The 202,960-nt window shown below is 44.3% G+C and carries 222 protein-coding genes, 1 tRNA gene, 2 other RNA genes, 2 pseudogenes and 1 other annotated feature; of the genes and pseudogenes, 131 read left to right on the plus strand and 96 right to left on the minus strand.

Annotation, left to right across the window (positions count from 1 at the left end; all coding sequences use genetic code 11):
- Nucleotides 1-385 precede the first annotated feature (385 nt).
- On the plus strand, nucleotides 386-826 hold the full coding sequence (locus ACFQPF_RS02190) for a DUF2663 family protein (RefSeq protein ID WP_379745867.1): 441 nt from the start codon (nucleotides 386-388) through the stop codon (nucleotides 824-826).
- 9 nt (nucleotides 827-835) lie between these two features.
- On the opposite strand, the gene ACFQPF_RS02195 is transcribed toward ACFQPF_RS02190, so the two are convergent.
- Nucleotides 836-1,051, minus strand: a complete 216-nt coding sequence (locus ACFQPF_RS02195; RefSeq protein ID WP_379745870.1) for a hypothetical protein — start codon at nucleotides 1,049-1,051, stop codon at nucleotides 836-838.
- A 120-nt stretch (nucleotides 1,052-1,171) separates the two neighbouring features.
- Between ACFQPF_RS02195 and ACFQPF_RS02200 the strand changes: the two genes are divergently transcribed.
- The 7 genes from ACFQPF_RS02200 (at nucleotide 1,172) to ACFQPF_RS02230 (ending at nucleotide 8,134) form a co-directional block, all read left to right on the plus strand.
- Entirely contained in the window at nucleotides 1,172-1,804 is a 633-nt protein-coding gene (locus ACFQPF_RS02200; protein ID WP_379745873.1) for a CBS domain-containing protein, read from the plus strand.
- 178 nt (nucleotides 1,805-1,982) lie between these two features.
- Entirely contained in the window at nucleotides 1,983-2,750 is a 768-nt protein-coding gene (locus tag ACFQPF_RS02205; RefSeq protein ID WP_379745876.1) for a metallophosphoesterase, read from the plus strand.
- Nucleotides 2,751-2,808: 58 nt separating this feature from the next.
- Complete coding sequence (locus tag ACFQPF_RS02210) at nucleotides 2,809-3,720, plus strand: MerR family transcriptional regulator (RefSeq protein ID WP_379745879.1); 912 nt, start codon at nucleotides 2,809-2,811, stop codon at nucleotides 3,718-3,720.
- A 94-nt stretch (nucleotides 3,721-3,814) separates the two neighbouring features.
- Entirely contained in the window at nucleotides 3,815-4,405 is a 591-nt protein-coding gene (locus tag ACFQPF_RS02215) for a genetic competence negative regulator (protein WP_379745882.1), read from the plus strand.
- A 172-nt stretch (nucleotides 4,406-4,577) separates the two neighbouring features.
- Entirely contained in the window at nucleotides 4,578-5,501 is a 924-nt protein-coding gene (locus ACFQPF_RS02220; RefSeq protein ID WP_379745885.1) for a D-alanine--D-alanine ligase family protein, read from the plus strand.
- A gap of 214 nt (nucleotides 5,502-5,715) precedes the next feature.
- Nucleotides 5,716-7,020, plus strand: coding sequence for a Glu/Leu/Phe/Val family dehydrogenase (locus ACFQPF_RS02225; protein WP_379745888.1), 1,305 nt, complete (start codon nucleotides 5,716-5,718; stop codon nucleotides 7,018-7,020).
- A gap of 127 nt (nucleotides 7,021-7,147) precedes the next feature.
- Nucleotides 7,148-8,134, plus strand: coding sequence for a YpdA family putative bacillithiol disulfide reductase (locus ACFQPF_RS02230; RefSeq protein ID WP_379746494.1), 987 nt, complete (start codon nucleotides 7,148-7,150; stop codon nucleotides 8,132-8,134).
- 77 nt (nucleotides 8,135-8,211) lie between these two features.
- Here ACFQPF_RS02230 and ACFQPF_RS02235 read toward each other — a convergent pair whose 3' ends face one another.
- Nucleotides 8,212-9,180: an asparaginase gene (locus ACFQPF_RS02235; protein ID WP_379745891.1), complete on the minus strand. Its 969-nt coding sequence runs from the start codon at nucleotides 9,178-9,180 to the stop codon at nucleotides 8,212-8,214.
- A gap of 83 nt (nucleotides 9,181-9,263) precedes the next feature.
- Between ACFQPF_RS02235 and prsW the strand changes: the two genes are divergently transcribed.
- The 42 genes from prsW to ACFQPF_RS02445 all read left to right on the plus strand — a co-directional run bounded on the left by prsW (nucleotide 9,264) and on the right by ACFQPF_RS02445 (nucleotide 45,100).
- Nucleotides 9,264-9,932 (plus strand): glutamic-type intramembrane protease PrsW, encoded by a 669-nt coding sequence (gene prsW, locus ACFQPF_RS02240; RefSeq protein ID WP_379745894.1) that lies wholly within the window; start codon nucleotides 9,264-9,266, stop codon nucleotides 9,930-9,932.
- A 173-nt stretch (nucleotides 9,933-10,105) separates the two neighbouring features.
- Entirely contained in the window at nucleotides 10,106-10,909 is an 804-nt protein-coding gene (sleB, locus tag ACFQPF_RS02245; protein WP_379746497.1) for a spore cortex-lytic enzyme, read from the plus strand.
- Between the two features lie 18 nt (nucleotides 10,910-10,927).
- Nucleotides 10,928-12,277: a germination protein YpeB gene (gene ypeB, locus ACFQPF_RS02250; protein ID WP_379745897.1), complete on the plus strand. Its 1,350-nt coding sequence runs from the start codon at nucleotides 10,928-10,930 to the stop codon at nucleotides 12,275-12,277.
- A gap of 100 nt (nucleotides 12,278-12,377) precedes the next feature.
- Nucleotides 12,378-13,034: a flagellar brake protein gene (locus ACFQPF_RS02255; protein WP_379745900.1), complete on the plus strand. Its 657-nt coding sequence runs from the start codon at nucleotides 12,378-12,380 to the stop codon at nucleotides 13,032-13,034.
- 62 nt (nucleotides 13,035-13,096) lie between these two features.
- Nucleotides 13,097-13,276 (plus strand): DUF5359 family protein, encoded by a 180-nt coding sequence (locus ACFQPF_RS02260; RefSeq protein ID WP_379745903.1) that lies wholly within the window; start codon nucleotides 13,097-13,099, stop codon nucleotides 13,274-13,276.
- 174 nt (nucleotides 13,277-13,450) lie between these two features.
- Nucleotides 13,451-14,125 (plus strand): (d)CMP kinase, encoded by a 675-nt coding sequence (gene cmk / locus ACFQPF_RS02265; protein WP_379745906.1) that lies wholly within the window; start codon nucleotides 13,451-13,453, stop codon nucleotides 14,123-14,125.
- Nucleotide 14,126: 1 nt separating this feature from the next.
- Nucleotides 14,127-14,708: a lysophospholipid acyltransferase family protein gene (locus ACFQPF_RS02270; protein ID WP_379745909.1), complete on the plus strand. Its 582-nt coding sequence runs from the start codon at nucleotides 14,127-14,129 to the stop codon at nucleotides 14,706-14,708.
- 64 nt (nucleotides 14,709-14,772) lie between these two features.
- A complete protein-coding gene (gene rpsA / locus ACFQPF_RS02275) occupies nucleotides 14,773-15,909 on the plus strand; it encodes a 30S ribosomal protein S1 (protein WP_379745912.1) in 1,137 nt (378 codons plus the stop codon).
- A gap of 26 nt (nucleotides 15,910-15,935) precedes the next feature.
- Nucleotides 15,936-16,667, plus strand: a complete 732-nt coding sequence (locus tag ACFQPF_RS02280; protein ID WP_379745915.1) for a YphA family membrane protein — start codon at nucleotides 15,936-15,938, stop codon at nucleotides 16,665-16,667.
- A 142-nt stretch (nucleotides 16,668-16,809) separates the two neighbouring features.
- A complete protein-coding gene (gene der, locus ACFQPF_RS02285; RefSeq protein WP_379745918.1) occupies nucleotides 16,810-18,123 on the plus strand; it encodes a ribosome biogenesis GTPase Der in 1,314 nt (437 codons plus the stop codon).
- 60 nt (nucleotides 18,124-18,183) lie between these two features.
- Nucleotides 18,184-19,209, plus strand: a complete 1,026-nt coding sequence (locus ACFQPF_RS02290) for an NAD(P)H-dependent glycerol-3-phosphate dehydrogenase (RefSeq protein WP_379745921.1) — start codon at nucleotides 18,184-18,186, stop codon at nucleotides 19,207-19,209.
- Between the two features lie 110 nt (nucleotides 19,210-19,319).
- Complete coding sequence (locus ACFQPF_RS02295) at nucleotides 19,320-19,580, plus strand: stage VI sporulation protein F (RefSeq protein WP_379745924.1); 261 nt, start codon at nucleotides 19,320-19,322, stop codon at nucleotides 19,578-19,580.
- Nucleotides 19,581-20,012: 432 nt separating this feature from the next.
- Nucleotides 20,013-20,213 carry a DUF2768 domain-containing protein gene (locus ACFQPF_RS02300; RefSeq protein ID WP_379745927.1) on the plus strand — a complete coding sequence of 67 codons (201 nt, stop codon included), beginning with the start codon at nucleotides 20,013-20,015 and terminating at the stop codon, nucleotides 20,211-20,213.
- Between the two features lie 11 nt (nucleotides 20,214-20,224).
- Nucleotides 20,225-20,938, plus strand: a complete 714-nt coding sequence (locus ACFQPF_RS02305) for a hypothetical protein (RefSeq protein WP_379745930.1) — start codon at nucleotides 20,225-20,227, stop codon at nucleotides 20,936-20,938.
- A 249-nt stretch (nucleotides 20,939-21,187) separates the two neighbouring features.
- Nucleotides 21,188-22,666, plus strand: a complete 1,479-nt coding sequence (gene spoIVA, locus ACFQPF_RS02310; protein WP_379745933.1) for a stage IV sporulation protein A — start codon at nucleotides 21,188-21,190, stop codon at nucleotides 22,664-22,666.
- Between the two features lie 223 nt (nucleotides 22,667-22,889).
- Entirely contained in the window at nucleotides 22,890-23,162 is a 273-nt protein-coding gene (locus ACFQPF_RS02315) for an HU family DNA-binding protein (RefSeq protein WP_094250478.1), read from the plus strand.
- 164 nt (nucleotides 23,163-23,326) lie between these two features.
- Nucleotides 23,327-23,893 (plus strand): GTP cyclohydrolase I FolE, encoded by a 567-nt coding sequence (folE, locus tag ACFQPF_RS02320; RefSeq protein ID WP_379745936.1) that lies wholly within the window; start codon nucleotides 23,327-23,329, stop codon nucleotides 23,891-23,893.
- A gap of 14 nt (nucleotides 23,894-23,907) precedes the next feature.
- Nucleotides 23,908-24,126, plus strand: coding sequence for a trp RNA-binding attenuation protein MtrB (mtrB, locus tag ACFQPF_RS02325; RefSeq protein WP_198767636.1), 219 nt, complete (start codon nucleotides 23,908-23,910; stop codon nucleotides 24,124-24,126).
- Nucleotides 24,127-24,492: 366 nt separating this feature from the next.
- Entirely contained in the window at nucleotides 24,493-25,200 is a 708-nt protein-coding gene (locus ACFQPF_RS02330; RefSeq protein WP_379745940.1) for a heptaprenyl diphosphate synthase component 1, read from the plus strand.
- 3 nt (nucleotides 25,201-25,203) lie between these two features.
- The gene (locus tag ACFQPF_RS02335) at nucleotides 25,204-25,911 is read left to right on the plus strand and encodes a demethylmenaquinone methyltransferase (protein ID WP_379745944.1); all 708 of its coding nucleotides are present in this window, start codon (nucleotides 25,204-25,206) and stop codon (nucleotides 25,909-25,911) included.
- Between the two features lie 15 nt (nucleotides 25,912-25,926).
- Entirely contained in the window at nucleotides 25,927-26,790 is an 864-nt protein-coding gene (locus ACFQPF_RS02340; RefSeq protein ID WP_379745947.1) for a UbiA-like polyprenyltransferase, read from the plus strand.
- Nucleotides 26,787-27,377 carry a UbiX family flavin prenyltransferase gene (locus ACFQPF_RS02345; protein ID WP_379745950.1) on the plus strand — a complete coding sequence of 197 codons (591 nt, stop codon included), beginning with the start codon at nucleotides 26,787-26,789 and terminating at the stop codon, nucleotides 27,375-27,377. Before ACFQPF_RS02340 ends, ACFQPF_RS02345 begins: the two co-directional genes overlap by 4 nt.
- Nucleotides 27,374-28,219, plus strand: a complete 846-nt coding sequence (locus ACFQPF_RS02350) for a menaquinone biosynthetic enzyme MqnA/MqnD family protein (RefSeq protein ID WP_379745953.1) — start codon at nucleotides 27,374-27,376, stop codon at nucleotides 28,217-28,219. Before ACFQPF_RS02345 ends, ACFQPF_RS02350 begins: the two co-directional genes overlap by 4 nt.
- 11 nt (nucleotides 28,220-28,230) lie before the next feature.
- The gene (gene hepT / locus ACFQPF_RS02355) at nucleotides 28,231-29,190 is read left to right on the plus strand and encodes a heptaprenyl diphosphate synthase component II (RefSeq protein WP_379745955.1); all 960 of its coding nucleotides are present in this window, start codon (nucleotides 28,231-28,233) and stop codon (nucleotides 29,188-29,190) included.
- Nucleotides 29,191-29,268: 78 nt separating this feature from the next.
- The gene (gene ndk / locus ACFQPF_RS02360; protein WP_379745958.1) at nucleotides 29,269-29,712 is read left to right on the plus strand and encodes a nucleoside-diphosphate kinase; all 444 of its coding nucleotides are present in this window, start codon (nucleotides 29,269-29,271) and stop codon (nucleotides 29,710-29,712) included.
- 176 nt (nucleotides 29,713-29,888) lie between these two features.
- The gene (locus ACFQPF_RS02365; protein WP_379745961.1) at nucleotides 29,889-30,662 is read left to right on the plus strand and encodes a CheR family methyltransferase; all 774 of its coding nucleotides are present in this window, start codon (nucleotides 29,889-29,891) and stop codon (nucleotides 30,660-30,662) included.
- A gap of 357 nt (nucleotides 30,663-31,019) precedes the next feature.
- Nucleotides 31,020-32,051 (plus strand): anthranilate phosphoribosyltransferase, encoded by a 1,032-nt coding sequence (gene trpD / locus ACFQPF_RS02370; RefSeq protein WP_379745964.1) that lies wholly within the window; start codon nucleotides 31,020-31,022, stop codon nucleotides 32,049-32,051.
- Entirely contained in the window at nucleotides 32,038-32,805 is a 768-nt protein-coding gene (gene trpC / locus ACFQPF_RS02375) for an indole-3-glycerol phosphate synthase TrpC (RefSeq protein WP_379745968.1), read from the plus strand. Before trpD ends, trpC begins: the two co-directional genes overlap by 14 nt.
- Entirely contained in the window at nucleotides 32,792-33,463 is a 672-nt protein-coding gene (locus tag ACFQPF_RS02380) for a phosphoribosylanthranilate isomerase (RefSeq protein WP_379745972.1), read from the plus strand. Before trpC ends, ACFQPF_RS02380 begins: the two co-directional genes overlap by 14 nt.
- Entirely contained in the window at nucleotides 33,438-34,640 is a 1,203-nt protein-coding gene (trpB, locus tag ACFQPF_RS02385) for a tryptophan synthase subunit beta (protein WP_379745975.1), read from the plus strand. The genes ACFQPF_RS02380 and trpB overlap by 26 nt, the downstream gene beginning before the upstream one ends.
- Nucleotides 34,633-35,517, plus strand: a complete 885-nt coding sequence (gene trpA / locus ACFQPF_RS02390; protein ID WP_379745978.1) for a tryptophan synthase subunit alpha — start codon at nucleotides 34,633-34,635, stop codon at nucleotides 35,515-35,517. The genes trpB and trpA overlap by 8 nt, the downstream gene beginning before the upstream one ends.
- On the plus strand, nucleotides 35,459-36,559 hold the full coding sequence (gene hisC, locus ACFQPF_RS02395; protein ID WP_379745981.1) for a histidinol-phosphate transaminase: 1,101 nt from the start codon (nucleotides 35,459-35,461) through the stop codon (nucleotides 36,557-36,559). The genes trpA and hisC overlap by 59 nt, the downstream gene beginning before the upstream one ends.
- Nucleotides 36,560-37,231: 672 nt before the next feature.
- On the plus strand, nucleotides 37,232-38,086 hold the full coding sequence (locus ACFQPF_RS02400; protein WP_379745984.1) for a hypothetical protein: 855 nt from the start codon (nucleotides 37,232-37,234) through the stop codon (nucleotides 38,084-38,086).
- A gap of 36 nt (nucleotides 38,087-38,122) precedes the next feature.
- Nucleotides 38,123-39,370, plus strand: a complete 1,248-nt coding sequence (locus ACFQPF_RS02405; RefSeq protein WP_379745987.1) for a tetratricopeptide repeat protein — start codon at nucleotides 38,123-38,125, stop codon at nucleotides 39,368-39,370.
- 87 nt (nucleotides 39,371-39,457) lie between these two features.
- Nucleotides 39,458-39,994: a ReoY family proteolytic degradation factor gene (locus ACFQPF_RS02410; RefSeq protein WP_379745990.1), complete on the plus strand. Its 537-nt coding sequence runs from the start codon at nucleotides 39,458-39,460 to the stop codon at nucleotides 39,992-39,994.
- Nucleotides 39,995-40,093: 99 nt separating this feature from the next.
- A complete protein-coding gene (locus tag ACFQPF_RS02415) occupies nucleotides 40,094-40,558 on the plus strand; it encodes a YpiF family protein (RefSeq protein ID WP_379745993.1) in 465 nt (154 codons plus the stop codon).
- A 130-nt stretch (nucleotides 40,559-40,688) separates the two neighbouring features.
- Nucleotides 40,689-41,192 carry a Rieske (2Fe-2S) protein gene (locus ACFQPF_RS02420; RefSeq protein WP_379745996.1) on the plus strand — a complete coding sequence of 168 codons (504 nt, stop codon included), beginning with the start codon at nucleotides 40,689-40,691 and terminating at the stop codon, nucleotides 41,190-41,192.
- Between the two features lie 3 nt (nucleotides 41,193-41,195).
- Nucleotides 41,196-41,867 (plus strand): menaquinol-cytochrome c reductase cytochrome b subunit, encoded by a 672-nt coding sequence (gene qcrB, locus ACFQPF_RS02425; protein ID WP_094250500.1) that lies wholly within the window; start codon nucleotides 41,196-41,198, stop codon nucleotides 41,865-41,867.
- A 68-nt stretch (nucleotides 41,868-41,935) separates the two neighbouring features.
- Nucleotides 41,936-42,700: a menaquinol-cytochrome c reductase cytochrome b/c subunit gene (locus ACFQPF_RS02430; RefSeq protein WP_379745998.1), complete on the plus strand. Its 765-nt coding sequence runs from the start codon at nucleotides 41,936-41,938 to the stop codon at nucleotides 42,698-42,700.
- A 199-nt stretch (nucleotides 42,701-42,899) separates the two neighbouring features.
- Nucleotides 42,900-43,484: a lipoprotein heptaprenylglyceryl N-acetyltransferase LhaT gene (gene lhaT / locus ACFQPF_RS02435; protein WP_379746001.1), complete on the plus strand. Its 585-nt coding sequence runs from the start codon at nucleotides 42,900-42,902 to the stop codon at nucleotides 43,482-43,484.
- A gap of 62 nt (nucleotides 43,485-43,546) precedes the next feature.
- Nucleotides 43,547-44,344 (plus strand): sporulation protein YpjB, encoded by a 798-nt coding sequence (locus ACFQPF_RS02440; RefSeq protein ID WP_379746005.1) that lies wholly within the window; start codon nucleotides 43,547-43,549, stop codon nucleotides 44,342-44,344.
- Between the two features lie 72 nt (nucleotides 44,345-44,416).
- Complete coding sequence (locus tag ACFQPF_RS02445; protein ID WP_379746008.1) at nucleotides 44,417-45,100, plus strand: zinc metallopeptidase; 684 nt, start codon at nucleotides 44,417-44,419, stop codon at nucleotides 45,098-45,100.
- Between the two features lie 155 nt (nucleotides 45,101-45,255).
- Here ACFQPF_RS02445 and ACFQPF_RS02450 read toward each other — a convergent pair whose 3' ends face one another.
- Complete coding sequence (locus tag ACFQPF_RS02450) at nucleotides 45,256-46,128, minus strand: YitT family protein (RefSeq protein ID WP_379746011.1); 873 nt, start codon at nucleotides 46,126-46,128, stop codon at nucleotides 45,256-45,258.
- Nucleotides 46,129-46,270: 142 nt separating this feature from the next.
- On the opposite strand from ACFQPF_RS02450, the gene ACFQPF_RS02455 reads away from it, so the two are divergent.
- The 19 genes from ACFQPF_RS02455 to ACFQPF_RS02545 all read left to right on the plus strand — a co-directional run bounded on the left by ACFQPF_RS02455 (nucleotide 46,271) and on the right by ACFQPF_RS02545 (nucleotide 63,996).
- Entirely contained in the window at nucleotides 46,271-46,612 is a 342-nt protein-coding gene (locus ACFQPF_RS02455; RefSeq protein WP_379746014.1) for a nucleotide pyrophosphohydrolase, read from the plus strand.
- Nucleotides 46,612-47,412: a 4-hydroxy-tetrahydrodipicolinate reductase gene (gene dapB / locus ACFQPF_RS02460; protein ID WP_379746017.1), complete on the plus strand. Its 801-nt coding sequence runs from the start codon at nucleotides 46,612-46,614 to the stop codon at nucleotides 47,410-47,412. The genes ACFQPF_RS02455 and dapB overlap by 1 nt, the downstream gene beginning before the upstream one ends.
- Nucleotides 47,413-47,426: 14 nt before the next feature.
- A complete protein-coding gene (gene mgsA, locus ACFQPF_RS02465; protein ID WP_379746020.1) occupies nucleotides 47,427-47,840 on the plus strand; it encodes a methylglyoxal synthase in 414 nt (137 codons plus the stop codon).
- Nucleotides 47,837-48,532: a bacillithiol biosynthesis deacetylase BshB1 gene (gene bshB1 / locus ACFQPF_RS02470; protein WP_379746023.1), complete on the plus strand. Its 696-nt coding sequence runs from the start codon at nucleotides 47,837-47,839 to the stop codon at nucleotides 48,530-48,532. The genes mgsA and bshB1 overlap by 4 nt, the downstream gene beginning before the upstream one ends.
- A 9-nt stretch (nucleotides 48,533-48,541) precedes the next feature.
- Nucleotides 48,542-49,672, plus strand: a complete 1,131-nt coding sequence (gene bshA, locus ACFQPF_RS02475; protein ID WP_379746025.1) for an N-acetyl-alpha-D-glucosaminyl L-malate synthase BshA — start codon at nucleotides 48,542-48,544, stop codon at nucleotides 49,670-49,672.
- Complete coding sequence (locus ACFQPF_RS02480; RefSeq protein ID WP_379746027.1) at nucleotides 49,669-50,871, plus strand: CCA tRNA nucleotidyltransferase; 1,203 nt, start codon at nucleotides 49,669-49,671, stop codon at nucleotides 50,869-50,871. The genes bshA and ACFQPF_RS02480 overlap by 4 nt, the downstream gene beginning before the upstream one ends.
- A complete protein-coding gene (locus ACFQPF_RS02485) occupies nucleotides 50,843-51,820 on the plus strand; it encodes a biotin--[acetyl-CoA-carboxylase] ligase (protein ID WP_379746030.1) in 978 nt (325 codons plus the stop codon). Before ACFQPF_RS02480 ends, ACFQPF_RS02485 begins: the two co-directional genes overlap by 29 nt.
- Before the next feature lie 245 nt (nucleotides 51,821-52,065).
- Nucleotides 52,066-52,905: a 3-methyl-2-oxobutanoate hydroxymethyltransferase gene (gene panB / locus ACFQPF_RS02490; protein ID WP_379746033.1), complete on the plus strand. Its 840-nt coding sequence runs from the start codon at nucleotides 52,066-52,068 to the stop codon at nucleotides 52,903-52,905.
- Nucleotides 52,902-53,780 (plus strand): pantoate--beta-alanine ligase, encoded by an 879-nt coding sequence (gene panC / locus ACFQPF_RS02495; RefSeq protein WP_379746036.1) that lies wholly within the window; start codon nucleotides 52,902-52,904, stop codon nucleotides 53,778-53,780. Before panB ends, panC begins: the two co-directional genes overlap by 4 nt.
- Nucleotides 53,773-54,156, plus strand: a complete 384-nt coding sequence (gene panD / locus ACFQPF_RS02500) for an aspartate 1-decarboxylase (RefSeq protein WP_379746500.1) — start codon at nucleotides 53,773-53,775, stop codon at nucleotides 54,154-54,156. The genes panC and panD overlap by 8 nt, the downstream gene beginning before the upstream one ends.
- Nucleotides 54,157-54,268: 112 nt before the next feature.
- A complete protein-coding gene (gene dinG, locus ACFQPF_RS02505) occupies nucleotides 54,269-57,091 on the plus strand; it encodes an ATP-dependent DNA helicase DinG (protein ID WP_379746039.1) in 2,823 nt (940 codons plus the stop codon).
- Between the two features lie 253 nt (nucleotides 57,092-57,344).
- Complete coding sequence (locus tag ACFQPF_RS02510; RefSeq protein ID WP_379746042.1) at nucleotides 57,345-57,515, plus strand: YpmA family protein; 171 nt, start codon at nucleotides 57,345-57,347, stop codon at nucleotides 57,513-57,515.
- A gap of 11 nt (nucleotides 57,516-57,526) precedes the next feature.
- Nucleotides 57,527-58,006 carry a cell wall elongation regulator TseB-like domain-containing protein gene (locus ACFQPF_RS02515; protein WP_379746044.1) on the plus strand — a complete coding sequence of 160 codons (480 nt, stop codon included), beginning with the start codon at nucleotides 57,527-57,529 and terminating at the stop codon, nucleotides 58,004-58,006.
- Between the two features lie 23 nt (nucleotides 58,007-58,029).
- Nucleotides 58,030-59,220 (plus strand): pyridoxal phosphate-dependent aminotransferase, encoded by a 1,191-nt coding sequence (locus tag ACFQPF_RS02520; protein ID WP_379746046.1) that lies wholly within the window; start codon nucleotides 58,030-58,032, stop codon nucleotides 59,218-59,220.
- 31 nt (nucleotides 59,221-59,251) lie between these two features.
- Nucleotides 59,252-60,544 (plus strand): asparagine--tRNA ligase, encoded by a 1,293-nt coding sequence (asnS, locus tag ACFQPF_RS02525; RefSeq protein WP_379746049.1) that lies wholly within the window; start codon nucleotides 59,252-59,254, stop codon nucleotides 60,542-60,544.
- A gap of 210 nt (nucleotides 60,545-60,754) precedes the next feature.
- Nucleotides 60,755-61,471, plus strand: a complete 717-nt coding sequence (locus ACFQPF_RS02530) for a DnaD domain-containing protein (RefSeq protein WP_379746052.1) — start codon at nucleotides 60,755-60,757, stop codon at nucleotides 61,469-61,471.
- 66 nt (nucleotides 61,472-61,537) lie between these two features.
- Nucleotides 61,538-62,188 carry an endonuclease III gene (gene nth, locus ACFQPF_RS02535; RefSeq protein WP_379746055.1) on the plus strand — a complete coding sequence of 217 codons (651 nt, stop codon included), beginning with the start codon at nucleotides 61,538-61,540 and terminating at the stop codon, nucleotides 62,186-62,188.
- Complete coding sequence (locus ACFQPF_RS02540; protein WP_379746058.1) at nucleotides 62,188-62,676, plus strand: YpoC family protein; 489 nt, start codon at nucleotides 62,188-62,190, stop codon at nucleotides 62,674-62,676. Before nth ends, ACFQPF_RS02540 begins: the two co-directional genes overlap by 1 nt.
- A gap of 57 nt (nucleotides 62,677-62,733) precedes the next feature.
- The gene (locus ACFQPF_RS02545; RefSeq protein WP_379746061.1) at nucleotides 62,734-63,996 is read left to right on the plus strand and encodes a glycoside hydrolase family 18 protein; all 1,263 of its coding nucleotides are present in this window, start codon (nucleotides 62,734-62,736) and stop codon (nucleotides 63,994-63,996) included.
- 73 nt (nucleotides 63,997-64,069) lie between these two features.
- Here the strand turns inward: ACFQPF_RS02545 and ACFQPF_RS02550 are convergent, their stop codons facing one another.
- The 3 genes from ACFQPF_RS02550 to ACFQPF_RS02560 form a co-directional block, all read right to left on the minus strand.
- On the minus strand, nucleotides 64,070-66,652 hold the full coding sequence (locus ACFQPF_RS02550) for a PBP1A family penicillin-binding protein (protein WP_379746064.1): 2,583 nt from the start codon (nucleotides 66,650-66,652) through the stop codon (nucleotides 64,070-64,072).
- Nucleotides 66,653-66,719: 67 nt separating this feature from the next.
- Nucleotides 66,720-67,328, minus strand: a complete 609-nt coding sequence (gene recU, locus ACFQPF_RS02555) for a Holliday junction resolvase RecU (protein ID WP_379746067.1) — start codon at nucleotides 67,326-67,328, stop codon at nucleotides 66,720-66,722.
- Between the two features lie 75 nt (nucleotides 67,329-67,403).
- The gene (locus ACFQPF_RS02560; RefSeq protein ID WP_379746070.1) at nucleotides 67,404-67,649 is read right to left on the minus strand and encodes a glutaredoxin family protein; all 246 of its coding nucleotides are present in this window, start codon (nucleotides 67,647-67,649) and stop codon (nucleotides 67,404-67,406) included.
- Nucleotides 67,650-67,782: 133 nt separating this feature from the next.
- Here ACFQPF_RS02560 and ACFQPF_RS02565 point away from each other — a divergent pair, with 133 nt between their 5' ends.
- On the plus strand, nucleotides 67,783-68,742 hold the full coding sequence (locus ACFQPF_RS02565; protein WP_379746073.1) for a DUF2515 family protein: 960 nt from the start codon (nucleotides 67,783-67,785) through the stop codon (nucleotides 68,740-68,742).
- A gap of 37 nt (nucleotides 68,743-68,779) precedes the next feature.
- Here the strand turns inward: ACFQPF_RS02565 and ACFQPF_RS02570 are convergent, their stop codons facing one another.
- Nucleotides 68,780-68,908, minus strand: a complete 129-nt coding sequence (locus ACFQPF_RS02570; RefSeq protein ID WP_379746076.1) for a hypothetical protein — start codon at nucleotides 68,906-68,908, stop codon at nucleotides 68,780-68,782.
- Nucleotides 68,909-69,098: 190 nt separating this feature from the next.
- Here ACFQPF_RS02570 and ACFQPF_RS02575 point away from each other — a divergent pair, with 190 nt between their 5' ends.
- The 6 genes from ACFQPF_RS02575 to ACFQPF_RS02600 all read left to right on the plus strand — a co-directional run bounded on the left by ACFQPF_RS02575 (nucleotide 69,099) and on the right by ACFQPF_RS02600 (nucleotide 72,937).
- Nucleotides 69,099-69,614, plus strand: a complete 516-nt coding sequence (locus tag ACFQPF_RS02575; RefSeq protein ID WP_379746078.1) for a MerR family transcriptional regulator — start codon at nucleotides 69,099-69,101, stop codon at nucleotides 69,612-69,614.
- A 327-nt stretch (nucleotides 69,615-69,941) separates the two neighbouring features.
- Nucleotides 69,942-70,304, plus strand: coding sequence for a YppE family protein (locus tag ACFQPF_RS02580; RefSeq protein ID WP_379746081.1), 363 nt, complete (start codon nucleotides 69,942-69,944; stop codon nucleotides 70,302-70,304).
- Between the two features lie 49 nt (nucleotides 70,305-70,353).
- Nucleotides 70,354-70,869 (plus strand): hypothetical protein, encoded by a 516-nt coding sequence (locus ACFQPF_RS02585; RefSeq protein WP_379746084.1) that lies wholly within the window; start codon nucleotides 70,354-70,356, stop codon nucleotides 70,867-70,869.
- Nucleotides 70,870-70,882: 13 nt separating this feature from the next.
- Complete coding sequence (locus ACFQPF_RS02590) at nucleotides 70,883-72,127, plus strand: DEAD/DEAH box helicase (protein WP_379746087.1); 1,245 nt, start codon at nucleotides 70,883-70,885, stop codon at nucleotides 72,125-72,127.
- A complete protein-coding gene (locus ACFQPF_RS02595) occupies nucleotides 72,105-72,575 on the plus strand; it encodes a hypothetical protein (protein ID WP_379746090.1) in 471 nt (156 codons plus the stop codon). The genes ACFQPF_RS02590 and ACFQPF_RS02595 overlap by 23 nt, the downstream gene beginning before the upstream one ends.
- A gap of 53 nt (nucleotides 72,576-72,628) precedes the next feature.
- Nucleotides 72,629-72,937: a YciI family protein gene (locus ACFQPF_RS02600; RefSeq protein WP_379746093.1), complete on the plus strand. Its 309-nt coding sequence runs from the start codon at nucleotides 72,629-72,631 to the stop codon at nucleotides 72,935-72,937.
- A 54-nt stretch (nucleotides 72,938-72,991) separates the two neighbouring features.
- On the opposite strand, the gene ACFQPF_RS02605 is transcribed toward ACFQPF_RS02600, so the two are convergent.
- Nucleotides 72,992-73,807 carry a LysM peptidoglycan-binding domain-containing protein gene (locus ACFQPF_RS02605; RefSeq protein ID WP_379746096.1) on the minus strand — a complete coding sequence of 272 codons (816 nt, stop codon included), beginning with the start codon at nucleotides 73,805-73,807 and terminating at the stop codon, nucleotides 72,992-72,994.
- Nucleotides 73,808-73,935: 128 nt separating this feature from the next.
- Between ACFQPF_RS02605 and ACFQPF_RS02610 the strand changes: the two genes are divergently transcribed.
- From ACFQPF_RS02610 to ACFQPF_RS02725, 24 genes are all read left to right on the plus strand, one after another.
- Complete coding sequence (locus ACFQPF_RS02610) at nucleotides 73,936-74,664, plus strand: ZIP family metal transporter (RefSeq protein WP_379746099.1); 729 nt, start codon at nucleotides 73,936-73,938, stop codon at nucleotides 74,662-74,664.
- A 97-nt stretch (nucleotides 74,665-74,761) separates the two neighbouring features.
- Nucleotides 74,762-75,664, plus strand: coding sequence for an oxygen-dependent tRNA uridine(34) hydroxylase TrhO (trhO, locus tag ACFQPF_RS02615; protein ID WP_379746102.1), 903 nt, complete (start codon nucleotides 74,762-74,764; stop codon nucleotides 75,662-75,664).
- A gap of 157 nt (nucleotides 75,665-75,821) precedes the next feature.
- The gene (locus tag ACFQPF_RS02620) at nucleotides 75,822-76,115 is read left to right on the plus strand and encodes a phosphatase PAP2 family protein (protein ID WP_379746106.1); all 294 of its coding nucleotides are present in this window, start codon (nucleotides 75,822-75,824) and stop codon (nucleotides 76,113-76,115) included.
- 15 nt (nucleotides 76,116-76,130) lie between these two features.
- Entirely contained in the window at nucleotides 76,131-76,376 is a 246-nt protein-coding gene (locus ACFQPF_RS02625) for a phosphatase PAP2 family protein (RefSeq protein WP_379746109.1), read from the plus strand.
- 33 nt (nucleotides 76,377-76,409) lie between these two features.
- Nucleotides 76,410-76,604 (plus strand): hypothetical protein, encoded by a 195-nt coding sequence (locus ACFQPF_RS02630; protein ID WP_379746112.1) that lies wholly within the window; start codon nucleotides 76,410-76,412, stop codon nucleotides 76,602-76,604.
- Nucleotides 76,605-76,774: 170 nt separating this feature from the next.
- On the plus strand, nucleotides 76,775-76,966 hold the full coding sequence (locus ACFQPF_RS02635) for an alpha/beta-type small acid-soluble spore protein (RefSeq protein WP_094250538.1): 192 nt from the start codon (nucleotides 76,775-76,777) through the stop codon (nucleotides 76,964-76,966).
- A 170-nt stretch (nucleotides 76,967-77,136) separates the two neighbouring features.
- Nucleotides 77,137-77,994: a tryptophan 2,3-dioxygenase gene (kynA, locus tag ACFQPF_RS02640; protein WP_379746115.1), complete on the plus strand. Its 858-nt coding sequence runs from the start codon at nucleotides 77,137-77,139 to the stop codon at nucleotides 77,992-77,994.
- A gap of 54 nt (nucleotides 77,995-78,048) precedes the next feature.
- Nucleotides 78,049-78,477, plus strand: coding sequence for a hypothetical protein (locus ACFQPF_RS02645; RefSeq protein ID WP_379746118.1), 429 nt, complete (start codon nucleotides 78,049-78,051; stop codon nucleotides 78,475-78,477).
- Between the two features lie 234 nt (nucleotides 78,478-78,711).
- Nucleotides 78,712-80,991, plus strand: coding sequence for a DEAD/DEAH box helicase (locus tag ACFQPF_RS02650; protein ID WP_379746121.1), 2,280 nt, complete (start codon nucleotides 78,712-78,714; stop codon nucleotides 80,989-80,991).
- Nucleotides 80,981-82,264: a ribonuclease H-like domain-containing protein gene (locus ACFQPF_RS02655; protein WP_379746124.1), complete on the plus strand. Its 1,284-nt coding sequence runs from the start codon at nucleotides 80,981-80,983 to the stop codon at nucleotides 82,262-82,264. Before ACFQPF_RS02650 ends, ACFQPF_RS02655 begins: the two co-directional genes overlap by 11 nt.
- A gap of 195 nt (nucleotides 82,265-82,459) precedes the next feature.
- Nucleotides 82,460-82,627: a hypothetical protein gene (locus ACFQPF_RS02660; protein WP_379746127.1), complete on the plus strand. Its 168-nt coding sequence runs from the start codon at nucleotides 82,460-82,462 to the stop codon at nucleotides 82,625-82,627.
- 97 nt (nucleotides 82,628-82,724) lie between these two features.
- Nucleotides 82,725-83,285, plus strand: a complete 561-nt coding sequence (locus tag ACFQPF_RS02665; protein ID WP_379746503.1) for an SLOG family protein — start codon at nucleotides 82,725-82,727, stop codon at nucleotides 83,283-83,285.
- Between the two features lie 70 nt (nucleotides 83,286-83,355).
- Nucleotides 83,356-83,667: a cell division regulator GpsB gene (gene gpsB, locus ACFQPF_RS02670; RefSeq protein WP_379746130.1), complete on the plus strand. Its 312-nt coding sequence runs from the start codon at nucleotides 83,356-83,358 to the stop codon at nucleotides 83,665-83,667.
- 78 nt (nucleotides 83,668-83,745) lie between these two features.
- Nucleotides 83,746-84,144: RNase P RNA component class B (gene rnpB, locus ACFQPF_RS02675), an RNA gene on the plus strand.
- Nucleotides 84,145-84,271: 127 nt separating this feature from the next.
- Nucleotides 84,272-85,426 (plus strand): THUMP domain-containing class I SAM-dependent RNA methyltransferase, encoded by a 1,155-nt coding sequence (locus ACFQPF_RS02680; RefSeq protein ID WP_379746506.1) that lies wholly within the window; start codon nucleotides 84,272-84,274, stop codon nucleotides 85,424-85,426.
- 353 nt (nucleotides 85,427-85,779) lie between these two features.
- Entirely contained in the window at nucleotides 85,780-87,303 is a 1,524-nt protein-coding gene (locus ACFQPF_RS02685) for a carboxypeptidase M32 (RefSeq protein WP_379746132.1), read from the plus strand.
- A gap of 152 nt (nucleotides 87,304-87,455) precedes the next feature.
- Nucleotides 87,456-87,857, plus strand: coding sequence for a CoA-binding protein (locus ACFQPF_RS02690; RefSeq protein ID WP_379746135.1), 402 nt, complete (start codon nucleotides 87,456-87,458; stop codon nucleotides 87,855-87,857).
- A 283-nt stretch (nucleotides 87,858-88,140) separates the two neighbouring features.
- Nucleotides 88,141-90,111 carry a DNA topoisomerase IV subunit B gene (gene parE, locus ACFQPF_RS02695; protein ID WP_379746138.1) on the plus strand — a complete coding sequence of 657 codons (1,971 nt, stop codon included), beginning with the start codon at nucleotides 88,141-88,143 and terminating at the stop codon, nucleotides 90,109-90,111.
- Between the two features lie 3 nt (nucleotides 90,112-90,114).
- A complete protein-coding gene (parC, locus tag ACFQPF_RS02700) occupies nucleotides 90,115-92,559 on the plus strand; it encodes a DNA topoisomerase IV subunit A (protein ID WP_379746140.1) in 2,445 nt (814 codons plus the stop codon).
- A gap of 34 nt (nucleotides 92,560-92,593) precedes the next feature.
- Nucleotides 92,594-93,097 (plus strand): metal-dependent hydrolase, encoded by a 504-nt coding sequence (locus ACFQPF_RS02705; RefSeq protein ID WP_379746143.1) that lies wholly within the window; start codon nucleotides 92,594-92,596, stop codon nucleotides 93,095-93,097.
- 141 nt (nucleotides 93,098-93,238) lie between these two features.
- The gene (locus tag ACFQPF_RS02710; protein ID WP_379746146.1) at nucleotides 93,239-94,753 is read left to right on the plus strand and encodes a spore germination protein; all 1,515 of its coding nucleotides are present in this window, start codon (nucleotides 93,239-93,241) and stop codon (nucleotides 94,751-94,753) included.
- Nucleotides 94,750-95,964 carry a Ger(x)C family spore germination protein gene (locus tag ACFQPF_RS02715; RefSeq protein WP_379746149.1) on the plus strand — a complete coding sequence of 405 codons (1,215 nt, stop codon included), beginning with the start codon at nucleotides 94,750-94,752 and terminating at the stop codon, nucleotides 95,962-95,964. The genes ACFQPF_RS02710 and ACFQPF_RS02715 overlap by 4 nt, the downstream gene beginning before the upstream one ends.
- Entirely contained in the window at nucleotides 95,948-96,109 is a 162-nt protein-coding gene (locus ACFQPF_RS02720) for a hypothetical protein (protein WP_379746152.1), read from the plus strand. Before ACFQPF_RS02715 ends, ACFQPF_RS02720 begins: the two co-directional genes overlap by 17 nt.
- Before the next feature lie 2 nt (nucleotides 96,110-96,111).
- Nucleotides 96,112-97,215 (plus strand): GerAB/ArcD/ProY family transporter, encoded by a 1,104-nt coding sequence (locus ACFQPF_RS02725; protein ID WP_379746155.1) that lies wholly within the window; start codon nucleotides 96,112-96,114, stop codon nucleotides 97,213-97,215.
- A gap of 129 nt (nucleotides 97,216-97,344) precedes the next feature.
- On the opposite strand, the gene ACFQPF_RS02730 is transcribed toward ACFQPF_RS02725, so the two are convergent.
- From ACFQPF_RS02730 to ACFQPF_RS02740, 3 genes are all read right to left on the minus strand, one after another.
- On the minus strand, nucleotides 97,345-99,375 hold the full coding sequence (locus ACFQPF_RS02730; protein ID WP_379746158.1) for an ATP-binding protein: 2,031 nt from the start codon (nucleotides 99,373-99,375) through the stop codon (nucleotides 97,345-97,347).
- 628 nt (nucleotides 99,376-100,003) lie between these two features.
- Nucleotides 100,004-100,357, minus strand: a complete 354-nt coding sequence (locus ACFQPF_RS02735; protein ID WP_379746161.1) for a hypothetical protein — start codon at nucleotides 100,355-100,357, stop codon at nucleotides 100,004-100,006.
- Between the two features lie 86 nt (nucleotides 100,358-100,443).
- Nucleotides 100,444-100,716, minus strand: coding sequence for a hypothetical protein (locus tag ACFQPF_RS02740; RefSeq protein ID WP_379746164.1), 273 nt, complete (start codon nucleotides 100,714-100,716; stop codon nucleotides 100,444-100,446).
- Between the two features lie 80 nt (nucleotides 100,717-100,796).
- On the opposite strand from ACFQPF_RS02740, the gene ACFQPF_RS02745 reads away from it, so the two are divergent.
- On the plus strand, nucleotides 100,797-101,096 hold the full coding sequence (locus tag ACFQPF_RS02745) for an HNH endonuclease (RefSeq protein ID WP_379746166.1): 300 nt from the start codon (nucleotides 100,797-100,799) through the stop codon (nucleotides 101,094-101,096).
- 14 nt (nucleotides 101,097-101,110) lie between these two features.
- Here the strand turns inward: ACFQPF_RS02745 and ACFQPF_RS02750 are convergent, their stop codons facing one another.
- Nucleotides 101,111-102,145, minus strand: coding sequence for a zinc-binding dehydrogenase (locus ACFQPF_RS02750; protein WP_379746169.1), 1,035 nt, complete (start codon nucleotides 102,143-102,145; stop codon nucleotides 101,111-101,113).
- A 5-nt stretch (nucleotides 102,146-102,150) separates the two neighbouring features.
- Nucleotides 102,151-102,987, minus strand: a complete 837-nt coding sequence (locus ACFQPF_RS02755) for an aminoglycoside adenylyltransferase domain-containing protein (protein WP_379746172.1) — start codon at nucleotides 102,985-102,987, stop codon at nucleotides 102,151-102,153.
- Between the two features lie 106 nt (nucleotides 102,988-103,093).
- Here ACFQPF_RS02755 and ACFQPF_RS02760 point away from each other — a divergent pair, with 106 nt between their 5' ends.
- Nucleotides 103,094-103,825, plus strand: coding sequence for a hypothetical protein (locus ACFQPF_RS02760; RefSeq protein ID WP_379746175.1), 732 nt, complete (start codon nucleotides 103,094-103,096; stop codon nucleotides 103,823-103,825).
- Nucleotides 103,826-103,859: 34 nt separating this feature from the next.
- On the opposite strand, the gene ACFQPF_RS02765 is transcribed toward ACFQPF_RS02760, so the two are convergent.
- The 4 genes from ACFQPF_RS02765 to ACFQPF_RS02780 all read right to left on the minus strand — a co-directional run bounded on the left by ACFQPF_RS02765 (nucleotide 103,860) and on the right by ACFQPF_RS02780 (nucleotide 108,258).
- Nucleotides 103,860-104,051: a cysteine-rich CWC family protein gene (locus ACFQPF_RS02765; protein ID WP_379746178.1), complete on the minus strand. Its 192-nt coding sequence runs from the start codon at nucleotides 104,049-104,051 to the stop codon at nucleotides 103,860-103,862.
- Nucleotides 104,041-104,562 carry a DinB family protein gene (locus ACFQPF_RS02770; RefSeq protein WP_379746181.1) on the minus strand — a complete coding sequence of 174 codons (522 nt, stop codon included), beginning with the start codon at nucleotides 104,560-104,562 and terminating at the stop codon, nucleotides 104,041-104,043. The genes ACFQPF_RS02765 and ACFQPF_RS02770 overlap by 11 nt, the downstream gene beginning before the upstream one ends.
- Nucleotides 104,563-104,583: 21 nt before the next feature.
- A complete protein-coding gene (locus ACFQPF_RS02775) occupies nucleotides 104,584-105,327 on the minus strand; it encodes an MBL fold metallo-hydrolase (protein ID WP_379746184.1) in 744 nt (247 codons plus the stop codon).
- 279 nt (nucleotides 105,328-105,606) lie between these two features.
- Nucleotides 105,607-108,258, minus strand: a complete 2,652-nt coding sequence (locus ACFQPF_RS02780) for an IPT/TIG domain-containing protein (protein ID WP_379746186.1) — start codon at nucleotides 108,256-108,258, stop codon at nucleotides 105,607-105,609.
- Nucleotides 108,259-108,763: 505 nt separating this feature from the next.
- Between ACFQPF_RS02780 and ACFQPF_RS02785 the strand changes: the two genes are divergently transcribed.
- Nucleotides 108,764-109,834 (plus strand): M42 family metallopeptidase, encoded by a 1,071-nt coding sequence (locus ACFQPF_RS02785; RefSeq protein WP_379746189.1) that lies wholly within the window; start codon nucleotides 108,764-108,766, stop codon nucleotides 109,832-109,834.
- 169 nt (nucleotides 109,835-110,003) lie between these two features.
- Here the strand turns inward: ACFQPF_RS02785 and ACFQPF_RS02790 are convergent, their stop codons facing one another.
- The 4 genes from ACFQPF_RS02790 to ACFQPF_RS02805 form a co-directional block, all read right to left on the minus strand.
- On the minus strand, nucleotides 110,004-110,651 hold the full coding sequence (locus ACFQPF_RS02790; RefSeq protein ID WP_379746192.1) for a C40 family peptidase: 648 nt from the start codon (nucleotides 110,649-110,651) through the stop codon (nucleotides 110,004-110,006).
- Between the two features lie 133 nt (nucleotides 110,652-110,784).
- Entirely contained in the window at nucleotides 110,785-111,240 is a 456-nt protein-coding gene (locus ACFQPF_RS02795; protein ID WP_379746196.1) for a GNAT family N-acetyltransferase, read from the minus strand.
- On the minus strand, nucleotides 111,230-111,772 hold the full coding sequence (locus ACFQPF_RS02800) for a YfiT family bacillithiol transferase (RefSeq protein WP_379746199.1): 543 nt from the start codon (nucleotides 111,770-111,772) through the stop codon (nucleotides 111,230-111,232). The genes ACFQPF_RS02795 and ACFQPF_RS02800 overlap by 11 nt, the downstream gene beginning before the upstream one ends.
- Nucleotides 111,769-112,266, minus strand: a complete 498-nt coding sequence (locus tag ACFQPF_RS02805) for a GNAT family N-acetyltransferase (protein WP_379746202.1) — start codon at nucleotides 112,264-112,266, stop codon at nucleotides 111,769-111,771. Before ACFQPF_RS02805 ends, ACFQPF_RS02800 begins: the two co-directional genes overlap by 4 nt.
- A gap of 85 nt (nucleotides 112,267-112,351) precedes the next feature.
- On the opposite strand from ACFQPF_RS02805, the gene ACFQPF_RS02810 reads away from it, so the two are divergent.
- Nucleotides 112,352-112,540, plus strand: a complete 189-nt coding sequence (locus ACFQPF_RS02810; RefSeq protein WP_379746205.1) for a hypothetical protein — start codon at nucleotides 112,352-112,354, stop codon at nucleotides 112,538-112,540.
- A gap of 24 nt (nucleotides 112,541-112,564) precedes the next feature.
- Here ACFQPF_RS02810 and ACFQPF_RS02815 read toward each other — a convergent pair whose 3' ends face one another.
- Genes ACFQPF_RS02815 through ACFQPF_RS02825 form a run of 3 tightly spaced genes read right to left on the minus strand, consistent with a single transcriptional unit; the run spans nucleotide 112,565 to nucleotide 114,267 of the window.
- Nucleotides 112,565-113,311, minus strand: coding sequence for a hypothetical protein (locus ACFQPF_RS02815; RefSeq protein ID WP_379746208.1), 747 nt, complete (start codon nucleotides 113,309-113,311; stop codon nucleotides 112,565-112,567).
- Entirely contained in the window at nucleotides 113,312-113,869 is a 558-nt protein-coding gene (locus ACFQPF_RS02820; protein WP_379746210.1) for a sigma-70 family RNA polymerase sigma factor, read from the minus strand.
- A complete protein-coding gene (locus ACFQPF_RS02825) occupies nucleotides 113,866-114,267 on the minus strand; it encodes a hypothetical protein (RefSeq protein ID WP_379746213.1) in 402 nt (133 codons plus the stop codon). Before ACFQPF_RS02825 ends, ACFQPF_RS02820 begins: the two co-directional genes overlap by 4 nt.
- Before the next feature lie 431 nt (nucleotides 114,268-114,698).
- On the opposite strand from ACFQPF_RS02825, the pseudogene ACFQPF_RS02830 reads away from it, so the two are divergent.
- Together ACFQPF_RS02830 and ACFQPF_RS02835 are read left to right on the plus strand one after the other, a co-directional pair.
- A pseudogene (locus ACFQPF_RS02830) lies at nucleotides 114,699-115,034 on the plus strand (IS1595 family transposase); the annotation flags it as partial.
- Nucleotides 115,035-115,062: 28 nt separating this feature from the next.
- Complete coding sequence (locus tag ACFQPF_RS02835) at nucleotides 115,063-115,413, plus strand: hypothetical protein (RefSeq protein ID WP_379746216.1); 351 nt, start codon at nucleotides 115,063-115,065, stop codon at nucleotides 115,411-115,413.
- 195 nt (nucleotides 115,414-115,608) lie between these two features.
- Here ACFQPF_RS02835 and ACFQPF_RS02840 read toward each other — a convergent pair whose 3' ends face one another.
- From ACFQPF_RS02840 to ACFQPF_RS02855, 4 genes are all read right to left on the minus strand, one after another.
- A complete protein-coding gene (locus tag ACFQPF_RS02840; RefSeq protein WP_379746219.1) occupies nucleotides 115,609-116,187 on the minus strand; it encodes a nitroreductase family protein in 579 nt (192 codons plus the stop codon).
- On the minus strand, nucleotides 116,184-117,380 hold the full coding sequence (locus tag ACFQPF_RS02845) for an alanyl-tRNA editing protein (protein ID WP_379746222.1): 1,197 nt from the start codon (nucleotides 117,378-117,380) through the stop codon (nucleotides 116,184-116,186). The genes ACFQPF_RS02840 and ACFQPF_RS02845 overlap by 4 nt, the downstream gene beginning before the upstream one ends.
- Nucleotides 117,381-117,565: 185 nt before the next feature.
- Nucleotides 117,566-118,015 carry a DUF6376 family protein gene (locus ACFQPF_RS02850; protein WP_379746225.1) on the minus strand — a complete coding sequence of 150 codons (450 nt, stop codon included), beginning with the start codon at nucleotides 118,013-118,015 and terminating at the stop codon, nucleotides 117,566-117,568.
- A 75-nt stretch (nucleotides 118,016-118,090) separates the two neighbouring features.
- Nucleotides 118,091-118,462, minus strand: a complete 372-nt coding sequence (locus ACFQPF_RS02855; protein ID WP_379746509.1) for a MerR family transcriptional regulator — start codon at nucleotides 118,460-118,462, stop codon at nucleotides 118,091-118,093.
- A gap of 115 nt (nucleotides 118,463-118,577) precedes the next feature.
- On the opposite strand from ACFQPF_RS02855, the gene ACFQPF_RS02860 reads away from it, so the two are divergent.
- Entirely contained in the window at nucleotides 118,578-119,345 is a 768-nt protein-coding gene (locus tag ACFQPF_RS02860) for an SDR family NAD(P)-dependent oxidoreductase (protein ID WP_379746229.1), read from the plus strand.
- 63 nt (nucleotides 119,346-119,408) lie between these two features.
- Here ACFQPF_RS02860 and ACFQPF_RS02865 read toward each other — a convergent pair whose 3' ends face one another.
- Nucleotides 119,409-120,125 (minus strand): YebC/PmpR family DNA-binding transcriptional regulator, encoded by a 717-nt coding sequence (locus ACFQPF_RS02865; protein ID WP_379746232.1) that lies wholly within the window; start codon nucleotides 120,123-120,125, stop codon nucleotides 119,409-119,411.
- A 279-nt stretch (nucleotides 120,126-120,404) separates the two neighbouring features.
- Between ACFQPF_RS02865 and ACFQPF_RS02870 the strand changes: the two genes are divergently transcribed.
- Complete coding sequence (locus ACFQPF_RS02870) at nucleotides 120,405-121,517, plus strand: NAD(P)/FAD-dependent oxidoreductase (RefSeq protein ID WP_379746235.1); 1,113 nt, start codon at nucleotides 120,405-120,407, stop codon at nucleotides 121,515-121,517.
- A gap of 132 nt (nucleotides 121,518-121,649) precedes the next feature.
- Here ACFQPF_RS02870 and ACFQPF_RS02875 read toward each other — a convergent pair whose 3' ends face one another.
- Complete coding sequence (locus ACFQPF_RS02875; protein WP_379746238.1) at nucleotides 121,650-122,189, minus strand: ribonuclease FAU-1 family protein; 540 nt, start codon at nucleotides 122,187-122,189, stop codon at nucleotides 121,650-121,652.
- A gap of 177 nt (nucleotides 122,190-122,366) precedes the next feature.
- Here ACFQPF_RS02875 and ACFQPF_RS02880 point away from each other — a divergent pair, with 177 nt between their 5' ends.
- Complete coding sequence (locus ACFQPF_RS02880; protein ID WP_379746241.1) at nucleotides 122,367-123,764, plus strand: hypothetical protein; 1,398 nt, start codon at nucleotides 122,367-122,369, stop codon at nucleotides 123,762-123,764.
- Between the two features lie 312 nt (nucleotides 123,765-124,076).
- Here ACFQPF_RS02880 and ACFQPF_RS02885 read toward each other — a convergent pair.
- From ACFQPF_RS02885 to ACFQPF_RS02910, 6 genes and pseudogenes are all read right to left on the minus strand, one after another.
- A pseudogene (locus ACFQPF_RS02885) lies at nucleotides 124,077-124,628 on the minus strand (DUF6944 family repetitive protein); the annotation flags it as partial.
- Between the two features lie 103 nt (nucleotides 124,629-124,731).
- The gene (locus ACFQPF_RS02890; protein ID WP_379746244.1) at nucleotides 124,732-125,019 is read right to left on the minus strand and encodes a DUF6509 family protein; all 288 of its coding nucleotides are present in this window, start codon (nucleotides 125,017-125,019) and stop codon (nucleotides 124,732-124,734) included.
- Nucleotides 125,020-125,062: 43 nt separating this feature from the next.
- Nucleotides 125,063-125,920, minus strand: a complete 858-nt coding sequence (locus ACFQPF_RS02895) for an alpha/beta fold hydrolase (RefSeq protein WP_379746247.1) — start codon at nucleotides 125,918-125,920, stop codon at nucleotides 125,063-125,065.
- 68 nt (nucleotides 125,921-125,988) lie between these two features.
- Entirely contained in the window at nucleotides 125,989-126,213 is a 225-nt protein-coding gene (locus ACFQPF_RS02900; RefSeq protein ID WP_379746250.1) for an alpha/beta fold hydrolase, read from the minus strand.
- Nucleotides 126,214-126,270: 57 nt separating this feature from the next.
- Entirely contained in the window at nucleotides 126,271-126,510 is a 240-nt protein-coding gene (locus ACFQPF_RS02905) for a hypothetical protein (RefSeq protein ID WP_379746253.1), read from the minus strand.
- Nucleotides 126,511-126,617: 107 nt separating this feature from the next.
- Entirely contained in the window at nucleotides 126,618-126,797 is a 180-nt protein-coding gene (locus ACFQPF_RS02910; RefSeq protein WP_379746256.1) for an alpha/beta fold hydrolase, read from the minus strand.
- A 109-nt stretch (nucleotides 126,798-126,906) separates the two neighbouring features.
- Between ACFQPF_RS02910 and ACFQPF_RS02915 the strand changes: the two genes are divergently transcribed.
- Nucleotides 126,907-128,244: an oligosaccharide flippase family protein gene (locus ACFQPF_RS02915; RefSeq protein WP_379746259.1), complete on the plus strand. Its 1,338-nt coding sequence runs from the start codon at nucleotides 126,907-126,909 to the stop codon at nucleotides 128,242-128,244.
- Between the two features lie 57 nt (nucleotides 128,245-128,301).
- On the opposite strand, the gene ACFQPF_RS02920 is transcribed toward ACFQPF_RS02915, so the two are convergent.
- Both ACFQPF_RS02920 and ACFQPF_RS02925 read right to left on the minus strand, forming a co-directional pair.
- Nucleotides 128,302-128,748 (minus strand): DUF4385 domain-containing protein, encoded by a 447-nt coding sequence (locus ACFQPF_RS02920; RefSeq protein ID WP_379746262.1) that lies wholly within the window; start codon nucleotides 128,746-128,748, stop codon nucleotides 128,302-128,304.
- Nucleotides 128,749-128,784: 36 nt separating this feature from the next.
- The gene (locus tag ACFQPF_RS02925; RefSeq protein WP_379746265.1) at nucleotides 128,785-129,519 is read right to left on the minus strand and encodes a CBS domain-containing protein; all 735 of its coding nucleotides are present in this window, start codon (nucleotides 129,517-129,519) and stop codon (nucleotides 128,785-128,787) included.
- Between the two features lie 76 nt (nucleotides 129,520-129,595).
- Between ACFQPF_RS02925 and ACFQPF_RS02930 the strand changes: the two genes are divergently transcribed.
- Entirely contained in the window at nucleotides 129,596-130,261 is a 666-nt protein-coding gene (locus tag ACFQPF_RS02930) for a DUF2238 domain-containing protein (RefSeq protein WP_379746268.1), read from the plus strand.
- Nucleotides 130,262-130,287: 26 nt separating this feature from the next.
- Here the strand turns inward: ACFQPF_RS02930 and ACFQPF_RS02935 are convergent, their stop codons facing one another.
- From ACFQPF_RS02935 to ACFQPF_RS02950, 4 genes are all read right to left on the minus strand, one after another.
- Nucleotides 130,288-132,063, minus strand: coding sequence for an ABC transporter ATP-binding protein (locus ACFQPF_RS02935; protein WP_379746271.1), 1,776 nt, complete (start codon nucleotides 132,061-132,063; stop codon nucleotides 130,288-130,290).
- Nucleotides 132,060-133,799 carry an ABC transporter ATP-binding protein gene (locus ACFQPF_RS02940; protein ID WP_379746275.1) on the minus strand — a complete coding sequence of 580 codons (1,740 nt, stop codon included), beginning with the start codon at nucleotides 133,797-133,799 and terminating at the stop codon, nucleotides 132,060-132,062. The genes ACFQPF_RS02935 and ACFQPF_RS02940 overlap by 4 nt, the downstream gene beginning before the upstream one ends.
- Before the next feature lie 458 nt (nucleotides 133,800-134,257).
- Nucleotides 134,258-135,655, minus strand: a complete 1,398-nt coding sequence (gene proS / locus ACFQPF_RS02945) for a proline--tRNA ligase (protein ID WP_379746512.1) — start codon at nucleotides 135,653-135,655, stop codon at nucleotides 134,258-134,260.
- Between the two features lie 89 nt (nucleotides 135,656-135,744).
- Nucleotides 135,745-135,956, minus strand: a binding site (T-box leader).
- Nucleotides 135,957-136,009: 53 nt separating this feature from the next.
- Entirely contained in the window at nucleotides 136,010-136,447 is a 438-nt protein-coding gene (locus ACFQPF_RS02950; protein ID WP_379746278.1) for a DUF4395 domain-containing protein, read from the minus strand.
- 135 nt (nucleotides 136,448-136,582) lie between these two features.
- Between ACFQPF_RS02950 and ACFQPF_RS02955 the strand changes: the two genes are divergently transcribed.
- Nucleotides 136,583-136,723 (plus strand): YpzI family protein, encoded by a 141-nt coding sequence (locus ACFQPF_RS02955; protein WP_379746281.1) that lies wholly within the window; start codon nucleotides 136,583-136,585, stop codon nucleotides 136,721-136,723.
- 151 nt (nucleotides 136,724-136,874) lie between these two features.
- Here ACFQPF_RS02955 and abc-f read toward each other — a convergent pair whose 3' ends face one another.
- The 7 genes from abc-f to rarD all read right to left on the minus strand — a co-directional run bounded on the left by abc-f (nucleotide 136,875) and on the right by rarD (nucleotide 145,068).
- The gene (gene abc-f, locus ACFQPF_RS02960; RefSeq protein WP_379746284.1) at nucleotides 136,875-138,497 is read right to left on the minus strand and encodes a ribosomal protection-like ABC-F family protein; all 1,623 of its coding nucleotides are present in this window, start codon (nucleotides 138,495-138,497) and stop codon (nucleotides 136,875-136,877) included.
- Nucleotides 138,498-138,621: 124 nt separating this feature from the next.
- Nucleotides 138,622-138,744: a hypothetical protein gene (locus ACFQPF_RS02965; protein WP_379746287.1), complete on the minus strand. Its 123-nt coding sequence runs from the start codon at nucleotides 138,742-138,744 to the stop codon at nucleotides 138,622-138,624.
- Nucleotides 138,745-138,847: 103 nt separating this feature from the next.
- Entirely contained in the window at nucleotides 138,848-139,051 is a 204-nt protein-coding gene (locus ACFQPF_RS02970; protein WP_379746290.1) for a DUF6501 family protein, read from the minus strand.
- Nucleotides 139,052-139,247: 196 nt separating this feature from the next.
- Complete coding sequence (locus ACFQPF_RS02975) at nucleotides 139,248-139,670, minus strand: MarR family winged helix-turn-helix transcriptional regulator (RefSeq protein ID WP_379746293.1); 423 nt, start codon at nucleotides 139,668-139,670, stop codon at nucleotides 139,248-139,250.
- A 123-nt stretch (nucleotides 139,671-139,793) separates the two neighbouring features.
- Nucleotides 139,794-141,065 (minus strand): 2-oxoglutarate dehydrogenase complex dihydrolipoyllysine-residue succinyltransferase, encoded by a 1,272-nt coding sequence (gene odhB / locus ACFQPF_RS02980; protein ID WP_379746296.1) that lies wholly within the window; start codon nucleotides 141,063-141,065, stop codon nucleotides 139,794-139,796.
- Nucleotides 141,058-143,913: a 2-oxoglutarate dehydrogenase E1 component gene (locus ACFQPF_RS02985; RefSeq protein ID WP_379746299.1), complete on the minus strand. Its 2,856-nt coding sequence runs from the start codon at nucleotides 143,911-143,913 to the stop codon at nucleotides 141,058-141,060. Before ACFQPF_RS02985 ends, odhB begins: the two co-directional genes overlap by 8 nt.
- Before the next feature lie 222 nt (nucleotides 143,914-144,135).
- Nucleotides 144,136-145,068 carry an EamA family transporter RarD gene (gene rarD / locus ACFQPF_RS02990; RefSeq protein WP_379746302.1) on the minus strand — a complete coding sequence of 311 codons (933 nt, stop codon included), beginning with the start codon at nucleotides 145,066-145,068 and terminating at the stop codon, nucleotides 144,136-144,138.
- Between the two features lie 204 nt (nucleotides 145,069-145,272).
- Between rarD and trhA the strand changes: the two genes are divergently transcribed.
- A complete protein-coding gene (gene trhA / locus ACFQPF_RS02995; RefSeq protein WP_379746305.1) occupies nucleotides 145,273-145,920 on the plus strand; it encodes a PAQR family membrane homeostasis protein TrhA in 648 nt (215 codons plus the stop codon).
- Nucleotides 145,921-146,456: 536 nt separating this feature from the next.
- On the opposite strand, the gene ACFQPF_RS03000 is transcribed toward trhA, so the two are convergent.
- Complete coding sequence (locus ACFQPF_RS03000) at nucleotides 146,457-146,735, minus strand: hypothetical protein (RefSeq protein WP_379746307.1); 279 nt, start codon at nucleotides 146,733-146,735, stop codon at nucleotides 146,457-146,459.
- A gap of 67 nt (nucleotides 146,736-146,802) precedes the next feature.
- On the opposite strand from ACFQPF_RS03000, the gene ACFQPF_RS03005 reads away from it, so the two are divergent.
- Nucleotides 146,803-148,158, plus strand: coding sequence for an MATE family efflux transporter (locus ACFQPF_RS03005; protein WP_379746310.1), 1,356 nt, complete (start codon nucleotides 146,803-146,805; stop codon nucleotides 148,156-148,158).
- 211 nt (nucleotides 148,159-148,369) lie between these two features.
- Here ACFQPF_RS03005 and msrA read toward each other — a convergent pair whose 3' ends face one another.
- A complete protein-coding gene (gene msrA, locus ACFQPF_RS03010) occupies nucleotides 148,370-149,329 on the minus strand; it encodes a peptide-methionine (S)-S-oxide reductase MsrA (RefSeq protein ID WP_379746313.1) in 960 nt (319 codons plus the stop codon).
- Between the two features lie 139 nt (nucleotides 149,330-149,468).
- Between msrA and ACFQPF_RS03015 the strand changes: the two genes are divergently transcribed.
- Nucleotides 149,469-149,834, plus strand: coding sequence for a CidA/LrgA family protein (locus ACFQPF_RS03015; protein ID WP_379746316.1), 366 nt, complete (start codon nucleotides 149,469-149,471; stop codon nucleotides 149,832-149,834).
- Nucleotides 149,827-150,504, plus strand: a complete 678-nt coding sequence (locus tag ACFQPF_RS03020; RefSeq protein WP_379746319.1) for an LrgB family protein — start codon at nucleotides 149,827-149,829, stop codon at nucleotides 150,502-150,504. Before ACFQPF_RS03015 ends, ACFQPF_RS03020 begins: the two co-directional genes overlap by 8 nt.
- Before the next feature lie 55 nt (nucleotides 150,505-150,559).
- Here the strand turns inward: ACFQPF_RS03020 and ACFQPF_RS03025 are convergent, their stop codons facing one another.
- The 3 genes from ACFQPF_RS03025 to ACFQPF_RS03035 form a co-directional block, all read right to left on the minus strand.
- A complete protein-coding gene (locus tag ACFQPF_RS03025) occupies nucleotides 150,560-151,471 on the minus strand; it encodes a DMT family transporter (protein ID WP_379746322.1) in 912 nt (303 codons plus the stop codon).
- Nucleotides 151,472-151,473: 2 nt separating this feature from the next.
- Entirely contained in the window at nucleotides 151,474-151,893 is a 420-nt protein-coding gene (locus tag ACFQPF_RS03030) for a nucleoside 2-deoxyribosyltransferase (protein WP_379746325.1), read from the minus strand.
- A 107-nt stretch (nucleotides 151,894-152,000) separates the two neighbouring features.
- Nucleotides 152,001-152,663, minus strand: coding sequence for a GDSL-type esterase/lipase family protein (locus ACFQPF_RS03035; protein ID WP_379746328.1), 663 nt, complete (start codon nucleotides 152,661-152,663; stop codon nucleotides 152,001-152,003).
- 146 nt (nucleotides 152,664-152,809) lie between these two features.
- On the opposite strand from ACFQPF_RS03035, the gene ACFQPF_RS03040 reads away from it, so the two are divergent.
- Complete coding sequence (locus tag ACFQPF_RS03040) at nucleotides 152,810-153,205, plus strand: hypothetical protein (protein ID WP_379746331.1); 396 nt, start codon at nucleotides 152,810-152,812, stop codon at nucleotides 153,203-153,205.
- A 13-nt stretch (nucleotides 153,206-153,218) separates the two neighbouring features.
- Here ACFQPF_RS03040 and ACFQPF_RS03045 read toward each other — a convergent pair whose 3' ends face one another.
- The 12 genes from ACFQPF_RS03045 to ACFQPF_RS03100 form a co-directional block, all read right to left on the minus strand.
- Nucleotides 153,219-154,415 (minus strand): DUF2515 family protein, encoded by a 1,197-nt coding sequence (locus ACFQPF_RS03045; RefSeq protein WP_379746334.1) that lies wholly within the window; start codon nucleotides 154,413-154,415, stop codon nucleotides 153,219-153,221.
- A gap of 96 nt (nucleotides 154,416-154,511) precedes the next feature.
- The gene (locus tag ACFQPF_RS03050; protein WP_379746337.1) at nucleotides 154,512-155,108 is read right to left on the minus strand and encodes a DUF502 domain-containing protein; all 597 of its coding nucleotides are present in this window, start codon (nucleotides 155,106-155,108) and stop codon (nucleotides 154,512-154,514) included.
- Between the two features lie 15 nt (nucleotides 155,109-155,123).
- A complete protein-coding gene (gene dat, locus ACFQPF_RS03055) occupies nucleotides 155,124-155,987 on the minus strand; it encodes a D-amino-acid transaminase (protein WP_379746340.1) in 864 nt (287 codons plus the stop codon).
- 98 nt (nucleotides 155,988-156,085) lie between these two features.
- Nucleotides 156,086-158,026 carry a phospholipase D-like domain-containing protein gene (locus tag ACFQPF_RS03060; RefSeq protein ID WP_379746343.1) on the minus strand — a complete coding sequence of 647 codons (1,941 nt, stop codon included), beginning with the start codon at nucleotides 158,024-158,026 and terminating at the stop codon, nucleotides 156,086-156,088.
- 414 nt (nucleotides 158,027-158,440) lie between these two features.
- Nucleotides 158,441-158,701, minus strand: coding sequence for a hypothetical protein (locus ACFQPF_RS03065; protein WP_379746346.1), 261 nt, complete (start codon nucleotides 158,699-158,701; stop codon nucleotides 158,441-158,443).
- Nucleotides 158,702-158,799: 98 nt separating this feature from the next.
- Nucleotides 158,800-159,621, minus strand: coding sequence for an ammonia-dependent NAD(+) synthetase (gene nadE / locus ACFQPF_RS03070; protein WP_379746349.1), 822 nt, complete (start codon nucleotides 159,619-159,621; stop codon nucleotides 158,800-158,802).
- Nucleotides 159,622-159,732: 111 nt separating this feature from the next.
- Nucleotides 159,733-160,104 (minus strand): kinase-associated lipoprotein KapB, encoded by a 372-nt coding sequence (gene kapB, locus ACFQPF_RS03075; RefSeq protein WP_379746352.1) that lies wholly within the window; start codon nucleotides 160,102-160,104, stop codon nucleotides 159,733-159,735.
- On the minus strand, nucleotides 160,079-160,405 hold the full coding sequence (locus ACFQPF_RS03080; protein WP_379746515.1) for a hypothetical protein: 327 nt from the start codon (nucleotides 160,403-160,405) through the stop codon (nucleotides 160,079-160,081). The genes kapB and ACFQPF_RS03080 overlap by 26 nt, the downstream gene beginning before the upstream one ends.
- Before the next feature lie 221 nt (nucleotides 160,406-160,626).
- Nucleotides 160,627-161,541, minus strand: coding sequence for an oxygen-dependent tRNA uridine(34) hydroxylase TrhO (gene trhO / locus ACFQPF_RS03085; protein WP_379746355.1), 915 nt, complete (start codon nucleotides 161,539-161,541; stop codon nucleotides 160,627-160,629).
- A 135-nt stretch (nucleotides 161,542-161,676) separates the two neighbouring features.
- A tRNA-Arg gene (locus ACFQPF_RS03090) sits at nucleotides 161,677-161,751 on the minus strand.
- 72 nt (nucleotides 161,752-161,823) lie between these two features.
- Complete coding sequence (locus ACFQPF_RS03095; RefSeq protein WP_379746358.1) at nucleotides 161,824-162,201, minus strand: DUF2203 family protein; 378 nt, start codon at nucleotides 162,199-162,201, stop codon at nucleotides 161,824-161,826.
- Nucleotides 162,202-162,299: 98 nt separating this feature from the next.
- Entirely contained in the window at nucleotides 162,300-162,581 is a 282-nt protein-coding gene (locus ACFQPF_RS03100; RefSeq protein ID WP_379746361.1) for a hypothetical protein, read from the minus strand.
- A 273-nt stretch (nucleotides 162,582-162,854) separates the two neighbouring features.
- Here ACFQPF_RS03100 and ACFQPF_RS03105 point away from each other — a divergent pair, with 273 nt between their 5' ends.
- On the plus strand, nucleotides 162,855-164,300 hold the full coding sequence (locus tag ACFQPF_RS03105) for an amidase family protein (protein WP_379746365.1): 1,446 nt from the start codon (nucleotides 162,855-162,857) through the stop codon (nucleotides 164,298-164,300).
- 32 nt (nucleotides 164,301-164,332) lie between these two features.
- Here the strand turns inward: ACFQPF_RS03105 and ltaE are convergent, their stop codons facing one another.
- Both ltaE and ACFQPF_RS03115 read right to left on the minus strand, forming a co-directional pair.
- Complete coding sequence (ltaE, locus tag ACFQPF_RS03110) at nucleotides 164,333-165,367, minus strand: low-specificity L-threonine aldolase (protein ID WP_379746368.1); 1,035 nt, start codon at nucleotides 165,365-165,367, stop codon at nucleotides 164,333-164,335.
- 21 nt (nucleotides 165,368-165,388) lie between these two features.
- Nucleotides 165,389-166,696 carry an MDR family MFS transporter gene (locus ACFQPF_RS03115; RefSeq protein ID WP_379746371.1) on the minus strand — a complete coding sequence of 436 codons (1,308 nt, stop codon included), beginning with the start codon at nucleotides 166,694-166,696 and terminating at the stop codon, nucleotides 165,389-165,391.
- A 181-nt stretch (nucleotides 166,697-166,877) separates the two neighbouring features.
- On the opposite strand from ACFQPF_RS03115, the gene ACFQPF_RS03120 reads away from it, so the two are divergent.
- Nucleotides 166,878-167,162: a YciI family protein gene (locus ACFQPF_RS03120; protein ID WP_379746374.1), complete on the plus strand. Its 285-nt coding sequence runs from the start codon at nucleotides 166,878-166,880 to the stop codon at nucleotides 167,160-167,162.
- 34 nt (nucleotides 167,163-167,196) lie between these two features.
- Here ACFQPF_RS03120 and ACFQPF_RS03125 read toward each other — a convergent pair whose 3' ends face one another.
- Nucleotides 167,197-167,478, minus strand: coding sequence for a hypothetical protein (locus ACFQPF_RS03125; protein WP_379746377.1), 282 nt, complete (start codon nucleotides 167,476-167,478; stop codon nucleotides 167,197-167,199).
- On the minus strand, nucleotides 167,471-168,256 hold the full coding sequence (locus ACFQPF_RS03130) for a class I SAM-dependent methyltransferase (protein ID WP_379746380.1): 786 nt from the start codon (nucleotides 168,254-168,256) through the stop codon (nucleotides 167,471-167,473). Before ACFQPF_RS03130 ends, ACFQPF_RS03125 begins: the two co-directional genes overlap by 8 nt.
- A gap of 96 nt (nucleotides 168,257-168,352) precedes the next feature.
- On the opposite strand from ACFQPF_RS03130, the gene ACFQPF_RS03135 reads away from it, so the two are divergent.
- From ACFQPF_RS03135 to ACFQPF_RS03145, 3 genes are all read left to right on the plus strand, one after another.
- Nucleotides 168,353-170,542 carry an MMPL family transporter gene (locus ACFQPF_RS03135; RefSeq protein WP_379746383.1) on the plus strand — a complete coding sequence of 730 codons (2,190 nt, stop codon included), beginning with the start codon at nucleotides 168,353-168,355 and terminating at the stop codon, nucleotides 170,540-170,542.
- 80 nt (nucleotides 170,543-170,622) lie between these two features.
- Complete coding sequence (plsY, locus tag ACFQPF_RS03140; RefSeq protein ID WP_379746386.1) at nucleotides 170,623-171,207, plus strand: glycerol-3-phosphate 1-O-acyltransferase PlsY; 585 nt, start codon at nucleotides 170,623-170,625, stop codon at nucleotides 171,205-171,207.
- A gap of 232 nt (nucleotides 171,208-171,439) precedes the next feature.
- Entirely contained in the window at nucleotides 171,440-171,634 is a 195-nt protein-coding gene (locus tag ACFQPF_RS03145; protein ID WP_379746390.1) for a YjcZ family sporulation protein, read from the plus strand.
- Nucleotides 171,635-171,776: 142 nt separating this feature from the next.
- On the opposite strand, the gene ACFQPF_RS03150 is transcribed toward ACFQPF_RS03145, so the two are convergent.
- The 4 genes from ACFQPF_RS03150 to ACFQPF_RS03165 form a co-directional block, all read right to left on the minus strand.
- The gene (locus ACFQPF_RS03150) at nucleotides 171,777-172,514 is read right to left on the minus strand and encodes an exonuclease domain-containing protein (RefSeq protein WP_379746393.1); all 738 of its coding nucleotides are present in this window, start codon (nucleotides 172,512-172,514) and stop codon (nucleotides 171,777-171,779) included.
- Nucleotides 172,495-173,538, minus strand: a complete 1,044-nt coding sequence (locus ACFQPF_RS03155) for a putative nucleotidyltransferase substrate binding domain-containing protein (protein WP_379746396.1) — start codon at nucleotides 173,536-173,538, stop codon at nucleotides 172,495-172,497. Before ACFQPF_RS03155 ends, ACFQPF_RS03150 begins: the two co-directional genes overlap by 20 nt.
- A 59-nt stretch (nucleotides 173,539-173,597) precedes the next feature.
- Nucleotides 173,598-174,893, minus strand: a complete 1,296-nt coding sequence (locus ACFQPF_RS03160; protein ID WP_379746399.1) for an ammonium transporter — start codon at nucleotides 174,891-174,893, stop codon at nucleotides 173,598-173,600.
- A gap of 326 nt (nucleotides 174,894-175,219) precedes the next feature.
- Nucleotides 175,220-175,645, minus strand: coding sequence for a BrxA/BrxB family bacilliredoxin (locus ACFQPF_RS03165; RefSeq protein ID WP_379746402.1), 426 nt, complete (start codon nucleotides 175,643-175,645; stop codon nucleotides 175,220-175,222).
- 99 nt (nucleotides 175,646-175,744) lie between these two features.
- Between ACFQPF_RS03165 and ACFQPF_RS03170 the strand changes: the two genes are divergently transcribed.
- The 3 genes from ACFQPF_RS03170 to ACFQPF_RS03180 all read left to right on the plus strand — a co-directional run bounded on the left by ACFQPF_RS03170 (nucleotide 175,745) and on the right by ACFQPF_RS03180 (nucleotide 178,053).
- Nucleotides 175,745-176,395 (plus strand): SDR family oxidoreductase, encoded by a 651-nt coding sequence (locus tag ACFQPF_RS03170; protein WP_379746405.1) that lies wholly within the window; start codon nucleotides 175,745-175,747, stop codon nucleotides 176,393-176,395.
- Nucleotides 176,392-176,820, plus strand: coding sequence for an SDR family oxidoreductase (locus ACFQPF_RS03175; protein WP_379746408.1), 429 nt, complete (start codon nucleotides 176,392-176,394; stop codon nucleotides 176,818-176,820). Before ACFQPF_RS03170 ends, ACFQPF_RS03175 begins: the two co-directional genes overlap by 4 nt.
- Nucleotides 176,821-176,910: 90 nt before the next feature.
- Complete coding sequence (locus tag ACFQPF_RS03180) at nucleotides 176,911-178,053, plus strand: MGDG synthase family glycosyltransferase (RefSeq protein ID WP_379746411.1); 1,143 nt, start codon at nucleotides 176,911-176,913, stop codon at nucleotides 178,051-178,053.
- Nucleotides 178,054-178,227: 174 nt separating this feature from the next.
- Here ACFQPF_RS03180 and ACFQPF_RS03185 read toward each other — a convergent pair whose 3' ends face one another.
- Together ACFQPF_RS03185 and ACFQPF_RS03190 are read right to left on the minus strand one after the other, a co-directional pair.
- Nucleotides 178,228-178,794, minus strand: a complete 567-nt coding sequence (locus tag ACFQPF_RS03185; protein ID WP_379746414.1) for a cysteine hydrolase family protein — start codon at nucleotides 178,792-178,794, stop codon at nucleotides 178,228-178,230.
- A gap of 15 nt (nucleotides 178,795-178,809) precedes the next feature.
- Nucleotides 178,810-179,490, minus strand: coding sequence for an MgtC/SapB family protein (locus ACFQPF_RS03190; protein WP_379746417.1), 681 nt, complete (start codon nucleotides 179,488-179,490; stop codon nucleotides 178,810-178,812).
- 205 nt (nucleotides 179,491-179,695) lie between these two features.
- On the opposite strand from ACFQPF_RS03190, the gene ACFQPF_RS03195 reads away from it, so the two are divergent.
- Together ACFQPF_RS03195 and ACFQPF_RS03200 are read left to right on the plus strand one after the other, a co-directional pair.
- The gene (locus ACFQPF_RS03195; RefSeq protein WP_379746420.1) at nucleotides 179,696-180,025 is read left to right on the plus strand and encodes a DUF485 domain-containing protein; all 330 of its coding nucleotides are present in this window, start codon (nucleotides 179,696-179,698) and stop codon (nucleotides 180,023-180,025) included.
- Nucleotides 180,025-181,569 (plus strand): solute symporter family protein, encoded by a 1,545-nt coding sequence (locus ACFQPF_RS03200; RefSeq protein WP_379746423.1) that lies wholly within the window; start codon nucleotides 180,025-180,027, stop codon nucleotides 181,567-181,569. The genes ACFQPF_RS03195 and ACFQPF_RS03200 overlap by 1 nt, the downstream gene beginning before the upstream one ends.
- Before the next feature lie 206 nt (nucleotides 181,570-181,775).
- Here the strand turns inward: ACFQPF_RS03200 and ACFQPF_RS03205 are convergent, their stop codons facing one another.
- The 5 genes from ACFQPF_RS03205 to ACFQPF_RS03225 all read right to left on the minus strand — a co-directional run bounded on the left by ACFQPF_RS03205 (nucleotide 181,776) and on the right by ACFQPF_RS03225 (nucleotide 187,240).
- On the minus strand, nucleotides 181,776-182,450 hold the full coding sequence (locus ACFQPF_RS03205; RefSeq protein WP_379746426.1) for a hypothetical protein: 675 nt from the start codon (nucleotides 182,448-182,450) through the stop codon (nucleotides 181,776-181,778).
- Between the two features lie 283 nt (nucleotides 182,451-182,733).
- Nucleotides 182,734-184,152, minus strand: a complete 1,419-nt coding sequence (locus ACFQPF_RS03210) for an amino acid permease (protein ID WP_379746429.1) — start codon at nucleotides 184,150-184,152, stop codon at nucleotides 182,734-182,736.
- A 325-nt stretch (nucleotides 184,153-184,477) separates the two neighbouring features.
- The gene (locus tag ACFQPF_RS03215) at nucleotides 184,478-185,335 is read right to left on the minus strand and encodes a CvfB family protein (protein ID WP_379746432.1); all 858 of its coding nucleotides are present in this window, start codon (nucleotides 185,333-185,335) and stop codon (nucleotides 184,478-184,480) included.
- A 39-nt stretch (nucleotides 185,336-185,374) separates the two neighbouring features.
- On the minus strand, nucleotides 185,375-185,536 hold the full coding sequence (locus ACFQPF_RS03220; RefSeq protein ID WP_379746435.1) for a YycC family protein: 162 nt from the start codon (nucleotides 185,534-185,536) through the stop codon (nucleotides 185,375-185,377).
- A gap of 15 nt (nucleotides 185,537-185,551) precedes the next feature.
- Nucleotides 185,552-187,240: a formate--tetrahydrofolate ligase gene (locus tag ACFQPF_RS03225; protein WP_379746438.1), complete on the minus strand. Its 1,689-nt coding sequence runs from the start codon at nucleotides 187,238-187,240 to the stop codon at nucleotides 185,552-185,554.
- Between the two features lie 160 nt (nucleotides 187,241-187,400).
- Here ACFQPF_RS03225 and ACFQPF_RS03230 point away from each other — a divergent pair, with 160 nt between their 5' ends.
- Nucleotides 187,401-187,724 (plus strand): 2Fe-2S iron-sulfur cluster-binding protein, encoded by a 324-nt coding sequence (locus tag ACFQPF_RS03230; protein WP_379746441.1) that lies wholly within the window; start codon nucleotides 187,401-187,403, stop codon nucleotides 187,722-187,724.
- 71 nt (nucleotides 187,725-187,795) lie between these two features.
- On the opposite strand, the gene ACFQPF_RS03235 is transcribed toward ACFQPF_RS03230, so the two are convergent.
- The 3 genes from ACFQPF_RS03235 to ACFQPF_RS03245 form a co-directional block, all read right to left on the minus strand.
- Nucleotides 187,796-188,437: an HD domain-containing protein gene (locus tag ACFQPF_RS03235; RefSeq protein ID WP_379746444.1), complete on the minus strand. Its 642-nt coding sequence runs from the start codon at nucleotides 188,435-188,437 to the stop codon at nucleotides 187,796-187,798.
- 10 nt (nucleotides 188,438-188,447) lie between these two features.
- Complete coding sequence (locus ACFQPF_RS03240) at nucleotides 188,448-188,729, minus strand: DUF6123 family protein (RefSeq protein ID WP_379746447.1); 282 nt, start codon at nucleotides 188,727-188,729, stop codon at nucleotides 188,448-188,450.
- A 61-nt stretch (nucleotides 188,730-188,790) separates the two neighbouring features.
- On the minus strand, nucleotides 188,791-189,453 hold the full coding sequence (locus tag ACFQPF_RS03245; RefSeq protein ID WP_379746450.1) for a reverse transcriptase-like protein: 663 nt from the start codon (nucleotides 189,451-189,453) through the stop codon (nucleotides 188,791-188,793).
- 76 nt (nucleotides 189,454-189,529) lie between these two features.
- Between ACFQPF_RS03245 and ACFQPF_RS03250 the strand changes: the two genes are divergently transcribed.
- Both ACFQPF_RS03250 and ACFQPF_RS03255 read left to right on the plus strand, forming a co-directional pair.
- A complete protein-coding gene (locus ACFQPF_RS03250; protein ID WP_379746453.1) occupies nucleotides 189,530-189,931 on the plus strand; it encodes a reverse transcriptase-like protein in 402 nt (133 codons plus the stop codon).
- Nucleotides 189,931-190,848, plus strand: a complete 918-nt coding sequence (locus tag ACFQPF_RS03255) for a DMT family transporter (protein WP_379746456.1) — start codon at nucleotides 189,931-189,933, stop codon at nucleotides 190,846-190,848. Before ACFQPF_RS03250 ends, ACFQPF_RS03255 begins: the two co-directional genes overlap by 1 nt.
- Here ACFQPF_RS03255 and ACFQPF_RS03260 read toward each other — a convergent pair.
- The 3 genes from ACFQPF_RS03260 to ACFQPF_RS03270 all read right to left on the minus strand — a co-directional run bounded on the left by ACFQPF_RS03260 (nucleotide 190,845) and on the right by ACFQPF_RS03270 (nucleotide 192,239).
- Complete coding sequence (locus ACFQPF_RS03260) at nucleotides 190,845-191,726, minus strand: 5'-3' exonuclease (RefSeq protein WP_379746459.1); 882 nt, start codon at nucleotides 191,724-191,726, stop codon at nucleotides 190,845-190,847. The genes ACFQPF_RS03255 and ACFQPF_RS03260 overlap by 4 nt on opposite strands.
- A gap of 161 nt (nucleotides 191,727-191,887) precedes the next feature.
- Nucleotides 191,888-192,071, minus strand: a non-coding RNA gene (ssrS, locus tag ACFQPF_RS03265) — 6S RNA.
- A gap of 30 nt (nucleotides 192,072-192,101) precedes the next feature.
- Nucleotides 192,102-192,239, minus strand: a complete 138-nt coding sequence (locus tag ACFQPF_RS03270) for a hypothetical protein (RefSeq protein WP_379746462.1) — start codon at nucleotides 192,237-192,239, stop codon at nucleotides 192,102-192,104.
- Between the two features lie 117 nt (nucleotides 192,240-192,356).
- Between ACFQPF_RS03270 and ACFQPF_RS03275 the strand changes: the two genes are divergently transcribed.
- Nucleotides 192,357-192,608, plus strand: coding sequence for a DNA alkylation repair protein (locus ACFQPF_RS03275; protein ID WP_379746464.1), 252 nt, complete (start codon nucleotides 192,357-192,359; stop codon nucleotides 192,606-192,608).
- 72 nt (nucleotides 192,609-192,680) lie between these two features.
- Here the strand turns inward: ACFQPF_RS03275 and ACFQPF_RS03280 are convergent, their stop codons facing one another.
- From ACFQPF_RS03280 to ablB, 9 genes are all read right to left on the minus strand, one after another.
- A complete protein-coding gene (locus ACFQPF_RS03280; RefSeq protein WP_379746467.1) occupies nucleotides 192,681-194,114 on the minus strand; it encodes a hypothetical protein in 1,434 nt (477 codons plus the stop codon).
- Nucleotides 194,115-194,209: 95 nt separating this feature from the next.
- Nucleotides 194,210-195,475 carry a peptidase gene (locus tag ACFQPF_RS03285; RefSeq protein ID WP_379746470.1) on the minus strand — a complete coding sequence of 422 codons (1,266 nt, stop codon included), beginning with the start codon at nucleotides 195,473-195,475 and terminating at the stop codon, nucleotides 194,210-194,212.
- A gap of 21 nt (nucleotides 195,476-195,496) precedes the next feature.
- Nucleotides 195,497-196,159 (minus strand): 3-oxoacid CoA-transferase subunit B, encoded by a 663-nt coding sequence (locus ACFQPF_RS03290; RefSeq protein WP_379746473.1) that lies wholly within the window; start codon nucleotides 196,157-196,159, stop codon nucleotides 195,497-195,499.
- On the minus strand, nucleotides 196,102-196,833 hold the full coding sequence (locus ACFQPF_RS03295; protein WP_379746476.1) for a CoA transferase subunit A: 732 nt from the start codon (nucleotides 196,831-196,833) through the stop codon (nucleotides 196,102-196,104). Before ACFQPF_RS03295 ends, ACFQPF_RS03290 begins: the two co-directional genes overlap by 58 nt.
- A gap of 29 nt (nucleotides 196,834-196,862) precedes the next feature.
- Nucleotides 196,863-198,215 (minus strand): aspartate aminotransferase family protein, encoded by a 1,353-nt coding sequence (locus ACFQPF_RS03300; RefSeq protein WP_379746479.1) that lies wholly within the window; start codon nucleotides 198,213-198,215, stop codon nucleotides 196,863-196,865.
- 66 nt (nucleotides 198,216-198,281) lie between these two features.
- Nucleotides 198,282-198,554, minus strand: coding sequence for a YokU family protein (locus ACFQPF_RS03305; RefSeq protein ID WP_379746482.1), 273 nt, complete (start codon nucleotides 198,552-198,554; stop codon nucleotides 198,282-198,284).
- On the minus strand, nucleotides 198,551-199,987 hold the full coding sequence (gene kamA / locus ACFQPF_RS03310; protein WP_379746485.1) for a lysine 2,3-aminomutase: 1,437 nt from the start codon (nucleotides 199,985-199,987) through the stop codon (nucleotides 198,551-198,553). The genes ACFQPF_RS03305 and kamA overlap by 4 nt, the downstream gene beginning before the upstream one ends.
- Nucleotides 199,988-200,280: 293 nt before the next feature.
- On the minus strand, nucleotides 200,281-201,687 hold the full coding sequence (locus tag ACFQPF_RS03315) for a sigma-54 interaction domain-containing protein (protein WP_379746488.1): 1,407 nt from the start codon (nucleotides 201,685-201,687) through the stop codon (nucleotides 200,281-200,283).
- 53 nt (nucleotides 201,688-201,740) lie between these two features.
- Nucleotides 201,741-202,604 carry a putative beta-lysine N-acetyltransferase gene (ablB, locus tag ACFQPF_RS03320; RefSeq protein ID WP_379746491.1) on the minus strand — a complete coding sequence of 288 codons (864 nt, stop codon included), beginning with the start codon at nucleotides 202,602-202,604 and terminating at the stop codon, nucleotides 201,741-201,743.
- Nucleotides 202,605-202,960: the final 356 nt, after the last annotated feature.

The following is a 202,960-nucleotide window of genomic DNA, read 5'->3' on the forward strand; positions in this document are numbered from 1 at the left end:
AAAAGGCATTCTTTAGATGGGTGGATTGGAGCAGAAGGGTGCGAGACTCCTGCGGGACGAGTGGGACAGGTGAGACCCTTCAATGGCGCGTGCGACGAAGGGGCTCACCGCCCGCCCCGCGGAAAGCGAGTACCCTGGAGCGGAGATCCACCCATCCGCTTTCAAAGGACTTTTTCAGTGTCCTCCGGTCTCCGGGGTGTTATTTTTATTTCACTTACTCATCATGTTTGAATTATCGGCGAAGCCAAAAGATTAGGATGAAGAATAGTGTCAGCTAAGGATGACTGAATGGATCCATGTCAGCCATGTTTTCTTCACGAATTTTCACTATAGAAGTAATCATCCATTACTATCCTGCATAACTTTTCAACAGGAGGTCATGTGTATGGATTATTTAGAAGATTACAGAAACATGGTTCCCGATGCGACGAAACAGATGCTCACTGTACTGATTCAAAAAAAAGCAGAGAAAGAAAAATGGAAAAGCCTATTGAATCAATGGGGTTTTTCGTTCATGTTTATTCTCGTCCTCTTTTGGGTGTACGCCTCTTTTACAATAGCTGACCTGACAGGGCAAGAGGGAGCAGGACGATTACTTTCCGACCCAGTTGTGTGGATATGCGGCTTGTTTTGTATGCTCTCAGGCTTTCAGCTTATGAGACTGAGAAAAAAGCATGGAAAAGCAGATGATGAATATGAATCAGCGCGCAGAGATTTTATTGATCGGAACGAAGAATGGTGGAGTGAAAGAGAGCAGTGGGATAACCGGCACCTTGTACTAGAGTTCATGAAGAACGAATACAACATTAATGTCATCAACAAATAACGGCTAATATCAGGAGCAGGGACATCCGAAAAATAAATAATCATCACGGTTATGGGCGGAGTCATTGATCACAACGGTGGTTTCACACATATAGCGGATACGGCCGAATGCGACCGTTTCATGTTTAACGGGGCAGTATACTTCTACTGGAAGACCAAGGTTCATGCTGTATGATAATTCTTGGCAAGTGATGAGAGATTTATTGAACAGTTTTGAAAGGGTCATGGTGTTTTCCTCTCCAATCTTAAAAGTAGCTGGTAAATGTATCATATGTGAAATTTACAATTTTTTCAACCTATCTTTTTAAATATTCAAATAATTTTATTGTGTAAGGGTGTGGACAGTATGTTTGTGAGAAGTGTCATGATCCCATTGCGCAAGACGATATCTGTAACGGAAAGTAAAACGGCTAAAGAAGTGCTTTCTCTGCTTGAAAAGCATAATATTGATGGAGTTCCGGTAATAACGGATGGTCGATATGCCGGCATTGTCACGAGGTACAAGATTTATGAAGCACAATTTGCCAGCGGCATGTCGGCAGAGGACTTCCTTGAGTATATGAAGGCCGGCGACATGGCACACTGGCTGCTTGATACGGTGACAGAAGATGCGGTCTTTGAACAAACGCTCCTGCTTGTCAAAGACCGGCCACTCATCGCGGTTACTGGACAAAAAGGGGAATTACTTGGCATCATCACACGTTCAGATATCCTCGAACAGTTCCAAAGTGCATTTGGGATGAAGGCTAAAGGTGTTCGGATCAGCTTTACCTCTGTAGAAACGGAAGGAAGAATTGCCAGGCTTTCAGAAATTACGCGTCAGTTTCATGAAAACATTATTTCGCTTGCTACTTTTGATGAAAGCGATAAACTAGTAAGAAGGATCGTGATGAAGGTCGAAAAGAAGCAAAGCATGGATAAGTTCCTAAAGAAGCTTGAGCAGTCCGGATTCAGGATTCTCAGCATACATGAGGACTGAAGCCTTCCTTTCATGAGGAAGGCTTTCTTCACACGATATAAAAATATTACCTTTTTGCAACGAAGAATATTGGACGCATGAAGAAGTAACGTCATCCTATACGTGCACCTAAGGCTGACGCGCCAGGCTTTGCGTCAGCTCATTTTTCTTCATACAGCCTGAATAAAGGAGCGGTACGATGTTAGGGATGATTGCAGCGGCGGCAAGTGCCGTGCTGATCGGATGGATGATTTATGAGGCACACTCTAGCAGGGTTATAGAAAAAACCATTGTGCTCGATACACTCCCGCAGACGTTCGACGGAAAGAAAATCTTTTTTGTTTCCGATATTCACAGAAGGAAGATCAGCTCAATGTTTAATGAAGCATTAAAGCAGTCCGACTGGATATTCATAGGAGGGGACTTGCTCGAACGAGGTGTTCCTAAGAAGAGAGTACAGGAAAACATAAGGATGTTAAGGCAGTTTGGCAGTGTTTATTTTGTGTTTGGAAATAATGATTATGATATGAGGAAAGAGGAGCTGCTTAGCCTTTTAGAACAAGAACAAGTGGTGGTCCTTGAAAATCGTACGGTCAAAGAAACCATTGGGGGCCACTCTATTTATTTTGCCGGAGTGGATGATCTTGCGGAAGGAACTCCAAACCTAAACGCTGCATGTATCCCTAGTAAAGAGGAGTGTACAATCTTAATGGTGCATAATCCCGATTTCGTGAATCACATGGATCAAAGCCAGCTATCCAAGCTTTCCCTCATCTTATCCGGTCACACGCACGGCGGCCAGATTAGAATCGGGCCGTTCGGTATCCGGCAAAAGGGAGGATGGTATAATGTGTCCGGTGTTCCGTTATTGATCAGCAACGGATATGGAGCGACTCATCTCCCTCTGCGCCTTTGTGCTAAGTCGCAGAGCCACCTGATCATGTTAAAGGCGAAAAGTTTACACTGAGGTACACATTCGTTATACTCATTTTAAACAGATATAATCGGTTGGGGGAACGTAAAGGATGGCATCGGAAGGAAAATACAATATAAAAGCAGTCTCAAAATTGCTTGGCATACAGGCAGGCACACTGAGAGCGTGGGAAAGAAGATATGCCATAGTCCAGCCGAAACGCAATGAAGCAGGGCACCGTCTTTATACAGATGAACAGATTTATATCCTTAAATGGCTGATCAACAAGGTGAACAAAGGTTTTACGATCAGCCAGGCGGTCGATCTCGCTCAAAGCGGCGAGCTTTATAAAGAGCCTGCATTGTCACAGTCAGATGCAGAAGACCAAGCATCAAGGCTGTCTGAAGAGATTTTAAATGCACTCTTAACATTTCAAGAGAAAAAAGCGCAGGATTTGCTCAGCCAAGCATTCAGCATGTATACGATCGAAAAGGTGGTCATTGACATTCTCGGTTCTCTTCTCGTGAAGATCGGACACTTGTGGGAAGAAAAGAAAATCACCGTGGCTCACGAACATTATGCGAGTTCTTATATTCGCGTAAAAATTGGACAAATACTTCACAGCTTTTCAGTCGATCCTTATCTTCCTAGAGTGATGGCTTTTTGCGGTCCTGGTGAGCAGCATGAACTCGGCCTATTAATTTTCACTTTATATTTGCGCAGAAGGGGATTTGAAGTCATCTATCTCGGGCAAAACATACCGGAACGCGATCTGGAAGAAGTGATCATGCAGGCTGGGCCAAAGTTTGTTTTTGTTTCGTGTACGATCGAACAGTATGTTCATAAAACGATGAATTGGCTGCTGTCCCTAGAAAAAAAGTTTCCTGAGTCTGTTTTTGGCGCTGGAGGATCGGCGCTGCATATGATGGACGATGAGTTGAAAACTGACTTTTTGCACATGATAGTAGGAAGCACGAGACAAGACTGGGATGAGTGGATTGAGTCTAACATGAGAAAAAGCTGACACAGCTCGCAGCACCCCATTCACCATCTTCATTTGTCGAACATATATTGTAATAAGATAATGATATGGATTGTATCGTAAGGGGGAACACTAGATGCGGGTAGAAAGGCTAACCTATAACAAAATTAAAATCTTCCTGACGTTTGACGATCTGAATGAGCGCGGCATTTCGAAAGAGGAGATTTGGCAGGACATTCCAAAGGTTCATCAGCTGTTCCGCGATATGATGACAGAGGCAGATGATGAGGTCGGCTTTAAAGCGGATGGTCCGATCGCCGTCGAAGTCTTTTCCCTTCCCGCTCAAGGAATGGTAGTCATTGTCACAAAAGGCGTCAATGAATATGAGATTGAAGAAGACTACGATGAAGATTACATTGAAATGCAAGTTACCCTTGATGAGAGCGACGAAGTGTTTTATGAATTCTTGAGCTTTGAAGATGTCATCTCGCTTGGCAGGCGTTTATCAGGAGCAGGATTAGCCGGAGGAACGCTTTTCTCTTACAATGACCGTTTTTACTTGAAATTTGAAGAAGATGAAGTGACCGGTGTAGAATATGATATGCTGATTGCCCTATTGGCCGAGTTTGGCTGTTCATCCACGATCACCAGCTACAGAGTCATGGAGTATGGCAAGAAATTGATGGCGAATGACGCCATCAAACAAATTGTACATTTTTTTAAATAAAAAGCTGCTGAGCATTTAGCAGTTTTTTTATTTGTGGGAGGCAATGTTGAAGTATTCATTAAAATAGTAGTGGCATTGTCGTAAAAATGGTATCATAATGATATTTTAAATGTACCCAATCATTTAAGAAAGAATATACTATTTTTACATACTTGGGCTAGGAGTGAAATATATGAAAGTGGCAGTATTATATGGAGGAGTATCAGCGGAAAGAGAAGTCTCTCTCTCTACTGGCAAGCAAATTATCGCAGCTCTTGAGCAAAAAGGGCATCAAGTAACAGGCATGGATTTTCATCCTTCAAGACTTGGCAGCCTGCTTGAATTAGATGCAGATATGGTATTCCTAGGTCTTCATGGCCGTTTTGGTGAAGACGGTCGTCTTCAAGGATTCCTCGATATGCTCGGAGTACCGTATGTCGGGTCAGGAGCACTTGCTTCTGGCATCGCTATGGATAAGGCAAAATCGAAAATGTTCTTTAAAGAAAAAAATATTCGCATCGCAAAAGAGGTAGTGCTTGATAAAAAGCTGTACAGCGAAGATCAGGCGGACCTTCCTTTTGGGTTTCCAGCTGTTGTAAAGCCTAACCGTGAAGGTTCAACGATCGGCTTAACGATCGCGCAGAATCAAAGTGAGCTTCTTCAAGGCATAAATGAAGCGTTCAAACATGATGAGACGGTCCTAGTAGAAGAGTTTATCGCAGGAACAGAGGTTACGGTAGCCGTAATAGGTGAAAAAGGACACGTGCAGGCACTCCCTGTTGTCGAGATTGTTCCTAAAAACAAGTATTACGACTATGAATCCAAATACGCAGAAGGCGGAAGTGTTCATTATGTACCGGCTCGAGTCAGTGATGAGGTGACAGCACTTCTGCAAAAACAGGCAGTGCTTGCTCATGAGTCTCTTGGCTGTGAGGTGTATTCGCGCGTCGATTTCATTGTACCGAATGATGGAAGCGATCCGGTCATTCTTGAGGTGAACACGCTGCCTGGCATGACACCGACAAGTCTTTTCCCTGATGCGGCAAGAGAGATCGGTTTAGACTATCCAGATATGATTGAAACACTCCTCTCTTTATCCTTAAAAAAATATCTTTAGGCATAAAGGCTGTTTCCCCGGTTCAGCACAAGGAGGAACAGCCTTTATTTATTGAATACACCACTCTTCATATGAGCCAATAGTTGCAAGAAAGAGCAAAAAAAGAAGAAAGCGTTTTCTTTTTTCGGGATTTTTTTCATATTTTATCTTCTCATGCTATAACGAAAAGTGTATACTGTGTACGATGATTGACTAAACTTTAGAGGTGACATTCATGGGAGGTAAACAAATGACAGCCCAAAATTCAGCAGACCAAACTTCCGAAAACGAAGAACAGCAAGAACACAACAACGTGCTCACAGCCACACAATCCGTCATAGGGGAAGCGCTGGACAAGCTTGGCTATTCCGACGAAGTGTATGAGCTGTTAAAAGAGCCTATTCGCATGTTAACGGTTCGCATTCCAGTGAAAATGGATGATGGCAGCACAAAGATTTTTACAGGCTATCGTTCACAGCACAACGATGCGGTTGGTCCTACTAAGGGCGGAGTTCGTTTCCATCCGAGCGTGACAGAAACAGAAGTGAAAGCTTTATCCATCTGGATGAGCTTAAAAGCAGGCATCGTTGACCTGCCATACGGCGGCGGAAAAGGCGGGATCATCTGTGATCCAAGAACGATGTCCTTCCGAGAACTAGAGCGCCTGAGCCGCGGCTATGTCCGTGCCATCAGCCAGCTCGTAGGGCCGACTAAAGATATTCCGGCACCTGATGTATTCACGAACTCGCAGATCATGGCTTGGATGATGGATGAATACAGCCGGATCCGTGAATTTGACTCTCCTGGGTTTATCACGGGGAAACCGCTTGTACTCGGCGGATCACATGGGCGAGAAACAGCGACAGCCAAAGGGGTGACCATCTGCATCCGAGAAGCAGCGGCTAAACGAGGCTTTGACTTGCAAGGTGCACGTGTCGTTGTTCAAGGGTTTGGAAATGCAGGAAGCTTCCTGGCGAAATTCATGCACGATGCTGGGGCAAAGATTATCGGAATTTCTGATGCCTATGGTGCGCTTCATGACCCTGAAGGCCTCGATATCGACTATTTACTAGAGCGTCGAGACAGCTTTGGCACAGTGACTAAGCTATTCAAAGATACGATTACAAACAAAGAACTGCTTGAGCTGGATTGTGATATACTCGTTCCTGCAGCCATTGAAAACCAGATAACAGAAAAGAACGCTCACAACATTAAAGCGTCTATTGTCGTAGAAGCAGCTAACGGTCCGACGACCTTGGAAGCAACGAAAATCCTCACAGAAAGAGGCGTGCTTCTTGTTCCGGACGTATTGGCGAGCGCAGGTGGTGTTACGGTATCCTACTTTGAGTGGGTTCAGAACAATCAAGGCTATTATTGGACAGAAGAAGAGGTTGAAGCCAAGCTGGAGCAGGTTATGGTGAAATCTTTTGAAACCGTCTACACGACTGCGATGAACCGCAAAGTAAACATGCGCCTTGCTGCTTATATGGTCGGTGTCCGTAAAATGGCAGAAGCTTCCCGCTTTAGAGGCTGGGTATAATTTTTTGCAAAGTGAAATCTCCTATCATATAATGATGGGAGATTTTTTTCTCTTTGGTAAGAATAAGGAGTAACATGTATGAAGCCGCCCTGGCAGATTAAAAGTCAAGGGCATAACGGAGTGAGCAATCATGAATACCGATGTAATTATAATAGGCGGCGGACCATGCGGCCTTGCAGCAGGACTTTCCCTGAAAAAAGCAGGAATACAGGCCACAATCATTGAGAAAGGCAACATCGCACATACGATCTACCGCTATCCCACACATCAAACCTTTTTTAGTTCTGCCGACAAGCTGGAGATCGGAGGCTATCCGTTCGTCCATGAGGAACGCAAACCGCGAAAAATTCATGCTCTAACGTATTACCGTGAAGTTGTAAAAAGGAGCGGCTTATCTATTGCAAGCTATGAGACAGCGGTTAATATTGACCGCTCTGAAAGCGGATTTAACGTCACGTCTAAGAAATCAGACGGCAGCATCATAGAATACACATGTCGTGCTGTTGTCCTTGCCACAGGTTATTATGATCATCCAAACATGATGAATGTCCCAGGAGAGGACTTGCCGCATGTTTTCCATTATTTTAAAGAAGGTCACCCGTTTTTTGATAAAGATATCGCTGTTATTGGAGGGAAAAATTCTGCGATTGACACTGCCCTTGAGCTGCAAAAGTGCGGTGCAAGACCGCATGTTTTTTACCGTGGTTCGGCATACAGCCCGAGCATCAAGCCATGGGTGCTGCCGGACTTTGAAGCATGTGTGAAGAACGGTCAGATCAACATGTCCTTTAACAGTGAAGTGATCGAGATACGTAAAGACGGCATCCTGGTCAGTGTGAACGGAACCGAGAAATTCTTTTCATGTGAGTATTGTTTCGCCATGACAGGCTACCATCCTGATCATACCTTCTTGAAAAAGGCGGGTGTCAAATTCGATCAAGACACAGGAAGACCAGTCTATCATCCTGAAACGATGGAAACGAGCGTACACAATGTATTTATTGCCGGAGTGATCGCGGCCGGAAACAACGCGAACGAGATCTTTATTGAAAACGGACGCTTTCATGGAGACAGCATAAGCGCATGCTTGCAAGATAGATGGAACAGAACGTAAAAAAGAGAGGCTGCCTGCCAGATGATTTTCTAGCAAAGGCGGGCTCTCTTTTTATTGTTCGCTAGGGTAATATCTTCTTATTGATCAAAAAGCTCCTGCAGTCTATGGCGGTTTTCAGTGAGTTCGAGAGCGACCATCAATTTCAGCCGTGCTTTTTGCCCGTTCAAGCCGTTTGAGAAAATAAGACCCGCTTCTTTTAATTTTTTCCCTCCGCCATCATATGAATAAATATCCTGTACGATTCCATTAAAGCAGCGGGAAACCAATACGACGGGTTTGCCCTCTGTTATCAGCTGTACTAGGGCTGGTACGGTAGCTGGCGGCAGGTTTCCTTGTCCGAGTGCTTCAATGACGATTCCGTCCATGCCTGAAGCGGCATTTTTGATCAATATGCCGTCCATCCCCGCGAATGCTTTTAGCAGCAGCACTTTTTTCGTAAGGCGTGTGACGGTGTGCACGGCGCTTTTCACGGGTGTATGGTGAAAGAAGACACCTCGCTTTGTCACGATGCCGATGGGCCCATACTGCGGACTCTGAAACGTAGCGATGTTGCTTGTATGTGTTTTTGTCACGTTTTTCGCTGTATGAATTTCTTCGTTAAAAACAACAAGGACACCTTTTCCAGCAGACTCGCTGCTTGACGCCACTTTTACAGAGGAGATCAGATTATAAGGACCATCAGATCCGTGTTCATTGCTCGACCTCATCGCCCCTGTTACAATGACCGGTACAGTTGTCTGCAAGACAAGATCGAGAAGGAATGCTGTTTCCTCTAGCGTGTCCGTTCCGTGCGTGACGACGATACCGTCATAGGTGTCCTGCTTCAGCTTGTTCTCGATAAAGCAGCTAAGGCGGAGCATATGTTCAGGTGTCACGTGCGGTGAAGGCACGTTCAAAAAGTTTTCTGATGTGATGTCCGCTAATCCAGCAAGCTCAGGCAGCTCTCGTTCGAGCGGGTGGCGGTTCTGTGTGTTGACACTGCCAGTTTCTTTATCTTCTGCCATAGCAATCGTGCCGCCAGTATGTATAAGCAATATTTTCTTCAATGGTAACGTTCCTCCCAACAAGTGTTTCCTAATCTTAAGTTATCATGTTACGATAAGGAAAAACAATGGAAAGAAGGGGAAACATGCTGGCGGTGATTTCTGCGGCAGTGGCTCCTGCTATTGCGTTATTGTCCTTTATCTATCTAAAAGATAAATATGAAACGGAGCCATTGTCCATGGTCGTGCGAGTGTACATCTTCGGGGTGCTTCTCGTATTTCCGGTTATGGTCCTTCAATATGGCTTTCAAGAAGAGCTTCATGTATCGGGGTTTGTGAAGGCCTTTTTTGTGAGCGGCCTGTTAGAAGAATTCTTAAAATGGTTTATTGTTTATTATTCAGCTTATATGCATGCTGAGTTTAACGAGCCTTATGATGGCATCGTGTATGCCTCTGCCCTGTCATTGGGGTTTGCTTCGTTAGAAAACGTGTTTTATTTGTCAACGTACGGAATAGATGAAGCGTTCTGGAGAGCTCTTCTTCCTGTCAGCGGACACGCGCTGTTTGGTGTCATAATGGGGTATTACTTGGGCCGTGGCAAGTTCGCGAGCGGAAGAAGGCAGAAGTATCTTTTGCTGGCGTCCCTTTTACTTCCTGCCCTTTTGCACGGCTTATACAACTACATCCTCATTCGGGCTGAGGAAAACATGTATTTTGCCATCATACCTTTTATGATGTTCTTATGGTGGCTCGGACTTAGAAAAGTAAAACTCGCCAACGAGAGAAGAGTGGCATACCTGTCACGCCACCAATAAAAAGCACTTCCTTCCCAAGGAAGTGCTTTTTATATTTCGTTTCCTTTTCTTGCATAAAATGACGAGCATTACAAAAGATACAATTATAAATGAGATTTGAGAAAAACTTACAGGAGGCAGCGCAGCATATGAGAAATTATTGGAAGTACATAAAGTACTCTGCGGCAGCAATTATGCTATGTGCAGGCATTTTATCGGTAAGCGAGAAAGACCAGGCTCATGCCTTTTCACCGCAAGTTATTCAAAAAGGAGCGACAGGTGACGATGTGATCGAGCTTCAGTCCCGATTACAGCATCTTGGCTTTTATACAGGTCCGATCGACGGAGTATTTGGCTGGAGAACATACTGGGCACTTCGAAACTTTCAGTATGAGTTCGGACTGCCGATCGACGGCCTTGGCGGTAAAGAAACAAAGTACAAGCTTGTGAAAGCCTCGAAATACGATAAGAAATGGGTAGAAAAGCAAATACAATCAGGCAATAAGTTTTCAACTTATGGCGGTGTGGCAAAGGATAAGCAGGTCAAGCCGCAAAAAGGCGGAGCTAAAAAGAAGGGCACAGCCAAAGTAAACAAAAAAGCAAGAAAAGAGATCAAACCTGCTAAGAACATTCCAGATGGCTATTCACAGAATGATATTAACCTCATGTCGAACGCTGTTTATGGAGAAGCACGAGGTGAACCGTATATCGGCCAGGTGGCTGTTGCAGCGGTTATTATTAACAGGGTAGAAAACTCGGCGTTTCCAAACACAGTTTCGGGTGTGATCTTTGAGCCGGGCGCGTTCACAGCGGTAGCAGACGGCCAGATCTATCTCACACCAAACAAAAAAGCGAGAAAAGCGGTCATGGATGCTCTAAACGGCTGGGATCCGACAGGAGAAGCACTGTATTATTTCAACCCTGATACAGCGACAAGCAACTGGATCTGGGGCAGACCGCAAATTAAAAAAATCGGAAAACACATATTTACGAATTAAAAAAGAGGTGAAGAACAGATGATTCGTACAGTACTGCTCGTCCTTCTGCTTATAGCAGTCGCAGGAACAGGTTATTGGGGCTATACAGAAAAACAGGAAAAAGACGCGATTTCAGTTCACGCAGAAAATAACTACCAAAGAGCTTTTCATGATTTGAACTTTCATATTGATGCGCTTCACGACAAAATTGGAGAAACGCTTGCCATGAGCTCACAAAAGCAGCTATCACCTGCTCTCGCGCAAGTATGGAGGCTGACAAGCGAGGCCCATAACGATGTCGGACAGCTTCCGCTCGCCTTAATGCCGTTTTCCAAAACAGAAGAATTTCTGTCTAAAATCGGTGAGTTCAGCTACCGTGTTGCTGTAAGAGACCTAGAGAAAAACCCGCTCACTCCTGAGGAAACGAAGACGTTAAAAACGCTTTACAGCAACGCGAATGATATTCAAAACGAGCTGCGCAGAACAGAAGCGATCGCCCAGAAAAACGATCTTCGCTGGATGGATGTCGAGATGGCGCTGGCTGATAATAAAAACCCGAAAGATAACACGATCATCGACGGCTTTAAAACGGTCGATAAATCGATGCAAGGCTATTCGGATGTGAACTTTGGTCCGGAAGTGAGCAACCGCGTGAAGATGGAGGGCCGTGATCTTCGCCATTTGAAAGGGAAGAACCTGACAAAGGAAGAAGCAAAGCAAAAAGCAATCGACTTCTTTGATCTAAAAAAGAACACCAAGATCACGGTAAAGGAAAGCGGAAAGGGCGCTAAATATAAAGCGTATTCGCTTACCATCTACAACCCTGATACAAAAGGGACGACCTATATGGATCTGACGAAAAAAGGCGGTTATCCGCTTTGGGTATTGTATGATCGGGAAGTGAGACAGGCGAAGATTTCCTTGAACGAAGCGATGATGCAAGCCGAGACCTTTTTAAAAGACCATATGCATGGACCGATGGAGGTCACTTCGAGCAATCAATACGACAATATCGGTGTTTTCACCTATGCTCGCGTTCAAAATGGCATTCGCATCTATCCCGAGATCGTAACGCTTAAAGTGGCTCTTGATAACGGAGACATCATGGGTTATGAAGGGATGGAATTCCTTCTGTCACACCGTGACAGAGAGAAGCCAGCGTTTAAATTAACTGAAGAGCAGGCAAGAAAAACGCTAAGCCCTCAATTTAAAGTGATGGAAAAGCATAAAGCGCTGATTCGAAACGATATCAATGAAGAAGTGTATTGCTATGAATTTATCGGCACGCTTGGTAATGAAACGTATCAGATCTTCGTGGATGCAAATAACGGCGATGAAGAAATGGTGAAAAAATTAAAAGAAGCTGAGCCGGATTATTCGGCGATGTAGCAAAAAAAAGGAAAAGCAAAAAAATTGCTTTTCCTTTTTTTGCGTTCATGTATAGTTAATAATAGAATATGAAAAATTGACCATTACTGGAGGACTTTGCATGATAGCCGTAGGAAATACCCTTTACCTTGAATCCACAACCCCCGAAAAGCCGGGAAAATACCGCTGCAAGGTAATGGATATTTTAGAAGAATCGATCGCGGTTGATTATCCGATCAATGAAAAAACAAACAGAACAGAATTTTTTGGAAACGGCACGGAGTTTGCAGCTTCGTTCGTGGGATCAGACAAGAATGTATATCAGTTTCATTCTGAACTCATCGGCAGGAAAGTGGAAAATATTCCTCTCATGGTAATGAGCTGGCCGGGCGAAGGCTCTGTTGTTAAAATTCAACGCAGAGAGTATGTCAGAGTTGAAGTGCTTCTGAACGTAAGCATCCTTAAAAACGAGGAACAGTTAGATCCATTTACATCCACTGCCCTTGATATAAGTGGTGGAGGTATGTTGTTATCTCTGCCTGAACAACATGGACTGCAGGAAAACATGGACATTTCCTGCCGATTGCAGCTTCCTATGCAATCAGGAGAAGTAAAGTCGGTCGAAATCCCATGCAAGGTGATACGGTTGATGCCTGGCATTCAGCAGGGAAAAGAGCGAGCTTCTGTCATGTACGTCAATATTACGGATCATGACCAAAGTGTAATCATGCGGTATTGCTTCGAACAGCAGCTTCTCGCTAGAAGAAAAGACGGCTAAACGCAGAAGAATGCATAAAAAAAGGATTCGTGTGGAAAGATGTGTCAAAAAGGAGAGTGCACATGAAGACCATAGACCATATGCTTGTTCAGCTCGCCGCAGTTCATTTGATTTTGCTTCTTCTTGCACAGTGCCTCAACCAATCGGAGGAATTCAGGAGGCTCACAAGCAAAAGTGTGCAATATGAGGGAGTGATTAAAGAGGCAGTGCCCGAAACGCTTGAAACGATAGACCGAAAATAATCGGTTATGGTATATTGTTAAGGAATACAATGCTTATAACAGACAAAAAAGCAGGCGCATTATTCCTGCTTTTCTTTTTATGATGTGCGGATTTATTAGCGCAGCTGTCAAGCGAGCATGATCATCATCTTGCAGCTGACAGAGAAGAAAAGAGGCATTGAAGCAGGAGGAAACATGAATAATTCAATCAGAATCGCAATCGATGGGCCAGCAGGAGCTGGGAAAAGCACGGTTGCCAAGCAGGTCGCTGACCGCCTATCGTACATTTATATTGATACGGGAGCGATGTACAGAGCCGTTACATTAAAGGCAATTCAAGAAGGACTCGATCTCCATGACGGGCCTGCGCTCAAGCGTATGCTCGATGAAACGGTGATTGAGCTAGTCAAGCATGAGGAAGGACAAGCGGTTATATTGGATGGTAAGGATGTATCTGAAGAAATCCGAACGTACGAAGTGACCAATAACGTCTCGTTTGTTGCCAGACTTGCAGAAGTCCGCCTTGATCTTGTAAGACGGCAGCAGCTGTTAGCAGAAAAAGGTGGTGTCGTGATGGACGGACGCGACATTGGCACCCATGTACTGCCTAATGCCGAGCTGAAGGTGTTTCTTATCGCTTCTGCCGATGAGAGAGCTCGTAGAAGGTACGAAGAAAACAACCGAAAAGGTTTTGAAACGAACCTAGAACAGCTCAAACAAGAAATACTGCTCCGGGACAAGCGGGACTCGGAACGGGCGGTTGCCCCTTTAAAAAAGGCAGATGATGCCATTGAACTCGATACCACATCTATGACGATACAAGATGTGGTCACTAGAATTCTTGAATTAGCAGGTGAAAGGGCCGATTAACATGAACCTCTACGGTTTTGGAAAAACACTTTGCCGCACTTTGCTCAACGGACTTTATCATGTCGAAATCATTCATGCAGAAAAAATGCCGGCAGACGGCGGTGTCCTGCTATGCGCCAACCATATCCATAATTTTGACCCGCCGCTCGTTGGAGTCGCATCGAATAGAGAAGTTCATTTCATGGCAAAGGCAGAAATATTTCATGTGCCGGTGCTGAAAAGTTTATTGCCGAAACTTAACGCGTTTCCTGTAAAAAGAGGCATGAGCGACAAGTCCGCATTAAAAACCGGGCTGCAGATTTTGAGATCAGGCAAGGTTCTTGGTCTATTTCCAGAAGGGACGAGGAGCAAGTCTGGAGAAACGGGCGAGGGGCTGGCAGGAGCCGGTTTCTTCGCGCTTAAATCTGATGCGGCAGTCGTTCCGTGTGCAATTATCGGCGAGTACAAGTTTCGCCGCAAAGTAAAAATTGTCTTCGGAGATCCTGTTCCATTTGAAGCATTGAGAGAGAAAAAAGCTTCCGCACAAGAGGCAACTTCTCTTATAATGGAACATATTAAACGTTTAAAATCAGAACACGCTTAATTTCTCATTACTTATTTTCCTTTTGGAAGATTAACATAAATGAAATTTAAGGAGGACTGTGAAAATGACAGAAGAAATGAATTTATCACATGCGGAATTGGTGAAGGCGGGCGACATCACTGAAGGTACCGTCATTAAAGTAGAAGACAAATATGTGCTTGTCGATATAGGGTCCAAACAAGATGCTCATTTGCCGATCAATGAAATCTCGAGTCTTTACCTTGAAAGAGCGGGTGAAGTGCTGTCAGAAGGGGATAAAATCACTGTAAAAGTCCTTTCACATACAGAGGACAGCCTGCTTGTTTCAAAAAAAGCGGTCGATACTGACAAGTCGTGGGACGAGCTAGAAAAAAAGTTGGAGACAGGCGAAGCATTTGATGTCACGGTACACGAGGCAGTTAAGGGCGGACTTGTCGCTGATATCGGTGTGCGCGGATTCATACCCGCATCAATGGTGGAAAAACGATTCGTTGAGGACCTCAGCACTTACAAAGGAAAAACGTTGAGCGTTAAAGTGGTTGAAATAGACCGTGAGAAGAACCGTGTCATTTTATCTCATCGTGCAGCAGCGGAAGAGGTTGAAGGCTTAAAGAAGCGAGAGCTGCTCGAAAAGCTTGTTCCTGGTCAAGTGATCGAAGGAACTGTGCAAAGGCTCACGGACTTTGGCGCTTTTGTTGATGTGGGAGGCGTAGACGGGCTCGTCCATATTTCTCAGCTTTCTCATAAGCGCGTTGAAACACCTTCTGACATATTATCAGAAGGAGAAAAGGTTAAAGTAAAGGTGCTTAGTGTAGACCGTGACAATGACCGAATCTCATTATCGATTAAAGAAACACAGGAAGGTCCGTTCGAGACAGCAGCCGAGCAGCTAAAAGCAGGAGCTCTCGTTGATGGCACAGTAAAGAGGCTGGCTACTTTCGGTGCTTTTGTTGAAGTGGCGCCTGGAGTAGAAGGTCTTGTTCATATTTCTGAGATCAGCACACGCCACATCGGCACCCCTTCTGAAGTGTTAAAAGAAGGACAGACAGTCACAGTCAAAGTGCTTGATGTGAACAAGAACGAGAAAAGAATCTCGTTGAGCATCAAAGCTGTTCAGGATGAAAAAGAGAAAGAAAACATGAAGCAGAACCTTCCAAAAGAAGAAAAAGGCTTCTCACTTGCAGATATGATCGGCGACAAGCTGAAAGAATTTAAGTCATAAACTTTTTTAAGCAGGCGGACTCATTCATGGGTTCGCCTGTTTCCTTTAAAACCAAGGCTGATGGAAACGTGAAGTACGAGGAGAAAAACGGGCTTAAAGAGGAAAGGATTATTTTCATGCTGTCATTGTCCATAATGGATAGAGGTGATGAAATAATGAATGACGGAATCATTTTCTATATGGCAGCATGGTGTGCGTTTATCTACTTTACATTTATTCATAAAAAGAACGATGCGAGATTGAAATGGGCAATATCCATTCTGGCTGCCATTTTGCTCTCAGGCCATGAAATCGTTCTAGGAGACGTGACGATTGGTCTAACTTTGGTAGGATTGTTTATATGTTCATTGTTCAGTCTGCATAAGCATGCTTTTTTTCAAATGCTTCGCGTTGTCATGGTCAGTTTTATGATCATGATGCTTTACGTGCTTCTTCACGTTTATTTCTTATATGATCCTGCCATGCTCATTGCACCTTCCGTCCTTCTTATTGGCATGATTGCAGCGGCTGCAAGTGTAGGACTAGGGAGGACGGAGAGCGAAGCTTTACATGTTTGTGTAACAGGATTGATTCTCGGGGATATGCTGCTGCAAGTCGCTGTTCTCCCGCTAAAGGGTTATATAGAAGCGGGAGGAAAAGAATTTTTAGATGTGGCAAGTATTAGTTTCTGCTCATTGTATGTGTTCTTCCGCACTTCACTATTTATAAAAAGTGTAAACCGGATGAAAACGGGGAGGAAAATTACTCTGAAACGCTGAGGCGCCGGGTTGTCTAGAATCCTTGCATTTGCTACAATGGATAAGCTTGCCTAAATTAGAAAAGAGTTTACATGGCTGCAGCATGCGCTGTGTTTAGTTTGTTATTAAAATTCAGATTGAAAAATAAGGGACGTGCATTTAAATGTCTAAACCAGTATTAGCGATCGTAGGGCGGCCGAATGTCGGCAAATCCACGATTTTTAACCGTATTGCAGGAGAACGGATCTCCATTGTTGAAGATATGCCAGGTGTAACACGTGACCGCATATACAGTTCTGCCGAGTGGCTGAACACTGAATTCAGCTTGATCGATACAGGCGGTATTGAAATCGGAGATGAGCCTCTGTTGCATCAAATGAGGCAGCAGGCTGAACTAGCTATAGAAGAAGCTGACGTTATTTTATTTATGGTAGACGGAACAGAAGGCATTACAGCTGCTGATGAAGAAGTAGCGAAGCTCCTTTTCCGTTCGAAGAAACCGATAATCCTTGGCGTTAATAAAATCGATAATCCAGAACGCCGTGAACTGCTATATGATTTCTATTCTCTTGGCATGGGAGAGCCGATCGGCATTTCAGGAACACACGGAATTGGGATTGGTGATCTTCTTGATGCGGCTGTCGCTCATTTTCCTGAGCTTGAAGAAGAAGAGAAGGACGAAGACACGGTTTATTTTTCTTTGATCGGTCGTCCGAATGTCGGCAAATCATCACTCGTCAACGCCATCTTAGGAAAAGAACGGGTAATAGTCAGTGACATAGCTGGAACGACGCGTGATGCGATCGATTCAAAGTTTGAAAAAGATGGGCAAAAATATGTGATTATTGACACAGCCGGCATGCGCAAACGCGGTAAAGTCTATGAATCGACTGAAAAATATAGTGTGATGCGCGCACTGAAGGCGATCGAGCGATCCGATGTCGTCTTGATGGTCATCAACGCTGAGGAAGGCATCATTGAACAAGATAAAAAAGTGGCCGGATATGCTCATGAGGCAGGAAAGGCTGTCGTCATTGTCGTGAATAAATGGGATGCGATCGAAAAAGACGATAAAACAATGCGTGATTTCGAGCAAAAGATTCGTGATCATTTCTTGTATTTGAGCTATGCGCCGATCGTGTTTGTATCAGCTCTGACAAAGCAAAGGCTGCATCAGCTTTATCCTGTCATCAACCAAGTGGCAGAAAACCACTCGCTTCGTGTGCAGACTAACGTTCTCAACGATGTGATCATGGATGCGGTGGCAATGAATCCTGCTCCGATGGATAAAGGCAAACGCTTGAAAATCAACTACGCCACGCAGGTTGCAACAAAGCCGCCAACGTTCGTGCTGTTCGTTAACGATCCGAACTTGCTGCATTTTTCATACCGTCGGTTCTTAGAGAACAGAATTCGCGAAACGTTCGGGTTTGTCGGTACACCGCTGCGCATTCTCGCTAGACAAAAAAACGAGTAATAACGTTGCTGTACGGCGTATGCTGTACAGCAAACATTCTGTTTTAAAGGAGCGGAATAGATGAATAAGATTGCGGTTATTGGATCAGGCAGCTGGGGTACGGCTCTCGCCCTTGTTCTTGCTGATAACAATCACAGCGTCTTTCTTTGGGGGAGAAGGGCTGATCAAGCGGCGGAAATTAATACAGAACATACAAACGCACGCTATCTTCCGGGTATCATGCTGCCTCACGAGATTAAGGCGACCACCTCATTAAAGAAAGCAGTCGACGGTGCTGAAGTCATTGTTCTAGTCACCCCGACGAAGGCGCTGCGCGAAGTGCTTCACGAAATGAAGGGTCATTTGGAAAAGCCGGCTGTATTTGTTCACGCCAGTAAAGGCATTGAGCCGGGGACATATAAACGAATTTCTGAGATTATTGAAGAAGAGATCCCAGACTCGCTGCGAACAGCTGTCGCTGTTCTATCTGGGCCAAGTCATGCAGAGGAAGTTTCACTGCGACAGCCTACGACCGTAACGGTTTCTTGCGAAGACATCAAACGCGCAGAACAAGTGCAGGATCTTTTCATCAATCAGAATTTTAGAGTGTATACGAATCCTGACGTAATCGGGGTTGAGCTTGGCGGAGCACTGAAGAATATTATTGCTCTTGGGGCAGGCATGTCGGATGGACTTGGCTATGGCGATAATGCTAAAGCTGCCCTGATCACAAGAGGCCTTGCAGAAATCGCGCGACTTGGGACATCAATGGGCGCGAACCCTCTCACATTTGCTGGACTAACGGGCATCGGTGATTTAATCGTTACGTGTACAAGCGTTCATTCACGCAACTGGAGAGCAGGCAACATGCTCGGAAAAGGGATCGCGCTTGAGGAAGTTCTCTCACAGATGGGAATGGTAGTCGAAGGTGTCAGGACGACGAAAGCAGCCTACGAACTTGCGCGCAGTGTTGACGTAGAGATGCCGATAACGAATGTGTTATATGAGGTGCTCTTTAACGGGAAAGAGCCGAAACAAGCTGTGGACGAGCTCATGAAACGGTCTCGGACGCATGAGGTGGAAGATCTGTCTTCCCTAAGAGCGTGAAGTAGGATGGGCATCTCCCTAAAAAAATAGGGCGATGCCTATTTTTTTCATCACCTATCTGTTCTCCGGCGCATACGATATGTTGAATAGGAAGCGGGAGGAGGACATCAATGGAACGCGATCATCAGTTTTTTGACAATATCGAGAAAAAAACGAGTGTAAAAAAAGATGACATTTTTAAACTGGCACAGTCGGTGAGCCACTCGAATCTGGGTGATGAAAGAACGATCCGCATGCTGGTGTCTCAGGTAGCAAGCCTGGCCGGGGTGCCCGTGTCTAAACAAAAAGAAGACCAGATCGTGCAAGCCGTGCTCAACAACAAAGTGCCGCTCGACTTTGCGGCATTATCAAAAATGTTTGAAAACAAGTAAACCAAAATACCAAAGCATGCACCACTGCGGTGACCGTCAGCTGCAGAGATAGGAACGTATTTAGTCGACTATACACATATGCGGCCCGTGCTGCATATGTGTATTTTTTTTGAGCTTGCCAGTGATTAAACGTTGTTTTTTAGTAATCTATGAAGTCGCTGATCGTCGTTACAGGTGCACGCTTTCCGAGGAGGAAGTGGTAAGCCGGCATGATTTTGCACATTAACTTTGGTCACCAAAGTTAATGGAGTATAAATGTTCGAGTCTAGGCATGAGTGGAACTTGCCGGATCATACAACTATTTTCTGTTCGTTCAAGAAGTGAAATAAAACCTTTCTTCTAAGCGGAAATCGTTGTGAAAAGCTTCATAATGAAGATGTTGGAAAGGCTCCTATATGCTATAATGTACGCGGAATGTAAAGGAGGATACATATGAGTGAAGGGCTATTGAAAATGTGGGTCGCGCTTTCGGCGATCGGGCTGATGTTTCTTGCTGTTTTTTCTATTTATTTCAGCAGAGAAAAGCTAAAGGGCGCGCTGAAAATTGCGGTGGGTGTGTTTGCTTACGGATGCATGCTTATCGCTGGTTTTTTAATCGTGCTTGTCGTGTTCTCTGGACCGGTAAAAGGGTAGGAGGGAACAGAATGAAGAAATGTAAATCATGGCTGCCGCTTGTACTCGTGTTTTTCTTGAGCGGATGCCTTTATCCAGAAGACAGAAAAGCGGAGAACCGCATTCCGTATAAAGACCAAATTGATGCGGTACAAACAGCTGTTGAAGAATATCAAAAAGATACGATGGTGCTTCCGATCAAGAACCGTGACTCCAATACCGATGTGTTTCAAAAATATCCGATAGATTTTAACAAGCTTGTGCCCAAGTATTTGCAGGATGTGCCGGGCAACTCGTTTGAAAAGGGCGGGACGTTTCAATATGTGCTCATACGAGTGGAAGAGAAGCCTGCAGTGAAGTTAGTGGATCTTGTGATGACGGATGACCTGCAGGATGTCCAGATGGCACTTGACAGCTATATGAGAGAACACAGGTACCCGCCCTTTAAGGACCTGCTCGCGACAGGCCGATATACCTTTGACCATAAAAAGCTCGGGCTGAAAAAGAAGCCTACGGTTACTAGTCCATTTACAGGAAAGGAGCTTCCTCTGATACTTGATAATCAGGCCAACGTACTGGTAGATTACAGAGAAGATCTGAAAACGGCCATGAAAAGCAATCCGGATGATGCCGAGAAAGAAACGGATATACGCTATCTATTAGCTGACCATTCTTTCTTTTCTCCGGCACATTCCGTCTCCTTTACGGCTGAAAACGGAAAGCCTGTCTTTTTGTTAAAACAATAGTCATGTTCTCTCCTTCTTTCTAATACATTCATAGAAAGGAGGAGAGATTTTTTTATATTTGCGGCCAGCAGGATACTGTTGCCTTTCAGCATGCGTTTTCGTGCAGCCCCCGGTCTTGCAGCAGCCTGCTTTAAAATACCACTGCGGCGCAAAAAAATCTTACTTCTCTGACATATTGGGGTGGACAACATCATAAGATGTAATGTCCACAGACAGCAACGGAACTTATTTGGATCGGGAGGGAAATGCATGGAGAAAATTGATATTTTTAAAGATATTGCTGAACGCACCGGAGGAGATATTTATCTCGGGGTGGTTGGGGCAGTAAGGACAGGCAAATCTACCTTTATCAAGCGGTTCATGGAACTGGTGGTGCTGCCGAACATTCAGAGTGAGTCAGAGCGCCACCGTGCACAAGATGAACTGCCGCAAAGTGCAGCAGGCCGCACAATCATGACGACTGAACCGAAATTCGTACCGAACACAGCTGTATGCATAAATGTTGGTGAAGGGCTCGATGTCAACATCCGTCTGGTGGACAGCGTGGGCTATGCCGTACCAAGTGCAAAAGGATATGAAGACGAGAACGGCCCGAGGATGATTCATACACCATGGTATGATGAGCCGATACCGTTTCATGAGGCGGCTGAGATCGGAACAAGGAAGGTCATCCAGGAGCATTCTACACTAGGTGTCGTCGTGACGACAGACGGCTCGATCGGTGAGATTCCGCGCTACGATTATGTTGACTCTGAAGAGCGTGTAGTAGAAGAATTAAAAGAAGTGGGGAAGCCTTTCATTATGGTGATCAACTCCACGCATCCTCATCATCCGGATACACAGAAGCTTCGCAATGAACTTTGCGAAAAGTATGACATCCCGGTTCTTGCATTGAGTGCAGAACAGATGACAGAGCAAGATATTCACAATGTTCTGCGTGAGGCGCTTTACGAATTTCCGGTGCTTGAAGTGAACGTGAATCTTCCAAGCTGGGTGATGGTGCTAAGAGAAGACCACTGGCTTCGCGAAAGCTATGAAGAAGCAGTCAGGGAGACCGTTCAGGACATTAAGAGGCTGCGTGATGTGGACCGCGTGGTAGGATGTTTTGAAAACTTTGAATTTATAGATGACGCAAGACTTGCGGGGATTGAAATGGGCCAGGGGATAGCAGAGATCGATTTGTTTGCGCCAGATGATCTGTACGATCAGATCCTAAAAGAAGTGGTAGGTGTAGAGATCAGAGGGAAAGATCACTTGCTCCAGCTGATGCAGGAATTTGCATTCGCCAAAACAGAATATGACCAAGTGTCCGATGCGCTGCGCATGGTAAAGCAGACAGGTTATGGAATCGCTGCTCCGGCCATTACCGACATGAGCCTCGATGAGCCGGAAATCATCCGCCAAGGATCACGTTTCGGTGTACGCCTGAAAGCGATTGCTCCTAGCATCCATATGATCAAGGTGGATGTGGAGTCAGAATTCGCTCCGATTATCGGAACGGAGAAACAAAGTGAAGAGATGCTGCGCTATTTGATGCAGGACTTTGAAGAAGATCCGCTGTCAATCTGGAACTCAGACATCTTTGGCCGCTCACTCAATTCTATCGTCCGAGAGGGCATACAAGGAAAAATTGCACTTATGCCTGAGAACGCACGATACAAATTAAAAGAAACGCTGGAAAGAATCATAAACGAAGGTTCAGGCGGATTGATTGCCATTATTCTATAATCAGGGGACTCCTTTCTGGGGTCTTTTTTTTGTTCTGTTCCTTTGTGTTTCGCTCTATTATGCGAAAAATAGCGGAAAAAGGATTGAATTTCCGTTTCTTTTCGTTTAATATAAGGCTTGTTGCAGATTGTTAGCAAATCTTGTATAAAATGATACAATCCATTAAACGTTAACATAGCTTGATAAAAAACAGCATTCCTGCTTTTGAGAGGAGGTGAATGGAATGAACAAGACAGATCTTATCAATACAGTGGCTGAGCAATCTGAGCTATCTAAGAAGGACGCTACAAAAGCAGTTGATGCTGTTTTTGAAGCAATCGCGGAAAGCTTGAAAAGCGGAGACAAAGTTCAGCTTATCGGATTCGGAAACTTCGAAGTGCGCGAGCGTGCTGCACGTAAAGGACGCAACCCGCAAACGGGCAAGGAAATCGAAATCGCAGCGAGCAAGGTACCTGCTTTCAAACCAGGAAAAGCCCTTAAGGATGCTGTAAAGTAATAGAATACATAGGGCAGCGAAGGACCGATCATGATCGGTCCTTTTTATCATATAAGAGACTGAGCAAAGAGGCACGTGTGCTCGAGTGCCAGGCTTTTTGCTAAGTTAGAAGACATATGCTAAAATTTCTTGAGGAATAACAGTAATGAGTGGAGGAAAACGCAGTGATTGAATTTGACCGTGAAAAGATAGAGACCGCCATCCGCATGATTTTAGAAGCAGTCGGCGAAGATCCGGATCGTGAAGGGCTTCTTGATACACCAAAGCGCGTCGCACGCATGTATGAAGAAGTCTTTCAAGGCCTAAACCAAGACCCGAAAGAACATTTTGCCACCGTATTCGGTGAAGATCATGAAGAATTGGTTCTAGTAAAAGACATTCCGTTCTATTCGATGTGCGAGCATCATCTAGTGCCGTTTTTCGGCGTGGCGCATATCGGTTACATTCCAAGAGGCGGAAAAGTAACAGGGCTCTCCAAGCTGGCGCGTGCCGTGGAAGCGGTGACAAAGCGCCCTCAGCTTCAAGAACGCATCACGTCAACGGTTGCTGACAGCCTTGTAGAGACGCTGGAACCTCATGGCGTCATCGTAGTCGTGGAAGCGGAGCACATGTGCATGACGATGCGCGGAGTGAAAAAGCCAGGGTCAAAAACCGTCACATCCGCCGTAAGGGGAGTGTTCGCGAACGATGCTGCAGCACGTGCAGAAGTGCTCAGTTTTATTAAAAGCTAAGGGAGCGTTGCCAGATGAAATCAGAGCTTGATTTTTTTGTTATAAAAGCAAAGGAAAACGGCGTTAACGTAATCGGGTTAACGCGCGGAACAGAGACACGCTTTCACCATTCAGAAAAGCTGGACAAAGGTGAAGTGATGATCGCTCAGTTTACCGAGCATACATCAGCAGTTAAAGTAAGAGGCAAAGCCGTTATCTACACAAAACATGGAGAAGTGGATACAGAAAGCTAAAGAAAGCTTGGCTTAGGCCAGGTTTTCTTTTTTCGCACATCACTTTTTGCATGAGTTTACACGACGCGGCAAAACGTTAACGTCCATAGTATACGTGCAGCTTAGGCTGACATAATTGGCATAACGTCAGCCAATTTTTCTATAGAGAGTGGTAAGCGAAAGCTTTTAGAAGTCGTTTTTCTGAACAGATGATTTTTTCATCCCACTCTTTTTCAAACGTGTAATGGATTGAAGCAGGCAATGCCTGTATGACATGGCTTCTTCCATACCGCCCTCTCAAAGTAAATGTGATGGAATGACAGCGAGCTCTTTTGGCAACTATGGTATAATAAACAGGTAATTTTAGCCGTTATGGGGGCACCTTCAATGAATACGAGCCAAGAATTAAAACGTTTAATAAATCTTGTGGAGCACAAAATGACGCACGAGTATACGAGCCTGTATGTGACACCTCCTAAAGTGGACGCAGCCAAAGCCAGGGCGGTATACAGCGTGCTCCTCGATGCAGACCTATTACCAGAAATGGCGGAGGAGTATTTTACGGCTGTCATGCTGATTCAGGCAGCGCTTGATATGCATGACAGTGTAGGCGATAAACGAGAAGATGCGAGAAAAGGAAGGCAGCTTTCTGTTCTTGCAGGAGATTATTACAGCAGCATGTATTATCTCATCTTGTCACAATGTGAAGATATTGAATTGATCAAGATGCTTTCGCGAGCGATACAGCACATTAACGAAACGAAAATGAGCCTTCACTTGAAGGATGTTTCTGACCCGTATGATTACATAGAAGCAGTTAGGAAAAAGGAAAGCCTGCTTGTTACAGAAACAGCCGGGAGATTTGGAAAAGAACAGTTCGTTTCTTTTCTTGAGGACTATTTATTTTTGGCGGTGTCCAAAAATGACAGAAGCCAATTAGAGCTGCTCGCTGGTTCTGAAAATGTCAGGTCGGCAGTCAATGAGGCATACGATCGGATGAGAAAAGAAGATTGCATGATGCCTTCTATGTTCTCAAGAGACAACCGGGAGCTTGATTTGGAATATGACGGAAGCAGTATGACAGGGGAGGGCTGAAGCATGGTATCAAAGGAAGAACGCGTGCATTCGGTTTTTGAGAAAATTTCATCGCAGTATGACTTCATGAATGATGTGATCAGCTTCCGTCAGCATGTCCGCTGGCGCGGCCAGACGATGGCTATTGTAGACGTGAAGTCTGGGGACCGGTGTCTGGACTTATGCTGCGGAACAGCTGACTGGACGATCGCCCTAAGCGAGGCTTCAGGTCCCGAAGGCCGCGTCACGGGGCTGGATTTCAGCAAGAACATGCTGAGCGCTGGCCAAAAGAAGGTAGAAGCAAAAGGGCTTCAAGACAGAATTGAGCTGTTGCACGGAAATGCGATGGAGCTGCCGTTTGAGGACAATACTTTTGATGTGGCAACGATTGGATTCGGCTTGCGCAACGTGCCAGATTACCTTCAAGTGCTGCGAGAGATGGAACGGGTAGTCAAGCCTGGGGGCAAAGTGGTTTGTCTTGAAACATCACAGCCGTCTGTACCTGTCTTTCGTCATTTGTTCGCTTTTTATTTTACGAACATAATGCCGCTTTTCGGCAAGCTGTTCGCGAAAAGCTACAATGAATATGCCTGGCTCCAGGAATCGACGGAAGCTTTTTTATCAAAGCAAGAGCTTAAGCAGCTGTTTATCGTGGCGGGGTTGGACCAGGTTATCGTCAAGCCTTTTTCGCTCGGAGCTGCCGCGATGCATTATGGGAGAAAACCTTCATAGAAAGAGAGAATCAACGTGCTGAAGAAACTGGCTGTAATTTTAGAAATGATTAAGTTTGAACATACGGTTTTTGCCCTGCCTTTTGCTTTTTTAGGAGCGTTAATGGGAAACCTCGCGATCGAGGGTACCTTCCCGTCGTTGATGGAATGGGTGTGGATTACGCTTGCCATGGTCGGTGCAAGAAGTGCGGCAATGACCTTAAACCGATTAATAGATTCAGAGATTGACCGGAGAAATCCGAGAACAGAAACGAGGGCTATCCCGGCTGGCCTCATCAGCAGGCTGGAATCAGGAATCTTTACAGCAGGTTCGCTGCTGCTGCTTTTTTTTAGTGCCTATCAGCTGAACGAGCTGTCGGTTTATCTCCTTCCCGTAGCTGTTTTCTTCTTGGTCATCTATTCGTATACAAAGCGCTTTACTTATTTATGCCACGTAATCCTTGGCGTGACGATTGCGATTGCGCCGCTGGGCGGATGGGTCGGAGCTACTGGCGAGCTTAGTTCAGAAGCTTTTCTTCTCTTCTTCAGCGTGCTTTTCTGGATTGCCGGATTTGATGTGATTTATGCGACACAGGATGCTGATTATGACCGTGAGAATGGTCTGTATTCTATACCATCGCGGTTTGGAGTGCGCCGGGCCCTTCTGGCTGCCCGTTTTATGCACATCATAAGCTTTTTCTTTTTTATAGCTCTTGGAGCCGCGGGTTCATTCGGGTGGATCTATTATACAGGTGTCATCATTTCAGGCTGTATCATGATCTATGAGCATTCTTTGGTCAAGCCTGATGATCTATCTAAGCTGAATGTCGCCTTTTTTACGATGAACGGGATTTTGAGCATGGTCATGTTTATTTTTTCGCTGGGAGATATGTATCTATGAAAATATTCACAGTAGGCATTACAGGAGCAAGCGGAGCTGTTTATGGCGTCCGTCTCGTTCAGGAGCTGCTATCTTCTGGGCATAAAGTGCATCTTATGGTGACAGAAGCCGGCTGGCAAGTTTTCAGAGAGGAACTCGGATGGGACACAAGTGACAGAGAAGCGCGCATAGAAGAGCATTTCCGATCAGCTAAAGGGCTGCTGCATTATCATACATTGCGCGATTTCAATGCTCCTGTCGCAAGTGGGTCGTATCAGAACGATGGCATGGTCATCATCCCGTGCTCGATGGGAACGCTCTCGGGCATCGCGCATGGAGCGAGCGGGAACCTGCTAGAGCGGACAGCGGATGTTATGCTGAAGGAAGGGCGCAAGCTGGTCATTGTGCCAAGAGAGACGCCGCTCAACCGCATTCATTTAGAGAACATGCTGAAGGTGACAGAGGCTGGAGGGAAAATCGTGCCGGCCATGCCTGCTTTCTATCAGCTTCCTAAAACGATGGATGATCTGATTAATTTCCTGGTTGGCAAGGTGCTCGATCAGCTTGGCGTGCACCATGAATTGTTTACAAGGTGGGGAGATCAGTGATCACGGTCGGCGAAATCAGCTATACAAACATAATGCCCCTCTATTATTATTTGAATAAAGAGGCATGGAAGAAAGAAGGCGTGAGATTCATCAGCGGTGTTCCTTCCTTCATCAATTCCTTGATGAAGGAAGGTGCAGTGGATGTAGGGGGAATTTCCTCCTTTTCTTTTGGCGAGAACAGCTCAGACTATTGCCTTTTTCCTGATCTGTCTGTTTCATCGTTCGGTGCGGTCGGCTCTATATTTCTTTTTTCCAAAGTTCCTGCCAGCAGGCTTGGAGGCAAAACGATTGCGCTCACTTCGAGTTCTGCTTCCTCAGCCGCGTTATTAAAAGTGATTTTATCAAAATTTTATCGTCAGGAAGCGAACTACTCCGTTGTTCATCCTGACTTGCAAGCGATGCTTGCCAGCCATGATGCCTGCCTTTTAATAGGGGATGATGCCCTTGCAGCCAAAAGGGTGAGCAGCGGGTTATTTGTCTATGATCTTGGAGAACAGTGGAAGACGTTTACAGGCTGCCCGATGACGTTCGCTGTTATGGCTGTGCGCCGCAGTGCAGCAGAAAAAAGCGGCAGGCTGCTAGAAAAGATCAAGACGCAAATGCAAGAAAGCCGTGACAGATGTGTACGGGAGCAGTTCAGGCCGCTTGTAAGAACACTTCATCCATCACTTGGAGGAGATGAAAAAAGCTGGCATTCTTATTTTTCCGGGTTAGATTATTATTTTAATGGAGAACATGAAAAGGGACTCCAGCTTTATTATCAATACGCGTATGAATGCGGGCTGCTGTCTAAACAGCCTGTTATTACCTATTTCGACGGCTGCATGAGTGTCGGGCGATAAGGCGGTAGAGTATGAAACTTAAAGATATGTATACATTTGTAAAAAACGATTTGAACGGAATCGAAAGCGAACTAGAGCGATCTGTGCACTCAACGCACCCCTTGCTCCAGCAATCCGGCTCAAACCTTTTACGAGCGGGAGGAAAGAGGATCCGGCCGGTATTCGTTCTGCTCGCTGCACAATACGGCCGCTATGATGCGCAAAAGGTGAAGAAAGCAGCAGCAGCGCTTGAACTCATTCATATGGCCACTCTGGTTCATGATGATGTTGTCGACGATGCGGATATGAGAAGAGGAAAGAAGACGATCAAATCTCAATATGATGATAAGGTCGCCATGTATGTGGGTGACTTTATTTTTGCCCGGGCGCTTCAGCTGATGACGGAGGTAAAAGAACCTGCCGCCCACCAGCTTTTGGCACATGGCATTAAGGAAATGTGCCTTGGCGAAATACAGCAGATTAAAGAACAGTTTGATACGAACCAAAATGTGCGCCACTATTTTCGCAGGATTAAGCGGAAAACTGCACTATTGATCGCCCTGAGCTGCCAGCTGGGTGCCATCGCTTCTGGCGCACCTGTTCCCATTCAGCGAAAACTGTATCAGTTCGGCTACAATGCAGGTATGGCCTTTCAGCTGACCGATGACATTCTTGATTTCACCTCTTCTGAAAAAGAGCTTGGGAAGCCGGCAGGCGGAGACTTACAGCAAGGAAACCTTACGCTCCCTGCCCTTTATGCAATGGGTGCCGTGCCAGGGCTAAAGAAGAGAATCGAAGAATATTACCGAGGCAGCGGGGACCTTGCGCTGATTCTTTCTGAGGTGAAGAACAGCGGAGGAATAGAGCACGCTTCTAGGGTGGCGGCTGCCTACCTGCAAAAAGCTGTATCGGCGGCCAATGGACTGCCAGAGCATGCTGCGCGCAGCAGCCTGTTAAAAATCGCTGGCTATATCGGCCGCCGAAAATTTTAAAGACATTGCTAATTTTCAAAATGTTTGATACGATTTTCTCGGGACATCCCATACATAGATCCTAAAGGAGAGAAAATCATGGAAAGAACATTTTTGATGGTTAAGCCCGACGGCGTACAGCGCGGTCTTATCGGCGAGATTACGGCACGTTTTGAGAAAAAGGGCTTCAAGCTTGCAGGTGCTAAGCTGATGAACATTTCTGAAGAATTGGCAAAAGAGCATTATGGCGAGCATAAAGAACGCCCTTTTTTCGGCGAGCTTGTTGAATTTATTACATCTGGCCCTGTGTTTGCAATGGTTTGGGAAGGCAAGGACGTCATTGCGACAGCACGCTTTATGATGGGAAAAACAAATCCTGCAGAAGCAGCTCCTGGAACGATCCGCGGTGACTATGCTGTTCAAGTCAGCAACAATATCATCCATGGCTCGGATTCTCCTGAAAGCGCTGTCCGAGAAATCGGCTTGTTCTTCAAAGAAGAAGAGCTTGTAGCGTATGACAAGTCTGTTGCAGCCTGGATTTAACTTGATTGGAAATGTAAGCGTTTAAAAACGGCCGAGCTGGCCGTTTTTTCTTTTTCAACTAAACGTAGTGCAGGAACTGATTAAGATATGGAGATTGTTAGGGAAGTTTTCTTTATCTCTTCAATTTTTTCCGGTGATGACGATAAAGAAAAAAAGAACAGTAAGGTGGATGAAACGTGCTAGATCAAGACTACGAAGGGTTTATTAAAAAAATAAAATCATTAACAGGGATCGATCTGTCGCTTTATAAAGAGGCTCAAATGAAAAGACGGCTTCTTTCTTTAAAGGATAAAAGAAACTGTTCCACGTTCGCGCAATACGGAGAAGAAATTCAAAAGGATACCGTGCTGCTCGAAGAGTTTCTAGACCGGATGACGATCAATGTTTCAGAATTTTATCGTAACCGTGCAAGATGGGCCGATCTAGAGAATAAAATATTGCCCGGACTCATAAAGAGTACAAATAAATTGAACGTATGGAGCGCCGCTTGTTCAACAGGTGAGGAGCCGTACACTTTGGCAATGATTCTTGAACAGCAGAAAAAAACTCCTTACACGATTCTGGCGACGGACCTTGATCAGCAGGTCCTTAAAACAGCTGAAAAGGGATTTTATTTTGAAAAGGCGGTCAGTGAGGCACCGAAAGAAGTGGTGGACCAGTTTATGGAAAAAGTGGATTTCGGGCTAAAAGTGAAGGACAGCTTGAAAAAGCACCTATCGTTCAAAAGACAGAACTTGCTCGCTGATGATTTTGCCTCAGGCTTTGATTTGATCGTTTGCCGCAACGTGATGATTTATTTCACCGAAGAGGCGAAAGATGTACTGTACAAGAAATTTGCGGCTGCTTTAAAAAAAGATGGAATCTTATTTGTCGGAAGTACAGAGCAAATCTTTTCTCCTGGAAAATACGGGCTGGCTGGAGCGGAGCCCTTCTTTTACAGAAAATTATGATAGTACACGAAAAACGTTTGACACCAACTAGTTTTTCGTATATTCTGCTAGATAAGAAAAGCGGAAGCGCTTTTCCTAACGAGAGCAACAGTAAAGAATAACAGTCAGAGTTTAGTTGAGATTGAGTTGAGAATGTTAGTGGAGCCGAGCCGAGGCAGTCATCATACATAATGCCGTACGGTTTATTTCCGTACGGCTTTTTCATGTTTGAGGCGCATAGTCTCTTGTAACTCCCCGTTCTCCTCCAATAAAACGGAGGTGCCCCATGAAAATAAAACTTTATATCCCGCCTTGAAAGAATCGCCTTCTCGTTATGTTTGATGCAGGACGATTTTATTCAAAGGGGGGCTTACTATTATGATTTCCATGTATGTAAAGAAAATTGCCAACAAAGAAAAGCTGAACCAGCAGGAAGCGTATTTGCTGATGAAAGACTTGATTTCTCAGCCTGTTAATGAAGCAGAAACGGCCGCTCTGCTTTCCGCCTTAAGTTTACGCGGAGAAACGCCTGAGGAACTCGCAGGGTTCGCCGCTGCTATAAAAGAAAACAGACATGATGTTTCTCATAGTGTCATAGGTGTCATCGATACGTGCGGGACTGGCGGAGATTTGAAAGGAACGTTCAACATTTCCACCGCTTCTGCATTCGTGATCGCGGCGTTAGGTCAGCCTGTAGCGAAACACGGAAACGGCGCGGTCACCTCTAAAAGCGGAAGCATGGATGTACTGTCAGAACTTGGTGTAGAGCCTGCTGTTACGGCAGAACAGGCACTTGCTGAACTAGAATCTCGGAACGTCACGTTCCTGCATGCTCCTTCTTTTCATCCAGCTTTAAAGAAATTTGCATCTGTAAGAAAAAAACTTCCGTTTCGAACCGTATTCAACTTGATCGGACCTTTGTCAAATCCGGCTGATCCTGATTTTCAGCTGATCGGTGCATCATCTGAAAAAAATGCAGAAACGTTAGCAGATGCGTTAAAACTGCGCGGTGCGAAGCGGGCGGTCGTTGTCTTTGGTACAGATGGGATGGATGAGGTGTCGATCACCGCTCCGACTAAGTTGTACTTGGTCAACGAAGGAAAGATTACAGAAAATGTTTTTACGCCAGAAACAGCTGGATTAAAGACAGCGGATGCTTTTACGAGTATTCAAGTACAGTCTAGCAGAGAAAGCGCCGCCTTAATTCTTCAGGTGCTTCAAGGAAAGGCACCTCAAGCCGCGCAGGATATCGTCGCGCTTAACGCTGGAACCGCACTTTTTTGTGCGAATAAAGCAGCAACAATCGGCGATGGTGCGGCGTTGGCTGAGCAGGTCATAAAAAGCGGGCATGCGTATGAGTTTTTTAGACAGCTATCGGCCGAAGGAGGGCCAGTACATGCTGCTAACTGAAATTTTGAAAAGAAAGAACGATGAAATAGAGGCGTTAAAAAGAAAAGACCGCCACGCAACAAATGAGACGAAGAGACGTGGGTTTGCAGCAGCATTGCGAAATAACAGCAGCAGTCCGGCGCTGATCGCTGAAGTGAAAAAAGCGTCGCCATCTAAAGGCATCATCCGGCAAAATTTTGATCCTGTTCAGATCGCCAAAGACTATGAAAAAAGCGGTGCCGCCTGTTTGTCTGTTTTGACAGATGAGCAATTCTTTCAAGGGTCGCTGAACTACTTGAAAGAAATAAGAAAGTTTACGAGTATTCCGCTTTTAAGGAAAGATTTTATTATAGACGAAGCACAGATCGAGGAAAGTCTGCATTACGGAGCTGATGCAATATTGCTTATCGCCGCTGCGATGCCAGCCAGCCGTCTCCGCTGCCTGCATGAAAGAGCGGAACGAGCAGGACTGGATGTCCTTGTTGAGGTGCATTCTGCGCAAGAACTGAAAACGATCACTGCTGAACTATCACCAACACTGATCGGCATAAATAACCGTAATCTGAACACATTTCATACAGATCTGAACACAACGTTCGAGCTTCGTCCTTTGATCCCGCCAGATTCTATTATTGTAAGTGAGAGCGGGATCAGGTCGTTTGAAGACGTGCAAAAGCTGCAGTCTGCAGGCATAGACGCGATGCTGGTCGGTGAAACACTCATGCGCAGTCCAGATGTATGTGAGGCGGTAAGGAGATTGTATGGCAGATATTAGCAAGAAATTGACACTGAAATATTGCGGAGCAAGAAGTTTAGAAGATTGTGAAGTGATTGCAGAATCTTCAGCGGACGTGATCGGATTCGTTTTTGCAGAATCCAAACGAAAGGTGACCCCGCAGCAAGTAAAAAGATGGAGTGCGGTACTTCCTGAAAGAATGAAAAAAGCTGGAGTATTTCAAGATCAGCCTATAACTGAAGTTGTGAATGCAGCGAGGATGAGCGGGATGAACATCATTCAGTGCCATGGCAGCGAGGAGCCGCACCAGCTGCTTCAATTGAAAAAACAATCCGGTCTTATTATCTTTAAAGCGCTAAAGGGAAACCGTGACCTTGTTATGTCAATGAAGAAGTATGAAGGATCAGCGGACGGCTATATAGTGGACAGTGTGAAAGATTCGGCGTTTGGCGGAACGGGCATTGCGTTTGATTGGAGCGTGGTGCCAGAAGCTGTGAAAGAAGCGAACAGGCAGAAGGTGCCGCTCCTTGTGGCAGGCGGAATAAGTGCCGGCAATGCTGCAAGCCTGCTTTCTTACAGTCCGGACGGCATAGACGTAAGCAGCGGGATCGAAGACGAAGAGAAAAAATGCAGAAGCAGAATACAGCTGCTCGAAAGGGTGATACGTGAATATGAAAAGTGTGAACGTGCCAGATAACCGTGGAAGATATGGCCGTTATGGCGGGAAGTATGTTCCGGAGACAGTGATGGCAGCTCTTGATGAACTTGAGCTAGGATTTAAAGAAGCGGTATTGGATCCTGTATTTTTGGAGTCGTATCAACATGAACTGAATAGCTATTCAGGACGTCCTACTCCGCTCACGTATGCTCCTGGACTCACAAAATTTGCCGGCGGTGCACACATTTATTTAAAAAGAGAAGATTTAAACCATACAGGTGCCCATAAGATCAACAATGCAATCGGACAGGCGCTCCTCGCTGTCAAGATGGGTAAGAAAAAGATCATCGCTGAGACAGGTGCAGGACAGCATGGAGTGGCAGCGGCTACAGCAGCAGCTAGATACGGACTTGAGTGCCGGGTGTTCATGGGAGAAGAAGATATTAGACGTCAGGCCCTCAACGTGTTTAGGATGGAGCTTTTAGGAGCTGAAGTAATTCCCGTTACAAGCGGGAGCCGCACGTTGAAGGATGCGACGAACGAAGCGATCAGAGAATGGGTCAGAACGGTTGAAGATACGTTTTATATGATCGGTTCAGCGGTAGGTCCGCATCCTTATCCAGAGATCGTTAAATATTTTCAAAAGGTGATCGGTGAAGAAACAGACCGTCAGTTGAACGAGATCGCCGGCGTTGAGCCATCATGTGTTATTGCCTGTGTTGGAGGCGGCAGCAACGCGATCGGAATGTTTGCTCCTTTTTTGGAACGCAGCATCCCGCTCGTTGGAGTAGAAGCAGGCGGATTAGGCACTTCTACCGGCAAGCATGCGGCGACGATGGAAAAAGGGTCGCTCGGTGTTATTCACGGATCGATGACGAAGCTGCTGCAGACGAATGATGGTCAGATTATCGAGCCATACTCTGTTTCAGCTGGTCTGGATTATCCAGGAGTCGGGCCTGAACACGCGTACCTTCACGAAACAGGACGTGTTCGGTATGAAAGTGTGACGGATGATGAAGCGCTCAATGCTCTTGAGACACTGTGCAAAGAAGAAGGCATTCTATGCGCAATCGAGAGCGCACATGCGATCGCTTATGCACTTAAGGCTGCAAAAAGCTATACAGAAGATGAGATACTCGTTGTTTGTCTTTCCGGAAGAGGAGATAAAGATGTACACACGCTCATTTCAAAGAAGAAGGAGGATATTCATGACTAACGCGCGCTTTGATCACTTTCAAGCAAAAGACGGATTTCGATTCGTTCCGTATATGATGGGCTGTGACCCTAGTTTTGAAGCTTCAGTTGAAGTCGCGCTCGCTCTTCAGGAAAGCGGCGCTGATGCGATCGAACTCGGGGTGCCTTACTCCGATCCGCTAGCCGACGGACCTGTCATCCAAAGAGCGGCTAAACGGTGCTTAGAAAACAACGTGACGTTAACGGATGTGCTAAAACTTGCTGGAGAGATGCGAAGACGAGGGATTACGGTTCCGGTCATTATCTTTACTTATTACAACGTTTTGTTACAATTAGGAGAGAACCAATTCTTTAAGCTTGCAGAAGAAAATGAAGTAGACGGCGTTTTAGTGCCTGATCTTCCATTTGAAGAAAGCGGAGATTTAAAAGAAGAATGCCGAAAGAGGAACATGGCGCTCATTTCGCTTGTGGCTCCTACAACGGGCGAAGAGCGATTAAAGCAGATCGCCCATAGTGCAGAAGGGTTTTTATATTGTATTTCATCGATGGGTGTGACCGGAAAAAGAGCTGCCTTCGCTAAAAACATTCAGCCGTTTTTAGAAAACGCAAAACGGCATTCTGACGTACCTGTACTTGTCGGATTTGGCATATCAGACAGCGAGCAGGCGATGGCGTTCGAACCGATATCAGACGGATTTATCGTCGGCAGTGCGATTGTAGAAAAAATAGAGTCACTATGCCACCGATTGCAAGATAAAAACGAAGCAAAAGGCGCTGCGAACGAATTGAAGCGATTTTTAAGCAGACTTGTTCCTCCCGAGCTAAAAAAGGAGAGTAATCATGCAGCCGAAAACACAGTTGACGTCATTAAAGCCGTATCAGCCGGGAAAACCGATTGAAGAAGTAAAAAAAGAGTTCGGGCTTTCAAAAATCGTGAAGCTCGCATCAAATGAAAATCCATACGGCTGCTCACCTCTTGCCAAGAAAGCGATTGAAGACGAACTGAACAGCCTCCACCTATATCCGGACGGCTATGCTGCAGGTATTCGAGAAAAAGTAGCCGATTATATCGGTGTTGGACAAGACGAGATCATCTTTGGCAATGGGTCAGACGAGATCGTCCAGATTTTATGCCGCGCATACCTTAGTGCAGGAACGAGCACGGTCATGCCTGCACCTACTTTTCCTCAATACCGTCATAACGCGGTAATCGAAGGAGCGGAAATCAGAGAGATCTCGTTAGTTGATGGAGACCATGATTTAGAATCTATGCTTGGAGCGATCGATGAAAGCACGAAAATAGTGTGGCTCTGCAACCCGAACAACCCGACAGGAACATACATCACAAAAGATGACTTTGACGCATTCATGAAAAAAGTGCCGCGTGATGTGCTTGTCGTCAGTGATGAAGCGTATTTTGAATATGTGGGTGCTGAAGATTATCCAGACACCGTTCCTTTTTTGAATGAATACGAAAATTTGATCATTCTAAGAACGTTCTCAAAAGCATATGGACTCGCTTCGCTGCGCATCGGCTACGGGCTTGCGAACGCTAGTGTCATTCAAGCGATCGAGCCGGCACGTGAGCCGTTTAACACCTCGCGCATCGCGCAGGCAGCTGCGCTAGCCGCGATCGACGATCAAGACTTCATCGCCGATTGCCGGAAAAAGAACAACGAAGGATTAAAGCAATACTATGATTTTTGTGAGGAGCATAGCTTGTTTTACTATCCTTCTGAAACAAATTTCATTTTGATCAACATAAATGGAGATTCGGATGAAGTGTTTATGCACCTTTTGAGACATGGGTACATCGTCCGCTCAGGATCTGCGTTAGGGTTTCCGGGATTCATACGGATCACCGTCGGCAGCAGCGAAGAGAATAAAGAGATCCTTTCATTGCTTGCTGTTTACCTGAAAACTCAAAACGTCAGCCGTTAATCATGTGAAAGATGCTGAACTATCAGCATCTTTCTTTTAGGATCTTTTCGTAGAGATTGTTGATTTTGAAAAGTCTGATTGTGTAATATTGTTTGGGAGTGAGAAGGTGAGACCTTTCAAAGGCGCTTGGAGAGCGTTGGGGCTTACTTGTCCAGCTGCGGTGGCTAGCCCCTCGAGTCAGAAGGATGAATGGTCCAGGAAGGCAAAGAGCGCCTTCCTTGCCCCTTCACCTTCTGCTGGTCGGGGCTGAACGAGCCACCTCCGCTTTTCGGTTTGTCCAGCTGCGGTGGCTAGCCCCTCGAGTCAGAAGGATGAATGGTCCAGGAAGGCAAAGAGCGCCTTCCTTGCCCCTTCACCTTCTGCTGGTCGGGGCTGAACGAGTTATTCCTGCTTTTCGCCACCCCTCTGGATAAGCGTGCACCTGTAACGGAGATCAACCGCTTCAAATACTTCTAATTGCCCTTTATTATCTAAATTTTCAAAAAACAGCTTGATTATTTTTTAATACGGTTTTATAATGACGTTAATATGGTTTCTCTCCACTCCTATCCATATTATTATCTTTTCCTGACAGCGCTTACATGTCAGGGCTTTTTTTTGTTTTTTAAACGATTCATATACAAACGATTCCCTTCATAGCTTGTCTATATAGATTCAGTATGGAGGGAAAACATGAAATACGTTTTTGAGCAGGCGGTAGACACCCAAATCGCTTACTACTTAACACAAGAAGGAAAAATCATTGAAAAAAGCAGCAAACCGATACGTATGAGTGTGCCAAAGTTATCACTTGCTGGCTTTTCTGTTGAAGCAGGTAAAGTGATAACATGCTTGTACCCTGATGAATCTGATTTTTACAGTGTTGGAGCAAAAGCAGCAAGACTTCTTTCTGATAAAGGGATGACGACGATGCTTACCTCTGCAAGGGCCACCTATCATCATGAGATCAAGCAGTCATTAAAAAGAATGAAGCATACCCTTAATAATGCTGCGGTCGATTATTTGATAGGTGTGACCGTCGCAGCAAACCGTCTGACTCCGGAGTTTGTAAAGGAATGCAACAGAGAGCGGGTGCCGTTTATTTTGTTTAAAGTGTCTCGGCATGACGAACTTCTTTGCCTTCCTTGGGAATGGTTAAGAGAAGCTAATTATTTGTTCAGGCTAACTTTTGTACCTGACTTCTCAGATGCTGCTTCAGAAAAAGCAAGAAAAAGTCTGGCTAAACACTGGAAGGCGCTCGCTGTCGAGAAGAACATTCCGTATTGGACAGAGCTTTATGATGAATCATCAGTTCCTGACATTTTCCTTAAAAAGATAGGGCTGTATCCTGTAAAGGGTACCCTTATGAGTGGAAGCGATACGGACTATACCCTATCTTTTTTAAACTATGATGAAATCGAAGCGGCTGTCATACGGGGAAGGATTGTCTATTTACGTTCGACTGGGTGGATGAATAAGGGCATTGGAAAAGAAACGAAGATCAGGCTGCCCGGCCGTTTTGGTCTTGGCCGCCCGGCTCGTGTATAATAAGAGTCATTACCGTGCACGAAAAGGGGTTTAATCATGGAAAAAATGAACGAAGCAATCACGCTGATTGACAGAGGATTTGTAAAAGAAGGGATGGAGCTTCTCGCTGCAGCCGAAAAGAAGGCTGGAGACGACGATAAATTAGGTTTAGCCGAGATTTATTTGTCATACGGACATTTGGAAAGTGCTGTCACTCTATTAAAAGAGCTGAGCGATAAATATCCTGATGCAGAAGAAATACAGCTTCTGCTGGCAGAGTGCTACATGGAAGAAGGTCAGGAAGAAGAAGCGCTGACCTGTTTGCTTAACGTAAGTGAGGGAGCGGAAGGCTACACGCGGTCACTGCTGCTGCAGGCGGACATTTATGAAGCGCAAGGCTTGCTTGAGGTGGCGGAAAGGAAACTGACAGAAGCCGTTGAGGCGGATCCTCATGAACCGGTACTGTCGTTTGCTTTCGGTGACTTTTATTTGCGGACCGGCAGCTTTCCGGAAGCCGCTATTCAGCTGGCAAAGGCAAGAGAAGGCGGAATGGAAGATTCCGAACTTAAGCTTGCAGAAGCACTGAGCCGAACAGGCAAGTTTGAAGAGTCGCTCGTTTTGTATGAAGAAGGTCTGGCAATAAAGAAAGAATTGTATACGCTGTTTGGATACGGGGTTACAAGTTTAAAAGCAGGGGAATATAAAAAAGCGATTGCCGCATTAGAAGAATTAAAAGACATGGATCCAGATTACAGCACGCTGTATCCTTTTTTGTCTTATGCGTATGAGCAAGAAGGAGCATTGGAAGAGGCCCTGCAGGCTGCAAAGGACGGACTGCAGCGTGACGAATACAATGAGAATATTTATATGCAGGCAGCCAGGCTTTCTTATAAATTGAAGAACAGTGAAAAGGGTGAGCATTACGTACGAGAAGCGCTCGCATTGAATCCTGAAAAGCTCGAACTGCTTGTTGACCTTGGGTTTCAGCTGCTGAAAGAAGAACGCTACCTTGAACTGGTCAGCTTGTACGGTTCTGTCGATCAGGATGAAGACACCATTCCCGTTATCGATTGGCATTTAGCTTCCGCTTATAAAGAATTGGAAGAGTACGATAAAGCGAGAGTTTATTTTGGAAAAGCTGCTGCAGGCTTGGGTGAGGATCCGGAATTCCTAGAAGAATATGCGTATTTCCTTTTAGAAGAAGGAGAGCAAAAAATTGCGGTTGCTTTATTTGAAAAGCTTCTCATTTCTTCCCCAGATCTGACGGAGGTGGAAGAGACGTTAAGAAGGCTGAAAGAATTTTAAAAGATTTATTTTTGTGAAGGATTTTAGGCGGAAATCAAGAATATAATAAACAAAACATGAAGGCGTTGGAATGATGGGGGGATATGTATGGGCAGCATCGTTTCCGTTCTTGAAAAAAAAGATTTTGTGAAATGGTTCCTTAATCACTACCAGTTAAAAAAGCGTGAATGTGTCTGGCTCTTGAATTACTTAGTCAGTGATGATCAGCTCATGGAACGTGTTCATTTTGTGGAAAAAGCTGAATATTGCCCAAAAGCAATTATCATGTCGACACAATGCGCCGACGGGGTGCCGTTCAGATTCTACAAGCAGAATGTGCTGACGACCGATGCGGAGAAATCGTTTCATGATATTCGTCTTAACCAAGAAGAAAACATTTACCTTGAGCTGAACTTCAATTCTTCAAGACTGACACCGGAATACGCATCTGTTCTGGAGGAAAACCCATACTTGCCGCAGAACATGACAACAGACCGAAAGTACGGAGTATGGGCAGAGATGGTGCTCGATCAGTCGCTCTCTCAGTTCCGCAAACATTCACTCATGGAAAAAATCAACGAGGCGCTTGACCAAAAAGATGAAAAAAGTTTTCAAAAATGGACGATGGAATTAAGAAATTTATAAGTTTCTTTAAAAGGACCTTCCTTTATGGAGGTTCTTTTTATGAGCCGTTATTTTTGATAGGATGAGAGAGCCAGTTTTGTATAGGAAAGGAGCAGCAACATGAAATGGAGAATGAAAGATACGGATGTATTTCTTAACTCAAGAGCGTTTGTAGACACCCTATTGATCCCGCTTATCCCGTTTTCGCTGGGCGGCACATACAAGACGCGAGTGAACGAGGGAGATTATGCTGCAATGCTTTGTGAAGAGCTTGAAAGGCAGCTTTCGGGCCGCCTTTACCTAGCGCCTCCTTTTGTCTATCTTGAGGGTGAAGAAAGTACGCAAGCAACCCGCAGGCTAATAGAGTGGACGAGCCATGCATGTCATGACGGACAGTTCAAACATGTATTTTACGTCACATGCGATGTGGAATGGAAAAGCCGCGAAGACGGACTATCGGGTTCTCTTTTGTGGCTGCCGGCGATTCCGGTAGAGAGCATGGACCCTGAAATGAAGGAAGAACTGCTGAAAGGGCAGGCTAAACCGCTTTTTCAGCTGATTTTCAGCAAGTGGCAGGAACAGTGAAATTACTCACACTGATCCTATGTTCATATTGACAGTAAAAGACAAGTTAGGCTATCATGTTTATGTCCTAGTAAGATGTGTGTAATCTGTCCGGATGGACCTGAACTTACACCACAAGGGGGGGAAAAGAATGTCGAAGGAAGATATCTCAAGACGCCAGTTTTTGAACTACACGCTCACTGGTGTAGGCGGTTTCATGGCTGCTGGCATGCTCATGCCGATGGCTAGGTTCGCGCTGGATCCTGTGCTTAAGGGCAGCTCTGATCAGAAATTGGTAGCGGTTACGACCGTAGATGAGATCACGAACGAACCGAAGCGGTTTGACTTTAAGGTCAAGCAAAAAGACGGATGGTATGAGTCGGACGTATCGCTGTCCGCATGGGTATACAAGTCCAAAAAAGGAGATATCATCGCGCTGTCTCCTGTCTGCAAACACCTTGGCTGCGTCGTCGACTGGAACACGGATCCTAGCCATCCCAACCAGTTCTTCTGTCCATGCCACTTAGGCCGCTATGAGAAAGACGGTATTAACGTACCGGGAACTCCTCCGCTTGCACCGCTTGATGTTTATGATCAAAAGGTAAAAGACGGAAAGCTTTATTTAGGAAAGGCAAAACCGCGAAAGGGGGCGTAATGGATGCTTCAAAAAATTTATGACTGGGTTGATGAACGTCTGGATATTACGCCGCTTTGGAGAGACGTTGCGGATCACGAAGTGCCTGAGCACGTAAACCCTGCGCATCACTTTTCGGCGTTTGTTTACTGTTTCGGAGGATTGACATTCTTTATTACCGTCATTCAAATTTTATCCGGCATGTTCCTTACGATGTATTATGTACCGGATATTATTAACGCTTGGGAATCTGTATATTATCTGCAAAATGAAGTGGCTTTCGGCGTTATCGTAAGAGGCATGCACCATTGGGGTGCAAGTTTAGTAATCGTAATGATGTTCTTACATACATTGCGCGTGTTTTTCCAAGGCGCGTATAAGAAACCGCGCGAGTTGAACTGGGTTGTCGGCGTATTGATTTTCTTTGTTATGCTTGGGCTCGGTTTCACAGGCTATCTGCTTCCTTGGGACATGAAAGCATTATTTGCGACTAAGGTAGGGATTGAGATCGCGATGACGATTCCAGTTGTCGGACCGCTCGCCAAAACGTTCCTCGCAGGTGGGGAAATCATCGGTGCGCAGACGTTAACTCGTTTCTTTGCGATTCATGTATTCTTCCTTCCTGCAGCCCTTCTTGGACTGATGGGAGCGCATTTCTTGATGATCCGTAAGCAAGGTATTTCAGGACCGCTTTAAAAAGAAGCGAATAAACAGATTGAACAAACAAGAGAGTGAACTCTCAACATGCAAAGGAGGGAGAACGTATGCATCGCGGTAAAGGTATGAAGTTTGTCGGCGACTCGCGTGTCCCGGCAGAACGAAAGCCGAACATTCCGAAAGATTATTCGGAGTATCCAGGAAAGACGGAAGCATTCTGGCCAAACTTTCTTTTAAAAGAATGGATGGTTGGTGCCGTATTCTTGATCGGCTACTTGATTTTGACTGTCGCGCACGAGTCTCCGCTGGAAAGAAAAGCTGATCCGACGGATGCTGGATATATCCCGCTTCCTGACTGGTACTTTTTATTCTTATATCAGTTGCTGAAATACAAGTATGCAGCTGGAGATTATGTTTTAATCGGGACTGTCATCATTCCAGGACTGGCGTTCGGAGCGCTATTGCTTGCTCCGTTCCTTGATACAGGGTCTGAACGTCGTCCTTCCCGCCGTCCGGTTGCTACTGGCCTTATGCTTTTAGGACTCATTTCTGTTACATATTTAACTTGGGAGTCTGTTGTGACCCACGATTGGGAAAAAGCGAAAGAGCAAGGGAAAATCGTGAACGTCAGTTTTGATGAGAACGATCCGGGCTATAAGATTTATCAAAAGCAAAGCTGCGTTGGCTGTCACGGTGATACGATGAGCGGAGGAGCATCTGGGCCAAGCCTTGTAGGCACTGGATTAAAGCCTGAAGAAATCATGAAGATCGCGAAAGAAGGAAAGCCGCCTGGCATGCCGCCTAACGCGTTTAAAGGAACGGATGAAGAGCTGGAAAAGCTTGCCACATTCATCTCCAAATTAGAAAAGTAATCATGAAAAGACCGGTCCTGCTTTACAGGGCCGGTCTTTTTAACTAAAAAAATACAACTTTTTAACAGAGGAGAAATTGTGCTCCAATCGTAACGATTAAAGATGTATATCTATCGTACATGAAAAAAAGCTGTACCGCGTAAAAGCAGTTAAAGAAAATGATAGAAAATATCAAAATGATCTGCAAGGAGGAAGTCGCTTGGCATACCTACGAATAATATTAATGAACAAGCTGTTTCTTGTGCTGATGCTCATAATCAACATCGCAGGAACCATCTATGGCTACATCTGGTACGAGTACCAGATGAAAGACACGCCTGTGCAGTTTTTGCTTTTTGTGCCGGATTCTCCTACGGCAAGCTTGTTTTTTATTTTTGTGCTCCTAGGTTTTTTAATAGGAAAGAATTCGGGCCTTTTCCAGGCGCTGGCTGCGGTTTCTCTTTTTAAATACGGCATCTGGGCTGTTGGCATGAACGTTGGCGGCAGCTTCGCAGGTGAACCGCTTGACTGGATCAATTATATGCTGATTATCTCTCACCTCGGGATGGCAGCAGAGGGGCTTTTATATGCCCCGTTCTACCGGATTAAAGCTGTTCATCTCATGATTGCAATGGTCATCCTGCTTCATAATGACATCATCGATTATGTGTTTGGGATGATGCCGAGATATCCTGCTCTACAAGGGTACAGTCAGCAGATTGGGTACTTCACCTTCTGGCTAAGCCTGCTATCCGTTTTCATCGTCTGGATCCTTACAGCTTCAAAAAGGAGAATTACACAATAGCAAAGGTCTAACCTTGTCCAGCTCTTCATATCTTTATCTTAAAGAAGCTGGGAGGGACAAGGATGAAAAAAGGTGCGGCGGTTGCGTTGTTGCTTACATGCCTTTCATTATACTTCGGAACTGTTACGGTCAATGCGAATAAAAGTGCAGACGAAGAAAAACTTTGGGGAGAAATGAACAGACTGGCTGGTCAGGCATGGAACCTAGGCAAAGAGGAAAAGTTTGATGAAGCTGTTTCTGTGCTGAAATACACATCAAAATATTTATCTGAAACAAAGGATACGGGGTTAACACCTGAAAAGCAGAGAGTGCTGCAGCACACTTTTGACACGACCCTGTTTACGCTTGGCAGTAATGAGGAAAGTAATAAAGGAAAGCTGATGAAGGTTACAGAGGTCATGATGCTCGTAGACGCTCTGCAGTCGGAAAACCAGCCATTATGGAAGCAGGCAGAGCTTACCGTAATGGCTCCCTTTGAAGAAATGCAGAAGGCGGCAATGAAACAGGAAAAGGAAAAATTCAACGTGGCTCTCAACCAGTTCCTCCAAGAATTTGAGACGATCAGGCCCGCATTAGTGATGGACCTTTCGGATGATAAGCTGGCTTTGCTTGATGGTCATTTAAGTTTTCTTGAAAACAAGAGGATGACCATGTTCAAGAGTGAAGAAGAGCAGATTCGCATAGAGACAGCAGCTGCCGATTTTGAGTCTGTGTTCCAGGCGGAAGAGGACGAATCAGATCCTTCCATCTTTTGGCTTATCTTTTCTATCGGAGGAATCATTTTTAGTACATTAAGTTACGTCAGCTGGAGAAAGTATAATGGAGAGAAAGAAAAAGCAGTGAATGCGGAAGGAAAATAAGCATTTTCTTTGACGGGGAAGGAAAATAGAAATATCCTGTACATGCAGTAAAAAGAAACTGGAGTGATAAAGATGGGCGGTTATTTAATCTATTTTCTGATCTTGCTCATTATTCCGATCTGGGCAAGCATGAGAGTGAAAAGCACGTACAAGAAATATTCCAAAGTAGCAAATGAGTCTGGTCTGACAGGTGCAGAGGTTGCGCGAGGAATATTGGACCGCAACGGACTGGAGCATGTGGACGTGGAGCCGTTTAAGGGCATGCTGTCGGATCATTACGATCCACGAAGCAAAACGGTAAGACTTTCAGAAAGCAACTATTATGGCCATTCCATTGCGGGAGCGGCAGTTGCTGCGCATGAAGTCGGACATGCCATCCAGGATGCGAAAGGCTATGCGCCTTTAAAGATACGCCACGCACTGGTTCCAGTCGCGAATATAGGATCTAGTTTTTCTTTCATCCTTATCTTGGCGGGAATGCTTATGCAGGCAGCCAATTTATTTCTGCTTGGCATCGTATTCATGGCAGCCGCTGTCGTCTTTCAGATTGTGACGCTGCCTGTAGAGTTTAACGCGAGCTCGAGGGCGATGAAGGAAATATCTGCTTCAGGAATGATACGTGCTGATGAACAAAAAGGAGCGAGAAAGGTGCTGAACGCTGCTGCTCTCACATACGTGGCCGCAGCACTGGTCGCCTTGCTAGAACTACTTCGTTTCGTCCTTATGTTCGTGGGCATGAACAACAGCGATGAGTAAGAAACCCCCTGCTGTACGCTACTTGGCGTTCAGCAGGGGGTTTTTTCGTCACGATATGAGAGTATCACTTTTTTTGAAGCTGATCGTTACACCAGATAAACAGTTAAACGCTGGAGAGAGGCTTGGCGTCAGCCAACGTTCTTTTTCAAAGCTGATCAACGACCGATCGGATTTTTATTGGCGTCGAGAGTGAACCCTTCGCCGATGACCTCGTGAACATCGTTGACTGTTACGAATGCATGAGGATCGATACGCTCGATCACCTGCTTCAGACGGACGATTTCATTTTTGGCGATGACACAGTAAAGCACTTCTCTCAAGTTTCCTGTGAACGTTCCTTTACCGTTTAAGATCGTCGCTCCTCGGTCCAGTTCTTTCATAATGTTGGCTGCAATCTCTGAATTGTACTCAGAGACGACCATGACAGCCTTTCCGGCATACGCGCCTTCTTGCATAAAATCAATCACACGGGCGCCGACGAAAACAGCGACAAGCGTGTACATCGCTTCTCGATAGTCCAAATAAACGAGTGACATGGCGATGACGACAAAATCGAACATGAACATTGTCTTACCCATGCTCCAGCCAAGATATTTATGTCCGAGCCGGGCGATAATATCAACTCCGCCTGTCGTTCCGCCATATCGAAACGTAATCCCAAGGCCGATTCCGATGAACACTCCCGCAAAAAGTGCAGCAAGCGTCATGTCATCCTTTAAATCCATCGTTAACGTGGAATATCGCTGAAAGATGAATAAAAATACGGATACGGAGACGGTGCCGATTACCGTGTAGATAAACGAGGTGCGGCCAAGCAGTCTCCAGCCGATAAAGAACAAGGGGATGTTCAGTGCAAGGTTGGAATAGGAAGGATCGATATCAAAAAGAAAATAAAGAATGAGCGTGATCCCTGTAAACCCTCCCTCGGCAAGGTTGTTCGTCATATTAAAATGAACGATGCCAAAAGAAAAGATGGCAGCGCCAAGTAAAATAAAGAAAATGTTTTTTCCGCGAATCGGGTAATTCATGATGTTTCCTCCTTCATATCAAGCAAATACAGTCTTTCTGTGCCTTCCTCATTATAATGAAGGTGAAGGGGGCTTGCAACACACTAAGAAATTTGTCAAACACGCTTTTTCCTTATACCATAGAAATGAATGGAGTGATATTGTGGATAATAGAAGTGTAAAAGAGAGGCAGACAGAGGTAGACGAGTATATCAGCCAGTTTAAAGAAGGCTATTTCAGTCCGCTCGCTATGCTTGCTAGGATGACGGAAGAACTGGGGGAGCTTGCCCGCGAGATCAATCATACATACGGTGAAAAGCCGAAGAAAAGCAGTGAAGGAGAAAAAAAGATCGAGGAAGAACTCGGTGATCTGTTCTTCGTGCTAATTTGTTTAGCCAATTCCTTATCGATTGACCTCGATGAAGCACTCGATATGGTGATGAAAAAGTTCAATACACGAGATAAAGACAGATGGACAAAAATGGACGAAAGCAGGGAATCGTGATGGAATTAATAAAAATCGTACTTGCAGGACCGCGCGGAAAGATGGGTTCAGAGGCATTAAAGATGATCGAGAGCACTCCTCACTTTCATCTGGCAGCGGCAATAGACTCCCGCAACGGAGGCAAAAAGATCAAGGATTTGCCTGGGCTTCCTCCCTTAGATGCTGTCATATATGAAGACCTTGACATATGCCTAGATGAAGTACAGGCAGACGTGCTCATTGATCTGACAAAGCCTGAGATCGGGAAGAAGCATCTTGAAATTGCACTGGAGCGAAAAGTGCGTCCTGTTATCGGGACGACTGGCTTCTCTGAAGATGACCTGAAACGGCTGTCACAGCTTGCAGACGAAAGAGAGACGGGTGCTATCATCGCACCGAATTTTGCGATCGGCGCAATATTAATGATGAAATTTTCACAGATGGCTGCGAAATATCTTCCGCATGTAGAAATCATCGAAAAGCATCATGATCAGAAGCTGGATTCTCCGTCAGGAACTGCCCTGAAAACGGCGCAGCTCATTAATGAGGTAAGGGAAGCAGTGAAGCAAGGGCATCCGCAGGAAACCGAGGACATTGCGGGCGCTCGAGGCGCGGAACTCGATGGGATGCGTATTCATAGTGTCCGCCTGCCTGGCCTTGTCGCACACCAGGAAGTCATTTTTGGAGGAGAAGGACAGACACTGACCATCAAGCATGATTCGATGAACCGCTCATCCTTTATGCCGGGCATTCGACTGGCCGTCGAGAATGTTATGAAGATCGATCAGCTCGTATACGGGCTTGAAAACATCATACAGTAGACAAGGAGATTTCTATGAAAATAGCATTGATTGCACATGATAAGAAAAAGCAGGAAATGATCAATTTTACGGTTGCTTACCGTGACATTCTCACAGAGCATGACTTGTTTGCGACGGGCACGACAGGAACAAAAATCACAGAGGCATCTGGCTTAAACGTCCATCGCTTTAAGTCAGGCCCGCTCGGCGGGGATCAGCAGATCGGTGCCTTAATCGCAGAAGACGGATTGGATCTTGTGCTGTTCTTTCGAGATCCACTCACCGCTCAGCCGCATGAGCCGGATGTGTCTGCCCTTATGAGACTTTGCGATGTGTATCATGTGCCGCTCGCAACAAATGCAGCAAGTGCCGAGTTATTTATTAAAGCGGTAGAGCGAGGCGACTTGGACTGGAGAAAAATATTAAGTGACCGGGAGAGCGGCAAATGATTGAAAAAAATCCGTGGCTCGCTTTTGGTGCCCATGCGGATGATGTAGAAATCGGCATGGCCGCAACAATAAAGAAAGAGACGGCGAGCGGACGTGAGGTCTACATATGTGACTTGACCAAAGCTGAACTGTCTAGCAACGGCACAGTGGAAACGAGGCTGGAAGAAGCAGAACGGGCTGCCGCCGTACTCGGTATATCCGAGAGATACAATCTCGGCCTTCCAGACAGGGGGCTGTACCTGTCAACACATTATGTGAACGAGCTCGTCTGGATGATCCGTAAGATAAAGCCGGCCACCGTATTTGCACCTTATTGGGAAGACCGTCATCCCGATCACGGACATTGTGCGTCTCTTGTCGAGGAAGCTGTTTTTTCTGCTGGTGTAAAGAATGTGCAAGATAAAGAAAATCTCGCCCCTCACCGCGTCAAATCAGTGTATTTTTACAGCATCAACGGCATCAAGACACCTCAGGTCTTAATCGATGTTTCTGATTTTTACCGTTATAAAATAGAAGCGCTGAATTCGTACGCCTCGCAGTTCGTCAAGCAGGAAAACAGCTTCGACACTCCTCTCGTCAATGGTTATATTGAAGCTGTTTCGGCTAGAGAAAGGCTTTTTGGAGCAGAGGCGGGGTCAGTGTATGCAGAAGGCTTTTATTCGAAAAAACCGATCGTGCTGAATACGTTATAAGGAGCATTTATGGGATTAAAAATAGGGATAACCTGCTATCCAACAGTTGGAGGTTCAGGTGTTGTAGCAACCGAGCTCGGAAAGCTTCTCGCTGAACGAGGCCATGAAATTCATTTTATCACCTCCAGCATGCCGTTCCGGCTCGGGAAGGTATACCACAACGTGTTTTATCATGAAGTAGAAGTGAATCATTATTCTGTTTTTAAGTATCCGCCGTACGATCTGGCACTTGCGAGCAAGATGGCGGAAGTCGCCAAACGTGAAAAGCTCGATCTCCTCCATGTCCATTATGCGGTCCCGCATGCGGTCTGCGCCTTCCTGGCTAAACAGATGCTCGGAGGCACGGTGAAGATCGTGACGACCCTGCATGGCACAGACATTACCGTGCTCGGTTATGACCCGGGATTGAGCGAAATGATCCGCTTTGGCATCGAAGCGTCTGATGCTGTCACTTCTGTCTCGCATAGTTTGAAAAAAGACACACAAAACCTGTTGAAGGCGGACAAGGAAATCATCCCGATCCATAATTTTGTCGATGAACGAGAATATTACAGGCGGGATAACCTTTCTCTCAAGAAAGCATATGGCATTGAAGATGATGAAAAAGTGATCGTTCATATATCCAATTTTCGAGGTGTAAAACGCATACAAGATGTGATTTGTACATTTTCGAAGATTAATGAACAAATTCCGTCTAAGCTGCTTCTGATCGGAAACGGGCCAGAACTGACGGCAGCTTGTGAACGGGTGAGAGAACTCGGCATTCAGGATCACGTCCTGTTTCTTGGAAAACAAGAAAAAGTGGCGGACCTTTTTTCGATATCAGATCTGAAAATTCTTCTTTCTGAAAAAGAGAGTTTCGGTCTTGTCCTGCTAGAGGCCATGGCCTGCGGTGTACCCGTTATCGGAAGTGATATCGGCGGCATACCGGAAGTTATCGCTGATGGTGAGACAGGATATATCGTCCCGCTCGGAGACGTTGAGCAAGCGGCTGAACGAGCGGTCAGCTTGCTCAGTGATTCAGAGAAACATGCTGTGTTTTCGCTGAACGCTGTAAGGCATGTACAAGCTCACTTCGCCTCTGAGAAAATCGTGAGCGAGTATGAAGACGTCTATTTTAAGGTTCTTTCTGAAAAATGAAGAGCCGGCCAATCTTTGAACAAGCAAAGAACGTGCTGAAGAAATTAACATCTCTTGGATATGAAGCTTATTTTGTTGGGGGCTGTGTCCGTGATGCTGTCCTTTCTTCACCTGTACATGATATTGATATCGCTACTTCTGCTTTGCCTGAAGAAGTGGTGAGGATTTTCACAAAGACCATTCCAGTCGGCATTGATCACGGCACCGTGATCGTGAGAGAAGGCGGGATTTCTTATGAGGTGACCACGTTTCGGACAGAAGGTGAATACAAGGATTACAGAAGGCCTTCAACAGTGGCGTTCACTTCTTCATTAGAGCGCGATCTTGCCCGACGTGATTTCACGTTTAACGCGATGGCGATGGATGCTGATTACAACCTGTATGATCCTTATGGGGGAAGAGATGCACTAAAAAGAAGGGTGATACAAACGGTCGGTGCTGCACAAGAGCGTTTTCGAGAAGACCCTTTAAGAATCATGAGGGCATTTCGGTTTGCAGCAAAGTATGGATTCTCACTGGAAGAGGAGACAAAGGCGGCTGCAGGCGCACTTTCTTATCTTCTAGAGAAAATATCTACTGAAAGAAAGCGCGATGAATTGCTGAAGCTGCTGTCCCATCCTTATGCATCAGACGTGCTGGCAAGCATGCAAGATCTTGGCGTCATGAACCATCTTCCGGGCTTGAATGATCTGACAGCACCGCATGCCGACTGGCCCGCCCTTCAATCCGATTCAGAAAAAATGGCCTTATTATTCTATCTTTCTTCTCATAAAGACTGTTCAGGTTTCTTGAGAGATTGGAAATTGCCGGGAACCACTGCAAAGCAAAGTGAGAAAATTGTTTCAGCGATGATGCGCTGCAGCCTGCCTCTTAGCTGGCATGTGTATCACACTGGTATTTCCTCAGCTGTGTCCGCATTTAGAACAGCCTGTGCGGCTGTCTGTGTTCATAGCGAGGACGGAATAGAAAGACTTCTAAGCGCGTATGAAGCACTGCCGATAAAATCACGGACGGAACTGCCAGTAAGCGGGAGTCAGGTATCTGCCTTAATAGGTGACCGTCCGGGGCCTTGGCTCGGGAAGCTGCTTCAGTCGTTAGAACATGCGGTGGTAACAGGTGTTTTATCATGCAGCGAGGAAGACGTCCTACATTTTATAAGGAGGTGGAAGGATGAAAGAAACCCTCCTTCACATGCTTAAGGCTAACGAAAACGAATATGTTTCAGGACAGGACATATCCAACGTGCTGAACTGCTCTAGAACGGCAATATGGAAACACGTCAGCGACCTTAGAGCTGCAGGCTATGAAATTGAAGCAGTTCAGAAAAAGGGATACAGGCTGCTGCGTTCTCCAGACGCTGTGACATCTGAAGAAATCATGCTGAGGCTTGAAACAGAGCGGCTAGGAAGAAAGATTCACTATTATCCTTCGTTAAAGAGCACGCAAGAGATGGCACATCATGAAGCCGCTAAGGCGGATGAAGAAGGAATGCTGGTTGTTGCGGATGAACAGACGGGGGGGCGGGGCAGACTGGGCCGCAGCTGGCATTCTCCTAGCGGCACGGGCATTTGGATGAGCCTGATCTTAAAGCCCCGCATTCCTTTGCAAAAGGCCCCGCAGCTTACTTTATTAACAGCAGTCGCTGTAGTGAGGGCGATTGAAAAGAAAACAGGTCTTGCTGCGGATATTAAATGGCCTAACGACATTCTTCTCAATGGGAAAAAAATCGTAGGCATTTTAACTGAGCTACAGGCAGAAGCGGATCAAATTCACTCTGTCATCATCGGAATGGGCATGAACATCAACCAGAAACTCGAGCATTTCCAAGAGGACATCCGGTCGATCGCGACATCTCTTCATATTGAGTCTGGAAAAGAATTTGTCCGTGCCGATCTGATCGCAGCGGTCATGCTAGAGATAGAGGAATTGTATGATATTTATTTAAAGGACGGATTTGGCCTGATCAAGCTTTTGTGGGAGTCGCGTGCGCTGAGTTTGGGCAGGAGGATCACGGCTAGAAGCTTAAACGGAACAGTGAAGGGTCTTGCCAAGGGAATTACAGACGATGGAGTCCTTCTGCTTGAGGATGATGAAGGACGTGTGCACAGCATCTACTCTGCCGATATAGAAATTAGTACTAATGAGTAAACAGAACATGTTACACTAGTAATGGGCGGTATCCAAATCCTGTTTGGAACTGCACTTTGTACCGAAATGGTTTTAACTGTATAGCTTGATCTGCCTAGATCCAAAGGGACCGGGACAGAGGGGGAAACTTCACTAAACAGCGCTTGAACTTCTTCCTTTTATACGGAAGAAGTTTTTTTATGGGCCGCTATTTAGCTTGCAGCTGTTCCCTAGAAAATGCCTCTGCTCCTTAATAAGGAGGAAATATGAAAACAGTAAAGAGCCTTGCTCAGATGAAACAAAATAAAGAAAAGATCGTGATGATGACAGCTTACGATTATCCTTCCGCTGTTCTTTGTGAGCAGGCTGGTATGGATCTGATCCTTGTCGGTGATTCCCTTGGAATGGTCGTTCTTGGCTATGAAACCACCATTCCCGTCACGGTTGATGAGATGATCTACCATACCAAAACGGTCAGACGGGGAGCAGCAAGCACCTTTGTCGTGACCGATATGCCGTTCATGTCCTATCATGGATCCATTGATACGACGCTCGATAACGCACGCCGCATCATGCAGGAGTCTGGAGCTTCTGCTGTCAAGCTGGAAGGCGGCGGAAAAATAGCGGAGACGGTAAAACGATTAACAGATTCTGGTGTTCCAGTGATGGGGCATCTAGGACTCACTCCTCAATCTGTCGGTGTTGAGGGCGGATATAAAGTGCATGGCAAACAAAGAAAAGAAGCCGAAGCTTTGATTGAAGATGCCAAAAAACTTGAGCAATCAGGCGCATTTGCGATCGTTCTTGAATGTGTGCCGCAGCAGCTTGCCGAGATTGCATCTGAAGCGCTTCAAATCCCTGTCATCGGCATCGGTGCGGGAGCTGGAGCGGACGGACAAGTGCTTGTATACCATGATATTGTTGGTTACGGCAGCCATCATGTCCCAAAATTCGTGAAAAAGTATGGCGAAATATCGCCTGTAATCTTAGATGCTCTCACCTCGTATAAACAAGAAGTAAAGAACGGGACTTTTCCGGCACAAGAACATTCCTTCACGATGAAAGAAGAAGAACTGCCCACTTTATATGGAGGCAAAGAGCGATGAAAACGATCCATACAGCAGCCGAATTAAAGCAATGCATCACTGACCAGAAAAAAGCAGACAGAACGATCGGCTTTGTGCCAACGATGGGATACCTTCATGAAGGGCACCTTTCATTGATCAGGCGAGCTAAAGCGGAAAACGACTATGTTATTGTGAGTATTTTTGTCAATCCGCTGCAGTTTGGCCCAAATGAAGATTTTGACCGATATCCCAGAGACATCGAGCGTGATCAAATGCTTGCAGCGGAGTCCGGGACAGACCTTTTATTTCATCCTTCCGTTGAAATGATGTACCCGAAGCAGCCGACTGTTACTTTAAAGGTGAGTGAGCGGGCTGATGTCTTATGCGGCGGGAGTAGAAAAGGCCACTTCGACGGCGTGGCGACTGTTGTAGCCAAGCTATTCATGCTCACACAGCCTGATCGTGCTTATTTCGGCTTAAAAGATGCTCAGCAAGTCTCCGTTATCGAAGCGATGGTGAGCGATCTGAACCTACCGGTAAACATCGTGCCATGCGACACTGTGCGGGAAAAAGACGGTCTTGCTAAGAGTTCAAGAAATGTTTTTTTAACAAAAGAAGAGAGAACAGAAGCGGCAGGCATCTATGCGGCACTTAAGGAAGCGGGCGAGATGCTGCTTTCAGGGATGAATGTGAACGAGGCACAAAAAAGATTTGGACGTTCTCTTGCTCAAAGAGTTTCAGGCGAAGTTGATTATGCCGAAATTCTTTCCTATCCAGAACTATTGCCGCCAAACGACAATAGCGCCCGCTTGATTGCGGCTGCTGCTGTTAAATATAGTAAAGCTAGGCTCATCGATAACATCCTGATTGATCGATCATCTGATGGAAAAGAAAAGAGGAATAATGATGTTTAGAACATTGATGAAAGGCAAAATTCACCGTGCCCGTGTAACAGAGGCGAACTTGAACTATGTAGGAAGCATCACGATCGATGAAGATATTCTTGATGCGGTCGACATGATGGCAAATGAAAAGGTTCAGATTGTCAATAATAACAATGGTGCACGCTTTGAAACCTATATCATTCCAGGTGAAAGAGGGAGCGGCGTGTTCTGCCTTAATGGCGCTGCAGCCAGACTCGTGCAAGTTGGCGATGTGATCATCGTGATCACTTATGGTATGTATTCGGAGGAAGAGGCTAGAAATCATCAGCCGAAAGTGGCCGTGATGGATGAAGATAATCATATTATCCAAATGCTCGGCAATGAGCCGGCCTCAACCATTCTTTAATAGAAATCAAGGGTTATTCGGAATAATGGAAATAAAAGTTTAAGTATAACGAAGGCTGATTATTCCATAAGATCATCAGCTACGTTTTCTTTTTAAATCGGGGTGGGTGGACATGAAACGTAGATACGTCGTAGTAGACTTAGAGACAACAGGCAACTCACCTGCAAGAGGGGACCGCATCATCCAGGTAGGAGCGGTTTGTGTGGAGGATGGCGAGATTGTCAGCCGTTTTTCTTCATTCGTTCAGCCTGGCATCAGCATCCCCCCTTTTATTGAACAGCTGACAGGCATTGATGATCAGATGGTAAAAGGAGCCCCCACTTTTGAAGAAATAGCGCCTGAGCTTCTGCAAATGATGGACGGGGCTTATTTTGTGGCGCATAATGTGAGCTTCGATTATTCGTTTTTACAAGGAGAACTTGAAGCAGCCGGCTACATGCCGCTTTCCATGCCTTTGCTAGATACGGTGGAACTGTCGAGAATCCTTTTGCACGACGCTGACGGCTATCAGCTGAACCAGCTAGCCGATCATCTCGGCTTAGTGCATTTGAACCCCCATCAAGCAGACAGCGATGCGGAGGTGACAGCAGAGCTTCTCATGCATCTGCTCTACAAGTTAAAGCAGCTTCCTGTCGTAACATTGGAACGTCTTGAGCCTATCCTGAAAAAATTGCAGAGCAGCACCGAACGGATATTGAGTGACATCATCGCAGAAAAATCAAGAGTTATCCAGGATGACACCGGCTATGATTTTTATCGTCAGCTTGTGTTAAAAAAAGTCGACCGGCCCCTGCATGAAGAAGAGGACCGAGACGCTGCGGAGACGACAGCCGTCTTGCTCAGAGAGAAGCTGAAGCAGCATATGGTCCAGTTTGAAGTGCGGGAAAGCCAGAAGACGATGATGGAAACGGTCGAGCATGCGCTGCAAAATAATGAGCATGCCTTGATTGAAGCCGGGACTGGCGTAGGAAAATCACTCGGCTATCTGATACCGGGTGTCCTTCACAGTGTCCGGACAGGGAGGCCGTTTGTTGTAAGCACTCATACGGTTCAGCTGCAGCAGCAGATCTTGGACCGTGATGTGCCGCTGCTATCCAGAATTATGCCATTTTCGTTCAGAGCTGCTGTACTAAAAGGACGCAGCCATTATTTATGCTTGCGCAAGTTCGAGCATTCGCTTCAGGATACCTTGGATGATAATTATGATACCAACTTAACGAAAGCACAGATCCTTGTCTGGCTTACTGAGACAGAACATGGCGACGTTGAAGAGCTGAATCTTTCTTCGGGAGGGCGCCTTTTCTGGGCTCAGGTCAAGAGTGATGCGAACACGTGCCTCGGTATTCGGTGCCCGTGGTTTTCTCGCTGCTTTTATCACCGCAAAAGAAGAGAAGCACATGGTGCAGACTTGATCATTACTAATCATGCTATGCTCTTTACGGATATAAAATCAGATTCTCAGCTGCTGCCAGCTTATAAAGAAGCGGTCATTGATGAAGCACACCATCTAGAAGAAGTGGTCAGTGACCATTTTGGAACACAGACAGATTATTTTGCGTTTCACCGACTGATCGAGAGGCTAGGAACGACAGACAGCAGCCAGGCAGCATCACGCCTCTTACAGCTTGCCAACCTGCTTGAGCTGCCGAAGAGTACGGATGTTTTTACAGATTGGAACGACAAGCTGAACGAATTGAAGCAAGAGCTTGACGAGATGTTCCGCCTGTTGAAGTGGTTTGTCCTGAACGGCTCTAAAAGCTCTGCACCTGATACGGGAAAGGTTTATTTAAGATACAGCTCAGAGGATACAGGCAGTCCGGCATTTGCACCAGTGGCTGAGATGTTTGACCGATTTTCCTCGATGGTGCGAGATATGCTGAAACGTTTGCGGCTTATCACTAAAGCAGTAATGGAAAAAGAAGACCATCTCAATTTTCAGCAGAAAGGCTTCATGGCTGATCTGACAGGACTTCGGTCCGATCTAGAAGAAGAACTATCAAGCTTATCTCATCTGCTCACCGCTCCTGGACATGATGAAGTATACTGGCTTGAAGCGGATATTAAAGGTGCGAGGCATGCAGTTTGGCTTTATGCCAAGCCAGTGGAGATCGCGGACATTTTAGCCGATGAATTTTTTGCAAAAAAGAAAAGTGTGGTCATGACGTCTGCGACCATCTCTGTAAGAAATTCTTTCCGCTACATGATCGACAGGCTCGGACTCGGAGATTTTGGCCCAGTCACGGCTCAGCTGCCATCTCCGTTCCATTATGAAAGCCAGGTCAGACTCATGATTCCGTCCGACCTGCCGCTGATCAGCGAGGTGGACGCAAAAACGTTTACGTCTATGGTAAGCCGGTCGCTTTATGAAATCGCCAAAGTGACAAAAGGCAGGATGCTGGTTCTTTTTACGAGCTACGAGATGCTCAGAGAAACGCATTCCTTGTTCAAAGAGCTGGCGGATGAGGAAGAATTGGTGCTGATCGCACAAGGGATTGACAGTGGAAGCAGGGCTAGGCTCACGAAAAATTTTAAAAAGTTTGATAGAGCGGTATTGTTTGGCACGAGCAGCTTTTGGGAGGGAATCGATATTCCGGGTGATTCACTTACATGCCTTGTTATCGTGAGGCTTCCGTTCTCGCCTCCAGACAATCCGGTCACAAATGCAAGAAGCGAGAAAATTCGAGCTGCCGGCGGCAATCCTTTCTATGACCTGTCACTGCCACAGGCAATCATTCGCTTTAAGCAAGGCTTTGGCCGCCTTGTACGGAGCCAGTCTGATTATGGCGCAGTCTTCGTTTTCGACCGACGGATCACAGAAACCAGGTATGGAAGGTCGTTCATTTCATCTCTGCCTAAGCTGCCTGTAGATATTAAGCCTTTGCATGAACTGACTTCTTCATTGAGCAGCTGGCTGAAAGAGAAAGAAAGACCTTAGAGGTATGGAGTATAGTGCTCCTTCCTTTTTACACTTTAAGTTTTTACAGAGAAGAAATTAGAAATTCAACGCAGTTAAAGCGTTTAGGTATAAAGTATAAAGGCAACTGCGGCTGACTTGAAGTCTTGGCGTCAGCCGATTTTTCTTAAAGACAGGCTCTATTAGGCAGTACCTTTTGCTTTTATTTTTTGTTATAGTAATACTTTAGAGAGTGTTTGATTCGGCAAGCGTTTTAGTTATCGGGAGGTCAGGGATGGAAAGCAAAATAGAAGTGCTGTCTTCGATAAAAGTCAGCAAATCACATGATCTGTATAAAATCGTATCAGAGCTGAACAAAACGCTTAAAACAAAAGATTTGATGTTCGGACTGGCTCTTGACGACGAAAATAAAGAAGAGATGATTTTTACGATTTATCGTACATAACGGAGGCAATAATGAAGAAATGGTGGCTGATCGGAGCGGCTGCATTAGTGGCAGTGCTTTTGTTTGCCGGCTCAGTTTACATGGAGGTAAAATCAGGACTTCACGAGGAGAGCGACAAGGCGGAGAAAGCGGCAATACGCGAGTTCAATCTTGTCCGCATCACAAAAAGCGAGCACTTTTACAAAAATGAAGCGTATGAAGTTGTAGAAGGTGTCGATCGCAGCGGCAGAAAAATGATCGTCTGGGTGGACAGCAAGGGCAGGGCGACAGCTCAGCCTGCTGACAGCGGATTGAACGAGAAGGAAATCAAGGAGGCTGTCCGCTCAAAGTACGGTAATGTGGAGATCATTGATGCAAGACTAGGCATGGAAGATGGCCAGCCATTATGGGAGGTCGTGTATACAGACCGCTCGGGACGGTACACCTTCTATTATGGTTATTTTGAGAATGGAAAACGCTACGTCAAATACAGTATCAAAGACAACACATAATGAGACATGGGAGCTGAAAAGATATGAAATTGTCAAAGCGCGCTGAATCGCTCGCCCCATCAAGCACCCTCGCCATTACAGCGAAAGCGGCAGCACTGAAGGCGGAAGGTCATGACGTTATCGGGCTTGGGGCAGGTGAACCGGATTTTAATACTCCAATGCACATCATTGAGGCCGCATATGCCGCGATGAAAGCGGGCCACACGAAGTACACGGCTTCAGGCGGCTTGCTGCCCCTTAAAAAGAAAATATGTGAGAAGCTTTTAAACGATCAGAAACTAAGCTATGACCCTTCTGAAATTATCGTGAGCACTGGAGCGAAGCATTCTTTGTATTCATTGTTTCAGGCTATGCTGGATGAAGGAGATGAAGTGATCATCCCGACGCCATACTGGGTGAGCTACCCGGAACAAGTGAAGCTTGCAGGCGGAGTTCCTGTGTTTATCGAGGGAAAAGAAGAGAACGAGTTTAAGTTCACAGCACAGCAGCTCAAAAGTGCCATAACAGAAAAGACAAGAGCGGTTATCATCAATTCGCCGTCAAACCCGACCGGTTCGCTGTATACAAAAGATGAGCTTGAAGAGATCGGCACGGTTTGTCTTGCCCATGATTTAGTGATCGTCTCTGATGAAATCTATGAAAAACTGGTCTATCATGGTGCAGAGCATGTTTCAATCGCGCAAATTTCAGAGCCGCTGAGAAAGCAGACGATCATCATTAACGGTTTGTCTAAATCTCATGCGATGACAGGATGGCGCATCGGTTTTGCAGCCGGAGACAAGAAAATCATCAAGGCGATGACAAACCTTGACAGCCATAGCACGTCCAATCCTACGACAATCTCACAATATGCAGCCATCGCCGCGTATGGTGGCCCCGAGGAAGATGTGGAAATGATGAGGTCTTCGTTTGAAGCAAGACTTGACGAGGTATACAGCAAGCTCGTATCAATACCCGGTCTTTCTTGCGTGAAGCCAAAAGGAGCCTTCTATCTGTTTCCTAACGCGAAAGCGGCAGCAGAAATGACGGGCTTCCAAAATGTCGATGACTGGGTAGCGGCATTGCTTGATGAAGAAAAAGTAGCACTCGTGCCAGGGTCAGGGTTTGGCTCACCTGATAATGTGCGGCTGTCTTATGCCACATCTCTGGATGCGATCCTAGAAGCACTCGGCCGCATTGAACGGTTCATCAAGCGTCACCAAACAACAAACTAATAATCGCGGAAGAAAAGTGGAGGTTACCCTATTGAAAACGACAATTTCAAAATTAAAGCATCATATTGGAGAGACAGTAACAGTCGGAGCATGGATCGCCAACAAGCGTTCAAGCGGCAAGATCGCCTTCCTTCAGCTTCGGGACGGCACCGGATTTGTACAAGGTGTAGTCGTTAAAAGTGATATTCCCGAAGAACAGTTCCTGCTTGCTAAAGGAATCACGCAAGAAACGAGCGTATATGTGACAGGAACGGTGCAAAGCGACGAGCGTTCACAGTCTGGTGTTGAGCTTGTTGTGTCAAAGATTGACGTGATCTCTGAATCCAACGACTATCCGATCACGCCAAAAGAGCATGGAACAGAATTTTTGATGGATCACCGCCATCTTTGGATTCGCTCAAAGAGACAGCATGCGGTGCTTAAAATCCGCAACGAAATCATTCATGCGATCAATGAATTTTTCTATAAGAACGATTTTGCAAAAGTCGATCCGCCTATCCTAACAGGCAGCTCTGCTGAAGGAACGACTTCCTTGTTTCATACTAAATATTTTGAAGAAGACGCATACCTTTCTCAAAGCGGACAGCTGTATATGGAAGCCGCTGCTATGGCGCTCGGAAAAGTTTATTCATTCGGTCCAACCTTCAGAGCTGAAAAGTCAAAGACCCGCCGCCACTTGATTGAATTTTGGATGATCGAGCCGGAAATGGCGTTTGTCGAGCATGAGGAAAGCCTGGAGATCCAAGAACAGTTCGTCTCTCATGTCGTTCAGTCAGTCCTTGAGCGCTGCAAACAAGAGCTGCAAACCCTAGGACGCGATGTGAGCAAGCTTGAAAACGTAAAAGCACCTTTCCCACGAGTATCGTATGATGATGCGATAAAGATGCTGAAAGAAAAAGGCTATGACGATATCGAATGGGGCGACGACTTTGGGGCACCTCATGAGACGGCGATCGCAGAAAGCTTCGATAAGCCGGTTTTCATCACGAACTATCCGAAGGACATAAAAGCGTTCTACATGAAGCCTCATCCGGAAAGAGATGATGTTGTTCTTTGTGCAGATTTAATTGCGCCAGAAGGCTATGGTGAGATTATCGGGGGCAGCCAGCGAATCGATGACCTTGAACTCATGAAGCAGCGCTACGAGGAGCACGGGCTTACAGATGATGCGTATAAGTGGTATTTAGAGCTCAGACAATACGGCAGTGTTCCGCATTCTGGTTTTGGTCTTGGCCTTGAGCGCACGGTTGCATGGATCTCAGGCGTTGAACACGTTCGCGAAACCATTCCGTTCCCGCGTTTGCTTAACCGTTTGTATCCTTAATAACCAATACAAACAAGCCGTTCCATCATTCATGGGAACGGCTTGTTATTTTTTTGCAGAAATAGATTTCATGTTGTTCCGTCAATTAACCTCATGATTTTATACTAGCGCTTTAACTAGAATGGCAGGAAAAGAATTCACATCGTTCGGCCCTATCCTTGTCGAACGTTATCAGTCAAGTCGTGGTATAATAAAGCTGAGGTGTAAGTCATGAAGAATGAATTATTTGAACGTTGGATGCAGCAGGGGAATGTAACGGTTCCTAAAATGCTGCTCACACATTACAGCCGGATCGGCCTGAGTGAAACGGAGTGTATGCTCATCCTGCAGCTGCATTCGTTTTTAGAGGATGGAAACGTTTTTCCAACTCCTTCAGAGCTGTCAGAGCGTATGACGATCGATGTTAATCAGACGTTGTCATTTATGAGGGTGTTTATTCAAAAAGGGTTCTTGAGCATTCAGTCAATTGAAGATAAAGACCGTGGTGTTTATGCGGAGAAGTACTCGCTTCAGCCACTTTGGAACAGGCTGTTATCTGAATTAGGTGAAGAGCAGCATAATGAGCGCGTTAATGACGTAAAGGACAGGAAAAATAATATATTTGTTATGTTTGAAACAGAGTTCGGCCGTCCTCTCTCTCCGATGGAGATCGAGACGGTGAACATTTGGATGGATGAGGACAATCATCCTTCTGAAATGATTGGAGCTGCTCTTAAGGAAGGCGTTCTTGCCGGCAAGCTGAATTTCAGATACATTGACAGAATCCTATTTGAATGGAAAAAAGCAGGGGTGATAACAGTCGAACAGGCAAGAGTGCACGGTGAAAAATTCCGCACACGCCAGCAAAGAGCTCAGCCGCGGTCGGCAGATTATGCTTCAAAAAAGGACAGTCTATCACTGCCTGCTTATAACTGGCTAGATTCATAAGCCGGGACACGACATATGTCCCGTCTTATTTTTTATGAATAAATGCTTACGAGGAGATGATTTGGTTTGCTCAACAAATCCCAAATAGCGTTCTGTTTAGAAGAAATGGAAAAAATGTTTCCCGATGCTCACTGTGAGCTTCACCATAGCAACCCGTTTGAATTGACGATTGCCGTGCTTCTGTCCGCGCAGTGTACAGACGCACTCGTCAACAAAGTAACACCTGGTCTATTTGCTAAGTATAAAACTCCGCAGGATTATTTGAACGTGTCTCTTGAAGAGCTTCAGGATGATATCCGGCGTATTGGCCTCTACCGCAACAAAGCGAAAAACATACAAAAGCTTTCCGCTCTTTTGATCAACGAATATGGCAACAAGATTCCTGAAGACAGAGATGAACTGACAAAGCTTCCTGGAGTTGGAAGAAAGACCGCGAATGTTGTGGTGAGCGTAGCATTCGGCATCCCGGCCATCGCGGTGGATACGCATGTTGAACGCGTGTCTAAACGCCTTGGAATATGCAAATGGAAGGATTCGGTATTGACCGTGGAAGAGACACTCATGAAAAAAATTCCGCAGCATTTATGGAGCGCTACCCATCACCGTCTCATATTTTTTGGACGCTATCACTGCAAAGCCCAAAATCCGAACTGTCTCGAGTGTCCGCTGCTTGAGATATGCCGTGAAGGGAAGAAGCGGATGAAAGGAAGGGTCTGATGGAGAAGATCATCATCCCTGACCATCTTTATCACGCTTCTTTTTTTGATGATTCTGCTATAGTCATTTCGCCACGAACCCCGTTTTTTGATGAAATTCTTTATTTGAACGGGAAGGCTGATTCTCCGTTAGAGAAAGCTAGTCAGAGAATGCAGGAATATTTTGCTGATTTTCACAATGAGTCGGAGATGATCAAAAGCCATTTTAAGTGCAGAAAAGGTGAAAAAGCAAGACTTCATGTGCTTTTTCATTTAAGCCGTCTCGTTACGATGCTGTTTTGGAACGAGAATTTGCTATGTCCGCCTTTGGACGAAATGGAAACAAGGGTGGCGAGACTGAAAAGCAAGCCGCTTAACGCTGCAGAGCGAATTCTGTTTATCATGAAGGCGCCGGGGCAGTTTCAATCCTTTATCCAGCTCCAAGAACTATTTCTTGAATTTGAAAAAAAAGCTGCAGCCAAACCATTCCTTATCAAGGGAGAAGAATGAGGACAAAACCAATCCGCATATGATGAAGCAGAGAGCTGACGTTTAGGAGGGTTCATCATGCAGATTCATGTGGTTAAGCGAGGAGATTCGCTTTGGGAGCTGTCAAGGTTTTACCGGCTGCCATGGCAGGAGATCGCTGTTGTCAACGGTCTTGGTGCCAATGATATCCTCACAGTCGGACAGACTTTATTCATTCCGTCACCATTCGTGTATACGGTGAAGCAGGGAGATACATTTGAGAGCATCTCCGAAAAAATTGGGATATCAGCATCGCAGCTGCAATCAGCCAATCCTGGTGTTCAGCAGCTGATGACCGGACTTCAGCTGAACGTACCGCAGCGACCAAAGCGTACCATCACGACAAACGCTTTTGCGGAACCCACGCCTAAATCACGCGCCAATTTTAAGAACGCGGCAAAAGCGCTAAGCTATATCACCTTGTTCAGTTATGAAGTCAACGAAAAAGGAGAGCTTACTTCTCTTGATGATGAGGCGTTCTTGAAAGAAATCCGAAACGAGAATGTGAGACCTGTGATGGCGATCACCAATATTAAAGGTGGCGAGTTTTCTGAAGAGGTGGGTACAGCGATTTTACGGAGCGAAAAAGTGACGAATACGCTCATAGACAATGTGCTCACAACGATGAAACAAAAAGGGTATACGGGCTTAAGTGTCGATTTTGAGTACCTTGGCAAAAAAAATAAAGAACCGTATAACCAATTTCTGCGCCGTGTGACCGAAAGGATGCATGCTGCTGGGTATGTCGTCATGACTGCACTGGCTCCCAAAATTAAGCGTGACCAAAAAGGCGAATGGTATGAGTCTCATGATTATCGGGCGCATGGGCAGATTGTGGATTATGTTATTCTTATGACTTATGAATGGGGCTACAGCGGTGGGCCGCCGCTTCCAGTCAGTCCTATCACGCAAGTGCGAAAGGTGCTTGATTATGCGGTCAGCGAAATACCGCGAAACAAGATCTTAATGGGAATCAACCTGTATGGATACGACTGGAAGCTTCCTTACAAGAAAGGTAACCCGTTTGCGAAGGCAATGAGCCCTGTTCAGTCCGTTCAGCTTGCGGGAAAAAGGAAAGCCGCCATCCAGTATGACACAAAAGAACAATCTCCCTATTTTACTTATTATGATAAAGAAAAAAAGCAGCATATCGTGTGGTTTGAAGATCTACGCAGCATGAAAGCGAAATTTGACTTGATCGATGAGTATAAGCTTGCCGGTGCGAGCTTTTGGAATCTGGCTTTCAATTATCCTGTTCTCTGGAACTTTCTTGTGGACCGTTATGACATCAAATATCAGTGAACATAAGCAAAAGGCCCCGCATGTCATGCGGGGCCTTTTGCTTTCGCTTAAATTAGTGAAACTTCAATTGCTATTATTGACTAAAAGGAGGGAAGCCGGGTACGGGTGAGCCTTGTCCGCCATTCCCGCCGTCTCCGCCGTTTCCTTCTCCGCCATCATCATCACCAGGAGGAGTGCCTGGCTCCTGTCCCGGAGGAGGAGTGCCCGGCTCCTGCCCAGGGGGAGGAGTGCCTGGTTCCTGTCCAGGAGGGGGTGTGCCCGGCTCCTGCCCTGGAGGCGGGGTATCCGGCTGTTCTGGCTGTTCCGGCTCGGCAGGTTCTCCAGGAATCGTGATAGAGGTTGTTGCCGGTTCGCTTGCTGTTCCGGTTTCTTCATCAACCGCGATGATCTGGAACGTATAGGAACCGCCCGGTATCACGTTTGGAACATTGAATTTCTTATCTTTGAGTGTAGAAAGCTCCTGCATCGGGCCTTCATCTAAGCTTGCGGACACTTTAAAGACTACACCTTTTTTACCTTTGTAGTTCCATTTTACTTTAATCTGATTTTTCTTTTCCTCGTACTTTGCCTCAAGGCCTTCAATACCTGCAGGCTTTTCATATTCGTCGCTTACTTCTGGAATATTTGCTCCCTTAACAAAGAGCTCGTAGCGTTTCTCTTCATCAGGTGTAAATTCACTCGCGCGTTTTCCGCTTCCTTTTTCAAGCGCGACTTCAATGACGGAAGAAGGTTTCTTAAAATCCGTTCCTTTATGGTTGATCTGACTCATGATGTCGCGGAAAATTTCTTTTGAAAAATGCTGGGTGCGGCCATCGAGATAAAGCGGTTCTTTCGTTTCACCGTCTTTTAATTGTTCATAACCAGTCCAGACAGCAGCTGTATAGGTGGTTGTGTATCCTGCCATCCAGGCATCTTTCGTAGCATCAGACGGCATGCCGGTTTCATTGATCGTCTTTTTGTCAAAGTTTGTTGTTCCGGTCTTGCCAGCCAAATTCAGGGACGGAACGTTCGCTTTCGTGCCTGTACCCCGTGTCATGACATCCTTGAGCATATCTGTAATCATGTATGCGGTATAATCCTTCATCGCTGCTTTTGGTTCAGATTCATTCTTTAGCTCCTCACCGTCAGCAAATACGATCTTTCTAATCGTTGTGGGCTTATTGTAGACGCCTTCGTTTCCAAATGCAGCATACGATCCAGCAAGCTTTAGTGGAGAGATGCCTTTATTAAATCCGCCGATCGCGTATGACGGGAACGCATTATCCAGGTTCATGCCCAGTTTGTTAGCAAAATCGAGTGCTTTATCTTCACCGACTTCTAAAAAGGCACGGACAGCTGTCGTATTTTTCGACTCGACAAGCGCTTGCCTCATGGAAATATCGCCTACGTTACGGTCGTTGTAGTTATTGATCGTCGCGCCGTTCACTTCAACGGGAGTATCTTTCAGGATATAACCGGTATTCCATTGAAAGTTTTCGATTGCTGGCCCATAATCAAGCACTGGCTTGATCGTTGAGCCGGGCTGGCGCTCGATGCCTGAAGCGAAATACGAGCTCATCTTGACGCCGCGTCCGCTGCCGACAGCCCGGATCGCACCTGTTTGTGTGTCGATCAGTGTCACACCAGACTGCAGATGCTTATTCTCACCCTCGAGCTTGTTCTTTAAGACGGTTTCCGTCGCTTCCTGTGCTTTCGGGTCCAAGTTCGTATAGATCTTCAAGCCATCTGTGAACACGTTGACGTCTTCCATGCCTTCCATTTTTTCGATCTCTTTTGCCACTTGAGCAAGGTACGCGTCATATTTTGATGCTTCTTGAACTTTACCTTCTCTTAATGATTCTTTAACAGGTATATTTTTAGCTTTTTGTGCTTCTTCCTTTGTGATCAGCCCATGCTTTTCCATCAAAGAGAGAACAACATTGCGGCGCTGTTCGGCTTGTTCAGGATTTTCGAACGGGTTGTATGTGGAAGGAGCCTTTGGAAGTCCAGCGAGCAGCGCCGCTTCATGGACTTCGAGCTCGTCAAGCTCTTTATCGAAATAGACTTTAGATGCTGTTGCGACGCCCCAAGCACCTTGGCCGAAAAAGATTTTGTTCAAATACATCTCTAGAATCTGATCTTTAGAATATTTTTGTTCAAGCTGGATCGCTAAATATGCTTCTCTGATTTTTCTTGTCAGTGATTTTTCATCTGTCAGCAGTGTGTTCTTCACAACCTGCTGTGTGATCGTACTTGCCCCTTCAGCACCGAATCCTTCCTTCACGTTCGCGAGTGTCGCACCGAAAAGGCGGCGTATATCCACTCCAAAGTGCTTTCGAAAACGGACATCCTCGGTCGCGATAAAAGCATTTTGAACTTGAGGAGGGACTTCATTAATTTTAACTTTTATCCTTTTCTCGCTTCCAGAGAACATGGACACTTCCTCGCCGTTCATATCGTAGATCTTCGACGATACAGGTGTCTCGAGTTTCTTCGGATCGAGCTTAGGAGAAGTGGCAGCTATGGCACCTACAGTAAGTACAGACAGCAGCCCGAATATGAGTACAGCGGCAATCGCTGTTCGTTTCCAGTTAACCGTTCTTTTCTTTTTCTTGGCCGGTTTGGAGTCTTGCAGAGATTTTCTGCGTTCCTGCCGGCTTTGATAATCCTTTGACATATGATACCAACCTTTCAGCAATCTAAACAAAATAGTACATTATGATTATTCGTCAAACGTGCCGTCTTTATGAACCGATAGACGTAAAATACAAGGCATCCACAGCTTTCAAGTAATGAATCCTTGGTGAAAGGGAGAGCGGGAGGGCCATTCCGCAGCTGGCAATCTCACTTAGCAAAATGGACTTTCGTCCTTTATAGCCTGATTTAAAGTATGGAAACAAATACGATGCATCTAGCAAAAACGTTTCATCGATGAGGGAGAAGCGCAGGATCACAAACGCGATTCCTCCTTGTTTTTGAACGGCTTCCATATGGCTGATCTGATGGACGTGAAAGTTCTTCAGAGGGAAGCTGCTCTTGTTCTTCGTCTCCTTCGCCTCAAAATCAATATGTCTTCCTTTATATACGCCGTTATAGTCTGTCGTAGAAGCGGTTTTGAAATAAGCTTCCTGGATGACGGCAGCGGATCGCTTCGGATAATGAACGGAGACGATCTGCACAGGCGTCGGTTTTTTATGGATAACAGCTAGCCCCTTTGCCAGATAGAATTCATTGCTCTGATTGATGTCTTCTTCTAGTGTCATTCCGCGTTTGCCGTATTCTGTTTTCGTCTGCGGCGATGATTTTTGTGGAGCGGATTGTACCGTTTTTCTGCCGTTTGGATAATGAAACATGACGTATCAACCCCTTTTCAAGTCAAACAAAAAGCGGCTATGCAGGCAAAGTTGACGGCATAGCCGGAAGGGCTCTTATACTGATAATATTTTTTTTAGCTCTTCTTCTTGAAAGCCCATTACGACTTCTTTTTTGCCTTCCGTCTCGATCAGTGTTACCGGCGTCGCGCTGGCACCCAGCTTGATCACTTCATCCATGTACCCTGGATTTTGCCTGATATCACGCTCTTCAAACGCTATATTGTTTGATTTCAGCCATTCTTTTTCCGCGAAGCACGGAGGACATGTTTGCTGAGTATAAATGATGACTTTATAATCCATTCTTTTTTCCTCCTTTTACTGGAAGAGATTACATAATCAAAGAATAGTTTACCGTTTTTTTTAGCTTCTTACAAATATTTTAATAAGATCCGAGATAGGCTAAAGCTACAAGTACAACAGGCAAAGGAGGAGGATGAGTGTGACCATAAACGAACAAACAGTCTATCACGATATTATAAATAGGACAGATAAGGGAAATAAAGATAATATTTCACGTACCGTACATTATGAACGATTTTACTTTGAACATCCAGAAATAAAATGGGCGTTCTTAGCTGGAATGGTCTCACGAAATGCAGGCTATAGCATGACAGACCTAAAGGGCGAGTGGCTAAAAAGAGCATTGGGACAGAGAGAGAGAAGCCTTCTTTTTTATACGTATGAACGGGCGAACTGGCTGATCTTCCAAGATGCGTATCCGCAGCTGCTTCTATATGAATGGCAGAAAAAGACGGGCAGGGATTGGTTTCATCTATTGCCTTCCTTTCATGGTTCTGCTTTTATGATGAAAGAATGGCGCAGGTTTACATCATGCAAAGATGGAGAAAGGCTGTATGTAAGCCAAATCATCAATGAACAAAATGTCATACAGCAACCGGTACTCACACACCCGGTATACAGGCGGCGCGTGTTTCTTTCGCTGCCGTTCAGGCTGCAAAACTGGCTTCATTACAGTACGGTGCTCTTTCCTACTGTAGACGGGAAACTGTATGGGTTTTCTGTTCACGGTTTCCGAAAATTGAGCAACAGGGTGCTGCTGGGCAAGAAACTGGCTAGCTTGCTTTTCGACTCACAGTATTCAGCCAGCTTCCGCCAGTTTGCAGCAGAAGTGATGCCGACTGGATCAAGGCACGACTATGAACAGTTCGTTTATCCTAAAAAAATTTGTGAATCACCGATGCTCCGGAGGGTGTATCCGTTCATCCAGCATCATCGAAGCGATAAAACAGACTGGAGCAAGAGATCATCTGTAAACCCTTCTTGGTTTTGCCCTGTTCATCAAGAAACAACAGAGATGACAGAATGGTACAAACAAAAGCAGCGTCAGCTCAAGGCAGGCATTTTACTGAAAGAAATTCTACTAAAGAAATAGCCAGCCTATCCAAAGGCTGGCCACTTTTCGCGAAATATTACGTGGAAGGCTGGTTAGGGCCGTTTAGTTTCTTATCGCCATATCCCTTTTCTTCCGTTGAGTTTTTCTGCTGTTTTTGTTCGGTTCTTTCCTGCTGAAGACTGTCACTGTTTGGTTTGTGTTCCATTGGTCACACCTCCTATTGGTTGATTGTAGTTTCACTAATTCACTCTTTTTCTATACAGAATGCTGTCGAAATGCCAAACGGAGGTGTATCCTCACTTCTTTTGCCGAAACAATACTAGTTTTGTCACCACTGGAGGAAAGCAAGAGTGTCCGCAGAATTGATTAGGCAAGATACCAGGGGAGGGATTCAGATGGAAATGATATTGAAAACGAAAAGCGTGTCAGAGGAACTTGGCGTGAACCCAACAACAGTGCAGCGGTGGGTCAGGCATTTCAATATGGATCTGAAGAAAAACGACCATGGACATTATTTATTCACAGAACAAGATATCCAGGAATTAAAGGAAATTAAAGGAAAGCTCGACAGCGGACTATTGATCGGTGACATCCAGCTTTCACAGAGTGCAAAGCCTGCCCGTTCGAAATGGGAAGGTGATGATTCCGGAATCGAGATGAAGTTTGATGCCCTTCTCGCACGGATAGATACGTTAGAGAAAAAACTAGAAGAAAAAGCGGACAGCGTCGTTTCCTACCAAATCTTGCAGCATGCAGGAGAAATGGAGGAGATGGTGAAGCGTCTCGCTGCGATTGAAGCCCGTCTAGAAGATGCAGAAGTTAGTTTGCTGAAAATGCCTGTGAGGCAAGAGAAAATCATTCACTCAGAAAAAACGCGGAAAAATTGGTTTGTCAGCTTATTCACTCTATAAACATAAATAGAATTTTCAATACCCGAAAAAAGTGCTCCGGCACTTTTTTTACTTTGAAATTTTAAATGTATAACAGGGAAGGAACTCGACAATTTCAAAAAGTTAATAAGTAAAGTATCGGTCAACCAGGGCTGATGAACGCGGAAAATATCACGTTTCTGAATAGTTGCTTTCATTTGGAAAAAAGTTTACTTCACTTGAAAGAACACTGATTATGTCATGCTAACATGATCGAACGAAAAATGGCAACTGTTCGGATAGCAGTAATGCACGCCATCCTGCCATTTGGGCTTATTTATGTTACGATAAGCAGCGGAGGGAATACTAATGAACGATACATTGCTGCAAAAAACGAATAATCTGATTGATCTTCTATACGAAGCGAAGGAGAAATTCGAGTCAAGAGGAGATCGTGTACCAGACTTTTTTACAGAAGTTAAGCCGTTCGCCGATAAAGTGAAAGACGAATGCGACGCATGGCTGCCGCTGGCAGAAGCGTTCGCGGCAAGAACGAGGGCGAACTACATCCATCCTTCACAGTTAACGGCTGCGGCAGAGAACATTCAGTCACTCAGCATCTATGCTTTGCAGCCAGATATGAGGGAACGCCGTTTTAAGGAACTTCTTTCATCGGTCGATTATGTGCTTCACCAGCTAAAGACTGGATTAACAGAATCTGCCCGTCAATAAAATTTCACGTACCGTATATAAAAAGTAAAAATTAAAGTGAGTGAACAAGATGTTTCATCCAAGTGTTTATGATAATCTAAAGGTTGTGCTTGAGGGAGCGGTTTATGATGCTGACTTTGAAGAAAAGATCATCATAACAGGACGCGAAGATTTACTTGATATGGCTTCGGCTGCAAGAAAATACAAGGTGAGTTTTTCTTTGAAGAATGGATCCCATGATATGACAGGCTACGTTTCCATTTCCAGTAGCTTGGAAGATTTGTATCAAGAAAAAATAAATGATTTGCCAGAAAAAGCTGGATGTTCGTTCGAATATGGGTTAACACTTTCTGTCATGGACATTGACGAAGATTGTCTATCTATTCAACATATACTTGCACCCGTTTACGGCCTAGATGCACATGTTCAGCAGGATCTGTTATACCAGTTCGGCAAACCGCGCGGATCATATGAAAACAGGGTAAGAATCGCATATAACCAGCCAATGTGCGAAAATGACATACCGTTTCTGGAAGAATCCCTTCCAATTTTTATTAAAGTAATGGCCGAGATACAAAAGAGATGAAGGAGCAATATTAATGAATGATATGAATCAATTTCCCGTATACATACAGCAAGCATGGGAGAAAGCAGGTTTTGGCGAACCTACTGCTGTTCAAAAGGAAGTGTTTGGTTCAATCGGTAATCACCAAGATATGATTATCGAGTCACCGACAGGTACAGGCAAAACACTAGCCTATCTTCTGCCAGCTTTATTGAACGTATCAGCTGACGTGCATAACGCTCAGCTCGTTATCTTAGCACCGACTCGCGAGCTCGCGATGCAAATTTATGAAGTATGCCAGCAATTCACTGCTGGCAGCGGATTAACAGGAGCTTCATTGATCGGGGGAGCCAACCTTCAGCGCCAGCTTGATAAACTGAAGAAAAAACCGCAATATATCGTCGGAACGCCAGGACGTGTGAGAGAAATTCTTCAGCTTAAAAAGCTGAAAATGCAAGATGTAAAAACCATTGTTGTAGATGAAGCGGATTCAATAGTAGAATCTGGCTTAAAGGGTGAAATTGAACAGATCATTAAATCAACCTTTAAAGAAAGACAGCTTATGTTTGTTTCTGCAACAATAACGAATAAAGCAGAAGAATGGGCAAAAAGTGCAACTCAAAATGCGCAAGTGATCAGAGTAAAAAAAGATCAGCTCCCAGAGTCTGATGTGACTCATTTTTATATGGTCAGCGAGATGAGGGATAAAGCGGAGGCACTTAGAAAAATTATTAAAAACATTTCGCCGCTTAAAGCCATCGTGTTTGTTAATGGGAGCACGCGTTTGGATGAAGTGGCTGCAAAACTCGAATATAGAGGGGCATCCATTGGTGTGCTGGCAGGGAATTCGTCTAAAGAAGAGCGCCAGAAGGTGATGAGAGAGTTCCGAAGTGATAAAGTTCCTGTTCTTATGACAACAGATGTTGCCGCAAGAGGACTTGATGTGTCTGACGTGACACATGTTATCCATTATGATCAGCCAGAAGATGATCAAATTTATGTGCATCGTTCCGGACGGACTGGCCGTATGGGTAAAAGCGGAGCCGTTATCTCGCTTGTAACGAAAAATGAAGAATTCATTGTGAAGAAATGGGCACAAAAATTGAATCTTCATCTTGAAAAAAAATCGATCATTGCTGGTGAAATCACGAATCGAGGCTCTATAAAATCTCATTCGTCGACCAAAGACAGCCATGCTAAAAAGCATCCTGCAGCAAACAGATCTGTGGCAAATCACAATAAAAGAAGTGAAAAGAATGACAGAAATCAACGAAGTTAAGCAATGGATTGAACCTTTAATACATTTATCCAACACATCAGCCGATGTTTTTATACAAGAGGAAAACCAAAACGGCCGGCGCATTGGTGGTATGTACAGTATGGATACTCATACGGTCACCCTGTACCAAAAAGAAATCTATAGCCAGGCAATGGAATTCTTTCCCGAACAAGATAGATTTCGTGATTATGTAAGGATCATTTGCGCCCATGAATTAGGTCATGCCAATGATCCATATCTAACCATCCTCGCTTACAGGCTGGATAAGGAGCGAGATTTTTTAAAAAGAAAAAAAATTGAGCTTCTGATTGAAGTGCAAGCATGGAAATATGCGAAGATAATCTTAACTGGATTGGTTCCATCAGCCGTCTTCCGTAAAGTTAGAAAAGAATCACTTTTTCATTATTATGAGACCATTGATCAATTACTCAAGAATCAGGCTGCCTGATAAAGGTTTATTTCTATAAGTGCAGAACATGTTTAGCATGGAGGGATCTGTAAATGAATGAACAGTATTTTATTTATCAGCTGAAGCCCGTTAGAGAGAATCTCATGGTCCATCAAACGGTAGAAGAACAAAGCATATTAGAGTCCCATTTTTTTTATTTAAAGAGCTTGAAGAATGAACATAAACTGCTCCTTGCCGGTCCTTGCCTTGACGCGGCATTTGGCATCGTCATTTTACAGGGGCTGTGTGAGGAAGAAGCGCATAACGTGATGCAAAATGATCCTGCCGTTTACGAAAAGATCATGACAGCAGAGCTTCACCCGTTTCGAGTGTCTTTGCTTCATGAAAGCGTAAAGAAGTAAAAAAACAGCCGCCGGCTGTTTTTTTTTTGGTGAAAGTCAGGTTTGTTTTGCAGATTATTTTTTAAAGAGCTGAACCCAAGCGCCCTGATAGTATCCGACACCGATCGAATCATAAGACGAGCTTAAAATGTTTTCACGATGGCCTTGGCTGTTCATCCAATCCTTCATTACTTCTGCAGCAGACGGTTGTCCTTTCGCGATGTTTTCTCCGGCTGCTGTGTAAGGGACACCGAAGCGTTTCATCATGTCAAACGGTGAACCGTAGACAGGCGAAGTGTGAGAAAAGTAGTTTTGCTGAATCATATCCTTCGCCTTTACAAGAGCGACAGAACTCAATTCTTCATTCAGAGCCAATGCCGGAAGCCCTGCGTTCTGGCGTTCTTTATTAACTAGTGCTGCTACTTCTTTTGCCTTTGCACTGATGCTGTCAGATGATGGTGGTGCTGTTTGTGGTGCTGGCTGTTTCGCAGGAGCAGGAGCCTTATCAGGAGAAGGCTGTGCTTTTTTTGCAGATGAAGGGACATCCACAAGCTGTCCTGGAAAAATTACGTTTTCGTTGGTAATCTGAGGGTTTGCGGCTTTCAAAATAGCGTAAGAAACACCCGTTTTCAAGGAAATCTCAAACAGTCTGTCTCCTTGTTTGACCTTATATTGCTTTGGGAATGATGGTACAAAGACGGTTTGGCCAGGATATAGGCACGAGCTGTCTAGCGTGTTTAAGCTTTCTAATGCATGAACAGTGGTATTATTTTTTTGAGCAATGCTGAAAAGGCTTTCACCTGATTGCACAGTATGAGGTTCTGCTGCGAAAGAAGCGGAACTTGTCATCAATAAGGCAGCTAATGTAAAGGCAGTCGTTTTGATTTTCATGTTCTCCTCCTGTGATATGGTTTAGCTGACTTTCACTATTTAAATATTCACACAGTTTCGTGTGTGAAACAACTGGGAATGCCATGTAATTATTGTCATTTAATGTATGAAGGGATAGGGGGGGTACTATGCTTCAGGCTGCGTTATGGGGAGCTGTGGCCGGTTCGGCTGTCCTATTGGGAGCCGTTGCAGGCGTTACGATGAACATGCCGAAAAAGTGGATCGCATGGATAATGGCATTTGGAACAGGGGTGCTTATTGGGGCAGTATCATTCGAGCTACTGACAGAAGCGGCAGAACAAAGCAGTTTGAAGATTGCAGCTGCCGGATTTTTATCAGGCGCAGCAATTTTCACCTTAATGGATTATATCCTTTCCCGCTCTGGAGGCCATGATAGGAAACGCTCTCGCTCTAAAGCTGTAAAAGGAACAGGAATGGCGATATTCGCAGGCACCGTCTTAGATGCCATTCCCGAATCTGTATTGATTGGCGCTAGTTTGATCGAACAAAGCAAAGTGAGCTGGCTGCTAGTTGCGGCAATTTTCTTAAGCAATTTTCCTGAAGGTCTCTCTAGTTCCGTCGGCCTAATAAAAGAAGGCTATTCAAAACGAAAGGTAATGGTGATGTGGAGTGCGGTTCTGCTGCTTTCTTCTATTGCTTCCTTCTGTGGATATGCGTTTTTGCAGGGAGCATCGGTCTCCTACATTTCAATAATCGGAGCATTTGCCGGCGGTGGTATCATGGCGATGGTTTCATCAACCATGCTGCCTGAAGCACATGAGGACGGCGGCGCTGTCATCGGGTTTATTTCCTCCGCTGGACTGCTGACATCTTTGCTGCTCACACATTTTTCATAAAAGGAAAAAGAGAGAACCACGCTTTGCGTGCTGCTCTCTTTTTTTGTATAATGTGATAGTTGAAAATGATATGCGGTATAGACAGGGTGAATTGTACATGTATGAAGTATTGCTTTTCTATAAATATGTGAAAATAGACGATCCGTCAGCATTTAAGGAGGAACATGTCCAAGCATGCAAGGAGCTTGGCATAGTAGGACGCATCATCGTGGCAGAAGAGGGATTAAACGGAACGGTTTCCGGAGCACCTGAACAAACGAATGCATATATGGCACTGCTTCAAAGCGACGAACGTTTTAGCGACATGATCTTCAAGGTTGAGAGCAGTGCAGTACAGGCTTTCAAAAAAATTAAAATCAAAGTAAAGCCTGAAATAGTTAATTTCAATTTGGCTGATGATGTGAACCCTAATGAAACGACAGGAACTCATTTATCTCCAAAAGAATGGTTAGAAGCGATGCAGCAGGAAGATGTTGTTATACTGGATGCGCGCAATACGTATGAGTACGATTTAGGGCATTTTAAAAACGCGATTCGTCCTGACATTGAAACTTTTCGTGAATTGCCGGATTGGATCCGGAATAATTTCAGCCAATATAAGGAGAAGAAAGTTCTTACCTATTGCACGGGTGGCATTCGATGCGAGAAATTTTCAGGATTTCTAGTGAAGGAAGGATTTAAGGATGTTTCCCAGCTTGATGGAGGCATTATCACATACGGCTATGATCCGGAGGTTAAGGGAAAGCTTTGGGATGGCAAATGCTATGTGTTTGATGAACGCATCTCCGTTCCAGTTAACCGAACGGGCGAAGCAGTAATCGTCGGTACATGCTGCCACTGCGGTGATCCAGAAGAGCGGTATGTCAAATGCGGCAATCCAGAATGCAACAAACATCTGTTAATGTGTGAAAATTGCGAACAAAAGGAAAAGCGGTCCTGCAGCAAGGGATGCGCGGAACATCCAAGAAACAGGTATGTGATGGAAAACTCTCTTCTTTAGGGAGTTTTTTTCTTTTGAAAAACGTATACTGGTCTTGATAAGGAATAAAGGGGGGGCTTATGACGAAAAAAAGGAAGAATCTTTACATGCTGCTGTCTGTTGTTGTATTTTTGTGTGCAAGCTCTTTTTCAAAATAGAAATAATAGGCCGTGCAGACATGTATGCAAGAAATGACATCATACACCTTAGAACTGAAAGAGTGACGAATGCCATTTATCCTTTCAGCCAGCTAGGTTCAATAATCGTTATGAAAGGTGTATTCCTTTTTACAACAGCGGTGCTGCTTATGAAGAAACAACGGCTATTAGCTGTATGGATGCTTGGAAATATTGCAGCCAGCTATGCTTTAATCACACTTCTAAAGACGGTTTATGCACGTCCGCGCCCTGTTGGCGGCAGGCTGATCGAGGCGGATGGGTTTAATTTTCCAAGCGGCAATGCGTTTATTTGAACAGCTTTTTATTTGATGGTCTTCTATTATGCATCATTATGGCTAAAAAAGAAATATATTATGGCTTGCGGCAACACGGTTGTGATTCTTTTAAGTGCCAGCAGGATCTATTTGGGTGTGCATTATTCACTAGACATAGTAGGAGGTTTTGCAGCCGGTACGTTTTTGTTTTGGGTCGTCCATGCAGGTGTTAACCGGTCGCAAAAAAACAGCTTAACACTGATCGGCATGTTGACGTTTAGCTGGTCAGGGATGGTATAATGAAACCGGATCCAATAGAAAGGCGTGCTGCAGATGCTTGAAATCGTGTTTCCTGAAAATAAACTAGAATACATACCAGCCTTCATTACGCTGGCTATTTTTACTTATTTTGCGTATCGAACCGTTTTATTCTTTCAAAAACATCATAATAAAGAGATAAAAAAAGCAGAAGCGCTCGAACAAGAGCTAAAAACTGCATCGTGGAACGAAAAACCCTCTAGCCGCTAAACTCCCTTAAACAGGGAGTTTTTTGCATTTGTGAAATATAGATTTATAAGGAAAATAGACAACTAAAAAAATATTTTTCAATGATGAATAAAGTATATGTGTTTAATCTCATACTAGTTTTACGGAATACAAAATTCCGTACATATCATCTCCCAAAGGAGGGAATTCACATGGCACGTAACAACAGCAACCAAATCGTTGTTCCTGGAGCTGAAGGTGCACTTCAAGCTATGAAGCAAGAAATCGCTTCTGAGTTTGGTGTACAGCTTGGACCGGACACAACTTCCCGTGCAAACGGATCTGTAGGTGGCGAAATTACGAAGCGTCTTGTAGCTCAAGCGCTTGGCGGACTTCGCCGTTAATTCAAGACCTCCTTGTAAGAAACCCGGCTGCTAATGCCGGGTTTTTTCTATATGTCTGACATCTTTTCATGAGGTACGGTACACCGGCAGCAAATGGTATGTTAATCGCTATTCAAAAAATGCTATAATGTAAGCGTTATCACAGGCGAATCAGAATAGGAGTGAAAAGGATGAAAGAAAACAGCAAGGAGCAGCTTAACGCACGCAGCACGTCTGAGAGCGGCATACATACAGATTTCACCAACAATATGACGTATAGTGAATATTTACAGCTCGACCGCATCTTATCTAGTCAGAACCGGCTGTCAGGTCACCATGATGAAATGCTGTTTATCGTCATCCACCAAGTATCAGAGCTCTGGATGAAGCTGATCATACACGAGCTTGATTCTGCCGTTTCATCTGTCCGGTCAGGCAATCTCGCTGCGGCATTTAAGATGCTCGCACGTGTGTCCAAGATACAGCAGCAGATTAAAGAGTCGTGGGATGTTCTATCCACTCTGACTCCGTCTGAATATATGCAGTTCCGTGACAAACTCGGTCAGTCTTCAGGTTTTCAGTCATATCAGTACAGGCTGATCGAATTCATGTTAGGTTATAAGACCCCTCATATACTAACGATCTATAAAAAAGATCCGGATTTGCATCATATTCTCTTAAAGGCGCTGCATTCACCAGGCTTGTATGATGCTGCAATAGAAGCACTGTCAAAAGCAGGCCTTACCATTGATCCGGATGTGCTGAACCGCGATTTTACACAGCCCTACAAGCCGCACGAAACAGTGGAGGCTGCTTGGCTTGAAGTGTATCGCAATGTAGAGCGCTACTGGGACTTATATGAACTAGGGGAAAAGCTTGTTGACATCGAGGATTGGCTCCAGCAATGGCGCTTCCGCCATATGAAAACAGTGGAGAGAATCATCGGCTTTAAAACAGGAACAGGCGGATCATCAGGTGTAAACTATTTAAAAAAAGTGCTTGATCAGCGTTTTTTTCCAGAACTCTGGGATCTGCGCACGAAAATTTAAGCAAAGTATTATAGTGGCTCATGTAGGCGAACTAATCAAACCTAGGGGTGTGTGATGGGGAGAAAAATAGTATGGGCACTAATACTTTTAGCTTGTTTTGCAGCTGTCAGCACGTATGCAACCAATAAAAACATAGCAGAAAAAACAGATACAGATTCTCAGAAGATGAAATATGATGCCGAGATGATCCTATTTAAAGGGGAGAACGATTATTGGGAAGCGAGTATGACTGAAAGCGAAGACGCAGCATTATATATGTTCTCACTCAAGAGCAAGGAACCAGATGATAACCCGGATGCTCTGACATTTTCACTGTCTCATTCTGTTCAATCTTTTGCCGAATACACATTAAAGGCCGCTCCGTTTCCTTCAAGATTATCGTTCGCGGTGAGCAAAAAAGGTATAGAAATAAACCAGCCTGTTATCGTAAAGATTACAGGCAAACATACGTCGCAATATTTTCAGATGCATTATGTAAAGTGAGAAAACTCCGTATAAAAGGGTTATCATGTTGAAAGAAGCCATTTTGTCTGACATATGTCCAGGCACGATGGTTTTTTCTATTTCACTGTTCAGCAAGACGAATTGTGAAATAAGTTGTGACGGAACGAAAGATGGCCGAGGACCATCTTAATGGATATCCCAAACACATCTGCGCGAAGCTATAGGTTTCACATCGAACGTTTATTCGTTAAAATAAACGTAGAGGTGAGAATCATGTTCGGAAAGAAATCAATGCAGGATCTGCTTGAAGTATTAAAAGAGGATATATCCATAAATCAGCAAATTGTATATTGGAAAACAATTGAACCAAAAGAGGCGGTTACAGTGCCGTTTCCTGAGCATCTGCATCCCTTTATTGCGCGTACGTTAAACAACCGAGGAATAAGCTCATTATACAAGCATCAGCTGTCTGCTTACGAGGCAGCGGCGCGAAAGGAAAGCATTGTTGCCGTCACACCAACTGCCAGCGGTAAGACCCTGTGCTATAACCTTCCTGTGCTTCAAGAAATGGCTCACAACCCGAACAGCCGTGCGCTGTATTTATTTCCAACAAAAGCGCTCGCACAGGATCAGAAAGCAGAGATAAATGAGCTTATCGACGAGATCGGGCTGAACATCAAAAGCTATACGTATGATGGAGACACTCCGGCAAACATCCGGCAGGTCGTACGAAAGGCCGGCAACATTGTCATGACCAACCCAGACATGCTTCATGCAGCTGTTCTGCCACATCATACTAAATGGGTTTCACTGTTTGAGAATCTTACGCATGTGGTGATCGATGAGCTGCATACATACAGAGGTGTGTTCGGCAGCCATGTAGCGAATGTCATAAGACGCCTGAGAAGGATATGCCGCTTTTACGGCAGTGATCCCGTGTTTATCTGCACGTCTGCGACAATTGCGAACCCGAAAGAGCTAGCGGAAGAATTGACTGGAAGCCCTATGACCTTGATCAACAACAACGGTGCACCGGCGGGGAAGAAGCATTTTATTTTCTACAATCCGCCCGTGGTGAACAAACCATTGAACGTTAGAAAAAGCGCAACACTGGAAGCGCGTAATCTTGCTGCCCTTTTTTTAAAAAACCATATACAGACCATCGTCTTCGCACGTTCACGTGTGCGTGTCGAGATTCTTCTCACTTATTTACAGGAGCTTGTCAAAAAAGAGTTCGGAATGAAATCGATACAAGGGTATCGCGGCGGCTACTTGCCAAAGCAACGCAGAGTGATTGAAAAAGGATTGCGAAACGGTGAGATCATGGGCGTCGTAAGCACGAATGCACTTGAGCTTGGTGTGGATATCGGTCAGCTGCATGCCTGTATTCTTACCGGCTACCCAGGCTCGATCGCAAGTGCCTGGCAGCAGGCTGGACGTGCGGGCCGCCGTCAAGATGAGTCTGTCGTCATCATGGTAGCCAGTTCGTCGCCGCTCGACCAGTATGTCATTCAAAATCCGGAATATTTCTTTGACCGTTCCCCAGAATCAGCACGTATTAATCCTGATAACTTGATCATTCTTGTTGATCATCTGAAATGTGCAGCATATGAACTGCCATTTAAAGAAGGCGATTTGTTCGGCAATCAAGAAGTAACCGACGTCCTTGAATTTTTAGTGGATGAACAAGTGCTTCATCGGAGAGGAAAACAGTTCTTCTGGATGAACGATGCCTTTCCAGCTCATAACATTTCTCTCCGATCTGCTTCACAGGAAAACGTGGTGATCATAGATACAACGGATGCTGCGAACGTGAAGGTGATCGGAGAAATGGACCGCTTCAGCTCCATGACCTTGCTGCATGAGGAAGCGATTTATCTTCATCAAGGCGTGCAGTATCAGGTAGAGAAGCTGGATTATGAAGAAAAAAAGGCGTATATACGTGAAGTCGATGTGGATTATTTTACAGATGCGAACTTAGCAGTGTCTCTTAATGTGCTGGAAGTCGATAAACAAAATCAAGGCGAGTTTGCCTCGATTGGCTATGGTGATGTCATGGCGGTCGCTAAAGCCACGATATTTAAGAAAATCAAGTTTGAAAGCCATGAAAATATCGGTTCTGGCCCTATCTATCTGCCGGAAGAAGAATTGCATACGTCATCCACTTGGCTTGAATTTGAACACATCGGTGAGAACCGTGAGCAAATGGAAGCCGGACTGATTGGCATCACCAACGTGCTGAAGCATGTTGCTCCGCTATTTGTAATGTGTGATGCTTCCGATCTTCATGTTGTGCCGCAGGTCAAAGCCCTTCATTCAGAAAAACCGACCATCTTTATTTATGACAGCTATCCTGGCGGAATTGGTTTGAGTGAAAAGATTTACGAAAACTGGAGTACGGTGCTCGATGAGTCACTGCACGTCATTGAACGATGTCCTTGTGAGAATGGCTGTCCGTCATGCACCGGCTCTTCAGAAGAAAACACCTTTGCAAAACAAAGCGCACGGTCGCTATTACACCAGTTAAGGAGCTTGATGTTGCATGGCTCTTAAAAAGAAGTTGAACAGGCTCAAAAGACATATGTCTCATGAAAGCCCTATAATAAAGGAACTTGAAACAGCCTCTGCCCCTAACATGGCAGATAAAGTTGCGCACCTGTCATATTGGGAAGAAAACGGGGCAGCTCCTTATTTTTTTGATGAGGATCATTGCATTATAAAAGAACGTGTATTGAGTAAAGAGACAAGCTGGGGAAAGTACAAGTTAGCTGACTTGGAAGAAGTTGTTGAAGAATGGAACAGACAAAAAAGCGCACACCCTCTCTGTGCTGATGGACTTGAGGCGAGTGACCTTATGTTCTTTGATACAGAAACGACAGGACTTAGCGGTGGAGCGGGCAACACGATCTTTATGCTGGGCATGAGCCGTTTGACAGGTGATCATGTAAAGGTGCAGCAGTATTTTCTCCCTCAGCCTGGCTCCGAGATTGCCATGTATCACTATTTTTTGCACCATATTAACGAACTGAAGAATCTTGTGACGTATAACGGAAAATCCTTTGACTGGCCGCAAGTTAAAACGAGGCACACGTTAATACGAGATTATGTCCCGTCATTGCCTGAATTCGGCCATTTTGATCTGTTGCACGGTTCAAGAAGGATTTGGAAAGATACGCTGCCTTCTGTTAAATTAGCGATCGTTGAAAAAGAGATATTGGACGTTAGGCGTGTTGAAGATACGCCAGGGTACTTAGCTCCCATGCTTTATTTTCATTATTTGCAGGAAAAAGACCCCTCCCTTCTGAAAGGAGTTTTTGCTCATAACGAATGGGACGTTCTCTCACTAATGACGCTTTATATTCATTTGTCAAAAATGATCCAAGGACTAACGTATACGACGGGGAAGGAAACATTCGAGACGGGAAGATGGCTGGAATCAGCAGGAGAACTAGATCTGGCTATCGTGAAATACGATGAAGTGATGAAAAGTGACGAAATTCATTTTTATCATGCTGCCACGGGGAAAGCTCGCATCTTAAAAAAGAAAAAGAAGCATGAACAAGCATCCTCATTCTGGGAAAAGGCACTATCCGTATCAGTTTTCAATGAGGAACCTGCCGTAGAGCTTTCTAAATATTATGAGCACCATACAAAGGATACAGAGAAGGCCCTTTACTATGCAAGGGTCGCATTGGAAAAATGGCAAGGCAGACAGCGGATCTTAAAAACTAAAGAATTGAAGGAAAAGGAAGCTTTCTTGATCAGGATTGAGCGGCTTGAAAAACGGATGATGAAAGAGAATGGGTTTGCCATTGTGACAGAATAACCATGACTTCCATAACTGTCAGAAAACGTTCAAAAATGGGTGAATATTTTCTTCTCTTTTTTCGTTTTATTTTGTAGAATGAATGAGGGTTTAGTTGAAATATCGTTGGAAATAAGCTGATGATATTTCCCGGGTGAGCGCAAAATAACCGATGAAATGACAATGCTTTGTTTTCCGTATGGAGTATTCCGTCGCTTGGCGCAATTTGTTGTCGTAATTTCGGTTGTTGCCGCAGCCATTTCTTTGACCATTTTAGGAAATGTGGAGAGATGCCTTGTGAAGCAATGGATTGTTGTCATGTTCTTCGTTGTTCTTGGTTTAACCGTCATGATCGGAAACCAGCTTAGCCATCATACGACATAATACGATTGAAAGACAGATGAGACTGGACATGATGACAGACTCATCTGTTTTTTCATTCCTTTATGATCTATTTCATAATATAAGGAGGCGACTATTGATGCAGACTCTCCTTGTAACCGGGTATAAATCTCACGAGCTTGGCATATTTAAGGAGAACCATGAAGGGGTATATTATATAAAGAAGGCACTGTTATCCAAGCTGTCTGCTTTTGTTGAAGAAGGGCTGGAGTGGGTCATTATCAGCGGGCAAACGGGTGTGGAAATGTGGGCAGCGGAAGTGGTCATCTCTTTAAAAGAACGATTGCCCGAGCTAAAGCTCGCAGTGATCACACCATTCCTAGAGCAAGAAAAGAATTGGAATGAAACAAAACAAGAGCAATACGAGGAAATCCTGATGCAAGCGGATTATGTGGATTCTGTTACGAAGAGGCCTTATGAAAATCCAGGGCAATTGAAAGTGAAGAATGCGTTCCTTGTCGCGAAAACAGAAGGCATGTTGATCTTGTTTGATGAAGAGAAGGAAGGGTCTCCGAAATATTATTTGCAGGCCGCCCGCCAAAAGCAAGAAAGAGGGGAAACGTACGAGATCCATTTCATCACTCCATACGATTTGGAGCTCATTTATCAAGACGAGCAAGAAAGCAAGTACGAAGAATAGTCATTAAAATTGACTTTTTCCTATCTTTTTGAAAAAATATGTTCTAGAATCTTTGTGTGAGGTGAATCACATGAGTGAAAAACGTTTTAACTTAACGGCAAAAGAAATTTTGGAAAAAGACTTCAAACAAGGCTTCCGCGGATACGATCAGGACGAGGTCGATAAATATCTTGATCTGATCATCAAGGACTATGAAAATTTCCAAAAGGAGTACGACAAGCTGCTTCAGGAAAACAACCGCCTGAAAAAAGATGCACAAAACGTCTCCGAGCAGACTCGCCGTATGCCTGCCGCTGTGTCCAGCACGACGACGAACTCCGATATTCTTCAGCGTTTGTCCAACTTAGAGAAGCATGTTTTCGGCAACAAGCTGTTTGATTGATTTCTGTATTTATCCATTTGATTTCTCAACAGACACTTGTTATAATGAATCATGCTTTTACAAGACAACCAAGCAATAACGTTCGGGTAATCGCTACATCTCATAAGAGGTGTAGAGGAAAGTCCATGCTCGCACGGATCTGAGATGACCGTAGTGATCGCGCCTGGCCAAACAATAAGCCAGGGCAGTCTGGTTTCGACTGGGCTGACGGCAGGGAAATCACCTAAGTCACTTGCTGATATGGTGATACGACCTTGAAAGTGCCACAGTGACGTAGTCCTTCCGGAAACGGCAGGAGTGGAACGAGGTAAACCCCGCGAGCGAGAAACCCAAATTATGGTAGGGGAGTTTTTCACAGAGGAACTGAACTTTGTGAAAGGGCGGAAAGGTCAACCTTTCCGGAGATAGATGATTACCACCGGTGTACGAGGCTGATTGCCGTCTGCAGTACTAAGGTACAGAACATGGCTTACAGAACGTTATTGGTCAACTATTGAATGTAAAGTAAGGGGCCCCGGATATTTCAGGGGCTTTTTCTATTTCTGTACATAATGAAAGACTGATAAAGAAACGTTAAGGATTAGATAAGTAAAGGAGCGGAATGATGAGACCATTAAAGTTTATCGCTACCGCAGCGATGGGAATCGAAACACTTGTAGCACGTGAAGCGCGTGACTTAGGTTTTGACAACGTGACAGTCGAGAACGGCAAAATATTTTTCACAGGTGACGAAACAACCCTCGTTAAAGCTAATTTATGGCTTCGCACAGCTGACCGCGTGAAACTCGTTGTCGGCGAGTTCAAGGCAGAAACCTTCGATGAGCTGTTCGAGAAAACTAAAGCTCTTCCTTGGCCAGAATTCATTCCTGAAGATGGGGAGTTTCCTGTTATCGGCCGCTCGGTTAAATCAAAGCTCTTCTCTGTTTCTGATTGTCAGGCGATTGTAAAAAAAGCGGTCGTCGATAATATGAAATCACATTACAATCGAAGCACTTGGTTTCCTGAGGACGGGGCGCTGTACCGCATTGAGGTTTCACTGCTGAAGGATATGGCAACGATCACACTCGATACTTCTGGTACGGGACTGCATAAGCGCGGCTACCGTGAACTGCATAGCGGAGCACCTATTAAAGAAACGATGGCAGCCGCTCTTGTTATGCTCACGAACTGGACGCCGGATAAGCCATTTGTCGATCCGTTCTGCGGTTCGGGAACTCTTCCGATTGAAGCCGCGATGATCGGACAAAATATCGCCCCCGGTGTCAACCGGGAGTTCGCTTCAGAGAACTGGAGCTGGATGGACAAAAAGATTTGGTATAAAGCTGTTGAAGAAGCGAACGATTTGGCAAAATATGACCTTCCATTGGATATTCAAGGGTCGGATATTGATCATAAGATGATTGAACTTTCCATTAACAATGCACGCGAAGCTGGATTTGAAGACTTCCTCTCCTTCAAGCAGATGCGTGTTCGTGATTTTACAACGCGCAAAGACTACGGTTATGTGGTGACCAACCCGCCATACGGTGAGCGTCTTGGAGAACGAGCGGAGGTCGAGCAGATCTACCGTGATATGGGTGAAGTGTTCCGTCATCTTGATACATGGAGTGTCTATGTGATCACATCAAACGAGAAATTTGAACATTTATATGGCAAGACAGCTTCCAAGAAACGCAAGCTATATAACGGTGATTTGAAAACCGATTATTATCAATACTTCGGCCGCCGCCCTGAGAGAAAACGAATGGAGCAAGAATAGTTCTCGTGTGGTCATGGTTTGAACCCATCTTTTTGCGCCCATACTAGTGGCGTGAGGTGAAAATGTATGCATGACCGCTATCAGCATTTAGAATGCGTCGGAAAATCTTTCATTCAGTGTTCAAAATATCTTGATGAACAGCATAAGCTGGACGCTCTCAAAAGAATACAAAACGCGTTTTTCTATGAAATGGGTTGTGAGGAGCGCTATCCCGTCCGCTCGAGCACATCGTATAAATAAACGCAAATGATGTATGAAATTTTTATCCTGCAGAAATGCAGGATTTTTTTTCTTTCTCTCGAATGTTATTAGCGGTATGCTTATAAAGCTATTTGTGAGAGAGGAAGTTTTAGATGACACAGCAAACAACACTATCACTCGAAAAAGAATTTTTAGATTATGTCAAAAAGATGCAGCACTTAAATGAGGCGATCGGACTCATGTACTGGGATCTCCGGACGGGTGCACCCAAAAAAGGCGTGGAGCAGCGATCAGAAATCATCGGTACGCTTTCTGCGGATATGTTTGCCATGAGCACTTCGGATGAGATGAAGTCTTACATCGACAGATTGTCTAAGCCTGAACAAGCTGATCGTCTATCAGACGTAACGAAGAAAACACTTGAAGAGGTTAAAAAAGAATTCGAGCGGAATGCGAAGATCCCGCCAGCTGAATTTAAGGAGTATGTGATTCTTCAGTCAAAAGCAGAAAGCGTCTGGGAAGAAGCGAAGAACAGCTCTGATTTCGCTCTTTTTCAACCATATTTAGAAAAGCTTGTCCAGTTTAACAAGAAATTCATTGAGTATTGGGGATACGAGGGAAATCGATACAATACGCTGCTTGATATGTATGAGCCGGGTGTAACGGTCGATATTCTTGATGAAGTGTTTGCTAAACTAAGAGAGCGCATCGTACCGCTGCTGCAGAAAATAACAGAATCACAAAAGCCTGAAACCTCATTCCTATTCGAACATTTTCCGAAAGACAAGCAAAAAGAATTCAGCCTTCATGTCTTAAAGGACATGGGATATGATTTCGACTCTGGGCGTCTTGATGAGACCGTCCACCCGTTTGCGATCGGGCTCAACCCAGGCGATGTACGTGTGACAACAAAATATATGGAAAATGATTTCCGTACGGCTGTATTTGGTACGATACATGAAGGCGGACATGCATTATACGAACAAAACATCTCAACTGAACTCGTTGGAACACCGCTCGCGACAGGAACTTCAATGGGAATTCACGAATCACAATCCTTGTTCTGGGAAAATTTCGTTGGCCGCCATAAAGGATTTTGGAAGAACCATTACAGCACATTGCAGCAACTAGGAGGCCAGCAGTTCGATAGAGTTGAACTGGATGATTTTTACCGTGCCATTAATATCGTGGAACCTTCCTTTATAAGGATTGAAGCGGATGAAATGACGTATCCGCTGCATATCATGGTTCGTTATGAAATTGAAAAAGGCTTGTTCAACGATGAAATAGAAGTGAAGGATCTGCCGCGAATTTGGAACGAGAAGATGAATGAATACTTAGGCGTCACTCCGAAGAATGATGCGGTAGGAGTCCTGCAGGATGTCCATTGGTCAGGCGGCAGCTTTGGCTATTTCCCTTCCTATGCCCTAGGATACATTTATGCCGCTCAACTGAAAAATGCGATGTTGAAGGATTTGCCAGACTTTGACGAGCTGGTGGAGAGTGGAAACCTGACGCCGATCAAAGAATGGTTCACTGCTCATATTCATCAATTCGGAAAAATGAAAAAGCCGATTGAAATTTTAAATGATGTGACAGGCGAGGGATTAAACCCTGACTACCTGATTGAATATTTTGAGGAAAAATACAGCAGCATCTATTCTTTGAACCGCTGATTTAGGCAATCCTGGGAGTTTTCGGATTACTGTTTGTTTGAGTTGAATGCAGATTGTCCATAACAGGTAGTACATACTCTGTTTTTCCCTGCTTAAATTAGGGAAACAATAGGCTAAAATAGAAGCTCAAACATGGTGAGGAGGCATTATTCATGGAATTGACAAGAGAAGATATTAAGAATGTGCTGAAAACGAAGACCAGGATCGCTGTTGTAGGTCTATCAGATAACCCTGGACGTACATCGTACATGGTAGCAGAATACATGCAAAATGCAGGTTATGACATACTGCCTGTGAACCCTAATATCACTGAGGCTCTAGGAGTGAAAGCTTATTCTTCACTTCAGGAGATCGAAGGCCCGGTTCACATTGTCAATGTCTTCAGGAGGAATGAATTCCTGCCTGAAGTAGCGCGTGAGGCGGCTGCCATTTCAGCTGATGTATTTTGGGCACAGCTCGGACTGAGAAGTGACGAAGCGGCTGCTGTTTTACAGGAAGCTGGGATCCCGTATATTATGAACAAGTGCATTAAAGTTGAACATGCTTTTATCTAAAAGCCAAGCCACCCTGCTTCTAAGGGTGGTTTTCATGTTCTTTGCATAAAAATTTCTCCTGTCAGCGTTTCTGCCTTTGACTAAATGCTGAATAACGCTAGCTGTTTAAGGCTGAATTAAGATTCTGTCAGAGGGATGGCTGATACAAAATTTATAGGCAGTCTCTATTTAAATTGTTAGAGAAGATATACAATGAATGGAGAGACCGCTGGTATAGAAACAAACGTTCTGATATGATGTAACTATTGCATTTTTTTCTTTAGCGTGAAAGGAGCAACACATTTTGGCTGACAAATCATTATTTGATTACAACGATGACTCGATACAGGTGCTGGAGGGCTTAGAAGCCGTCCGAAAAAGGCCAGGCATGTATATTGGCAGCACCGATGCTCGTGGTCTTCACCACCTTGTTTATGAGATCGTCGATAATGCTGTGGACGAAGCATTGGCGGGACACGGTAATGTGATTAGTGTCACTATACATAAAGATAACTCGATATCGGTGAGTGATGAAGGAAGAGGAATGCCCGTAGGGATGCACAAACTGGGTAAACCGACTCCGGAAGTTATCTTCACTGTACTCCATGCCGGCGGCAAGTTTGGCCAGGGCGGCTATAAGACGTCAGGAGGACTTCACGGGGTTGGTGCGTCTGTCGTTAACGCTCTGTCGGAATGGCTGGATGTCACGATCCATCGCGATGGACAAACCTATTTTATGAGGTTTGAGAACGGCGGTAAGCCTGTTACTCCACTTGAAAGGAAAGGATCGACACGCAAAAGCGGTACGACGGTTCATTTCAAACCGGATACAACCATGTTCTCTACTACGAATTACAACTATGAAACGCTGTGTGAGCGACTAAGAGAAGCCGCATTCCTTTTAAAAGGAATGAAGATTGTCATAGAAGACAAACGAAGCGGGGCAAAGGAAGAATTTCAATTTGCAACGGGTATTGAAGCGTTCGTTGATTACCTAAACGAAGACAAGGATACCCTCCATCCGGTTGTAAGCTTTGAAGGAACGGTCAATGAAATTGAAGTGGACTTCGCTTTCCAATACAATGATGCGTATTCAGAAAATGTCTTATCCTTCGTTAACAATGTAAGAACGAAAGACGGCGGCACTCACGAATCGGGAGCCAAGACAGCCATCACCCGCATCATGAACGATTATGCACGCAAAGTGAACCTGTTAAAAGAGCGGGATAAAAACTTAGATGGATCAGACATCCGAGAAGGTTTGACTGCTGTCATCTCGGTACGTATTCCAGAGGAAAAGCTGCAGTTCGAGGGTCAGACTAAAAGCAAGCTCGGAACGAGTGAAGCAAGGTCAAGTGTGGACGCGGTAGTTGCTGGCAAGCTCGCTTATTTTCTTGAGGAAAACCCTACTGTCAGTGAAATGCTGATCCGAAAATCAATCAAAGCGGCACAAGCGCGTGAAGCGGCCAGAAAGGCGCGGGAAGATGCACGCAACGGCAAAAAAACGAAGCGCAAGGATACGATGCTAAGCGGCAAGCTCACTCCTGCTACTTCAAGAAATCCGCAGCGCAATGAACTGTACTTAGTCGAAGGAGATTCTGCTGGCGGCTCAGCGAAACAAGGACGTGACCGTAAATTTCAGGCCATTCTGCCGCTACGCGGTAAAGTCATCAATACCGAAAAAGCCAAGCTCGCTGATATTTTTAAAAACGAAGAGATCAACACGATCATTCATGCGATTGGAGCGGGTGTGGGCACAGACTTTGCGCTCGAAGATATCAATTATGATAAAGTCATCATCATGACCGATGCGGATACAGATGGAGCACACATTCAAGTGCTGCTTCTTACCTTCTTCTACCGCTATATGAAGCCATTGATCGAGAATGGGAAGGTATTTATCGCGCTTCCGCCGCTTTATAAAGTGAGTAAAGGGGCAGGAAAAAAAGAAGTGATCGAGTATGCATGGGATGAAGACGAACTGAAGGTAGCCATGAAAAAGATCGGCAAAGGCTACATCATTCAGCGCTACAAGGGACTTGGAGAAATGAATGCGGATCAGCTATGGGAAACGACGATGGATCCGGATTCCCGCACGTTGATCAAAGTTAGAATCGATGATGCCGCACGAGCAGACAAGCGCGTGTCCGTACTTATGGGCGATAAGGTTGAACCAAGGCGCAAGTGGATAGAAGAGCATGTTGCGTTCGGTCTTGACGAAGAAACGAACATTTTGGATAACGAGAATTTGTCTGCATCAACTGAGGAGGTTTAAGTCGTGTCATTGCTTGAAAAATTTAGAGAACTTCCGTTAGAAGACGTAATCGGCGACCGCTTCGGAAGATATAGTAAATACATTATCCAAGAACGTGCGCTTCCTGACGCACGTGACGGTTTAAAGCCGGTGCAGCGCCGTATTTTATATGCCATGCATCATGAAGGCAACACATCAGATAAGCCTTACCGCAAATCGGCCAAAACGGTCGGTAATGTTATCGGCAACTATCACCCGCATGGTGATAGCTCTGTATATGAAGCGATGGTGCGGATGAGCCAGGATTGGAAAGTGCGAAACGTTCTGATCCAGATGCACGGAAACAACGGAAGTGTAGACGGAGACCCGGCAGCGGCTATGCGTTATACAGAAGCAAGGCTTTCTCCCATCTCATCTGAGCTGCTTCGGGACATTGAAAAGCAAACGGTAGAGTTTATCCCGAACTTTGATGATACAGACGAAGAACCTGTTGTGCTGCCAAGCCGTTATCCGAACTTGCTCGTGAACGGCTCTACAGGCATTTCAGCAGGATATGCAACAGAGATTCCACCCCATCATCTAGGTGAAGTGATTGATGCCTGCATTCTGCAGATGGATCGTCCTGATTGCACATTAGATGAATTGATGAACATCATGAAAGGCCCGGATTTTCCGACTGGCGGTATCGTCCAGGGCGCTGATGGCATTCGCAAAGCCTTCGAAACGGGACGCGGACGAATCATCATCCGCGCTAAAACGGAAATAGAAGAATTGAAGGGCGGACGTCAGCAGATCGTCATTACAGAGATTCCTTATGAAGTGAATAAAGCGAACCTAGTGAAACGCATGGATGAGCTTCGTTTCGATAAAAAGGTGGACGGTGTGTCTGAAGTTCGTGATGAGACAGACCGCACCGGACTCCGCATTGTGATCGAGCTGCGAAAAGACGGCAACGCACAAGGTGTATTGAACTATTATTTTAAGAACACGGACCTTCAAGTCTCATACAATTACAATATGGTTGCCATTCAGAACAAAACACCGAAATTAATGGGTGTCAAACACATCCTCAACGCCTACATCGGGCATCAAAAAGAGGTTGTGACAAGAAGAACAACGTTTGACCTTCGCAAAGCGGAAGAGCGGCAGCACATTGTAGATGGCCTGATCAAAGCGATCTCCATACTGGATGAAGTGATTGAAACAATTCGTGCTTCTAAGGACAAGCGTGATGCGAAAGATAACCTGATCGCGAAATACGAGTTTTCCGAGGCACAAGCAGAAGCGATTGTGACATTGCAGCTATACCGCCTGACAAACACGGATATCACGACGCTCCAAAAGGAAGCAGAAGAATTGAAGATAAAGATTGAAGAGCTACGATCGATTCTAGATAGTGAGAAGAAGCTGCTTTCTGTTATTAAAAAAGAAATGACTGAGATCAAAAAGAAGTATGCCGATCCTAGAAGAACGGTGATTGAAGCGGAGATTGAAGAGATCAAAATTGATATGGAAGTGATGATTCCTTCAGAGGATGTCATGGTTGCTGTAACGAAGGACGGCTATGTTAAACGTTCAAGCATCCGTTCTTACACGGCTTCTAACGGTGAACCGCCAGGCATGAAAGAGACAGACCGGCTCATCTCTATCGGACAATTTAACACGACGGAAACCTTGCTTCTGTTCACCAATAAAGGAAACTTTATCTTCCTGCCGGTTTATCAGATACCTGATATTAGGTGGAAGGATATGGGAGCACATCTCGTGAACATGGTCGGCATTGAAAAAGATGAACAGCTGATCAAAGTGCTTCATGTGAAGGAATTCAGCGAGTCCGATTACTTGATATTCTTTACAAAGCATGGATTTGTAAAGAAAACAGAGCTTAGCTTATATAAAGCTACTCGTTATAACAAGACATTAGTTGCACTAAAGCTTAAAGATGGAGATGAACTGGTGGACGTGAGCCGAACAAATGGTTCACAAGATGTGTTCTTAGCCACTCGGTTTGGCTATGGCTTATGGTTCTCTGAAGAAGAAATAAACGTTGTAGGTGTTCGAGCAGCAGGGGTGAAAGGAATTAACCTCAAAGATGGAGATACAATGATTTCAGGCTCGGCATTGCCTGAGCCTGCGGACAATGTGAAGCTCATCGTCGCCACAAACCGCGGAGCCATGAAAAAAATGAAATTAACGGAATTTGAAAAAACATCACGCGCCAAGCGGGGACTCGTTATGGTCCGAGAATTGAAATCCAACCCGCACCGCATCGCAGGTGTTAGGGCCCACATCCTCGATCAAGAGTTTGAAGTGGAAACATCAAAGGGAATGGTTGAGATTGTGAAAGCATCAGACTTTAAGCCTGTTGACCGCTACAGCAACGGATCATTCATTATGGATACGAGTGATACAGGACAAGTCATTAGTCTGCAAGAGAGAATTCGTGCTGAGATGACAAAAGAATCGTAATAGCAACATGTCAGCATGAGAGCAGGATTCATCTATGAATATGAAAACACATGTTATCGGTGGAGCGGCTGCAGCTGTTATATTTAAAAGCTTCACACATGCCCCTGTGGTAGTGTGGCATGGCGAACTTTTGTTTATAGGAGCCGCCCTTTTCGGCAGCCTTTTACCCGATTTGTGTCATCCAGGTTCCTTTATAGGCAGGAAAACCATGTTACTTTCAAAAGGGATCAGCAAAACATTCGGCCATAGGACGGTTACTCACAGCTGGCTGATGCTGCTTTTCCTATACTGGGCAGCACCATATTGGCCGTATGGTGCTGCCAATATGGTGCAGGAAGGCTTATTAGTCGGCGCAATTAGTCATATCGCACTGGATGCCATGACGTCAAGAGGCGTACAGTTTTTTTATCCCATTCCAATCCGAGTCCGTTTTCCTTTGTTTATAAAAACCGGTTCTATAGCAGAAAAGCAGTTTGGTACGTTTGTTCTCCTTGCTGCATCCATAACCTTGATTCATCGGTATATTGTATTGCTATAACATGAAGGCGCTTTGTCATTTGACAAGGCGCTTTATTTATTCAGTCGATGCTTTGTAAACGGGAATGCTCGCTTTATGAATAGACAATGCGATGGTGAACCATGATAAGGGATAACGATGCTTTCCAAGGGGCTTAGGAGTATGAGCAATCCTTTCTTTAAACGAAGAAAACAGCATAAAGCAGACTCAGAAACTCAAAAGCCTTCTTCAGGACTGAAGGTTTCTTCGAGTTTAAACGAAAACATCCAGCAGCTGCACCAGATTTTCGGAAAAAGCATGGATGTGAAAATCATTGAGTTCCTTGACGGTCCTTTGCAGTACACGGTTTGTTATATTGAAGGACTGATCAATAAGCAGCAGCTGGATCTCTCGATTATCGAACCGATTAAACGCTGGCTGAACAATGAGGATGCTGCTCCTCATAAGCCAGAACTTCTCGTCAATCAAATTGAAGCGGCTGTCAATATTCATAGTAGAAGCCATTTTGATCAGCTGATTACTCCTGTGCTGAAAGGGCATGCTGCTTTATTTGTAGAAGGGCTGGATGAAGCCTTGGACATCCCGCTTGAAACTTGGGAGTTCCGAGGAGTAGAAGAACCGGAGTCACAGACTATGGTAAGGGGGCCGCGTGAAGGATTTGTAGAAACATTGCAGATCAATACGACGCTCTTGCGCAGGCGTATATCACAGCCTGATTTGCGGTTCATCCCATACATTGCAGGTGAGATCACAAAGACGACGGTTCTGATCGCCCATCTAGAGTCGCATGTTGACAAGCAAGTGTTGCATGAAGTGACAGAGCGGATTCAGAATGTCAAAACAGATAAGTTGTTTGAGAGCGGCATGATGGAAGAATTGATCGATGAAAATGGTTATTCACCATTTCCGCTGTTTCAATCAACCGAACGGCCAGATGTAGCTGCAGCTGCGCTAACAGAAGGAAAAGTAGTGATCATGTTTGAGGGTACACCCTTTGTTTTGATCACACCGACAACGTTTATTTCGTTCTTCCAGGCAGCAGAGGACTATTATCATCATTTTGATCTATCGACGTTCATCCGGTTGATACGGGTGATTTCTTTTATCATTTCAATCTCTCTTCCAGCCGCTTATATTGCGGTAACCACATTCCATCAGGAGCTGATTCCTACCAATCTTCTCGTCAGTCTTGCCGCACAGAGAGAGGGAGTGCCCTTTCCAGCTTTCGTAGAGGCTCTCATGATGGAAATCATTTTTGAGATATTGCGTGAAGCAGGTATCCGAATGCCGCGGCCAATCGGATCGGCTGTATCAATCGTTGGGGCTATCGTTATTGGGGAGTCCGCCGTTGCAGCAGGGTTAGTATCGCCCGCGATTGTTATCGTCGTTTCATTAACAGCCATATCAAGCTTTGTTTCTCCTTATTACGGCTTCAGTGGTGCAGCAAGACTATTGCGTTTCGTTCTTATGGCGCTTGCTGCGACAACAGGAATATTTGGGATGATCTTTTTCTTGTTTGGCCTGGTCATTCATCTATGCTCGCTGACTTCCATGGGAAAACCCTATTTTTCACCGCTCGCACCTTTTCAGTTTGGCAAACATAAAGACACGTTATTGCGTTTTCCTTTATGGTGGACAGAGACAAAGCTTTATAAGAACTGGGTAAAAAAGGGATGAGAAGGAAATCTGCAAATATTATCCTATGTTGTGTCTTCTTACTTCTTTCCGGCTGTGCGGGAAGAGTGGAACTGAATGAATTGCTCATTGTTTCAGCGATAGGTGTAGATGTAAAGGATAAACAAACAAATGTCCATTTTCAGGTCGTCAACGCAGGGGGGACAGCTGGCGGGCAAGGAGGTGCCCCTTCTGGCGGTTCAGGGGGAGCGGTCTATACGTACACAGTGAAAGGTGAAACCGTCTATGAAGCGGTTGAGAAAGCAAGCAGCCTGCTGCCAAGAAAGCTGATGTTCTCACATGTCACATGTGTCATAATCGGAGAAAAGTATGCCAGGACCCAAGGCCTTTCCCCGTTATTTGATTTTTTCGAGCGCAACCATGAAATTCGAGATAACATGCTGATGCTTGTTGCGAAAAAGTCTGATGCCAAGAGCATCCTTTCCATGTATACTCCTTTATTTAAGAATCCTGCAGAGTCCATTAAGAACCGCGTAAAGCAATCCGGCACAACGACAGGCGTTTCCAAAGCCATTCAGGTGAAAGAGGCAATCAACTGGATCTATGGTGAAAAAAGGGATGTGGTCATCCAAGGCATAGAACGTATAAGTTTAGACAAAAAAGCGGAAGAAACGTCTATTTTAGAAAATATAGACGCGAATAATAAGACTTATCACATAAACGGACTGGCTTTTTTTAAGAAAGATAAAATGAAAGGCTGGTATACCATAGAAGAAACAAGAGGCTGGGCTATCATCAGCGGGAATGTGAATGATATGTTCATCCTCACACATAAGTGCGGTGAAAGAAAAGGGAACGTGGGACTAATGATTAAAGATATTAAATCATCGGTAACCCCAGTATGGAAAAACGGGATCATTACCTATGAGATTGACGTTTCAGGTAAAGCGCTCCTGCAAGAAGTGACATGCAGTATTGACGTAGGAAATCCAGCAGAATTAAAAAAGATAGAAAATCAAATAGAAAAGGTATTAACAAAAGAGATCTTAAAAACGATACGAAAGGCACAAAAGAAAAAAGTAGACGTCTTTGGCTTCGGAAAAATGCTGTATGATGACTATCCCGTTCAATGGAAAGGAATGAAAGAAAATTGGGGCGAGCAGTTTTCAGAAGCACAGACAGATATTAAGGTTAAAATCATATTAGAAACTTTAGGGGCAAGGGTGGAATCCATACATGGAGAAGTCAAATAAACGGTTTAATCTGACACTAGGCACAGTTTGGCTGTTCACCATTTTGTACAGTGCCAGCTATTTAATGAATATGAAGCTGTTTCCCTTTGTTTCCTGGATCAATGCACTATATAAGCCAGTCTTCACTATGATGTTTGGAGGCTGATCATGAAACATACCATCAACCAATGGCAATTGGCGCTCATTGTGTTCAGCTTTATAATGGGAAGTTCCATGCTGATGGCTCCTAATTTGACCGCATTCTCTGCCAGCCAAGATGCTTGGATTTCTATGACCCTTGCCGTTGGTGTCGGGGTTCTGCTCAACGTTTTATGGCTGTTTCTCATGAAAAAATATGAATTCCAGTCTATATTCCGTATCACAGAGCTTGCAGCAGGAAAGGTTATGGGGACAATTCTTAACGCGATCATTGTCTTTTATGCGATTCACCTTGCCGCTTATGTTGTAAGAAATCTAAGCAATTTTATGATTTCAAACGTCATCCCAGAATCATCGCCATGGACATTTCAGATCATGATGATTCTGCTCGCGATCTATTCGTGTTATTACGGGTTCAATAACATCGGAAGAGTAAGCGAGTTCTTTAATCCATGGATGATGCTGTTGTTCGCGGGTTCTCTCTTGCTTGTCATCAACAAGTTTCAGTTCTCTAACCTTAAGCCTGTCCTTGACCAGAAATTCATCAAAATTGCTGAGGGAGCTTACATGACCATTGGATTTCCCTTCATTGAAGTCCTTTTGCTTGGATCTGTGTTTGTGTTTGTCAAACAAAAAGAAAAAATAATAAAAAGCTACATGAGCGGTTTGTTATGGGGAGGAGCGGTACTGATTATCGTTGTTTTTTTAGCCGTAGGGATAGAAGGGCAGTACATGGTAAAGAGACAAAGCTTCCCAACCTTTGATTTAATGAGAGATATTTCGGTCATCGTAATCTTTGAGCGAATTGAAGTTTTGATTGCGGTTGTCTGGATATTCGGTATTCTCGTGAAAGTTATTGTATGCCTGTTTGCTGCGGTTTCCGGATTACAGCAGATTTCAGGTCATTCAAACTATCGTGCCTTTTTGCTGCCGTGCGGAATCATCATATGGGCGATGGGCAACCATGAACATGATAATTTAATGGAATTCATCGACTTTGTCGGTCAAAATTGGACACTATGGTGGTTTACACTGTATGTAATTTTGGTCTTGGTGATGGTTGTTGGACTGATTAGGAAAAAGAACAACTCTACTGGCAGCATGATGACATGACCATAATAACATTATGTAATCTAGAAGATGATTATTATTTTCAAATTTCGGAAACCTATGATCAGGAAGCAGGGGACAAGAATGAATTTTCATAGAAGAAACCGACCTGCTTTGTCCAGGTCGGTTTTCTTATCTTTTGGATAAATAAAAGGATACTTTTTCGATAGCTTTTTTCAAATAGCGATAATAGGTACTCATGGATAGATTATGGCGCATGGCAATCGCTTCGTGCTTGAGGTTTTTTTGAATATAAGCATGCAAGATGATGGAAGCGTATATTCTTTCCTGCTCGTTTTTTTCATCCATCTCTTCCAATATGATGTGAAGGCTTTTTTGAAAATGATTGATGTCTCGAAAGGTCTCCAATTGATGAAAATTGATTTTTTCTTTATTGAAGACTTCTTGTCGATCAGCATCAGTGAACACTGTTAATATGTTCTTTATGGATGTTACAAGCTTCGGAAAATCCATTTGCGTTTCTTTAATCTCCGTGAGGTGCTTATCGGTAATCACAGATACGAAAGGCTTATCTCTTAAATCAAGCTGAAGGAAATTCATAGGTGAATCGCCTGTGTAGGTTTTCTTGTACCAGTCCAAGGAAATGAATCCAAGTGATTCAAATAACTTAGTAAAATCAGGAAACGGGGAAACCACATTCATGAGTGTCCCTTCACCAAGGTTGGAAAAGATATAGTTCATGATACAGGCTGTTGCTTGCGGATCATAATCAGGATCAGCGGCTAATACCCAAATAATGTATTCATCTTTCTGTTCAGGACTTCTCTTCACATACTCCTCATAAACCGGATTTCGCTCAAAAATCGACCTCGTTTTTTCATTAAGTGGTACATACGCTATAAATCCAGCTAGTGTACCGTTAGATCTGAATCCGATGAAAGAGGATGGTTCAGCTTTCCAAATCTCATAAAAATAGCTTTCCTGCTGCCATTGATCAGGCAGGAACGGCTTCAATGTTTTAACAAAGGATTTGAACATTTCTTGTAGAATAGGAATTTCCTCTTCAAAGACGGAACAAGCAGCAAACTGTGTCTGGCTATTACTGAAGGAAAATCGTTTCACATGGTTGCTTTGATGCAAATGGAGAGTGTTAATAATATAAGGAAGCTTTCTAGAAGAATTAGCTTCCCCCAGTTTTATTTTGATCATAGAAGAAGCTCTTTTTAAATAAATCTCCATCTCATCAGACGACTTGATCGTAAAATCTGCATTCAGCCATCTTCTCAAGGAATCATTGATTCTCCAAAAACCGTTTTCACTTCGTTCAATATAATTGGATTTACAGAACAAGTGAAACTCTTCTTCAGTAATTGGTTCATCCAGAATGTTTTGCAATAACGGCCTGTCAAACCATAACAGGGAAGAGGCCATCCATAATTGACGAAACTTGAGCATTTCCGGTGATGCTGTGAGCAGCTGTTCACTTAAGGACTGGTACAGCTTATTGAAATCCATGCTTTTCTCGTCAAGTCGGCCGCTATTTTGCCCAACAAAATCACAAATATTCCGCAGTGCAAGGGGCAATCCCTTTGAATAATAATCGACTAAATCCCTCGTAGCCTCTTCAAAGATATGATGTGTATCTAAATATTCATTAATGGCACTTTTATTTAGAACCGTTAATTCAAGGTTGTCTATGATGCTTGACCATCCTGGCATTCTTTCCCAATCAGCAGGCAACCTAGAGCGTGATAACGTAAGAATCTTGATGTTAGTGGTTAGCTGTGGAAGCCAGGTTTCTCTTAGCCATTTGTATATAGGATGCCATTGTTCAAATGAGTCGAATATGAGGACAAGTGGAAAAGATTCGCTTAAGCGGTTCAATTCAACTGACAGCATCCTTTCGTCCGATTCTGCTGCCTGCATAGGAAATTGACTCGCAAAAAGCTCCTGCAAATCTAATAAGAATTTTTCCTTTTCCGTGTAGCCTTCTATGCCGCTCAAGTACAGGATGTTCAGCTGCGTGTTAGTATACTCAAATTTCTTCACGAGTGCTGTCTTGCCAATCCCAATCGGTCCATGGATATGGACAAGCCGCCAATGTTCAGTATTAAACAATGCTTCCTTCAAGAATTCCAGTTCTTTCACCCTGCCGACGAATCTTTGGGCTTCTTTTTCCATCAACAGCTTGCTGATCATCATCTAAAAAGCACCTCATTATGTATAGGTTTACTTTATCTTTCACTGATCGAGAGGAAGGTACATGATTGAGCAAAGAGGCGGGGAATGGGCGATAATCGAGTAGATCTCTTCATACCAAATTAGCTGTATGAGCGTGGCGATTGTAACATAAAAGAAGTGAGGTTCATTATATGAATATCAAATAAAATCCAAAATAGACTAAATCTAACTCATTTTACAATTGTTATCTATTATTTTACAGGAATAGGCGGTCCATTTAAAGAGTCCGGAGAAGACTTAACCTTATGTTATTAATGAGGAAGCGTTTGAACGTACTAAGAAAATTAGAATACATTTAAACCACAGTGAGCGAGTTATTTTTGATCCGTTCGCTGACATCAAGGTTGTACCAGTGAAAAGAAATACGTGGATACTGGATCACTTAATAAATAAATTATGTCTCACTATCTAAAGTATACTTATGATTTGAGACGTTAGCAAACCTCTTTCACATTGCCTCCTATAATATATATTATGTTAACTAGAATAGAACGGTAATCTTTAAGAATAATGAAAACCCTTCTTTTGGAAGGAAGGGTTTTTCCTCTAAATTTTTTCCATGTGTACCCTACTTGTACTTGAACTGACATCACTCATTTTCAGCTGAAACATAACGATTTTCAGCTATAGTCACAATCACATAAAGCCCTATTAATAAAAAAGTAAAATACATCGACACGTCGAATGCGTCCTTGAATTTTTGTAAGGTACCTCCGTCATCGCCTAAGATCCAGGTGGCTACACCTGTGCTTATAGAAAAGCCGTCGTTCTTTTCAGGCATCAGATTGCTCGCCACGTTTTCGGCTAAACTTATGTTGGCAAGCAGCCCCATGATAATGGCAAACATAGATGCTCTTGAACAGGCGTGTTTGACGTTATAGCGCATCATAATAAAAAGTAAAAATGAAAGAAACAATATACAGCCCACTAAATATAACATCATGTTCCCCGCTCTCATTTGTTGAATACAAACAGTTTTACCATGTATTCAACAAAAAGCAGCGATTTCCTAGTCTCGTTGGAAAAATCTCAGATATGTTTGGCATCATCAGAAAACAGCCCCTGGTTATCAGGAGCTTTTCGTTTTTTTAATTCTGTATATTCCTTTTTGACGTCACGCCATGAACCTAAAAGCAGGAGACTAAATAGAACGAATGGAAACAGAAAGATTCCTGCTTGAAGGAATGCCCCCTCTTTTAGTGCCATAAACACCATGAATACAGACCATAATACAAATATCGGGATAATGACAATGAATGTAACTGCCTTTAATGCAAACAAAGACCATAAATACAATTTCATGAGGTATCCTCCCGTTTAACTGTTTCGTTTGCATTTCCATTCTTAAGGTTACATTAAAATAAAAACAAGGTGTTGAAACGATGGCTAAAATAGACCGAGGAACGTGTGAATTATGCAGACGTAATGATGTGGAATTGACCGTCCACCACTTAATTCCTAAAGAAATGGGCGGAACTTTTCAGCCCACCGCCCTTCTTTGCCGTCCATGTCATAAACAAATTCATGCGATTTACGAAAACCAGGAGCTTGCGATCCGTCTTTATACAATAGAGTTACTAAAAGAAGATGAAAAAATAGGCGCGTTTTTAAAATGGATTAAAAAACAGCCTTCTTCTAAACTCGTCCATACCAAAAAACCGAACAATCGGAAAAGAAAATAATCGATCGTTAACTTTTATGGAATGAGAACAATCTTGCCAAGCTTCCCTGATTGCTTGAAATACTGCTGGGCCTCGCGTGCATTTTGCAGCGGAAACGTACGGTCGATGACAGGTGTAAGTTTTCCCTTTGCCACGGCATCCAGAAGCCTCTGAAATTCTTCCTTTGTGCCGAGTACTGAACCATAAAAGGTTAAATGCTTTAAATAGAGTGTTCTAAAGTCCAGCTCCGTTTTCTGCCCCCCGGCTGATCCGGATATGCAAAACTTTCCTCCGTTTTTCAACACCTCAAGTGAAGTGGAGAACAGTGCATCTCCTACTACGTCTAAAACCGAATCCACAGGCCCGCCATTTACCTTCAGAATGTCTTGAGCAAGAGTTGACGAACGGTAGGACAGGACATGCGCTGCTCCAAGTTCTTTTAATCGTCCTTCTAATGAGGTGTCACCAACGAGGGCAATCACTTTGGCTCCGAATAGTTTAGATGCAATCTGAACGTTCAACAATCCTACCCCGCCGTTCGCACCCGTTACAAGAACAGTTTCTTCAGGCTTTATCTCAATCTGCTCTGCCATATGCCATGCAGTCATTCCGCTCACTGGGAACACAGCACTTTCAATGAAGTTGTCTAGCGGCATATCGAAGCATAGGTCAGCGGGCCATGCAACGTATTCAGCATACCCGCCATCGTATTCAGATCCGATAAAGGATAGATCGTCTGAAAGATGCTCCTCCCCTTCTGACCCGCTAGATGTATACGGGAAAAGAACGACGTTTTTTCCGAGCATGCTCTCATGTGCTGTACTTCCTGCTTTTACAACTGTGCCGGTGATATCGGATCCTGGCGTTCTAGGGAATGTTACTCCTTCAGGCTTCCAGCCGGACTCTTCGTCCTTGCCATACGCGCCTTCTCTCATCCAAATTTCTGTATTATTTATGGCACAAGCTTTTATTTTGATCAGCACTTCATTTTCCTTTGGCTGAGGAATCTCTTGTTCCACCACATTTAGCTTGTCCACATCTCCATAGCCTGTTACTTGTACAGCTTTCATGTTTTTCATCTCCTTGTTTGATGCAGCTTGTTGCATTCATTAATCACAAACGTCATGTATTCAAGCATCTCTTTTCTTCTTGCAAATACCGACTTGTAGTAAGCGACTTGTGAACCATTGCGGATTCTTAAGGCTTCCTTCAAAATGCGGTGGTGTTTTACAGGAACATGATGAAGGGCATATTCTCCCGCTCCCGCTTTAGAAATGATGTCTTCTTCATTTAGTGTGAAATAAAGCCTTGTCACTCCTAACACCCCCCATTCGATAAAGCTTTTACTGAGCAAGGAGGCAGGAAATTCGAGTGATGTTTTGATACTGCATCGTTCTTTCCATGCTGTCCAATACGTATTTACATTATCAAGCGTTTTCTCTTTTAAATATGTCCAGTTCTCAGGCAGTTGATACGACTCTATCGGTCTTCCTATTATGACCAATCCGTACTTTTTTAGCCGATAAGCATCTATTGAACCTCTGTCAAAAAGTTCAAAGCCTATTAACCTGCCATCATTAAAATATGGAGAAAGATAGGCTGTTTCACCGAATCCGAACAAATGTTCCTCAACCGTATATTTACCATCTAATCCTGCACTCTTACACTGTTTTTTTAACATACGGTGGATTCGCTGCAATTGCAGAATTTCAGGTTCACTTAAAGGACGTTTTGTGACCGCAACGAAGTCAATATCACTTCTTCCTTCTATGAATGCCCCAAGTGACAAGGAGCCAATCACATAGAACGAGGAAAGCAAGTCTGGCAGCTCACTGTTCATGGCATGAAAGTACGTTCGAAGCACTTCATGGACTTTTGCGGGAAGTTTTATATCATCAATCGTTTCAAGCATCCTATCATCCTCATCTGCATATTGTTATCGTGATTACATAAACCGTAGTAAACAAGGTTTATAAAGGGTATCGTAATAAAACTAGATCCTTGATAGGAGGCAATGCATGAATAAACTGCTGCGACTTCTTGTTTTTTTGCTGTCGTTATCTCAGCCGCTATTCGCTTATGTTATGAACAATTCTAGCAGCATCATGGACGAGAATGGCAGTGAGCCATTTATCACACCAGCGGGTTATACGTTTTCCATTTGGGGGGTGATTGTTATTGGCAGTATCGCATATGGTGTCTATCAAGTATTGCCGATTAATGCTAAGAAAAAAGTCTATGATTATATTGCTCCTTATTCCATTATCACATTTATAGGATTTGATGCATGGCTCTTAGCGGCAGATCAGGAGAAGCTTCTGCTGACTGTCATGATATTTATGATCATGGGCATCGCCTTGTTTTTGAGTTACCGCCACATAGTATCTGCTGCGTTTAACACCTTTGAAAAGATTGCTGTGTATGGCACATTTTCATTGTATTTTGGGTGGACGACTGTAGCAATATTCGCAAACATCGCAGCCGCTTTATCATTCTATGGATTACCAAATACAGGCGTACTTTGGCAAATGGCCGTTCTCATCGCTGCAGCTGCTACCTCCCTCGTGCTGCTCATGAGGTTCTCCTTCCCGCTTCCTTATTTAATGACGATTATTTGGGCTTTTACGGGAATACTGGTCCGCACGACAGGTGCAGGAAAAGAAGTACTGCCACTAACGTTCCTGACAATTACTGCTATTGTTGTGTTTATCGTCTTGGCACTGCGAAACAAATATAATCTCCGTAAATAATAAGGAGCAGGCCTCAACATTTTGAGGTTTGCTCTTATATCTCGGAAGAAGCACACTTTGGGCAGATACAGCTTTCTTGATTAGAAGAGGCTCGCTTTAAAACTTCTGCCGAAATGGCCATTTTCATACACCAGCAGGTTTCTGGCTTCTTATTTTTAATTACGGCACATTGATTAGTAGTTAAGCATAGCGGACAAAGATCATCCCGAGCAGTCTCATTTTCCATCCATCACACCTGCTGTTGTTTTACTATTCATTATTTCTTCAATCTGCAGTAAATGTCTCTTTTCATGATAACCGATGAACTCGACCCATTGATCTAGACTTAACAATCCAAAAACGGGATGGGAAAATCCTTTTATGTTCAGCTTCTGCTTTTGTGTTGATTGGATCAACCGCAACAGTTCATGACGAGAAGCGTCCAGTTTGCTTATGATCGAGTGCCATGTTTGAATATCCTCACTTGGAATCACATAAGCAGGTGCATCTACTTTTGTCGAGCGGTCAACGGTTAAGTGGATTGGCTTTGCAGGTATAGAACGATGATCACCGCCATCTAAATGTTTTTGAATCATAGCCGTGATACTTTTCTCAATTAAATATAAGTGTTCAAGTACTTGCATAGCCGACCATTTGCCAGGTTCTGTGCGTTGATTTAACTGTTCTTCAGTAAAGCGGTTCACATACTCCACAAGCATTCTTCTCTGTTCTTGAATAAAGTGAATAGAACTCTCCAAGTTTGCCACACCTTTCATTCTTTATAAGTTTGCCTGATAAGATGAATAAAGTTCGTTGAGCCCCTCTTTCACATTTCCCGTAAATAGACCACCGTGGTAACAGATTAAATGTTCGATATCTAGTTCTTGCAGCTTTTTCACGCTGCGGATCGCTTCTGGTAAATCAAGTGTGTATTGAGGATTAGCAATTTCCAGTTTCCCCTGTTCAATCACTATGGCATCTCCAGCAATTAGCGTTTTACTTTGTTCTACATAAAGAGAGATATGCCCAGGCATATGCCCGGGTGTGTGAACAACTTGAATGCCATTGCACCACGGCAGTCTTTCTCGATCATTCACCGTTATGTCTACCTCAACTGCTTCAATGGATGCTAGGAACGCTATGAACTGTTCAGCATGACGTTTTGCTTCTTGAGACAAATCATCAAGTGTTGACTCTGCTTGCTCTTGTCTTAGAGATTTCTTTTTTCCTTCTATATATTCCTTTTCATTTAAGAAAGAAACAATTTCAACTTGCGGGTAGCTTTGCTTAATACTAGCAAGAGAACCAATATGATCGCTATCATGGTGAGTTACGATTAATTTCGTAATCTGAGCAAGGCTTACATCATTTTCTTTTAACGATGCTTCTATTCTTTCTGCCATTCCAGGATAACCGCAGTCTACTAGTATTTTCTCAAAGTCATCATAGATCAGCACCGGCGTGATTGTTTGTTGAACATCATTGTAATCAAAGTGTATCGGCAGAAGTTTAACGTTATCCATTTGCACCGCTCCTTTTTATATAAGTAAAGAGTTAAGAAAATAGTACCACTATCTAAACAGGTAATCTAATGTTAAGGAATGACTGCTAAGTTATTAGTCCAAATGCTTACCAAGACTGCCAACTTAAAAAAAATTTGGCTGACGCCAAACCTTTAAGTCAGCCTTAGTTGCCCTTAACCTTTAATTTTTTTACTGCGTCGAATGTCTCCACTGTTAAAAAGTTGTAGATACTTAGAATGAAAAAAAAAGCTTGCAGGATTTTCCTGCAAGCTTCCTTTTTTATAAGAAAGGGTAAATCGCATCGGCGTAGGCTTGAGCACCTTTTGGATTGGGATGACCCATCGAAGCCCGTATGCATGTTTCAAAGTCAATTCCGGTACAGCCAGATTCTGTACAAGAAACAAGACGTTCGGCTGCGATGAAATCTTGCGGCGCAAAATCTAGATTGATGCCGAATACATATGGATCTTTCGTTAAAGCCGCATGTTCTGGCCCGAAGTTAGGATCAGCAAAATAAACACGCGGTTGGCCACCTCCTTGTTGTTCGTTCACTTCGTTTACAGCTTGCTGCAAGAAGAATTTGGATTCGTTCGCCAGCTGCATACAGCGCTGATGGATAATGTCCAGGTGGGTCTTCGTTAAAAAGCCAGATGTGACGCCGCCTGCAATTCCGCCTGTAGCCGCTCCAATCGCGACTAACAGCACCTCAACTGCGGCTAGATCACTGTATTCGCTCACGAGCGGATAATAGCCTGTTACAATGATTTTCGCGTGCTTGAACTTGGCGTGTAAGTCTTCAAGAAGTGCTTTGGCATCTTCGTAAAAATATTGACGGTGAAGCGGAGCCAGCTCTTCATTTGTAAAAGGATTGAGCACTACACGGATATTCACATCGTTAATTCCGCCGTCGAGCAAGATAAGGTCTACATTTTCAGGCTGCCCTTCAAACAAATCCATTTGATGATTAATCGTTGGAAAAGAAGTTGGCACTTCTCCGTCCCATCCTGTCAAATTAGAAGAAATTCCTTTGCCGATCACTGCGCCTGAATGAGCGAGGACCTGTTTATACGTCCCTATGCCTCCCATTCGTGAGTGCACCATGCTGCCCACCAGTGAATGAAACTTTTCCTGCGGCAGCAAGCCTTGACCCCAAGCGACCGAATCTCCCATAACGACCATATGAAACGTATCAAGCACGATGTCGAAAGAGTTAGAAGCCGTTCCGTCAGAAAGGATGATTTGTAACGATGCGCGTTCACCTGAAGCGTTCTCTTGAATGTTGTTAGGACGCACGAGTGTGCATTCTACCTGTGACGGGCTTAGCAGTCTTACGTCAGGCATATCAATGCCATTCATGCGGACAATGACGTTTTCAGCAAAACCGCTTCCTTCTAAGATCACTTTCGAACCAGGACGAACGCGGTTCGGCTGTACTTTATCCATTCCTTCTTGAGAAATGCCCGAAACTTTTGGCATCACATAAAGAGAGGTTTTGTTTGAGAATGTTCCGTCGTTTTGTTTAACTTGGATGGTATGGGTGCCGCCTTTAATGTTCGATGAAAGCGCGAACTGCAATGAGGTATCGCTGTATACTAACGTTTTGACCGGGATATCATCCACATGGACGATATCCGTTTTAGCGAATCGCTTCCCTGTAAGAGTGATCTCTTCACCTGCTGCAGTTGATGAAGGACTTGCTTTAAAGATAGCCGGTTCAAGAAGTTTAATCGTAAAATCTTCGCGGTCAATGATCGAAATACAGACTGGCTCAGACAGTTTAACGCCATCGCCCCCTTTTTGACCAGGAACGGAGTAAGAGCCGTTTGGTCCTCTTGAACCAGCTGTTCGTGGTCCTGGTCCACAAGATGTGCCAAATTTAGCATTAGCCGATGCGCCGACAGCACCTCCTTCTCCTCCAGCACCAGGATTTCCAGGCTGTCCGCCCATTCCGCCTCTTCCGCCTTCAAACGATCCGCTAAAGCCTCCGATGTAAGCGTTGATGACTTCCTGCGGCGCATACATGTATAGCCGCCCGCCATTACCTCCGTTACCACCGTCTCCGCCAATCCCGCTATTCCCGCCAGCACCGCCGTGTCCTCCCGCACCCGCTCCTGTTTTACAGAAACCTGCCCAGTCAAGCTGTGCCGGTTTACCTATGCCTCCTGTACCGCCGTTTCCGCCTTCCTGTCCTAATCCGCCTATCGTTCCATCCTGCCCGTTCAGATCAAATGCCGGTCGTCCTGACATCTCTAACGTCCAGAATTCAATTTCTGGTGCGCTGTGGCCGTCAGATCCTCTGCCGCCTTTATTTCCGTGCTGCCCTGGGCTGCCGTTAATACCTACAAGAGTAGAAGACATCGGTGCGGCGTCAGGTGTCCTAGGTTTAGCAGCTTGCCCAGGCACTGGCTTTGCTGGCCGTTCCCACGTAAATGTTACGTTTTTTCCGACTGTCACTTTTTCAGCAATGATAATTAAATAACGATGAGGCTGTCTTAAAATGACGGTCGTGTTGTCAGCCAGATGAATTTCTGAAGCCGCCCAATACGCTGTATCAATATTGATTTGCGAAGACATGCCTGCCATCGGTCTAATTGAAGTGGATGGAACCGGTGTGGCTGATAAAACAGTTGCTTGGCCGCCGTATGGCTTTAATACTGAATTTGACCCTTCGTCTATTTTATAAGCAGATTGAAAATAGGTGGTTGAGGCGGTCACATTACCTCCAGGCTTCGTTACTCCGGCTTGTGGAATTAGGTTGCCTGACAAGTTAAGAGTTCCAAGTGCAGAAAGTGACGTGATTCCAGCCGCTTCAAGCATGGCTTTGTGAAGCTGCAGCCGATCTTGGCTTCCGGCAAAGGAAGCAATAGTCTTCGTTTGAACAAAAGTTTCAACTTTAACAGGATTTAAAATACTTGCGATTGTTTTACTCATATATCCCCCTTATTGTAAATGATGGATAACATGAAAAATTATCCAAAAATTTTTCGCTGTAACATAGTGCGAAGTGTTTGACCTTTTAACTAGATACGATAGTCTTAATCCTCTACAATCTTAAACGCAACATGTATCAAGCAACGGCAAGACCCTGTCGATAAATGCCATTTCCTCCACCCCTTTGTTCAATTCGATGTTCTTTGGCTTTCGAAACTGATTATATGTAGAGGTTACTCTCACATTCAATGTCAACTTACTCTCAATCAATAACCGTAAATTCCATCCATCTAATAGGAGCGGATCATATACGATGTACTTTGAAGATGGATAGCCTTCCGAAAAACCAATTCCCCATTAACACTCTCCGGCTTTACTAAAGGAACATTAAAAACGATTGGCTTTTTGTGAAAGTTCCACACCATGAACAAATTAAGGTTAAAAAATCCTTACAATGGATAAAACGATGAAAAGATGTTTTTTTAGAAAGGCAGAGATGCAACCTATGAAGTTGGATTCAGATTTAAAGGTGTTGCAAGAACTTACAGATACTCCAGGCCCTCCTGGATTTGAGACAAAAATCAAACAGGTGATGGAACAACATTTGCGCACCATAACGGATGACATCGTGACAGATAATTTAGGAGGCATCGCCGGGAAAATCGGCAGCGCGGGCCCTAAAATCTTGATAGCAGGACACCTAGACGAAGTGGGCTTTATGGTTACATCCATTACGAAAGAAGGTTTTTTACGGTTTATCCCTTTAGGAGGATGGTGGGGGCATGTTCTGTTAGCACAAAAAGTAAAAATCATGACCGAAAAAGGAGATCTGACAGGGGTTATTGGTTCCAAAGCACCGCATGTATTATCAGTAGAAGAACGTAAGAATGTATTAAACGTGGAAACGATGTTTATCGATATCGGAGCGGCAAGCCGCGAAGAAGCAGCATCATTTGGCGTGCAGGTTGGCGATCCGATTGCGACTACATGCCCTTTTGAAGTGCTGCCTAACCCGAAATTCCTTCTGGCGAGAAATTGGGATAACCGTGCGGGCTGCTATGTGGCATTAAAGGCATTACAGCGCCTTCAAAAAAAGAACCTGCCAAACATAGTGTATGCCGGTGCAACCGTTCAAGAAGAAGTTGGGCTTCGCGGAGCAGAAACCCTCGCTAACAAAGTACTGCCAGACATAGCGTTCGCATTGGATGTTGGAGTTGCAGAAGATACACCAGGCATGCTCGGCAAAGAGGATCCAAAAAGCCTTGGAAAGGGACCGCTTCTTGGCTTTTTGGACAGGACCGTTATCGCGCACCGCAAGCTTCGTGATGTAGTTGTTAAAACAGCAAAACAACACAACATCCCTTACCAAGTTGACATCATGACTGGCGGAGGAACGGACGCAGGAAAATTCCATTTATCCCACATTGGTGTTCCTACAATGGTGATTAGTGTTCCAGCAAGGTATATTCACAGCAATGTATCAATTATTCATCGTGATGATCTAAATCATGCTGTTGATTTATTAACAGCAGTGATCGAGCAATTAAATGATGATACATTCCATAAACTACTTTAAACAATCAAGAAATTTTGCTGATGCCATATCTTACGTGTCAGCCATAGCTGCACTAATACTGAGGATGTTTACGTATTGCCAAGTCGGGTAATCATCCTGGCAAAAAAGTATACTTATGCGAAGAAAAGCCGTCCTCCAAAAAAGAGAACGGCTTTCCATTCCATAACAATCAATAGCTTTTTGCGCCAATATAATGCTGTGACCAGTAAGAGCTGTCCAGCTCAGCTGATGTAACACCTTTCGAGGACGACGCATGCATAAAAGACCCGGGGCCGATATACACACCAGCATGGCTTGGTCCGTCTCCTTCAAGATTAAAGAAAACGATGTCCCCTACAGCAGGCTCCTCGGCCTGTTTACCGTCTTTATAGATTTCGTCTACGGTACGGTCTAGGTGGACATTTTCAGCTTCGCTAAAGATATACTGCAAATAGCCGCTGCAATCAAATCCTTCTGGTGTCTCGCCGCCCCATACATAGGGGGTGCCTTCGTATTTTTTAGCAACCTCCATGATTGAACTGTCACTTTGTCCAGTGATACCGAGAGCCTTAAAGGTTTCCTTTCCAGCAATCCCATCGACCGCTATCCCTTTATCATCCTGAAATCTCTGGACCGCTGACTTCGTATACGGCCCGTAATAATCGGTCGTTTTGCTATACGTAAAATAACCTTTTTCATCCAGCTTTTTCTGCAATTTTTGTACATCTTTATTCTCGTTAGTTTGTTGTAGCGTATCGTCACCAAGCGCAGCGTGGCTGACGGCAGGATTCAGCACTATGATCCCAGCTGCTGCGAGTATTATCGTGATTTTCTTCAAAACGACCATCTCCTTGCCTGTTTTTAATCTGACTTGAACCATGCTAACAGGATGAGATGGTGATGGCTTTAACAGTAAAATAACAATGTGTCTTACAATGTAAAAGGAATCACATAAACATGACAAAATGATGTTAAAGAAGCTTGGTCATACACACACTGTTGGGATCATCACTATACTGAGCAAAAGGTGCACACTCCTGAAAACCGAAGCTCGCATACAGCTTTCGGGCTGGCTCAAACGCTTTCATGGATCCTGTTTCAAGACTGACGCGCTCATAGCCTCTGCTTTTTGCTTCATCCAGTATGTGCTGCAGCAGCTGTCTAGCTATCCCTTTTCTTAAAAATGCGGAGGATGTACGCATAGACTTTATCTCACCATGTGAAGCGTCCAGTTCCTTTAATGCCCCGCATCCAGCTAATTCTTCACCATCCCACACACTCCAAAACGTGATATCTGGTTGTTTAAGACCGTCTAAGTTCAGAGCATGAATGCTTTCTGGCGGTGAATGAAGACTCATTCCGTTAAGATGTTCACTTATCAACGCTTTGATCTGATAGCCTGTTAAATCATCGGTTTTAATGAGCATTTCGTTCTTCCTTCCATCCATTTCTCAAAGCGAGATTCGTAATATGTGCCAAATGATGATTTCCGTGCCATGCATACATCCCGATGGTTTTTGAAAGTTCAATCTTGCCTATTTCAGGGTGAATAAATGCCCGGTCAAATTCTGCTTCACCTAAAGAGCGCAATACGATAACCCATCGTTCATGTAATGATGACAGCAAATTCATCGAAACAGAAACAGGAGCTTTGTAATCTGAAAGAATCGCCCATTGGTCTTCTTTGTATGGTGTGATGACTGGATTCTCTTCAGTCAGTGCTAATTTAAACCGCTGCATGCCATTTAGATGGCTGTCCGCGAGATGATGGATAACCTGACGGACTGTCCACCCGCCAGGTCTATATGCTGTATCAAGCTGGCCATCGTCCCATCCGCTTATGGCCTCACCAAGCTTTGAAGGCAGCGCTTCTATCTCGTTTATCCACTTTTCTATCTGCTCGTACTGTACATCTTGCGTTAAATCAAACGTCCCAATCGGATACTGTAGATCCTTCATCTATCTTCCTCCTCGTGCTGCAAGATCAGACTCATAATAAGCTGCTCGCCAATCTTTCCTGTCTTTCTTCTTCCTGTATCAAGAAAACCGGCTTTTTCATATAATCGTTGTGCAGGGATATTTCGTTTATTAACGGCTAATACGATTTCGTTACAGAAGGGATACATCTTCCGGGAAAATTCACTGAGTTGGTTCATAGCCCGAAGAGCAAACCCTTTTCCTTGTTCAGTGTGATTGATGGAAAAGGCAGTCAGCAGCATCGCTCGCGAATTTTGACTATATTCCGATACCCGTTCACTGCGATGGAGGACGAAAAATCCTACAGGCTCACTGTTATATGTAATAACGATAGGACGCTTCTTTTCATTCGACTCGAGCATCAGTGAAGGATGAGCAGTGAAAGGTAATTGTTCTGGCGGAAGATGAAACCTTTGCAGCTTTTCCTCGTAAATAGACTGGTAAAATTGTAGCTGTACGCTATATGTTGCTTTCATAGTCCAGCACCTTTCTATTGAAATGATAATTTTGGAAATATCTCCTACTTTTTAAAATAACGAACAACTCGAGGTGTGTAAAGCGATGGATGCTGTTTCATGGATTGTACTAGTTGCCGCTCTGCTTTCGATTCTTTCTTCAATCTGGTATTATACGTCTCTTGGGAGAAGGATCTCGGTTGAAGAAAAGAACGCGGGACGTGATTTGAGCTGCGAAATGAATCCCTATACGGGATCTGGTTCAAAGAATGAAATGGATAAAAAACAAGACTAAGAGACATGCTCTTAGTCTTGTTCTTTACTGTACCGGCATAAAAGAAACGTTCCAGATGCCGTCTTCGTCTTTTATCATCTTAAAGCCTGAAGGAGCATCTGCGTTTTCGTTTGCCGTATATTGGATATGCCCGGAAATTTGATTATCATCCAAATGAAAAGTCCCCTTTTCAAGGTGTAAAAACAGGTGATAAAGGTGTTCCGGTGTACCATGATCAGCTACGGGTATGTTCAGATACTCTTCTTCTGACATCATCACATAATCTTGTCGGTCCGTATAAAGTGCATAGGCCATCTTGCTGTTTCCTGTAATACATGCCTGTACATAAAACTTGGCGACTGTGATGGGATCTAGCCCTTTTAACAGCTGTTCATCAAGACTGCTCTGGAATTGCTCATATATCCTTCGCTCTTTCTGATTGAACGTTTTGTACTGCTCAGCAGCATAGTCGATGACTGGTTTCGAATATGCTTCACGTTTCTTCTCCTCAAAAGGCAGACCAGTTGATTGAGAAGGAAGGTCTTCATGCATTTGGCGAACGGTTTGAGAGTTTTGTGTGAATTCACCGCTCATAACAAGAACAAAGATAAATAGTGAGGCTAAGACGATTCCGCTTAACATCTTAGGAAACCAAGCTGTCTTTGTTTGATGCGTTATCTTTTCTTGAACTGCTCTATTTACGATTTGCTGCCGCTCTCTAGATGTGAAGACAGGAAGTTCACTGATGCTGTTTTCAAATTCTTTTTTCATATCGGTTAGCAAGAGTTCCACTTACATCTCTCCTTTGTACTGAAGCTTAAATGCAAGCCGCTTTTTGGCACGCTGCAGACGGGACTTTAATGTATTCACATTCGCGCCAAGCAGCTCCGTCATTTCTTCCAAAGTCAAGTCTCTGAAATAGTACAATACGATGACTTCACGGTATTTTACCGGCAGCTGCAGGATGAGCTGACTAACGGCTTCTTTGCGTTCACTATGCAGATAGACCGTCTCAGGAGAGTTTTCTTTTTCAGAAGGAAGAATAATATCTGAAATGATGGTTTTCTTATAATGCCAGCTTCTCAAAAAGTCTTTGCATTTGTTGATTGCGATACGATAGATCCACGTCTTTATGCTCGATTGCTGCTGGAAGGTGTCTAAGTTTTTGTATACACATAGAAAAATATCTTGAGTGAGGTCTTCAGAGTGTGTCCAGTTCTTTGTATAGGCATAAACGAGTCGTTTGATTTCTTCACCATAATCATCCATCAGCAAATGAAGCAGCTCTGTCTTATCTGTTCTTATTGGGACTGCTTCTGAAGGTTTTGTTATACTCGTTAAATTTTTCATAAGCCTTTAGGAAAAAGAATCTTTTTCAGGCTTTGTATCAGCAGATAAAATGCTGAAGCAGCCATTGTGGCTGCTGCGCCAAGCAAAAAAATATCATCTGCGTTTTCATCCGTTTTATATCCAATGCTCATCGGCTGTCCATCTGCTGGGCTATTTCGAAAAAATAACATATGGTCAATCGTGATATCGGCAAAGCTCCATCCACAGAAAAGAAGAAAATATAGAGCGGGTAAAAATACCGATTTAACCGGTTTAGACATCATCTTCATGAATCGGCTCAGTAACAGGACTTTACCCATTACGAGAATGGTGATCACACTCGCTTCAATGATTTCTACATAAAGGGATTGCGTTAATGCCAAAAAGATGAATAGTGCAATTGATAGAATAAAAACCATACCCATTCCTCCACGCTTGATTTGATTTCATCAATTGGACGAAACAAAGACAGAAAGAGATGCGAATTATTTCCTTTTTTATCATGTCATAATGCAAGGCATAAAGAAAGCTGATTCCTGCATAATGGAATCAGCTTTCTTTTCAGTTATTGCAGAATCCTTTTTATTAATGGCTGTTTTCGAAAACATTGTTGCTTTTAGAATGGAGAAGAGGTTGATCTCCGTTACAGGTGCACGCTTATCCAGAGGGGTGTAGCGAAAAGCGCGGGTGGGCTCGTTCAGCCTAGGGCAAGTAAATGAGAAAGGGACCGAGAAGATCACTCTTTGACTTATTGGGCACTTGCTCATTTGACCTCGAGGGACTAGCCGCCGTAACTGGACAAGTGAGCCCTTACGCTAGCCAAGCGCCCTTGGAAGGTCTCACCTTCTCACTCATCACAGATGACTGGAGGGCTTTCAAAGTCTATGCAAAAGAAAAAGGGATTGAGCATTACACGTTAAATTCTGATGTTACGGAACGAGTTAACGGGCTTTACCATATCCAAAATGTCAACAACTATCACAGCCGCCTAAGGGGCTTGATGAACCGTTTCAATCGTGTGGCGACCAAGTACCTCGACCATTATTTAAGCTGGTTTCTGTTTCTGGATACCCTGCGCTTCCGAAACGATTCTACAACTGTTAGTAAAATAATTGTCAATAGCTGTTTATTTCCGACCGTCGCTACTTATGATAAATTAAGGCTATCTACATTCAGAGTTTCATAAGCCTTGATCAACTATAAGGGCAAGTTAATTGAACAAGAAATCATTACAAAAAGATAACACTCTTTTCATTCGTTTTTCAAAGGTAGTCAGTATTTTAGGAGGATTTAAAATGAGAAGAGTAGGAGCTTGGTCTAAATTAATTTTCATTTTAATTGTATTGGTAGTAATATGGTTTTTCTTATTCGGAATACGACTAATCGGTTTTTTTTCAGCCGTTAATGAAAGAGGACTACGGGCAACGGAATGTGGGACGCAGGGTTGTAGTGATACAGTATTTTTCTTGAATACAGCTTGGACATTCTCATTTTTTGTTATTATTCCTCTTGTTATTCCATTAGTTCTTGTCATTTACTGGAGTTTAAAGAAAAAGATTTCCTAAACTAAGGGGCTAATTTTCAAAAAGGATTTAAAACAAGGACCCCATATTGGGTGATTGTTTTTTGGTCATTTATCAACAATATTATTTACCATAGCTTATTAAATAAAGGAATCGCCAGCATGAAAGGATTTGAACAAAAGTAACAACCGTCAGGAACCAAATAAATTAGAAAAGAGTGTCTAGCTCTCTTTACAGCTAGTTCATCCAAACCGTGAATGGAACGTATCCATTCTTCTTCACATCCGGCGGCTGCCTATCTGTATGACCGATGTAGAGAAAAGCAGCCATTTCACTTCGGTGCGGCAGTCCAAAGAACTGCGTGATCTTAGGGTGGTAACACGCTTGTCCTGTCCTCCACATGGCACCAAGGCCAAGATCATGAGCAGCAAGGAGCATGTTTTGCACCGCACAGCAGACAGCTGCGTACTCTTCTTTTTGAACCACGTTCTTTTGGTCAGTATAGACTGCTCCCACTGCGATGATGACAGGTGCGCGGAGCGGCATTGTTCTAGCTCTCTCAGCTCTTGCTGCAGCCTCAATTTTGTTGCCTGCTGTCTCTTCAGCCACTTCGGCGAGCACTTCGGCAAGTTTGTATCTGCTGTCACCTGTAAGAACGAAGAATCGCCAAGGCTCTGTCCGGTAATGGTTGGGTGCATACGTGCCTGCTTCAAGCACTTGTTCAATTAATTCATTAGAAACAGGGGCATCTTTTACTTTGCCGATGCTTCTTCTTGTTTTTATAGCGTGTAATGTATCGATGCTTTCACCTCTCAACCTTCAATTTTTGTCTGAAGCATAGCTCTTAATTCGTGTTCGGCGAACATGAAAAATCGCTGCATGTCCTCTTCATTCGAAAATCCTGCTTGAGCAGAACGGTCATTTCCTCCTCCGCGTCCGTTAAATAGGCTAAGGTGCTGTTTGAAAAATTTCCCGCAAGAAAGTTCTGAGTCGCCGCCTCGGGACAATACTACTTTATTTTCGTCTTTTGCAACGAATAAAACAGTGATCTTGTTCTCTTTTGCTATTTTTTCCGCAAGCACTTGCGTGTCCTTTGCAGATTTGTTTTCACATACATGAGCAATGAACTTTCCTTTGTTTTCATGTAACAGGTGCTTTGCCAGATAATCATCGTTTTCTTCCTTCAGTTTATGCAGCTGTTCTTCTAGGTACCTCATGTTTTTTTCCCAGTTATCTAGCCTGTCCATTATTTGTTCTTGATTCGTATTAAACTTGTTTGAAATGGCATTCAGCAACTGAAGATGTTTTCGGTAATCTGCCATTGCTCTGGCTCCGCATTTAAAGTAAATTCGCGTCCCGCCTTTTTGTTTCTCTTTTTTGTAAAGCTTGATTAACCCAATCTCCCCTGTGCTCGCGACATGCGTTCCGCCACAGGCATTGTGTTCAATTCCCTCAATTTCTACAATCCGAATATTTTCAGTTACTGTTGGCAGTTTAACGACTGACAGATGGTTTAATTCTTCTGACGTAACAAAATAGCTAGCGATCGTTCGGTTGTGATAAATTTCTTGATTGACGGCTTCTTCTATTCGCAGCCATTCACTTGCACTGATCTCAGGCTTGTTCACATCAATCGTCACATCTTCCGCGCCTAGATGAAAGCTTAATGTGGGAGCGTCTAATAGACCTCGGCATACAGCGGACAATAAATGCTGTCCAGAATGCTGCTGCATATGATCAAATCGTCTACTCCAATTAATCTCACACTCCACTTCATTTGTTTCAGGATACGTATCCACTCGATGAACAACATCATCTCCATCTTGAAATACATCGAGCACATAAGCCGTACCTATCCTTCCTGTATCGGATGGCTGTCCTCCACCATGAGGGTAAAAAGCGGTTTCTTCCAAAACGACAAATTTCTCGCTTTCCACTTCCATTTTTCGCTTAATCGTTGTTGTCCATTTTTTTATGTAAGATGATTGGTAATACAGTTTCTTTGTCACGAGAACATCATGCCCTTCAAGTTTGAAATTACTATCTCATTCCTACTATACAACATTTGTGAAACAGATAAGTGTCTGCCAACCTGTTAAGCAACCGGCTAAGCGAATAGTCCTGTTTTACAATCGTACATATCGAGCTGAAGGAGAAAGAAAAGAACCGGTTCGTTTATAGAACCGGTTCTGCGTTATTCGGCTATCTTCTTGATCTGATCTAGCAAGTCGCTGTATACGGCGACTTCGTCCATCAAGCCTGTTTGCTCCAAAACGTCCACACTTACTTTTCCATCTTTTACATTTTCCAAATACGTATCAATCCCTTGTTCAAATGCTTCATTGTGTTCGAGAACTTGATTGTGTATGTCTTCAAACATGGAAGGCGGTGTAAGGTCATTGAACGCTTGTATTTCTGATTTCATGTCTTGAAGTGTTTTTTCCAGATCTTGTGCTGCCTGCTGGTCAGAAATGGCTTTTTCAGCGAGAGCAGGAACATCGTTTGCAAACTGCTGGACACTGTCTACATATTTCGTTGCTGCAGGCACATATTCTATGCCGTTTGTTACATCGGATAGTGCCTGGCAGCCTGTCATTAAAATAGACAACAGCATGATAATACTAAAGAATACCTTTTTTCTCATTAGTAACCTCCAAAAATTTCTGATAGTTCATTCATACGTCTGTCCAAAGAGAAAGTTTCCTATAAAGGGAAGTATTTAACGATCCGATTTCTCCTGCTTAAGAATATCTTTGTATGTTTTAATCTTTTTATCAAGCATCTTCTCGGTTTCGGCTAACGTTTTCATTTGTTCTAACAAGGATGCTCGGTGAGTTTCAAGGAGTTCCAGTCTGGCAATGGCGGTATGTTTTCCTTCTGTGAACAGCGAGGCATAGGTACGAATGGATGCAATCGGCATTTTTGTTTGTTTAAGCTTTATAACAAATTGAAGCCACGCTAAATCTTGATCGCTGTACAAGCGATCTCCACCAGGGTTCCTTGAGGGTGTGATAATCTTTTCTTTTTCATAATAACGCAATGTATGTGTGCTGATTCCAAGTTTGTTTGATACTTCGCTAATACTGAACATCATTTCCTCCACTTTACGATTTAACTCCTAGTATAGTCATTGGTTGACTTAGAGTAAACTCTAAGGATTAGAATTGAAAAGTGCACGGATACAATAAAATTTGGAGGTAGATAAAATGAAATATACGGTTATTACCGGAGCAAGTTCAGGTATAGGCTATGAGACTGCACTAGCTTTTGCAGCGCGGAAGAAAAATATCATTATCACTGCTCGTAGAAGCGAGAAGCTCGAGGAGTTAAAAAAAGAGATACACAAAATCAGTCCTGAATCCGATGTTGTGATCATCATCTCTGATTTATCTATTGCTGAGAACGCCTACTCTTTATATGAAAGTGTAAAGAAATATGACATTGAAACATGGATTAATAATGCTGGATTCGGCAACTTTGCTTCTGTCGGCAATCAGGATCTCAACAAAATTCAAAAGCTCCTCCATTTAAATATAGAGTCATTGACCATTCTTTCATCTTTATATACAGCCGATTATGCAGAAGTTGAAGGAACTCAGCTGATCAATGTGTCATCTGGCGGCGGTTATACGATTATAGGAGATGCGGTTACGTATTGTGCGAGCAAATTCTACGTGAGTGCATTCACAGAAGGACTCGCGCAAGAGCTAATAGTTTCTGGTTCAAAAATGCAGGCGAAGGTACTGGCTCCTGCTGCGACTGAAACAGAGTTTGCTAAACGCTCCATGAATTTAGATCAGTTCGAGTATGAAGGAAGAGTGCCACAATTTCACACGTCTAAGCAAATGGCAGGCTTTATGCTCGACTTGTATGACAGCAACAAAGTAGTCGGAATCGTGGATGGACTCACATACGAATTTCAGTTAAAAGATCCGATCTTCCCCTTCGCAAATCGAACAACTCGAACGGAATAACAGCAAAGGCTTCCCGTTCGGGAAGCCTTTGCAATGCATTTTAGCCAAGTTTCTTTACAACACTCAACTTAATTCAACGTTGTGGTACACTTGCTGCACATCTTCTAGGTCTTCAAGAGCATCAAGAAGCTTTTCAAATTGCACCTGTCCGTCTTCTGGGAGTGAGATTTCACTTTGTGGAAGCATTGTTAGTTCGGCAACCGAGAACTCCGAGATCCCTGCCTGTTTAAAGGCCTCTTGAACAGAGTGGAATTGGTCAGGCTCTGCATATACGATCACGGATTCTTCTTCCTCCATCACATCTCTAACATCAATATCCGCTTCCATGAGAAGTTCTAGCACATCATCAGCTGACTTTCCATCTATCCCAAAAACCGCTGTCGCATCAAACATGAACGAAACAGAACCGCTTACTCCAAGATTTCCCCCGTTCTTTTTAAATACGGCACGGACTTCCGCCACTGTTCGATTCACGTTGTTGGTAAGTGCATCAACAATCAGCATAGAACCGTTTGGCCCAAATCCTTCGTACCTTAGTTCGTCATAAACTTCCTCCGAACCGCCTTTTGCTTTTTCAATCGCACGATCGATGATCGTCTTTGGTACACTGTACGTTTTCGCTCGTTCAATGACCATTCTCAATGTCTGGTTGGTTTCAGGATCAGGATCGCCCTGTTTGGCTGCTACATAAAGCTCGCGGCCAAACTTCGCATAAACGCGACTCGTGTTGGCATCCTTTGACGCTTTCTTTTCTTTAATGTTGTTCCACTTACGTCCCATATTAACACTCTCTTTCTGAACGATTTTCCAGTTTATTCACTTGACTATTATACATGACAAATCAGAACGCTCCAATTACTTCGTTTTATTTCGTCCGTTATTTATGCCTTCGTGTTGCATCGATCTGTCCCATAAAGGTTCTGCAAACCGTCTCATGTTTAGGAAGCGCAACTAACTATGAATTCTTTTTCTGTCATATACTCCTTCGTTTTACGAAGTGTTTTCTTTAAGGGTATAATAAAATGCGACGAAGCAACAAGACAAAAAAGGATGCTGTATATGAAAAAATACATTGTGGTTGGGGCAGGCATTCTCGGTGCCTCAGCTGCTTACCACCTGGCTAAACAAGGAGCCGATGTGACCATCATTGACAGAAAGGATAAAGGACAGGCGACAGATGCCGCTGCTGGCATCATCTGTCCATGGGTTTCACAGCGGCGAAATAAAGCGTGGTACACTCTTGCTAAAAATGGCGCAGGCTATTATCCGAAGCTAGTCTCCGAACTCATGAAAGAAGGAGAAAAAGATACCGGTTACGCTCGTGTAGGTGCTTTATGTCTTCATAAAAATCAGGAAAAGCTAAAACAAATGCAGGACCGTGCATTAAGCCGAAAAAAGGAAGCACCTGAAATGGGAGAGATCTGTATTCTTTCTCCTCAAGAAACAACGAAGCGGTTTCCTGTTCTGAATGATCAATACGGTGCAGTTTACGTCAGTGGAGCGGCAAGGGTAAACGGACGTGCCTTAAAGCAAGCACTGCTTCAAGCAGCACAGAACAATGGCGCTAAATTTATTAACAATACCGCAGTGCTCGCGTATACAGAAAATAGAGTAACGGGAGTTCTTGTGGATGAAGTGGCTATTCCAGCCGATATAGTGATTTTATGTGCAGGAGCATGGGCTGAATCTCTTGTAGAGCCGCTCGGCGTTTCTTCACATGTCACCTTTCAAAAAGCACAGATTGCTCATCTTCAATTAGAAGAGACAGAAACGAGCGAATGGCCAGTCGTCATGCCGCCAAGCAATCATTATTTGCTATCCTTTGACGGCGGTCAAATTGTAGCTGGAGCTACTCATGAAAACGATGTTAACCTTCAAGATACTAGCGTTACTGCGGACGGAATAAAGGAAGTGATGGATAAAGCGATAACAGCAGCTCCAGGACTTGCTGATTGCACGTTCATTGAGATGCGTGTCGGTTTTCGGCCGTTCACCCCTGATTTTCTTCCTGTCATAGATAAGCTTCCAGGCTGGGAAGGACTTTTATTCGCAAACGGCCTTGGAGCTTCAGGATTGACGACAGGTCCGTTTCTAGGTCTTCAGCTCGCAAAACTAGCAATGGACCATGAGGCGGATATCGATCTTGAACCATACTCCATTAAAGTGAAGTAACCTTCTTCCTAAAGAGCTTTCTATCGTAGCTCTTTAGGATTTTTTTGTACATTTTAATCAAGCATAACGTTTTACCAGAGGAGAAAATCGAGGCAGTCTAAAAGAGTAGGGAAAAAGTGTAAAGAACGATGATTATAAAAGCTTGCCGCTCAACTGGTCTTTATGTTCATGTACCATATTTAATAGGGAAAATTGATTGTTTATACATTGCTGGTAAAGCTTGTCGGATTCTTCCCAAGCGAGCTTATACAATTCTTCAGAAATCTTTCCTTTTTCATAGGCTTCCTCTAATTCATCTGCATCCAGCCGGATGACTTCTCCAGAAGGAAGAACCACGATATCCAGATACAAATCCTTCATGTAAGGAATTCCGTCTTTCACTCCCGTGTCTGCACACACGTCTATGTACCATTGAATTACTTCCCCTTTTTCATTGAACATGGTCGTAACAGTGTGATGTTCTTGATGGGGAAACTGCTGCAGGACCATATACCCTTCGTCGATCACACAATGTTCCGTTTCGCCGCATCGCTTATAAAGCGGTTCAGTAACACCGAGCACCTCTATTAATGTGATATAACCCTTGAAATGATCCTCGTCGATAAACGTCTGGGCATAGCGTTTAGATGTTACGCAAGTTAATTCGTTATGGCTGCCGGACTTTTTTTCCACCGTTATCCATCCTCTCTTTTGCTGCCATCAGCAAGTACTGTCACATTTACTATCTTTTCTTAATAAAGACTAGCATAATCACCTCACCACTTTATTAGCCCAACATATTCTGTATGAAATCACATTCGTGATAGCGGCCTAATGCCGAATTTCAGATATTGAAGGGAGAGAAACAGAATGGGCGTTGAACTGACAGCGCTTCATTGGATTTATCTTGTCTTTATAGGCGCAATAATCGGCTTTATGGTAAAGAGGCGTGATACAACACTTGTGTGCATTTCGGGGATTTTCATACTAGCTTTTACAGCTACAGGCTCCCTAAGTTCATCTGTAAGCAGTATTTTCAACAGTTTTATTTATGCCATAACGGAATTGCTTTCCACGATTCTTGTTATCTCCATTATTGTTGCGATGAGCAGGACGATGACGGCTGCTGGAATTAACAGTGTCATGATCGCTCCATTTGCAAAATTGATACGGTCTCCTGCTCTTGGTTATTGGACGATTGGAATCGTGATGATGATCATTTCTTTTTTCTTCTGGCCATCTCCAGCTGTCGCCTTGCTCGGTGCCGTACTCTTGCCGGCAGCCATTAGAGCGGGACTTCCAGCACTTGGTGTGGCCATGGCCATGAACTTGTTCGGCCACGGCATCGCCCTTTCCGGTGATTTTGTGATTCAAGGGGCACCTAAGCTGACGGCAGAAGCGGCTGGGATCCCTGTTGGTGATGTAATCAGTGCAAGTGTGCCGCTAGTGTTCATCATGGGCATCGTGACAACCATTACAGCGTATTATTTCTTAAAGCGGGATATGAAAAACGGAAAGTTAACCATGAATACTGGCTTGAGCCATGCCAAGAACATCGAAATCGAAAATAATGAAGATCTTCTCTCCACAGGAATGAAGCGCTTTTTTGCCTTATTTATCCCGCTGCTCTTTGCGTTGGATGTTGCTGTTATGTATAGACTTGATCTGCAGGGAGGGGACGCGACCGCTTTAATAGGCGGAACATCTGTATTTATTCTCCTTTTCATTTCCGTTGCAGCGTACAAGATGAAAGGGCTTGAGAAGTCCACAAGCTTCTTCATAGATGGGTTTACATTTGGATTTAAAGTGTTTGGTCCTGTTATTCCCATTGCAGCATTTTTCTATCTGGGGGATTCTGGATTTGTGAAGATTATTGGTGAACACCTGCCTGTTCTCTCTCATGGTATCGTGAATGATTTAGGGGTAGCACTCGCAAATGCTGTTCCACTATCAAAGGAAGTGGCTGCTGTTACCCTTGCCTCTGTCGGAGCCATCACGGGACTTGATGGATCAGGGTTTTCAGGTATATCACTAGCGGGTTCAATCGCCTCCTTGTTTGCAGCCGCTATTGGTACTGGTGCTGACACTTTAACAGCTCTTGGACAAATTGCGGCAATTTGGGTAGGAGGAGGCACCCTCGTACCATGGGCGCTTATTCCTGCAGCTGCGATATGCGGGGTCGATCCATTTGAGCTCGCCCGCCGCAACCTTCTTCCGGTTATGATCGGCCTCATTGTAACAACAGTAGCGGCGATGTTCCTCATGTAATCATGAAAAATAGAAAGAAGCGCAGCGTTTTAAACCAGGCGCTTCTTTCTTGAACTTTAATCCATTATAATTTTTTTATCAGAGGATAAATTCGACGCAGTCAACACGTTTTGGAATAAGGTATAAGGTCAACTAAGGCTGACTTAAAGGCATGACGTCAGCCAAGTTTTCTTTATATACATAGTATAGTGGAAGACATATACCTTATTGATAAGGAGAATCGAGAGGCTTTCTTCCATATAAATAACGAACGTGAGAACTATTTTTGTACGCATTAAAATCTTGATCATAGTGTTGATGGTTTTCCTTGTTCATTTGTTTCAGCTCTTCTTGAATGGTTCCTTGTGCAGATAAGACGGAACCTGCGGCTTGAATCCAACTGCCTGCGACGTTTATTTCCTCGCCAGCATTGCCACCTTGCTGAAGCTGATAAATGCCGCCAATGGCCTGCATGGAATTCCCCGCCACTTGAAGGACATTTCCAATGATGTTCAGTGATTGATCGGTGCTGTTTTCATCCTCTATTTCATCTGCGAGTGCAACAAGCCCACCAAGCGCTTGTGTGAGATTTCCCATAATGACGAGCCGTTGTGAGGTGTTAGAACTGACAGGAAGAACGAGTCCAGCAATGACTTCTGCATTTCCAGCAGCTTGAATTTCACTGCCTAGTTTTTCGAGTGAAAATCCTTCCTGTCCATCTGCCTCAATGGTATTGCCAGCTGCCTGAAGCGCATTTCCAACAATATTTAATGAATTTTGCATGTCCTCTGATAAGAATGCGAAGGGGGTACTGCCGATAGCTGAGATGATGGTTCCGATCGCAGCTATAATTGCACCAGCTATTTCCTTCCATGCATTTTCCATAGCTGCTCCCGCCCGTCAATTAAAGGAATACTACATGTGTATTCCAATATATAGATTATGGAGAGCAATTTAATAAAAAAATAAGAACCGATATCGGCTCTTATTAAACGTTTTTGCTGCAAAACTCTTGGAACACTTGCAATTCATCTTCTTCAAGTTCAAAATCCAGCGGCTCATTTGTATTATTTTCGAATAGCTGGTAGTTAGCGATTCTCCCTTCTCCATCTTCCTGAGCGTAAATCAATTTTATGTATAATCCGTTTTCGCTGTATAACTCGTCGTCTTCCTCTACTTCAAAGTGAATGAAAAATTCGTAACGCTCTCCTTTTAATATGCCAGTAGGGTCTTTCAGCTGATCCACGTCATGTCTTGTAATGTTCATCATCTTCATCCTTTCTTCATGCTTTTACATTATACATCGTTTCCATCATTTTTCATAAGTTGATGCGTATCCAAGCATTTCCGAGACTCGTAGCAATTAATGAGATAATAGAATCTGTCGTAAAGTAGTGCAAGTGAGATAAAGGGGTGAGATTTGATGGAAATGTGCCTGTGTTTATTTCCATGTCCTGTGAAACGGCACTGTTATATCCTGGGCTGATTGGTTTTAAAGGAAAACCAAAACAATCATCTTGGTCATAAATATTCAGCCAGTCTCCTTTTAAATTGGGGTGATGCTTTTTAAGGTGTGGGGAGGGGACGGTTATCGGACGGTCGAAATCCAAGTACCTCAGGCTCCATAAAGCAAGGGGACTGCCTAAAGTAAAAAGACCTGTTAACGTTTCTCCCCTCTCTATAGGTGATGATAGAGCAGCTTCTTTTATCATAGGCGGCAGGCGGTCAGGAATTTCTTGCAAATCATAAAAATAATTGCTTGTAATAACGGAGCCAAGACTGTGTGCTGCAATAAATAATGGGGAGTCAGCACCCGCTTTGCTGCTTAATTCTTGCAAACCCTGGGCATAGACATGATGAACTTTTTCATAGTTTTGGTTATGCATGCTAGAAGGCTGATAGGCAATAGCATCGCCAAGAAAATGAATAACGAACTGCCTTAATTCACTGTAATGTAGAGCACCATTGCTGGATAAATCCTTCCAAATCTTTTCTTCCTTTTGCTGAAATACACTTCCCCAGAATATGGGCTGAATCACCAATTCATTCTCAGGATTTTGAACGAAAGGAGGAAGGTTTTCAACAAACTTTTTTCTGATACGGTAAGAAAACTGTTCAGAAAAAAGTTCATCTTGCTTTCCGATTCCATGAAGAACAGCCAGCGCAATTTTCGTCATGCCTCATCCCCCCTTTCTACTAGTATTATTGGATGAAAAGAACGGAAATCCTTTTTTGGCCGCGGACTTCAATCCGCTTTTAAGAAGTTGAGCAGCTCGTGATTAAAGCGGTAGAGTTCGTCATAAAAGAAGCCATGTCCGCTTTTCTCAAAAGCGATCAGTTTGGAGTTCTTGATGCTCAGGTGTTGAGGTACTGCCAGTGCAAACGGGCATATGGCGTCCTTTTTTCCGTGCATGATATACGTTGGAACAGCCACATGCTGAATTGATTTTTGCAGGTCTTCGTCTCTCAATGACTCGGCTGTTGCAATGGTGCAATATCCAGCTGCTGAAAGTCCAAGACATTGAAATCATTCCTTAAAATACATTCCATGTTCGGCCGCGAAAAATTCCGCACCGAGATCTGCCAGAACACCAGGCCGATTGTAATACAATTGAAGAAGTATTTCGTTCACTTCTTTTCTAGTAAATCCGCATGGATAGCCTTCCCTCTGAATGAATGAAGGTGCCGCTGCTGCAAGTAAAATTAATTTGTTCACCTTCGGATAAAAATAGTTCAGGACATAAGTAATACTGATTGCGCCACCCATTGAGAAACCGGCAAGAACAAAGTCTTGAAGTTGATGGCGGTTACGACATCATGGATGTCTTCTGCCAGCTGGGTATAGCTGTACCCCGTAAATGGCTTATCCGAATGTCAGAAACCGCGCAAGTCTATAGCGATAAAGCGAAAACCGTGGAGCGGAAGGACATTCAGTTGGTATTCAAACATTTTGTGGTTGACCGGCCAGCAATGAATAAGAAGAACAGGTTTTCCTGAACCGGTATCTTCTACATAAAGATTGATCCCTTTTTTTGTTTTCACATAATAGCCCATACTTCACCCGCTTCTCATGCTTTTTAATAACGTATGGGTGGGGCAAGGTACTTATGAGTGGACAATCGCCATACATATAATAGGACGACACATATTGAGGTGACAGATCGTGAAGCTTTTCTACAGAGGAGTCCTTCTGCTTGCATTAGCCTCGCTTGCAGGCGAGAGTCTTGAGTTTATTACCAACATGGTGCTTGCTAAGGAACTTGGCGAGCAAGGTCTTGGTCATTTTATGTCAATATTGCCTACCATTTTTCTGATCGTGATCATCGCCAGCTTAGAACTACCGATATCTGTATCTAAGTACATTGCAGAAAGGGACGAGCGGGACCATCACAGTATGCTGAAGCATGCCTTTTTTCTAACCATCTGCTGTACGGCACTATTGCTTGCTCTTTCATTGGTCATATTGCCGATGCTTCCTGTTTTCAACAGCTACCACCCTTTAGTCAGGTGGCTTGTTATTCTATTAATTCCAATCATCGCGTTTACCTCTATCGCAAGAGGTTATTTTATGGGAAAGCAGCAGATGGGTAAGATCGCGTTTTCGAATTTGGCGCGAAAAATTGTACAGCTGATTTTGCTGACAGGCGTGTATCAAATGTTTTCCTTCAGTGAGGAAACGGCGATTCTTGTCGCGGTGGCCACATTAATTGGCTCAGAAGTGGTCGTGTTTCTGTATTTATTCACACATTATGTGCTACAGTTCAGCCGCATGAGAAAACATCCTGAAAGCGAGATCCCATTGAAGGATGTAACTGTCAGTCTTGCCGCTGTTTCAGGTCCGGCTACCGCGTTACGGTTATTTCATGCCGTCACAAACGCCGTTCAGCCATTCTTGATTAAATTTGCCCTTGTCAGTTCAGGTATCACATCCTCAGAAGCAACGGGACAGTTTGGCATACTAGCAGGTGTAGCAATGACGATCGGTTTTTTTCCTGGATTTATTGCACATGCCCTTTTGGTTGTGCTTATCCCTACTGTTTCGGAGAGCTATGCCAAGAAAGATACGGCAAGGCTTGCCCTTCTTTTACGCCAGGCTATGTTGATTACCTTCTGCTATGGTGTTCCCTCTGTTATGATCGCCTATTACTTTTCGGGACCTTTAACAGAGCTTTTTTTTCAATCAACATCCGCTGCTGCTTATGTAAAATTGCTATGGCCGACGTTTCTTTTTACCTTTTTCCTTGTACCGCTTCAAGCTTACTTAATTGGACTAGGGTTAATTAAGGCTGCATTTTATCAGTCTGTATGGGCGACCACGTTGTCATTCGGCCTGATGTATATGCTTGGTTCACAGGGTACACTGCAAATGAACGGAATAATTATCGGAATGAATGCAGGCTCTGTCCTTCTCATGCTGCTTCACTATTTCAGCATTTGCCGGACAATCGGCATCTCGCTTCTTTTAACAGAAAATCGTTTTCCAGCTCCGTTTATTAAATAATTTTTCATTCCCTTGGCACACCGGAAACCATGTTTGTATGTGTTCCCATCAATTCCATTAACCGAATTCTTTTTGATGCTTCTTTTTTAAGAGAAGATAGTCTTTATCTTCTCTTGCTTTCTTCCATTTGACATGAAATATGGCAGCAGATTCTGCTTTTTCTTCATCTATATGCCTCTCATGTGTCTCTCCATTTTTCTTATATTTACGACCGCCTTTATAATTGGCGTACCGCCTCGCTCTTGTATAGCCCATCTGCAGGAACTTTCTGGCCATGTCCATCCCTACAAAGTCCTTCTTTTCTTTATATTCTAGAAACATGCTGTAGATCTTTTCCGATGATTTGTTGGCTATTGCCGGTGTTTTAAACTTCCAGTGCGGAAGAATCTCGCTCTTGTAAGGCTCTACTAAGAGTACGCCTTGCTCCCCTCTTCCGACTCTGTATAATTCGGGGTTCTTTCTGAAATCCACGTTTTCAAAATCAAGAGTATAATCAAACGCCATCTCAAGCCTCCTCTTTCATCCGTCTTTCAACAGCGGCTAGTTTTCTAAATCGATCTCGATCAAGTCATATGAAGTAATGATTCCGAGTGGCTTTTCATTCTTCTTACCTGAAAGTGTGATGATAATGGCTTCTAACTTTTTGTTTTCTTTATGATAGTTTTCAAAAATTTCTTCAGCTTTAAAAATGCTGGATGTCTTGCTCATAAACTCGACGTGTTTTTTCTTTTTATTTTTTTGTCTAATATCCACAATCCTTGCATCATCCAAATCGATCACATTATCGTTGAGCTGCTTTGTCATCCAGTTTAGTATTTCGGAAGCTGTGAGCAGCCACTGATACTCTCCCTTGGAGTTGTAGATTGGAAAGCGTGTGTAATCTTGTTTTTTTATGCATTCTAGAACACGTCTGAGTGTTTCGTTTTCCTCAAAGCAGACGACCGACTTAGTCGCAATGGTCAACGCGCGTTCAGGCTCTAAGAAATATTCTGCGATTTGTTCGATTCGCTCCACGATATTCAAGTGGGGTTCTGCGATATAGAAATCGTGGTCTGTTTTCTCATGAACGATCGCATTACGCAGTTTCGCGAACTGGCAAAGTTCATCATAAAACGAGCGTACGAGAGAATGCTTAGCACTTCCGGCATCAAGCAAATATTTAAAGCGGTCATCTCCCTTACCGCCCACTTCGTCCACTAGACATTTATGAATTTGATTGAACGCGATTTCAAACCGGTCTGACAGCTGGCCTTGTTTCTTTTGGATGGCTTCCATTCGTCAACACTCCCATGTTTTTTGCTTACTAACTCTTTCCCTATTGTCCAGTATAGAAAACACTTACGGAGGTTTAATGGATACGATGGATAGTGATACTATTGAGGAAAGGATGATTATGTTGAAAAGGTATCTGTTGTGCTTGCTGTTTATAATTTCAGGTTTTTTTATTTGGTCTGCTATTAATCCTGCGGATACGTTGACTTGGGTATTAGAAACATTCCCTGGTGCTTTCATCGCCATAGTATTTGTCTATCAGTACTATAGGAAACAGCCGCTTACCCTCCTTGTTTATTCAATTATTGCCGTTTTAATCATCCTGACTTTTATAGGTGGACATTATACCTATGATGATGTGCCATTGTTTGATACTCTGGCCCGCTCCATGGGGTGGGAACGGAATCCGTATGACCGGGTTGGACACTTTTTAAAAGGCAGTCTAGCCATTGTATTTCGAGAGCTTCTTCTTTTATATACCCCGCTTGTGAGAGGAAGGTGGCTGCAGTGTATCGCGGTCTGTTTCGTCGCCGCGCTTGCGTCCTTGTACGAAATGATTGAATTTATCGCGGCTAAGATAATGGGAAAATCGGCAGAGGACTTTCAAGGCATGCAGGGAGATCTATGGGATGCTCAATGGGACATGATTTTGGCGTTTTCCGGCAGCATCCTTGCATTGCTCCTTTTGACTGCTATTCATGACAAGGCGCTGCGGGCGCAAGCATATAAAAACAAGCGGCAATGAGGGAAATTCCTCATTGCCGCTTGTTTTTATATGCCTGTAATTGTGCTTTCTCCGATATAAACCTCCCGCTTGAACAGCCTAGAGTAAACGCCATTATTTTCTATCAATTCATCATGAGTGCCGTTTTCTGTCACGGAACCGCGATTAATGACGATGATCCTTTCAGCTGATAAAACAGTGGAAAGTCTATGTGAGATAACGATTACGGTTTGTTTGGCACGTCGTTTAGCAACTGCCTCATTTACCAAAGTTTCTGTAATAGGATCGAGTGCTGATGATGCTTCGTCGAGTATAAGGATTGGAGCATCCTTTACTAATGCTCTAGCCAATGAAAGACGCTGCTTCTGGCCACCTGATAATAAGCTGCCTCTTTCTCCAACCGGGGTATCTAATCCATTTGAAAGGCTTTCGAAATAATCGCCTAGTCCGCTGTCACGGAGTGCACAAATCAGTGCTGCATCATCAGCATGCTTGTTGCCGATGATTAGGTTATCGCGAAGTGTGCCATTGCGAAGCTGTACATCTTGAGAAACAACGGCATATTGCGCGCGAAGCCATTTTGTATCAATTAACGCAATGTTTACACCGTCCACTTTTACTGCACCATTGGAAGGTTCATACAGCTTTAAGAGCAAATCAACTACGGTTGATTTACCGGAACCACTAGGACCAACGAGAGCGACCGCTTCACCAGGTGATACCTTAAAAGATAAACCAGAAAAGATATTCTGCTGCTTTCCAGGGTAAGAAAACTGAACATTATCAAATTCAAGCATAGCAGCTGATTGCGCAGGTACTATCCCTCCTGCATCCTCTGAACTTCCCGGTGCTTCTGATAATAGCTGTTCAGAGCGGTCTAATGCTGGTCCTGTTCTTCTGACTGAGAGCCAGTTGCGCAGCATTCGCTGCAGTTCGTTGGCACATATGGCCACAAGTCCTGCTGCGGTCAGCATTTCTCCAATTGACAATTCTTTATTCCAGATCAGCGCTGCACTTATGCCATATACCGCGGCTAGAGCAATACCATTATAGCTTCCGATTACAACGACTGATTTCATTCTTGCGATTAATTCCTTGTTAGCCTCTTTGACAAACGATTTGCGTATGTTCGCAACACTTTCTATCTCGCTGTCCGCAACACCAAGCACTCTTGAAAGGTGAATGCCAGTCACGGATTCTCTAAGTCTTTCCAGGTAACGAGAAGCTTCTTTTCTTGCATCAGCTGAAGCCTGCCTCATTTTTGCTCCTACGATATTAGAAGAATAGTAGAAAATGACTCCAAGGACAAAACTTGTGACCATCAAATAAGGATGAATCCAAAAGAGGACTGCACTGTAAATGACCACCCCTTGTACGGCAGCCATGAAGGTGGAGCCTTCCCATGCCAAGAAATTATGCAGGGTATCTGGATCATCAGAAACACGAGCCAGCAGCTCACCAGACTGCGATTGGTGAAAGAAAGAAAACGGCAGTATATGAAGATGGCTAAACAGCCTTAATTTCTGCCAGTTGGTTACCGATTTGGCAACGTGGTGACAAAAATATTCATCAATGACCATTAACGTTAGATCCAGCACAGCGGATATAATTAATAGCCACATTAGCCCCCATAACAGATTGTTTGACTGTTGAGGCAGAATGTAATCAACAAGCCATCCTAACGCCAACGTTGGAATGAGGGCAGAAAATACTTGGCTCACGGCGATGACGAAAGAATCTGCAAAAACCCATCTTTTATGAGGCTTCAAAAAGGAAAGAACGCGGCGGCCGTCTCTGCTTTTTTTCTTCAAGATTGCTGTCATAATGCTCTCTCCTTTTCTAATTCACTGTACTGTGCCATATACAGCTCATAATATTTGCCTTTTTGTTTGAGAAGTTCATCATGTGTCCCCTGCTCAGCTACCACCCCTCTATCGAGCAGAAGAATGCGGTCCGCATTTTTCACTGTGACTAGACGATGGGCAATCGTGATAGTAGATCGTCCAGGGATAAGCTCTTCAAGCGATGTTTGTACTCTTTCCTCTGTTTCTCCATCAAGAGAAGATGTTGCTTCATCAAATATAAGGATAGGGGGGTGCCTGAGTATGGCTCTTGCCAGTGCAACCCGCTGTCTCTGCCCGCCTGACAGCTTCAACCCTCTTTCTCCAACTACCGTTTCGTAACCGTCTGTTAGTTTTTCCACAAGCTCTGTCAGCCCTGCCGCTGTGCAAGCTGCATCAAGATCTGCTTCGGCAGCGTCTGGCCTGGCATACAACAAATTTTTGCGGAGGGTACTGTTTAACAGGAACGTTTCTTGAGAAACGACGCCAACTTGCTGACGGAAAGTATTGCGATTATGACTGTATAAATTCTTGCCGTCTATTTGGACTGTTCCGCTCTCTGGCTCATAAAGGCCTAGCAGTATCTGAACCAGCGTGCTTTTTCCCCCGCCGCTTGATCCGACAATGCCAATATGCTGTCCTTCTTTCAGGTCAAGCGTAACGCCTTTAAGAACATATTCGTCTGCTCCAGGATACTTGAACCAAATATCCTTCATCGAGATAGTGCCTCTAACCAATCCCATGGCTGGCAAATGTTCATGGTGTTCCTCTGGAAGATCGAAATATTCATAAATACGGATCAATGCAGGTATCGCTTGCTGAATGGTCAGCGCGTTTTCTGCCAAAGAGCGGATTGGAAGGAACATAGTAGGAATCAGGGCAAGCACAGCAACGAGTGTACCGGCCGTGATTTCTTTATTCCAGACGGCCCATCCTCCAATCAGCATGACGACACCGGGAGTTGCAATATTAAATAAATTTCCAAGCCGCCAATTAACCTTTCCTATTAAGGCGGCTTTAATCGAAAGCTTTTTCCAAGCGGCGAGCTTTCCTGCTTGATTTTCAATCTCTGTATTTTGAGTTTGAAACGTTCTGACAAGACGAATAGACTCGATGCTTTCTTGAAGATGATGATACATGTCCGCACTCATATCGCGTTGAATGGCGCCAAGTTTACGAACCGTTGTACCAAGTTTAAAAGATGGCAGCAAATAAATGGCGAATACAGCAAACATCACGAAAGCTGCTGGCCAAAATAGGGAGAATACGGCTATGAATGCCGCAATTGCACCTATAAGCTGCTGTATAAAGCGAGGCACGACGGTATTGTTTAAGTTCTGTACCGATTCAACATCATGAGTAAGCCTGTAAAGCATATCTCCTCTAGGCGTATTCGAAAAAAATGACATCGGTGTCCGGTGAAGCCGTTGGAATGCCCTTAGCTGCATATCAGTAATCACATCTAATCCAATTCTCACCTGAATGAACTCTTGAAGTCCTTCAAATCCGACTTTAAGGAAAAAAGCAGCGATGACACCTACAACAATCCAAGTAATCATATCCGTTTGTTTCATAGGAATGACCGTGTCTACCAATTTCCCCGATAGAATCGGAGGAATAATGGTAAATGCTCCACCAGCCAGGGCGCATATGAGTGCAAGCAACAATCCTTTCCAATATGACTGAAAATGCTTTACGGTAATTATAAATAATTTCATCTAATGGAACCCCCTTCCAGTAACAATTCATTTTATCTTATATTTTAGAATTTTTCAGCAATAAAAAATCAATACGGCTGACTAATCAAAGAGAAGAGTATCGTCATTTCACCCATTTATTTAAAAACATGGCACTCGTCCAAGCTTTCTTTTTGTAATTACATATATTGTATTAACCCGCTAAGGGAAAGAATTAATGAGGTGACGTTAACATGTCTTACTGTTATGACAAGCACGAAAGCTCTTCATCATCTTCTTCTTGCAAGAAGTACACTTACAAAAAAGAAGTTGAATATGAGTGCGTGTGCAAAAAGAAAAAAGAAAAATGCAAAAAAGAGCATTGCAAAAAATGCTATAAGAAGCATCACTGCTGCGATCCTTGGGCAAAAATCCTATTCTAATCAAACGCTGAACAACAAAAATCCGCAGCTTCACATTTTGTGAAGCTGCGGATTTTTTTAATAGGCTTTGGCCCAGAATACGAGATGATGAGATTCCTTTTTGCAGCAGACACATTGTTCGGATAGTCGCTCTTGCTCGAACGGAATGCATCGGGACGTAGCGCCTGTTTTCTCTTTTATTTGTTCCTCACATTCACGTGCTCCGCACCACATCGCCCTCTTAAACCCTGGGTCAGTGTGAAGGCTCTGTTTCATCTCATCCAAGGTAAAGACGTTTTGAGTCTTTTCGTCACGTTGAATTTTGGCACTCTCCAGCAAGGACCTTTGTATGTCCTCAAGCAATTGAGGGATCGCCGTGCTTAGTTTGCCAAAAGGTAAGGATTGTTTTTCGCCAGTATCCCTTCTGACCACCACAGCTTCTCCTCTTTCAATATCCCTTGGGCCAATTTCAAGTCGCAATGGAATACCCCGCATTTCACACTCGTTATATTTAAAGCCTGGTGACTTCTCACTTGCATCAATAGCTGTACGACAGACTACATGCAGATCATCTTTCAATTGATAAGCCGCATCCAGAACCCCTTCTATATGCTGTGCGATCGGGACGATCTGCAGCTGAACCGGTGCGATGCGCGGGGGGATGACAAGACCGCGGTCATCACCATGAACCATAATCATCGCCCCAATTAATCGAGTGGTAATGCCCCAGGATGTCTGATGCACATGCTGCATATTTCCATGTTTGTCGGTGAACTGTATGCCAAATGCTTCAGCGAATCCGGTTCCTAAATGATGGGAAGTCCCCGTCTGAAGAGCTTTGCCATCATGCATTAAACTTTCGATGGTGTAAGTTCTTTTAGCTCCAGCAAACTTTTCTTTCTCTGTCTTCTGTCCTTTTAATACAGGAACAGCAAGATATTCCTCGCAAACCGATGCGTACACATCCAGCATTTTTAATGTTTCTTCCTCTGCCTCTTCAGCGGTTGCATGGCAGGTATGACCTTCCTGCCACAAGAATTCGAGTGACCGAAGAAACGGCCGTGTTGTTTTTTCCCACCGCACCACATTTCCCCATTGATTGTACAGCTTCGGCAGGTCACGGTAGGAGTGAATGATCTTGGAATAATGTTCGCAAAACAGCACTTCGGATGTAGGGCGGACACAGAGTCTTTCTGCGAGCTCTTCCTCTCCGCCGTGAGTGACCCAAGCCACTTCTGGCGCAAACCCTTCTATATGATCTTTCTCTTTTTGCAGAAGGCTCTCTGGAATGAAAAGAGGCAGATACACATTCTCATGCCCTGATTCTTTAATCTTTTTATCAAGTGCCTGCTGGATATATTCCCAAAGCGCATAACCGTATGGCCGGATAATCATGGATCCTCTCACAGTAGAATAATCGACTAAGTCCGCTTTTTTAACAACATCGGTATACCACTGGGCAAAATCCTCATCCATCGCCGTAATTTCGGATACTCGTTTTTTCTCATTAACCACTATTCGTTCCTCCTATCTCATGATTTAAACACAAAAAGACCTCGTTCCCAAAAAGGGACCGAGGTCTGGTGGTACCACCCTTATTTACAGTCAAAATGACTGTACACTCTTTTTTCTAACGAAGCTCGCTGCTCCGCACGCGCCTTACTCGGCGCAGGACTCTGAGGCAGGTTCAAATGCGGCGGCTAAGAAACCTTTCAGCATATGGTTTCCTCTCTGAATAGCGTATCAACATTTTACTAACCCTCTTCTACGTCTTTTGGATATAAATGTTAACCATTACTATAGTGGCACATGTATGAATTGTCAATGTATTTATTGTTCAGAGGCTGTATTCTTTCTGCGATATTGGTATTGGTGCCACTGAAATCGAATAAAACAGCCAATACAAAAGCCAGCAAGCGCTGCCGTCGATGCAGCAACTACCATTCCTGAAAAGATAAACCCTGCTGTCATCCATCCGGAAAAGAAACAGATAAAGGCTAATCCAATACAACTGACGGCAATCCATTGATTGAACTGCTGCTGGTCATAATCTTCTTGATCATAAGATGAGATCGGCTTTTTCAAAAAAGGTTTAAACAAAGCGATGACGAGATTGTAACCAGTTAAGACGGCTAAAAGACCCGCGGCGAGTGGAAGCAGCAAGATAACATACTGCTCAGATAGCCATGCTGCTAAAACAGATAACAAAATGAACAATTGGTTACTCTGGATAAGAGGTTTTGCTATGGTGCGGGTGATTTGTTTCATGATATAATCCTACCTTTCTTATCGGAAAAAGGAACTTTCTTTTAGTGTATCTGTTTATATGAGAAAAGTGAAGGAATAGGCATGAATCACCACTCGTTGTGAAAGCCTATATACGAAAGAAAGGAGCTGAGACAATTGGGAAAAGATCGTCAAGAAAAGAAGCTAAGAGAAAGCAAAAAGGTAGAATCTGACCGCGATCAAGACTTAAAGTATTCTGGTGCGACCCGTTTAGAAGGACCGGATGAGGCCAGAGCCAGAAATCATCAACAAGATTAATCGTAAACAGACTGCCACGCCGGTACTAGCTAATCGGCAGGCAGTCTGTATTTGTTCTATTCAAAAGGTTGAGGGGCATGTGGACAGTTTATTTTAATGATGTGTATTTACATTTAATAAATATACGGTACGTGAAAATTTTAATGCTTGATCACAGTGTACGATTCAGGGCTGCTTCCATTTCGTCAAACGTCCCATTATAAACGGTGAGCGTGCCGTCTTTTAATAAGGCGGTTTTTCGGAACAATTTGTTTAAGAAATAACGATCATGCGACACGGCAATGACTGTTCCTTTATAATGCTCAAGCGCTTCTTCCAGCACTTCTCTTGAATCGATGTCTAGATGGTTCGTCGGCTCATCTAATAACAGAAGGTTGTGGTTTTCATGGACCAGCTGTGCAAATCGAAGCCGCGTTCTCTCTCCTCCGCTTAAGTCTCCCACTTTTTTAAATACGGCGGTTCCATAAAATAAGTATTTAGCTAAAAGATGGCGTGCCTCCCCTTCTTCAACAGAAACCGCATCGCGAAAAACGGAGAGAACCGTTTTATTTTCGCACCCTTCCAAGCTGTTTTGAGTCAAATACCCTAGTTTCACCGATGAACCGACTTTTACGGTCCCGCTGTCGGGTGATTCTCCCATTATCATTTTGATAAGCGATGATTTCCCTGTTCCGTTATCGCCTATAATCGCCGTTTTTTCACCGAAATACACGTCAAGCTGTATACCATTGAACAGCACCCTTTGCCCGAAGGATCGTGCCACATCTTTAAATGAAACGACATCCTTCCCGCTCCGGTCGCTCATGTCAAAGGAAAGCTGCGCTTTTTTCCGTTCCATCACAGGACGGGTCCGTTTGTCCATCCTGTCGAGGGCTTTCTGCATGCTGAAAGCACGTTTATAAAACTTTTCGTTTCCCCCGCGGTTTGCCCAATCCCGGAGGCGTTTGATCGCTTCTTTCATCTGTTTGATTTTCTTTTGCTGTTCTTTGTATTGGTGAAACTCTTGCAGAAGCTGTTCTTCTTTCAGCTTCATAAACGTTGTATAGTTGCCTAGATACAGAGTGAGTTCACCGTCTTCTAAATCAAGTGTTTTATTGCACACTTTATCTAGAAAATAGCGGTCATGCGAGATGATCACGACGGCTCCTTTAAACCTGGTTAAATAGTCCTCGAGCCAGTTCATGGTTGTTAAGTCCAGATGGTTTGTTGGCTCATCAAGCATGAGAAGATCAGGCTCTTTCAAGAGGACAGAAGCAAGCCCTACTTTCGTTTTCTCGCCTCCGCTCAACAGTTGAAATTCACAGTCGCGCAGTTGTTCCAGCTTTAAGCCTTTGAGAACACCGGTGATTTTCGATTCTGTTTCGTATCCGCCCTTTTCACTGTATTCTTCCTGAAGTGAGTAAAGCCTGTTCAGCAGCTTTTCTAGCTTGTCCTCGTTTTCAGGTTTACTGATCATCAATGAAAGTTCATGGATTTTATTTTCTATGGCGTTAAGTTCCTGAAACGAGGATTTGAGCACGTCGAGCACTTTTGTTCCATCAGATACGCTCGGCAGCTGTTCCAAATACCCGATCTCTACGTCGTTCTTTAATGAGATCGTTCCAGTGTCGCTATTTTCTAATCCTGCTATTAATTTGAATAGCGTTGTTTTGCCAGTTCCATTCCTGCCGATCAGCCCGATTCGGTCATTTTCATGAATTTCTACATGTATGTTCTTGAAAACCGAATTTCCGCCATACATTTTTGACACATTATTTAATGAACAGATAATCATAGGTAGCACTCCTTAAAATATGATAGAGCTTACCCACCAATATGCTGATTTAGACACAAAAAAACCATGAGCAAGCAAGCCTGCCCACGAATACCTAAGAGAATAAGGATGGGTAAGGAAATACTTAGCGGTAAGCGTTTATATAGTTAAAATTGGACAGACTTCTCCCGTCTTGGCCTATTACATAAGTAATAGAACGGATCTCTGCTGCAAACCATTTCACTATAAAACGCACACCATTAAGCATTCACTTACACCTCCTTTTAACTGTTTCTCAAATATTCTGAAATATGACCATCCATTATTATACAGAACAATACAATAATGAGCAATGCCAACTGTATGATTTTTTATACTTCTTCAAAATAGTTTTTATAATAACCGCCAGCTCTGCCTGTATTATCAATCACAAAATAAAATTCTTCTGTTTCATTTTTCACTTCATATATTTCACCTGCGGTTAACGCACGGTTCACCATATATTTTTCAGCATTAGTATGAACACATCTTACCGTTTTAATCGTGCTTTTTTGACTCCATGTCAAATGATTCATAATTAAATCAACTCCTTATATTCTTTATTCAATATCTTATCTCAAGTTATCCTGCTTTTAAAGAAAAGATCATCCTAACAAGTTTCTCGATTTGTTGCAACTTGCAATTACCGCAAGATATAGGTTGTTGCAAACTGCAATCATTATGCGTTTCGAATTGTTTGCAGTTTGCAACTATCAGGCTTTGGAAATAGGATTATGTTACACGCATCTTTTTCGATAAATGCGCAATCGAGCGTACAATGGTCTCTTCCTCAAAATCATTCAGATCACTTAATTTTTCTATCAATCTATCATTAATGTTTACAGTCATTCTATCTACCGTGTCTGTACCATTTGCTGTCAAGTATAACTGGACTATTCTCTTGTCACTTTTATTTGTTTGTCTTTTCATCAAACCCGATTTTTCAAGGGACTGTACTTGTCTGCTGAAGGTCGTTAAATCTGTTGCGAGTCTTGCTGCGCATTCTTTAATTGACAATCCTTCATGAAAAAAGACTTCATATAAAATTTTATACTGCACAGGAGTAAGCTCTCGACCGCTTTTTTTTAATTCCTCTTTTAAGAGTTTCTGATAATCCTGCAGCAATTTTTCAATTAATATATGCAAACCAGCCATATTGACACCTCCCACTATTATCATAAAGTTAATAGTTAGAAAAATCCAATAATTATCGCGAGGTCATAATAAATTGAAGATTGGTAAAGCCATCTGCTAATGCAGATGGCTTTACGAAGTATATTATCCTTCTAACAAAAGTGTTTCTGGATCCTCAAGCAGGTCTTTCACTTTAACAAGGAAGCTTACCGCTTCTTTTCCATCAACGATACGGTGGTCGTAAGAAAGGGCGATGTACATCATCGGACGGTTTTCCATTCGTTCCTGATTAATCGCCACAGGTCTCCACTGAATCTTATGCATCCCTAGAATACCTACTTGTTTGCCGTTCAATATTGGAGTTGACATAAGCGAGCCGAATGTTCCTCCGTTCGTGATCGTGAACGTGCCTCCTTGCAAATCTTCTAGCGTCAGCTTCTTTGTCTGGGCTTTTTGCGCCAAGTTACCGATCTCGCGCTCGATCCCGGCGAAGCCGAACTTATCCGCATCACGGATGATCGGCACGACTAATCCTTCTTCCGCTCCTACAGCGATTCCGATATCATAAAATTTCTTAATCGTGATCTCGTCGCCGTTGATCTCTGCGTTCAGAAGCGGAAACTCTTTAAGTGCTCCGATTACGGCTTTTGTAAAGAAAGACATAAAGCCAAGCTTCACCCCATGCTTTTTAAAGAAAGCGTCTTTTCGGCGGGCACGCACATCGTTGATCGCCGTCATGTCCACTTCGTTGAACGTTGTGAGCATCGCTGCGTTCTGCTGCACTTCTACCAGCCTTTTTGCGATTGTCTGGCGTCTGCGCGACATTTTCACGGTTTCTGTCGGACGTCCTGCATCAGGGCCAGGAGAAGCCGATTTAGCTGGAGCCGGTTTAGCAGCAGGCGCTGCAGCAGCCTGCTGTTTTGGCGCTTCGCTATGGCGGAGAACATCCTCAGGTCGGACACGTCCAAGCGGATCTCTAGCCTGAATGTCATTTAAGTCGATCCCTTTTTCACGAGCCAGCTTTCTTGCAGCCGGTGAAGCGATCACGCGTTCACTGCCAGAAGTTTCTTCTGCGAGCTCCTTTGCAGAAGGTGTTGAAGGATGCGCTTCGTTCTTCGGTGCTGCTGTTTCTGCAGCTTGAGTATCTTTTGCTTCAGAAGGAGCGGGAGATGATCCGACTTCCCCGGCTTGCAGCACAGCGATGATCTCACCTACTGCTACTGTATCGCCCGGCTGTGCTTTGATCTCCTGCAAAACGCCGTCCTGGTCTGCACTGATTTCAATATTGACTTTGTCTGTTTCCAGTTCGACGAGATCTTCACCTTTTTGAACCGTGTCACCCACGTTTTTCAGCCACTGGGAGATCGTTCCTTCTGTGATGGATTCTGCTAATTCTGGCACTTTAACTTCAAACATGGACGTGTCCTCCTTTAGTTTCTTCCGGTTTTTCCAATGCGATAGCGATGATTCGTTCTTGTTCTTGTTTATGAATATCCGGTTCCCCGCCGGACGGGCTAGAACGGTCAGGCCGGCCAATATAAGACACAAGTACGCCGTCTGGTGCTAGATCCCATAACCTAGGCTCCATGAACGCCCACGGTCCCATGTTCTGCGGCTCTTCCTGCACCCAGCAAACTTCTGCCAGGTTCGGGTATTCATTCATAATGTTCTTGATCTCTGCATGAGGGAACGGATAAAGCTGTTCCACCCGGATGATTTGAAGGTGACTAGAATCATCGCCCGACTGAGAGAGCGCGACATCAAGATCGACAGCAACTTTACCGGAGCACATGACGATCTTTCTCACTTTCTCTTTATCCTTCGTTTCAAGTGATGGATAAGCCGTCTTGAAACTTCTCTGTGCAAATTCACTCACCGCAGAAGATACTTTCGGATGTCGCAGAAGGCTTTTCGGCGCCATAACTACGAGCGGCCTGATCTCCTCGGATTCAAGCATCTTCGCTTGTCTGCGGAGAAGGTGGAAATACTGAGCCGCACTTGATACGTTCGCTACAGTCCAGTTGTTCTCAGCAGACAGCTGCAAAAATCGTTCAAGTCTTGCACTCGAGTGTTCTGGTCCCTGCCCTTCATATCCATGAGGAAGAAGCAGGACGAGCCCTGATTTTTGTCCCCATTTGGCACGGCCGGCAGAAACGAACTGGTCGAACAGCACTTGAGCCGCATTCGCGAAATCACCGTACTGCGCTTCCCATAACACGAGCGTTTCCGGAGCAAACACGTTATACCCGTATTCAAATCCGACTACCGCAGCCTCTGAAAGCGGGCTGTTGTATAAGGCAAAGGATGCGTCCGTGTTTTTCAAATGATGAAGCGGAGAATACTTTTTACCACTCTCGCTGTCTTTCAGAACGAGATGGCGCTGCGAGAACGTCCCGCGCTCAGAATCCTGCCCTGTCAGGCGGATCGGGGTGCCTTCTTTTAAAATCGCAGCAAAAGCCAGCGCTTCCGCCATTCCCCAGTCAATGCCTTTTCCATCTTTAAAAGCATCGCGGCGCCGTTCAAGTATCTTCTGAAGCTTTGGATACACTTTGAAGTCTTCTGGCCAAGTGAGCATGTCTTCTGTCAAAGAAAGCAATTCTTCTTCTGCCACGCTCGTATCGACCGCAGGAAAATCTTTTGAGAGCAGTTCAGGAAGCTCTGTATCTTCAAGCATGAATTTTTCTGTACGGTCTTTCACTTTGTCATACTCCTGCTGGTGCTTATCGAGCACTTCTTGCTCGAACCGTTCTGCTTCTTCTTTCGTGATAAGTCGGCTGGCAATCAGCTTATCCGCATAGATTTGTTTTACTGGCGGATAGTTATTGATCAGTTTGTAAAGACCGGGCTGTGTGCCCATCGGATCATCCATCTCGTTATGGCCGTAGCGGCGGTAGCCGATCAGGTCAATCAGCACGTCTTTGTTGAAGGTTTTTCGATACTCGCAGGCAAAGTAAACGGCATCAAGGCAAGCTTCAGGGTCGTCCGCATTAACGTGGATGACCGGAATCTCGTAGCCTTTCGCCAGGTCACTGGCATACCTGGTAGAGCGGGAATCTGTACTGTCCGTCGTAAAACCAAGAAGGTTGTTCGCGATAATATGAATCGTCCCGCCAGTATGATAGCCTTTCAATCCGGATATGTTCAGCGTTTCAGCAACAACGCCTTCTCCCGGAAAGGCTGCATCTCCGTGAATTAAAATAGCAAGTGCTTTATTTGAATCTTGTTCAGGATATCCGGATTTTGAACGGTTATCCTGAGCCGCACGCGCGTAGCCTTCTACAACTGGATCGACAAACTCAAGATGCGATGGGTTGTTAGCAAGATGTACACGAACTTGTTTTTGGTTCTCCTCTGTAATGATGCGGTTGGCACCAAGGTGATATTTCACATCGCCGGTCCAGCCAAAGTTAATTCCACGAGACCCTTCTGATGGGAAAAGCTCCTTGTTCGGCGAATGGTGAAATTCAGAGAAGATCAATTCGAGCGGCTTGCCAAGCACATGGGCAAGGACGCTTAGGCGTCCGCGGTGAGCCATCCCGATCATAACGTGCTCTACATCATCTTCTGCACTTTCTCTTACCGCTTCGTCGAGCATCGGAACAAGCATGTCAACACCTTCGATCGAGAAACGCTTTTGCCCGACGAACGTCTTATGAAGAAATTTCTCAAATCCGTCCACTTCCGTCAGACGGTATAATAGCTGCTGCTTTTCAGCGGCCGATCGCTTTTGAAACACTTTTCCTTTTTCGGCCATGTCAAAAAGCCATTCGCGCTCCTCTTCTTGGTGGACATGGCTGAATTCGTATGCGATTGTGCGTGTATACGCTTTCTTCAAACGCTGGATCGCGTCCCATGCTGTTCTGTCAGCCTCGGGAGCCTTCGGCCATACGAGCTGGGCTGGAATGGATTCCAGGTCCTGCTGTGACAGTCCATATTCATTAAGATCAATATAATGTTCATCTTTCGGATAATCACCCACCGGGTAAATGTTAGCCGCAAGATGTCCGTAAGTACGGATGTTTTCAATAAGCTTCATCGTCTGCACTAGTTTAAAAGGATCGATTCCACCGGAAGCTCTAATTTCTTCCATTTTCTGCGCCGATCCTGGTATGGCCGGCGGACCCCACTCTTCGAACACCGCTTTTAACGATGCGTCTACCGACTGAGGATCTTCCTGATACAGTTCATACATGTCCAAAACGTAGGCAAGGTTTGGCCCATCCAGCTGTTCCCAGGGATTTCCTTGTTTTGGATGTTGTGTCATGGTACTTTCCCTCCTGCACTTCTCTCTGTAAGTGGTGCGTTTAGTTACAAATGATAACCATTATTTGACAATAATCGATAGTATTTTCACACTATCTTTCCCTTATTAAAACGCTACCAAACTCATTTGTAAAGGGTTTCAAGACATTAAAATAAAAAAAAGCGGCTGCACCGCTTTTTATAATTAATGGAAAAAGCCGCACCAGTGCTTTTATGCGTTGCACTATGAAACTTTCGCCGCTTTTTCTTTATTCAGTTTTTTCAGTCTGGCATGCTGGTGGATCCGGCTTGCACTGAAGATCAGCAAAGCCGTCCAGATTAAGGCAAAAGCCACAGCATGCGTTTGCGTGAACGGTTCATCATATAATAAAACACCGAGAATCAGCATCAAGGTTGGTGCAATATATTGCATGAACCCGATCATCGTAAGCGATATTCTTTTTGCCGCTTGTGCGAAACATAGAAGGGGCACTGCCGTTACAACACCTGCCCCTATTAGAAGGAAGAAGCTGACAGTGGAACTTCCTATTTCAGCATGGCCGCTTGCACCAAGATAGAAGATGTAAAAAAGTGCGAACGGCGCCACCAGCATCGTTTCATATGCAAGACCAAGAACAGAGTCGAAATCAGCCATCTTTTTTGCCAATCCATATACCCCAAACGAAACGGCGAGTGATAACGCAACCAATGGAAACGAGCCAATCTGCTGCGTCATAAACAGCACCGCGGCACCAGCAAGAATAAACGAGAGCTTCTGCCACCGGTCAAGTGTTTCCTTCAAAACGATGACCCCTAGAATCACACTGACGAGAGGATTGATATAATAACCTAGGCTTGCTTGAACGACGTGATCGGTGTTCACTGCCCAAATGTAGATTAGCCAGTTGGCGCTGATGAGCAAAGATGCCGCCATGACGGACAGGAAACTGCGCCTATTTGCCATCAGCTGCTTCATTCCTGATCTGAAGATTTTCCATCTTCCCGTAAGTGCGATTACAGCCAGCATAAACACAAACGACCAAAGTATGCGGTGAGCGAGAATTTCACCTGATCCTACATGATGAAGCGGCTTCCAATAAAGAGGCAGAAACCCCCAGATTATATACGCAAACGCAGCGTATAAAATGCCGCTTTGTGAACGTTTGTTCTTCTCCATACATTCCCCGTTTCTTACAGACCAATAGTCTATAACCTTTACATTTTATATTATGATTATATATGCTCTTAAACACTTAAGAACAGCATGTTGCTTCATGAAGCAATCGTGCACTGTGAAAAGAAACATGCTCGTTTTATTGGTTAAGCGTTTTTACTGTTCTTCTTTCTTTGTTATACTGTTTATATGACTACGAGGTGGTGAATGGTATTGAAAACCCATATCTATACACGGCGGGAAGAAATCGCGAACGCGATCACACATGGACTTGGAGTATTGCTCAGTGTTGCCGTCCTGTCCATCCTGCTTGTTTTTGCCGTATGGAAGGGAACGGCCGTCCATATTGTCAGCTTTGCCGTCTTCGGTGCAACCATGTTCCTCCTCTACACCGCGTCCACCCTCGTCCATAGCTTTCCGGAAGGCAAAGTGAAGGACGTATTTGAAATTATGGATCATTCGGCCATATATCTTTTTATCGCCGGCACCTATACGCCTCTTGTGCTGATCGTCGTTGGCGGCACGCTCGGATGGACCTTGTTCGGCATTGTATGGGGTATCGCTTTATTTGGAGTAGTGTTCAAAATTTTCTTTACCAAACGGTTTATGATTTTGTCTACTCTCGGTTATGTAGCGATGGGATGGTTGATTGTATTCGCCTTCAACGATGTTGTTGCGAATATGCCGGAAGCCGGCTTGCAGCTGCTTGTCGCCGGCGGTGTTCTTTATACAGCCGGAAGCATCTTCTATGTGTGGCGAAGCTTTCCGTTTCATCATGCTGTATGGCACATCTTCGTGCTCGCTGGAAGCGTCCTTCACTTTTTGATGATGTTTTATGTCCTGCCATCTGCATAAAATAACGCCCTTCAGCACTAAGAGGAACCGGTTGAATTTCACCGGTTCTTCTTTTTATTAGGCTGTTTTCGTAAACATTGTTGCTTTTAGAATTCGAGAAGAGGTTGATCTCCGTTACAGGTGCACGCTTTCCGCGGGGTGAGCAGTGAGCCCCTTCGTCGCACGCGCCATTGAAGGGTCTCACCTTCTCACTCATCCCGCAGGAGTCGGCACCTTTCACTGCGATCAACTTGTCAATGAAGTATTCAATGTCGATTAAGGTANGCAAGCAATCCTCATAGATAGCGTATTGAGCAACAGTTCAATGCTTCTCATAGTCGTTCAGTCATTAGCAACAATCTCTGCGAAAAGAGCCTTTTATTAATATAAAATTAGAGCTATTATCGTGCGGCACTAAGAGATCATTAGAATGGAAGGTATTGACTAAAACTTACCGGTCCCTTCCTCATCTGTTTGTCGGGGCTGGATTCGCCACGCCACGCGGAAAGCGAGTACCCTAGAGCGGAAATCTACCCATCCGCTTTCAAAAGACTTATTTACAGCTCATCCACATCCAGATAATCTCTCATCTTCTTTACATACCTCTTCAGCCTGAACAGCACCTCAGCCTGCATCTTTTTGTTGGTGAACGCCTCTTTCACCGATTTGACCGATACAAACACTCCAAACGGGGTTACAGTGACAGGCACCGTTCCTTTGAAAAGCGTTTGTCCGCTTTCTTTATCCATAATTTCAGTGTCAACATATGCGATTTTCTCGTCCGGCGCCGTGCCGCGCCTTACTTCCTCTGTATAAAAGATATATTGTATCCCCATCGTTTCAACTCCATATATTTTCTGTGCTATAATGCAATTTATTAAACATAAGAAAGCAGGATCAACTATGCAGCCAACAGAAGGCTATACAGACAAATTGAAACAATTCATCACCATTGTTATCCCGATCCTCATCACCCAGCTCGGGCTGTATGCCATGAATTTCTTTGATGTCGCGATGTCAGGGAGAGCAGGAGCCGCACAGCTTGCCGGAGTGGCCATTGGATCTAGCCTGTGGGTTCCCATATTTACCGGCTTAAACGGCATCCTTATGGCACTTACACCCATCGTGTCTCAGCTCACAGGAGCAGGCAGGAAAAAGGATGTTCCTTTCGCTGTCATGCAAGCGCTGTATTTGTCTGTCTTGATTGTGGTGCTTATTATCACGGCTGGTTCATTTGCATTAGATCCTGTTCTCAACGCGATGAACCTCGATGGTCCCGTACAAGAAGTGGCCCGCGGCTACTTGATCGCCCTGTCAATTGGTATTTTCCCTCTGTTCTTATACGGAGCAGCCCGGTCGTATATGGACGCGCTCGGACAGACGCGTGTTACTATGTTCATTACCCTGATTGCCCTGCCGATAAATGCCTTTTTAAATTATCTTTTTATATTTGGCAAATGGGGTTTTCCTGAACTTGGCGGGATTGGGGCAGGTGTCGCAACCGCGATGACCTATTATATCATCTGCGGGCTGTCACTTTATTTTATATATAAGCTGGAGCCTTTCAGGAGCTATAAAATCTTCTCCCATTTTCCGAGGCCCTCTTTCGCTGCATGGAAGTCACAGCTGAAGATCGGGATACCGATCGGCTTTTCCATATTTTTTGAAGTCAGCATTTTTGCTGCTGTCACTCTTCTTATGAGCCGGTTTGATACAGCGACAATCGCGGCACATCAAGCTGCACTCAACTTTGCGAGTTTCTTGTATATGCTGCCGTTAAGTGTTTCGTTCGCCTTAACGATCGCCATCGGTTTTGAAGTTGGCGCCAAACGCTACTCACATGCTGTGCAATACAGCTTTATCGGTATCTTTATCGCAATCGTGTTTGCTGTTTTCTTATCATGTGTGCTGCTGCTGTTTGATGATCAAGTGGCCATGATTTATTCCAGCGAAGAAAATGTGGTGCAATTGACAAAGTCGTTCCTTGTTTACGCCTTGTTCTTTCAGCTTGCTGATGCGTTCGGCGCTCCTATTCAAGGCGCATTGCGCGGCTATAAAGATGTGAACGTCACGTTCGTCCTGTCCTTTATCTCTTACTGGGTGCTCGGGCTTCCGGTCGGCTATTATTTAGCCAACTTCACTCAAATGGGCGCGTTCGGCTATTGGATCGGTTTGATCTCCGGTCTTGCTGCGGGAGCCATCATCTTGTTTATGCGATTACGCTATATCCAAACCCATCAGTTCTCTTCCGCTTCATAAAGAAGAAGTAGACCGTTATGGTTGAAGGCACTGAAATACTGTTGCATTTCATCAATAACCAAGGGCAACGCATATTATTCATGCGTTGCCCTTGGTTTTTGCCATATTGAAAGAAATGCCTTATACGCACCCCTTGTGGCTTTGAGAATTTTAAGAGAGGGGGATCCTGCAGGAGCGGAAGGCACCCCATCAGCTTTAGTTACGTTTTCACTTATTTGAAAAGCTGCACGTATTCGCCGTAGCCTTCTTTCTTTAGTTCACTTACAGGTACAAATCGCAGTGCAGCCGAGTTGATGCAATAGCGCAACCCACCCTTGTCACGCGGCCCGTCCGGAAAAAGATGGCCGAGATGAGAATCGGCTTCTGCGCTCCGGACTTCCGTTCGAATCATGTTATGAGAAAGATCTTCCCTCTCAACGACCCCTGCGCTTCGGATCGGCTTCGTAAAGCTCGGCCAGCCGCAGCCGCTGTCGTATTTGTCGAGCGACGAAAAGAGCGGCGCCCCTGAAACCACATCTACGTATATGCCTTCTTCTTTATGATTGTAGAATTCGTTTTGAAAAGGAGGCTCAGTAGCATCGCGCTGCGTTACTTCAAAAGCGAGCGGCGGCAGACTGTTGATCTTTTCCTGCATTTTTCCTTTAGAACTCCAATTTTCTTTTATAAAACGCGCTCTGCCGGAACCTTCTTTATACCGGTTGTAATGGAAGGGATTTTTTTTATGATAATTCTGATGATACTCTTCGGCAGGATAAAATGGTTTCGCGGGCAAGATTTGCGTCGCGACCGGCTTACTGAAACGGCCGCTTTCTTCTAATTCCCGCTTCGATTTTTTAGCTGCTGCTCTTTGTTCGTCGCTGTGATAAAAAATCGCAGTGCGATAGGAATCACCGCGGTCATGAAACTGCCCTCCTGAATCGGTAGGGTCAATTTGTGTCCAATAGATGGAAAGCAGCTTTTCATAAGGAAAGACATGCGGATTAAAGGTTATCTGAACCGCCTCATAATGGCCTGTTGTTTCAGAGCATACTTCTTTGTATGTCGGATTTTCAGTATGTCCGCCTGTATATCCAGACACCACCCGTTCAATTCCTGGGTAATCTTCGAACGGAGATACCATACACCAAAAACAGCCGCCGGCAAACGTCGCTTTTTCAAGTTGATGCGTCATATGATCCCACCTTATCTTTTTTATCATCATAAGTGATTACTCACAAAAATCCCAGTGAAACACTTTTGCGTAGTATTTCTGCCGCCTTGACTTATAAAAATCGTGTTATAATCTTCAAAACTGCGGAAAGGAATTTTCTATGAAACTACTTACCATCGTCATCCAACTATTTTTACTTTACTTTCTCAGTGCAGCAGGCGGTTTCGCGGCAAAGGTGCTGCACTTGCCGCTTCCCGGAAGCATAATCGGGATGCTGCTTTTATTTGCCTTGCTGAGCATGAACATCATACGTCCGGAGCGGGTACAGTACGGATGCGAGACGCTTCTGCGATTTCTGCCTGTTTTTTTCGTTCCGATAACAGTCGGCGCCATCATGTACCCATCTCTTTTATCACTGAAAGGAGTCATCTATGTTCTGATTTTGATTATCACAACGCTTGTGATGCTTGTCGCTGCGGCTAAATGTTCAAGTGCGGCTGCTGCAGGAGGTAAAAAAAGTGTATAACCTACTTTATCTTGCGCTGACTATTTGTATGTTTACACTGTGCAGCAGGCTGTACTCCCGATTCCGAACACCGCTTCTTCTTCCAGTTCTCACTTCAACATTTTTGATCATCATCATTCTAGTGATTTTTTCAGTAGAGTATAGTGATTACTACAATGGCTCGCATTGGCTAAGCGAGCTGCTCGGACCGGCTGTCGTGGCTCTGGCGTATCCTCTTTACAATAACCGCCGTATTCTGTTGGACAATTGGAAAAGCATTGTTTATGGTACAGGGTTTGGGTTTGCTATCGGATTTATATGCTTATATTCATTGTCTGCTCTATTATCGGTCGACCACTTTGTCTTGAAATCAATGTATCCTAAGTCCGTCACCACTCCTGTTGCAATGGAAATTGCCCGTAATGCTGGCGGATCTCCAAGGTTGGCTGCTCTCTTTGTTATGGTGACCGGAATTTCAGGTGCGATGTTCGCTCCCTTCTTGTTCCGCTATTTACGCCTAACTTCACCCGCCGCGAGGGGAATAGCTTTAGGGGCATCATCCCATGCAATAGGCACAAGCAAGGCGATTGAATTTGGAGACGAAGACGCTGCGTTCAGTTCTGTTGCGATGGCCGTCAGCTGTCTTATTGCTTCTGTCTGGATACCTGTGTGGATGCTCATCATGCATTAAGAAAAGCCGAGTCCATCACACAGGATGTTGACTCGGCTTTCATATTTCACATCAATTAAGCGGAGAACATCTCGTCTCTCTGTTCTACCGCCACAGGCTTGCGGTATAAGACATAATACAAGCCGCATAGCACGAGCGCGCCTCCAAGGAATTGAAACCAATGCAGCTGCTCGCCTAAGAGAAAATAGGCAAGAATACTCGCTCCGACAGGCTCTCCTAGAATGGCGATAGAAATGGTGGATGCCGAAATATATGTTAACAGCCAGTTGAACAGAACGTGTCCAAAGACAGTCGGAACGATAGCGAGAAGAACGAATATCTTCCAGTCATTCTCACCGTAGCCGGTCATCGGTACGCCGACAGAAAGGTTGTACACAGCAAAGACGGCGACAGCAAAAAAGAACACCAGATAGCTGTATAAAAAGGAAGGAACCTCCTTCATCAGCTTTTGCCCGATTAGCATATGAATAGCTACCACAATCGTACCTAGTACACTTAAGGCATCACCCATCAAATTTTCGGCAGAAACTCCGATATCTCCCCACCCGATCATCATGGCCCCGATCATCGCGATCACCATGCCGTAGACTAATTGAACAGGCGTCTTTTCTTTAAAAAGAAGATAAGCGCCGATCATCACAAACACAGGCTGCAATGATAGAAGAATCGTCGAGCTCGCGACCGTCGTCAGTTTCAGCGATCCCATCCAGAACAGGAAATGAAGCGCGAGGAACAACCCAGATAAAAAGAGAAGAACATATTGCTTAAGTGTCACTTTTTTTATAAAGCGTACATGTTTAAACAAAAACGGCGTCATTAATAGAAGCGTGAGCAGGAGCCGGTACATGCCTTGAATAGATACCGGCGCGGTTGACCATTTAATAAAGATAGAAGAAAACGAAACGGCGACGATGCCGACGACAAGCGGAAAAACGACAGGAACAGGGCTCACACGCGCATTCAACACCTTTATCCTCTCTCAGCCGAATTGGCTAAGTCAGCAGCTGTCATCTTCATTTCTTCTATCACGTCTGTCACATCGCCCGTCACTCTTTTGACACCGTCTGCATAATAAAAGCTGACTAAATGATCCTGATCATGCCAGCAGTTTTCCAGATCATACAGCAAGACAGGCTTGCCGGCTGCGATTGCCAACCCTAGCTCGGTATGCGTGCCTCTTCCGCCCGGTAGCAAAATAAGGACCACATCCGCCGCTTTAACCCCGTTCACTTCGCAGTTGGCGATATGTGCTAAATGTGTTATGTTCTCCACTTTCTCTGTTTGCGTCCAGTCGTATGTATGCGTCATTCCTTCTCTGACTAACACATCGGCAATCTCCCGCACCATCTTTTTATTTTGAAAACCAGATCCAATGTAAAAGCTGTTCAATTGCAGCACCTGTCTTTTCTGTAATGTTGGTCATTCATTTCTATTATCTCTTGTTTGCAGGCTGCCTGTCCATTCTATTTGCCAGCCTTTATAAAAGGCTGCCATTTCTATGAATCAATCAATTCGCCATATCCGAGTTCGTATAACGAGACAGCTATGGCTTGATAGCCATACGAGTTTGGGTGGATGCTGTCCCACCATAAAAGCTCTTTTTCTCTTCCTAAAAAAGCTGAATAAAGGTCAGCTGTCTTCACATTCGGAAATCGGCAGAAGCCTTCAAGGTGCTCGTTGAACAAGTTTACCCATTTTACCGCGCTCTCGACTCTTGAATACGGGTTGTAAAGGTTGCAGATCCGTATGCAATACGGCTTGCCTTTTCTGTCCTTTTCCTCGGTGATCGCGCAAAGAAGCTTTGTCATGTTTTTTTTGCAATTATGCAGAGCTTGGAATAAAGCATCTTCCTCATACGTCTTAAAATACGTTCTAGCTGCTTGTATAAGATCATTTCCACCTGCAGTAATCGTAATGATATCTGAAGAGCATACTGTTTTGAAGACCTCTTTTTTCAGCACTCGTTTCAGAATTTGCCTGCTCGTATCGCCTGACTTTCCGAAGTTATAGTCCTTTATCGCCGTCCCTAGGGCGATTTCAGAAAATTCCTTGTATCTCGGCACAAATCCTCTCCGCTTGATGCTAGCAGAACCTACGCCCACCGTAATCGAGTCTCCGATCGCCGCATACCGAAGTTTTTTTTCATCATATGATTTCATGCTGTCGTTCCTTTCGTTTCCGCCTTCTATATTTATATGAAGAGGATCAAAAAAACGGCATTGAATTACTTATTTTTGGACATCTGCACCATACCATTTGTCCACCATTCACATATGATATAAAGAATTAAACATGAGGTGATCTAGTGTCTAACAAAAAAATAGAACGTAATTATCCATATGGCGGCTACGATCCGTTCAAGACGCCGTCTGCTAAACAGTTCGCCAACAGCACTCCAGCCGTCCCAGACAGGCCGCCGTTTCAGCAAGGGTGGCCTTCTTTTAACCCTCCGGCACCAACCAGCATGAACTATCAGCAGCACATGCCGTTCCCTGGCCACGGCCCTATGCCTTTTCCGATGCCGATGCCTTTCGGGCAGCAGCCTGGCATGTTCGGCTACCCGCCTAACCAGCAGCAAGGGTATCAGAATACTCAACAAAAGCCGCAGTCCAACTGGAATATCGGTTCAACAATCAGCGGAGCCAATCAGGTGATGGGGATCATGAAGCAGCTTGGCGGTTTAGCCTCCTTTTTTAAATAAGCCGAAGTCTGGCTTATTTTTTTTGCAACTTTATCCATTCATGCGCCAAAACGGTCAATTCAAGCTTATGAAGAGAGGAATAATACGATGTATGCGCTTGCTGCCATGATGGTCGAGTGATTGTCAGGCAGTCTTTTATTTCATTCATATCGCGGTACCAGTCCTCGTTTTTAATAAACGGCCGTTCCGTCTGGGGCCAAGCAGAGACAAGAGACGGACTAAATAGGTGACTTGCTCCTTTTTTTAACGAAAAAAAGCGCAGCCGTTCTTTTAGATAGCAAGCTTCAGGCGTCCCATCTGGTGAAAAGATGTGGCTTACACAGTCTGCTCTGGATCCGGTATGCGGCACATTGACAGCATACTGAAGAAAGGACTGGAATTTTTCTGGTGAAAATAGGATTGCATACAATGCACTGCCTAGAGATACTCGTTCTTTCCATATGCCGAATTTTTTTGCGACTGCGCCATAAAGCTTTTTTCCGTCAGACAACACAATTTGTGAAAAATGAAGTATTTCTTGCCACTTAAAAGAAGAGGATTGAAGAAGCATGCCATGGTCGATACTTTTTACGATGCGCTCTTCAATATAATTTTGTTCGTTGATGATTAAAAAAACGGTGAGGAGCTTTCTATATTTTCTGTTGGTGAAAAAGGTATTCCAGACACTCACCATCAATTTGGAAACACCGAAATACGGGAGAAGATGGAAGAGTGCTTTCTTTCTCTTTTTTGACTCCGCGTAAAGCAGCAGCTGCGGATACGCATCATGAAAGATCATATAATTGCTGTGCTCTAGAAAAAGAAACCATCTATTCCTCTCGTTCTCGCACATCAGTCTCGGAATAAACTCTCCCTTTAAATCGGTCATATAATAGCCGGCATTTCGCGACACCATGTGTGCGAGAAAAGCCCATTCGATTTCTTTATAAGATTTAAAGAATGCAAGATAAGCAGCGGTGCGGGTGAGGTTATTTTTATTCAGCAAAAAGGTTGCGCTTTTTATGGAGCGAACCAGTTCTTTGCTCTCTTCATCCATGCAGGCGTGATGCTCCTGCTTATAGTCAGACGCTGCATCTGAAAGGCTCCGAATGATGTGTGAAGGTGCTTTCCAGACAACTTTTCTAGGCATCAATTTATGCAGCGAACCCGCAGCATGGCCAGCAGGAATCATCGTTACTTTTGGCAGCGAACGGCTGCGCCATTGTGTCATCGCACATCCCCTCCAGACTATCATTGTATGAAGCACAAAAGAAAAAAACGCTCCATTAAGGGCGTTTTTCTATCATGCAATGAATTTTCACGTTGATCATGAGACATGCTTCGAGCTTTTTTGTTTAGAGGACACCCCGCCTGATAACAGGAATTTCATCGCCTCTTCCGGTTTTACATCTAAAATACGCACTCTATCTTTTGGCACGAGGAACGTAAAGCCAGCAATCTGAAACGTTTGCGGAATGTAGACGGCCACATGCCCATCCAAATCTCTGCCTAGCTGCTCCAAGTTTTCAGCGGTGATAAAGCCAATATTTTTTAAACCGGACTCAGGGTGTTCGATCATCACGACCGTTGAGAATGATTTTTTCTCTCCGACCAATGAGTGAATCGTATCTTTGATCACAGTGTATACCGTTTTTACGAACGGTATTTTTTCGAGCAGCCTGCCTGTCAGCTGTATGACTTTTCCGCTTAAATATTGCGAGGACAGCCAGCCAAGCAGCGTGATCAAAACGACAGTGGATAAGATGCCGATGCCTGGAATATAATCGTTTTCCATGTGCTCTTTCAGCAATGTGCCAAGAATGCTGTCTAAAAATTGAAAGACTTTAACGACGATATATAACGCGAGTACAATCGGCAGAATCGTTAGTAAGCCGTTAACAAAATATTTTGCGAGTGTTTTCATTCTTGCTCCTTCTTCTTAAAAACTTTCAATGTGTGCGCTGCCGTGTATTTTTTTCTTTAACCGATTTTGAAGCGTGCGTGTCACGTCGCCGATTTCATAATGCGCATCTAGCTGGCCGGCTATTTGAATGACTGGTGTCACTTCCATCGTTGTGCTCGAGATGAACACTTCATGTGCGTCTGACAGTTCGTCAATCGTAAACGGCGCTTCTTCGACAGTGATTCCTTGTTCATCGGCGATTTTCATAATCACCTGGCGGGTGATTCCGTTTAGAATCAGGTTGTTCGCAGGATGTGTTTTCAGAATGCCATCTTTTACGATAAAAAGGTTAGACGACGAACCTTCTGTGACCGTCCCGTCTCTATGCTGAATCGCTTCATGACAGTTATGGTCGGCTGCAAGCCGTTTAGCCATCGTGTTGCCAAGCAGGTTCAAGCTTTTAATGTCACAGCGCAGCCAGCGGATATCATCTGTGAGGTAGACTCGGATCCCTGCTTTATGAAGGTCCTCCGGCGGCTTCATATGGCGTGTAAAGCCGGTCACGAGGCACTTCATGTCACGCTCGTATAGATGATTGCGCGGTGATGCGCCTCTTGTCATCTGAACGTACACCATTCCGTCTTTTAGATCATTTTTTTGAATAAGACCTTCTGTCAGCTCGACGAAACGAGCGGCATCAAAAGGCAGCTGCATCTCTAGCTTGGAAGCTGAACTAATGAATCTTTCAAAGTGCTCTTTCATGGCGAATGGCTTGCCTCCATAAACAAATACCACTTCATAGATTCCATCGCCAAAGTTATAGCCACGGTCTTCCATGTCGATGACTGCGTCTTGTTTTTTTACATATTGATCATGATAAAGCACAAATTCTTCGGACATTGATCATCACCTCAGTTTAAGATATGTACGTTAGAAAGCTTTTTACTACTTTATATGAAAAAGCGGCTCCTTTGCAAGAGCCGCTTAAAGAAAAAACATTATTGCACCGTTCCGCCTGCCTGCTGAAAACGCGCCAGGAACTCTTGTTTGAACTGGTTCGTGATGCTCGCGTCGTGAATCCAAAGCGAGTTCTCATCGTTCACATCATTCCCGTTTGTGCTCCAGTTCGTCGATCCTGTGATGACGGTCGGATCACTCGCTGTGTCCGTATCGATAATCATATATTTATGGTGATGCTTGCGGACTTCATTGTCGCTGTAAACCGGTGCCGGGTTCTTCCATCTCGTGTTCGGGTTGTTCGTGCTCGTCTGTGTAGCTGTTCTGCCGGTCATGTCAACAGACGCGGACCACCACATGTTCCAGTACGACGATTCGAACACCCCTTTCAGATCAAAGCCTGTAAGCGATCCTTGCATATCCTGCGCTGACCCTTCCCACTTCATTTTTAGTGCATCCACAAGTTCTTGGTCACTCCATGCGAAAATGCTGAAATACGTGTTATAGTTCGCTTCGTTCGTGACAGTTTGGACCATTTTCGGAACAGCGTTGTCGCCAGGTGAGAAATAAACCTCTACTGTCCGCCCGCCGATCGTAAGTGTATGGGGTGTGTTATCGGTTTTGCGCGATCCAAAATTCGATACATCTGTGTTTGGTGCAAGCGTGCCAGATCCCCACATTTCATCAAACTCTGTTTTATAGATGGTAGCCAGCTGCGGAGAGTTGATCTCGACCGAGTGGTTCGTGTTGCCGTCCAGAATGCCAGCTGCTCTGTTTTCATCCGTACCGTAAAGACCTGATGTCGTAAAATTCCAGCTTCCTGTATACACCCATCTGCCATCGATGATCAAAAATTTATTGTGCATCTGGTCATCTGGTGCATAATAGCTGTTCGCTGCCTTTGACTCTCCATCTACCATGAAATGCCCGGTTTGTGCGGACGAACCAATGGTTACAGTGCGTGATGAAAAGTCATTGTATCCTGTTACTGGCAGTCCAAGGTCAGCTCGCTTTGTTTCATTCTCTACAGCAAACATCGCCGAATCAGCTAAAATTTCTGAATCGTCCGCTGTGTTCAGCTGTCCGTCGTTTCCTCGCAGCAGCTTTTCAAGATACATACGCATCAATTCGTATCGTTCGTCATGCTCTGGATCGCTCGGAGGCTTGGCATCAGCGATCATCCTCACCTTCACTCCTGAAGCCGCTTTATCCATCAGCGCCTTCACAACATTAGGAAGGTTGATCTCATATGTCGCAATATCTATAGAAGAGGTAGCAGAATTAATTCGGTTGATCAAACGATTTTCAAGGTTCACATGATAGTTCGCCGCGTTACCAGGTGATGCGTATTGCGGGAGCGCTGATTTGTTGAAATAGATGTTGATCGCACCTTCATTATTGTTCACTTGATTCAACTGCTCTGGCTGACCGTTAGAAGTGGACTCCATATAGCCCGGGGTTCCAAAACCTGTGTCATACCCTGCAGACGATGTTTTCCATGCGTTTGCATTTGTTCCTGAAAGCGTGATATCTTTTCGGACCATCGTTGCTTTAGAAGCCGCATCACCCGCATGCCATTTATCCACAGAATCGATCGCAGCATTGGAACTGTTTGTGAGCGTAAGTGACTCTGCGGTGTTAGATAATGCCCCCGTATAAATCTGGTCGGCTTTTACACCTGTCACGGTATTATCATCTGTTCTCTCCAAAAGAAACGTCTTTCCTGCACCAATGCTTCCCTTTAAAGCGACGGATGGTGTCCCGTCCGCTGATGCTAGCTTCCAGCCTGTAAGATCAATGGCTGCGTTCGTCGGATTATACAGTTCGATCCATTCATCGTTCGCATCTGCTGTTGTGCCCATCCAGGCGATTTCTGAGATAACAGGCGCATTAGCTGCTGCATGCACGTTCTGTGATGGTGCTATTTTCGGGATTAAGGCGGCTGCAGCCAATACTGCGGCCATGCTTGCTTTCCATTTCATGAAGTATTCTTCTCCTTTTTTCCTAGCTAAGTTGGTGACTCCACGAAAAATCATAGCACAGGAAATTCGACAGAAACCGACTGATTTTAGATTGTAAACAAAGTTAGTGCTTTGTCTCTGTGTTAAGACGTCTGACAATATGGAGAAAGGTTTTTTTATAAAATATTCGTTAATTTATTTAGGTCAATGGATACATATCAGGGTGTACTGCCAGCCTATTCAGCAGGGCTCAAGATTATCGACGCGCAAACATATAGAAAACTTGGCTGACACCATGCCTTTATGTCACCCTTAGTTGCCCTTATACTTTTTTCCTAAACTTTTTGATGGCTCGAATTCCTTCCCTGCTAAAAAGCTATAGATTTAAAGTGTAAAAAAAGACAGCCAGGACACCATCGTCCAGCTGCCATTCTATTAAGGCTGTTTCACTTCTTCGACTTTAGTCACTTTGTCTTTTGGAATCGTGACAATGTACACTTTTCCTTTCACTTTCACTTGAAAGGTGTCATTGTACTGCTCTTTGAGTTTCTCATCCACTTCAAAATCACTCTTGAAGTGCTGCCCGATTGCGTTTAATTTTTCTTTTCGAATGTTCTCACGCGAAATCGTATTGTAAACAAAATAAATTAAAAAACATAATCCGACTGAGATCACAATCTTAGCTGTCTTACTCAATTTAATGGTCCCCATTTCACTTATGTATTCAATAATGCTTCATCGTAAGTATACAATAGAACAAAAGAAAAAACACCCAGACAAAGTCGGAGTGCTTTCTATTTCCACCACTGATCGTGAATGCTAGGCGGCAGATGGCGTTTATGTTCTGTGACCGTGTAGCGGTTTTCAATCTTACTCTTTGCTTCTGGCGACACCTCTTTGCCTTCTAAGAAGTCATCAATTTCTTCGTAAGTAACCCCAAGGGCTGTCTCATCAGGCAATAGCGGCTTATCGTCTTCAAGATCTGCAGTAGGCACTTTTAAGTATAGCCTCTTTGGGGCACCAAGTTCTTTTAACAATGACCGTCCCTGACGTTTATTCAGCCCGTAAAGCGGAATAATATCACATGCACCGTCCCCATGCTTCGTGAAGAAACCTGTTACTGCTTCTGCTGCATGATCTGTACCAATCACAAGGCAACCGAATGCAGCCCCGACATCGTATTGCACCTTCATTCGCTCACGTGCTTTAATGTTTCCTTTTTGAAATGGACTGAGTGCTGTTCCAGTCGCTTCTAAAAAGCTTTCATAAGAAGCATCCACAGCTGGTTTGATGTTAATGCTAAAGGTTTGATCAGCCTTTATAAACGAAAGGGCGAACTGCGCATCATCTTCGTCTTTTTGTGTACCGTATGGCAGCCTGACCGCATAAAAGGTGTATTTCTCTCCCGTTTCTTCTCGCAGTTCCTCCACAGCAAGCTGTGCGAGTCGTCCCGCAAGCGATGAGTCCTGTCCTCCGCTGATACCAAGGACAAAGCCTTTTGCACCCGATTTTTTTACATAGTTCTTTAAAAAATCAATACGGCTGCGGATCTCGTGATTTGGATCTACTTCAGGCTTCACACATAATTCTCTAATTATCTCGAATTGAGTCGCCATATATCTCCCGCCTTTTTAAAAATTGGTATTCGTTATCCTTCCCTTATGCAGGGTAAAGAAAACATATGTAAGGATTTGTTACAATAATTGATTAGTGTACTAAAAAAAGCATTAAGAATCAAACAAACCATAATCTCGTTTTAACTGACTCAAACATAGTAATGACCGTTCTGCAAAATCATCGCCTATCTTTTTAAGTTCTTCTTCTTGTTCTCTTAATGCTTGCCGCAAAGACACACGGTAATCAGGAACCTGGCCTTCAAAGGGTTTAACAGTATGCTCTGGCACCCAGGTACGCTCGCCTGGACTAAGCGCCCTTCTTTCTTGAAAAAACGGGACATCAGCTTGTTTCGGGTTATGCAGATCGCCTTGCATCGGGTGTTTTACTACTGCCAGAATGTTAATCAGCACGCGCCCGTTCTTTTTATCCTCTTGTTCCCCTACATATATCCCTGTTTTATAGATCGCTTTGACGGGTGTCAAGAGTCCCACTCCCTTTCTTAGCAGTTTGTAAGACCATGTGTGCGAGGTCGTCGTTTCCAAAAAGAGAGAGGACGCCAGCAACCGTGCTACAGTCAATATATTCTGCTTCTTCTTTTGAGACCGTTTGTTCGAGCATATGCATTACATAATCATTTTTCGTTTGATCTGGGTAGACAGACAAATACAAGGATTTCGGGTCAATCCCCTCATTCACACACCATTGCGCAAAAACGAGGATCATCATCCCTTCATCTTTTTTATAATTTTCGACGATTTGATCTCCTATTTGGTCTTTCATGATCTCTTCACCTCTTTCTTCTCCTGAATGTATCATAACATGAATCGTTTCTAGAAAAAGTTAAAGTCCAATTTCATGCATTCCGGTATAGTAAGAAAATTTGGTTGACGCCAAACCCTTCACGTCAGTTTTAGTCGCATTGGTCATTCATTCCTAAACTTTTTCACTGCGTCAAACTACTTTCTTAACGTGCAAAAAAACCAGCATAAGCTGGTTTTTAAGGTTTACGCTTTTAATTCTTCTTGGTATCGGTTTCTCGGATGATCGCGGCATTCGTCCGTGCAAGAGCGTTTTACTTTTGGTTCACATTCCTCGCAGCATACGTGCTGGCGGTTGCACTCTGGATTAGCACAGTTTACGTAACGGTCTTCCGTTTTGCCGCAATAATAGCATTTCGCGATCACGATGTCTTCTTCCGTACGGTTAACGGGAACAGAGATTCGTTCATCGAACACATAGCATTTTCCGTCCCATAGACGTCCCTTTACTTCTTCGTCTTTACCGTATGTGACGATTCCCCCTTCAAGCTGGGCTACATCCTTGAAGCCTTCTTTGATCAGAAAGCCGGAGAACTTTTCACATCGGATGCCGCCGGTGCAATACGTCAAAATTTTCTTGTCTTTGTGCTCAGCCAGATTTTCGCGGACCCATTGAGGAAAATCACGTGATGCTGTCACTTCAGGACGGATAGCGCCGCGAAAATGGCCAATGTCATATTCATAGTAATTACGCCCGTCAATAACGATTACATCTTCTTCTTGAAGAGCATCATGAAATTCTTTTGGACTGAGGCGTTTACCTGTTATTTCGTTAGGGTTCACATCGTCTTCAAGACGCCATGTGACAAGTTCTTTTTTGTGGCGGACAAACATCTTTTTGAAAGCATGTCCTTCCACTTCATCGATTTTATATACCATGTCAGCAAACCGCGGATCTTGTTTCATGTGTTCCATATATTGTTCCGTCTGTTCAAACGTCCCTGAAACGGTCCCGTTGATCCCTTCTGCTGCTACAATAATTCTTCCTTTTAAACCAAGTTCTTTACAGAATTTCAAGTGTTCGTCTTTAAAGGATTCAGGATCTTCAATCAGAGTATACTTGTAATAAAGTAGAACTCGATAAGGCATCTTTTCTGTCATCTTAACCACCAACCTGCAACGTTAGTATTTTAGGCTTTTTAAAAGGTGAAAGCCAATAAACCTTTTCATCACAAATAAAAAACCACCGGAATGTCCCGTGGCCTATGCCTCATGAATCGGCAATTACAATATATTTGGCGCGCCCACCAGGATTCGAACCCAGAATACGAGAGCCGAAATCTCGTGTGATATCCATTTCACTATAGGCGCTTACTGCCGTCACGAGTAATATCATAACCCAATATTTACATCGTTGGCAAGTGTTTTTTTGTTTTTCATTAACTAATTAATGAGGCTCGTGTATTCAGCCTTTTCTAAGCTGCTTTCAAGATAGGATATGACACAAGCTTCTTCAGGCGTCCACCTGAAAAAACCAGCCTTCCCGTCCACGATCGCCGGAAAGCGTATGACAGCTTCTTCTAAGTCTTCAAACATGACGCCTAGGGACAAAATATTATGGATGCAATGCTCAGCTTGCATCTCCATTGCGCGAAAATGCTCTTCCCAATGTTCCGCATCGCTTTCGGTCATATATAGCTGCATACCTTGAAACTCTTCATAATCTTTTTCAAAGACATATTGAATGTTTTCAAGTGTTTCTAATTCTCTTGAAATAACCGGGAGAAGCTGGTTCGCTTCTTCAAGGGTAAATACTTTCATTCAGCACACAATCCCCCATCTGTTTCATCGCACATGTTCTATTATATCAACCAATAGAACGCTTGGCACGAAAAAACCTTTTGGCGTGTTCCAAAAGGTCAGCTGGTTTGATACTGCTTTGCTGCACTGTTCAAATCCAAATAAAATGAACGAACAGTATCATCCTCGAGCAGTTCACAAAAGTCAAGGCGGTATTCAGAGCTGCGAAGAATCTGGCAAGCCATATCATTTGATCCTTTAGCCAGAAGCAGCTTAATAGTCAGAATTTTATCTCTTTTTGACTTCAAATGAAACTTGGTGATGAACAGCATGATTCTATCATTTTCTGTGAACTCATGCTCTTTTCTTTTTTTGAGTGAAATGCGCGATACTGTTTTCATAGTCTGCACGCTCCTCTTTCATCTTCTTATCACCATTATTATTCAAGAATCTGAGAATTATACTTGTCCTGAAATGAAAAACTAGTTTTTCTTTTTAAGAGATTGTACAAAATGGGAGTTAAACTTACGGACGCAAGCTAGTATGCATGCCATAACCGTACAAAATAAGAAAATGGTCCTGAATTATGTTTTCTTCATATGTTTTGAAAATTCCTTTTTTTGCGACAGTTATTTATACTAATAATGTGCTTTTTTGAAAAGGGAGGGCTAACTATGGAGGAAACGAAAGAAATTTTGCTTGAAGAAGCGACGATCGATCATATTCAGTCTCTTTTTGGCGAAGGGAAATTGTCGTCAAAAGAATTGACAATGTATTATCTTAAACGCATTGCGGAACTGGATAAGAACGGGCCTCACATCAACGCCGTAATCGAAATTAATCCAGATGCTTTATTCATCGCAGAAGCGATGGATAAGGAAAGAAAAGAAGGAAAAGTAAGAAGTGCCTGGCATGGCATTCCTGTCCTACTTAAAGATAATGTCAACACGGACGACGCGATGCACACATCGGCAGGATCACTGGCCATGGTTGGAAATTATGCTGCAAAGGATGCACATGCAGCTGCCATTCTCAGGAAATCCGGAGCAGTGATTCTCGGTAAAACGAATTTGACAGAATGGGCAAACTTCATGGCGCTTCACATGCCTAACGGCTACAGTTCACGCGGCGGCCAAGTTCAAAATCCATATGGCAGCCAATTCGATGTAAGCGGCTCAAGTTCAGGATCAGCGGCTGCTGTATCTGCGAATTTCTGCATGGCAGCGGTAGGCACGGAAACTTCCGGTTCGATTGTATGCCCTGCTTCATCAAACAGCATCGTCGGCATTAAGCCAACCGTTGGCCTCGTGTCACGGCAAGGAATCATCCCGATCTCCTCCTCACAGGATACAGCGGGGCCGATGGCCAGAACAGTGAAGGATGCGGCACTATTGTTAGAAATACTTGCCGGAGTAGATCAAGCAGATCCAGCTACGTGGAAGCAGCCTGAATCAATTGAATTGACAAGCGGTATCGAAACAGCGTCATTGGTCGGGCTTCGGATCGGAATCAGCGAAGATTATTTCTTTAAACCGTTAAACGACTCTCAGAAAAAACTGTTCGAACGCACGCTCAACGTGCTCGAATTAGATGGAGCTACTATCGTTAAGCTGCGAGAGATCTCTCCGCTTGAAAACGAAGACTGGGATTACAACGTACTGCTGCATGAGTTTAAAAGCGGAATCAACGCCTATTTAAGTAAAAACAATGCCCGTCTTTCCAGCTTGAAAGAAATCATAGAATTCAATAATAACCAAGCAGAGTCTGCTCTTTTGCATGGACAAGAGCTTCTTCTTGCCAGCGAAAAAACGAGCGGAACGTTAACTGAACCGGCCTATTTAAACGCAAGGCTAAACGATCTTAATAAATCGCAAAATCTAGGGATCGACAAATCCATGGCAGAATATAGCCTGGATGCCATCGTTTATCCTACAAACGTGTGGTACGGCATACCGGCTAAAGCAGGCTATCCGTCCATTTCTGTACCGGCTGGATTTGAAGAAAACGGCACTCCGTTCGGCATATCATTTTGTGCTGAAGCTTTCTCTGAGAAAAAGCTGGTCCGTATCGCCTACGCTTTTGAACAGGCAACTCATCACAGAAAAGCACCGAAACTATAAACGATCATGAAATATAAAAATCCAGTGAGCCATCAAGCTCGCTGGATTTTTAAGATGTTATTGATTTTTTGAAGAGTCTGCTGGATGTCTGATTCACTAACATCATAGTGGGTGGTGAAGCGAATAACGTCTTCACCAAACGCAACAGCAAGGATACCTTCTTTTTTTAGAGCCTCTAAAATATGGCCATTTGTCTGGTTTAATGCTGAAACATCCACAAGAACGATATTGGTATCCACCTCGTTTACAACGCTCAGACCATGAATTTCTCGGATGCCCTCTGCCAGCATCTTTGCGTGAATATGATCTTCTGTCAATCTCTCAGCCATTTTCGTTATCGCAATGATTCCAGGAGCAGCAAGAATACCAGTCTGCCTCATCCCGCCCCCAAGACGCTTGCGCCATTTTCTTGCTTTCTTGATTGTTTCTGCGCTACCTGCAAGAACGGAACCTGCCGGCGCCCCCAGCCCTTTGGAAAGACAAAGAGAAACCGTGTCACTGCACGATGCCAGGTCTTCTGCAGAACAGCCGAGCGCTGCTGCAGCATTAAACAATCTTGCACCGTCTAAATGCACCTTTACTTCAAAGGAAGAAGCTGTTTCATACACACTTCGCATTTGCTGGTATGGAATAGCACGCCCGCCTGCACGGTTATGCGTGTTTTCTAGACAGATTAAGGAGGTGTCAGGAAAATGGATATCATCACTACGAATCGCACGTTTCAGACTGTCAAGACTGAATGCTCCTCCTATACCTTTGATCGTCCTCATTTGAACACCTGCAAGCGCTGAAGCCGCTCCACCCTCGTAATAAAACAAGTGTGAATCACGCTCCATAATAATCTCATCTCCTGGAGAGGTTTGAGCAAGCACCGCAAGCTGGTTGCCTTGTGTGCCGCTCGTTACAAAAAGAGCGGCTTCCTTTCCAAGCACGTGGGCTGCAATTTCTTCTAGTTTATTGACTGTAGGATCTTCACCGTATACATCGTCTCCCACTTCCGCCTCAAACATGGCCAGACGCATCTCCTGTGTTGGCTTAGTAACGGTATCGCTTCTCAAATCTATCATACTCTCACTCCTTTCTTTTTATCAAGCTTGCTGAACAGCCTCACCATCGCCTTTAAGATTTCTAATTTTAGCATCTTTTGCCCATTTATCGAGAGACAGGTAGACAAAACCAGCCGCAAGACAACCAATTCCAAGAACCGTAAGCAATACATGCCCCAGCTTTTCATCCATTAAAAAACCTGCCGCAATCGGACCGAGCGCTCCCCCTGCTATCCATTGCAGACTGGCAGCTCCCATATAGGTTCCTCTTAAATGTTCAGGGCTGATATTGGCAACGAACGTCATCTGAACTGGAGAAAGCAGCATTTCGCCTAAAGTATAGAGCCCATAGACGATCAGCAATATCGTAAGAACAGGCCAAAACGGTACATCATACTCGAAAAAAAATAAAGGAAGCCAGCCAACCGCGATAAGTCCGAATCCAAAAAATAACGATCCGTAGAGCATCACGCGGCCCAGCTGCCGTGATGAGGCCCAGCTCGAAAGCGCAAATTGAAACAATACAACAAGCGTGCCATTAAAGGCCATCAGGTAGGGGTAAGGATTTTGAATATCCAAAAGGTGAGTCATATGCTGGTCGAAATGAAGGGGCAGCATCCCTTCGGTCTGGGAAAACCCCATCGAAAACACAATGCCTGTCACGATAAACAAGAAAAGAATCCTGTCTTTAAAAACAACTGCAAAAATAGAAGGGAGCTTTTCCTCGCTCTTTTGCTTTACTAACGGTGAAAGTGTGGCATCACCAAGCTTCGGAAGCGTTTCTTTAATAAATATAGCTACCACGATCGTGTAAAGGAAAATAGCTGCGGCACCGATCATGAACACTGCCGTTTTAGAAAGGACCACAATAGAGGCCCCTAGCAGCGGACCGATTGCCGCGCCAATGTTATGTCCCATCCGCAGCAAGCCATAAGCCTCGGTCCTCCCTGCTTCGTCTGTCACATCTGCGACCATCGCAGATGCTGCAGGATGAAACAAAGAATTAAAGAGTCCGAACAGCCAAGAGAGAATTAAAAAAGGATAAAATCCTTCAAAAAATATGAACCCTGTCATCACGATCCCGTTTCCTAGCATGGAAACGACCATGACCGGTTTTCGGCCATACTTATCCGCTAGCCTGCCGCCTATCAGCGATCCAAAAACGCCTGCGATCGGGCCCATCGCCATCACGATGCCAATTTGCCAAAAATAATCGACTTTATCTTTCATATACAGGGCGAAAAACGGCATAAGCATCATCATCGCGATGCCGTTAATGGACTCACCGACAAAACGGATCCAAATGTTCCGGTCCATTTTTTTATACGCTTGCATCGTATTCTTTAACATCTAACTGTCCTCATCTTCAATTTTATCCATACATTCCCATTATGTCATACTAGTTGCATCATTCGCTATATAAAAACGAATGTAATACAATGATGTTGCTGACAAAGCACGATCATATTCACCCCTTTTAAGCTTGCTGTTAGCAGATTTCTTGTTCAATCAAAAAGAAGGAGCGATAACGATGAACTATTATGCTGTATTTCTGCCCATGAAAGATGAAGAAAAGAGTACTCAGTACCGCGATGCTCACCTTACGTACCTTGAAAAACTTTATGCACAAGGCCAAATTCTTACATACGGCCGGTTCTCGGATGGTTCAGGCGGACTCGTCGTCTACAAGGCCCCTGATCTCGAAACCGCTCAAAAGCTTGCAGCGGGGGACCCGTTTATCACGATGGGTGCGAGAGACATGGAAGTGAAAGAATGGGTATTAAACGAAAGCACGTTGAATCATTTTTCAGTGTAGGAAAGAGCCGCGTCCGGAAAGGCGCGGCTCTTTTTCATGTGTGCTTCTCTTCCACATATCGTATAAACCCTATTCTAGCTCCTTCATGCGTGATCAATCGTTTTATGGTATTTGCGTCTGATAACGGGCCGTCTTTTTTAAAACCGTCAATCACCATCTTATTTTCCGGATCGCTGTATAAAGCGATAAACCATTCCTGCATTTCGAGCTCTTTTAATGCGGCAGATGGATCAGGTTCAGGTATCCGCAGCACATGCTTTTTGATCCCTTGCAAAACGAGGGCGATGGCTAGAATGATGAGCATAAGGCTAAACATCGGACTGCTCCTTTTCAATCGTTCCATACCAGAACTTTGAAGAACGAGGGATGACGTTAAAGTGATGCTCTTTAAACAACGGGCTCACACGGTTCTCCTTTAAGACTACCCTTTTTTTGGCAACACGGCATGCTTCCTCTATCGCTTCTTTTGTAAGACATGAATAAGATGCCACCGTTTTTAGTCCGCTTAGACCAGCGGATTCATGAATGGTGCTCTCAAACATCGGATCAAAATACACGATGTCATAGCTTTCATTTGGAAGGCTTCTCAATATTTCTAAGTGGTTCCCAGACAGAACGCGCACACGCCGCATCGCGTCATCCATCTCTTTAATACCTGTCTCCCATATTGAGAGGCCGGATGTTACGATCATCCTGACAGCCTCGCTCTCCTCAATGCCGATGACCTTGCCGGCTGGACCGGCTGCAAGGCTGGCCATCGTACTGTCTGAGCCTAAACCGAGAGTGCAGTCTAAAAAAGAACTGCCTGGCTGAATTTTCGCTGCCTTAATTAGCGGATCCCCCTCTCCTCTGAGCCACTGCTTGGCACGGAACATAGAAGAATTTGGATGAAAGAAAAATGGCTCATCACTGTGAAGCGCGTGATAGACCGTTTTGTTTTTTCCGATCATGACCACATCATCGTTATGTTGTTCTTTTAATGTTTGAATAGAATCTCTGCCTCGGTTCACGAATCGTGCTTGTATAGCAGCCGCCGCAGAGCGGGCCTTTTCAATTAAACCTGCATTGAATTTTCCAGCCGTTGTTACAATCATAATTTTCTCACCTAAATGTTTTATTTGTATGAATTTGCATGAATAGGAAAATGTTTTTAAAATAAGTAAAGACAGGTTATTGAAAGGGAGGAAAACATGAAATCCAATTCCACATTGCTTCGTTTCGGAAGGTTTGTCTTTACTTACCGCAAATCTATTATAACCTTTTGGATCATTTTTGCGATGGCTTTATCACTACTTGCCGTCCGCCTTCCCAGCGTTCTCTCTGGAAGTGGTTTTACGATGGATGGCTCTTTCACCAAGACGGAGAACATATTGCAGGATAAATTCGGACGCCCTAAATCATCAGTAATCATCGTGTTTGATTCTTCCATCCATCAGCCCAAAGACACTGTATACAAAGAATATGTGAAGAAAACGATGGACAATTTGAAAAAGGTTCAAGATGCGGTTGAATTTCAGTCGCCTTATGACAACTCCACACTGTCCATGTCAAAAGGAAATCTCTCCTATGCCACGATTGGCTTTGATAAAGGCTTCGACAACGTTCAGCCATCATTGGTGGAGATTAAAAAAAAGCTCAAAGATGAAAACGGCATGACGGCTGTCCTTACAGGAGGCCCTGTCATCGCTGATGATATGAACAAAGCAAGCCAGCAGGACCTGGCGCGGGCAGAAGCGATCGGCATTCCAGCTGCTCTCATCATCTTGCTATTGGCGTTCGGCTCTTTAGCAGCCGCATCGCTGCCAATTATCATCGGTGTGATGAGCGTCGCCTGTTCACTTGGATTGTTGTACCTGTTCAGAGGAGATGCCGGTCTGTCGATCTTTCTATTGAATGTCGTTCCGATGATCGGACTGGCTCTCGGAATCGATTTTGCACTCTTGCTCGTCAACCGGTTTCGTGAAGAATTAATAAAAGGAACAGAAACAGCCGTTATCATTTCCATCGCTACAGCCGGACGGTCTATCGCTTTCTCAGGTCTATGTGTGTTTTTAGGACTTTCGGGAATGCTGCTCATCGATATCGACATCTTTAAAACAGTTGCTCTTGGCGGAATGGTTGTTGTCGTCTTGTCGGTCATTGCTGCGGTTACGTTCCTGCCTGCTCTTCTTGGGGTAATAGGTGAAAAGATCAATGCCTTTACCGTTTTTAAAGCAGCAAAATCCAGTAAAAGCGTTTGGCATAACTTTGCAGCTTTTGTTATGAAACGCCCTGTAATTATGGCCACTTTGGCGATTTTGGTTCTAAGTGCAGCCTTGATCCCGATCTTCCGCTTAACATTATCGATTCCTGAAGCAGAAGCTCTCCCAAAACATTACGAATCTAGAATAGCTTTTGAAAGATTCGAGGAAAGCTTCGGTAAAAAAGAGCTCTATCCGGTCACCTTTGTTTTGCAAACCGAGAAGCCATTTTTGAAGGACGAAGAAGCGTTAAATCAATTAAACGAACTGCACAGCAGAATAAAAGAAGAACGCATCGTAAGCCGTACTGAATCCATCTTCTCTTTTGCCGAAAACCCAGGAACCCTTCTTTCTGCCTACCAAATACCTGAGAGCAGGAAACAGCTTGAACCAGCAGTCCAACAGTTCATTTCAGGAGATACAGCTTTGTTCTACGTTTATCTGAATGTGAATATTACAGGACGCGAAGCACAGCAATTCGTGCGGGAATGGGAAGAGGATTACGGTGATCTTAAGGTGACAGTAGGCGGGGTCTCAAAATTCAACCAAGAAATCTTTGACGAGATCATACAAAAAATGCCCTACGGACTTGCTGTAGTGCTAATGACAACCTTCTTTATCTTAATGGCCGCTTTCCGTTCACTGTTTATACCGATAAAAGCCATTTTGATGAACATTCTGAGTCTTTCTGCGACGTTTGGCATTCTAGTGTATATTTTTCAAAGCGGCCATATTTACGAGCCTGCCGACATCGCCCTCATGATTCCCGTGTTCACATTTGGAATTGTGTTCGGTCTTAGCATGGATTATGAAGTGTTTCTTATTTCGAGAATTCAAGAAGTGTACGCAGAAACAGGTGACAATGATCAAGCTACGCTTATCGGCCTCACCTCAACCTCTAAGATTATCACTTCCGCAGCTGCGATTATGATTGTCATTACCGGTTCGTTCGCGTTCACAGACGTAATGCCTGTCAAACAGATCGGCATCGCTATCGCGCTTGCGATCTTGCTTGACGCCACCGTTGTCCGGATGGTTCTTGTTCCCTCCCTAATGAAGCTTCTTGGTGATTACAACTGGTATTTACCTTTTGCGAAAAATAAAAGGATACCAGTAAGCCAGCATCGAAAGGGAAAATAGCAAAAAAAAAATAGAAATAGGAATTGTTTGCGGAATTTCATATAATAGATGTATCAGCAAGGTCTTATTAGGGGGATTTTATGGAAAATGCGTTCATTCTGCTCGCTTCCTATCTGCTCGGTTCTATTCCGTTTGCGCTAATTGTCGGTAAATGGGGCTACGGCATTGATATTCGGAAGCACGGGAGCGGCAATTTAGGGGGAACCAATACGTTCCGAACACTAGGAAAAAAAGCAGGATTTATTGTGTCGGTTGCCGATGTGTTAAAAGGGACACTCGCTGCCGCTCTGCCCTACCTGCTTCAAATCGACATGCATCCGCTTATCGCCGGCATTCCGGCAGTGATCGGCCATTGTTATCCTGTATTCGCAAAATTTAAAGGAGGCAAAGCAGTCGCCACTTCAGGCGGTGTCCTTCTTCTGCATGAACCTGTCATTTTTCTTATACTCGTTGTCGTGTTTTTCCTAACACTGTATGTAACCAAATATGTTTCTCTTTCTTCTATATCGGCAGGTGTGTTTTCAGTCGTATTTAGTATGATTTTTACAGAAGACAAGCTGACTGTCATTCTCATGGCGGGATTTGCCCTTTTTCTCATATACAGGCACCGTGCTAACATTGTAAGAATTTACAAGAAAACAGAACCCAAAGTTACATGGATATAACGATAGCTCCTTTAGCAGGAGCTTTTTTTTGATCCAGCGGCGCTGATGTAAGGTAAACACTCCAACTTTTTCAAGTTCATTCTTCTAGATAGTGAAAAATAGGCTCTTCCCCTAAACATGTACAGGCGAATTCACCAAAAACTCCGCATTTGTCCCGGGTCAACAAGGCGGTTACCTACATATGTTGTATTGTGCTAATCACATAATACTTACACATTTGGAGGGACAAAGAATGGATAACAAGAAAATGAATATGCCATATGCCAACGAAAACATGAAGCCGGTAGCCAATATGCCGATCTATCATCATGGTCACCACCACCATCATTGCGGTTACGGCTGCGGCTTCACCATTATCGTCGTTCTCTTTATCTTGCTTGTCATCATCGGAGCAACTGTGTATTACAAAGACGGCGACGAGTGCTAATTTTGCTTTAAAAAAAAAAAAAAGACTGACAAAAGCTCCGGCTTTCTGGTCAGTCTTTTTTACAATTAAAGATGGTGTAACTTTTTAGTCAACAAGAGTAGGAATGGAGTATGATCGCAGCTAGTGCTGACACGTTTCTCTCTTATACCAGTAATCGATGAAAATCATTAAGCGTCTTTACTGATCGGGTATCACACTCTGAAAGGATGCATTCCCACAGTTTAACTGCAGCCTCTGCATCTCCAGCTGCCGTATGGCGGTCTTTTATTTCGAGCGAGAAGAAAGATAAAGCATCATCAAATGTAGAAAAATCTCTGCCCCGATACATCTTCTCCAAGATCATTTTCAAATCAAGAGAAGGGTTGGACAGCTTTCTTTTGACCGATTTCCATAAATGATGGTTAAGAAATGTCAGGTCATGCGAAATATGATAGCCTACTATAAGATGTGAGCTTAAGAGAGGGACTAAATCAGGCATAATCTCGATAAGTGGTGGGGCATCCAGCAGATCATTATCCGTAATCCCAGTTAACCTCTTTACATCCTCAGGAATTTTTTTTTCTGCTTTTATAAAAGTGGACAGTCTTTTTTCTTCATTTTTTCCCTCTAGCTTTATGGCGCATAGTGAAATCATCTCATCACCATGCTCTGGCCTGAAACCCGTTGTCTCTGAATCGATGATGATAACTGGCATCTCACATAAAAGAAGATTTTGTTCTTTTTTCTTTTTTGCGTTCTCTTTCATTACAGCCCGTATCCAAGCCTGTCTACTAAAATCGCTTTGAACTCCGCCCGGAACTTGATCACGCTTTATGCCGAGTGACAGGAGCTGATTGATCCATTGTTTGACCGTACCGCTGTCATTGCTCGGGTGCTTCACATTCACACCCCCTTCGCTTGAGAACTTTCTGCAATTTTTTTACGATCTTAAGTCCTTTTTTTAAAAGATGCGCATTCTCTTTCGTCAAACTCTCTAAATCTATATAATCTAGCGGAACTTTATGAAAAGGAGTAAACGCACTATTATTAAGCCTTAATAATAAAAACAGATCGAGGGCTGAGGTCAATTCTCGTCTCAAATACTCATCTATTATGCCACGCTGGCTAAGGCGTTCTAATCGTGTGTAGGTGTTCACTTCGTTTATGCCTGCCATCAAGCTCAAATATTTTACAGCAATAATCAGAGGGGCGTAAGCATGTATTTTAATATTGAATTTTCCCGCTTGGTTTCCATACCTTTCTGTAAAGATTTTGCCGAGCGGACTAAGCGGAACATGAAGGTTAGCCGCCGTTTCACGCATCTTGACCAATAGCTGTCCATCATTGCATAAAGTGAGTTTCCATTTTTCTTTTACTTTGTTTAGCAGACTTGCGTTTCCGTAGATAGGAATGACGTCAAGCAGGATATACGCATAACGAACATCTTCAAACACTATGGGTGGTATGTGTGAATCATTCCAAACGGTAGAAGCAAAGTTCCATCTCGGATTTGTCGCCATGACATTTCCGCTGCATAAAGGATAGCCTGCCTCTGCTAGATTTTTCACTCCAGCACTTGAAAACGAGACGACTTCCTCCTTCATAGTCCCCTCATCATAAAAAAGGCAGTTGTCCTGATCCGTTCTTACTGTCTGCTCTTCTCTGGCTCCGCTTCCCATCATCCCCCAGCAAAATCGATCGGTTTCCTTTATGTTCAGTTCGATCTCAGCCAGCTTGATTGCTTTGGATTTTATACTGTGATGCAAGCGGTTGATCTCTGTGAACAAGCCTCTTACTTCATGTAATTCCACTTGATAAACGATACGTTTCATATAACGGTCTATTTCTTCATGGGCGATTTTTAGCTCTGCAGGTTCAGTTGCGCTGCTGATGATTGATTGAATGTCATTTGCTTCCGTTTTCATCGGAAAACTCCTTAAAAGCCGAGGTGATTGTCTAATCACCTCGGCTTGATTCTTCTCATTTATTTTGCTTCTTTTAAAAGAGATGGATCAAGCTGTTCTGGGTAGCCGTATGAACCGTGTTCACTGATATCTAGTCCAGACAGTTCTTGTTCCGCACTGACACGGAGCCCAATCGTTCGTTTCAGTGCATACAGGATGAGGAACGAAACAGCTCCAACATATACAGCTGCACCAAGAACCCCCACAGTCTGCGTGATCAGCTGATCAAAGCCTCCCCCATACAACAAGCCTGCTTTGCCAATACCCGTAATTTCAACAAGTCTTGGAGAAGCGAACAGCCCAGTGGAGATCGTTCCCGCGATACCAGCGATTCCATGAACCGAAAATGCAAAAATGGGATCATCGATTCCTTTTCTTTCAAAATAAAGCGAAGTCCAAAACGTAAATGCACCCGCAAACGCACCGATGACGACAGCTGCCCATGGCTCAACAAATGCACATGCTGCGGTGATCGCCACTAAGGCAGCCAGAACGCCGTTCACCATTGCAGGTATATCGGCTTTTCCAGTGAGGACTTTCGCAGCAGCAATGGCAGCCAGCGCTCCTGCGGCAGCTGCAAGATTTGTTGTTAACGCGACATAACCAAAGAAACCGTCTCCAACAGCCATCGTGCTGCCGGCATTAAATCCGAACCAGCCTACCCATAGAAGAATTCCGCCTAAAACCGTATAAACCTGGTTATGGCCGGGAATAAGATTGGGTGTTCGGTCTTTGTTGAACTTTCCAATCCTTGGACCTAAAAGCATGGTAGCAACAAGCGCTGCGACAGCTCCTTGAAGATGTACAACGGTCGAACCGGCAAAATCCTGCATTCCCATGGTTCCAAGCCATCCTCCGCCCCAAACCCAGTGGCCGATTACCGGATAGATCGCAACGGTAAACAATGTTCCAAATATAATGTACACCGATAATTTAGCACGTTCTGCAAAGCCCCCCCATGCAATAGCGAGCGATACTCCGACAAAACCTAATTGAAATAAAAACTTTAATGATAATGGCACGTTCGCCCAATCTAATGAGGAGAACGTTGACGAGCTGCTTTCATGAAGCAAAAATCCAGACGTCCCAATAATTGAATTACCTTCTCCAAACGTAATCGCAAATCCTGCCGCCCAAAAGGCAAGTGTCGCGATTGCAAAGCTGACAATCTGCTTTCCGGCCACATGCCCAGAATTTTTCATCCTTGTTGAGCCCGCTTCCAGCAAGGCGAACCCTGCCTGCATCCCGATCACCAAGATGGCAGCAACCATCACCCATAATGAATCCAGCGCCAAGTTTATTGCTTCTGCTTCCATGATAAAACCTCCCTATGTTATAAAAACTAACATCACTTAGTCATAATATATGACATAGGTTAAAAGACCGCAATAACTATTTTTTGAAAATTTCAAATCCGCTGTCTTTTTGAAAGGGTTTTCAATGCTGATGCAGAAGGAATGATAGCGGTTACTAAAAAATTAAAAAAATTGGCTGACGCTTTGCCTTTCAGTCAGCATTAGTTGCCCTTCACTTTTATTCCTAAACTTTTCGACTGCGTCAACTTCCTTCTCTGGTTTAAAGGCTATACTTCTTAAAGTACAAAAAAAATCCCTGGCCTATAATCAGGCCAGGGGAAAACGGATCAGCAGTTTTGATCATATGCAGTTAAAAGATTATCAAGGATCTCTTCGGGAGAATGGTTTTCAATATTATGACGGTGAATAAAGTGCACCACTTCACCATCCTTTAATAGTGCCATTGAAGGTGAAGAAGGCGGAATGTCTTCAAAGTATTGGCGGAATGCTGCTGTCGCTTCCTTATCCTGACCTGCAAACACGGTTGCGACATGCTCTGGCTTAACCGAATGATTAAGAGACGCTACTGCAACCGGTCTGGCAAGCCCCGCCGCACAGCCGCAAACAGAATTAATGACGACTAGCTTCGTCCCTTTCTTGTCCATAAACGCTGACACTTCATCAGGTGAGGTCAGTTCCTCGAAGCCAGCGCGTGTCAACTCTTCTCTCATCGGTCTTGCCATCTGTTTCATATATTCTTCATATGCGTTCATGTGTATAGCCTCCTATGAATAACTCTACCGATAGTATACAAAAAAATGAATGTCTTTTAAACCAATAGTACTGAAATATTAAAAAAGGGGGTGCTCACGGTGAATAATGTCTACTTTATTACAGGCTTTCCTGGTTTTCTCGCTACAAGGCTGCTTAAGGAACTGACGCTGCAGTACCCAAAGGCGCGGTATCGCCTTTTAGTGCTAGGTTCTGAATGGAAGGCCGCCTCTGCGGTCATCAAAGATATATGTCCTAGCGAATGTGATATAGAGCTCATACAAGGTGACATCACGAAAGCTGATCTTGGAATCGACCGTATTAAAGCTTCCTTGCTTCAACAGGAAGTATCACATGCCTTCCATCTGGCCGCACTTTATGATCTGACCGCATCGCGTGGTGCGTGTGAGGTGTTAAATGTACAGGGCACAAAGAATGTGACAGACTGGCTGAAGGCCTGCCCACTCTTGATGCGGTACAGTTATTTCAGCACCGCATACGTTTCCGGCAAAAGACAAGGCGTGATTAAGGAAGAAGAATTGATACAGCCAAACGAATTCCGGAATCATTATGAAGAAACAAAGTTTTTAGCAGAAAAAATCGTGCACGAAGCTAGATCACACATTCCTGTGACCATTTTTAGGCCAGGCATCGTAACGGGCGACTCGGAAAGCGGGGAGACACAGAAGTTTGATGGCCCTTATTACCTTCTAACCTTTTTAAAAAAGCTAAGATACTTTCCTGTCCTATGATCGGGAAAGGAACGGCAATCATTCATCTTGTGCCTTATGACTTTGTCATACGTTCTGCTGTCTATCTCACTCATCTCAAGGATGGTGAAAACAAGACGTATCATGTGATCAATCCTTCTCCACCTACGATAAAGGATGCGTTTGCTTCCTTGCTTTACGAGCTGCATGGCAAGAAAGCAAGGTTCACCATTCCTGTTTCAATTGCTTCGGCCGCAATAGGACCTAGGTTCATTCAAAGGCTTCTCGGCGTGCCGAAAGAGACACTTGATTATTTTAGCGGTCAGCACCTGTACGATTGCTCGGCATTGCTTGAGGACTTAAGGGGTTCAGGCATCAGCTGCCAACCTTTTCCTAAGCTCGCCCCAGCAATGGTTACCTTTTATAATGAACATGCTGATAACAAGAACTTTATGAAGTCCTTTTAAATAATCTTAATAAATCCTTCTTAGTTCCTTAAAATGCCGTTCACACTCCTTTGCTATAGTTGTGAAAAAGCAAAAAAGGAGGCGGTATGAATGGAAGAAACAAAACATGTCCTCATACTTACAGCGCGCTATGGAAATGGGCATTGCTCGGCAGCCGAGGCACTACAAGAAAGGCTCGAACTTGTTCAAGGATGCCGTGTAACCGTAATGGATCCATACTCCTCACTGCATCCTGCTTTTCATAAGGTGTCCGAGTTTTTTTATGTGCAGACATTTACAAAAGCCGTTCAGCTGTATAAATGGTTTTACTACGGAACGGGCAAACTGAACCATAAATCACCACTGTTAAAATTTATCATGGACCGTACTGCGGGCCAAATGCATGACATCGTCCGGAAACTTAAGCCAGATGCGATTATCAATACGTTCCCCATGCTCTTTGGCGGGACATTCCGTAAACAAACAGGCCTTGTGATACCGACCGTCAATGTTATCACAGATTATTGTCTTCATCCTTTATGGATGAATGAAGATGTTGACAAATATTATGTACCGACTGCTCAGGTGAAAGAAAAGCTCGTCTCTCACCGTGTTGACCAGGAGGATGTGCTCGTTACGGGCATACCTGTAAAAAAATCCTTTGAGAATGACATGTGCATCTACTCACATAACAGCGATAAGCCCAAAACGGTGAACAAGCTCATACTGCTTCTTGCCACTTCGGTTTCTATGTCAGACGCACGAGATTTTATTGACTGTAAGCATTCAAAGAATACAACCATCCAGGTGGTGACCGGTAAGAATGAGAAGCTGAAAAAGCAGCTGCTTGCGGTATATGCCGATCGCGAGGATGTTTTAATACAAGGTTTCGTTTCTCATATGGCTTCATTGATGAAAGAGGCGGATGTGATCGTGACAAAGCCTGGCGGTCTCACATTGACTGAAGCTGTGAACAGCCTTACCCCTCTTGTCCTGTTAAATCCCGTTCCTGGTCAGGAAAAGGAAAACGCACTATTTTTCGAAAAGTGGGGCTGTGCAAAAATAGCCCAACATTCGGCTGATGCCGCCATGATCAGCCAAGAACTTCTGTCAGATGAAGAAGAGTATCAGCGGATGAAAAAATGCTTGAACGACTTAATGGTTCCCGACTCTGCCGGAAAAATCGCCTTTGATGTCTGCTGCCTGATCGACAAGCCCATTTGGAACCACAACCCAATCAATGTCGCATTATAGTCTTATGTTGAAAGAGAAATCAGAAATCTTCATTCCCTCTTTTCCCGAAGCGAAAAGGCAATCTGCCTCATGAAAAAGAGCATGGATATCATCACCATGCTCTTTTTTTCTTTCTTATTTCTTCTTATGTTGTGTTTTTGGCTGTGAAAAGCGATTCAAGACAAACGTTTTTATTTATGCACGTTCTTTTATGGCTGTTACCAATCTCACTCCAAGTGACTGCTGAAAATGAGACAATGCCCAGTCATGTCCTTGTTCATTGAAGCTTTGAACAGCATCTTCGTAAACATGAAGCTGAAATCCTTTATTGTAAGCATCCACTGCCGTATGCAGAACACAAATGTCCGTGCAGACTCCAGCTAAGTAAACGTCTGTGATTCCTCGCTCCCTCAGTTTGATTTCAAGATCAGTGCCAGCGAAGGCACTGTACCGGGTTTTGTCCATCCAGTATACATGCTTCTCATGACGGTTTCCTTCATATAAAGCATGCACGCTGCCGTAAAGATCTCTTCCTTTCGTCCCTCTAATATTGTGAGGGGGAAAGAGACGATTTTCAGGATGATAGTGGTCTGTTTCGTCATGTACATCAACAGCAAAGACAGTAAAGTCGCCACGTTCCATGAATGTTTGAGCTGCTGAAGAAACGGCACGCTCTATTGACTGACCAGGTGCTCCGCAAGTAAGCCTTCCATCATCTGCGATAAAATCATTCGTATAGTCTATAACAATCAATGCTTTCATTTCGGAATCCCTCCGTTAATTTAATGTTTCGATCTCGACTGTCTGAATGCCTTCAATTCTTTTAATGTCATAATACAAATCCGTTGTGTACCTCTTTTCATAGATGGCAGCTGCAAGCTCCATTTTTCGTAATCCTGAATCTAAATCCTTTATCCTGACGTTCGTGATGCGCACGTTCTGATCGTTCACTTTTTTAATGAGTGCAGTCATATCTGCTTCTTCCATCACAACAAGCTTTAACCGGATGTCAACGTTTCTCAATGCTCTCGGCCCGATCCATTTCATGATAAGAGGGATAAGCTCGACAGAGATCAATATCAGCAATCCACCGGCAGCTGCTTCAATATAAAATCCTGCACCTGCCGCAATCCCCAGTCCAGATGCTCCCCAAATCATCGCGGCAGTCGTCAAGCCCGAAATCACATCGTTGCTGCGGCGAAGAATGACGCCTGCACCAAGAAACCCGATGCCGCTGACAATTTGAGCAGCAAGACGCATAGGGTCCATCATCGTCCGGTCTGTCATCTCAGAGAACCTTTCTGCCGATTCAATGGATACAATAGTCAGCAGACAGCTGCTGATGGAGATCACAAGACTTGTCTTAAGTCCGACTGGCTTGTTCTTTAGTTCTCTTTCTATGCCGATAATCAGGCCTAAAAAAGCGGAAATTCCTAGCTTCACTAGTACAAGGCTCAATTTTTAAACACCTCTCTCTAAGCTGACATACCATCTTCTTATCTTTATTATACTAAACTATGTCTCCGCTTTCCTCTTAAGTCTTCTGTTGTCAGTCTGTACCTTTTTTTATATACTATAATTAGTGAAAATTCAGAATTTTTACTAATTAAAAAGGAAAGGAGGAGCTTACCCCTCGATTTTACTCATAAAAGGAGGATGGATCATGCAAAGTTCCAAAACTAATGAACTAGCCAAGGAATACACTTCTATTGCAACTTCACCAGCATTTAAAGATCTGATGAGAAAAAAAAGAAACTTTATTCTGCCTAGTACGATATTTTTCTTTCTGTTTTACTTTGCTCTTCCGATTATGACCGCCTATACAACGATACTCAATGAAAAGGCAATCGGCGACATTACTTGGGCATGGCTGTTTGCTTTCTCTCAGTTTGTCATGACGTGGTCATTATGTGTCATTTATTCAAAACGAGCAGCTAAGTTTGATGAAATGACCTCAAAAATAAGCAGCCAAACACAAAAGGAGGCAAGCTGATGAACGGCACGGCATTTAGCTTATTTCTGGGAATCGTCCTGCTAACCCTCGTGATTACATATTTTGCTTCAAAGAAAACAAAAACGACCAGCGATTTTTATACAGCTGACGGCGGGCTGACAGGGTGGCAGAACGGTCTGGCCATCGCAGGAGATTATATGTCAGCCGCTTCATTTTTAGGCATAGCAGGTACGATTGCCCTCGCAGGATTTGACGGATTCTTTTACAGCATCGGGTTTCTCGTCGCTTATCTCGTTGTTCTCTATCTTGTAGCGGAGCCGCTTCGAAATCTCGGTAAGTATACGATGGCTGATATGATCGCCGCACGTTTTAATGATAAAAAGATTCGTGGTGTCGCTGCTCTTAACACCATTTCCATCTCCATCTTCTATATGATTGCACAGCTAGTTGGTGCAGGTGCCCTTATCAAACTTTTGCTTGGAATCGATTATGTTTACAGCGTACTCATTGTCGGGATATTAATGACGGTATATGTCGTGTTTGGCGGCATGACCGCAACGAGCTGGGTACAGATCGTGAAAGCAGTCCTTTTAATGGGTGGTACATTCATCATTTCTTTGATGGTTTTTGCAAAGTTTGGCTTCAGCTTTACCGCCATGTTCGAGCAAGTGAAAACAGCAACTCCGCTAGGCGAGGCTTTCTTAAATCCCGGAAATAAATTTAAGGATCCTCTGGATACGATCTCATTGAATCTGGCATTAGTATTGGGGACAGCAGGGCTTCCTCATATCCTTATTCGTTTCTTCACGGTTAAGGATGCACCAACCGCAAGGCAATCTGTCGTATACGCCACGTGGCTGATTGGAGCATTCTACATTATGACCATCTTTCTTGGTTTCGGAGCGGCAGCATTTGTCGGAAATGATGACATCATAGCAGCGAATGCAGCAGGAAACATGGCTGCGCCTCTACTCGCACAGACACTTGGCGGCGACTTCCTGTTTGCTTTTGTTTCAGCCGTAGCATTTGCGACCATCCTCGCTGTTGTAGCCGGTCTGGTCTTATCGGCGGCTTCAGCGTTCGCTCATGACTTTTACAGCCATATTTTGAGAAAAGGAAAAGCGACAGAAAAAGAACAAATGAATGCCGCCAAATGGGCTTCCGTAGGCGTTGCGATTCTTTCGATCCTTCTCGCGCTGTTCGCACAAAAACTGAACGTTGCCTTCCTTGTCGCGCTGGCATTCGCCGTGGCAGCAAGCGCAAACCTTCCGATCATTTTGCTGACCATCTTTTGGAAGCGCTTTAATACGGCGGGCGCCGTTACAGGTATGCTGACCGGTCTTATAAGCTCCCTGCTGCTAGTCGCCATTTCTCCTAGTGTATGGAACCCGGTCGAGGGTGCAGCTATCTTAACTGGGGAAGCTATCTTCCCGCTCGCTAATCCTGGCATCGTTTCTATCCCTCTCGGATTCCTAGGGGCGATAATCGGCACCTACGTATTTGGAGGTCGATCTGACACTCAAAAGTTTGATGAAATTCTTGTAAAAGCAAATACAGGAATTGATTTAGAAAAGGGAGCTTAACTTGCATTAAACAGTTGCCTTACCATTTTAAACGCAAGCCTTTTTGCAGCGGAAATCACACTCTAATTGGATATGAAAATGAAATAGAAAACGACCAGATGTTTGTCTGGTCGTTTTCTTATACTTTCTAGAGGGAGTATATCTCTCAGTCAAAAAGTTTACGAACAAAGAAAAAGGTTATTTAGGGCTGGTTTCATGCGTCTTTATCATGTTCTAAACTCTTCTAATCCTTTCGTGATCGTACTCATCGTTTTCATTTTAAACTCATCTGGGACAGAAACACCGGCAGGGTTAGAATAATAAAAACCATTCCTTGATTTATCATAGCTGAAACCGAGCTGCTTCAATTCGTCTTGAAGAAGATCGGGCAGCTCGCTATGCCCGGTTATTTCTTTAAAATATGTAGTAGGCCGGATTTCAACATCCACATCCCCTTTGCCTGTGAAGACTGCCGCTAAGTCACGGCCGGTGCGTGAAATCCATTGCCCTTTGGAAAATAAGGAGATGCGAGCTGTTTCTAATGTTGCGATCCCTTCTACATTCATCCCAAAGATCATATTGATGGCCCTTAGTGCATCTTTTGCGGAGCATTCTTCCTGCTGAATCAAATATAAGTCGAGCACCTCTGCTTTTTCCAGGGCCATGATATATTCGGCACTGCTGTCTCGTCCGTCCATAAGAAGAGCTTTTTGAACACAATTCATGACTTCAGCAGGATAGGATGCGGCTTTTTTCCCCTCCCCCGAAGAAGAGATCCGATATATATCAATACTTAACACTTCTTGCAGTATTCCTGCGACGTGTTGGCCATTTACCACATCCAGGGAATTCAAGTAATCATGAATGATTTGCACCTTATCTCTGCATTCGGTCTTTTGCATAAATTCCTCCATTAACCATTTATGTATACAATTACATTATGAACAAAGCCTGTTTATGTTTCAACCGCAAGAAACTCTTTAAGTAAACATGGCTGACACCAAGACTTTAGATCAAATTTAGTTGCTCTTAACCTTCATTCCTACATTTTTTAAGTGCATCGAATTTCTACTCTGTTTAAAAAGTTAAATTCTTTAAATACAAAAAAAGGATGACCCGTTCAGTCACCCTGGTCATCCTTTTGATAGAGTCGCGGTTTAGCCTTTTTACTTACTTGCTTACTTGTTATTGGCTTTGTTTTTTATGCAGAAACCTTCTTCTAACGAGTGGATACAACACAATACCGGATGCTAAGAGTGCGATGCCAAGCATGAACGTTTTCAGATCGGCTGTTCCTGCTTTGATCACCCAAAGAGAATAGACTGCGGCAATACCTGCAATCACGCCGTCCATTCTGCGGGCACGAGACTGATTTTCATACGTCTCTCCTGTGATAACGAGCTTAAGCTGATAAAATGCTCCCATAATATAAGGAACAAGAAACGCCAAGGTAGCAATAAAGATGATAAAATCAAATGCTTCTGCCATGGATTGAGATACAACGGAAAAAATAAAGAGCTGTGTGCACAAGTTCGTAACAATCAGCGAAAAAACAGGAGCTCCGTTTTTATTCTCTTTTAGAAACTGAGGCAAAAACATGTTTTGTTTAGCTGCTTGATAAGGAACCTCAGCAGAAAGAAGCACCCAGCCAATGGTCGCACCAAGCAAAGAAATAATCCCCAAAACAGCCATCATATAGCTTCCTGATGAACCGACAACGGCAGAAAGAGCGTCGACCAGAGGCTTTTGTGACTGGACAAGCTGCTCTTTAGGCAGCGTTCCCATCACGAGTATAGTAATAAGGATATATAGAGCTAGAGCGATAAAAAGGCCTAGAATAGTTGCTCGTTTTACATCAGCCTGCTTTTTGGCTCTCGTCGAGAAAACGACTGCTGATTCTACTCCGACAAATGCCCACAATGTCGCGATCGCGGCATTGTTTACTTGTCCGAGCAAACCAATGCTTCCTCCCTCGTCATCAGGAATGGATTCGGCGAACGGAACAATATTCGCAGCTTCAAATGCGAATAAACAGACAACGATAAATAAAAAGAATCCAGCCACCTTAGCAGCTGTCGCAACAAAATTGATGCTACCAGCTCCTTCCACTCCTCTTAAAATCATAAAGTGAATAGCCCATAAAAGGAAGCTGCACACCGCAAATGTGACAAGTCCACCTGCTGTTACGGTCTGTGACATGAAGGTGAAAAGCTTTTTTTCACTCGTCATAGATGGGAAAAATGTGGAAAGATAGCTGGCCAGTGTGGTAATGATCGCCACGTTTCCAGCCCAGTTCGCTACCCAATAACCCCAACTGACAAGGTAACCTCCTAGTAATGCACCCTCACTGCTTTCTTTAAACAGTGCTTTTGCATAATTCTGCGGCCCGCCATTCAATGAAGGCTTGCGAATTGATAAGTTTCCGAACACGAGAGCGGTCATAAGCACGCCGAATCCTGTAATCAGCCAAGCGGATAGTACACCAGCAGGACTAGCTGCTTCTGCGAGAGACCGCGGAAGCATGAAAATACCGGATCCTACCATGTTGCCAACAACGAGTGCGGTTAATACCCATAATCCTAATCGTTTATTATTCAATCTCATTTCCTCCTATATACATAACAACCTGTTCAATAGTTTTCCCTTTTTCGACAAAAAGTAACGAATATTGCACAACGGGTTCTATCGTACACTAACAGGATAAAGGATTCAAGGTTTTTTATGAATTGAGATGTATAATTATTAAACGATGCTTTGTGAAGGCATCCGTACTGAGAAAGGAAATAAAAGCAAACTTTGCAAAACAGCCTGAGGTGTTCTTACACGGTGTTCGTTAACTTTTTGCATCGTGAGTAATCATCTTGAAAAAAGTTTTATTTTCCTCTTAAAATGTAAAAAAGAACTCGAGATTCTCGAGTCCTTAGCTTCTTTATATTTTTAAAAAAGTCTTTCCATCTTCTTGAACAATTTTGTTTTCTTTAAGCAGCTTGCCCATCGCTCGTTTAAACGCTGCTTTACTGATTTGAAACGTTTCTTCTATCTCTGACGGTGCTGATTTATCGGTGAGTGCCATCTGTCCTTTGTTTTTTCGCAAATAGTGCAGGATTGCTTCCGCGTCTTCTGAGTACGCTTCCTCTTTGCGTGGCTTCATCGACATGTTGATTCTTCCGTCTTCTCTCACGAAGGACACACGAGCTGAAACTTTTTCACCGAGCCTCAGCTTTCGTGTCATCTCATCCCGGTGGATAAATCCGATGAATTGGTTATCTGTAAAAAGGAGTACGCCTGACTCATTCTGTTTATACACATATCCTTCGAGCACTTGATTATGCTGCTCGGGACCTGCTGCTTCTGCTTGTTCTACCATCTCTTCTTCAGTGGCCAGATCGGCAAACAAACGTCCCTTTTTGTCCAGTTTTAATCCGGAGTATATCTTATCTCCTACTGCGGGCCAAAGTTCCCAATCGTGAGGCAGGTCGTCTTTAGAAAGAAGAACATCCTTCTTAATTCCCATGTTTAAGAAGACACCATATTTCTTGTTCTGTCCTGCTACATCCAGCCAGGCAAGTGTATCGAGCCTGACTTTCGGCTTTGTTTCTGTTGCGGCAAGCCTGCCTTCATGGTCCTGATACAAGAATACTTCAACGGCTTCATTTTCATCGTGCACTTTGGACGCTTCTGATTTGTGAAGCATCACTTCTTCCGTTCCATCGGTTAAAAAGTAGCCAAAATCAGCTTTTCTTGCGATTTTCAGCGTAAGGGCAGTTCCTGGAGTTAATTTGTTCATTTCATTTCCTTTCTTGTTTAACCACTATCAATTCTGCGATTATTCGTTCTTATCTTCTCTTGTATTATTGTCTGTTTCATTCAATTCCATCATTTTTTTGATCAGAATGTGCTGAGGCATGTGCATCAGCTGCTCTAGCGGAACATTCAGCGCTTTTGCAAGCTTGACTGCCGTTTCTGCTGACAACTGCAATGGCTTCATCTATAAGACCTCCTCTTAAAATAATCCTGCCGCTTTACCGTCATCCGTAACATCCATATCCATCGCGGCTGGACGTTTCGGCAGCCCTGGCATCGTCATTACATCACCTGTAAGTGCTACGATAAATCCTGCTCCGATCGAAGCCTTAAGTTCACGTATCGCTATTGTGAACTTTTCGGGGCGTCCCAGCTTTTTAGGGTCATCTGAAAGAGAGTACTGCGTTTTCGCCATGCACACAGGCAGCATGCCCCAGCCTAGTGAAGTGAACTGACTGAGCTGCTTGAGGGCTTTAGGAGAAAACTGTACGTCATCTGCACCATAGACGTTCTGACAGATCGTCCGAATCTTATCCTCCAGTGGAAGGTTTAGTTCATATAATGGTTTGTACGTGTTATCAGCTGTTTCCATCACATGTAAAACAGTACGCGCAAGTTCTTCGCCCCCGCTGCCGCCGTTTAGCCAAACGTTCGCTTCTGCTGCCTTCACACCGTTTTCACTGCACCATTGTAATATAAAATCGACTTCCTGCTGGTCATCATTTACAAAACGGTTAATGGCAACAACTGCAGGCACACCAAACTGCTTTAACGTATGCAGATGCTTTTCTAGGTTCGGCATTCCTTTTTTCAACGCGTCCATGTTCACATCAGCGAGCTGGTCTTTTGCCAGACCTCCGTGCATTTTTAACGCCCTGACTGTTGCCACGACTACCACAGCACTCGGTTTGATCGAGCCATATCTCGCTTTAATATTCAAGAACTTTTCCGCCCCAAGATCAGCACCGAAACCAGACTCTGTCACGACAATTTCACCTAGTTTTGACGCAAGCTTTGTTGCAATTATGCTGTTGCAGCCATGCGCGATGTTAGCAAAAGGACCTCCGTGAATGATGGCTGGCGTGTTCTCAAGCGTTTGAACGAGGTTTGGCATGAGGGCGTCTTTTAATAGAAGTGTCAGTGCTCCTTCTGCACCAAGATCACCCGCTGTGACTGGCCGGTCACTGTAATCATACGCAATGACCATCTTCGCAAGCCTATTTTTTAAATCTTTTACACTTGTAGATAAACAAAAGATCGCCATTATTTCAGAAGCAACGGTGATATCGAAACCATCTTCTCGCGGCACTCCTTGGAGCGGTCCGCCCAGTCCAACAACAATCTGCCGCAGTGCACGGTCATTCATATCGAGCACCCGTTTCCATACAACCTTGCGAGGATCTATATGTAATGTGTTTCCTTGGTGTATATGATTATCGATCAATGCAGCCAAAGCGTTGTTTGCGGTTGTAATCGCATGAATATCACCGGTAAAGTGAAGGTTGATTTCCTCCATCGGCATGACTTGTGAATAGCCGCCGCCTGCTGCCCCGCCCTTTATACCCATGCTCGGGCCGAGCGAAGGTTCACGCAGAGCCACAACCGCCTGCTTTCCGATCCGGTTGAACGCTTGTCCAAGACCTACCGTAACCGTCGATTTACCTTCACCTGCAGGTGTGGGATTAATGGACGTGACGAGAACGACACGGCCTTCCTGCTTCGTTTCAAGCTTTTGAAACAGATTAAGAGAGAGTTTGGCTTTATAGCGGCCATAAGGCTCCCAATCCTCTTCATCTATTCCGAGCAGCCCAGCAATATGGCTGATCGGCAGCATCGCTGCTTCTTGAGCAATTTCAATATCGGACTTATAGGACGTCTTCTTTGGCATTCACGTAAGCCTCCTTGAAGGGATTAGTTCAGTCTGCTTTATTGTAACAAATAATGATGCCTGACTGCGACTCTTAGTTTGTATACCGAAATAATCTATTAATCTTTACGAAGAAAGCGTATAATAGTGGTTGGAAACATAAGGAAAGGAATGAGCGGAAATGGCGAAGATTAGTGTACAAGGATATGGCGAATTTGAAATTGAAAATGGCAGGAAGCTTGTAAATGCACTTGAGGACAATGGTGTAGACATGCTCCACCGCTGCGGAGGCAAGGCAAAATGCACGACGTGCCGAGTGGAGGTGCTGTCGGGCAATTTGGGACCGATTAATGAAATGGAAGCGAATATCATTGAAACAAAAGGCCTTGCTGATGGCGTCCGCCTCTCTTGCCAGGTGTGCGTAAGCGGTGATGCGACTGTTAAACCAGTCATGACTGTCACACTATCTGGTCTTGATGCTGGTCCTCGGCCAGAAGAAGCTTAAAAAGTCTGGGGCACATCTCCGTTGTGAGATGTGCCCCAGACTTTTTCTTTTACCGTGAAGGAAATCTTGTTTTATTTCTTTCCATCCCACTCTAGCCTAAACTGTTCAAGAAACACTTCCATAAAGCGATGGCGCTCTTCCGCAAGTTTTCTAGCATACTCCGTGTTGATGCGATCTTTTAATTTAAGCAATTTCTCATAAAAATGATTGACCGCTGTGCTCTTCCCATTTCGGTATTCTTCTTTTGTCATATGGTCCCGGACCGGAATCTCAGGATCAAACATGAGCTGTCCTTTAGCTCCTGAGTAAGCGAATGTGCGCCCGATTCCAATGGCGCCTATAGCATCGAGCCTGTCTGCATCCTGCACGACTTTCCCTTCAAGAGAGAGCGTTTTCCGTTGAGTACCGCCTTTAAAAGACATGTTCTCAATGATTTCAAGAATCGTTTCTATGTTTTCCTTTTTCTCACCGATTGTCTCCAGCCATGTTCTCACTTTCAGTAATCCTGCTTCTTCACTTCCAGAGATTTTTTCATCAGCGATGTCATGAAGCAGTGCTGCCATCTCACATATATACAAATCGGCGTTCTCTTTTTTTCCAATTTCGAGTGCCAGCTGCCTTACCCGGTGAATGTGATACCAGTCATGGCCGCTGAAGTCATTTTTTAGTTCATTCCTGACATAGTGCTCGGTTTGGTTAATCCTATTGATCATGATTCATCCTTTATGCGTGCATTTTATTTTGATGTAGTCGTTCAAAATACATATAAGCTTCTTTCTTTGATACAACGTTTTCTTCTTTCAGCCGCTTAAGCAGCTCAATAAAATAGCTTGGGTCAAACCGAAACTGCGCTTTGAGCATAAACTCGATGGCGCACTCTACCTGGATATCGCTCGCGTCACAATAATGCTTTCCAAACAATAAGAATTGGACCTGTCCGTCTTCAAAACGAATACCTTTAGACGATAAATGATCAAGGTAATTTTCAATATTTGACGGTTTCAATGCTAATCACTTCCCCGTAATAAAGCGTTTACCTCCTTGATTGTACCAAGAGTTTCCTTTTTTAATCAATCAATTCTTTGACAGCCTTTATTATTTTCCCTTCTAAGCCTTTCAGCGCGAGGCTGTCTGCTTCTTTGTTTTCATTTCTTTGTACCCATGTATAAAACGGTTTAATAGAACAGCGCTTAAAGATCAGATCGATTTTATCTGCCCAATACTGGTGCTCTTTCTCGTAACACGGCCACTCACCGGACATCTGATGGATTACGGTCTTTGAATCTCCTTTAATGACAACATTCTCGTTTCTGACTCCCATCTGTTCGAGCTCATCCGCCAGCAGCCAGAGGGCAGCAAATTCACTTTCATTGCTCGTTCCTATCTCAGCCATAGAGGCATTTTTACGGATTCGATAGTGAATCCCATTTTGTTTAAAATAAATGAGTATGCCTTGGCCGCTCCTGCGGGCCGTCCCATTAAAACCGCCATCAAAGAATGCCGAAACGCTTTCCGGCTCAGTCTCTTTTTCTTTCAGCCATTTTTGAATCTCTTTCATGCTCCATGAAGTTTCATACTCATCCATAAATTCCATGCTGAATACTCGCCCTGTTTTTTCAAGGTCCAAACTAACAGCAAGCGCCGTTTTAACCGGCATGAAGCCGCTCAGAAAATCAACGGTAGCTGTCCCTTTAGCTGGTTTGTAAGTCCAAATAATTTTCAGTTCCACACCAAACACTCCATTTCATAGATGTGTTATTCTTTTACTATACTATGTCATTTGAACGCAGTGGAGGCAATAAATCATGATTGAAGTATATATTGATGGCGCGAGTGCCGGAGATCCTGGCAGATCAGGTGCTGGCATCTTTATCAAAACAGGAAAAGGGCCAGCGTTATCCTATAGTGTGCCGCTCGGAGTAATGTCTAATCATGAAGCAGAATACTCCAGCCTGCTTCATGCTCTAAAAATTTGCCATGATAAAGGCTATACGGTTGTTTCCTTCCGGACGGATTCTTTGGCTGTCGAGAAAGCTGTGGATAAACGGTTCGCCAAGGATAAAAGGTATGAACCACTCTTATCTGAAGCATTGGATTTGATCGACACTTTTGAACTGTTCTTTATTAAATGGATTCCCTCCAAACAGAACAAAACAGCGGATGAACTGGCGAGAAAGGCCATTCAGATGAACGCGGAGGGCCGTTGATGAACAAAGCAAGACTATTAGCTGATGTAAGTTTATTATCCGTTGCTGCCATTTGGGGTACGACATTTGTGATTGTCCAGCAAGCGATCTCATCATTAGAGCCGTACTCGTTTAACGCCGTACGGTTTTTTTTGGCCTTTTTATTTTTGTTCCTTTTTATAGTCTTCTTCAAGCGAAAGGTATTGCTTTCCCTTTCGAGTGACGTTGCATGGAAAGGAATAGCTCTCGGGTTCTTCCTTTATCTTGGATATGGTTTTCAAACCGTGGGACTTCTTTACACTACGTCGGCAAAAGCAGGTTTTATTACAGGATTAAGCGTTGTGCTCGTGCCGGTGCTTTCTTTTTGTTTCATGAAAAGCAAGCTTACTCTTCAGTCGATCATCAGTTCATGTATCGCTCTTATAGGACTTTATCTGCTCGCTTTAGGAAAAGAGACGGAGATAAACAAAGGAGATTTTTATGTTCTGCTTTGTGCGTTCTCCTTTGCCTTGCATATTGTATTTGTTGGAAAATTCACCAAAAAAGAAACGGCTTGGCTGATGACTCTGATTCAGCTGTTGATGGTAGCGTTTTGCAGTCTCGCTACTGCTCTAGTGCTCGAGGATTTTAGAAAAATGGCAAATTTCGACGTCCTTTTTTCTGCCGAAGTGCTCTCGGCTCTGCTAGTCACTGCGTTATTTGCAACTGCATTAGCTTTTCTTGCACAAACGTATTTTCAAGTGTACACAACCCCTGCCAGAGTGGCGCTCATTTTTGCAACAGAGCCTGTTTTCGCTGCGGTTACCGCTTATTTTTGGCTGCAAGAATCACTTAGCACCAAAGCACTGTTCGGCTGTTTGTTCATTCTAACAGGGATGATCGCAGCGGAACTCCCTCTCTTTAGCAGAAACAAAAAAACATCAGAGAAGGCTGCTTAGCCTACTCTGATGTTTATATCCAGCTCCATCAGCGCTGTCTTCATCCGTTCTTTATCCATCTCCCAGCGGCACATGTCCAGATCTAGGTCTAGCACATCCTGAACATCGGTAAATATCGTGCAAAGCTCCTTGCTCAGAACGGCCATCTCTCTGCCTGCATCCAATTTCTTTACATATCTTTTAAACGCTGGATCCAGTACTTCCATGTTCTCATAAATGGCCTCCACCGAACCATAAAGCTTGATAAGGGGCAATGCCGCCTTCTCGCCGACACCCGCCACACCAGGAATGTTATCACTCTTGTCGCCTAACAATGCTTTCACATCGATCCACTGAAGCGGTGTGATCCCAAACTCTTCTTGAAAATGAAATAGCGTGTATTTTACTTCTTCTTTTTTCGATGTGATCAGCTGGGATGTTTTCTCGCATAACAGCTGCAAAAGGTCACGGTCATTGCTGTAAATGATACACTCGCCGTCTTTTTCGTTCCGCCACTTGTTAACGAGTGTTCCGATGATGTCATCTGCTTCATAACGCGGAACGGAATATTGCGGGATACCGAGCTGCTCAAACAGCACGACAAGCGTCTCATACTGCTGGATGAGAGGATCCGGCAATTCTCCACGAGTCCCTTTGTAATCTGGAAACGTCTCACGCCTCAATGTTTCATCCCGTTTCACATCCCAAGCAACAGCCATGTGAGTCGGTTCATGCTGCCGAATGAGGGCGCCGAGCTTTTGGATGGTCGCACGCACAGCGTTGATAAACTGACCCTTAGAGTTGCGAGGAAGTTCATGCATTTCTTTCCCGTAAGCTGTTGCAAAATAACAGCGGCTCAACAGGTTAAAGCCGTCGATTAAAAGTACTTTTTCATTCATGTTTAACTATCCCCCGTATCACTATATAAACAAAACTAAGCTGACGCCAAGCCTTTCGCGTCAGCCTTAGCTGCAACTTATACTAAATGTAATTGAATTACCTATCGTGTAAAAAAAGCTTATTTTACACGATAGTAAAATAAGCTTTGTTTTTTAATAGAAGTAAGCCCGCTTTGCCGTAGCTTAGATTGTCTTTTAAACCTGTTCTCACAGGTGGGTATCCGCAGCTGTTTTACTGCCTTCCTCTACGCTTTTGAAGGCTTGGCAGCCTGACAGGCATGTAAGATTCCCGAATTACAATCAAAGGTTAAAGACAATGAAAAGCCACTAACATCGCAGGTTTTTATTATAACAAGGCTGCTTGTTCCTGTACAGTTATTTTGTTTTTTTGCCGTGATGCATCTTGTTTGTTTCTACCTCGGCATAAGACGCCATCTCATTCATTGTGTCATTCTTGCCTTTGGCATTATTGTTGGACTGAGCGTTCTGGTTGCCTTTTTTCTGCCTTCCCATCGTTTTCACCCCTTTTTTAGACGTTACCTTTAGGATGGCAGGATGATGGCACATTTATTTATCCATACATAAGTTTTCATTGTCCGGGCAGACTGGTTAAAAAAGGAGGTTTTTCCATTGTCACATCCTTATTTATGCCCTAACTGCAAAACAAACCGGACAAGATTTAACATATTGGAGCAGCAGCCCGTTTCTGTTAAACTAGATCCGGCTACTGGAGGCCTTGTGCATCAATATTCCGAAGAAGAACGTTTGGATCCGTTCCATCTTCCGTATAATGGTTCCTCTCGGCTTGTGCAGTGTGCAGCATGCGGTGTTACAGGCGAAGAAGAAATGTTTATCAAACGCGCACAGTCTAAACCGCTTTAATCCTTATGGGTCCGGTACATATTATCGCCGTTTCGCGCATTGACTCGTCCCGCTTTAACAAGTACCAGACCCCTACTTGCGTTTTGGGAATTCCAGCTGCATCCTCACTTCTTTTGGCAATTTTTCCGTGCCGACAATATGAGATAGCGTGATGGTCAGATCTTCTTCAGGTAATTCTTGTTTCTCATCGATGATAAAGGATATCCCGTACGTTCCGTTGCCTACCGGATACACTTCAAAGTTCTCCACTTTTTCACCTTTGCTGTTCTTGATACTGATAACATTCTTTAACATCCGTTCTTCATTAACAGTAAGTATAGGATCGCCTGATTCACTTTGACCGCCAACATTATCACGCATCACATGATAGCTCGTTACATCCATTTCTTCGTTCTTATGTGACAAATTGAAGGTTATCAGTTTCTGATCCGCACCGTCATAAAAGAATCCTTTTTTGTACACGGTAATTCCTGCTTTCGTGCCGACTAATTGGTTTTCATTTGTCATTTCGTTTTTTTTGTTGAAGGCTGCGATTTCGCTTGCCGTCACTTTCCATGTAAGGGATTCGTCTGTTCTAAAAAAAACACGGTCGAACGTAAGATTTTGTGATTGCTCGGTCGACGTCATGGCCTGTGCCATATCGTAAAAATGAAGGGGGATGTAAAGCCCTTTTTCATCCGGTCCTTGGACTTCGAATATTTCATCTTCAGGATGTTGTGAATTCTGTAATCCTCCGCCAAACCCGACAAGCTGTTTGACTGGCACACCGCTTAGCCTAAGGAACGGTTCATAATAGGTGATGTCCAATCGATCGGCATTTAGGTTGCCGCTTCCTGGAAACGTGATTTTTTCGTCTACCGGAGATGAACCGAGCACTTGCTGGCTATTGAATACGTTTAATTTTAACGTGATAGAGTCAAGCGTCCGTTCACCTTTTTTTGAAGACATGGTCAATCCATCAAGTTTTACTTTCTTTGCTTGTACGAGCTGTTCCCACTTTACTGCTTCAACATTGTTTATTTGAGGAGTAAGCAAGATGGAACGGTATAAACGATGCTTATACACGTATTCACTGGAGGAATGCTCTTCATTCAGCCAGCTGCTTATAAACTCCTCTTCTGTTCCGTCAGGTAGTATATATGTCATTTCTTTAACAGAGAGTTCAGGCACGTATCGTTCATTCTTGTCTGTTTTCTTAAGGTTTACACTGTACAATAGATAGAGAGATGTATCGACAAACCAATAGTTTTCAATTTTCACGTTTCGCCTATCACCTGGCAGCTGCAATGCTTCAGGCCCTTTTTGCAGCAGATTAAAATAATTCGCCAACAACACAGGTGGATATTGAAATGTTTCGCTGTTCTTGACCTCATCTAATGATTTCACTACAGAAAATTCCTCTTCGTTCACCTTCCAGACGGGCTCTGCAGATTTTTGATATTGCGTGTAACCCGTGAAGCCGCCGAGTAATAGTAAGCCTGCCATTGCTTTTTGCCAGTTCTTCATCTGTACTTTTCTCCCTTTTACCATATATACCCATGATAACATATTGCCGTGATCATCTTTACGAAAGTTAAAAAAAGAACCCGGCATGCGCCAGGTCAGTCCCCTTCAATCTCATCAACACCGCACCAGTCCAATATGGTTAACGCGATAATTTCTGCTGCTTCCATGATTTTTGCGATCTCAATATATTCATTATGATAATGCGCTAATCCTGTAACACCTGGGCCGAACACAACGGCTGGCGTGCTGCCGGCATTTGTGAGCAGCCCTCCGTCTGTGCCCCATGGTGAAGCTTCAATGACCGGTGCGGAGCTTGTCACCTCTTCAAATCGTTTCATGATCACTTTCGTCAAATCATGATCCGTTTTAATTGCGCCTGGAAGCCATTGTGCGCCAAACCATTCTACCGCTGGCTTATGTATCTTGAGCCAATCGTCATCGAGCTCATTCATCGCTGCTTCAAGTTCCTCTCTGACCATCTCCAACGATTCATTCGGTGCAACACCAATTCTACCCTCGATCACGACTATGTCCGGAACAGAAGATGGCCAGTTGCCCCCTGTTATTTTTCCGATATTGATTGGTACAGGTATGGGAACATTGCGATAGAGCGGATCTGTGATGCGGTCGTTCCGCTTTTTTTCAAGCTGCAGCAATGCATTGACGGCGACCATCGATTTTTCGATTGCACTGACACCCTCATACCGTGTGCCTCCGTGTGCTGACTTTCCTTTCACTGTGATTTTAAACCACATGGATCCTTGCTGAACAGGAAAGATCTTCATGTTCGTCGGTTCTGGTATGATGGCCGCATCGGCTGTGAACCCTTTCAGAATAGCAGACAGCGTTCCTGCTCCGCCGCTTTCCTCTTCTATGACACTATGAAAAACAACGTCGCCCTTCAGCTTGCAGCCTGTTTTCTTTAACGCTTGTATGGCCAGCAGCGAGGATAAGTTTCCGCCTTTCATGTCTGTCGCGCCTCGCCCGTATACCCTGCCATCTCTCACAGCACCGCTGAAGGGATCATCGTCCCAATCTTTTAAATCCCCGGCCGGAACAACATCTACATGCCCGTTCAGCACGATAGAACGTCCACCGCCAGTTCCTTTCCACACACCGATCACGTTCGGACTGCCAGTGAAGTCTGTCCTGCCAGCACAAAAATATGGATGGTTTATAAATTCTTCACCGCCCGGTTCATATGTCGTGACTTCTAGACCAATCATTTCAAGGCGATCCGCTACAAGTTTCTGAACACCTTTCTCCAGCCCTTGCTCGCTTCGTTCTTTAATCGTTTTAGAAAGCCAAGCAACCGCTTCATCCTTATGTTCAGCAAGATAGGCACTAATTTGTTTCTTCATGTTTTATCCCCGTCTTTCGGTTTAATAAAAGACTGATACCGTTTCCGGCAGTATGATTTCGGCTCCTGTTTCTGATATTACCTCTTCGACAGAATGCGGGTTCATGACTTCTAAAAGATGAAGCTGCCTGTTTTTTATCTCGAACACCGCTTTCTCCGTAATGATCATATGTGCTCCTTCTCTCACGGTTAAAGGAAGCGAACAGTCGGACACAATCTTGGGCTTGCCTTCTTTGTCACAATGGTTCATCAGCACGATAACCTTTTTCGCTTTTTGTGCCAAATCGATGGCTCCGCCCATCCCAGGCACCCGTTTTCCAGGCACGATCCAGTTGGCAATATCACCCTTACTGCTCGCTTCAAGCGCGCCTAATATCGTCACATCAAGCAGCCCTTTGCGGATGATTCCGAACGCTTGAGCGCTGTCAAAATACGACGCTCCTGCAATAATGGATACCGGGTACCCTCCTGCGTTAGACAGATTGCCGTCCTCCTCGCCAGGAAGCGGTGAACCACCCATCCCAAGAATGCCATTCTCCGTATGAAGCATCACACCGCTATCGATAGGGATATAATCCGCGACGAGTGTCGGGATGCCGATGCCAAGATTAACGACCATGTTTTCCTTTATTTCTTTGGCAGCGCGCCTGGCGATTTGGTGTCTTGTTTCAATTCCCAAACCCATTTCCAGTCCACCCCCCCGCTTTGCACGACATAATCCACATAAACACCAGGTGTGACGATACATTCAGGATCTAGACTTCCAAGCGGCAAAATCTCTTCCACCTCGGCAATCGTGATCGTTCCTGCCATCGCGACAAGCGGATTCGTGTTACGTGCCGTTTTATCATAGACAAGGTTACCGTACGGATCCGCTTTTTGTGCGTACACGATAGATACATCCGCTGTTAAAGCAGGTTCAATCATGTACTCTGTACCATTGATGAATGTCTTTTCCTTTCCTTCTTCAACGACTGTTCCAATGCCGACATCGGTAAGGATACCGCCAAGACCCATCCCGCCCGCTCGTATTTTTTCAGCAAGGGTACCTTGGGGAACGAATGTCACATTTAGCTCACCTGATTGCATTTGTACACCTGCTTCAGGGTTAGAGCCGATGTGGGAAGCCGTCAATTTAGAGACCCTTTTCTCTGTGATCAATTTACCAGGGCCGATCCATGGAAAGCCGGTATCATTGCTGATGAGTTCGATGTTCTTCACGCCTTTATCCAAAATCGCGTTTATGATAGAAGGCGGGGCTCCGACGCCGCCGAAACCGCCGACCATCAGCACCATACCATCAATAAAATGCTCCATAACCTGATCGATGGAGACATGCTTTGTTTTCGCTGTATTCATGGTTTCTCCTTTCATGTTCAATCGCCTTCTTAACAAATCAGCTTCCCTTCCTGCTCGAGCCTTTGAACCAGCTGTTCAAATGACCTTTCTAAAATAGCGAATAATTCATCGATCTGCGTTTCTGTAATCGTTAAAGGCGGGGCAATGATAACGGCATCGCCGCTGTATCCTGTCACGCCTGCCACAGCGGGATAAATGATCAGTCCATTTGCAAAACAGATCGTGATCAACGTTTCTGTCACTTTATCGTTTAATGGAAACGGTTCTTTTGTTCCATTGTCTTTAACAAGTTCAATCCCGCAAAGCAGCCCTTTGCCGCGTACATCTCCGGCTATCGGGAATCGTTCTTTTAACATCTCCAGCTTGCTTAATAAATAGCGGCCTTGTTTCTCAGCGTTTTCTATCAATTTGTTATTGTCCATATAATCCATTACTGCAAGACATACCGCTGCAGACAATGGGTTGGCACTGAAAGTATGACCGCTCATAATCACTTTAGTGCCGTTTTCGATCACGTTCATGATGCGATCTGATACGATGGTCGCAGCCATCGGGGTGTATCCTGCACTCATCCCTTTGCCGGTCGCGATCATATCAGGGACGATTCCCCAATGATTCACCGCGAACATTTTTCCGGTCCGGCCCATACCTGTCATTACTTCATCGGCAATAAAGAGGATGTCGTACCGCTCACAAATTTCTTTTATTCTCGGAAAATACTCATCAGGCGGTGTGATGGCCCCTCCTGATGCACCAATGACTGGTTCAGCGATGAAAGCGGCTATGTTCTCTGATCCGATCGACAGAATCGCTTCTTCCAGATCATCCGCACATTTCAACCCGCACGCCGGAAAGGAGAGCTTGAACGGACATTGATAGCAATATGGCGGTGCTACAGCTGGAAAATCTTCTAAAAGCGGTTCGAAACGCTGACGCCTTAAAGGATGCCCGGACATGGACAATGATCCGAGTGTGATGCCATGGTAGCTCGTTCTTCTGGACAATATCCGGATCTTCTCACGCCTACCCTGTTCCTGATAATATTGTATCGCCACTTTAAGTGCCGTTTCTGTTGCTTCAGAACCGCTGTTGACGAAAAACACGGAGTTTAAGTCTCCAGGCGCACTGTGGGCAAGTTTCTCAGCAAGCTTTTCAGCAGGTTCGCTCGTAAAATGAGAACGGTACACAAACGCCGCTTTTTCTGCCTGACGGAACATCGCATCGTTGATCTCGCTTACACCATGGCCGATGTTTGCCGTGACCGCTCCTGAAGATCCGTCAATGTAGCGTGTCCCGTCCATGCCATATAAGTAGATGCCTTTGCCGTAATCGATCATAGGATATATTTGACCGACTAGCGGTTTGATCAGATGTGTACTCAAGCCTTTCCCCCCTAAAAAAACAAGATGCAAACCGGAGAGAGCTAATAGAAGCCTCTCTCCCATTCACTACAATTTAAAATAATTCTTCTTCAGCAATCGAGGAACGGCCATTAAATCATCATACGTAACCGGGGAAGACAGCTTTTTTGTATCAATAAGCATAAGCTGGTCTTCTATTTTCTCGATCATCGTATCTTCTTGGTATTCTATTCCGCAATCTCGGCAAGAAACAGACGGTATTTCTTTTATCTCTACCGCTCTTGATCCATCTGGCAATTCCCAATAACCGGTTCTTCTCGCTTCCTGGGCATGATCACTTCCACACCAATGACACTTCATGAGTGATCACCCGGAATTTCTGCAGCAGCAGGTGATGATTCTCTTTCAAGCTGGGATTGTTCATGCTTGAATTTTCGTTCCTTCATCTCATCCCGCTTATCCCGTTTGTCTTTTAACGAGCTGTGCTCGGGGTTCACTTCGTAATTCTTTCTACGGTCAAGCCGATTCAAGCCCTCTGGCACGAGGTTGAATTTCTCATCCCTTATCAATGCGGTAACACCGATTGCAGGTGAATGATGGCCGGTTCCCATCACTTCCTCAAAATACTCATCCGCACGTCCCGGTACATAGTTCTTTGGTTCAGGATAACTCGTGATCACACCTTCGAAATTGCGCAGAACGACCTTATCAGGAGACTGTGAGATCAAGTAGTTTGGCTGAAGGGAAATTTTACCTCCTCCCCCTGGTGCATCGACAACAAATGTCGGCACCGCGTAGCCAGATGTATGTCCTCTCAAAGCTTCAATAATTTCGAGACCTTTGGAAACAGGAGCACGAAAATGACCGATACCTTCAGAAAGATCACATTGATAAATATAGTAAGGCCGTACTCTGATCTTCACGAGATCATGCATCAGTTTCTTCATGATCGGTGCGCTGTCGTTGATGCCTGCTAAAATAACAGATTGATTGCCGAGCGGAACACCCGCGTTTGCCAGCATATCGCAGGCGCGTTTCGATTCTTCCGTTATTTCAATCGATGTATTAAAATGCGTGTTCAGCCATACGGGATGATACTTCTTTAAAATATTGCAAAGGTTCTCGGTTATCCTCTGAGGGAAAACGACCGGTGCGCGCGTTCCGATGCGGATGATTTCTAGATGTGGAATGTCTCTTAAGTTTTTTAAAATATATTCTAAAATGTTGTCGTTGATCAGCAGCCCGTCTCCGCCTGAAATCAAGCAGTCCCGCACTTGCGGGGAACGGCGAATATAGTCGATCGCTGCATCAAGCTGCTTTTTCGGAACACCCATTCCGATCTGGCCCGAAAAACGGCGGCGCGTGCAATAACGGCAATACATTGAGCATTGGTTCGTCACAAGAAAAAGCACGCGGTCCGGATACCTGTGCGTCAATCCTGGTACGGGCGAATCTTCATCTTCATGAAGCGGATCTTCGAGATCATATTTTGTTTTCAAGATTTCTTTGCCGATCGGCACTGACTGCATCCGGATCGGACAACGGTGATCGTCCTGGTCCATGAGCCATGCATAATAAGGTGTAATATTTAGCGGAATCGTCATTGTTGAAATCTTGACGCCTTCCTCCTCCTCCTTTGTCAAGTTAACGACCTTGCGCAAATCTTTTAAATTCCTAACCGTGTTCGTCAGCTGCCATAACCAATCATTCCACTGCTCGTCGGTGACATCCTTCCAAATCTCATATTCTTTCCAATGTTTTTTTGGTTTGTAGAGCCCATTGATTACCGGCATGATTATTTCCCCCTAAAAAGTAGTCTGCCAAATATATTTGCAAGTTTCATGCCAAAAGGCAGAACATTCTAAATGTTTTAGTGTATGATATGCCGGAAGTGCCTATTATGGCATCCACTTAATAAAATGGAGAAGAATGAAAAATACGGCGGCAGCAGGATGAAGACGCGGCTTGCGCTATGCCCTTCTTGTCACACTTTTCTTGTACGTTTTCAGTGAGTCGATGATCGTCACAGATAAAAAGCTATACAATCTTAAAATAAAAAAATAACACTGCCGGATTTTGGGCAGTGCTACATTTGTTTCAATTTATATTGCAGCGTCTGGCGGGGGATATTCAATCGTTTGGCAGCCTGCTGAATGTTCCCTCCTGTAGCCTGAACCGCTTCTATAATGAGTTTCTTCTCATAAAGATGCACCGCTTCCTTTAAATCAGGCTGCGTTTGCTGCAGGCTGATTCCGCTGGTTTCTATTGGGTGGAACGGGAGCTGTTTTAACCTGCAAATATGAACAGGCAGATGCTGTGCATCAATCTGAGCGTAATCATCGACCATATTCATCGCATATTCTACTGCATGTCTCAACTCTCTAACATTTCCTTTCCAGTCATGACTCAGAAAACGCCCGCAAACTTCTTGGCTGAACCCTCTCGTTCTTTTGCAAAAGGTACCTTCAAATTCTGTGAGGAAAAGGTTTGCAAGCATCATGATGTCATCTGTCCTCCTCCTCAAAGGGGGAAGTTCAAAATAAATGACATTCAGCCTATAATATAAGTCGCTTCTAAGGGATTTGTTATTCAGACAATCTTCTGGCCTTTCGTTTAGTGCCGCAGCAACTCTTACATCGATTTTCTTACCTTTAACCCCCCCTACGCGAGTGACCACCCCATCCTGAAGAACTCGCAGCAATTTGGCCTGAACGTCCAGGGGCATCGAGTTAAGTTCGTCCAAAAAGAGTGTTCCCCCGTCAGCCAGTTCAAAAATACCCGGCCTGTCGATGCTACCTGTAAACCCGCCTTTGACCGTTCCGAACAAGATTCCCTCGAGCAGTGCTTGCGGGATGGCCGCACAGTTTTGTGCGATGAACGGCTTCTTACTTCTTGGAGAATGGTTATGGACGGCCTGTACGAGCATCTCCTTTCCCGTACCTGTTTCGCCATATATGAGGATGGGAGAAGATGTAGCACTCACCTTTTTTCCTGCAGCCATGATTTCTAGCATCCTCGTATCCTTCGTCACAATATGATCGAATGTAAAAGCAGCTTCTCCATGTTCATATTCATCCTTTTTATCCTTCAGATTTTTCGCCTGCAGGTCGATCAGCTTTTCTGAGAGCTTGCGTATTTTCGTATAATCCTTTGCTACTTCTACTGCTCCGATCAGCTTGCCATCTATCGTGACCGGGAGGGTGGAATTAATCGTGTTAATGTTAACGCCTTTACGGTTCGTGTACGTCTGTTCTTGGTTAATGATCGCTTTGCCTGTCTCAAGCACTTTTAGCAATGTGCTCGTTTCACTCGTTAATGAAGGAAAAGCATCAAGAACATGTTGATGCGCTACTTCATCTGGCGATAGTCCGTCAAGCCTTGCAGCAACATCATTATAGTAGATTGTGATGCCGTCAGAACCGACCGCATGTATCCCTTCATCGATTGCTGCAAGTACGGCTTTCAGCATCTCATTTGTTTCCAATGTATTCATGACGATTGCCCCTTTACTCAAACCGCCAAATTTTCGGCATCCGTGCCGAAAAATCAGCGTCTTTCTTCAGAAAGATCCTTGACCCACAGGTTCATATCTTCATAATCCTCAAATATGATGCAATTATTCGCGAGACGGCCAAAATAACGATACCCTCTTTGATGAAACACAGCGTTCATGCCAAACGACAAAGCACGTGCAAGGGAATAAGCGCAATAAATGCCCATCTTGCGCAATTCCTCTTCCAGCCGGTGTATTAAAATCTTCATCAAGCCAAATTTTCTGAATTCCTCTAAAGTTGCGCAATCAGTGATTTCTGCGTTATGGTATTTTACCAATGTTTCCGCAGAGGCAGCGCTTACAATTACTCCATCCTTTTCGGCACAATAAAAGATCGTACCTTCCTGCATCACTTTTTTTATATAGTCAGGGTCGTTCATCGGAGTTGGATACACTTTAAAGACAGCACCATAAAGATGAGCAAGCCGGCTAGCATCTCTTGTATCCGCTTTTCGGATGATACAGCCTTCTGGCAAAAAAGGGAGGGAGGCGGAACGCTCAAGCTTCATACAATGGTCAATCGTCTTATCTTCCTCTATCCAATAAGCACTGTCTTTTCGTTTCTTCGTGTAAAAACGTGATAAAAACAAACAATCACCGCCATTAAAATACCCTTTAAAATGCGCTTCAACAACAAAGCCATGCTGAAGAAAAAAAGAAGTATATTCTGGACGGCACTTTAAAATGACTTTAGCGAAAGAATGCTGCACCGCTTTCTCTTCAATGAAATCCCACAATGCAGACTGACTTCCACGGAAATCATCAACTCTCATTCGTTCATTAAAGTAATCCAGATACACGTCTGCGCTGAAATTTTCTGTTTGAACAATCTCGCTTTCAAAATATGTCTCTTTCATGAAGAATTCCCCCTTTTCCATAGTTGTTCCATAAACAGCTCGCAAATTCCTTCTGCTTATCATTTCTGGAAAGCCAGAGTATAACGATGAACGTTAGAAACACAGGAAAAAAAGGGAATGTTCGGATAAAAACAAATGGCACCGCATGAATAAAAGATGCAGTGCCCTTCGGAGGACACTGAAAAAGTCCTTTGAAAGCGGATGGGTGGATCTCCGCTCCAGGGTACTCGCTTTCCGCGGGGCGGGCGGTTAGCCCCTTCGTCGCACGCGCCATTGAAGGGTCTCACCTGTCCCACTCGTCCCGCAGGAGTCTCGCACCCTTCTGCTCCAATCCACCCATCTAAAGAATGCCTTTT

The organism is Fictibacillus iocasae (assembly GCF_042665465.1).
In the GTDB taxonomy this organism is placed as follows: domain Bacteria; phylum Bacillota; class Bacilli; order Bacillales; family Fictibacillaceae; genus Fictibacillus; species Fictibacillus iocasae.

Bases quoted from the DNA above. Each gene is read 5' to 3' on its own strand.
- ACFQPF_RS02765 (WP_379746178.1), bottom strand. From the start codon at position 104,051: ATGGAAAATGAGACTGCTCGGGATGATCTTTGTCCGCTATGCTTAACT.
- ACFQPF_RS02685 (WP_379746132.1), top strand. From the start codon at position 85,780: ATGACACAGCAAACAACACTATCACTCGAAAAAGAATTTTTAGATTAT.
- ACFQPF_RS03160 (WP_379746399.1), bottom strand. From the start codon at position 174,893: ATGGAAGCAGAAGCAATAAACTTGGCGCTGGATTCATTATGGGTGATG.
- ACFQPF_RS02935 (WP_379746271.1), bottom strand. From the start codon at position 132,063: ATGACAGCAATCTTGAAGAAAAAAAGCAGAGACGGCCGCCGCGTTCTT.
- ACFQPF_RS03260 (WP_379746459.1), bottom strand. From the start codon at position 191,726: ATGAATGAAAAAGTACTTTTAATCGACGGCTTTAACCTGTTGAGCCGC.
- ACFQPF_RS02620 (WP_379746106.1), top strand. From the start codon at position 75,822: ATGTATGCAAGAAATGACATCATACACCTTAGAACTGAAAGAGTGACG.
- trhA (WP_379746305.1), top strand. From the start codon at position 145,273: ATGGTATTGAAAACCCATATCTATACACGGCGGGAAGAAATCGCGAAC.
- ACFQPF_RS02855 (WP_379746509.1), bottom strand. From the start codon at position 118,462: ATGTTCAGTATTAGCGAAGTATCAAACAAACTTGGAATCAGCACACAT.
- ACFQPF_RS02650 (WP_379746121.1), top strand. From the start codon at position 78,712: ATGTTCGGAAAGAAATCAATGCAGGATCTGCTTGAAGTATTAAAAGAG.
- ACFQPF_RS03215 (WP_379746432.1), bottom strand. From the start codon at position 185,335: ATGAACAAATTAACTCCAGGAACTGCCCTTACGCTGAAAATCGCAAGA.
- ACFQPF_RS02865 (WP_379746232.1), bottom strand. From the start codon at position 120,125: ATGGGACGTAAGTGGAACAACATTAAAGAAAAGAAAGCGTCAAAGGAT.
- ACFQPF_RS02290 (WP_379745921.1), top strand. From the start codon at position 18,184: ATGAATAAGATTGCGGTTATTGGATCAGGCAGCTGGGGTACGGCTCTC.
- hepT (WP_379745955.1), top strand. From the start codon at position 28,231: ATGAAACTTAAAGATATGTATACATTTGTAAAAAACGATTTGAACGGA.
- ACFQPF_RS03095 (WP_379746358.1), bottom strand. From the start codon at position 162,201: ATGAAAGTATTTACCCTTGAAGAAGCGAACCAGCTTCTCCCGGTTATT.
- trhO (WP_379746355.1), bottom strand. From the start codon at position 161,541: ATGACAGAAAAGATGCCTTATCGAGTTCTACTTTATTACAAGTATACT.
- ACFQPF_RS03135 (WP_379746383.1), top strand. From the start codon at position 168,353: ATGAAATCCAATTCCACATTGCTTCGTTTCGGAAGGTTTGTCTTTACT.
- ACFQPF_RS02680 (WP_379746506.1), top strand. From the start codon at position 84,272: ATGAGACCATTAAAGTTTATCGCTACCGCAGCGATGGGAATCGAAACA.
- ACFQPF_RS02825 (WP_379746213.1), bottom strand. From the start codon at position 114,267: ATGGTTTTTATTCTATCAATTGCACTATTCATCTTTTTGGCATTAACG.
- trpA (WP_379745978.1), top strand. From the start codon at position 34,633: ATGACTAACGCGCGCTTTGATCACTTTCAAGCAAAAGACGGATTTCGA.
- ACFQPF_RS03060 (WP_379746343.1), bottom strand. From the start codon at position 158,026: ATGAAATGGAAAGCAAGCATGGCCGCAGTATTGGCTGCAGCCGCCTTA.
- ACFQPF_RS03295 (WP_379746476.1), bottom strand. From the start codon at position 196,833: ATGAATACAGCGAAAACAAAGCATGTCTCCATCGATCAGGTTATGGAG.
- ACFQPF_RS02880 (WP_379746241.1), top strand. From the start codon at position 122,367: ATGGGCGTTGAACTGACAGCGCTTCATTGGATTTATCTTGTCTTTATA.
- ACFQPF_RS02920 (WP_379746262.1), bottom strand. From the start codon at position 128,748: ATGGCGTTTGATTATACTCTTGATTTTGAAAACGTGGATTTCAGAAAG.
- ACFQPF_RS02580 (WP_379746081.1), top strand. From the start codon at position 69,942: ATGAACGATACATTGCTGCAAAAAACGAATAATCTGATTGATCTTCTA.
- ACFQPF_RS03230 (WP_379746441.1), top strand. From the start codon at position 187,401: ATGGCGAAGATTAGTGTACAAGGATATGGCGAATTTGAAATTGAAAAT.
- ACFQPF_RS02970 (WP_379746290.1), bottom strand. From the start codon at position 139,051: ATGAATCATTTGACATGGAGTCAAAAAAGCACGATTAAAACGGTAAGA.
- ACFQPF_RS02800 (WP_379746199.1), bottom strand. From the start codon at position 111,772: ATGAAGGATCTACAGTATCCGATTGGGACGTTTGATTTAACGCAAGAT.
- ACFQPF_RS02485 (WP_379746030.1), top strand. From the start codon at position 50,843: ATGAAAGAAACCCTCCTTCACATGCTTAAGGCTAACGAAAACGAATAT.
- ACFQPF_RS03205 (WP_379746426.1), bottom strand. From the start codon at position 182,450: ATGCAAAAGACCGAATGCAGAGATAAGGTGCAAATCATTCATGATTAC.
- ACFQPF_RS03220 (WP_379746435.1), bottom strand. From the start codon at position 185,536: ATGAAGCCATTGCAGTTGTCAGCAGAAACGGCAGTCAAGCTTGCAAAA.
- ACFQPF_RS02440 (WP_379746005.1), top strand. From the start codon at position 43,547: ATGAAAAAAGGTGCGGCGGTTGCGTTGTTGCTTACATGCCTTTCATTA.
- ACFQPF_RS03290 (WP_379746473.1), bottom strand. From the start codon at position 196,159: ATGGGTTTGGGAATTGAAACAAGACACCAAATCGCCAGGCGCGCTGCC.
- ACFQPF_RS02315 (WP_094250478.1), top strand. From the start codon at position 22,890: ATGAACAAGACAGATCTTATCAATACAGTGGCTGAGCAATCTGAGCTA.
- prsW (WP_379745894.1), top strand. From the start codon at position 9,264: ATGCTGGCGGTGATTTCTGCGGCAGTGGCTCCTGCTATTGCGTTATTG.
- trpC (WP_379745968.1), top strand. From the start codon at position 32,038: ATGCTGCTAACTGAAATTTTGAAAAGAAAGAACGATGAAATAGAGGCG.
- ACFQPF_RS03015 (WP_379746316.1), top strand. From the start codon at position 149,469: ATGAAACTACTTACCATCGTCATCCAACTATTTTTACTTTACTTTCTC.
- ACFQPF_RS02300 (WP_379745927.1), top strand. From the start codon at position 20,013: ATGAGTGAAGGGCTATTGAAAATGTGGGTCGCGCTTTCGGCGATCGGG.
- ACFQPF_RS03315 (WP_379746488.1), bottom strand. From the start codon at position 201,687: ATGAATACATTGGAAACAAATGAGATGCTGAAAGCCGTACTTGCAGCA.
- ACFQPF_RS02480 (WP_379746027.1), top strand. From the start codon at position 49,669: ATGAAGAGCCGGCCAATCTTTGAACAAGCAAAGAACGTGCTGAAGAAA.
- cmk (WP_379745906.1), top strand. From the start codon at position 13,451: ATGAATAATTCAATCAGAATCGCAATCGATGGGCCAGCAGGAGCTGGG.
- ACFQPF_RS02720 (WP_379746152.1), top strand. From the start codon at position 95,948: ATGGAGAAGTCAAATAAACGGTTTAATCTGACACTAGGCACAGTTTGG.
- ACFQPF_RS02890 (WP_379746244.1), bottom strand. From the start codon at position 125,019: ATGAAGATGATGAACATTACAAGACATGACGTGGATCAGCTGAAAGAC.
- gpsB (WP_379746130.1), top strand. From the start codon at position 83,356: ATGAGTGAAAAACGTTTTAACTTAACGGCAAAAGAAATTTTGGAAAAA.
- ACFQPF_RS02715 (WP_379746149.1), top strand. From the start codon at position 94,750: ATGAGAAGGAAATCTGCAAATATTATCCTATGTTGTGTCTTCTTACTT.
- ACFQPF_RS02570 (WP_379746076.1), bottom strand. From the start codon at position 68,908: ATGGAACACAAACCAAACAGTGACAGTCTTCAGCAGGAAAGAACCGAA.
- ACFQPF_RS02925 (WP_379746265.1), bottom strand. From the start codon at position 129,519: ATGGAAGCCATCCAAAAGAAACAAGGCCAGCTGTCAGACCGGTTTGAA.
- nadE (WP_379746349.1), bottom strand. From the start codon at position 159,621: ATGGCGACTCAATTCGAGATAATTAGAGAATTATGTGTGAAGCCTGAA.
- ACFQPF_RS02705 (WP_379746143.1), top strand. From the start codon at position 92,594: ATGAATATGAAAACACATGTTATCGGTGGAGCGGCTGCAGCTGTTATA.
- ACFQPF_RS03200 (WP_379746423.1), top strand. From the start codon at position 180,025: ATGAACGGCACGGCATTTAGCTTATTTCTGGGAATCGTCCTGCTAACC.
- ACFQPF_RS03045 (WP_379746334.1), bottom strand. From the start codon at position 154,415: ATGACACAATGGCGCAGCCGTTCGCTGCCAAAAGTAACGATGATTCCT.
- ACFQPF_RS03270 (WP_379746462.1), bottom strand. From the start codon at position 192,239: ATGGGAAGGCAGAAAAAAGGCAACCAGAACGCTCAGTCCAACAATAAT.
- ACFQPF_RS02610 (WP_379746099.1), top strand. From the start codon at position 73,936: ATGCTTCAGGCTGCGTTATGGGGAGCTGTGGCCGGTTCGGCTGTCCTA.
- ACFQPF_RS02255 (WP_379745900.1), top strand. From the start codon at position 12,378: ATGATAGCCGTAGGAAATACCCTTTACCTTGAATCCACAACCCCCGAA.
- ACFQPF_RS02940 (WP_379746275.1), bottom strand. From the start codon at position 133,799: ATGAAATTATTTATAATTACCGTAAAGCATTTTCAGTCATATTGGAAA.
- ACFQPF_RS02410 (WP_379745990.1), top strand. From the start codon at position 39,458: ATGGGCAGCATCGTTTCCGTTCTTGAAAAAAAAGATTTTGTGAAATGG.
- dinG (WP_379746039.1), top strand. From the start codon at position 54,269: ATGAAACGTAGATACGTCGTAGTAGACTTAGAGACAACAGGCAACTCA.
- ACFQPF_RS03255 (WP_379746456.1), top strand. From the start codon at position 189,931: ATGAACAAAGCAAGACTATTAGCTGATGTAAGTTTATTATCCGTTGCT.
- ACFQPF_RS02850 (WP_379746225.1), bottom strand. From the start codon at position 118,015: ATGAGAAAAAAGGTATTCTTTAGTATTATCATGCTGTTGTCTATTTTA.
- ACFQPF_RS02605 (WP_379746096.1), bottom strand. From the start codon at position 73,807: ATGAAAATCAAAACGACTGCCTTTACATTAGCTGCCTTATTGATGACA.
- mtrB (WP_198767636.1), top strand. From the start codon at position 23,908: ATGAAATCAGAGCTTGATTTTTTTGTTATAAAAGCAAAGGAAAACGGC.
- ACFQPF_RS03105 (WP_379746365.1), top strand. From the start codon at position 162,855: ATGGAGGAAACGAAAGAAATTTTGCTTGAAGAAGCGACGATCGATCAT.
- hisC (WP_379745981.1), top strand. From the start codon at position 35,459: ATGCAGCCGAAAACACAGTTGACGTCATTAAAGCCGTATCAGCCGGGA.
- kamA (WP_379746485.1), bottom strand. From the start codon at position 199,987: ATGCCGGTAATCAATGGGCTCTACAAACCAAAAAAACATTGGAAAGAA.
- ACFQPF_RS02930 (WP_379746268.1), top strand. From the start codon at position 129,596: ATGGATACGATGGATAGTGATACTATTGAGGAAAGGATGATTATGTTG.
- ACFQPF_RS03305 (WP_379746482.1), bottom strand. From the start codon at position 198,554: ATGAAGTGTCATTGGTGTGGAAGTGATCATGCCCAGGAAGCGAGAAGA.
- ACFQPF_RS02345 (WP_379745950.1), top strand. From the start codon at position 26,787: ATGAAAATATTCACAGTAGGCATTACAGGAGCAAGCGGAGCTGTTTAT.
- ACFQPF_RS02205 (WP_379745876.1), top strand. From the start codon at position 1,983: ATGTTAGGGATGATTGCAGCGGCGGCAAGTGCCGTGCTGATCGGATGG.
- ACFQPF_RS03285 (WP_379746470.1), bottom strand. From the start codon at position 195,475: ATGAAGAAACAAATTAGTGCCTATCTTGCTGAACATAAGGATGAAGCG.
- ACFQPF_RS03155 (WP_379746396.1), bottom strand. From the start codon at position 173,538: ATGAAAACGGAAGCAAATGACATTCAATCAATCATCAGCAGCGCAACT.
- ACFQPF_RS02590 (WP_379746087.1), top strand. From the start codon at position 70,883: ATGAATGATATGAATCAATTTCCCGTATACATACAGCAAGCATGGGAG.
- ACFQPF_RS02725 (WP_379746155.1), top strand. From the start codon at position 96,112: ATGAAACATACCATCAACCAATGGCAATTGGCGCTCATTGTGTTCAGC.
- ACFQPF_RS02545 (WP_379746061.1), top strand. From the start codon at position 62,734: ATGCAGATTCATGTGGTTAAGCGAGGAGATTCGCTTTGGGAGCTGTCA.
- qcrB (WP_094250500.1), top strand. From the start codon at position 41,196: ATGCTTCAAAAAATTTATGACTGGGTTGATGAACGTCTGGATATTACG.
- der (WP_379745918.1), top strand. From the start codon at position 16,810: ATGTCTAAACCAGTATTAGCGATCGTAGGGCGGCCGAATGTCGGCAAA.
- ACFQPF_RS02195 (WP_379745870.1), bottom strand. From the start codon at position 1,051: ATGACCCTTTCAAAACTGTTCAATAAATCTCTCATCACTTGCCAAGAA.
- ACFQPF_RS03180 (WP_379746411.1), top strand. From the start codon at position 176,911: ATGGAAGAAACAAAACATGTCCTCATACTTACAGCGCGCTATGGAAAT.
- msrA (WP_379746313.1), bottom strand. From the start codon at position 149,329: ATGACGCATCAACTTGAAAAAGCGACGTTTGCCGGCGGCTGTTTTTGG.
- ACFQPF_RS02405 (WP_379745987.1), top strand. From the start codon at position 38,123: ATGGAAAAAATGAACGAAGCAATCACGCTGATTGACAGAGGATTTGTA.
- ACFQPF_RS02445 (WP_379746008.1), top strand. From the start codon at position 44,417: ATGGGCGGTTATTTAATCTATTTTCTGATCTTGCTCATTATTCCGATC.
- ACFQPF_RS03250 (WP_379746453.1), top strand. From the start codon at position 189,530: ATGATTGAAGTATATATTGATGGCGCGAGTGCCGGAGATCCTGGCAGA.
- ACFQPF_RS02740 (WP_379746164.1), bottom strand. From the start codon at position 100,716: ATGAAATTGTATTTATGGTCTTTGTTTGCATTAAAGGCAGTTACATTC.
- ACFQPF_RS02750 (WP_379746169.1), bottom strand. From the start codon at position 102,145: ATGAAAGCTGTACAAGTAACAGGCTATGGAGATGTGGACAAGCTAAAT.
- ACFQPF_RS02295 (WP_379745924.1), top strand. From the start codon at position 19,320: ATGGAACGCGATCATCAGTTTTTTGACAATATCGAGAAAAAAACGAGT.
- ACFQPF_RS02870 (WP_379746235.1), top strand. From the start codon at position 120,405: ATGAAAAAATACATTGTGGTTGGGGCAGGCATTCTCGGTGCCTCAGCT.
- ACFQPF_RS02280 (WP_379745915.1), top strand. From the start codon at position 15,936: ATGGGTTCGCCTGTTTCCTTTAAAACCAAGGCTGATGGAAACGTGAAG.
- ypeB (WP_379745897.1), top strand. From the start codon at position 10,928: ATGATTCGTACAGTACTGCTCGTCCTTCTGCTTATAGCAGTCGCAGGA.
- ACFQPF_RS03100 (WP_379746361.1), bottom strand. From the start codon at position 162,581: ATGAAAACAGTATCGCGCATTTCACTCAAAAAAAGAAAAGAGCATGAG.
- ACFQPF_RS03195 (WP_379746420.1), top strand. From the start codon at position 179,696: ATGCAAAGTTCCAAAACTAATGAACTAGCCAAGGAATACACTTCTATT.
- ACFQPF_RS02515 (WP_379746044.1), top strand. From the start codon at position 57,527: ATGAAGAAATGGTGGCTGATCGGAGCGGCTGCATTAGTGGCAGTGCTT.
- ACFQPF_RS02975 (WP_379746293.1), bottom strand. From the start codon at position 139,670: ATGGCTGGTTTGCATATATTAATTGAAAAATTGCTGCAGGATTATCAG.
- ACFQPF_RS03035 (WP_379746328.1), bottom strand. From the start codon at position 152,663: ATGAAATCATATGATGAAAAAAAACTTCGGTATGCGGCGATCGGAGAC.
- ACFQPF_RS02270 (WP_379745909.1), top strand. From the start codon at position 14,127: ATGAACCTCTACGGTTTTGGAAAAACACTTTGCCGCACTTTGCTCAAC.
- ACFQPF_RS03185 (WP_379746414.1), bottom strand. From the start codon at position 178,794: ATGAAAGCATTGATTGTTATAGACTATACGAATGATTTTATCGCAGAT.
- ACFQPF_RS02810 (WP_379746205.1), top strand. From the start codon at position 112,352: ATGGATGCTGTTTCATGGATTGTACTAGTTGCCGCTCTGCTTTCGATT.
- ACFQPF_RS02540 (WP_379746058.1), top strand. From the start codon at position 62,188: ATGGAGAAGATCATCATCCCTGACCATCTTTATCACGCTTCTTTTTTT.
- ACFQPF_RS02510 (WP_379746042.1), top strand. From the start codon at position 57,345: ATGGAAAGCAAAATAGAAGTGCTGTCTTCGATAAAAGTCAGCAAATCA.
- ACFQPF_RS02805 (WP_379746202.1), bottom strand. From the start codon at position 112,266: ATGAAAGCAACATATAGCGTACAGCTACAATTTTACCAGTCTATTTAC.
- ACFQPF_RS02895 (WP_379746247.1), bottom strand. From the start codon at position 125,920: ATGACGAAAATTGCGCTGGCTGTTCTTCATGGAATCGGAAAGCAAGAT.
- kynA (WP_379746115.1), top strand. From the start codon at position 77,137: ATGAAAGAAAACAGCAAGGAGCAGCTTAACGCACGCAGCACGTCTGAG.
- ACFQPF_RS02745 (WP_379746166.1), top strand. From the start codon at position 100,797: ATGGCTAAAATAGACCGAGGAACGTGTGAATTATGCAGACGTAATGAT.
- ACFQPF_RS03115 (WP_379746371.1), bottom strand. From the start codon at position 166,696: ATGTTAAAGAATACGATGCAAGCGTATAAAAAAATGGACCGGAACATT.
- bshB1 (WP_379746023.1), top strand. From the start codon at position 47,837: ATGATTGAAAAAAATCCGTGGCTCGCTTTTGGTGCCCATGCGGATGAT.
- ACFQPF_RS02730 (WP_379746158.1), bottom strand. From the start codon at position 99,375: ATGATGATCAGCAAGCTGTTGATGGAAAAAGAAGCCCAAAGATTCGTC.
- ACFQPF_RS03210 (WP_379746429.1), bottom strand. From the start codon at position 184,152: ATGAGATTGAATAATAAACGATTAGGATTATGGGTATTAACCGCACTC.
- ACFQPF_RS02585 (WP_379746084.1), top strand. From the start codon at position 70,354: ATGTTTCATCCAAGTGTTTATGATAATCTAAAGGTTGTGCTTGAGGGA.
- ACFQPF_RS02335 (WP_379745944.1), top strand. From the start codon at position 25,204: ATGGTATCAAAGGAAGAACGCGTGCATTCGGTTTTTGAGAAAATTTCA.
- ACFQPF_RS02860 (WP_379746229.1), top strand. From the start codon at position 118,578: ATGAAATATACGGTTATTACCGGAGCAAGTTCAGGTATAGGCTATGAG.
- ACFQPF_RS02735 (WP_379746161.1), bottom strand. From the start codon at position 100,357: ATGATGTTATATTTAGTGGGCTGTATATTGTTTCTTTCATTTTTACTT.
- ACFQPF_RS02200 (WP_379745873.1), top strand. From the start codon at position 1,172: ATGTTTGTGAGAAGTGTCATGATCCCATTGCGCAAGACGATATCTGTA.
- ACFQPF_RS02985 (WP_379746299.1), bottom strand. From the start codon at position 143,913: ATGACACAACATCCAAAACAAGGAAATCCCTGGGAACAGCTGGATGGG.
- rpsA (WP_379745912.1), top strand. From the start codon at position 14,773: ATGACAGAAGAAATGAATTTATCACATGCGGAATTGGTGAAGGCGGGC.
- bshA (WP_379746025.1), top strand. From the start codon at position 48,542: ATGGGATTAAAAATAGGGATAACCTGCTATCCAACAGTTGGAGGTTCA.
- ACFQPF_RS02635 (WP_094250538.1), top strand. From the start codon at position 76,775: ATGGCACGTAACAACAGCAACCAAATCGTTGTTCCTGGAGCTGAAGGT.
- ACFQPF_RS02190 (WP_379745867.1), top strand. From the start codon at position 386: ATGGATTATTTAGAAGATTACAGAAACATGGTTCCCGATGCGACGAAA.
- ACFQPF_RS02380 (WP_379745972.1), top strand. From the start codon at position 32,792: ATGGCAGATATTAGCAAGAAATTGACACTGAAATATTGCGGAGCAAGA.
- ACFQPF_RS02655 (WP_379746124.1), top strand. From the start codon at position 80,981: ATGGCTCTTAAAAAGAAGTTGAACAGGCTCAAAAGACATATGTCTCAT.
- ACFQPF_RS02665 (WP_379746503.1), top strand. From the start codon at position 82,725: ATGCAGACTCTCCTTGTAACCGGGTATAAATCTCACGAGCTTGGCATA.
- panC (WP_379746036.1), top strand. From the start codon at position 52,902: ATGAAAACGATCCATACAGCAGCCGAATTAAAGCAATGCATCACTGAC.
- ACFQPF_RS02565 (WP_379746073.1), top strand. From the start codon at position 67,783: ATGAGTGTGACCATAAACGAACAAACAGTCTATCACGATATTATAAAT.
- ACFQPF_RS02595 (WP_379746090.1), top strand. From the start codon at position 72,105: ATGACAGAAATCAACGAAGTTAAGCAATGGATTGAACCTTTAATACAT.
- ACFQPF_RS02225 (WP_379745888.1), top strand. From the start codon at position 5,716: ATGGGAGGTAAACAAATGACAGCCCAAAATTCAGCAGACCAAACTTCC.
- ACFQPF_RS03280 (WP_379746467.1), bottom strand. From the start codon at position 194,114: ATGAAGAACTGGCAAAAAGCAATGGCAGGCTTACTATTACTCGGCGGC.
- ACFQPF_RS03050 (WP_379746337.1), bottom strand. From the start codon at position 155,108: ATGAAAACACTCGCAAAATATTTTGTTAACGGCTTACTAACGATTCTG.
- ACFQPF_RS02775 (WP_379746184.1), bottom strand. From the start codon at position 105,327: ATGGATAACGTTAAACTTCTGCCGATACACTTTGATTACAATGATGTT.
- ACFQPF_RS02215 (WP_379745882.1), top strand. From the start codon at position 3,815: ATGCGGGTAGAAAGGCTAACCTATAACAAAATTAAAATCTTCCTGACG.
- ACFQPF_RS02415 (WP_379745993.1), top strand. From the start codon at position 40,094: ATGAAATGGAGAATGAAAGATACGGATGTATTTCTTAACTCAAGAGCG.
- ACFQPF_RS02530 (WP_379746052.1), top strand. From the start codon at position 60,755: ATGAAGAATGAATTATTTGAACGTTGGATGCAGCAGGGGAATGTAACG.
- ACFQPF_RS03000 (WP_379746307.1), bottom strand. From the start codon at position 146,735: ATGGGGATACAATATATCTTTTATACAGAGGAAGTAAGGCGCGGCACG.
- ACFQPF_RS02795 (WP_379746196.1), bottom strand. From the start codon at position 111,240: ATGCTCATTAAAACCGATGATTTAACAGGCTATCAGATCAAAGCGTTG.
- ltaE (WP_379746368.1), bottom strand. From the start codon at position 165,367: ATGATAGATTTGAGAAGCGATACCGTTACTAAGCCAACACAGGAGATG.
- ACFQPF_RS03165 (WP_379746402.1), bottom strand. From the start codon at position 175,645: ATGAACGCATATGAAGAATATATGAAACAGATGGCAAGACCGATGAGA.
- ACFQPF_RS02305 (WP_379745930.1), top strand. From the start codon at position 20,225: ATGAAGAAATGTAAATCATGGCTGCCGCTTGTACTCGTGTTTTTCTTG.
- proS (WP_379746512.1), bottom strand. From the start codon at position 135,655: ATGGATGAGGATTTTGCCCAGTGGTATACCGATGTTGTTAAAAAAGCG.
- ACFQPF_RS03005 (WP_379746310.1), top strand. From the start codon at position 146,803: ATGCAGCCAACAGAAGGCTATACAGACAAATTGAAACAATTCATCACC.
- ACFQPF_RS02910 (WP_379746256.1), bottom strand. From the start codon at position 126,797: ATGGGCTATTATGTGAAAACAAAAAAAGGGATCAATCTTTATGTAGAA.
- ACFQPF_RS03235 (WP_379746444.1), bottom strand. From the start codon at position 188,437: ATGATCAATAGGATTAACCAAACCGAGCACTATGTCAGGAATGAACTA.
- spoIVA (WP_379745933.1), top strand. From the start codon at position 21,188: ATGGAGAAAATTGATATTTTTAAAGATATTGCTGAACGCACCGGAGGA.
- abc-f (WP_379746284.1), bottom strand. From the start codon at position 138,497: ATGATTATCTGTTCATTAAATAATGTGTCAAAAATGTATGGCGGAAAT.
- recU (WP_379746067.1), bottom strand. From the start codon at position 67,328: ATGTTTCATTATCCAAACGGCAGAAAAACGGTACAATCCGCTCCACAA.
- trpB (WP_379745975.1), top strand. From the start codon at position 33,438: ATGAAAAGTGTGAACGTGCCAGATAACCGTGGAAGATATGGCCGTTAT.
- ACFQPF_RS02760 (WP_379746175.1), top strand. From the start codon at position 103,094: ATGAATAAACTGCTGCGACTTCTTGTTTTTTTGCTGTCGTTATCTCAG.
- ACFQPF_RS02210 (WP_379745879.1), top strand. From the start codon at position 2,809: ATGGCATCGGAAGGAAAATACAATATAAAAGCAGTCTCAAAATTGCTT.
- mgsA (WP_379746020.1), top strand. From the start codon at position 47,427: ATGAAAATAGCATTGATTGCACATGATAAGAAAAAGCAGGAAATGATC.
- ACFQPF_RS02950 (WP_379746278.1), bottom strand. From the start codon at position 136,447: ATGAAACAAATCACCCGCACCATAGCAAAACCTCTTATCCAGAGTAAC.
- ACFQPF_RS02690 (WP_379746135.1), top strand. From the start codon at position 87,456: ATGGAATTGACAAGAGAAGATATTAAGAATGTGCTGAAAACGAAGACC.
- ACFQPF_RS02645 (WP_379746118.1), top strand. From the start codon at position 78,049: ATGGGGAGAAAAATAGTATGGGCACTAATACTTTTAGCTTGTTTTGCA.
- ACFQPF_RS03225 (WP_379746438.1), bottom strand. From the start codon at position 187,240: ATGCCAAAGAAGACGTCCTATAAGTCCGATATTGAAATTGCTCAAGAA.
- ACFQPF_RS03175 (WP_379746408.1), top strand. From the start codon at position 176,392: ATGATCGGGAAAGGAACGGCAATCATTCATCTTGTGCCTTATGACTTT.
- ACFQPF_RS02430 (WP_379745998.1), top strand. From the start codon at position 41,936: ATGCATCGCGGTAAAGGTATGAAGTTTGTCGGCGACTCGCGTGTCCCG.
- ACFQPF_RS03130 (WP_379746380.1), bottom strand. From the start codon at position 168,256: ATGATTGTAACAACGGCTGGAAAATTCAATGCAGGTTTAATTGAAAAG.
- dat (WP_379746340.1), bottom strand. From the start codon at position 155,987: ATGTCCGAAGAATTTGTGCTTTATCATGATCAATATGTAAAAAAACAA.
- ACFQPF_RS02630 (WP_379746112.1), top strand. From the start codon at position 76,410: ATGCTTGAAATCGTGTTTCCTGAAAATAAACTAGAATACATACCAGCC.
- ACFQPF_RS02420 (WP_379745996.1), top strand. From the start codon at position 40,689: ATGTCGAAGGAAGATATCTCAAGACGCCAGTTTTTGAACTACACGCTC.
- ACFQPF_RS02220 (WP_379745885.1), top strand. From the start codon at position 4,578: ATGAAAGTGGCAGTATTATATGGAGGAGTATCAGCGGAAAGAGAAGTC.
- sleB (WP_379746497.1), top strand. From the start codon at position 10,106: ATGCTATGTGCAGGCATTTTATCGGTAAGCGAGAAAGACCAGGCTCAT.
- ACFQPF_RS02550 (WP_379746064.1), bottom strand. From the start codon at position 66,652: ATGTCAAAGGATTATCAAAGCCGGCAGGAACGCAGAAAATCTCTGCAA.
- ACFQPF_RS02785 (WP_379746189.1), top strand. From the start codon at position 108,764: ATGAAGTTGGATTCAGATTTAAAGGTGTTGCAAGAACTTACAGATACT.
- trpD (WP_379745964.1), top strand. From the start codon at position 31,020: ATGATTTCCATGTATGTAAAGAAAATTGCCAACAAAGAAAAGCTGAAC.
- rarD (WP_379746302.1), bottom strand. From the start codon at position 145,068: ATGGAGAAGAACAAACGTTCACAAAGCGGCATTTTATACGCTGCGTTT.
- ablB (WP_379746491.1), bottom strand. From the start codon at position 202,604: ATGAAAGAGACATATTTTGAAAGCGAGATTGTTCAAACAGAAAATTTC.
- ACFQPF_RS02520 (WP_379746046.1), top strand. From the start codon at position 58,030: ATGAAATTGTCAAAGCGCGCTGAATCGCTCGCCCCATCAAGCACCCTC.
- ACFQPF_RS02625 (WP_379746109.1), top strand. From the start codon at position 76,131: ATGGTCTTCTATTATGCATCATTATGGCTAAAAAAGAAATATATTATG.
- ndk (WP_379745958.1), top strand. From the start codon at position 29,269: ATGGAAAGAACATTTTTGATGGTTAAGCCCGACGGCGTACAGCGCGGT.
- ACFQPF_RS02575 (WP_379746078.1), top strand. From the start codon at position 69,099: ATGGAAATGATATTGAAAACGAAAAGCGTGTCAGAGGAACTTGGCGTG.
- ACFQPF_RS02780 (WP_379746186.1), bottom strand. From the start codon at position 108,258: ATGAGTAAAACAATCGCAAGTATTTTAAATCCTGTTAAAGTTGAAACT.
- plsY (WP_379746386.1), top strand. From the start codon at position 170,623: ATGGAAAATGCGTTCATTCTGCTCGCTTCCTATCTGCTCGGTTCTATT.
- ACFQPF_RS02755 (WP_379746172.1), bottom strand. From the start codon at position 102,987: ATGCTTGAAACGATTGATGATATAAAACTTCCCGCAAAAGTCCATGAA.
- panD (WP_379746500.1), top strand. From the start codon at position 53,773: ATGTTTAGAACATTGATGAAAGGCAAAATTCACCGTGCCCGTGTAACA.
- ACFQPF_RS03125 (WP_379746377.1), bottom strand. From the start codon at position 167,478: ATGTTTAGCCTTATGCTCATCATTCTAGCCATCGCCCTCGTTTTGCAA.
- dapB (WP_379746017.1), top strand. From the start codon at position 46,612: ATGGAATTAATAAAAATCGTACTTGCAGGACCGCGCGGAAAGATGGGT.
- ACFQPF_RS02905 (WP_379746253.1), bottom strand. From the start codon at position 126,510: ATGGGTGGCGCAATCAGTATTACTTATGTCCTGAACTATTTTTATCCG.
- trhO (WP_379746102.1), top strand. From the start codon at position 74,762: ATGTATGAAGTATTGCTTTTCTATAAATATGTGAAAATAGACGATCCG.
- ACFQPF_RS03145 (WP_379746390.1), top strand. From the start codon at position 171,440: ATGGATAACAAGAAAATGAATATGCCATATGCCAACGAAAACATGAAG.
- ACFQPF_RS02450 (WP_379746011.1), bottom strand. From the start codon at position 46,128: ATGAATTACCCGATTCGCGGAAAAAACATTTTCTTTATTTTACTTGGC.
- ACFQPF_RS02330 (WP_379745940.1), top strand. From the start codon at position 24,493: ATGAATACGAGCCAAGAATTAAAACGTTTAATAAATCTTGTGGAGCAC.
- ACFQPF_RS02400 (WP_379745984.1), top strand. From the start codon at position 37,232: ATGAAATACGTTTTTGAGCAGGCGGTAGACACCCAAATCGCTTACTAC.
- ACFQPF_RS02260 (WP_379745903.1), top strand. From the start codon at position 13,097: ATGAAGACCATAGACCATATGCTTGTTCAGCTCGCCGCAGTTCATTTG.
- ACFQPF_RS02560 (WP_379746070.1), bottom strand. From the start codon at position 67,649: ATGGATTATAAAGTCATCATTTATACTCAGCAAACATGTCCTCCGTGC.
- ACFQPF_RS03120 (WP_379746374.1), top strand. From the start codon at position 166,878: ATGAACTATTATGCTGTATTTCTGCCCATGAAAGATGAAGAAAAGAGT.
- odhB (WP_379746296.1), bottom strand. From the start codon at position 141,065: ATGTTTGAAGTTAAAGTGCCAGAATTAGCAGAATCCATCACAGAAGGA.
- ACFQPF_RS02965 (WP_379746287.1), bottom strand. From the start codon at position 138,744: ATGCTTAATGGTGTGCGTTTTATAGTGAAATGGTTTGCAGCAGAGATC.
- ACFQPF_RS02820 (WP_379746210.1), bottom strand. From the start codon at position 113,869: ATGAAAAATTTAACGAGTATAACAAAACCTTCAGAAGCAGTCCCAATA.
- panB (WP_379746033.1), top strand. From the start codon at position 52,066: ATGAAAACAGTAAAGAGCCTTGCTCAGATGAAACAAAATAAAGAAAAG.
- ACFQPF_RS02710 (WP_379746146.1), top strand. From the start codon at position 93,239: ATGAGCAATCCTTTCTTTAAACGAAGAAAACAGCATAAAGCAGACTCA.
- ACFQPF_RS02600 (WP_379746093.1), top strand. From the start codon at position 72,629: ATGAATGAACAGTATTTTATTTATCAGCTGAAGCCCGTTAGAGAGAAT.